The organism is Mediterraneibacter sp. (assembly GCF_030825015.1).
GTDB lineage: Bacteria > Bacillota > Clostridia > Lachnospirales > Lachnospiraceae > Mediterraneibacter.
Map to the genome: position 1 here is coordinate 173,014 of NZ_JAPJQP010000001.1, position 186,901 is coordinate 359,914.

Below are 186,901 nucleotides of genomic sequence, written 5' to 3' on the forward strand. Positions count from 1 at the left end.
AAGAAGCGCTCTTCGGATCATGGGAAATCTGATCGGTTTGGTGAAACCGTTGCTTCATGTTATGCTTGCGGCAATCATTCTTGGGACAATCGGATATTTATGTGCTGTTTTTCTGACGATTCTAGCCGGGCAGGCTGTCATACACGGACTTTTGAACGGAAAAGCGGGGATGGCTGTTTTGATAGAGCAGCAGTGGCTTGCAGCGGTTTCAGTGAAGACGATTCTTACGGTTATGGTCATAATTGCAGTGCTTCGAGGACTTCTTCATTATGCGGAACAGTATTGTAATCATTTTATTGCTTTTAAACTATTGGCGATCATCCGACAGAAAGTATTTGCCGCTTTGAGAAAACTTTGTCCGGCAAAACTGGAAGGCAGGGATAAAGGAAACCTGATTTCTATCATTACGACAGATATCGAGCTTTTAGAAGTTTTTTATGCACATACGATTTCTCCGATTGCCATTGCGGCGCTGACTTCCCTGATTTTGGTTATCTTTATCGGAAGATATCACTGGCAGGCTGGGATACTTGCTTTGGCGGCATATTTGATTGTAGGAGTGGCTATTCCGATGTGGAACGGAAAACGCGGCAGTCAAAAGGGAATGGAATTTCGAACTCAGTTTGGTGAATTAAACAGTTTTGTATTAGATTCTCTTCGCGGACTGGACGAGACGATTCAGTATGGACAGGGAGAAAAAAGGAAAAAACAGATGTCCGCACGTTCTGAAAATCTTGCGGAAATGCAGAAATCTTTAAGCAGATTGGAAGGAAGTCAGCGTTCTTTTACAAATGCGGTCATTTTGCTTGCTTCCTTTGGTATGTTAGCTTTGACTACAGGACTGTATGCGAAAGGAGAGATCGGATTCGAAGGGATTCTGACATGTACGATCGCGATGATGGGATCTTTCGGTCCGACTGTTGCACTATCAGGTCTGTCTAATAACTTAAATCAGACGCTGGCAAGTGGAGAGAGGGTGCTCTCTTTGCTGGAAGAGACACCGCTTGTGGAAGAGATCATGCCGGATGGACAAAAATCAGACGAAAGAGACGGAATCCGTGATTTTGCAGGAGCGGAAGCTGACAATGTGACATTTGCATATGAGGAAGAACAGATTTTGGATCAATATTCTCTGAAACCTGAAGCAGGTAAGATTACGGGGATTCACGGGGCAAGTGGTTCAGGAAAGTCTACGCTTCTTAAGTTGTTTATGCGATTTTGGGATGTGCAGGAGGGAAGGGTATGCGTAGATGGAGAGGATGTAAGAACGATTCCGACAAAACATCTTCGGGATATGGAAAGCTATGTGACACAGGAGACACACCTTTTCCATGATTCTATTGCAAATAATATCGGAGTCGCAAAGCCCGGCGCTTCCAAAGCAGAAATTATGGAAGCGGCAAAGAAAGCTTCGATCCATGAGTTTATCATGACTCTGCCAAAAGGATACGATACGCTGGTCGGAGAACTTGGAGATACATTATCTGGCGGGGAGAAGCAAAGAATCGGGATTGCAAGAGCGTTTTTACATGATGCACCGCTTCTGCTTCTTGATGAACCGACAAGTAATCTTGATTCTTTGAATGAAGGGATCATCTTGAAATCATTGCGCGAGAACAGTAAAAATAAAACGGTTATCCTCGTTTCTCACAGAGAATCAACGATGGCTGCGGCAGAAAAAATCTATCATATGAAAAAGGGAAGACAGTCTTAAAAGTTTGGAAAATCTGGTCTGAAAAATCCCGAAAACGTTCCCTTGTGCTTTCCGATGCAAAGAAGTATAATGAAAATAAGCTGGCAGACAGCTTTTCGCGGGCAGACCCCGTAAGTAAATTTGAATCGGAGGAGGTTTCAGTATGGCGTGGTCAATATTTTCGATGTTATTTCTTGCGCTTGGAGGCGTGATTTACGGCGCTGCGGCATTGATCTGGTTTGCGTTGACGATTCTTGCGAATTGGCTGATGTTTATGAAAGCAGGCGAGGCGGGCTGGAAGTCGATCGTTCCGGTATACAACACATATACCGCTTATAAGATTGCATGGACGCCGAATATGTTTTGGATTTATCTTGTTTTTACAGTGTTAGAAAGTATATTTTCCCAGATTTCAGGAGGGGATTTTTGGTCCTTTTCGGGATTGCTGGGAGGTTTGTGCGGTCTTGTGACGATTGTTATGTCTGTGTTCTATTGTGTGAATCTGGCGAAAAGTTTTGGAAAAGGAATTGGATTTACGATCGGACTTATCTTTCTCGAACCGATTTTTGTTATGTTGATCGCTTTTGGTTCGGCACAATATCAGAAGAGATATTTTTAGAAGAAGAGAATGCTGCGAAAAAGCAGGCATGGAAGAAATTGTTTTCTTCCATGCCTGTCTTTTTGTTGTCAGACTTTTTGCTAAAGTGCAGATATAAAACGTTTGAACGCTTTGATTCCATCCTCTGTATATTTGTAGACACCGGCGTCTTCCAGTACTTTGCAGAATACTTTTCCGACTTCCTGTTCTAAGATGTGTTCGATATTTTCCTCGGTTACGTCATCATAATTTTTGAGGAAAGCCTCAGCCCAGTCAGCATGTTTTGCAATCTGTTCGTTGCTGCGGATGTCTTTTTTCTCTAAAATGTATTCTTTCAGAAGTTCCATTTCTCCTTTGAGCCTTGCAGGAAGTACTGCGAGTCCCATAACTTCGATCAGACCGATGTTCTCCTTTTTGATATGGTGAAGTTCCTCATGCGGATGATACACGCCGAGAGGGTGTTCTTCGGTCGTAATGTTGTTTCGAAGTGTCAGATCCAATTCGTACAGACCGTCTTTTTTACGGGCGATCGGAGTGATCGTGTTATGCGCAACACCATCTGTCTCAGCGAAAATAAAAGCTTCTTCATCTGTATAAGAGCGCCATTTTGAAAGGATATGCTCTGCAAGATCAATGATCCGATCTGTGTTTTCTCCGCGCAGTCGGATAACAGAAAGAGGCCATTTTACAATACCTGCCGTTACGTCTTCGTATCCGGGTACAGTAAAGTTTTCGATGATCGGAGCTTTTGCCATTGCGAAAGTATAATTTCCTCCCTGGAAGTGGTCATGGCTTAGGATCGAGCCCCCTACGATCGGAAGATCTGCGTTTGATCCGAGAAAATAGTGGGGGAATAATTTGATAAAATCAAATAATTTTGCAAATGCATTCCGATCGATCTTCATCGGAATATGTTCTCCGTTAAAGACGATACAGTGCTCGTTATAATAAACATAAGGAGAATATTGAAAGCCCCAATTAGTTCCCTGGATCGTAATCGGAATAATTCGATGATTTTCTCTTGCAGGATGGTTGGAGCGGCCTGCATATCCTTCGTTTTCCATGCAGAGCTGACACTTCGGATAGGAAACGGATTTTGCCTTTCCTGCCGCCGCGATCGCTTTCGGATCTTTTTCCGGTTTTGAAAGATTGATCGTAATATCCAGTGTTCCGTATTTTGTTTCCACCGTCCACTTCCGGTCTTTTTTAATGCGGTAGCGGCGGATATAATCGCTGTCCTGACTTAATTTATAATAGTAGGAAGTCGCTTCTTCAGGGGAAATGTTATATTTTTCTTTAAATTCTTTTTGAATCTGTGCCGGACGGGGCATCAGACAGTTCATCATTTTCGTATCGAACAGATCACGGTATGTAACGCTGTCTTCTATGATCCCGCGTTTTACTGCTTCGTCTAAAAGCTCTTTCAGGATTGTTTCAAGATCCAGATCTGTTACATCGCAGTCGATGTCTTCGTAATTGTCTTCGTGGAAAAGCTCCAGCAAAAGATTTGTTGTGTAAACACGTTCGCATTCTGGTGTAAGACCGGTGTTGATTCCATACTGCACTAATTTTTTGATTGATTCATAAAACATAATCGTACTCCTTTTGTTTTATAGTGAAATAAAAAATAAACCGATAATAGATTCTCTGTTTATAGTATAGAATGAAAGCCGGAAAAGGTATATAAAAAATCCGTGCAGATTCATGTAAAAATGTTGCGCTTAGCAGGAGAAAAAGCTTATAATAGATGTGGTTTAACTACAGACATATATGAGGAGTTGCCAAGAAAGGAAATACGATGTCAGAGTCATATAAACATTCATATAAAGTGGGAGAGAATCTGCTTAATTCTTTGTCTGTATATAATGTCGGATATCAAAGATGTGAACCGAATTATCAATGGGGACCGGGGGTGAGAGATCATTACTGCATTCACCATATTCTATCAGGAAGCGGATATTATTGTACGAAAAACGTGTCAAAGCATTTGGAAGCCGGTGATACATTCATTCTTTATCCGGGAGTAGAACTGCGGTATCAGGCGGATGCCGATATGCCGTGGGAATATGCATGGGCAGGGTTTATGGGAGCAGATGCGGCGTCTCTTATAAGAAACACGGAATTTAGCAGAGATACTCCCTATATTTTAAAAGGAAGGATTCCGGAGGAAAGGATTCGGGAAGGGTTGGAACGGATTTATAATGCAAAAGGGAATACTTATGAAGCGGCTGTTGCAATGACCGGAGAATTGTACAGCCTGTTAGCTGTGTTTATGCATTATGCAGATCATGAGGAAAAGGAAAAAGAGATTCAGCTTACATATGCGGAGAAAGCGGAAAGTTATATCGAGACAAATTATTCTTATCCGATCACAGTGGAAGAGATTGCTTCCTATGTCGGAATCAGCCGGAGTCATTTGTTCCGCTCTTTTCAAAACTATATGAATAGATCTCCGAAAGAGTATCTGACAGAATACCGGATCAAGCAGGCATGCAGGCTTTTAAGGGAAACAACGTTGTCTGTATCGGCGATTGCATATTCCGTTGGATTTGAAAATAATCTTTATTTTTCCAAGGCGTTTCGTAAGCAGAAAGGGAAAAGTCCTTCTGAATATCGCAAAAGTCATTCCGAAAACAGGTGACGGCTTTCTAATGATGCTCTCTGTGTGCATCCGCAGGGGCAGAAGAACATATACTGGGAAAGAAGAGAAGAATAAGGCAGATATGTGATGGAGCGAAACAGAAAAATATGGATGCAGATATTGGCGCTGGCAGCAGTGCTTCGTTTCTTTCCGGTCGATTTTCAAATGGCTGTTCCGGTTGATGCAGGACAGATTACAGTGAAGACAGAAGAACAGCAGACTGAGAAACCAAAACTTGCGCTTACATTTGATGACGGACCGAGCAGGGAGCATACTTCAAAGCTTTTGGACGGATTGAAAGAGCGGGGAGTCAAAGCAACTTTTTTTCTGATCGGGGCGAATTTGGAAAAAGAGGGGAACGCGGAAATCGTAAAAAGAATGTATGAAGAAGGACATCTTATCGGAAATCATACGTATCATCATGTAGATCTGTCGAAGCTTGGAGAAAAAGAGGCGGAAACGGAACTTAAGATGACAGATGCGGCGATCGAAAAAATGATAGGTCAAAAAACAGAATTCATCCGTCCGCCCTTTGGCGCAATGCCAAAAAGTGGGGAAGATCCGGAAAAATTATATGTGAAATGGACGGTGGATTCGCGCGACTGGGTTACGAAAAATGTAGGACAGATCGTTCGGGAAGTGACGAAAGATACGGAAGACGGAGATATCATTCTCATGCATGACTGTTATGGAGAATCGGTGGAAGCGGCATTAAAGATTATTGATATTATGGAAGAAAAAGGTTATGAGTTCGTGACGGCGGACGAATTACTTGTTGAGTGATATTATGAAAGATAGGATGGAAAAACAGATGATAAATGAGTATTCAAGAACAGAGCTTTTGCTTGGCAGTGAAGGGGTGGAGAAGTTAAAGAAGTCGTCTGTCGCAGTGTTCGGCGTAGGCGGCGTGGGTTCCCACTGTATTGAAGCTTTGGCAAGATCTGCGGTGGGAAGATTAGTGCTGATCGATAATGATGAAGTATCTCTTACAAATATTAATCGGCAGTCCATTGCTTATCACAGTACAATCGGCAGGATGAAGACAGAGGTTATGAAGGAGAGGATTCGGGATATTAATCCGAAGATTGCAGTCGAGACATATGAGACGTTTGTGCTGCCTCAAAATACAGAACAGATTTTTGGACAGATTGGACCGGTAGATTATATCGTGGATGCCATTGATACAGTCAGCGCCAAAATTGCGATCGTTCAGTATGCCAAAGAGAAAAGTATTCCGATCATCAGCAGTATGGGAACCGGAAATAAGCTTCATGGAGAATTGTTTGAGATCTCAGATCTGTCAAAGACAAGTATGTGCCCGCTTTGTAAAGTGATGAGAAAAGAATTAAAAAATCGTGGGATTATCCATTTAAAAGTATTGTATTCAAAAGAAAAACCAATCGATACGTCAGGACGTACGACAGGGGAAGATCAGGGAATGAGAAGATCGGTTCCTGGGAGCATTTCTTTTGTTCCGCCTGTGGCAGGACTTTTGATAGCGGGAGAAGTGATCCGCAGTCTGACCGGGGTTGGGCAGAGAGAAGCTGGAGAAAAAGGATAGGAAAGACAGAAGGAGAAACAGATGGATTTATTTGATTATATGCGGGAGACAAAGAAGGAGAAAGAATCGCCGCTGGCTTCCAGAATGCGGCCGAAGACTCTTGATGAAGTGGTTGGACAACAGCATATTATAGGAAAGGATAAGCTGTTATACCGGGCGATCAAGGCGGACAAACTTAGTTCGGTCATTTTCTACGGGCCTCCGGGAACCGGCAAAACGACGCTTGCGAAAGTGATCGCAAATACGACAAGCGCTGAGTTTCAACAGATCAATGCAACTGTTGCAGGGAAAAAAGATATGGAAGAAGTCGTAAGACGGGCAAAGGATATGCAGGGAATGTACGGAAAACGAACCATTCTTTTTATTGATGAGATCCATCGGTTTAACAAAGGGCAGCAGGATTATCTGCTTCCGTTCGTGGAGGATGGAACGGTTATTTTGATCGGAGCCACAACGGAGAATCCGTATTTTGAGGTGAACAGCGCTTTGATCTCACGCTCCGCGGTGTTTGAATTAAAATTACTTGAAAAAGAAGATATTAAAACACTTCTGCTGCGGGCGGTGAACGATGAAGAAAAAGGCTTGGGAAGTTTTCATGCCGAGCTGGATGAGGATGCTCTTGAATTTTTGGCGGACGTATCTGGAGGAGATGCAAGAAGTGCTCTGAATGCGGTTGAACTTGGCGTTTTGACAACGAAAAGGTCGGAAGACGGGATCATTCACATTACACTTGAAGTTGCATCGGAATGTATCCAGAAAAGAGTCATAAATTATGATAAAAAAGGGGATAACCATTATGATATTATCTCGGCGTTTATTAAAAGTATGCGTGGATCAGATCCTGATGCAGCAGTGTTCTATCTGGCAAAAATGCTGTATGCAGGAGAAGATGTGAAGTTTATTGCCCGCCGTATCATGATCTGCGCGGCGGAGGATGTGGGAAATGCGGATCCGATGGCGCTGACTGTTGCTGTTTCTGCAGCGCAGGCAGTAGAGCGTATTGGAATGCCTGAATCACAGATTATTTTATCTCAGGCAGTAATTTATGTGGCATGTGCGCCGAAAAGCAATTCTGCGGTCAATGCGATTTTTGCTGCAAATGAAGCTGTGAAAACTCATCAGACAACGGTACCTTCGCATCTTCAGGATGCTCATTACAAAGGTTCTCAAAAACTTGGTCATGGGATTGGGTATAAATATGCACATGATTTTCCGGGGCACTATGTGAAACAGCAATATCTTCCGAATGAAATAAAAGATGCCCGTTTCTATGAACCGGGCATCTTAGGATATGAAAAAAGGATGCAGGAATATTTAGAGAAGATTCGTGAGGAGTAAAGTGTAGATCTCCTGACTTTTTAAATTCCAGTGATTCGTAATGGCTTCGGCTTCTTTTTCGGTCGGAACGGTCAGTTTCAGATCGATGAGGCTGAAGCCGTTTTCTACAATCTGGCATCTTGCTTCATATTCTTTATTTGTGTTCAGATAGTAATCAGCTTTTACTGATACTTCCTCTTTTAAATCGTATTGTTTTTCTGTCAGAAAATCATCAATGTCTTTGCGGATCGCGGGTGAGATCTTATTGCTGAAATAATGGATCGTCTCCGCGCCGCTTTCTGTAAGATGATAAAGTGTCCGATTATGGGTTGTCTCAGTACGGATCAGTTCGGATTGTGTCAGTTCGGAAATCGCTTCCTGCAATTTAAAGTAAGTTGTATACCCTTTATCAAGTACAAATTCCGATATCTGAGAAGTAGTGAGCGGAAAATCAACTTTGTTCAGCATATAGAGTATGATCAGTTTATACAATGTAAATGTTTCAGCCATGATAATCCTTTCCCTGCCAAATGTCTTGTTGTTTTAAATATTGATGAAACCGGTTTAAGACAGTCCTTTTTGCACTTGTCCACAGCGGCGCAATGAGAAGCTCTTTCGGTCCGTCTCCGGTCAGTCTGTGGATGACGATATCAGGGCGCAGCTTTGCGATACATGCGCCGAGAATCTCGATATATTCCTTCATGTCAGGTATATGAAACGGGGATTTTTCGTAAACGGCGGCAAGATCTGTTCCTTTTAATATATGAAGAAGCTGCAGCTTGATCCCCTGAATATCAAGCGTGTTTAAATGGTTGATCGTATCAAGCATCATCTCTTTCGTTTCATTCGGAAGAAAGAGGATGACATGAACGATGACGGTAATCCCCCGTTTTCGGAGCTGTCGTACCGCTTCATCAAAAACTTCCAAAGGGTATCCACGCCGGATGAAGCGCGCTGTTTGGGGATGGATTGTCTGAAGTCCCAGTTCCACCCAGACAGGTTTGATTTGATTCAGCCTGTCCAAAAGCTCAAGTACGGCAGGGGGCAGACAGTCCGGTCTTGTGGCAATGGAAAGAGCACAGACGTCAGGATCGTTGATTGCCTCTGTAAATACTTTTTCCAGATAATCTACAGGTGCATAAGTATTTGTAAATGCCTGAAAGTAAGCGATGAATCTGCGTACCGGGCGTTTTTCCTTTATCTTGGCTTTCCCTTCGCGAAGCTGTTCTGTGATCGAAAGAGCGGCGTTTCCTGCAAAGTCTCCTGATCCCATTGCGCTGCAGAAGATGCATCCGCCGGTTCCGACATGACCGTCTCTGTTGGGACAAGTCATACCTCCGTTGAGAGTGACCTTATATACTTTTTCTCCAAATAAATGATGCAGATGGAGATTGAGAGAAGAGTAACGTTCCTTATCCGGTTGGGACTGCGAAAAAACAGGAGTCATTAAATTAATTCCTTTATTGCGCGGCTGACCGTTTCTGCAACACATGGGTCAAATGCCTGCGGTAAAATGTTGTTTTCAGAAAGTTCGTCATCAGGAACAAGTCCGGCGATGGCTTTCGCGGCAGCCAGTTTCATTTCTTCCGTAATCTGAGATGCTCGTCCTTCTAAAGCTCCTTTGAAGATACCAGGGAAGGCAACGACATTATTTACCTGATTCGGAAAATCAGAACGGCCTGTTCCGACAACTTTTGCTCCGGCTGCTTTGGCAAGATCAGGCATGATCTCAGGAACCGGATTTGCCATGGCGAAGAGAATCGCGTCGTTGTTCATAGAAGCGACCATTTCTTCAGTGACGATACCGGGAGCAGAAACACCTACGAAGATATCTGCGCCCTTCAGGGCATCGGCTAAAGTTCCGGAAGCGTTTTGAAGATTCGTTACTTCTGCCATTTCTTTTTGCATCCAGTTTAAATTCTTGGAGTCTTTGGAAATGATTCCGTTGATATCACACATTGTAATATTTGTAAAACCGTAATTCAAAAGAAGCTTTGTAATCGCAACTCCGGCGCTTCCGGCTCCGTTTACGACAACTTGGCAATTTTCTTTTTCTTTTCCGGTCACTTTCAAAGCGTTGATGATTCCTGCAAGTACGACGATGGCAGTTCCATGCTGGTCATCGTGGAAAACAGGAATATCGAGAAGTTCTTTTAACCGCGTTTCAATCTCGAAACAGCGGGGAGCAGAGATGTCTTCCAGGTTGATTCCGCCGAATGCCGGAGCAATGTTTACGACTGTGCGGATGATTTCCTCGGTATCTTGTGTGTCAAGACAGATCGGTACTGCGTTGACGCCGCCGAATTCTTTGAAAAGGACAGCCTTTCCTTCCATGACCGGCATTGCGGCAAGTGCGCCGATATTTCCAAGTCCGAGTACAGCGCTTCCGTCGGATACGACGGCGACTGTGTTGGACTTGATCGTATATTTGTATGCGGCTTCCGGATCTTTTGCGATGACCTTGCAAGGTTCTGCTACTCCCGGCGTGTAGGCAATCGCCAGATCTTCACGGGAATTGACATGGGCTTTTGCCGTTGTCTCCAGTTTCCCGTTCCATTGTTCATGCATCTGAAGTGCTTTTTCGCTATTTGACATTTTGCTTACCTCACTTGTAATTATCATTTTGCGTAATTTCTATTATCATAGCACTTCTGCCCCTGTCTTGACAAGGGCAGGAACGAAATGTATAATGAAAGTACATGTTTAGCGAATTTGTCAATTATATGTCATTTCAGACAGTGATTCCCGGAGCATTCAAGAAATTTTAAAATTGAAAAACAGAAGAGAATGATTTATTTATATTTCATGAAAGGGTTGGATTATGACGAGAGAAAAATATGAATCTCTTCCGCTGGCAACGTTAAAAGAATTGTCAAAAGTGAGAAAAATGAAAGGCGTTTCTACATTAAAAAAGGCGGATCTGATTGAGGCGATGATACGTCTTGATGAGCAGGAAGAAAAGGAAAAGCTTTCAGAACAAACAGAAAGCGTTTTGGAAAAGCCGGATAAGGAAACAGAAGAGCAAAAGAAAGATGAAAAAGTAAGCGAGGATTCTAAAGAAAACAAAGAACATAAAGAAGCTCGCGAGAAAAAAGCGGAGACAGATATCGAACAACTTGACAGCGGATGTTCTGTAAGCGGCTTACTGGAAGTAATGCCGGACGGCTTTGGTTTTATTCGAAGTGACAATTATCTTCCGGGAGAAAATGACGTATATGTATCGCCTGCACAGATTCGGCGCTTTGGATTAAAAACAGGAGATATCTTGTCAGGAAATACAAGGATTAAGACACAGAGCGAAAAATTCAGCGCACTTCTCTATGTGACGACAGTGAATGGCTACCACCCGTCAGAAGCGGCGAAAAGACCGAATTTTGAGGAATTGACACCGATCTTCCCGAATGAAAGGATCCGTTTGGAACATCCGGGCAGCAGTACGGCAATGCGGATCATAGATCTGATCTCTCCGATCGGAAAGGGGCAAAGGGGAATGATTGTTTCCCCGCCGAAAGCAGGAAAAACAACTCTTTTGAAAGAAGTAGCACTTTCTGTACAGAAGACAGATCCGAAGATGCATCTTCTTATATTATTGATCGATGAACGTCCTGAGGAAGTGACTGACATTAAAGAGGCGATAGAAGGACCGAATGTAGAAGTGATCTACTCTACATTTGATGAACTTCCGGAACATCATAAAAGAGTATCGGAAATGCTGATCGCACGGGCAAAACGTCTTGTAGAACATGGTCAGGATGTGATGATTCTTTTGGACAGCATTACAAGATTGTCCAGAGCGTATAATCTGACGGTTCCGCCGTCAGGAAGAACATTGTCAGGCGGTCTTGATCCGGCGGCTCTGTATAGCCCGAAACGCTTTTTCGGAGCGGCAAGAAATATGAGAGAAGGCGGAAGCCTTACGATTTTGGCAACTGCGCTTGTAGAGACAGGAAGCAAGATGGATGACGTCGTATACGAGGAATTCAAGGGAACAGGAAATATGGAGCTTATGCTTGATCGGAAATTACAGGAAAAAAGGGTATTTCCGGCGATTGATATTCCGCGGTCAGGAACGCGAAGAGAAGATCTTCTTCTGAATAAAGAAGAGCAGGAAGCCAGTTACATTATCCGTAAAGCGCTGAACGGAATGAAAGCGGAAGAAGCTGCGGACAACCTGATCAACATGTTTTCAAGGACAAAATCAAATGTTGAATTAGTGCAGCAGGTGATCCGTCAGAAGTTTATCTAAAAAATAGTTGCAAAAGGCAATATCTTGTGATACAATGAGGAAGCTGTTTAGAGATTATAATAGTATTTTAAAATAGAGAGGTGAAAATCATGCGCGAAGGAATCCATCCAGAATATCATCAGGCAACTGTGACTTGCAACTGTGGAAACACATTTGTAACAGGTTCTACAAAAGAGAACATCCACGTTGAAATCTGCTCCAAATGCCATCCGTTCTATACAGGACAGCAGAAAGCAGCACAGGCACGCGGCCGTGTTGATAAGTTCAATAAAAAATACGGTATTAAATAAGAAGCGAATGAAGCAGGCTGAGGTGGGATCATCTCAGCCTCTTTTCTTTGTATTACTGAGAACATTTTTTGAATTTTTCCGGCATTACAAAAAGACCGGAGAGAAAAATAAAAAGTCCGGTGATACAGTTATAGTTAAATTTTGACAGACAGTAAAGGAGAAAACAGGAGAATTATGCGGTCATCAAATATTGGCGGACAGGCAGTGCTGGAAGGCATCATGATGAGAAACGGCGGAAAGTATTCTGTGGCAGTAAGAAAGCCGGATGGAGAGATAGAGGCTCAGGTGTGGGAGTACCACAGTGTGATCCCGTGGAAGACTCCTTTGAAGATTCCGTTTATCAGAGGAATTTTTAATTTTGTGGATTCTCTCGTTCTCGGGATGAAGACGTTGATGTATTCGGCTGATTTTTTTGAGGAAGAAGAGGACGGGGAACTTTTGACGAAAGAAGAGGCAGAAAAAAGAGAAAAGAAAGAGAAGATAATCATGAATATTACAGTCGTTATTTCACTGCTGGCGGCAGCGGCTTTATTTATGATCCTTCCGTATACGTTAAGTGGATTTTTGAAACATTTTACGTCATCCCGCTTCGTGGTGACTGTTTTTGAAGGTGTGATCCGTGTTGCAATTTTCTTGATCTATATTTTTCTTATTTCAAAAACAAAAGATATTAAAAGGACGTTTATGTATCATGGCGCAGAGCATAAATGTATTAATTGTATCGAACATGGAATGGAATTAAATGTAGAGAATGTAAGGAAAAGTTCCAAGCAGCACAAACGGTGCGGGACAAGTTTTCTTTTCTTCGTAATGATTGTAAGCGTTGTATTTTGTTTCTTTATTACGGCAGAGTCGCAGTCAATGTGTATTGTCATTAGATTGGCGCTTCTTCCGCTGATCGCAGGTGTCTCTTATGAGATAATCAAACTGGCGGGGAACAGTGACAATCCGGTGATAAATCTTCTGAGCAAACCGGGAATGTGGGTGCAGAACATGACGACGAAAGAACCGGACGACAGTATGATCGAAGTGGCGATTTGCGCGGTGGAAAAAGTGTTTGACTGGCGTATGTGGCAGGAGAATAATTATGAATTATCATGAGGCGTATGCGTGGGGGATAAAACGGCTGGAAGAGGCGGGAATTGAAGAGTTCCGTCTGGATGCGTGGTATTTGTTGGAAAATGTGACAAAAATCAGCAGGGCTTTGTTTTATGCCTACCCTGAAAAAGAGCTGACGAAAGATGAGGCGGCTCAATATAAAGAAAGCATACAAAGACGGGCGGATCGGATCCCTCTTCAGCATATTACCGGAGTACAGGAATTTATGGGACTTACATTTTCGGTAAATGAGCATGTTCTCATTCCCCGTCAGGATACGGAGACGCTTGTGGAACAGGCGTTATGTCTGTTGGAAAAAGAGAGAAAAACAAAAGGGAAGATCCGGCTGCTTGATCTTTGCACAGGCTCAGGGTGTATTCTTCTTAGTGTGCTTTGGCATGCAGAAAAGAATGGCGCTAAAAGTTCGGGAGAAGATCTTTCAGGCGTAGGAGCAGATCTGTCCGAAGAGGCTCTTGCAGTTGCCGCTGAGAATGCGAAAAGATTGGGAATAGAAGCGGAGTTTATAAAAGGCGATCTGTTTGAAAATATAGAAGGAAGTTTCGATATGATTCTTTCAAACCCGCCGTACATACGGACGGAGGAAATACAAACACTGCAAGAGGAAGTAAGGCTATATGATCCATTTGAAGCATTAGACGGAAAAGAGGATGGTCTTTATTTTTATCGAAGGATCATAAAAGAAAGCGGCACGTATTTAAAGCATGGCGGCTGGCTTGCTTTTGAGATCGGATACGATCAGGCGGAAGCTGTAAGCGGGCTGCTGCAAGAGGCAGGTTATGTAAAGATTGAAGTGAAAAAAGATCTTGCGGGACTTGACCGCGTCGTGTATGGCATGTATAGTTGAAAAAGTGTATAGAAAATATACAGGGAAGTGTACAGTTGAAGTATACAGGAAAGGATAAGAGAAATGTTTGACAGATTAGAAGATTTGTTGATTCGATATGAAGAAGTTATGGGAGAACTGCAGGAACCGGGTGTGGCAGACGATCCTGTAAGGTTCAGAAAATTGATGAAGGAGCAAAGTGATCTTGCACCGATCGTGGAGGCTTATAATGAGTACAAGCAATGTAAACAGAACATTGACGACAGTCTGGCAATGCTTGAAGAAGAGTCTGATGAGGAAATGAGAGAGCTTGCGAAAGAAGAACTGAATGATTCGAGAAAACGGGTGGAAGAACTGGAACAGGAATTGAAGATCCTCCTTCTTCCGAAAGACCCGAATGATGATAAGAACGTTATCGTTGAGATTCGAGCGGGTGCGGGCGGAGATGAAGCGGCTCTTTTTGCAGCCGAAGTTTATCGGATGTACGTTCACTACGCAGACAGCCGCAGATGGAAAACAGAGATGATCTCTTTGAATGAAAACGGAATCGGCGGATTCAAAGAGTGTGTATTTATGATTACAGGACAGGGAGCTTATTCCAGATTGAAATATGAAAGCGGAGTTCACAGGGTTCAGCGTGTTCCTGAGACAGAGAGCGGCGGACGTATCCATACTTCTACGATCACGGTTGCGATCATGCCGGAGGCAGAAGAAGTTGACGTAGTGATCGATGAGAAAGATATTCGTATTGATGTTATGCGCGCCTCGGGAAATGGAGGACAGTGTGTCAATACAACAGACTCTGCGGTTCGTCTGACTCATTATCCGACAGGAATTGTAATTTACAGTCAGACAGAGAAATCACAGCTTCAGAATAAAGAAAAAGCGTTCCGCCTGCTCCGTTCAAAATTGTATGATTTAGAGATGGAGAAGAAACAGGCTTCAGAGGCAGAGGCGAGAAGAAGTCAGATCGGTACAGGAGATCGTTCGGAAAAGATCAGAACTTATAATTTTCCGCAGGGACGAGTTACAGATCATCGTATTAAGCTGACTTTGCACAAGTTAGATACGATATTAAACGGAGATTTAGATGAGATCATTGACAGTTTGATCGCGGCAGACCAAACGGCCAAGCTGGCGAAAATGGAGGGATAGAACGTATGACAGAACCGACTTTTAAACGTCCGGAGCTGGAAGATAAAGAGATCATCTCTACTTATTTTAAGAAGGCGCCGAGCAGGAGCTGTGAAAGAACATTTGTAAATGTGTATCTTTGGTCCAGACATTATAAAGTGCAGTATGCGATCATTGAAGATACTCTTGTTTTTAGAGACAGCGGAAGAGGGATCGCCTTCACTTATCCGGCGGGAGAACCGGCAAATGTTAAGAAAGCGCTTGAATTTCTTATGGAATATTGCAGGGAAAAAGAAGTTCCTTTTATACTATACAATGTGACTCCTGGCATGTTTGCACAGATGGAAGAGTGGTATCCGCACAAATTTGCGATTGAGTATAACAGAGATCTGGCAGATTATGTGTATGAGACAGAGAAGCTGGCTTCTTTGGCAGGGAAAAAACTTCATGCAAAGAGAAATCACATTAATAAGTTTAAAAATCTTTATCCTGACTGGAGTTACGAAACGCTGACAGATGATAACGTGGAAGACTGTTTTCAGATGGCTTTGAAATGGAGAAATAAGAACGGATGCGAAGATGATCCGGAAAAAAATGCGGAGATGTGCGTGACGCTCAATTCTCTGCGTCTGTATAAAGAACTCGGATTAAGAGGAGGCGTATTAAAGGCAGGCGGACAAATCGTGGCATTTACGGTCGGAGAGCCTGTCAGTGACGATACGTTTGTTGTTCATATTGAAAAGGCGTTCGCTGAGGTGGACGGAGCATATCCGATGATTAATCAGCAGTTTGTACAGCATGAATGTATGGAGTACGAATATGTAAATCGGGAAGAAGATACCGGAGCCGAGGGACTTCGCAAGGCAAAGCTTTCTTACAGACCGGTATTTCTTGAGGAAAAAGGAATTGTAAAAGAAATGGAGTGAAAGTTATGATATCAAAAAAGATGGAAAATATGGTAGCGAACAGTTCTGCGATCCGCGCGATGTTTGAAGAAGGAAATCGTTTGGCAAAGTTGTATGGTGCAGAAAATGTATTTGATTTCAGCCTCGGCAATCCGAACGTTCCGGCGCCGGAAGCGGTGAAAAATGCGATTATCGAGCTTTTAAATGAGGAAGATCCGATCTCTCTTCACGGTTATACGAACAGCAATGCAGGATATGAAGATGTCCGTGAGGCGGTGGCAGAATCTTTAAATGACCGTTTCGGAACATCTTTTGAAGGGAAAAATATTGTCATGACAGTTGGCGCAGCAGGAGGACTGAATGTTATTTTGAAGTCGCTTTTGAACGCAGGGGATGAAGTGATCGTATTTGCGCCATATTTTGGAGAATATAGAAGTTATGTCAACAATTATGACGGTGTGATCGTCGAGGTATCACCTGACACAGAGACGTTTCAGCCGAAACTTGCAGAGTTTGAAGAAAAGATCACGGCGAAGACAAAAGCTGTGATCGTCAATACGCCGAACAATCCGACAGGCGTTGTATACTCAGAAGAAACGATTAAAAAAATGTCTGAGATTCTGGAAAAGAAACAGGAAGAATTTGGAACAGATATTTATCTTATTTCGGACGAGCCTTATAGAGAACTGGCATACGACGGAGTGAACGTGCCTTATCTGACAAAATATTATGCGAATACGATCGTCGGGTATTCTTACAGCAAATCACTTTCTCTTCCGGGAGAGCGAATCGGATATCTTGTCATTCCGAATGAAGCTGCGGACAGTGAAGATCTGATCTCGGCTGCAAGTGTGGCAACACGTATTCTTGGTTTTGTAAATGCGCCCACTCTTCAGCAGAAAGTTGTGAAAGCATGTTTGAATGCGAAAACAGACATTTCTTATTATGACAAAAACAGAGAGACTCTTTACAATGGATTAAAAGAGCTTGGATTTGAATGCATCAAGCCGGAAGGCGCATTTTATTTGTTTGTGAAATCTCCGGTTGAAGATGAGAAAGCATTTTGTGCGGCGGCAAAAAAACAGAATATACTTATTGTTCCGGGAAGTTCTTTCGGATGTCCGGGATATGTTCGTATTGCGTATTGCGTTGCTTACGAGACGATTGTGAATTCTTTGCCGAAGTTCAAAGAACTTGCAGAAGAATACAAATAAAAAACGGAAAATAGACGCAGGAGAAGAGACAATGATGGTCAGAAAAGAACTTTTAAGTAAAATTCGCACAGTCGAGCCGTATGTTCCGGGAGAACAGCCGCGGCAGAAAGTAGTGAAACTGAATACTAATGAAAATCCATATCCGCCGTCGCCGGAAGTAAAGACAGCGCTGAAAGCGATCGAGGAGGATGCGTTTCGGTTATATCCTGATCCGACATCAGGAGAACTTGTAAAGGCGCTTGCAGATCAATTCGGTGTGGGGGAAGACCAGATCTTTGCAGGAGTCGGGTCAGATGACGTACTCTCCCTGTGTTTCCTTACTTTTTTCAATTCGGAAAAACCGGTGCTGTTTCCGAATATTACATACTCTTTTTATGAAGTATGGGCAAATTTGTATCGGATTCCGTATAGTTGTCCTAAGCTGGATGATCATTTTAAAATTGTGAAAGAAGATTACTATCAGGAAAACGGAGGAATTATTTTCCCGAATCCGAATGCTCCGACTGCGATTTATGAAGATCTTGATTTTATCGAAGATATTCTGCAGCATAACAGAGACAGCATTGTGATCGTAGATGAAGCTTATATTGATTTTGCAGGAAAGTCGGCAGTCGGGCTGATCAGCCGTTATGATAATCTGATCGTTACGCAGACATTTTCAAAGTCCAGAAGTATGGCTGGAATGAGGATTGGATATGCAGTTTCTAATCCGGGTCTGATCCGCTGTTTAAATGATGTTAAATATTCGTTTAACTCATATACGATGAGCTGTGCGGCGATTGCCTGCGGGACAGCGGCTTTGCAAAACAGGGAATATTTTGAAACAACGGTCCGTAAGATAGTAAAAACAAGGGAAGAGGTCAAAGGAGAACTGAAAAAGCTTGGATTTGAATTTACAGATTCAAAAGCGAATTTTCTGTTTGTGACCCATCCAAAATATAGCGCGGGAAAATTATTTGAAGAGTTGAGAGAAGCGGGCATTTATGTGCGGCATTGGAACGATCCGAAAATAAAAGATTATCTGAGAATTACAATAGGTACAGACGAGGAGATGAAGGTTCTTCTTGATTTCCTGAAAAAGAAAATAGGAGCATAAAAAATGATTAAAAAACTGTTACAAGGTATGGTTGTTGGAATTGCCAATATTATTCCGGGAGTGAGCGGAGGAACAATGATGGTTGCAATGGGACTTTATGATAAGCTGATCCATGCAATCACGCACCTGAAATCGGAATTTAAGAACAGCATGAAACTGCTGATACCGATTTTTATAGGGGCAGGAGCGGCAATCGTTATTCTTTCAAGATTATTTGAATTTTTATTGGAGAATTATCCGATCCCAACGAATTTTGCTTTTTGCGGACTGATTGCGGGAAGCCTGCCGTTTATTTTTAACAAGGTGAAGGGACATTCAGTTTCGACGGGAAAGATCATTGCCTTTTTGATCTTTTTTGGTATTGTGATCTTGATGGCTCTTATGGGCGATACAAACGGGAAAGCGGCGGACGTAAGCTTTGGAATCGTAAATGCTATTAAATTATTCGGTGTTGGTGTGGTTGCAGCTGCAACGATGGTTGTTCCGGGAGTGAGCGGATCTATGATGCTGATGCTGCTCGGATATTATGACACGATCTTAAAAACGATCAATCACTTAATGGATGCGGTCGTGGCGTTTGACATGAACGGTATTTTGGCACAGTGCGGAGTGCTTATTCCGTTTGGAATCGGAGTTGTGATCGGAATTTTTCTGATAGCGAAACTGATTGAATTTATTTTTTCAAAAGCAGAGATCCATGCATATTATGCGATTATCGGTCTGATCATTGCATCTCCTATTGCGATTTTACTGAAAACAGACTGGAGCGCTTTTTCTGTAGTGACACTGCTGATCGGACTTGTAACATTTGCAGCCGGATGGTTTGTCGCTTCAAAATTAGGAGGAGAATAATTTTTTAAAAATTTTCCTGATACACAATCAAATTGGCAGTACGAAGGATTGAAAAACAATAAGTTTTCTGATAAATTATATATATAATCATAATTAATCAGTAACAGCTTTGATCTGTTGCAAAGCCGAGGAGGTGTATCGTATGAAACTGGAGGTCGCGATAATAGAAAGAAAAGATCAGTTGAGTGAATTAACTCCGTTTCATGTGGAAAATGCATTATGGGGAACTGAAAACTTTCCGCCGATGTATGGTTATATTGGATTTGTTCCGAATGATGCATTTTATTTAAAATTAGTCTGTGAGGAGAATCATCCGCTTCGGACGTATACGAACATCAATGATCCAATCTACAGAGACAGTGTAATGGAGGTCTATTTGATGTTTGAACCGGTTTCTGCAAGGATGAATGAAGAAAATTACTTGAATTTTTCAATAAATGCAAATGGGGTTCTGCGGGCAGAATATGGATCAAGAAGGATGTACAGGTCTTATTTTACAGAGGCGGAACGCGCGGAATTTGAATGTCATGTTGAAGTGCACGAAAATGATTGGACGGCAGAATTGAAAGTTCCGGTTCGGATTTTGGAGAAGATTTACGGACCGCTGAATTTGGGAGAAGGAAGCTATTTTACCTGTAATTTCTACAAAATGTCAGAGACAAAAGAAATAGAACACTATGCTTCTTATTCTCCGATCCTGTCAAGCGTACCAAGTTTTCATATGCCGGAATTCTTTGCCGATGCGGAAATTGTCAGACGAGAATTTGAAAAAGAAGGGAAACGAAATAATCTATGATTTTAGAAAATAACGAAGAGAAAAGAAGCACAATCTGGAGAACGATCATTACGATCTCTTCTATTCTTGTTATCCTTGTGGCAGTCTTTTTTGTGACGAGACTTTTTGTGGGAAATCCACTTGTCGGAACATGGATCAGCGAGGACAGCGGAGAAACTATCAAGATAGAAAGTGACGGAAAAGTTACGGTGACGGACGAAGAAAAAAAGTCGATTGAGACCGTACAGTCTGAAGTGGATACAAAGACGAAAGTTTTTACGATCCATACTGAGGAACCCCAGTCAGAAGGAATTCTCTCCGGAACATATGATTACAGTATTGAAAAAGATACTCTGACATTGACAGAGCGTGAATACGGAGATCAGCTTGTGTTTGTGCGTAAAGAGAAATCATGATGCAGTCATAAGATTATATGAATAAGATCAGGAAGAAGATTCCTAAATAAAGAATAACGAATCCGTTTCAGAAGAGTTCCGTTCCCGGAACTCTTCTGTTATAATAGAAAGACAGGACAGACAGTAAGGCGGCATAGGAAAGGAGAAGGACATGTACAGAGAGAACACGAAAGAGATTGTGATCGGCAATCGGACGATTGGTGGAAATCATCCGGTGGCGATCCAGTCTATGACGAATACAAAGACAGAAAATATCGAAGAGACGGTTGATCAAATATTGCGGCTTGAAGCGGCGGGATGCGAGATTATCCGCTGTGCAGTTCCGACGATGGAAGCGGCTTTGGCATTAAAAGAGATTAAGAAACAGATCCATATTCCGCTTGTGGCAGATATTCATTTTGACTACAGATTAGCGATCGCAGCGATCGAAAACGGTGCGGACAAGATCAGGATCAATCCGGGAAATATCGGTTCCGTGGAAAAAGTTCGGGCAGTTGTAGACAAGGCGAAGGCGTACAATATTCCGATTCGTGTCGGCGTAAACAGCGGTTCGTTGGAGAAACATCTTTTAGAAAAGTACGGCGCAGTGACGGCAGAGGCCATTGTAGAAAGCGCTCTTGATAAAGTTCGTATGATCGAAGAGATGGGATATGATAATCTTGTTGTAAGTATTAAGTCTTCTGATGTGCTGATGTGCGTAAAAGCACATGAGCTGATTGCAAAAGAGTGTCCTTATCCCCTTCATGTGGGAATTACAGAATCGGGAACAGTTTATTCCGGAAATATAAAATCTTCTGTCGGACTTGGCATTATTCTTAATGAAGGAATCGGAAACACGATCCGGGTTTCTCTGACCGGAGATCCGGCAGAAGAGATTCGAACGGCAAAATTGATATTAAAGACACTTGGTCTTCGAAAAGGTGGAATCGAAGTTGTATCCTGTCCGACATGCGGAAGAACGAAGATTGATCTGATCGGTTTGGCAAATAAAGTAGAACAGATGGTTCAGGATATTCCTTTGGATGTTAAAGTTGCGGTTATGGGATGCGTTGTAAATGGTCCGGGAGAGGCAAGAGAAGCTGATATCGGGATTGCAGGAGGTATCGGGGAAGGTCTTCTTATAAAAAAAGGCGAGATCATAAAAAAGGTAAAAGAGGAAGAACTGCTGGAGACGTTGCGGCAGGAACTGTTAAATTGGAAAGAATAATCTAATGAAACACGATGAGATGCGGACAGACCCGCACAGAAGAAAGAAGATCGGAAACGGAAGTTTCATGTAAGTGAAGATATAGGAGCTGTCAATTTGGAACAAGTAAGAGAAGATAAAAAATTTTTTCATGTATTTCCTACTCTGAAGGCAGACGATGATGTCCGTCTGTTGTTTTCAGATGTGGAAGTTAAGAAAATCACGACGAATTCCCGGCGTGATTTTCTTAACGTATATATTTTCAGCAGACATCTTATTCAGAAGAAGCAGATCTTTCAGATGGAACAAAGTATTAAAGAGCAGTTGTTCGGGAAAACGGCAGTTACAGTGCGCATTGTAGAGGACTATCTTCTTTCTGGGCAGTATACTGCGGAAGCGCTTATGAAGGAATATAAGGAAAGTATTATTCTTGAGTTAAAAGAAAAAAGTATGCTTGCTTCCAATATGTTTGCACAGGCAGACATACAGTATGAGGAAGGAGACACGATCTGTCTGGAGCTGCTTAATACGATCGTTTCAGAAGGTCGAAAAGAAGAGATCGTAGATTTGCTAAAGGAGATTTACGAAAATAGATTTCACATTCCGGCGAAGATCCGGGTGGCTTATCGGGAGCCGGATGTTACGAAAAACAGAGAATATGATGAGCAGAGGATTCAGCAGGAAATCAATGCCATTTTTGAGAGACGGGCGAGACAGCAGGGGGAAGCGCCTTTGGGACAAGAAGAGAATGGAAAATCTTCGAAAGAGGATTCTTCAGAAAAGGCGGAAGGAGTATCCCTTTCAACGGAAAAGAAAGGCAGTGCGTCTTCCAAAACCTCTGGAAAAATGTCAAAAGGAGAATTCAAGAAAGGCGAATTTAAAAAGAACGAATTCCGAAAGAAAGATTTTTATCGACCGGTTAAAATCGGAGATGATCCGAATCTTATCTACGGACGAAATTTTGAGGATGAACCGATTGCTTTGGATCAGGTAATTACAGAGATGGGAGAGATTACGATCCACGGTAAGATTATCAGCTTTGATACAAGAGAGATCCGAAACGAAAAAACGATTATTATATTTTCTGTGACAGATTTCACTGATACGATTACGGTGAAGATGTTTGCGAAAAACGAACAGCTTCCTGAAATCTTAGGAGAATTGAAAAAAGGAGTGTTTATCAAACTGAAAGGAGTAACGACCATCGATAAATTTGATGGGGAACTGACGATCGTTTCGATAACGGGGATTAAAAAAATCGGTGATTTCACAGTGCAAAGAGAAGATCTAAGCCCGGTAAAACGTGTAGAACTCCACTGCCATACGAAAATGAGCGATATGGACGGCGTGTCAGAAGTAAAAGATATTGTGAAAAGAGCGCATGACTGGGGGCATCCTGCAATCGCCATTACCGATCACGGTGTGGCTCAGGCATTTCCGGACGCAAATCACTATATTGAAACCCTTGATAAAGAGGATCCGTTTAAGATCCTTTATGGTGTAGAAGGCTATGTTGTAGATGATTTGACGGATATTGCAGTAAACGCAGGCGATCAAACACTTGATGATACTTATATCGTTTTTGATATTGAGACGACGGGATTTAGTTCGATTCAGGACGCGATCATAGAGATTGGGGCAGTGAAAGTGACCGGCGGAAAGATTGTCGACCGTTTCAGCACGTTTGTAAATCCAAAACGTCCGATTCCTTTTGAGATTACGAACCTGACAAGTATTACCGATGAGATGGTTATGGATTCACCGACAATCGATGTCATCCTTCCTCAATTTCTTTCTTTTGTGGGGGATGGTGTTCTTGTCGCGCACAACGCGGGGTTTGACGTCGGGTTTATTGAGCAGAACTGCAGGGCGCTCGGACTTTCGGACGAGTTTGCATTTCTTGATACGGTAGCTTTGGCGCGGGTTCTTCTGCCGACGTTGTCAAAATATAAATTGAATATCGTAGCGAAAGCATTGAATATTTCACTTGAAAACCATCATCGCGCTGTGGACGATGCGGGAGCGACCGCAGAAATTTTTATCAAATTCGCAGAAATGTTAAAGAAAGATCAAGTGATGACTTTAAAAGAGGTAAACCGCTACGGAGACAGGAATACAAATGCAATTCGAAAAATGCCGACGAATCATATTATTATTTTAGCAAAAAATGATATCGGCAGGTATAATCTGTATCAGTTGATCTCACAGTCTCATATGACTTATTACGCGAGGAGGCCGCGGATTCCAAAAAGTCTGTTGAATGAGCATCGGGAAGGTCTTCTGATCGGCAGCGCCTGTGAAGCAGGTGAGTTGTACCAGGCAGTGCACGAAAAAAGATCCGCCCAGCAGATCGCGCGTTTGGCGGAATTTTATGATTATTATGAGATCCAGCCTGTTGGAAACAATCAGTTCATGATCGAGAGTAAGCGTATCACAGATGTAAATTCGATCGAAGACTTGCAGAATATCAACAGAGAGATCGTGGAACTTGGAGAAAAGTTTGGAAAGCCGGTTGTTGCAACGTGCGATGTACATTTTTTAAATCCAGACGACGAAGTATATCGAAGAATCATTATGGCAGGAAAGGGATTTGATGATGCAGATAAGCAGCCTCCGTTGTTCCTTCGTACGACAGATGAGATGTTGGAAGAATTTTCTTATCTCGGGGCAGCGAAAGCACGGGAGATCGTTATAGATAATCCGGTGAAGATTGCCGGTATGATTGAGAAAATCTCCCCGGTCAATCCGAATAAATGTCCTCCTGTCATTGAAAATTCAGATCAGGAGTTAAGGGATATTTGTTATAGAAAAGCTCACGAGATGTATGGGGAAGATCTTCCGAAACAGGTTTCCGCCCGATTAGAAAAAGAACTCAATTCGATTATTTCAAACGGATATGCGGTTATGTATATCATTGCTCAAAAACTTGTTTGGAAGTCAAATGCAGACGGGTATCTTGTAGGTTCAAGAGGTTCGGTCGGTTCTTCCTTTGTTGCGACTATGGCAGGAATTACAGAGGTAAATCCGTTAAGTCCGCATTATTATTGTTCGAAATGTCATTACAGTGATTTTGAGTCCGATGAAGTTCGTGCGTTTGCAGGAGGATGCGGATATGACATGCCGGATAAAAAGTGCCCGGTGTGCGGGGAACAGCTTGTGAAGGCGGGATTTGATATTCCTTTTGAGACGTTTCTTGGATTTAAGGGAGATAAGGAACCGGATATTGACTTGAACTTTTCGGGAGATTATCAGGCAAAAGCACATAAATATACCGAAGTCCTTTTTGGAGAAGGACATACATTTAAAGCAGGAACGATCGGTACGCTGGCAGATAAGACGGCGTATGGATTTGTTCGTAATTATTACGAAGAGCATGAGCAGAGAAAGAGGAAATGTGAGATAGAAAGAATCACGGAAGGCTGTACAGGAATTCGAAGAAGTACGGGACAGCATCCGGGGGGAATTGTCGTTCTTCCTCACGGGCATGATATTAACGAGTTTACTCCGGTTCAGCATCCCGCAAATGATATGGAATGTGGGATCACAACGACTCATTTTGATTATCATTCCATCGATCACAACTTGCTGAAATTAGATATTCTCGGACATGATGATCCGACGATGATCCGTACTTTGGAAGACTATATTACATCGGATGCTATGGAAAATGAGTACAATGCAGACCATCCGTTTATTGCGACGGAGATTCCTCTTGACGATAAAAATGTAATTGAACTGTTTCACGGAACGGACGTACTCGGGATCAAGCCTGAAGATATTGACGGATGTAAGATCGGAAGTTTGGGAATACCGGAATTTGGAACAGACTTCGTTATCCAGATGGTTCAGGATACGAAACCACAGACATTATCAGATCTGATCCGTATTTCCGGATTGTCTCACGGAACGAATGTGTGGCTTGGAAATGCGCAGGAACTTGTAAAATCAGGAAAGGCGACGATTTCTACCGCAATCTGTACTCGAGATGACATTATGATCTATCTTATTAATAAAGGAGTGGAAAGCGCTCTTGCATTTACGATCATGGAGAGTGTGCGAAAAGGAAAAGGGCTGAAACCGGAATGGGAAGAAGCGATGAAAGCACAAGACGTACCGGACTGGTATATTTGGTCATGTAAGAAAATCAGCTATATGTTCCCGAAAGCCCATGCCGCAGCATATGTTATGATGGCATACAGGATTGCCTACTGTAAGATTAATTATCCTCTTGCCTACTATGCGGCATATTTTGGAATCAGGGCGGACGCTTTTTCTTACGCGCTTATGTGTCAGGGAAAAGAGACATTGAATTACCATATAAAACAATATAAAAGCAAAGGGGATCAACTGAGTAAGAAAGAGCAGGACGTATTAAAAGATATGAAGATCGTTCAGGAAATGTATGCCCGCGGATTCGAGTTTGTCCCGATCGACATTTATAAGGCAAAAGCAAAGATGTTTCAGATCATAGACGGGAAACTTATGCCGTCGTTTGCAAGTATTGAAGGAATGGGAGATAAAGCTGCCGAGGCTGTAGAAGAGGCGTCAAAAGACGGACCCTATCTGTCGCTTGATGATTTCAGGCAACGGACGAAAGTCAGCAAAACAGTGATCGATCTGATGGCAGAATTGGGAATGTTCGGAGATCTTCCTCAAAGCAATCAGTTGTCTTTGTTTGATTTTACATAGACGGATGTCGTTTTAAAATCTTGAGGATGAAGAGACGAAAGGAAGCGGTATTGTATGAGAGAGGCAGAAAGAGATGATCAGGAAATTTCAAAAAAATGACTTGGATGCAGTGGCAAAAATTTGGCTTGATTCGAATAAAGAGGTACATGATTTCATTGATCCATGTTATTGGGAACGCTATGAAGATGTAGTTAAGGCAATGTTTTTGCAGGCGGAAATCTATGTCCGGGAGGAAGAAGACACAACCGGAAAAACAGGAGAGATACTTGGGTTTATCGGACTGGACGGAGACTATGCGGCAGGGATTTTTGTCAGAGGAGATGTTCGCTCAAAAGGTGTCGGAAAGCAGCTCCTAGATTTTGTGAAACAGAAGAGAGAAAAACTGGAATTGAATGTATATGCAAAAAACAGAAGAGCCATACGATTTTATGAAAGGGAAGGATTCTGTATCCAAAAAGAAGACACAGATGCGGAAACCGGAGAAAAAGAATATTGTATGCTATGGATAAAACAGGCAGAATAGAAAGATAGTTCAGGAGGGAAAAGACATGTCATTAGAAAAAGCGAAGGAATATTTAGATAAGAAAGGATTTGCAGATCGTGTGATCGAGATGGAAGATTCTACGGCGACTGTTGCAATGGCGGCGGAAGCTCTCGGGGTTGAGGAAGGAATGATTGCCAAAACAATGTCTTTTCTTCAGGGCGAGAAAGCGGTGCTTATTTTGACGGAAGGAACCGCTAAAATAGATAATAGAAAATATAAAGACACATTTCATACAAAAGCAAAAATGATTCCTTTTGAAAAAGTGGAAGAGATGACAGGACATGCCCCGGGCGGGGTGTGTCCATTCGGGGCTGAAGAGGGAATCGATGTTTATTTGGATGAAAGTCTGAAAAGGTTTGAAATAGTGTATCCGGCGGCAGGAAACGATCACAGCGCGGTAAAACTTACGATTTCTGAACTGGAGCAGGCTTCCGATGCTTTGGGATGGGTCGATGTCTGTAAGGAAATGACGGAAGATTAATGGGAAGGAAATAAACACAGAGGGGATTCGGTTTCGTATCTTATTGTTTTTGTTTTGGGAGAAATAATGACCGGATGGCAGGCGGATTTTTGATCTTAGGGTTTACACTGTGGGATGAAATTTCATGAAAGGTTCAGGAACGAGGATAGAGATGGAACATAGAAATTCGATATTGATCGTGGAAGACGATGTGAATATTAACGGACTTTTAAGGGAAGCGCTTGATAAAGAAGGGTACAGATGTACACAGGCATTTTCTGGAACAGAAGCGAGAATGCTTTTGCAGGAAAATCAATATTCGGTTGTACTTCTTGATTTAATGCTTCCGGGAATTCCGGGTGAGGAAGTACTTAAAGACGTTCGGGAAAAGGGCAATACGCCGGTAATTATTCTCACGGCAAAAGATACAATCGATGACAAGGTGGAAGTTTTGCGGGGCGGCGCAGACGACTATGTGACAAAGCCGTTTGATATTAAAGAAGTGATCGCTCGGGTAGAAGTACAGATCAGAAGGACGGAAACAGGATGTGCAGAAGAAAAAAGACGTCGGCTTACTTATCAGGAAATGGAGCTTGACAGGGAAAATTTTACTGTGAAAGTAGAGAAAACAGAATTGCCGCATATTACAAAACAAGAGTTTTCCATTTTGGAACTTTTATTGAAACATCCGAAAAAAGTGTTCAGTAAAGAAGAGATGTTTGAATATGCGTGGAAAGAGCAGTATATGGGAGAGACGAAAACACTGGACGTACATATAAGTAATATCCGCAAGAAGATCAAGGCTGTGACGGACAAAGAGTATATTGAGACTGTATGGGGAATCGGGTATCGGCTTCACCCGTAATCTTTACTCTTTTTTTACTTTTTATTTGCGATTGATTAGTAATTTATTTATAGAATGAGAGCAGATAAAGAAAAGGAGAGAAATAAGATGAGTGAATATTTATTGACAACACACGGATTGACAAAACAGTTCGGTCATCATAAAGCTGTAGATCGCGTGAATCTTCATGTGAAAAGAGGTTCGATTTACGGCTTTATAGGAAGAAATGGAGCAGGAAAGACGACATTTCTGAAAATGATCAGCGGTCTGTCGAAACCGACTTCAGGCGAGATTGAGATGTTCGGATATAAGAATGCTCAGTTGAAAAACGTGCGTTCAAGAATCAGTTGTCTGATCGAGTCGCCGGGGCTGTACGGAAATTTGTCCGCTTATGATAATCTGGCGGTAAAATGTAAATTGTTCGGGATTAATGATCGGGGATATATTGAAAATATATTAGAGACGGTCGGTCTATCAGATGCAGGAAAGAAAAAAACAAAGCATTTTTCACTTGGAATGAAACAGCGTCTTGGAATCGGGATGGCGCTTGTCGGAGAACCGGATCTGCTATTGCTTGACGAGCCGATCAACGGATTGGATCCTCAGGGAATTGCGGAGGTTCGCGATATGATTCTTAAACTTCGGGATGAACAGAATATGACGATCATTATTTCCAGTCATATTTTAGAAGAGCTGTCTAAAATCGCAACCCATTACGGGATCATCCATAACGGGACTTTGGTACAGGAAATTACGAAAGAAGAGTTGATGCTGCGCTGCGGTGAACGGATAGAAATATTGCTTGACGATCCGAAACAGGCGCTTCCGGTGCTGGATCAAATGGGATTTCGGAACTATCAGGTAGTAGATAAGAATACGATCCATGTATATGAGAGACTTGATGAAAGCGCAATGGTGAATATGGAACTTGCAAAAGCAGGCGTCTGCGTAAAAGGGATTGGAATTACAAGTGAAGAACTTGAAAATTATTTTCTGAATCTGACAGGAGGTGTCCGCAATGCTTAATATGATGCGAATGGAATTGTTCCGTATGTTTAAAACAAAAAGTCTGTATGTGATATGGATGATTTTTGCCGTTCTTATCATTGCGACAACAGCGCTTACTGCCGGTGAAATGAATACATATTCTCTTGAGGATCAGCAGCAGAATTATGAATATACAATGGAAGAACAAGAAAGCGGGCAGGTGAATCTTGGGATGGATGTGACGCCTCCGACGAAACCGGGAGAACAGGTTTCGGTGTTCGATATGTTTTTTGCAAATATAAAAGGCAAGGTAGTAGCAGTATTTATGATCATATTTACGATCTTGTATTCTACGGCGGATATAACGAGCGGATTTGTGAAAAATATTGCAGGTCAAGTGAAAAACAAAAGCCTGCTTGTATGTGCCAAAGCGGTCTCTTTGTTCTTGTATACAGTGTTGACGATGGCGTTATTTTTTGTTGTGCAGGCAGCGTCAAACAAAGTATGTTTCCATGAATTTGTGCTGGGAGATAAAAAAGAGTTTGCACTTTATTTTCTGCTTCAGACGATGCTGCACTTTGCGCTTTTGATGATCGTAATGTGCATAGCGCTTCTTATCAGAAATAATGTGGTCAGCATTGTGATCGGTATTTGCCTGTGCATGAACGCGCTTATCATTTTTTATAGCTTTATTGATCGTACGATCGCAAAAGCAGGGATGGGAAATTTCCATATGATCAATTACACTGTAAGCGGAAAGATCACACTTCTTGGAATGAATATTACATCAGAAATGGCAGTCACTTCTTTGTTGGTTGCAATCGTATTTGCAGCGGCGGCGATTTGTCTGGGAAGTTTTGTGTTTAAGAAACGGGATATTTAATATGTATGTTATAGTTGGGATTTTAGTCGGAGTTATTATTGTATTAGTTTGCATATTAGTCAGTTACATGCGGCAGATAAAAGATATCTGCCGCCAACTGCGTTTTCTCAAAGAACATGAGAGCAATATGCTTATTACAAAAGAAATTAAACTGGGGAAGATAAAAGAATTGACAGATCTTTTGAACGAGATGCTCAAGGAGAGAAGAGAAGAAGCGGCGCAATATGTAAAAAAAGAGCGGATGATCGCTGATACATATACGAATTTGTCACATGATATAAGGACGCCTTTGACATCGATGGACGGATATTTTCAACTGCTGGAAACTTGTTCGGATGAGGCGGATCGAAAACGGTATATCGGAATTATTCAGGAACGGATCGAAAGTCTGAAAGAGATGTTGGAAGAACTGTTCACTTATACAAAACTGAAAAATGAAACATACGAATTAAAGAAAGAACGTCAAAATTTAACGCAGATATTAAAAGAAACTTTATTTTCCTATTATGATGAATGGGCAGAGAAAGGAATTGTCCCGGAATTTGAACTTACGGATGAGGCGGTAATGATCATGGGAAATGGACAGGCGCTCAGAAGGGTCATACAGAATATTATGAAAAACGGGTTGGATCATGGAAACAAAGAGCTGAAGATCCGGCTTGAAAAGAAGGGAAATAGGGCGGAGCTGGTATTTAAAAATAAAGTAGAACACCCGAGTGAGATCGATCTTCAAAGAGTATTTGAACGTTTTTATAAAGCAGACGAAGCAAGAAGTAAAAATTCGACAGGACTTGGTCTTTCCATTACAAAAGGATTCGTATTGAAAATGGGTGGAGAGATTGATGCACAGATGGAGGGAGACTGGTTTTGCATTCATATTTGGTTTCCATTATATTTGAAGTGAAACTGCCAGTAAAAGATATTTTTATTCATTATGTTTATTAATAACCGAAAGATTTTACTTGAAAGATTGCTTTCCGAGTAAGAGGTAGATTTGCAACTTGTAAAGTAATGGAAGATTTGAATTTGTATTTGTTAAAACAAAATGTTAGAGGGAATAGAAGTGGATATTAGGCAGTATCAGCAATCAGATTGCAAAGAATTGACAGAACTGTTTTATAATACGGTACATACTGTTAATGCAAAAGATTATACGAAAGAGCAGTTAAATGTTTGGGCAACGGGACAGGTGGATTTGGAAAAATGGGATTTGTCGTTGCAAGAACATTATAGTGTTGTCGCTGTTGAAAACAATGTTATTGTCGGTTTTGGTGATATAGATAAAACAGGATATCTTGACCGCTTATTTGTTCATGCAGACCATCAAGGAAAAGGCATTGCAACTGCTATTTGTGACAGACTGGAACAATTTGTTAAGAAAAATGTAACGACGCACGCTTCTATTACGGCAAGACCATTTTTTGAAAAGAGAGGATACAAAGTCGTAAAAGAACAACAGGTAGAAAGACAAGGAATTTTTCTTACAAATTATGTGATGGTAAAGGAATGATAAATTAGAAGTTGGAGATAAGGATATGAATGAATATATCTATGTTACTTTAAGACAAAAACCTGAATTAAAAGAAGAAGCAGCCACATGGTTTTATGATAAATGGGAAGTGCCACAAGAAGCTTATCTTGAATGCATGGAGGCCTATCTCAATCATGAAACAGAATATGGTTGGTATCTTTGCTTAGACAGCGAGCGCATTGTAGGTGGTCTTGGCGTAAATCCAATTTATGAATCAAAAGGAGAACTTATGAAAAAAATCAGTTTGTTTATTGCAATGAGCCTTGACGGATATATTGCAGACAGCAAAGGCAGCGTTGAGTGGCTGACCGGACAGGGCAATGATGACGATAACATTGACTCATATTCTGAATTTGTGAAAGACATTGATACTGTGATAATGGGGTGGAATACTTATCATCAGATTGTTACTGAACTTTCACCGGACGAATGGATTTATGATGATTTTACATCCTATGTTGTAACACACAAGCCAAAAACATCTTCCGATAAAATCCGTTTTGTCAATGAAAATCCTGTTGAACTGATAAAAAGACTGCGGGAAGAAAACGGAAAAGGAATTTGGATATGTGGCGGAGCAAACCTTATCCAGCAGTTGGTTCAAGAGGATGTTATTGACTGTTATTATATTACTGTGATTCCGACGATTTTGGGTTTCGGTATTCGGCTTTTTGAAAAGGCTGACCATGAAATTAAGTTAAAGTTGGTAAAAACGCAATCATATAACGGGATGACGGATTTAATCTATATAAAAAGATAGATTAGAATGCTGCATTCACAAATAACAGAAAGAGTTAAATTATAATAAGTCTTTTATTGTTACAGAAGTAAAATATTTATTGAAAATCAGGACATGATTAGCCGATCCTGTTCCGAATGCTTTGTTAGCCTTCTTCGATATTCTCTTGCTATTGGAACATGCTGATTATATAATGAGAACAGGAAGAAAAGAAGCGCAGGAGACGATGAATATCCGTACGGGAATGAAAGTCGTGAAAATGCAGCAGAGAGAAAGGAAGAAAGGATATGGAAATGATAAAGAAATTTGGTCGTACAAGGGAAGGAAAACAGGCTTGTCTCTATGTAATAAGAAACGAAAGCGGAATGGAGGCAGCAGTGACTGACTTGGGGGCAACGCTGGTCAGTTTGAAAGTGAAAAATAAGGAGGACGTCATGACAGATGTTGTCCTTGGATATGAGGATGCAGCCGGATATGAAGCGGGAACCTGCTTTTTTGGAGCGATTGTTGGGAGGAATGCAAATCGGATTGGCGGCGCGCAGTTTGAATTGAACGGGAAGACATATTATCTGACAGGAAATGACAATGGGAATAATCTGCACAGCGGCACAGATTTTTATAATGTAAGAATTTGGGAGACAGAAAATGTGACGGAGACATCTGTTCGTTTTAAATTGCATAGTCCTGACGGGGATCAGGGATACCCGGGAACAACGGACATATATGTAACATATAGTCTTGCTGAAGACAATACGCTTGACATTTGCTATGAAGCTTTGTCGGATAAAGATACGATTCTGAATATGACAAATCACAGTTATTTTAATCTGAATGGACATAACAGTGGAAATATACTACAGCATACGCTTACTTTGGAAGCGGATTATTTTACACCCGGAGACGCACAGTCAATACCGACAGGGGAGATCCTTCCGGTCGAGAATACTCCTATGGATTTCCGTGAGGGAAGAAGAATAGGGGATCGGATTGAGGAAGAGTATGAACCGCTGAGGTTTGGAAACGGCTATGATCATAACTGGGTTTTGAAAAATAAAGGGAATTTTGAGAAAGTGGCGGAACTTGAGGCGGAGGAAAGCGGCATTGTGATGGAAACTTATACGGATCGCCCGGGAATGCAGATTTATACAGCAAACTTTGTAGAAAATGAAAAGGGAAAAGATGGAGCGGTATATGGAAAAAGAAGCGCAGTGTGTTTGGAAACACAGTGCTATCCGGATGCAGTTCATCATGTGAATTTTCCTAGTCCGGTGTGTCATGCCGGTGAAAAATATGCTGCACACACGGCATTTCGTTTCTCAGTAAAGAAATAATCTGTACAGCGCAAAGAGCGCATTGTGTATTTAAAGAATATGTGTCGGTGGAAACGGGAAAAAGAATATACCGGAAAGGCAGATGCGAAACAGAAAGACGGTGAGCGATGTATCATCGGCTTTCTGTTTTTTTGTTTGGCGACTGCTTACAATCTAGGAATGCGCCTTTTGGAACTTCCGGTGATTGTATATAAGATTAAAAATGTGTTGAGTAAAAATGACGGAAAAGGAAAGAAGAAAATTATAAATATTATATGATATAACTAATAAAATCTTAAAAAATTCAATATAAATAAAAAAATATTCTATGTTTTATTTATACAAATTCAGATATACTGTCAGTATCAACAAAAACAAGTACAAAGAAACGAGAAGAAGGGAGAAAATGTATGAAGAAAAAAGTAGTTTTAATTGCAATGGCAGCAGCGCTGGCGCTGTCTATTACTGCGTGCGGAGGAACATCTGACAGTGGAAAAACATCATCAAACGACTCCTCCAGTTCGGATGTGGCAAACAAGGACAAACCGTTAGTGTGGTTTAACAGACAGCCGTCAAACAGTTCTACCGGAGAGCTGGATATGACAGCTTTGAATTTCAACGAAGATACATATTATGTAGGATTCGATGCAAATCAGGGTGCTGAGCTCCAGGGAACAATGGTAAGAGATTATATTGAACAAAATATCGATAAAATAGACCGCAACGGCGACGGAGTGATCGGTTATGTTTTGGCTATCGGCGATATTGGACACAATGATTCTATTGCACGTACAAGAGGCGTTCGTAAAGCTCTTGGTACAGGCGTAGAAGATAACGGAGATATCAACAGCGCTCCTATAGGAACAAATACAGACGGAACAGCATCTGCTGTAAAGGATGGAGAGATTGAAGTTGGCGGAAAGAAATTTGTAGTAAGAGAACTTGCTTCTCAAGAGATGAAGAACTCTGCAGGAGCAACATGGGATGCTGCTACAGCCGGAAATTCAATCGGTACATGGTCCTCTTCTTTTGGAGAAGATATAGATGTTGTAGTTTCCAACAATGATGGAATGGGAATGTCTATGTTCAATGCATGGTCAAAAGCAAATAAAGTGCCTACTTTTGGATATGATGCAAACAATGATGCGGTAGCAGCTATTGCAGAGGGTTACGGCGGAACAATCAGCCAGCATGCAGATGTGCAGGCATATCTGACCTTACGTGTTATCCGTAATGCGCTGGACGGCGTGGATATTGATACAGGTATCGGTACAGCTGACGAAGCAGGTAATGTTCTGACAGATGATGTGTATACATACAATGAAGAACAGCGTTCCTATTATGCTTTGAACGTAGCGGTTACAGCTGACAACTATCAGGAATTTACAGATTCCACAAAGGTATACGAACCGGTATCTAACCAGTTGGATAAGAAAGAACATGCGGAAAAGAAAGTATGGCTGAATATTTACAATGCAGCTGACAACTTCTTAAGTTCTACATACCAGCCTCTTCTTAAGAATTATGATGATCTTCTTAATTTAAAAGTTGAGTACATTGGCGGTGACGGACAGACAGAATCCAACATTACGAATCGTCTTGGAAATCCTGATCAGTATGATGCGTTTGCAATTAACATGGTAAAAACAGACAATGCGGCTTCCTATACATCATTACTTAAGTAATTAATGAGGATAAGCAGATTTATTGGGGAGAAGGAATTCTCCCTAATATTTTTGCAATGGAGACCGCTTACAATCCCAGAATGTGCCTTTTGGTACTTCCGGTGATTGGAATCAGGCGTTTTGGAGAAAGGCGTCTGTGTGAAAAGGACTGTAACCGTTTGTGTAAAAATACAAAAATTCTAAAGTATACAGGAGTAAAAAAGCATGGCAGATAAGAAAGATAATATCGTCTTATCGATACGGAATATGAGTAAGTCCTTTGGAAGAAACAGAGTTCTCACTCACATCAATTTAGATGTGAAAGCGGGGACAGTTATGGGACTTATGGGGGAAAATGGTGCTGGAAAATCAACAATGATGAAGTGCCTTTTCGGTACCTATCAAAAAGACGAGGGAAATATCTTCCTGGATGGGAAAGAAGTAAGTTTTTCGGGACCAAAAGAGGCGCTGGAAAACGGGATTGCTATGGTTCATCAGGAATTAAATCAGTGTTTGGAAAGAAATGTAGTTGATAATTTGTTCCTTGGACGGTATCCGGTAAATGCAGTTGGCGTAATCGATGAGGGCAGAATGAAAAAAGAAGCGTCTGAACTTTTCAGAAAACTGGGAATGACAGTCAATTTGTCTCAGCCAATGCGGAATATGTCTGTCTCTCAGCGGCAGATGTGTGAAATTGCGAAGGCAATCTCTTACAATTCAAAAGTAATCGTTTTGGATGAACCGACTTCTTCTCTTACAGTACAGGAAGTAGAAAAACTTTTTGAGATGATGAGAATGCTGAAAGAGCAGGGAATCGCTCTGATCTATATATCACATAAAATGGATGAAATTTTTGAGATCTGTGATGAAATATCGGTGCTTCGTGACGGAAATCTCGTTATGACAAAGAGTACAGAAGAAACAGATATGAACGAACTGATCACGGCAATGGTTGGACGTTCCCTGGAGAATCGTTTTCCGCCTGTAGATAATACGCCGGGGGATGTGGTTCTGTCCGTTCAGCATTTATCTACAAAGTTTGAGCCTTACTTGAAGGATGTATCTTTTGATGTAAGGAAAGGAGAAATTTTTGGACTGTATGGTTTGGTGGGAGCGGGACGTACGGAACTGCTGGAGACGATTTTTGGAGTGCGTACAAGAGCGGCAGGACGTGTATATTTTAATAACCACCTGATGAACTTTGAAAATGCAAGAGACGCAATGGAACATGGGTTTGCCATGATTACGGAGGAGCGTAAGGCAAATGGTCTTTTCCTGAAGGGGGACCTTACGTTTAATACGACTATAGCGAACCTGAATCAGTATAAATCAGGAATTGCTCTTTCTGATACAAAAATGGAAAAAGCAACAGCAGAAGAAATTAAGACTATGCGGACCAAATGTATGGGACCGAATGATATGATTTCAAACCTTTCAGGAGGAAACCAGCAGAAGGTTATTTTTGGAAAATGGCTGGAACGTGGACCGCAGGTATTTATGATGGATGAACCGACAAGAGGAATTGATGTCGGTGCGAAATACGAGATATATGAGTTGATTATCAAGATGGCAAAGCAGGGCAGGACAATTATTGTTGTCTCATCCGAAATGCCTGAAATTTTGGGGATTACAAACCGTATTGGCGTTATGTCAAACGGATATCTTTCCGGAATTGTTAATACCAAAGACACAGATCAAGAAGAGTTATTGAGACTAAGCGCAAAATACCTATAGAACGAGGGAGAATGATGAATATGGCTAATGGAAACAGTAAGATTCTGACGGCGGAACAGGAAATGCAGATTCGCCGGCCGATTGAAGAATACGTCGGTGCAATTCAAAAAAAGATTGACGCTCTCCGGGTGGATGGTACAGATAAGGTGCTGTCCCTGCAAAATGCAATAGACGGAGTAAAGCGGGATCGTACGCTTACAAAAGGAGAGAAAGAAGACAGACTTTCCAGAATGCGCAGAGAGCTGGAACAGGCAAAAGCAGTGGAGGCGGAGCATAAGGACAAGGTAGCAAAGCTGATTGCAGATGCAGAAGCATATTTGAAGGCGCATTTTGATAAAGAATATTATGAGCCTGTAAAGGCAAGCTGTGTGCAGGAAAAGGCGCTTGCGAAACAGAAATACGAGAAAAAAGTAGAAGAACTGAAAAAAGAGCATCAGCAGATCATGTCTAAAATTTCAGAGCATCAGGAAGTAAAGGATGAGAAATACGTTTATAAAAACCGACTGTTTGATGCGAAGATGGAATTGCAGAAAGATTATCAAACGATAAAGGACAGACGGCATGCGGCATATTCTTATAAATATCATTTGATTGATTTACTCCGTATGTCGAAATTTACATTTCTTGAGACACGGGCACAGAAATGGGAAAACTATAAATATACGTTTAGCAAAAGAAACTTTTTCCTTCAGAACGGATTATATATCGCTATCCTTTTGATATTTATAGTACTTTGTATCATTACGCCGATACTGAAAGGTGCGCCTCTGCTTACCTATAATAACGTACTGAACGTGCTTCAGCAGGCATCTCCGAAGATGTTCCTTGCATTAGGTGTTGCGGGTCTGATCCTTCTTGCCGGAACAGATCTTTCAATCGGACGTATGGTAGGTATGGGAATGACGACAGCAACGATTATTATGCATCAGGGTGTCAATACGGGCGGTGTTTTCGGACATATATTTGATTTCACTACAATGCCTATCATTGCGCGGGTGATTTTATCACTTGTTTTGTGCGTCTTTCTGTGTACCTTTTTTACAATGATAGCCGGATTTTTTACCGCGAAGTTTAAGATGCATCCGTTCATATCGACAATGGCAAATATGCTTGTGATTTTCGGACTTGTTACATATGCGACAAAGGGAGTGTCTTTTGGAGCTATTGAGCCGACGATTCCGGATATGATTATTCCGACGATAAACGGATTCCCGACAATTATTATATGGGCGGCCGTTGCGGTATTTGTTGTATGGTTTATTTGGAATAAGACAACTTTTGGAAAGAACTTGTATGCGGTTGGCGGAAATGCAGAAGCTGCAGCGGTATCAGGTATTTCTGTATTTGCCGTTACAGTAGGAGCATTTATCCTGGCAGGTATCCTTTACGGATTTGGTTCATGGCTGGAGTGTATAAGAATGGTAGGTTCAGGTTCTGCAGCTTACGGACAAGGCTGGGAAATGGATGCGATTGCAGCCTGTGTAGTAGGAGGAGTATCATTTACAGGTGGTATCGGAAAGATTTCAGGAGTAGTAGTCGGTGTGTTTATTTTCACCGCGCTTACATATTCCCTTACAATCCTCGGTATTGATACAAACCTGCAGTTTGTATTCTCAGGTATTATCATTCTTGTTGCGGTAGCGCTGGATTGTCTGAAATACGTACAGAAAAAATAAAAATAGATTTTCAAAAAAAGAGTCGGCATTGGGGCATCTTCCTTACGGAGGATGCCCCAATGGCTTTTTTATATCATTGTTTACGATTTCTGTGACTCTGCTGCGGATGTGATTCATTCGTGCACCCCGCTCCATTTGAGTAGTCACGTTTAACCGTTCGGGCACACTCACTCACTCTGCTATTTGTTTTACCAGCCGAAAAAGCATATCTTCAGCCTGTTTGTCAATGTCAGAAAGGCAGCCATACAGCTTACCGCTTGTTAGTAGATTGGTGTAGAATACCTTTTTATGCTGCTTGATGTGCCGTAGGTGTCGTTGCCCCCATATACTGATAGGATTTGTATCAGTTTCAGCGACGGAAGATATAAAAGGCAGATAAAAACTGTGGTTGTATTTACAGGCAGATATGTCTTTGTTATAATGAGAAAAAATAAAGCGGAACGATGTGTGGGGAGAAATATGGAGAAATATACGATACTTTTGGTAGATGATGAAGAGGAAGTAATACAGGCCATCATCCGGAAAATTAAGTGGGAAGATCTGGGCTTTTCTGTTCTCGGATATGCCGATAACGGGGTGAAAGCTTTGGAAATGATAGAGGAGCATCAGCCGGATGTAGTTATGACAGATATTAAAATGCCGTATATGGACGGCATGGAATTATGCAGTCACATCAGAATGGAATATCCTGCAATGAAGATTGTGCTTTTTACAGGTTTTGATGAGTTTGAGTATGCGAAGGAAGCAGTTCATTTGGAAGTGGAAGAATATATTTTAAAGCCGGTTAATTCTGTGGAACTGGTGAATATATTTACGCATTTAAAAGCGAAACTGGATCAGGAGATAAGTGAGAGAAGAAGCATGGAAAAACTAGAGCAGTATTACACGGAGTCTCTGCCTCTCTTGCAGGCGAATTTTTATTCTACCCTGATAGAAGGAAGAATCCATGAAGAGGAACTGCAGAGATATTTGTCGGATTATCAAATCTCTCTTCCGGGGCCGCTTTTCTGCTGCCTTGTAATCCATATGTCTTCCAGTCAGGTCCCGGAAAATATGAATTCTTTGTTTTTAGCTGCATCTGTACAGAAACAGGCTGAAGAGCGTCTGGGGAAAAGGTGGCGGGCAAAATGTTTTCCCTATCTTGGCAACAGTGTTCTGTTTGCTCAACTAAACGGTGAAAATGAAATTGCAGAGTTAACAGATGATTGTGATCGCTTCTGCAAGTATGTAAACCGCATTATCGGGGCGGTTGTCACGGTCGGAATTGGTCAGGTCTGCAGCAGTGCGCTGGATTTGGCACAGTCCTATAATACGGCGCGGGAGGCGGTTTCCTATCGTGCTGTTTACGGCGCTTCCAGGGCGATTAATATTAAGGAAATCGCGCCTTCGGAGTCGGGAGAGACGCGGTTTACAAATGATACAGAATTATTGAATTTATTTAAAAAGATCCGTTTGAATTCACGGGACGAAATTATAGAAGCGGTAAATCAGTATATAGAGCGTATCTCATTTCCGTTGAAATCACTGCAGCAGCATCAGGTTGTTATTATGGATCTCATAACTGCGTTGTTTAGATTTTCCGTAAACAATGATATTGCAGCGGAGGGGATCAGTGGTGATATAGGAATGCTCTACGAGGTGCTGCTTGAGATGGAGCCTGACGCACTGCGAAAATGGCTTACAGATATTAGTCTTTGTTTCAGCGAAAGTTTAGTCATGGCAAGGAGCAGATCGACGCAGTCTTTTGTATCGAAAGCGAAAGAGTATGTACACAGCCAGTATGCGGATGCGCAGTTATCTCTTGCACAGATCTGTGAAATGTTGGGAGTGTCCAACTCCTATTTTTCTACAGTTTTTAAGAAAGAAACCGGAAAATCCTTTGTCGGATATGTAACAGATTACCGTATGGAGCAGGCGGCACGCCTGATGATTGAAACAAATGAAAAGAGTTATGTCATAGCGCAGAAGGTAGGATACACAGATCCTAATTATTTTAGCTATGTATTTAAAAGACAATTTGGCGTATCGCCTTCAAAATACAGAGCGGAGCATACAAAAAGTGAAAAATAGATATTTCAAAAGCAGAAGAAAATCGGCTGGTCAGGAAAAGGCTGGAAGTTCGGGAAGAGGCTGCATTGCAGAAAAGGTGAGAAACTGGAAAAAGGATAGAAGGTGGGACGGCTTAAAGCTTGGAGGGATTCAAACTACTTTGATGGGAGCATTTTCCCTTGTTTCTATTTTTATTATGCTGCTCTTCGGGCTTGTTATGTACTTGTGGTTTTCTACTCTGTCCAGGCAGGAGACGGTGCAAAGTACTCAGAAGCTGATGGAACAGACAGGGGAGAGTTTGGAAGATTATCTTGTCAGCATGCGTCAGATATCTGACACTGTCTATTACAATGTCATAAAAGAGAGTGATTTTTCCCAACAAAAACAGGAAATTCAAAGCAGGATGAACCTTTTATACGGAGCAAACAGGGATGACCTGCAAAGTATCGCAATTTACAATGACTATGGGAGGCTGATGGCGGCAGAACCGGTGGCGTCTCAGAAAGAAGATCCTGATGTGACGCAGCAGGACTGGTACATACAGGCTTTAGAAGAGGTGGAAAATATGCATTTTTCTACGCCTCATATTCAAAATTTGTTTGATGATGGAACATTTCGCTATTATTGGGTAATTTCTTTAAGCCGAATGATTGAAATTACGGACAGCGGGGTATGTCGCCGGGGTGTGCTGCTAGTGGATATGGACTATGCAGATATTTCAAGAATGATGAATCAGATTAATACTTTGAATAACGGAGAGTATTATTATTTGTGTGACAGCAACGGCGAAATTATTTATCACCCAAGAGAGATACAGATCAGCAACGGCCTTGGCGGAGAGAACAGTAGTGTGGCGGCGGCGCGCAAGGATGGTGTGTATGAAGAAAGTTTTGAAGGAGAGAGACGGAAAGTGATCGTCAATACGATCAGTTATACCGGTTGGAAGCTGGTGGGGGTGATTCCTTATTCAACATTTACACACGGAATGATTGATGTGCGTTATTTTATTATTTTGTTGATGTTTTTGACGACGATGATACTTGTAGCAGTTAACCGTGTTGTTTCGGCGAGAATCTCCAGTCCGATTTTGAAATTAAATGCCTCGGTACTGGAATATGAGGCAGGAGAAAAACCGGAAGTGTATATAGGAGGAGCGGAAGAAATCCGGTATCTTGGATGCTCTATCCAAAAATCTTACGAACAGATTGACGAGCTTATGAAGAAGATTATCGTAGAGCAGAACGAGCGCAGAAAAAGCGAATTAGATGCGTTACAGAGCCAGATCAATCCTCATTTTCTGTATAATACACTGGATTCTATTACATGGATGATTGAGGATGAGCGAAATGACGAAGCGGCATTTATGATTTCTCAGCTTGCAAAACTGTTCCGCATAAGTCTTTCAAAAGGCCATACAGTAATTAATATCCGGGATGAGCTGCAGCATGCTCAGAGTTATATGAATATACAGAAAATACGGTATAAAAATGCCTTTTCGGTCATCTTTGATGTAGATCCTTCTCTCTATGGGTTCTGCATTGTGAAGCTGGTTTTGCAGCCGATTTTGGAAAATGCAATCAACTACGGAGTCAGCGGGATGGATGATTGTGGAGAAATAAAAATAAGCGGCAAAATGGAAAAGGAAATGATTGTTCTTTCCGTGACAGATAATGGCGTTGGAATGAGCAGTGAAGAGGTAAGCAGGCTTCTGACAGGTGAGAATCGAGTGCATAAGCATGGATCGGGAGTGGGACTTGTGAATGTCAATAACCGCATTAAGATTGTATTTGGAAAAGAATATGGGGTTGTTGTTGAAAGTGAGCCGGATGAAGGAACGACCGTCTCGATTCGACTTCCGGCAGTTATGTATACGGAAGAAAACCGTAAGACATTAGAAAGAGGAAATCCGCATGGCAAAGAAAACGCAGTAGGACAGGAAATGCAGAGGGAATAAGAATGAAGAATGGCAAAAAGATATTTGTTTTGATCGAAACAATTCTAGGCGTTATGGTTCTGGTGCTGATCATGTTCATGTTTTTGGGGAAAAATGAAAAAAAGCAGGAAAAAATTTCTGTAATTATCCAAAATTCGGATGACAGTCAGTGGTCGGCATTTAAGTACGGGATGAAAATGGCGGCGGCAGATAAAAAGATAGAGGTGCTTGTGGTAAGTACTGCAGGAACTTTAAGCGCGCAGGAAGAAGAAAATCTGATAGAAAGAGAAATAGAAAACGGCGCCTCGGGAGTTATTGTAGAGCCTTCTGACGGAGAAGAAACAGAAAAAATGCTTAGAGAAGTGGAAAAGAAAGTCCCTGTTGTGCTTGTGGAAAGTTTTGTGTCTTCCGATGGAAAAGAGACAAAAATGCCGGTTACAGGGGTAGATAATTACGCTATGGGAGAGGCTTTAGCTCGGGAGTTGTTGAAAGACTGCGGCGGGAATATAAAAGGAAAAAGAATAGGGCTTGTTTCGGGGGAAGGAAACAAAAGTTCTGTACAGGAAAGAGCGGAAGGGATTAAAGATGTGCTGGCAGAAGAAGAGGCGGATATCATATGGCAGATATCGGATTCCTTTGAGGAGGATGAAGGAAAAGAGTCATTGGAACAGAGTTCAAAAGTGGATTTTATAATGGCCTTGGACAATATAAGTTTGGTATCAGCCGGGGAATATTCTGCATCAAATAATCTCCACGGAGCAGTTTTGTACGGAATTGGACATTCTATGGAAGCGTTCTATTATTTAGACACAGCTGAGATACAGTGTCTCATAGTGCCGGACGAGTTTAACAGAGGATACCAAAGTGTGGCAGAGTTATCGGATAGTTTGAAATATTTTATGAACAAACCAAAGAGCAGAACAGTTTCGTATTCGATTGTCCGCAGAGAGACGTTGTTTTCGAAAGAAAATCAAGAAGTTTTGTTTACTATGAGTCAATAAGGCGTATAGGGTACATGAGCATTATAGCAGAGGTGGTAGAATGAAAGGGAAGAAACGATTAGCAGAGATAATTATTTTGTGTATGGGAATGTACGTTTTATGTGCCTGCAGTAAGCAGAAAGTGCCTGTGTCGGACAAGATTTATGTTGGGATTACCTGTTATGATCAAAGTGATACCTTTTTAAGTGAACTGCTTGTCTGTTTTAAGGAAGAACTTAAGATTCTCAATCAAAAAGGGATTGAAACGACGATGACAGTCAGAAATGCTGACAGATCTCAGCGCGTGCAGAATGATCAGGTGAAAGAATTGATAAACGCAGGGTGTAATGTTCTTTGTGTGAATCTGGTAGATCGTGCAGATCCGTCGGAGATTATTGACGTTGCCAAGGAACATGATGTGCCGATTATATTTTTTAACAGAGAACCGGTTGCGGAGGATATGAAGCAGTGGGACAAGCTTTATTATGTTGGCGCAGATGCAAAGCAGTCCGGTGTTTTGCAGGGAGAACTGGCCGTGGAAATGATACAGAAAAACAGTCAGATAGATCATAATAAAGATGGGAAAATTCAGTATGTAGTTTTAGAAGGGGAAGCAGGTCATCAGGATGCGATCATTCGTACAGAAAATGCGGTAGATACATTAAATCAGAAGGGGATTGAGCTGGAAAAGCTAAGTTATCAAATTGCGAACTGGAATCGGGCACAGGCGCAGAACCGGATGGAGCAGATACTGGGACAATATAAGAATAGGGTAGAACTTGTACTGGCAAATAATGATGATATGGCGCTTGGGGCGATGGATGCTTATAAGAAGTTGAATTATACAGAGGCAGTTCTTCCGGTATTTATAGGAATCGACGGTACAGACATGGGACTAAAGGCAGTGGAAGATTCGATGATGGCGGGAACGGTGTACAACGATAAGGAAGGGCAGGCGAGAGCGATAGCAGAGCTTTCAGCCGCTTTGGTGACAGGGGAAGAGGATAAAATAGAATTTAGCAAGGGCAATTATATTTACCTTCCATATTCTAAGGTTACAAAAGAAAATGTACATGAATATTTAAATTAATGGACTAAAAATACACCTTGTAAAAGAGTTTTCGTCTTGTACAAGGTGTATTTTTTATTTTAAGCTGACCCGCAAGAACTGCAAGTCTTATTATCTCAATCAGTTCGATGTTTTTGTGTGATAGAGATTTTTTATACGTCTAAGCGGGAAGCGCCTCCACCGATGTTCACTACATAAAATTCTGCTTCATATCCGAATTTGTCCGCATAGGCTTCGCCGACATTTTTAATAAATTCGTCCACAGCCTCATTTTTTACAATGCTGACAGTACAGCCGCCAAATCCTCCGCCGGTGATACGGGAACCTATTACGCCCGGAGTGTTCCAGGAAAGTTCAACGAGCAGATCAATTTCTTTGCAGGACACCTCATAGTCGTCTCGCAGAGAGACATGAGATTGATTCATCAGTTCTCCGAATTTTTTAATATCTCCTTCTTTCAGCGCTTTAACGGCAGTGATGGTACGCTGGTTTTCATAGACGGCATGTTTGGCACGTTTTAAACGAACCTCATCCCGGATCAGATGTTTTGCCTCTTCAAATTTTTCAGGAGTAAGTTCGCCAAGAGAAGAGATCGGCAGTTCCTTCTGCAAATCACTGAGTGCGTCTGCACATTCCTGACGGCGAACATTATATTCGGAAGTAACAAGGCTATGCTTTACGTTACTGTTTGTAATGATAATTTTGGAATCCTCAAGCTGGATGGGGGCATATTCATACTCCAAAGTGTTTGTGTCGAGGAATATTGCGTTATCTTTTTTGCCGACAGCTACGGTAAACTGGTCCATAATACCACAGTTACATCCGTTAAAATTATTTTCAGAATACTGTCCGAATAAAGCGAGGTCTATTGGACTTAAATCGGTAATTCCGTATAAATCAGTCAAAATAACTCCGGTCAGTACTTCCAGGGAAGCTGAGGAAGAAAGTCCTGCGCCGTTTGGAATATTTCCCCATATTACCATGTCAAATCCATTTTCCAATTTATAGCCTTTTTCTGAGAATGTCCATACAACACCGAGAGGATAGTTTGCCCAGTCATAGCTGTCTTTGTTAGTAAGATCGTCAAGGGATGCTTCCACTACACCGATGTCCTCGAGGTTGCAGGAATAAAAATGCATAAGGCGGTCTTCTCTTTTTCTTGCAACGCCATAGGTTCCAAGTGTCAGGGCGCAGGGGAATACATGACCGCCGTTATAGTCGGTGTGTTCTCCGATGAGGTTGACGCGGCCGGGAGCAAAATAGAAATGTGCATCGTCTGCGGCGCCAAAAAGTTCTGCGAATTTGTCGTATAATTTTTGTTTCATATTTGGTTTCCTCCTACATAAAATACTGAAATCATAAACTCCAAACTTCTTGTATTTCATTATAATCTATAGTAGAAGAAATGTATAGAACAAATAAGTGCAAACATAGGTAAAAATGTTGCAGGACTGGGCGAAATGTTTGAATAAATATGTTTGTGCTGAAAATGAGTGAAACCCGATCTTAGCAGAAGAGCAAATGCATATTATGTATCAGAGTTTTGAAATTGATGCAGAGGAAATTCTAAAGAAAATGAAATAAGAAGAGATCCGTTTTTGTTTAATTTTTTGGCAGCAACAGAAAGTTCTCCACCAATTTCTTCTGCAAGGGATTTGGCAATCGTAAGACCAAGTCCGGTTCCACCCTGACTGCGTGCCGGTTCCTGAATATAGAAGCGGTCAAACAGATTGGACGTATCCTCGTATGAAAGAGAGCATGTGTCGTTGACGAACAGGATTTTGATGAAATCTGGTTCGTCTTTTATTGTTATATGAAAAAAGGTGTGGGCATATCTTCCGGCATTTTGGAATAAGTTGAAAAAGATTCGTTCTAAAGCGGTCCTGTCAGCAAACACATATATTGGACGATCCGGCAAATCAAGCGAAACGTCTAAATGTGCTTCTTCAAGTATTTGACAGTTGTCTGCAAAAGATTCTTTCAGTAATTTTACAGTATCAATTTTGATCAGATTTACTGCATAGTCATGAGCTGTAAGCCGGGAAAAATCATAAAATTGCGTAATTAGATTCTTCAGTGATTCTGATTTTCGTTCAATGACATCCAGTGTATCTGAAAGCTCGCTGTTTTGTGAGATATAGGAAGACTGGGATTTTTTATATAGTCTCACATATCCGAGAATGGCTGTTAAAGGAGTTCGCAGGTCGTGACTGATGTTCTCGATCTGTTTTTGAAAATCTTTTTCCTGTTTTGCATAACGAGCGCGTTCCTTGTGAAGTTCATCTAAAAAAGAATTAATCGTGATGAGAAGTTTTCTTAACCGATTGTTTGGAATAGGAAGGTGGATCATCTGATTTTTGGAGAGATCTTGCTGTATGACATCGAGGTCTTTTTGTATCTGTTTTAATGCACGGAGAAGGGAAATGTAGCGAAATGCAATATATCCCCCTGTGATACTGACAAGAAATAGAATAATATACAACATATGAGATCCCTCCATATTTGTGTTTATAAGTCTGCTTTGCTGATGTGCCTGAATCCAATTATCATGAAAATAACAATTCCTGAAATTCCCGCAATTACGCAGCGCAGCATACCGCCTGTTGTATCCCATGCAGTAATGCATGAACTCATATTGACGTTTGCTGTGTTGATCTGAAAAAAGTTCGATGGCATCCACATGGAGATGTTGTAGATAAGATCTGTTTTAAAATGCGCTGAAACTGCTATTCCGAACTTAAATAAAATTGTCGGAAAAATGAAAAAGACAAAAAGCCATGTAAAAAATATGAACGCTCCGTTTTGGAAACTTAGGGAAAGTGTGATTGTCAAAACAATACTGGATACGGCAATCAAATAAATAGCCGGAATTTCCATTAGCAGATCGGTCATGTGAACCGGGCCGGTTTTGTCAAGGAGTAATTCGGTTGTAAAAATCCAGAGAGCGAGAACAATCGTCATAATGACAGTTGCAGCGGTGACACTGATAATGCACTGTCCGAGAAAGATCTTTCTTCTTGGAATTCCGTTTGCAATCGAATTTTTTATAATCCCGTTTCTTTTACTGTCCTCATAGAGAAGCGAAGCGGTCAGCATTCCCATTAATGTGAAAAACATCGGACTGGATACAAGAATGGAATAGGAAAAAGAGGTTGTGTGATATTGCGTTTTAACAGCCGAAATACCTAATATCAGTAAAATTGTCAGACCGGAGAGCACTCCGAAAAAAATAAGGATTCCGGTTGTATGGATCAGACGGTAGTATTCACTTTTGATAAAATTCAACATTTTACGTCGCCTCTTTTCTTTAGTTCTATATAATAATCTTCCAGAGATGTCTGTAGTGTCTGCATTTTTGTAATGTAAACATCATTTTTGGCGGCAAGCCGGCTGAAGTTCTCGGCAGTCTCGTGCGGTTTATAAATGCGGACTGTATTTTGAGGAAGTATTTTGTAGTTTTCTCTCGGAAATATTTTCTCGAGTAAAACGGCATATTTTTCAGCATCAGAAACAGTCAGTTCGATACAGTTGGCACATTTTTCGTGTAAAGCTTCAGAACTGATCTCCTCAAGTAACATCCCTTTATTTAGGAAGCCGTAAACTGTGGCAAGATGTTCTAATTCTGATAAAATATGGCTGGATAAAAGGATCGTGATATTTTTCTGTTCATTTAATTGTTGAAGGATACTGCGAAATTCAATAATACCGCTCGGATCAAGTCCGTTAATCGGTTCGTCCAAAATGAGGATCTGTGGTTCTCCGAGTAAGGCGACTGCAAGACCGAGACGCTGTTTTTGTCCAAGCGAAAGCGTTTTGCATTTTGCATGTTGCTTCTCGGTTAGTCCGGTCAGCTGAATTGTTTCGCTGATTTTTTTGTTGTCTGGAACCCCTTTTTGAATGGCGTAATAATGCAGTGTTTGTTCGACGGTCATCCCTGGAACAAAACTTGGATATTCGATCAGACAGCCGATATTTTTGCGGATATTGCAAAGCGTTTTTTCTTCGGTTTCGCCAAACAGGCATAGTTCTCCTTTTGTTGGAAAAATATGTCCGGCAAGCAATTTAAGCAATGTGCTTTTTCCTGCACCGTTATCTCCGATCAGACCATAAATGCAGCCTTCGCTTACATGAAGATCTACATGATCCAGAGCAAAAAAGGGAGAGCGCGGATTGTATACTTTGGTGATCTGTTTTGTCTCTATGACATATCTGTTCATATTTGCTCACTCCGTATGGATTTTATTTTGTGTAACAGATTCTTTAATAGAGTACTGTTACGATGTTAATCATATCTGAATCTGTTTTAATAAGTCATAAAGAACCTTTAAAGAACTTATAAAAATATAATGATTTTGTTTGTCGGAGTTTCAATCTATAGTATTTGAATCAGTTTGGTAAATCATAAACTTCTGTTTCAAATCTGTTTTATTTAATGAAGAACAAGTTTAAATCCAATTCCGTATACAGTACGGATATATTCATTTTCAGGATCAGCTTCTTTTAGTTTCTTACGGAGATTGCTCACATGTACGTTGACGGTATTGTTTTCTCCATAATATCCTCCGTGCCAAACAAGGTCATACAGCATTTCACGGGAATAGACTTTTTCAGGATTCTTCATGAAAAGATAGAGCAGATCATATTCATGGGCAGTCAGAGAAAGTTCGATTCCCTGTACAGTGACTTTTCGAGAATCCGGATATAATTCCAAATTTAAGCAAGACAGTTTTTTGGATGTTGAAGTGCGCCGTAAAGCAGCCTGGATTCTTGCTATGACTTCTTCAGGTTCAAAGGGTTTTGTAATATAATCATCAGCGCCCATTTTTAAAAGGGACACTTTATCTGTCAGAGCAATTTTTGCGGATAATATGATGACAGGCACATCTGAGGAAAAGTTACCCCGAAGTTCGGACAGAAGTTCCTCGCCGGATAACCCCGGAAGCATGAGATCCAGTAAGATCAAGTCAGGGGTGTTCTGTGTAAAGAGAAGTTTTGCTTCTGTTCCGGAAAAAGCCTGTATCGGTTCAAAATGCTCAGTGCGCAATATTTTTGCAAGAAGATTGTTGATATCTGCGTCGTCTTCTACAATTAAAATCTGTTCTTTCATGTCGTTAAGATTTAATCCTTTCTTATTTCCCGTCTTTAGAAAGCCGTAGACGGGATACATCTGCTATGCTATAATAACCCTAACGCTTTGACATAGTAAAGTGCAAATTTATGAAATTTAAAATTTCAAATGAAATGGAGGATAATGACGATGTACGACTTCGATGAAATCAAAAATGCAGATCCGGAGATTGCGGAAGTGATCACAGCGGAAATGAAGAGACAGAACTCCCATATCGAATTGATCGCTTCTGAGAACTGGGTGAGTAAGGCCGTGATGGCAGCGATGGGAAGTCCACTTACAAATAAATACGCAGAAGGATATCCGGGCAAGAGATATTACGGCGGATGTCAGTGCGTGGATGTTGCCGAAGATCTGGCAAGAGAACGTGCCAAAAAATTATTTGGCTGTGAGTATGTAAATGTACAGCCGCATTCCGGAGCGCAGGCAAATATGGCGGTTCAGTTTGCAATGCTGACACCCGGAGATACGATCATGGGTATGAACCTTGATCACGGCGGACATCTGACGCATGGATCACCGGTGAATCTGTCGGGAAAATATTTTCATGTTGTTCCTTACGGAGTCAATGATGAGGGTGTAATCGATTATGACAATGTTTTGGAAATCGCGAAGGAATGCAGACCAAAACTGATCATCGCCGGAGCAAGTGCTTATGCGAGAACGATTGATTTCAAACGGTTTCGTGAGATTGCGGATGAAGTCGGCGCGTATCTTATGGTAGATATGGCTCATATTGCAGGACTTGTGGCAGCAGGTCTTCATCCAAGTCCGATCCCGTATGCACATGTGACAACGACGACAACTCATAAAACATTGCGCGGACCGCGAGGTGGAATGATTCTTTCAAGCAATGAAGTAAATGAAAAGTTTAATTTTAATAAAGCGATCTTCCCGGGAACACAGGGAGGACCTCTTATGCATGTGATCGCAGCAAAAGCAGTCTGCTTTAAAGAAGCGCTCGAACCGGAGTTTAAAGAATATCAGACGCAGGTTGTAAAGAACGCGAAAGCTCTTTGCGAAGGATTGAAAAAACGCGGCGTGAAGATTGTTTCAGGAGATACGGACAACCATCTTATGCTCGTAGATCTTACCGGAAATGACGTAAGCGGAAAAGAGTTGGAAAAGCGGCTTGACGATGCGCATATTACATGTAATAAGAATACAATTCCGAACGATCCTCGTTCTCCGTTTGTGACAAGCGGCGTAAGACTCGGAACTCCTGCAGTTACAACGCGGGGGATGAAAGAGGATGATATGGATAAGATTGCCGAGATTATTGCGATGGTAATCGAAAGCGAAGAAAATGTAGAGACTGCGAGAAAAATGGTCGCAGAGCTTACAGAAAAATATCCTCTTTGTTAAATAAAATATAGAAAGAACAAAATTCCTCTTTGGCGGACAGGATTCTGTCTGTAAAAGAGGAATTTTTCTTGATTTAAAGCTTTAACTCGGAAAAGTATTGTGCTATACTAATAGAACAGCAGTAAAAAAGGAAAGCTGAAAAAGCAAATTGCCGATAAAATGAGGCATGAGACGTTATAAAGGAGGATATGCGCGATGATATGGGCAAAGGAAGAGACTCTGCCAAGAGAAGAAATCGAACAGATACAGCTTGCAAAGTTGAAGGATACGGTTCGGTATATTTATGACAGAGTGCAGCCTTACCGTGAAAAGATGGATGCGGCAGGTGTGCGTCCGGAAGATATTCAGACTTTGGAAGATCTAAAGAGACTGCCGTTTACATATAAAGCTGATTTTCGGGATCATTATCCGGACGGATTGTTTGCGGTTGATAAAAAGGAGATCGTTCGTTACCATGCAAGTTCGGGAACGACAGGTAAGCCGACAGTTGTCGGATATACGAGGAATGATTTGGATATCTGGCTGAATAATGTTGCGAGAGTTGCATGTATGGGAGGCGCTACGGAGGAAGATGTGGCGCAGATCGCATTTGGATACGGAACGTTTACAGGAGCGCTCGGACTTCATGGAGGACTTGAGAAAATAGGAGCGTCGGTGATTCCGATGTCTTCAGGAAATACAAATAAACAGATTATGTTTTTACAGGATATGGGTGTGACCCTTCTTGTGGCAACGCCATCTTATGCGCTTCATCTCGGAGAAGAACTTCGAAGAAGAGACATTGATCCGTCAAAAGATCTGAAGATCAGAATCGGGTTGTTCGGAGGCGAAGGCATGACAGAACCGATGCGGGAAGAGATGCACCGTGTTTGGGGAGAGCAGTTTGTCTGTACGCAAAATTACGGGATGAGTGAGCTTTGCGGACCGGGAGTGTCAGGAGAATGTACGCAGCTTTGCGGAATGCATATTAATGAGGATTGGTTTATCCCTGAGATTATCGATCCTGAAACAGAGGAAGTTCTTCCTCCGGGAGAAAGGGGAGAACTTGTTGTTACCTGTCTTGGAAAAGAGGCGCTTCCGATCGTAAGATACCGGACAGGAGATATGACAAGATTGATGTATGAACCGTGTAAGTGTGGAAGAACGACATGCAGAATGGAAAATCTTTCCGGTCGTGCGGATGATATGCTTGTTATTCGGGGAGTCAATGTGTTCCCGACACAGATTGAAGAAGTTCTTTTGAAGGTTGACGAGATCGGACCGCATTATGAGATCCTTGTAGAGAGAAAGAATCGTCTGGACGTAATGACGATTACCGTTGAACTGATCGATGACAGGCTTCTTGACAGTTATGCAAAATTAAGTGAACTTGAGGCAAGAATTAAGTCTGCATTAAAATCGCAGCTTGGACTTGCGACTCAGATCAGACTTGTGGCGCCGAATTCCTTAAAACGATTTGAAGGAAAGGCGAAGAGAGTGACAGATTTACGAAAGGATGGACTTTGATATGGCAGAGAAAGTGATCATGCTCGGCAATGAGGCGATTGCCAGAGGAGCATATGAAGCAGGAGTGAAAGTATCTTCCGCTTATCCGGGAACGCCAAGTACCGAGATTAGTGAATATCTTGTTCAATACAAGGAAGATGTATATGAAGAATGGGCCCCGAATGAAAAGGTGGCGACTGAAGTGGCGGTTGGAGCGAGTCTTGCGGGAGTACGTTCTATGGCGTGTATGAAACATGTGGGCTTGAATGTAGCGGCAGATCCGCTGTATTCCGTTTCTTATATGGGTGTGAACGGCGGACTTGTTCTTGTTGTAGCTGATGATCCGGGACTTTACAGTTCCCAAAATGAGCAGGACACAAGAATGGTCGCAAGAGCAGCGCAAATTCCGGTTATTGAACCGTCAGACAGCGCAGAGGCGAAAGACTTTTTTAAGACGGCATTTGAATTGAGCGAGCAGTTTGACAGACCGTTTATTTTCCGTACGACAACAAGACTTGCACATTCACAGGGACTTGTAGAACTGTGTGACCGTGCGCAGATCGACGATAAGCCGTATGAGAAAAATATCCCGAAAAATGTTATGATGCCGGGCAATGCAAAGCTTCGTCACATTGAGATTGAAAAAAGAAATATTGAGTTGGCGGAAGCAGCAAACACATTGCCGATTAACAAGGTCGAGATGAATGGTACTAAGATCGGGGTAATCACAAGCGGTATTCCATATCAATATGTAAAAGAAGCGCTTCCTGAAGCATCCGTTCTGAAACTTGGTCTTGTGAATCCGCTTCCTAGAAAACTGATCGAGGAGTTTGCGTCGAAAGTTGAGACCTTATATATTGTGGAAGAACTTGATCCGGTCATTGAAGAACAGGTTCGTTCTTGGGGAATCCAAGCTGTCGGAAAAGAAATTTTTACAGTGCAGGGTGAGTACAGCGCTAATATGCTTCGCAAAGCAATTTTGAAGGAAAATTTGAATCTGAAAGAACCGGCAAAAGCTCCGGGGAGACCTCCGATCCTTTGTCCGGGGTGTCCGCATAGAAGCGTTTTCCATGTGCTCAATAAGTTGAAACTCCATGCGGCAGGAGATATCGGTTGTTATACGCTCGGAGCAGTTGCGCCTTTGAGTGTGATTGATACGACTATGTGTATGGGTTCCAGTATTTCAACGCTTCATGGAATGGAGAAAGCAAAAGGAAAAGAATATATTAAGAACTGGGTTGCTGTGATCGGAGATTCGACATTCTTGCATACAGGCGTCAATTCGTTGATGAATATGGTATATAATCATGCGACAGGAACAGTGATGATCCTCGATAACTCGACAACTGGAATGACAGGACATCAGGATCATGCAGCTACAGGAAAGACTCTTCAGGGAGATCCGACATATGCGATTGATATTCCGGCTCTGTGCCGCGCAATAGGCGTGAAGAATGTATATGAGATCAATGCTTTCGATCTTCCGCTTCTTGAGAAGACAATTAAGGAAGAAGTGGCAAAAGACGAAGTCTCAGTTATAATTACGAAGACCCCATGCGTTCTTCTTGACAAGAGGAAAAAGCCGCTTTATATCGCACACTCAGATAAGTGTAAAAAATGTGGAATGTGTATGAAACCCGGATGTCCGGCGATGACAAAAAATCCGGACGGAACGATTCACATTGATGATACGATGTGTACGGGATGTGGATTATGTAAAGATTTATGCAAATTTGATGCGATCGAACTTGTAAAGGAAGGTGAGTAAGGTATGGCTGTAAAAAATATTATGATCGTCGGTGTGGGCGGACAGGGAACTTTGCTCACAAGCCGTATTCTCGGTGGTCTTACGATCGCCGGAGGATATGACGTAAAATTGTCGGAAGTCCATGGGATGGCGCAAAGAGGAGGAAGTGTTGTTACGTTTGTGCGCTATGGAGAAAAAGTGGCAGAGCCGATCGTAGAAGAAGGGCAGGCAGATGTGATCATTGCATTTGAACGGCTTGAGGCGCTTCGCTACGCACATTTTTTGAAAAAAGACGGGGTGCTTATCGTAAATGACTGGCGAATTGACCCGATGCCTGTTGTGATCGGAAATGCACAGTATCCGGAAAATATTTTGGAAGAGTTGGAAAAGGAATATAAAGTTTATAAAGTTGATGCAACAGAAGAGTCCAAAAAATTAGGAAATCCGAAGGTGTTCAACCTGATCGTTCTTGGTGTGGCGGCACAGCATATGGATTTTACAAAAGAACAGTGGTATGAGGTGATTGAAAAGACAGTTCCTCCGAAAACGATCGAATTGAATAAGAAGGCTTTTGATGTAGGTTATACGTTGAAATAAACAGTCAAAATAATAACTATATATAGAAGAAAGACAGCATAGTAACAAATATGCTGCAATAACAAATAGTGTATGTGAAACAAAATACAGACAGGAACACTGGCAGGAAGGCGGTGATAGTAATGATCAGGCAGATATCAGTTTTTGTAGAAAATCAGCCGGGAAGTATGATGAATGTGACAAATGTACTTACAGAGGCACATGTCAATATTCGTGCAATTTCAACATTTGACACACCGGAATTCGGCATTATGCGTCTGGTAGTAGACGATCCGGTTCGCGCAAAAGAAAGTTTGACGTCCAAAGGGTTCGTCAATCGTGTCAACGATGTGATCGGCGCGGAACTTAAAGATGAAAAAGGAAATTTGAATCAGATGCTGAAGATACTGGCAGACGGACAGATCAATGTAAATTATATCTATTCTTTTGTAATCCGCGAAGGAAAAGCCCCGGTCATGGTATTTCATACCGATGATTTTGAAAAAGCGGAGAGCGTTCTGAAGCAGGCAGATGTAAAGCTTGTAGAAGAAGCGGAATTATAAAAGATACATAATTGATTAAAGGAGAGAAAACAATGGCTGCAGTATCAAAAGAAAATTGGGTTGAAAGAATTCGTGACCCTAAGATTGAATGTATGAGCAGGGATGAGATGGCTGCTCTTCAGAGCAGACGACTTGTCGATGTCGTAAACAGAGTATATAATAATGTAGAATTTTATCGGAAAAAGATGCAGGAAATGGGAGTAGAGCCCGGTGATATCAAATCAATCGAAGATATCGGAAAACTTCCGTTTACAACAAAAGAAGACTTGCGTGAAAATTATCCCTTTGGACTTTTGGCGATTCCGAAAAAGGATGTCGTGCGCGTACAGGGTACGTCCGGCACAACGGGAAAACTGACGATTGCTCCGTATTCGCAAAAAGATGTGGACGTATGGGGAGAATGTGTAGCGAGAGAACTGACAATGGCAGGTCTTACAGAGGAAGATATCATTCATGTGTGCTATGGTTACGGCTTGTTTACGGGAGGTCTTGGATTGGATTACGGCGCTAGGGCGCTAGGTGCAATGGCTATTCCGATGTCGGCAGGAAATACAAAACGGCAGATGATGTGTATGGAAGATCTTGGAGCTACTGCATTTGCATGTACGCCGTCTTATGCTTTGTATCTTGCAGAATCAATTCAGGAGGCAGGAATTGTTGACAAATTGAATCTGAAAGTCGGTATTCATGGAGCAGAACCTTGGACAGAAGAGATGCGGAAAAAGATTGAAGATATCCTTCATATTCATTGTTTTGATATTTACGGACTTTGCGAGATTACAGGTCCTGGAGTGGCGCAGGATTGTATTCATAAAGCAGGTCTTCATGTACAGGCAGACTATTTCTATCCAGAGGTGCTTAACCCGGTTACTCATGAAGCCTGCGCAGACGGAGAGACAGGAGAGCTTGTGTTTACCACATTGGCAAAAGAGGCGATGCCTCTTTTAAGATATCGGACAAAAGACCTTACAAGTATTGATCACAGTACTTGTGCTTGTGGAAGAACTCTGCCGAGAATCTCTAAATTTACAGGAAGAACAGACGATATGAAAGTCATCCGCGGAGTGAACGTATTCCCAACGCAGGTTGAAACGGCTCTTCTTTCAATCGGCGGAGTCGTAGCGCCTCACTACATGATGATTGTTGACAGGGAAGATAATTTGGATGTGCTGACCGTCATGGTAGAGGTAGATGAATCTGTATTCTCGGATGAGATCAGAAAGTTGGATGCTCTCAGGAATAAGATTGCCGCTACATTGAAAACAGCGCTTGGCGTATCCGTGAAAGTAAAACTTGTTGAGCCGAAGACGATTCAAAGAAGTGAGGGAAAAGCGGTTCGCGTGATTGATAACAGAAATCTGTAAAAGGAGGAAAGAACGAATGGGAATTACGATTCAGCAGTTATCTGTGTTTCTTGAAAATCGAGAAGGAAGACTTGATGAAGTCCTTTCCGTATTGGCGGGAAATGATATTAATATTGTTGCGTTAAGTTTGGCGGATACGACAGAATACGGAATGCTTCGCATGATCGTATCGGATCCGAATAAAGGAAAGTCAGTTTTAAAAGAAAATGGGATCACGGCGATGCTGACCGATGTGATTGCGCTGCGTGTTCCTCATGAGACCGGTTCTTTGAGCCGTGCAATGCATCAGATTGTAGACGGAGATGTAAACATAGAGTATATGTATGCTTTTGCAAACGGAGAGGATGCGTCGGCTGTTTTGAAATGCGACGATCCGGCAAGAGTAGCAGATATCTTACGCGGAAGTGGGTTTGATGTGTGGGAAGCGGCGGAAGCCTATGTGTCAAATATTAAATAAAAATTTTATGCCAGCATAAAGTTAAGAGATCAGAGCAGGAGAAGCCGAGTTTTTTCCTGCTTTGTTTTGATGCAAAAACAGGAAAAACCGGGCAGTTTCATACTGTCCGGTTTCCTTTTTAATCTCATTTCTCTGTATTGCTTTTTAATAATAAATAAATCAAGTTTGTTTATATATTAAAAGGTACATTAAAAAATCTGATTAAAGTTTTACTACGTTAGTTGCCTGCGGTCCTTTAGCGCCTTCTGTTACTTCGAATTCTACAGCCTGACCCTCTTCCAAAGTCTTGAATCCATCCATTACAAGTCCTGAGTAGTGAACGAAAATGTCGTTTCCTTCTGAATCAGAGATGAATCCGTAACCTTTTTGGTTATTGAACCATTTCACTGTACCTGTCATTGTGTTGCCCTCCATTTAAGAAAAATAAATATGTTTCTGTATTGAAAAATGAGTTTCCAATACCGGCTAAGTTTAGCATGGTTGACAACAAAAGTCAACGGATGATTGATAAAAGTGTGACAGAAAGATTGAAAAATTAGTGAATATGTTATATACTGTAGAGAGTACAATGAAAGTACGATGAAATTATTAAGGAGGACTAGAAAAATGAAAGAATTTAAATACGTTGTGACGGATCCGGAGGGAATTCACGCAAGACCGGCAGGAATTCTTGTAAAACAGGCAGCAGGATATGCATCGTCTGTTAAAATTACAAAAGGTGATAAAACAGCAGATGCAAAAAGAATCTTCGGCGTTATGGGACTTGGCGTAAAAACAGGAGAAGAAGTTACGATTACAGTAGAAGGTGACGATGAAGACAAGGCATTTGCAGAATTAGAGGCATTTTTCAAAGAGAATTTATAAATCGGATTAAGGGAGAATTTATAAATTATGATTATAATAAAAGGAAAAAGTGTATTTGGCGGCGTTTCTATCGGAAAGATCATGTTCTATAAGAGAAATGAAAAAGTGATCAAAAGAACGCACGTAGATGATGTCGATGCAGAGTGGAAGAGATTCTGCGATGCAAAGGATACGGCAGTGTCCCAGTTAAAAGAATTGTATGATAAAGCAATCGAAGATGTCGGAGAGGCAAACGCTATGATTTTCGAGATCCATCAGATGATGCTTGAAGATCTTGATTATCTTGAGTCGATCGAGAATATTATCCGTACGCAGGAAGTGAATGCAGAGTTTGCAGTGGCGACGACGGCTGATAATTTTGCACAGATGTTTGCGGCAATGGATGACGCTTACATGCAGGGACGAGCAGCAGATGTGAAGGATGTATCCGAACGTGTATTGGATATTTTGTGTGGAGTATCCGGCGGTATGAAGGAGATGACAGAGCCGTGCATCATTGCAGCTGATGATCTTGCTCCAAGTGAGACGGTACAGCTTGATAAGAGCAAAGTTCTTGGTTTTGCCACAATGTACGGATCTTCAAACTCACATACGGCAATTCTTGCCCGTACAATGAATATTCCGGCGGTGATTGGACTCGGGGAAGATCTGTTGGCAGAATATGATGGGAAAATGGCGGTGATCGATGGATTCACCGGTATGTTATACATTGATCCTGATGAAGAGACGATGAAAGTCATGGAAGAAAAGCGGGCGAAAGATCAGGAACAGAAAGCGCTTCTTGAGCAGCTTAAAGGAAAAGAAAATGTAACGAAGAGCGGACAGAAGATCAATGTATATGCAAACATTGGTAATGTTTCGGATGTTGGTGCAGTTTTGAAAAATGATGCCGGCGGTATCGGTTTGTTCCGAAGCGAATTCCTCTATTTGGAAAATTCGGATTTCCCGACAGAAGAGCAGCAGTTTGCAGTATATAAGCAAGTTGCGGAAAACATGGCAGGTAAGAAGGTAATCATCCGTACATTGGATATTGGTGCGGACAAGCAGGTGGATTATTTCGGACTTGATAAAGAAGAAAATCCGGCTCTTGGATACCGTGCTATCCGTATTTGTCTGACACGGAAAGAGATTTTCAAGACACAGCTTAGAGCTCTTTACCGCGCAGCTATGTTTGGAAATATTTCTATTATGTTCCCGATGATTATTTCGGTTTCGGAAGTCCATGAGATTAAAGCAATCATTGCGGAAGTGAAAGAAGAACTTAAAAACGAAGGAATTCCGTTTAAAGAGGATGTAGAACTTGGTGTTATGATCGAGACTCCTGCTTCTGTTATGATCAGCCGTGAGTTGGCAAAAGAAGTGGATTTCTTCAGTGTAGGTACAAATGACCTTACGCAGTATACACTGGCGATTGACCGTCAGAATGCAAAGTTAGATAAGTTTTATGATCCGCACCACCCGGCAGTTCTTGCCATGATTAAGATGGCGGCAGATAATGCACATGCGGAGGGCGCTTGGATTGGTATTTGCGGTGAGCTTGGAGCAGATCTTGAATTGACAGAAGAGTTCCTTAAGATGGGACTGGATGAGTTGTCAGTATCTCCGGCTATGGTACTGCCGCTTAGAAAACGTATCAGAGAATGCGAATAAAGAAAAAACAGACTGCAGATAAACAGTAGTGTAATGAAAGCTGATTTCAAAACGGTGAGTTGAATGACTTGTCGTTTGAAACCGGCTTTTTTTGTAATGGCGGCGAGTCAAAGTTCGGGATTGTCCGAGACCTTGATGACCACTTACAATCCCGGAGTGTGCCTTTTGCACTTTCGGTGATTGTGCTGCATTTTATATTATGGAGAGAAGGTAAAAAATAAAATAGATTAAACAAGAAGGAAGTCTTGAAAAAGACGAACGTATGTGCTATCATAAAACCGAACAAATGTTCTTTTGACATTTAGAGAGAAAGGGGCAGCATACGATGTGGGAACGAATACAGACGGAAATGACTTTGGATGAAAAATTGGAAATCTTATCAGATGCGGCAAAATATGATGTATCCTGTACATCAAGCGGCGTTCAGAGAAACGGAGATGGAAAAGGGATGGGGAATTGCCGAAAAGCAGGGATTTGTCATAGTTTTTCAGCAGATGGACGCTGTATATCTTTATTGAAAATTCTTCTGACAAATGAATGTATTTATGACTGTAAGTATTGTGTGAATCGCTCGACCAATGATGTAGTGCGAACCTCCTTTACTCCAGAAGAAGTATGTACTTTGACGATGGAATTTTATAGGAGGAATTATATAGAAGGGTTATTTCTAAGTTCAGGGGTTTTAAAAAGTCCGAATTATACGATGGAACTTTTATATGCAGTGTTATATAAGCTGCGTCATGAGTATAAATTTCAAGGGTATATCCATGTGAAAGCGATACCTGGGGCAGATCCCCGGATTCTTCAGATGACAGGATACCTTGCGGACAGGATGAGTGTGAACATAGAACTTCCTACTGCGGAAAGTCTTCGCCTTCTTGCTCCGCATAAAACGAGAAAAAATATTCTTTCGCCAATGCGTTTTGTGCAGCAGATGTCAGCGGAAAACCGACATGATATTCAGCTCTATCGCCATGCACCGGAATTTGTTCCGGCAGGACAAAGTACGCAAATGATCATAGGCGCTACACCGGAGTCTGATTATCAGATCCTTCACGTGGCGGAGTCTTTATATAAAAAGTTTGATCTAAAAAGAGTGTTTTACTCTGCTTTTGTTCCGGTTAATGAAGACAAACATCTTCCATCGGTCAAAAATCAAGGACCGCCGCTTTTGAGAGAACACCGACTTTATCAGGCTGATTGGCTGCTTAGATACTATCATTTTGAGGCAGGGGAATTATTGGATGAGGAATGTCCGAACTTTAATATATATCTTGATCCAAAATGCTGCTGGGCGTTAAAGCATTTGGAAATATTTCCGGTTGAGATAAATAGAGTTGATTATTATACGCTTCTTCGGGTTCCGGGGATTGGCTATAAATCGGCATCCAGAATTGTGAAAGCAAGAAAGATGGGGATGCTTGATTTTGAAGATTTGAAAAAAATGGGCGTTGTTTTAAAGCGGGCGCTTTATTTTATCACATGTAAAGGGAAGATGATGTATCAGATTCGAATGGATGAAGACTATATTACACGAAATTTACTCAATACAAAAGAAAAGCTTCCTGAAGGAACGGAAAGTATGAGTTTTAGACAGCTATCGCTGTTTGATGATATGGGGATTGGTTCGCAACATGCATAAAATATTGTTTATTTCTATATTGAATCATTAGTGATCTGAAGGAAGGAGGAGGGATCGTGAAGCAGATTTATATATGTGAAGATACAATAACCGGACTTTATTCAGCGCTGCATGATGCATGGAAGGAATGTAGAAATGCGGAAGCGGGTATTGAATTAAAAGGCAGAATACAGCAGCAGCTTTTCTGTGAATATAAAATTGTAGAGGAATCAGAAGAAAAAGCTGTGAAATTAGAAAGGATGATAAAGCGGTATCTTGGGTATAACGCTTATTGGGAGATTTATCATGCGTTGTTATCAGCGGATGCTGGAAAGGGAACAGCGGTATTTGAAGTGATGCAGGAAGCGCGTAATATCCGGTATAGTGAAAAGGTGATGGAACATTTGAGCAATTCATCAGTAGCGGATGTCTTTTCTATGAGCAGAAGCGTGTCGAATGAGGCGCACCGATATGAAGAATTTATCCGTTTCAGAGAACTTAAAAATGGCATTTTGTTTTCGGAGATCACTCCGAAATCCCAGATACTGACATGTATTGCAGACCATTTTGAAGACCGTTTTCCTTTGGAAAATTGGATGATTTATGATAAAACGCATAAGGTGAGTTTGGTTCATGAAATGAATAAGAGATGGCGGCTTGTATGGGGAGGTCTTTCCGATGAGGGCGTTGTGAAGAATGTATCGGAAGAAGAGTATGGATACGAAATGCTTTGGAAACGATTCTTTCATTCGGTTTCGATTAAAGAGCGGGAGAATCCAAAATGTCAGCAGACCCATCTTCCTTTTCGGTATAGAGAAAAAATGACGGAATTTAGTTGTGCCGGAGAAAAAATAGGATTATGATAGAGCTATCATGAAAATTAGAAATGCGGATGAAGCGAGATTAGAGAAATATATATAGATATCCGTTTGATGATTTTAATGAAATATAAAGAGACAGAACAGGCAGAGATATTATTGAGAGATGAAGTGAAAACAGTTCGTGTTTCCGTGCGAAATTTAGTTGAATTCATTTTGCGGGAAGGCGATATTGATAATAGAAGAACCGGGATGTCTGATAAAGATGTAATGGCAATGGGAGGAAGACTTCACCGAAAAATACAAAGACAGATGGGCGCGGATTATCATGCGGAAGTAGCGATGAAACTGCAGATTCCGTGTGGCGAGTTTGAAATTAGAGTAGAGGGACGGGCTGACGGAGTTATTATAAAGGGAGATTCGCAAGAAGTAGTCATTGATGAGATCAAAGGTGTTTTGAGGGATCCGAATCAGATAGAGAAGCCGGTTAATGTCCATCTTGCACAGGCAAAATGTTATGCGTATCTATATGCGGAGCAGCATGGACTTTCGGAGATTAGCGTACAGATGACATACTGTAATTTAGATACTGAAGAGATCCGACGTTTTCTATATAAATATAAATATGAAGTTTTGAAAAGCTGGTTCGAAGAATTGATCGGTAATTATGAGAAATGGGCGAGATTTCAGATCGAGTGGGAGAAGAAAAGGAATCAGTCGATTCAATCAGTGGAATTTCCTTTTGCATACCGAAAAGGGCAAAAAGAGGTTGCTGTAGCGGTTTATCGGACGATCTTAAGAAAAAAGAAACTGTTTCTTCAGGCGCCTACCGGAGTTGGAAAAACAATGTCTACGTTATATCCTTCTGTAAAGGCGGTAGGAGAAGGATTAGGCGATAAAATTTTTTATCTGACGGCAAAAACAATTACAAGAACTGTGGCGGAGCAGGCGTTTCACATTCTTGGAAGACAGGGTCTGCAGATGAAAGTAATTACACTTACTGCAAAAGAAAAAATATGCAAATGCGAGGAGACAGAATGCAATCCAGATTCGTGTCCTTATGCGAAAGGTCATTTTGATCGTGTAAATGATGCCGTATATGACACGATTGTGAATTTTAACGAGATTACAAGAGAGGTTGTTGAACGGCAGGCAGAAAAATATCGTGTGTGTCCATTTGAAATGTCTTTAGATATTTCTACATGGGTAGATGCTGTTATATGTGATTACAATTATGCATTTGATCCTACAGCTCATTTGAAACGTTTCTTTTCTGAAACTTCGGGAGGAGAGTATATTTTCCTAATTGATGAAGCTCATAATCTTGTTGAACGCGGCAGAGAAATGTACAGCGCACAATTATATAAAGAAGATTTTTTGGAATTAAAAAAGATGATGCGTACGAAGGATGTGGTGCTTTCAAAAAAGGCGGAGGAAGTGAATCGGATTTTTCTTGCTTTAAAAAGAGAGTGCGAAAATTATATGGTTTTGACAAGTGTCTCTCATTTGGCAATAAAATTACTGAACCTCTTATCAGAAATGGAACGTTTTTTAGAGCAGCCTTCTGATGAAGAAAAAAGAGAACAAGTTTTAGATTTGTATTTTAGAGTAAAAGAATTTGTGGATATCTATGATATTTTAGATGAAAACTATGTGATATATAGCGAGTATCAAAAAGACGGACGATTTATGGTGAAGCTATTCTGTGTGAATCCGGCAGCGAATTTGCAGGCATACTTAGAATATGGAGCAGGGACAATTTTCTTTTCTGCGACACTTCTTCCGGTGCGATATTATAAAAAGCTTTTATCAGTTGAGAAGGATGACTATGCAATTTACGCGGATTCTCCGTTTCCGAAAGACAGCAGGCTTCTTTTGATCGGCAGAGATGTAAGTACGAAATACACGCAGCGGGGGCAGAAAATGTATGAGCGTATTGCGGAGTATATCGGAAGAGCAGCAGATAGTAAAAAAGGAAATTATATGGCGTTTTTTCCATCTTATCGTGTGATGGAAGAAGTGTACGATATTTTTTCTGATAAATGCAGATCGATTTCTTCCATCATTCAGGCACCATATATGAGTGAGGAGGAAAGAGAAGGATTTCTTGAAGAATTTAATGTTCCAAGAGAAGGAAGCTTTGTAGGTTTTTGTGTAATGGGAGGAATTTTTTCGGAAGGGATCGATTTGACAGAGGACAGGCTGATTGGAGCTATTATTGTAGGAGCCGGACTTCCGCAAGTGTGTAATGAGCGGGAGATTGTAAAGCGGTATTTTCATGCAGAAGGAACAAGCGGCTTTGATTATGCTTATCTGTATCCGGGAATGAATAAGGTTCTTCAGTCGGCAGGAAGGGTGATCCGTACGGAAACGGATCGCGGGATGATATTATTGCTTGACGAAAGATTTTCTGCATGGCAGTATCGGGAATTGTTCCCAAGAGAATGGAGTAATAACCGATACTGCACGGCAGAAACATTAGGAGATTATATGAAAAAGTTTTGGGAGTGATCCTAAACTGTTTTATCGCGGAAATAACTTAAGAATTCCATGGAAGCACGGGACAAGGGCAGATGTTCGTTATACGCGATAGCCAGTTCTCTTTCAGGAAGTTCTTCTTTGGTGTGTAAAATGAAAATGTCATCACTTTCGGGAGAGATGCAATAGTCCGGCACAAAAGCAATTCCAAGTCCTATGCGGGCAAGGTCAATCAGCAGATCATTGCTTGTAAGTTCGATTTCGGGAACAAGATCAAGCTGATGCTGTTGAAAGACCTGGTGGAGGAATTCATTTGTTGTACTGTTTTTGTCCAACATGAGGATGGGGTATTTCAGCAGTTGTGAGAAAGTTAGAGTTTCTCCTTTTAATTCCTGGAAAGTTTTTCCGGCGATAAAGACATCTTTGAATTTTTTAATTCGCATAACGGAGGTGGTTGTTCCGAGGTGATTGTTTGGAAAATTTACAACTGTGAGGTCTACCAATCCGTTCCGCAGAAGTTCTGCACATTTCATAGAGGTTTGATTGATTACTTTGATATGTGCTCCTGGAAAGGCCTTGTGAAAACGCTCTAAATAAGGAATCAGGAAATAGCGGCATATGGTGTCGCTGGCGCCGATTCGGATCTGTCCGCCTGTTGATGCCGCATCGAGAAGTTGTGTTTCTCCTTTTTGGATTAGATTCATGGCAGGTTCTACATGGCGCATAAGAATTTCTCCTTCAGGAGTTAATTGTACTTTTTTCGTGCTTCTTATAAAAAGCGTTTGATCTAATTTCCGTTCCAGTGTTTTAATAGATTGGCTGACTGCGGATTGTGAGATGTAAAGCTGCTTGGATGCCTCTGAAAAGTTTAAGGTGGAAGCAACGTGATAAAAGACTTTATAAAGTTCATAATTAATATCGATCATTATTAGACCTCCTAATAAATACTATGTGTATTATAAGATATATTTTATAAAAACACAATAAATTTCATCTATAGTTGTAAAGTTTTAAAACATAAAGGGGAAGTGATATGAAACAGAGAAAAAGAGAAATTGCACAATATTTTGCGGGACTTGTATTTTCCCTGTTGATGATTTTTGTACTTTTGATTTCTGTATTTGAGTTTGTACTGTATTCGGATATGGATGTTTACAGAAAAGAATATGAAAAGTACGAGGTGCTGGATGAACTGGATATGACGATGGAGAATGTCATGTATGTGACCCGGGAAATGATGGATTATTTGCGGGGCGACAGACAGACATTGTCGGTTATCACAGAAGTTGATGGAAAAAAGCAGGACTTTTTCAATGAGCAGGATCGTTTTCATATGGAAGAAGTAAGAGACATTTTTGTTCGTGGCTTGCATGGGAGAACTGTGGCGTTCGCTGCCGCGGCAGTTTGTTTTGCGTTATTGCTTATAAGCCGTGCGAATCTTAGAAAAATTCTCTGTCGGACATATCGGACTGCTGTGCTTATAGCTATACTCCCTGTTGTGGGGCTTGGAATTGCTGCAGCAGTGGATTTTAATGGGGTTTTTATAAAATTTCATCATATCTTTTTTGATAATGATTTATGGCTTTTTGATCCGGCAGAAGATTTTATGATTCGAATGCTTCCGGAAGGTCTTTTTTATGATATGGCGTTTAGAGTGGGCGGTTTGTTTGCGGGGATCCTTGTTGTGTTGTTTTTGCTGAGTATTTTTGTGGGAAAAAGGAACGAAGAGAGATAAAATGAAAAGAAGAGCAGTCAAAGAGAAAAATAATTAGTAGTTCTTATTAGAAACTTTAGTTATATTAATTATACTAATGATGTGAAGTATGGTACGATACAAACAGAGGTTTTCAGTTAAAAGTGGAGGAGACAACATATGAGTAATGTGAAACGTGTATTTGTAGAGAAGAAGCCGGAGTTTGCTGTTGCAGCAAAAGAGCTGGGTCATGAAATCCGCCATTATCTTGGAATTACAGATGTGACGGGAGTGCGTGTGTTAATTCGATATGATGTGGAAAATATTTCAGATGAAACTTTTGAAAAGGCATGTCAGGGTGTATTTTCGGAGCCGCCTGTAGATATTCTTTATAGAGAAGTATTTGATGTGTCAGATGCGGATCACAGTTTTTCTGTAGAGTATCTTCCGGGACAGTTCGATCAAAGGGCAGATTCGGCAGAACAGTGCATAAGATTTATTAAAGAAGATGAAACACCGGTGATTCATACGGCAACAACATATGTGATTGAAGGTGCAATTTCTGAAGAAGAATTTGCTGCTATTAAGACGCATTGTATCAATCCGGTTGATTCGCGAGAAGCCGATGAGAAAAAACCGGAAACTCTTGTGACAGTTTTTGATGAGCCGGAAGATGTTATTGTGTTTGAAGGTTTTAAAGAAATGCAGGAAGCTGAATTGGAGAAACTTTATGCTTCTTTGGGGCTTGCGATGACTTTTAAAGATTTCCTTCATATTCGTAATTATTATAGAGATGAGGAACATAGAGATCCTACAATGACAGAGATCCGAGTTCTTGATACTTATTGGTCGGATCATTGTCGTCATACGACGTTTTCAACGGAATTAAAAGAAGTATCTTTTGATGAAGGGTATTACAGAAAGCCGATCGAAGATACGTATAAGGCATATTTGAAAGATCACAGTGAGATTTTTGCGGGCAGAGAGGACAAGTTTGTCTGCCTTATGGATCTTGCTTTAATGGCGATGCGCAGATTGAAAAGAGAAGGAAAGCTTCAGGATCAGGAAGAATCAGATGAGATTAACGCCTGCAGTATTGTGGTACCGATCAAAGTGGATGGCGTGGAAGAGGAATGGCTGATCAACTTTAAAAACGAAACTCATAATCACCCGACAGAGATTGAGCCGTTTGGCGGTGCGGCTACCTGTCTGGGCGGCGCGATTCGTGATCCTTTGTCAGGACGTACTTATGTATATCAGGCAATGCGTGTAACAGGAGCGGCGGATCCGACTGTATCTGTAGAAGAAACATTAAAAGGAAAACTTCCGCAGAAGAAGCTCGTGCGCGGCGCGGCATCTGGTTACAGTTCTTATGGTAACCAGATCGGATTGGCAACAGGTCTTGTGAAAGAGATCTATCACCCGGATTATGTTGCGAAAAGAATGGAAATTGGAGCGGTTTTAGGAGCGGCTCCGAGACGGGCGGTGATCAGAGAAAATTCAGATCCGGGAGATATTATCATTCTCCTTGGAGGACGTACAGGACGTGATGGCTGTGGAGGAGCAACTGGTTCTTCCAAAGTGCATACAGAGGAATCGATTGAGACATGCGGCGCTGAAGTGCAAAAAGGAAATCCTCCGACAGAGCGTAAGATTCAAAGATTGTTCCGACGAGAAGAAGTAAGCCGGCTGATTAAAAAATGTAATGATTTTGGCGCCGGCGGAGTATCCGTGGCAATCGGAGAACTGGCGGACGGATTGAGAGTTGAACTAGATAAAGTGCCGAAGAAATATGCAGGACTTGACGGAACAGAAATTGCAATTTCCGAATCTCAGGAAAGAATGGCAGTTGTTGTAGATTCGAAAGATGTAGAGGAGTTTATGTCTTATGCGAAGGAAGAGAATCTGGAAGCAACGGAAGTTGCGGTAGTTACAGAGGATCCGAGGCTTGTGCTTGTATGGAGAGGAAAAGAGATTGTGAATCTTTCCCGTGCATTTCTCGATACAAACGGAGCGCATCAGGAAACTTCGGTTGAAGTGGAGATGCCGGATAAGGAGAAAACACTTTTTGCAAAAACACCGGTTGCTGATGTGAAAGAGCAGTGGATGAATGTATTAAGCGATTTAAATGTATGTTCTCAAAAAGGTCTTGTTGAGATGTTTGACGGTTCGATTGGAGCAGGTTCGGTATTTATGCCGCATGGCGGAAAATACCAGATGACAGAAACACAGGCGATGGTTGCGAAAGTTCCGGTGCAGAATGGAACAACAGACAGTGTATCTATGATGAGTTATGGATTTGATCCATATCTTTCAAGCTGGAGTCCGTACCATGGAGCTGCATACGCAGTTGTCGAATCTGTTGCGAAGATCGTTGCTGCGGGCGGAGATTATCGCAAGATCAGATTTACATTCCAAGAATATTTCAGAAGAATGTCAGAAGATCCGAAAAGATGGAGTCAGCCTTTTGCAGCGCTTCTTGGAGCTTATGCAGCTCAGATTGGGTTTGGACTTCCGTCAATCGGAGGAAAAGACAGTATGTCGGGAACATTCCAGGATATTGATGTTCCGCCTACTTTAGTTTCGTTTGCTGTAGATATGGCGGTGGAAAAAGAAATTATTACTCCTGAATTGAAGGAGGCGGGAAATAAGCTTGTATGGCTGAAAGCAGATCGTGATGAATATGATCTTCCGGTTTATGATCAGATAATGGATCGATATGGTAAGTTTACGGAAGATATTAGAAATGGAAGAATTGTTTCTGCTTATGCTCTTGACAGACACGGTATTATTTCAGCGGTCAGCAAAATGGCATTTGGAAATCAGATGGGTGTATGCATTGACAGTGGTTTGGATCAGGCAGAGATGTTTGCGCCGGCATTTGGTGATATTATTGCCGAGGTGAAAGCAGATATGTTTGAAGAGCTGGCGGGTGAATATACTCTGATCGGTGAAGTTACAACTGAAAAGACGTTTGTGTATGGTGATGTGAAGATTGCGATGGCAGATGCAGTGGAAGCGTGGACGAAACCGCTTGAAAAAGTATTTGCAACAAAATCAGCAGAAAGTTCCGATACAGCGGTAGAAGAAAAATTGTATCATGCTTCCGATGTTCATGTATGTAGTCATAAGATCGGACAGCCTACAGTATTTATTCCGGTATTCCCTGGTACAAACTGTGAGTACGACAGTGCGCGGGCTTTTGAGAGAGCCGGAGCAAATGTGATTACAAAAGTATTCAGAAACTTAGATGCAGAAGATATTCGTTCTTCGGTAGAAGAATTTGAAAAAGCGATTGCTAAAGCGCAGATTATTATGTTCCCGGGAGGATTCAGCGCAGGGGATGAACCAGATGGATCTGCGAAGTTCTTTGCTACGGCGTTTAGAAATGCAAAGATCAAAGAGGCAGTGGATAAGTTGTTGAATGAGCGTGACGGACTTGCATTGGGTGTATGTAACGGTTTTCAGGCTTTGATCAAGTTGGGACTCGTTCCGTATGGACAGATTGTCGGACAGACAGAGGATTCTCCGACCTTGACATACAATACAATCGGACGTCATATATCAAAGATGGTTTATACGAAAGTGGTTACAAACAAATCACCGTGGCTTGCAGAAGCCAAGCTTGGAGGCGTGTATACAAATCCGGCATCTCATGGAGAAGGAAGATTTGTTGCAAGTGAAGAATGGCTTGATAAATTGTTTGCAAATGGACAGGTAGCGACACAGTATTGTAGTCCGGATGGACACATTACAATGGATGAGGAGTGGAATGTCAACGGCTCTTACCGTGCGATCGAGGGAATTACAAGCCCGGATGGTCGTGTTCTTGGAAAGATGGCTCACTCTGAGAGACGCGGCGATTCTGTGGCAATCAATATTTACGGAGAGCAAGATCTTAAGATCTTTGAATCCGGTGTGAAATATTTTAAATAAAATAATTGAAAAGAGCGGAAGTAAAATAAAAAGCAGGGTATACGAAAGTATGCTCTGTTTTTTATGGGTGCGTTTGGTCAAGTACATTTTTATTACGAGTGAGAAATATTAGTCAGAAAAAAGAAAAACTCCAAGAATACCTTGGAGTCTTAGTGAGTAGCGGAAACTGGATTTGAACCAGCGACACCACGGGTATGAACCGTGTGCTCTAGCCAACTGAGCTATTCCGCCATAAGTTGAACAATAAATTGTTCACAATATTTGTAAATCATGGGGCCTATAGGGCTCGAACCTATGACCCTCTGCTTGTAAGGCAGATGCTCTCCCAGCTGAGCTAAGACCCCATATTGTTTGGGTTTCAGAAGCTTTTCCGTAACCCGCTCCGCTATTATACTATTATTTTTCATCAAATGTCAACACTTTTTTTGAAAAAATTTAAAAAGTTTTTTGAGGAGAAAAATGTAAAAGTAAATTCCGGTTTTCCTTTGGACATGTCATACGTGTTTTTAGTATGTGTTTTTGCTTTATCAACCTGTGTAATAAGGGACGGGATGTTAATGGGGCACTGTAAAAGGCGTATTATGTGAATACCATTTTCTGAGTATTTCTAAACAGTATTTTCTGAACAATGCTTTAAGGGAAAAAGAAAATATGTTACAATGAAACACAGAATAATTACGGAGGAAAAGTGAAATGAATAAAAAGGGAGGATATATATTTCGCATTGTTTTAGGCGGATATTTGGCTTGGCTGGGGATCAGGATGTTAATAGAGGTGACGAAGGAAAGACCTAACAATATGATTTTTATGGGCGTGATGTCTGTGATTTTTATATTAATTGGTTCGTCATATGGAATCTATTATTTAAAAAAGCTGTTTGATTTGAAAAAAGAAAGTTCGGGAATTGAAGAGGAAAAAGAGGAAGCGGAGACTCCGGTGAAAGAATTAACAGAACGGAAGGCACTGGAGACGATTTCGTTGAAAAAAGAACAAAATGAGAAAGAGAAAACGGAAACAGCGCCGGATGCAGCGGCTGAATCAAAGCAACAGACAAAAGAGACGGAAAAACCGGATGAAAGAGAGAATGCTCAGGAAATACGCTTCGAAGAAAAGACTGATGGAGACAGTCAAAAGTCGGAAGATGAAACAGATAAAGATGGAGTGGAAAAATCAGATGTGCAAGATAAGCATAAAGCCGAAGACAGGGCAGACAGCGATGCATTGAAAGAAGAGAAACACAGGAAAGATACAGAAGAGCAAGAAAAATCTTTAGTAATACAAATAGAATCAGAAAAAAATGTAATAGAAAACGAAATAGAAAATGATTATGAGGAGAGATGACGATGCGGGTAGGTATGGGATATGATGTTCACAGGTTGGCGAAAGACAGGAAGATGATTTTAGGCGGAGTAGAAATTCCTTATGAAAAAGGTCTTCTTGGTCACTCGGATGCAGATGTACTTGTTCATGCCGTTATGGATGCTCTTTTAGGAGCTGCTGCGTTAGGGGATATCGGAAAACATTTTCCGGATACAGATCCGGCGTATAAAGGAATTTCAAGTATCCTGCTGCTTAAGCATGTAGGGAAGTTGTTGGATGAGAATGGGTATACGATTGAGAATATTGATGCGACAATTATAGCACAGCGTCCGAAAATGCGGCCGTATATAGATACAATGCGTCAAAATATTGCGGATGCTCTTTGCATCGAGACCGATCAGGTGAATGTGAAAGCGACAACAGAGGAAGGTCTTGGATTTACAGGCGAAGGAGAAGGCATTTCCTCGCAGGCGATTTGTGCGATTGAGAAGTATATGAATTACAGCAGTGTAGATATGACTCCGGAACATAGAATGTGCAGCGGATGCTGTTCGCAAGGTGGAGGGATTGAGTAGATGATCATTCGCAAGATGATGCAGAGCGAGCATGCGCTTACCCGAGAATTATGGGAAGAGGTATTTCCTGAAGATACGAAAGCTTTTTTGGACTATTATTATTATATTAAAGCGGCGAAAAACAGGATTTATGTTGTGGAGGAAGATGAAAAGATCTGTTCTATGCTTCAACTGAATCCTTATGAGATCAAGATTGGCAGTATGACGTTTCCATCAGAATATATTATTGCTGTTGCGACGAAAAAAGAATATCGTAGTAGAGGATATATGCGTGGGTTACTGAGTGTTGCTTTGGAAGAGATGTATGCAGAAAAAATGCCGCTTACATTTTTGATGCCTGCAGCGGAGGCGATTTATACGCCGTATGATTTTCGGTATATTTATAGTCAGTACGTTCAGAAAATCATACCGGATGAGGAATGGGACTCTCGTTTTGCATGTCGGCCGGCGGGAGAAGGAAAACTGGAATTTTCTGATGCCGGATTATGGGATGCCGAGGAAATGACTGCTTTTTTTGAAAAATATTTTTCGGATTATTGGCAAGTCTATGCGAAGAGAGATGCTGCTTATTATCAGACAATGATCTTAGAACAACAAAGTGAGAAAGGCGGCGTCAGGCTTATGAGAGAAGACGGCGTTTTGAAAGGGTTTTATGCATATGCGTTTGAGGATGGTCTTGAGGTGAGAGAACCATTGTACTTGAAGAAATATGAAGATGAATTTGAAAAGTCACTATGGCAGCTTTTGAAACAGAAATATGTTAAGAAACCAGGGTACGAGGGAGAGAAAACAGAGAAGCCGATAAAGATCTATGCGTCTTTGTCCGCAGAAAATTCAAATATACATCCGATGATTATGGCAAGAATTGTGTGTTTACCAGAATTCTTAAAAGCAATGACGGTTTCAGAAGGAGAAACGCTTAATTGTTCTTTTGCGGTGATTGATCCGATTTTGCATAAAAACAGCCGTGTGTGGCGGTTGACGAGTGAAGTGGGGGAAGAGAGGATTCATGTGCGGGAAACAGAGGATTCCCAAGGCGTCTTTCCGATTGCAGATCTGACAGAATATTTGTTTGGCAGGATCGGGCTGGAAGAATTGAGAGACAGAGAAGGCGTGTTGTATACAAATCAGCTCGGCGAAGAGTTGGAGAAAATAAAAAAACTGGAAAAAGTATATTTTAATGAGGTTGTTTGATTGAAAAAAGAGTGTGAAAGGCAGAAAAAACAAGACATCAAAAGAAAGCGGTATTGACAAAAACGGGGAATTTGCATAATATAAATTATATGTTGAAAAGTTGAAAAATAAAAAAGCAGAGAACGGAAAGAGTAACAGATGACAGCGGTTCACAGAGAGAGAATGTCGGAGGCTGAAAGCATTCTTGTACTTGTCTGATTTGTGAAGTGCATCCGGGAGCTGATTAGGTGAAGTGATAAGTAGCCTGATCCGTTTGGCATACGTTACAGGCTATTGAGTGAAAGAAAAATCTTTTAATAGAGTGGAACCGCGGAAAAACTTCGTCTCTGAATGGAGACGGAGTTTTTATGTTTTATGCAGTATGGCGAATAAAGTGGAACAAAAAATTTTGTGGGAGAACAAAATGGGTATTATATCTTATATCAAGGAAGAAATTCAAGTTGTGCGGGAAAGAGATCCGGCAATAAAATCAAATATGGAAGTTTTACTATATCCGAGTTTTCGTGTAATACTCAGATATAGGGTAGCCCATAAGTTGTATTTGAAGAAACATTATTTTTGGGCAAGATGGATTTCCCAGAGAGCCGCGCGAAAAACAGGGATTGAGATCCATCCGGGAGCGACAATCGGACGAGGATTGTTTATCGATCATGGGAGCGGTGTTATTATCGGTGAGACAACGGTGATCGGTGATAATGTGACTCTTTATCAAGGGGTGACTTTGGGAGGAACAGGAAAAGAGCAGGGAAAACGGCATCCTACGCTGGAAGATAATGTAATGGTAAGCGCCGGAGCCAAGATACTTGGATCTTTTACGATTGGAGAAAATTCGAAAATCGGAGCCGGATCGGTTGTGTTGGAAGAGGTTCCGCCGAATTGTACAGTCGTTGGAGTGCCCGGACGTATTGTTAAGATGGATAATAAGAAGGTGCCAAGATCGGATATGGATCAAGTTCACCTTCCGGATCCGGTGTTGTCGGATATTAAGAAGCTTCAGGAAGAAAATTTGAGGCTGCATAAAGAATTAAAACATTTGGTGAAAGAGATAAGATGTGTGGAAAGGAAAGAAGATTATGATGAAGATTTATAATACACTGTCAAAAAGGAAAGAAGAATTTGTGCCTTTGGAAGAAGGTAAAGTAAAAATGTATGTATGCGGTCCTACAGTATACAATTTTATTCATATAGGAAATGCAAGACCTATGATCGCATTTGATACGGTGCGTCGTTATTTTGAATATAAAGGTTATGAAGTGAATTTTGTATCCAATTTTACAGACGTAGATGATAAGATCATTAAGAAGGCGATTGAAGAAGGCGTTACTGCGGATGAGATCTCAAAAAGATATATTGCAGAATGCAAGAAAGATATGGAAGCGATGAATGTAAAGCCGGCAACAAAAAATCCGCTTGCAACAGAAGAAATATGCGGTATGGTAGATATGATTTCCACTTTGATCGAAAAAGGATATGCTTACGAAAAGAACGGAACAGTGTATTACCGTACAAGAAAATTTGAAGGATACGGAAAATTGTCTCATAAGAATCTGGATGATCTTCGCTCAGGAGGAAGATCTCTTCTTGTTACAGGAGAAGACGAGAAGGAAGATCCGCTTGATTTTGTTCTTTGGAAACCGAAAAAAGAGGGAGAACCTGCATGGGAATCGCCGTGGAGTGAGGGACGTCCGGGTTGGCATATTGAATGCTCAGAGATGTCTAAAAAATATCTTGGAGAGCAGATTGATATTCATGCCGGCGGGGAAGATTTGATCTTTCCACATCATGAAAATGAAATTGCTCAGAGCGAAGCTGCGAATGGAAAGGAATTTGCAAAATATTGGATGCATAATGGATTTCTTAATATTGACAATAAAAAGATGTCAAAATCATTGGGAAACTTTTTCACAGTAAGAGAAATTGGAGAAAAATACGATCTTCAAATTTTAAGATTTTTCATGTTAAGCGCACATTACAGAAGTCCGCTTAATTTCAGTGCAGAATTAATGGAAGCAGCAAAAAATTCTTTGGAGAGAATTATTACTGCGGCAGATAACTTGAAATTCCTTATCTCGAATGCATCTGAAGAGAAGATGGCTGAGTCGGAGAAAGAGTTGTTTGAAAAATCAGCGGAATATGTAGATGCCTTTGAGCGGGCAATGGATGATGATTTCAATACAGCGGATGCGATTGCTGCAATTTTTGATCTTGTTAAATATATAAATACAACTGCCGACGGCACAAGATCAAAAGAATATTTAGAAAGTCTGCTTGACAGATTGTGTTTGCTGACAGATGTACTTGGAATTATCGTAACAAAAGAAGCGGAAATGCTGGACTCTGAAATTGAAGAGATGATAGAAAAAAGACAGGCTGCCAGAAAAGAACGAAACTTTGCCTTGGCAGATCAGATCAGAGATGAACTTTTGGCAAAAGGGATTATTCTTGAGGATACGCGAGAGGGAGTAAAATGGAAAAAAGCATAGAGCATGGATTTGAGTATTATATGAGCCAGATTCCGGGAATGAAGCAGGCAGATCCAAAATCGAGTTCGCCGCTCGTTTTAGCTTATATCGGGGACTGCGTCTTTGACCTTATCATTAAAATGAAAGTGGCGGGGCGGGGAAGCAGACAGGTTCATAAGCTGCACGAAGAGACAAGCAGATATGTACAGGCGTCCGCGCAGTCATTTATGATGCGGGCGATGCAGGAGCATCTTACAGAAGAAGAACATGCCGTATATCGAAGAGGGAGAAATGCACGGAGTGTTTCTCCTGCAAAAAACCAGTCTATTACGGATTACAGAAGAGCAACAGGGTTTGAGGCGCTGCTCGGTTATCTTTATTTGAAACAAGAATATGAGCGTCTCATCAAACTTGTAACGATTGGATTGGAAAGTATAGAGAAGGAATTGGAAAATGGAGAAAACAATAGCTGATAGAGCAGAAGAAACGAAAGAGCATACATTAGTCATCGAAGGGCGAAATGCAGTATTGGAAGCGTTTCGTTCGGGAAGAACGATCGATAAATTGTTTGTGTTGGACGGATGTCAGGACGGACCGGTACGAACAATCGTGCGGGAAGCAAAAAAGCATGGTGCGATTTTGAATTTTGTCAGTAAAGAAAGGCTGTCTCAGCTTACGCAAACCGGAAGGCATCAAGGTGTTATCGCCTATGCTGCCGCCTATGATTATGCTGAAGTCGACGATATGCTTGAACTTGCAAAAGAGAGAGGAGAAGATCCGTTTTTGATCATACTGGACGGGATTGAAGATCCTCATAATTTGGGAGCGATCATAAGAACCGCAAATATTGCCGGGGCTCATGGAGTGATCATTCCAAAAAGAAGAGCTGTCGGACTGACGGCAACTGTGGCTAAAACATCGGCAGGAGCGTTGAATTATACTCCGGTTGCAAAGGTGACAAACCTCGTAAAGACAATGGAGGAATTGAAGGAAAAAGGAATTTGGTTTGTCTGCGCTGATATGGACGGACAGGAAATGTATGATCTGAATCTTACAGGTCCGATTGGACTTGTCATTGGAAACGAAGGAGATGGCGTCAGCAGATTAGTGAAAGAAACTTGCGATTTTGTGGCGGCAATTCCGATGAAAGGTGAGATTACTTCTCTGAATGCTTCTGTGGCAGGAGGTGTTCTTGCCTATGAAATCGTCAGACAGAGACTTGCAAAATAAGACAATTAAAGCAGCGTTTGAAGGGTGTTTTAAAGGATGGAACAATATGATAAGTTGACGGATGAGCAGTTGATCAAAAAACTGCGTTCCGGAGATCGCAATGTGACGGATTACCTGATGGATAAGTATAAAACGATGGTTCGGAAGAAAGCCCGCGCAATGTATCTGATCGGAGGAGAAACGGAAGATCTTATTCAGGAAGGGATGATCGGGTTGATCAAAGCGGTCAGAGATTTTGACTGCAGTTTGGGTGTTCCCTTTTCCGGATTTGCAGAAACGTGCGTGCTTCGGCAAATGTACAGCGCTATTGAAGCGTCAAAGCGGAAAAAACATATGCCGCTGAATTGCTACATTTCTCTTTATGAAGAAAGCGAAACGAATAAAAACGGGACCAAGCTTCCATTGATCGACCTGATCGAGCCTGATCGTGAAAATAATCCTGAAGCATTGTATTTCGGGAAAGAGTATACGGAAGCTTTTATCGAACAGTTAAAAGAAAAATTAAGTCCGATGGAAGAGCATGTTCTTTATCTGCATTTAATGGGAACAGATTATAAAAAAATTGCAGAATTACTTGAAAAAAGCCCGAAATCGATTGATAATGCAATCCAGAGGATTAAGAAAAAAACAGAAAAAATGCTTAAGACAGGGGTGAGAACCTGATAAAGTCGACGGTGAGAAAGCAGGTAAAAGGTTATGAAATTTGTAATACAGAGAGTGAAAGAAGCGTCTGTGAAAGTAGAAGAAAAACTGATTGGGAAGATAAGGAAGGGATATCTTGTGCTGATCGGAGTGTCAGATACTGACACAGAAGCAACTGCAGATAAGATGATCAAGAAAATGATTGGACTTCGGATCTTTGAAGATCAGAATGGAAAAACGAATTTGTCGTTAGCCGATGTGGGAGGAAGTCTTCTGCTTGTATCTCAGTTTACGCTTTATGCAAATTGTAAAAAAGGGAATCGTCCAAGCTTTATTGAAGCCGGAGCGCCGGATAAAGCAAATCAATTATATGAATATATAATTGAAGAATGTAAAAAAAGAGAATTAAATGTACAAACAGGACAATTTGGAGCGGAGATGGAAGTGAGTCTGATCAATGACGGTCCGTTTACAATTTTGCTTGATTCAGAAACATTATAATATGATTCTCTTGACAACTACTGGTTAATCGGTGTATATTTATCATGCGTTTCAGTTACGCATAAGCTGTCTTGGCGCAGTCGGTAGCGCGTCGCCTTGGTAAGGCGGAGGTCGGGGGTTCAAGTCCCCTAGACAGCTTTGGAGAAGATACCAAAAATCGGAAATATTCGGTTCTTGGTATTTTTATTTTTAATAAAATCTTATATCTAATTTTTGATTATTCGCATAAACACTATACTTTCAAGCATTATTATTAAGGAGTATCGTCAGATTTTATTGACTCTTTAATCTCATAAATTTTTGATTTTATGTAACTTTTCCCATTTTTTTGATACCTATACCATGAAATTAAGATACAAACCATTAAAACAATGAGCGTTAAAAATATTGGGTATTGGAAATCCCCAAATTTAAGCATCAAGAGCATAACGCAAGCAGAAAGAACTGTTGATATTATGTAAATAATTTTCGTGTACTTATATACAAAATCATCGTTTAGAGATAAGAAATATTTATCCCATTCAAATGCTGATTTATGTAATTGTTTACCTTTGAATATGAATGACAATATAATACACACTAATGCCACACCTTTGGTTATTAAAACTTTTGCAAGCACAATTACTGCCAGTAATAATAATTTCATCATTAAAATTCCTCTCCTTTTATTTTGATACAAAAAGTATAAACTATACACGAACTGTAAAGTCAATGTTTTTCATCAATCTTAATCATAATTTTTGTAATATAATCAGCTTCATTAGAAATAACAAAATCATTCAAACCGACTTCATAAGCATAGCCAGTAAGCTGTAGATTGTTTTTTGCGGCATAATCCAACATTTTTTGATATAAGGCTGGTAATTTATCCCATTTACCCTTTTGATATCCGCAAAGATATTTTCCTTGCGGCTTTATAAGATTATTCGAAACAGATTTTTTATTCAAGGCAATCGTATATATTCCCTCATATTTATCAAAGTTCATCTTAGATACATTATCAAGAGAAATAAAACTTCCCATTCCCATTCGTATCTGTTCTATTTTCCATATATCTTTCAAGCGAGAAAAAATTTGTGATATATCATCTTCTGAGAAATCATAAGGATAGACTAAAAGTCTTTCTGATTTACATTCTTCAATTCTGATTTCCTGTTCCTGTAAAGTCTCACAAAAAATGATTTTTTCCTTTTTTTTCTGTATTACAGTTTTAATATCTTTCAGCCTTTGAATTTGTTTGTCAATTTCTTTTTCTTTCACATTCACAATTTTTAAGAAATCAGCAGGTGTAGGATTTTTTCGATAGGTTTCAATTTCCTCAATACTCATATTTAATTCTTTCAGCATACGGATATATTCAAAATCTATACTTTGTGAAATATCATAATAGCGATAACCATTTTCAGCTTTGGTAAGCGGACGAAAAAGACCGATTTCATCATAATAGTGTAATGTACGTTTATTTACTTCATGTAGTTTTGCAAATTGTGCGGTTGTTAACCTTTTAATTTCTTTTTTCATTTTTTATATCTCCTTATTGACATTACAGTCACTGTATACTTTATCATACATGATATAAATGATGAAAACAAGGAGAAGAACAATGCAAATAGAATTACGAGAATATCAAAAACAAGATTTCAAAGCTTTAGAAACTATTATCAGAGAGACTTGGCATTATGATGATTTCAGCAGTCCAAAAACAGCGATTAAATTAGCAGGAGTATTTTTAAGCAGTTGTTTAACAAACTATACTTTTTCAAGAGTAGCGGTAGTTGACGGAAATGTGGCAGGTATTATATTGGTTAACAATATCGCTAAGCATAAATGTCCGATTTCTAATCGACTATTACAGGTAAAGTCAATCATATCCCTATACCTTTCAAAAGAGGGGCGGAGTGTTTCAAAAATTTTTGGTAATGTCAATGGAATAGATAAGCAATTACTAAACGAAAACAACAAGGATTATCCAGCAGAACTTGCCTTATTTGCCGTAAGTTCTTCATGCAGAGGAAAAGGGATTGGAAAAATTCTTTTTCACTCAGCACTAGATTACATAAGGCAGGAAAAGTTGAAAGAATTTTATTTATTTACGGATACAAGCTGTAATTATGGTTTCTATGAACATCAAGGAATGAAAAGACGATTAGAAAAGGAACACATATTTAATATCAAAGGACAACAAGCAGCAATGAATTTCTTTATCTATGACTATCAATGTTAGAGATAGCGGTTACCTGTTTTTCCTCTTGATTACCCAGCACAGAAAAGAAAAAGCCTTGTCAAGAGCTTGTTGCCATTGGTGGTGTTTTGCACTCTTGATCGGGCTTTTTATTTGCTGTATCTTCTCGCAAGAGGAAAAGGATTACTCGTCCTCATCATTAAAATGGTTATTCCTTAATACTTCCCGTAAAAGTTCCATATCTTCTTTTAAATTTGGGTTTATCATTTTCACAACTTGATAAGGCGTCTTATACTTATGCCCCTCTATGCTTTCCCCGAACATCTCCATGCCATATAAATCATCATAGCGGTCTAACAGTTTTTGAAACATTTACCACGATTTTAACCACGTTTGATAGAGAGAATATAAGAAGATAGCCCTAGATATGTGATGTTTACCACAAAAGCAAAATGCTCGTAGAGCCGATAAAATAAGGCTTTGCGGACATTTAAGAAGACTTAAAAAGATAGTCAAAAAGATATCTATAATTTATAAAAACAGATTGTTAGAATAAAAAGCTTTGTTGTTTTGTTGAAGTTTCTGATCATTATAGGTGAATGCTCTGCTTTAGACATTCCTTTTTTTATCTAAAAATATAGAAAGCAGTTTAAAGATAGAAAAATGCAAGAATTCCTGTCATTTTCTGTTCTTTTTTTCCTTATATGATATACTTGTACAAAAATCAGTGGTGATTTTCGCTATGGGGCGGAGGAAAAGATGAGAATAGGAAGAGAGGAACTAGAAGATTTAAAAGAAGGATTGGAAAAATTAACATATTTTATCAGAGTAATGGAAGGTGGAGAATTACCGGATTTTTATCGGTATTTTGATACAATGAAAAACAATATTAATATTTTCTTTTATTCAGGATGTGATGATATTGAAGATTTTTTCCCTATATTAGAACGGGATTGGAAAGCGTCGCATATGATGTTCATTGGTGTACAGGACTACGATCTGCGGACAGAACATCCGGGAATCGATCCAACGGTATGCCTGTATTTTGCAAGGCTTCTAGCAGATGTCGGAAAGTATTTTGAAAGGGGAAGGTTAGAGTTTGTAAAAGAATAAAAGATACAGAGAAAAAAAGAAAGTTCTTCAAAAAATTTCAGAACTTTCTTTCAACTCTTGAATGGGAAATGGATTTTTTATGTAGTTACCGCAATGAACGCTGCTTTTTCTTCCGTGTGACGGAAAATACAAGGAGCAGGAAAGCGAATGCCACAGCCATCCATACACCGAAGACAACATTGCCCTGCGAATGGAATTTATCGTAGTAACCCTTCAAGTAGATAATAACAACGATCCATGGAAGAACGTATGTCATATATTTGCGGATAAATTGAGGAAATTTTAAGCCGTTTCCTGCATTTGCTTCCTGTATGAAGTTATCCCATCCCCAACCGTTTTTGTGTGTACAAAACATTAGATATATGACAGAGCCGAGAGGAAGGATGTTGTTTGATACAAGGAAATCTTCCAGATCCATGATGTTTGAACCACTTCCGAGTGGCTGAATTCCTGATAAGATATTGAAACCAAGAATGCAGGGAATGCTCAGTATCGTAATAAGTAAAATGTTGATCCCGACAGATTTTTTGCGGCTGAATCCAAACAAATCGATGCCGAAGGAAACAATATTTTCAAATACCCCTACGATTGTTGATAAAGCGGCAAAAAAGAGGAACAGGAAAAACAGGGCCCCCCAAAGTCTTCCGGCTGGCATTTGTGTGAAAATGTTCGGAAGAGTGATAAATACAAGCCGCGGACCAGCATCCGGCTGCACGTTGAAGGCAAAACAAGCAGGAAATACGATCAGTCCGGCAGTGAGTGCAACACAAGTGTCCAGCATAAGAATACTCAGAGATTCTCCGGTAAGTGAGCGGGATTTATCTAAATAACTTCCGAAAATTGCCATCCCGCCCATTCCAATACTCAGTGTAAAGAAAGCTTGGCTCATCGCGCCGAATACGACATTTCCGATTCCGTTTTCGATCAATTTTCCGAAATCCGGGACCAGGTAGAACTTAAGACCTTCGGCAGAACCAGGAAGGGTTACGGATCTTATGGCAAGTACAATCATGATCGCTAACAGACAGAGCATAGTAATTTTCATGATTTTTTCAACGCCTTTTTGGAGACCGATACTGCAGATCCAAAAAGCGAGCAGGATTACGAGAATCGTCCAAAAGGTCAGCGTGACAGGAGATTGCAGCATGGCGTCATATTTTGTGGAAACAATGGTGGAATTTATTCCGGTAAATTCCCCTTTTGCCATGCGAAAACAGTAGTAAAGCATCCATCCGCCAACCATGGAGTAAAACATTACGAGGAGATAGTTTCCAGCGATCGCAAACCATCTTGTAAAATGCCAGCGAGTTCCTTTAGGTTCAAGCACATTATAAGAAGTGGCGATGCTCTTTTGACTTGCCCGTCCCACACTGAATTCACATACGATGATCGGAAGTCCGAGTATGATCAGAAATAACAGGTAGATTAAAATAAATGCGGCACCTCCGTATTGTCCTACCATGTAAGGAAATTTCCATACATTTCCGAGCCCGATAGCACAGCCGGCTGATACAAGGATAAAGCCGAGTCGGGAACCAAAATTTTCTCTTTTCATAATTAAAAACCTTTCTTTGTCTTTGTGTGATGAAGTGATATCTATTTGGGATATCAAATGAAATATGCCGCTGGAAATGAAATGTTTAAATCGAATTTTCCGGGCAGCGGGGATATTGTATCACATCAACGCGGCAAAGTAAACCGAGTACTTGTAGATATCTTAATTTTATGATAAAATAACTGCTATGAATGTTTGCGTTATTAGAGGAGGAGACAATGGAAAACGAAACGGTTTCAAAGAATTTTATCGAGCAGGAAATAGACAAAGATTTGGCGGAAGGAGTGTACGATCATGTAGCGACACGTTTTCCACCTGAACCGAATGGTTATCTGCATATCGGACATGCAAAATCAATTTTGCTGAATTACGGATTGGCGCAGAAATACGGTGGTACGTTTAATATGCGATTTGATGATACGAATCCGACAAAGGAAAAGATGGAATTTGTTGATTCAATCAAAAAAGACATTCAATGGCTCGGAGCGGACTGGGAAGACCGTTTATATTTTGCGTCTGATTATTTCGATCAGATGTATGAGTGTGCGGTAAAGCTGATAAAAAAAGGGAAAGCATTCGTGTGTGATCTTACAGCGGAAGAGATGAGAGAGTACCGTGGAACATTGAAAGAACCGGGCAAGGAAAGTCCGTACAGAAATCGCTCTGTAGAGGAAAACTTAAAATTATTCGAAGAAATGCGCGAAGGAAAATATGGGGATGGCGAGAAGGTACTGCGTGCCAAGATTGATATGGCATCGCCGAATATCAATATGAGAGATCCGATCATTTATCGAGTGGCGCATATGACGCATCATAATACAGGAGATAAATGGTGTATTTATCCGATGTATGATTTTGCACACCCGATTGAAGATGCGATTGAAGGGATTACACATTCTATTTGTACACTGGAATTTGAAGATCACAGACCGCTTTACGATTGGGTTGTAAGGGAGTGTGAGTTTAAGAATCCGCCGAGACAGATCGAGTTTGCAAAACTGTATTTGACGAATGTTGTTACCGGAAAGCGTTATATTAAAAAATTGGTAGAAGATGGGATTGTGGATGGATGGGATGATCCGCGTCTTGTATCGATTGCAGCATTGAGACGTCGTGGATTTACTCCGGAATCAATTAAGATGTTTATTGAGCTGTGCGGAATCTCCAAGGCACAGAGTTCAGTGGATTATGCAATGCTTGAGTATTGTATTCGGGAAGATCTTAAGATGAAGAAGCCCCGTATGATGGCTGTACTTGATCCGATCAAACTTGTAATAGATAACTATCCGGAAGATCAGGTAGAATATTTGGATGTTGCGAATAATTTGGAAAACGAAGAACTGGGTACTCGTAAAGTTCCGTTTGGAAGAGAACTCTATATTGAAAGAGAAGATTTCATGGAAGAACCGCCGAAAAAATATTTCCGTTTGTTCCCGGGAAATGAAGTTCGTCTGATGCATGCTTATTTTGTGAAGTGTGAAAGTTTCGTAAAAGACGAGAATGGGAAGGTGACGGAAGTACACTGTACTTATGATCCTGAAACAAAAGCGGGAAGCGGGTTTACAGGAAGAAAAGTAAAAGGAACGATTCATTGGGTTCCGGCAGCATATGCACAGAAAGCGGAAGTACGTCTTTATGAGAATCTGATTGATGAAGAGAAGGGCGTATACAATAAAGAAGATGGATCTCTGAATTTGAATCCGAATTCACTTACAATAGTGAAAGATGCTTATGTAGAACCCAGTTTTGACGGTGCAAAAGCATATGATAGTTTCCAGTTTGTGAGAAACGGTTATTTCTGTATCGATTCTCATGATTCGGCGCCTGAGCATCTTGTATTTAACAGAATCGTTTCTCTGAAAAGTTCGTTTAAACTTCCGAAATAAATAAAAGTTTCAGTATAAAACAGAATGAATGAATTGACAATTAATTTAAGAGCGGGACAAAAAGTCCCGCTCTACGAGCAAATATACGAATATATTAAAGCTGATATCAGAAAAGGGCGGATACGAAGCGGAGAGAAGCTTCCTTCTACAAGAGCGTTGAGTGCTCATCTTGAAGTGAGCAGAAGCACTGTAGAACTGGCATATGAGCAGCTATTGTCAGAAGGATATATTGAAGCTCAGCCATACAGAGGATATTTTGTTTGTCAGATCGATGATCTGTTTCAAATTGATGCACAGAAAGCTGATATCAGAAAAAATGGAGAAAAACAGGAACAAAAATATCGGTATGATTTTACTCCAAGCGGAGTGGATTTGAAAAGTTTTCCTTATAATGTGTGGAGAAAATTATCAAAGGAATGTCTTGTAGATGATAAGGCGGAATTATTTCGTCTTGGCTGTCCGCAGGGAGAGTTTGGATTGAGAAATGCAATATGCAGTTATCTTCATCAAGCGCGAGGAGTGAATTGCAGACCGGATCAGATTATTGTCGGAGCGGGAAATGATTATCTTTTGATGCTTCTTGGAGCAATCTTAGGCAGCGGATATAAAATCGCATTAGAAAACCCGACTTATAAACAAGCCTATCGTCTGTTTGAAAATCTGTCATATGAAGTGTGTACGGTCAATATGGATGATAAAGGGATGAGGGTAGATGAATTGCGCAAAGCAGACGCTGACATTGCGTTCGTGATGCCTTCCCATCAGTATCCTCTTGGAACAGTGATGCCGATCAGGCGGCGAATGGAGCTTTTGAAGTGGGCGCAGGAAAAAGAGAACCGCTATATTATAGAGGATGATTATGACAGTGAGTTTCGCTATAAAGGAAAACCGATTCCTGCCTTGCAGGGGTATGACAGAAATGGAAAAGTAATTTATATCGGAACATTCTCTAAATCAATCGCACCTGCTATTAGGATGAGTTACCTTGTTCTTCCGGAAACAGTATGCTCTTTGTATAAGGAGAGATGTGGGTTTATCAGCTCTACGGTGTCGAAAGTAGATCAGCTTATTTTACAGAAATTTATAGAAGAAGGATATTATGAAAGGCATTTGAATAAGACGAGGGCTTTGTATCGAAACCGACATGATGTTTTATTGAATGCTTTAAAAGATATGACGACAGATTTCATGATATCGGGAGAAAATGCAGGAGTGCATCTGCTCCTTCGATTTCATGACGGGAGAAGCGAGGAAGAATTGATTCGTTTGGCAAAAGAGAAAGAAGTAAAAGTATACGGATTGTCGGAATATTATGTTGGAGAAAATAAGAAAGAGAAGCAAGATCAAAAAGAGGCGGTGATCCTTCTTGGTTATGCAAATATGAGTGATGAAAAGATAATGTGTGCAGCGAAATTGCTTGATGAGGCATGGAGCGGGAAGGGATGCAGATGAGCTTTTCTTAGTTCTAAATTAAAAACACGCCGGAGATTTTACGCCGGCGTGTTTTAATCACCGTGTATATGATATAAAATACACGAGATCTTTTTACATTATTCCTCTTCAAGTGGTTGAGATGCTGAGTCTGTGTTATCATCCGCTTTTTTTAAAGACACATACTCTCTGTCAGCAGCAGGTTTCAGATCCGCATCAAGATCAAAGTCGTCAGCCTCGGTATCGGCAGGATCCTTTTCCTCTGGACTGTCGGAACTGTTCTTGCAGAAATATGCGACGGCAAGCCCGATCGCCGTTCCGATAACAGCGAAGATACTAAACCATTTAACAAGTTTTTTCAATTTGTTGACTCTCCTTTCTGTAAGAAGATGTGCTCCGTCTGTATAATGGAGAAACATCCTGAATGTATCTGTTATTCTAATACTTTTTCCCTATAATTACAATAGGCAGACAAAAAACGAAATAACATTTTACATAATAAGAAAAATATAGTATAATTCTAACTGCGGTTATTCATAAGTACCGCTCATAATTATTTAAAAGCAACGATGTGCAGGAGGAATGGAAATGGTAAAAGCAGTAGTTGGTGCAAACTGGGGCGATGAAGGAAAAGGTAAGATTACAGATATGCTTGGTAAAGAAGCCGACATCATCGTTCGTTTTCAAGGCGGAGCAAACGCAGGTCATACGATCGTAAATGATTATGGAAAATTTGCGCTGCATACACTGCCGTCAGGAGTATTTTATGATCATACGACAAGTATTATCGGAAACGGAGTAGCATTGGATGTTCCGATTTTATTTAAGGAGATCCAGTCTATTGTAGACCGTGGTGTGCCGATGCCGAAGATCCTTGTATCTGACAGAGCGCAGATGGTAATGTCATATCATAAGAATTTTGATGCTTATGAGGAAGAGCGTCTCGGAGGAAAATCTTTCGGTTCAACAAAATCAGGTATTGCGCCGTTTTACTCTGACAAATATGCAAAAATCGGTTTTCAGGTGAGTGAACTTTTTGACGACGAACTTTTGAAAGAGAAAGTGGTTCGTGTTGCAGAGCAGAAAAACGTATTACTTGAGCACCTTTATCACAAACCATTGATCGATCCTGATGAATTATACAAAGAACTTGTAAGTTACAGAGAGATGGTAGCGCCATATGTATGTGATGTTTCACTTTTCTTACATAATGCTTTGGAAGAAGGAAAGAATATTCTTTTGGAAGGGCAGCTTGGTTCTTTAAAAGATCCGGATCACGGAATTTATCCGATGGTTACATCTTCATCTACGCTGGCGGCTTACGGTGCGATTGGTGCGGGAATTCCGCCTTATGAGATTAAGCAGGTAATCACAGTATGTAAAGCGTATTCAAGTGCAGTAGGAGCAGGAGCATTTGTAAGCGAAATATTTGGAGAAGAAGCGGATGAGCTTAGAAGACGCGGAGGTGACGGCGGAGAGTATGGCGCTACGACAGGTCGTCCGAGACGTGTCGGCTGGTTTGATTGTGTTGCTTCCAAGTATGGATGCAGAATGCAGGGAACAACAGACGTTGCGTTTACTGTATTGGATGTACTTGGATATTTGGATGAAATTCCGGTATGTGTCGGCTATGAGATTGATGGAGAAGTAACGACAGATTTCCCTGTTACACATCTTCTTGAGAAAGCAAAACCGGTTCTTAAGACACTTCCGGGTTGGAAAGAAGATATCAGAGGAATCAGAAAATACGAAGATCTTCCGGAAAATTGCCGTAATTATATCGAATTTATTGAAAAAGAAGTTGGATATCCGTTTACAATGATCAGTAACGGACCGGGAAGAGACGATATTATTTATCGGAATCGATAAGAGAACGGCGGAAACACAGTTTTATAAAAATGTAAATAAAGATGGCGAGAGTTGATAGCTTTTGCCATCTTTATTTGTAATATTTTTCAGTATGAACGCATAGAATATAAGACCGGGTTTTGAAAAGATCGGAATAGGAGGTATATTTTATGCGCCGAAATGACAGCGAGACGGAAATCAGAATGATGACAATGGAAGAATACTTGAAGAAGAGACAAGCAATAAGGCAGCGCGGCGGCTTGGAAGGAAAAGAATGCCATGAAGAAACCGCAGCAGCCTTAAAATTGGTTGAGTTATTGTATAATTAAAGATTAATCGTTATTTTGGTCGTTGCGGTCTTTTATAAGCCGGGCGATCAGAATAAATCCATAAAGAAGAACAGGAATTAAAATCGTAGCGGCTATGGATGCTTTCAGCAGATCGGTAGATGCAGGAGATCCGATTAGAGCAAATATGAGTGTGCAAGCATACATTCCAACAAGAAGAATCACAGCGATGACTGCAAGGATGCGTTTTATGTTTTTCATAGTAAAAATCCTTTCCGAAAAATATTTTGGAGTTCAATCAATGCAGAAAGAGATTGATATGAGAATTCCTGTTAATAAGTATACCGTAATTATGCTTAAAATAATAGTGGATAAAACATTTTAAAAACGTTAAAAACTCAAAACTTAAAACAGTAGTAGTTAAAATAATAGTTTACGGAAAACAGAAATTGTTATATAATGATTTGGACGGATTTTAAAGATAAAGGAGCAATATACAATGAGCGAAAAATGTTTATTAGATCAATGGAGAGATATGGCTTATGACAGAAACCTGTCAAAAGAGCAGTTAGAAAGTTTTTGGGGAAAGTATTTTACAATAGAGTCTTCTATTTATGAGCAGCTTCTCGAGGATCCTGATACAGAAGTGCGGGGAACAGTAAAAGAACTTGCTGAAAAATATGGTCAGAATGTGATGACTATGGTTGGATTTCTTGACGGAATCAACGATAGTCTGGTAACGCCTAATCCAATAGAGACAATGGATGAAGATACAGAAGTAAGTCTTGGATTTGATAAAGAAAAATTATATAAAAACATGGTAGATGCGAGAGCTGACTGGCTGTATGAACTTCCGCAGTGGGAGAAGATTTTTGATGAAAATACAAGAAAACGTCTGTACAGAGAACAGAAATCTTCAGGAACGATCCGCAAAGAGAAAAAGATCGGAAGGAATGATCCGTGTCCATGTGGAAGCGGTAAAAAATATAAAAAGTGCTGTGGAAGAAACGCATAAATGAGAAATTATTTTTGGACTTTGGGAATCTTCTGTGTTTTGTATTATTTGATACTGGCCATTTATTCCCGGAGACTGCGATCGACTTTTGCAGTTTTTTGGTTGTTAACCGGCGGCGCACATCTGTTTTTGGGATGTGTGCCGTTTCCTGCATATGTAAAGATACTTTTGGGTTGGATCTGTTTCGGACTGTGGAGTATTTTTTTAGTTATGGAAATACAAATTTGCAAAGGTATGTACTCAAAAGCTGAGGACGGAGCACAGTGGATTATTGTTCTGGGAGCACAGGTGAGGGGCAAGAAGATTACAGATTCTCTGCGAAGAAGGTTAGACACGGCGGTTTGTTATTTGAAGAAAAATAAGGAAACAAAAGTAATTGTATCAGGTGGCCAGGGAGCAGGAGAAGAGATAACGGAAGCAGAAGCAATGGCGGAGTATCTTATAAAACAGGGAATTTCGAAAGATCGGATCAGAATGGAAGATCAATCTACCTCTACAAGGGAAAATCTACGTTTTAGTCGAAAGTTTCTTAAAGCCGATCAAGAAACGGTTGGGATTGTAACAAATAATTTTCACAGCTATCGGTCGAAACTGTTGGCGAAAGAAGAAGGATATGATCATGTTTTTTCGCTGTCGGCTTCTTCAAATTATGTTTTTCAGCTTAATTATCTCGTGAGAGAATTTTTTGCTGTTATGGCAATGAAGCTGAGAAAAAGCAAAATTAAGGAATATTAAAATAATGAATGGGCATACTGCTATTGATGTTGAAAAAAGGAGGTAGCATTATGCCACAATTAAAATGTACAGTTCAGACATGTGTTCACAACAAACAGTTCCTCTGTGATCTGGATGAAATCAGAGTGGGAGGAGAAACGGCTAAGAATCCGCAGGAAACATGCTGCGATAGCTTTCAGGAGAGAAAAGAAGGAAGTTATACAAATTCGATGAAAGAAGCTTCTGATTGTTCTTGTATTGACTGTAAAGCGACAAATTGTATGTATAATAAAGAGTGCGAATGTCATGCGGGAAAGATTAGCGTGGAAGGCGGAGATGCAAAACATGCATCAGGAACAGAGTGCGCGACATTTCAGTCATGTAACGGCTGATTGCCGAACAGATTCCCTGGAAGAAAAAAGAGAAGAAAGAATAAAAAAGTAACAGCAAAAGGAATCGTCTTTTGGATCAAAAAAGGCGATTCCTTTTGCTGTTGACGCTTTCCAGTTACAAGCGTTATAATAAATTAATTACAATTCATTCAAAAATGAAAAGACGGGAAGGTATATAGCATGGCGGGGGAACGGGAACATATAGGGATCGAAAAAGAAAATGAATATAAAGTGAATGAAAAACGCAGTGAGAATAAATCGGGATATTATGTGAAACAGCCGACTTTCGGAACAGGAAAACCATCATGGATTAAACAGCAATTTGGTAAAACTGTAGCTATTGTAGTCGGTGCGTTGGCATGTATTCTTTTTTATTTTCTTCTTTTGCGGGCAGGGCACATATCGGGAGTTATACAGAAAATATTTTTGGTTTCGAAGCCGATTATTTACGGTTTGGCAATCGCTTATCTGCTGAATCCAATCGTGAAAGCGGTTGACCGAAAGATGATTCCTTTTTTGGAAAAAAAGTTTCCTAACTTTAAACAGGCAAAAAGCATGTCACGGGCAACAGGAATCTTTATTTCAATCGTGATACTTGCAACGATTATTTTTACGCTGTTTAATATGATGATACCGGAACTTTACCGAAGTCTCCGAGATATGATCATGAATGTTCCAAGTCAGATGAATCGTTTTATCCGGTCGTTAAGTGAAATGAACACAGAAAATTCAACGATCGGGAATATTGTACAAAGTGTGATGAAAGAGGCGACTATATTTGTGCAGAACTGGATGCGTACAGATCTGATGGGGCGTATTAATGATTTTATGTCAGGATTAACGGTAGGTGTACTCAATGTTATGCGTGAGATTATGAATGTTTTGATTGGCTTGATCGTGTCTGTATATGTATTATTCAGTAAAGAAAAGTTTTCAAAACAGTCTAAGAAAATAACTTATGCTATATTAAAACCTTCGAATGCAAATATGGTTCTTCATCTTACGATTAAGAGTAATGAAATCTTCGGAGGCTTTATTATAGGAAAGATTATTGATTCTGCGATTATCGGTGTCCTTTGTTTTGTCGGTCTTTCAATTTTAAATATGCCATATGCGATGCTTGTCAGTGTGATTGTCGGGGTGACGAATGTAATTCCTTTTTTTGGTCCTTACATTGGAGCGATTCCGAGTGCAACTCTTATTTTGCTTGCAGAACCGAAGATGGGAATCTATTTTATAATCTTTATTATTGCCTTGCAGCAGTTTGACGGAAATGTGCTTGGCCCTAAAATATTAGGGGATTCCACAGGACTGTCAGCATTTTGGGTCGTATTCTCAATTCTGATCGGAGGAGGAATATTCGGCGTTCCTGGAATGATACTCGGTGTTCCTACGTTTGCAGTTATTTATTATATTGTGGGAATGCTTGTTAATGATAAACTGAAAAAGAAAAAGCTTCCAATCAGTACAGAAGCATATGATGAATATAGTTATGTAGAATCGGATGGAACATATATTCATGCCGATAAAAATATATTTAAAGGAGAGGAAAAATAATATTATGCCTATTCGAGTACAAAATGATCTTCCGGTAAAAGAAATATTGGAACATGAAAATATATTTGTGATGGATGAATACAGGGCGGCGCATCAGGATATCCGTCCTATCAGCATTGGTCTTTTGAATCTTATGCCCCTGAAAGAAGATACAGAGCTTCAGATTTTAAGATCTCTTTCTAATACGCCGCTTCAGGTAGATGTGACGTTTGTACGCATGACAAGTCACGTTTCTAAAAATACATCAACAAGCCATATTTATAAGTTTTATGAAGCGTTTGAAGATATTAAAATGAGAAAGTTTGATGGATTTATTATTACAGGTGCTCCGGTTGAGCAGATGGAGTTTGAAGAAGTTGATTATTGGCAGGAATTGACAGAGATTATGGAATGGACAAAAACGAATGTAACCTCAACGTTACATTTGTGCTGGGGAGCGCAGGCAGGAATTTATTACCATTATGGAATTAATAAAAAAGCACTTCCGAAGAAATTATCCGGTGTATACAGGCATCGAGTGAGAAATAGGAAAATCCCGCTTGTAAGAGGATTTGATGATGTGTTTATGGCACCTCACTCAAGACATACAGAAGTACCACAGGAACTTTTGGAAAAAGATGACAGAATTATGATCCTTGCAGATTCTCTTCAGGCAGGTGTGTTCTTATGTATGGCAAGGGAAGGACGTCAGATTTTTGTTATGGGACATCCAGAATATGATCGTATGACATTAGATTCAGAATATAAAAGAGATATGGGACGAGGATTGAATCCGCAGATTCCGGAAAATTATTATCCTGATGATGACCCGGATAACAAACCGGTATTGACTTGGAGAGCACATGCGAATAATCTTTATACAAATTGGCTCAATTATTATGTATATCAGGTAACGCCATATGATTTATATGGAACGCCTTTTTAATGAGGTATCTACGGGATTTGTTGAAAAGTCAAAGTATCTAAAATGATGTCAAATATCGGGCAGTATCGCAAAATTGGGAGTACAAAAAGTATGATATAAACTGTCTTTTGGAACAATATTATGAGGGCGTATTGTGTAAGTGCAATATGCCCTTGAATTTATGAGAAAAGTAATGCTAGAGACTAGGAAATATGATAGAATGACAGAAATAAACAAATTAGAATTTAAGGAGGAAACAATATGGTAAGCAAAAGCTGGAAAATATCTCAAATTATTCAATTCATAGTTTTCTTATGTGTTAGTGTTTTCTTGTTTACAAGAACAGTAGATGGACATGGTGCTGTACAGACACTAGAAGCAAAGCTGATTAGTTTTGCTGTATGGGGAATTTTTTATCTCGGTGTATTAGTCATAGAGTGGTTGATTTACTTTATTGTTCGACGTTCTAAACACTAAATTCCAGTTTGTAGCAGACAGTTTTTCGATTGACTGTCTGCTTTTCCTTTTCAATTATAATTGATAGCGGTGATATAAAATGGTTCATATCCATTGTGAAAAGACCATTTAGAGTGATATGGATTGATTGTAAGAGTAGTAGGAGTTCCGTTGATTTGGTTATGTTCTGCTTCGAGTTCCGTTAGAAGCGGTTATAGAAGATGTACTGAGAATACCTTTGGAACTTATGACAGTAACAGGCTATGAAAAGGGGGTTGCAGGACATGAGGTTGTGGCAATCTTCGATAATATCAAGGTGCTAAAGTCAACAGGAAATGCACAGTATCAAGGCTTTCAGATTTTAATGAGTGGGAAAGGTTGTCGCAATTATGAGAATTTTTTACAACTCAATGAGGAAACATGGTTTGATTTCTTAAACTGAGTTTGCAGTATCATATCAATGTTCCTCGGATTGATTTGGCAATCGACGACAGAAAACCTTATTTGAGTATTCCCGATTTGATTGTACGGACAAAAGAGGGATTACTTTCTTCAAAGTTATGAGAGATAGATTTTCACGACTCGGGAGAACTGAAAGAGGAAGTGTTTCAGAGTAAAGGTGGCAGTCTTTATCTCGGCAGTTCAGCCAGTAATTTGAGATTGGTGTTTTATGAAAAGGGATATGAGCAGAATAAAAAGTATGGAACAGAATTAGATGAAAATTGGAATAGATACGAATTGAGATTTCGACAGGAAATGGCAGTAAGCGTAGTACAGGAATTATTGAGATATAGAGATGTGGCAGGACTGGCAATGGAAGTATTGAACAGCAAAATACGATTTTTAGAAAAGCCGACAGACAGCATGACAATACGGAAAAGGCTTTATCCAACCTATCAAGCATGGGCGGAACTGATGAAAGATATAGGCAAGGTTAAACTTACCATGCAACCACAGAAGAAAAGTCAGCAAAAGGTGTGGGAGCGGTTGGAAAAGTATGTTGCTCCGTCTTTGAAACTGATTGCAGAAGTTGGGAAGATAGAGCAAAGAGATTATATCGGTAATCTCGTAGCAAATGGAGAAATGAATATCATACAGAAGCAGTTGTATGATGATTACATAAAAGCAAGAAACTTAGCAGTTTTGGTCAGAGTGACGAAAAAATGGACTGCAACGATCTGGAACTGGGATCAGGTCTATGGAGGGGTGAGTATTATGTATGAAGGATGCTTGCCAGAGTAATGAAAAGGCAGAAAAACAGACGGATTCTCCGCCTGCTGTTGACATGGAATTTTGTAACTGTTATATATAAAGCAAAGGCGAAAAGCTGATTTTGTTCAAGTCTCTCGCCCATTCTTATCATAGAAGATCTTATTTACAGACTTTCTTCATAGTCTCCGATTGTTTTTATCGTTTTGAAATCTGTTCTTTTACGTGATTCAGTTCTGATCTTTTGTTAATCTTTCTACGTACTCTTTCACGTGTTTCTTGTATCGTTCTCGCTCTAACATCTTCTGTTCGGAAAAACGCCGTCTATCCCAACTATTAGTGCAGCTTAGAAGCGCGATCACTATTTTCTTTATTATCATGGGAGAGAATCCAATTATGATACCGCTAATCAGTTTTGTCGCGTTCGATTCTGTTATCGCCATGTATATTCCCGATATAATTCCCGAAATAACACACGCCAACATATAGGGGTGATTTTTCCACATATAACTTATTGTTGCTTTCAACAAAATTATATAGGGGTTGTTCCGTTTCACTTTGTACCTCCTTTATGAGCTGATGATGGTCTTCATCCCTACAAATTCATAATAGATTTCGCTTTTTGTTTTTTTTAAGATCGTTTGTTTCATTATTCTTAATTATTTGTAGGAAGTTATTTCTCTTCCTTATAAATAAAGTATACAAAAAAATGGGGAAACCTACAAGATGGTTCATGTAGATTTGATTTCTAACAATCAATTATCTGTATGTAGCGAAAAAGCTGTAAAACTATCAAAGCATTTCACAGGAAGAGCTCTTGTGAATGACGGTACAATGGGACAGGTGGTTATAAGCATCAATGGAATTTCTATAAAATCAAGAGTTGCAGCATTATTAAACAAATATGTAAAATATAGTTGGTAGAAATTTGTCTTTTTATTCTTTATAATTGTGTTATCAACGAGGAGGAATCGGAATGAATCTAGGAAATAGTTTGTTTCATGCGAGAAAGAAATGTGGTTTATCACAGGAAAAAGTCGCTGAAAAGTTGGGAGTAAGCAGGCAGATGATATCAAAATGGGAGACGAATGAAACACTTCCGGACATTTACCAGTCAAAAAGGATGGCGAAGCTTTATCAAGTATCATTGGATGATTTAATTGCATTTGATGTAGAATTAAATGAAATACAGGAAATTATTCTCAAGGTGGATGAAAAAGCAGAAGAAAAAATTGACTGGACATCAGCATGGGGTAAAAAATATCCTGTTTTGGTGCAATATCAAAAGGATGTAAATTATTCTGATTATGCAAGGCGAATCAATTTGATGCTTGATGAATTGAAGCGAGAATATGGATACGGCGAGCAGGATGCAATGTTGGTTTTGAAGGATATTTTATATCAGACATGGAAATTACGAAAAAGTAAAAAATAAAAAATTCATTTGCAAGTAAAATTCAGGCAGGATGAGTTATGCTTTACAGGTTTGCAGAGAGAATTAAGCTTTGTAGGTTTGCGGATAGAATTATGCCTGTCATTTACATAAAATGACAACTGTGATAGAATAGAAACAATTCGATTTGAAAATCAGAGAATGATTTATCATATGTTAGGGGGCATTTGTGTTGGACAGTAAGCATTTTTCAACTTTGATCAATGATTTTAAACCCGGAATTTTCGGGGCGTTAAATGAAAAGAAAGAGCAGTTATTGAAGGAAGGACGAAAGGTATATAATCTTTCTGTAGGAACGCCGGATTTTGAGCCTGCGCCGCATGTAATGAAAGCGATGCAGGAGGCGTGCAAAGATCCGAATAACTATAAGTATTCACTGGCAGATCTGCCGGAACTTTTGGAAGCGGTACAGTATCGGTATGAGAAGCGTTTTGGAGTGCATGTGGAGACAGATGAGATTATGTCTGTTTATGGTTCTCAGGAAGCGATGGCACATATTGGTATGGTGTTCTGTGATCCGGACAACGTAATCCTTGTTCCGAATCCGGGGTATCCGATGTTTGAGATGAGTGGAGTTCTTGCAAAGGCGAATGTAGAATATTATACGATTGAGGAAGAGAACGGATACTTGCCGGATCTGGATAGTATTCCCGAGGATGTTTTAAAGAAAACGAAATACATGATTGTTTCGTATCCGCTTAATCCGGTCTGTGTATGCGCGCCAGATGCGTTTTATGAGAAATTGATTGCTTTTGCGAAAGAAAATGATATTGTAATTCTGCATGATAATGCGTATTCAGACATTACATACGGAGACGAACCGGGCAAATCGTTCCTTTCTTTTGAAGGGGCGAAAGATGTTGGAGCAGAATTTTACTCTCTTTCCAAGTCTTATAATCTGACCGGAGCAAGGATTTCGTTTGTTGTAGGTAACAAAGAAATTATCAGTAAATTCCGTCTTTTACGTTCGCAGATTGATTACGGTATTTTTTATCCGGTGCAGTATGCGGCAATCGCGGCACTGACAGGCCCCGATGATTTTATAGAGGAGCAGAGACGGCAGTATGCGTCTCGTAATCGAGCGTTATGCGGCGGACTTCGGAAGATTGGCTGGGATGTCAGAGATAGTCAGGGAACGATGTTTGTTTGGGCAAAGATACCGAACGGGTATGAATCGTCCGCAGATTTCTGTATGAAGCTGATGGAACAAACGGGGGTTATTGTTACTCCGGGAAGCGCTTTTGGAAGTAATGGAGAAGGATATGTCAGAATGGCGCTTGTTGTAGACGAAAATGTAATTCGCGAGATTGTGAATGTTTTGGATACATCGGGAATTTTCAAAAAGGAACAGAATTAAGGAGTTAGGCGGATGAAGAGGATCGCAAAGTTTGAAAAGGTCAGTTTCGAACAATTTAAAGACGGATGGAACGATACGTTTGAAAAGACTGAATATAACAGGAAAGAAGAGCAGCTAAGAGAAATATATGACAATATTAAGCTGCCGATGCGTGCGACGGCGGGAAGCGCAGGATATGATTTTTTTGTTCCGGCGGATGTTGTTCTCCATCCGGGAGAGACGATTAAAATTCCTACAGGAATTCGGGTTTGGATGGAAAAGGAATGGGTTTTGAAATGTTATCCGAGAAGCGGACTTGGATTTAAGTATCGGCTGCAGCTTAATAATACAGTCGGGATTATTGACAGTGATTATTATAATTCTGATAATGAAGGTCATATTTTTGCAAAGATCACAAATGACAGTAACGAAGAAAAATCGGTAAGTTTGAAAACCGGAGAAGGTTTTATGCAGGGGATTTTTGTGGAATACGGGATTACCGTTGACGATGCTGTGACCGATGTGAGAAACGGCGGATTCGGAAGCACGACAAAATGAGATATAGCTTTGGTGTTTTTGCGAAGAGAAGAATAGAATGAAGCCGGAATGTTTTCGGCTTACAAAAATGTAAGAGTCTTTCGTTGAAACGTAAGCTGAAAGAATGGAAGAGGGCAGACAGATTTTATATACTGAATATGTAACGGGAGAGTACTTTTACGAAAGAGGAGGATACGTTTCAGATGAAAATAATAAAAAGGTTGCTTTCTTTCATTTTTTTATGTGTGATAATTGCGGGCGGAGTTCTTGGGTATAAGGGGTATGAGGAATATAAAAACGCACTGTCGGAAGAGAGTGTGGAAGAGATGGCTGCAAGGATTGAAGCGCAGTCAAATTATACGACGATTGATGAACTGCCCCAGACGTATATCGACGCTGTTTTATCAGTAGAAGACAAACGGTTTTATGATCATTTTGGAGTCGATCCAATCGCGGTTGGAAGAGCTTTTTTTCATGATATAAAAGCGGGCGCTTATGTAGAAGGCGGCAGTACGATTACTCAGCAGCTTGCGAAGAATCAGTATTTTACGCAGGATAAAAAGATTGTACGGAAAGTGGCAGAAATGTTTATGGCGTTTAAAATTGAATCTGTGCTTGATAAGGATACGATTTTTGAGCTGTATGTAAACTCTATTTTCTTTGGAAACGGTTATTATTGCGTGGCGGATGCTTCAAACGGATATTTTGGAAAAGCGCCGTCGGATATGAATTTTGATGAATGTACTCTCCTTGCCGGGGTGCCGAATGCTCCGACAAACTATAATCCGACAGCCAGTCCAGAACTTGCCAGACAGAGACAGCAGCAGGTTATCGAGAAAATGAAAAAGGCTGGATATCTTGAAGAATCTGATCGGTAGTACAGTGAAATCAGCATGATGAAAGTAAAAGAAATGTTATATCAAAAACCGTTCGAATAAAAGAGAAAAAAGGATTCTATTTAAAACTCTGATTTAAGAAAAAAGAAGCGTTATATTCCTAAAAACCGTTCGAATAAAAAAGCAAAAAATGGGTATTCTAACCATAGAAAATCTACTGTCGGGATCCGACGGAAAAGGGGAAGTTTCTATGGTAGAAAAAAACACGAAAAAGTTAAGCGGTTCATTTGAAGAAAATATAAGATATATGAATGAGATCCTTCCGGTAAAAGAAAGCTTTGATATTATCCGAAGAGAGATCATGATAGGTGGAAAGGCGTCTGTGTTCTACTACATTGATGGATTTATAAAAGATGAAGCAATGTTGAAGATTATGGACTCCTTTCTTTCTGTATCTGAGGAGGATATGCCGGAAGATGCAGAAATGTTTATTCAAAAACATGTACCTTATGTAGAAGTGGAGATTTTGGAAGATTTTGATCAGGTGATACGAAATGTTCTTTCAGGTCCGGCGTGTCTTTTTATCGATGGGTATAAGGAGTGTATTGCCTTAGACTGTAGAACATATCCGGCAAGAGGAGTCGATGAACCTGATAAAGATAAATCGCTTCGCGGCTCAAGAGACGGATTTGTAGAGACAATCGTATTTAACACAGCATTGATGCGCCGAAGGATCCGTGACCCGCAGCTTGTGATGGAGATGATGGAAGCAGGCCAGTCATCCCGCACAGACATAGCAGTCTGCTATATGAAAGACAGAGTAGATCAGGAGCTTTTGCAAAATTTAAAGAAGAGGATTGAAACGTTAGAATTGAATGATCTGAGGATGAATCAGCAAAGTCTTGCAGAGGCGCTTTTTAAACGGAAATGGTTTAATCCGTTCCCGAAATTCAAATACACAGAACGGCCGGATACGGCGGCGGCATGTCTGTTTGAAGGAAAGGTCGTAATCCTTGTAGATAATTCTCCGTCGGCGATGATTCTTCCGACTTCGATTTTTGACATGATTGAAGAAGCAAATGATTATTATTTTCCGACAGTGACAGGAATGTATTTAAAGATTACAAGAACGCTGATCACAGTTGCAACTGTATTTTTTACGCCATTGTATTTATTGTTCATGCAGAATATCGAATGGCTGCCTGAAGTGTTTCAATTTGTAGCGGTGAGAGATACAGTTAATATTCCGCTTGTTTTTCAGTTTATTATTTTAGAATTATCGATTGACGGACTGCGTCTGGCGGCAATGAATACACCGACGATGCTAAGTACGCCTCTCAGTGTGATCGCGGGTATTGTGATGGGAGAGTTTTCGGTACAGTCTGGTTGGTTTAATTCAGAAGTAATGTTGTACATGGCATTTGTCGCTGTAGCAAATTATACACAGCCTAACTTTGAACTCGGATATGCGCTGAAATTTATGCGCCTTCTTCTTTTAATTCTGACTGCATGTTTCAATCTGTACGGATTTATCATCGGCTGTATTTTGGTACTTTGTTTTCTTGCATTTAATAAAACATTGTCAGGGCGCAACTATCTGAATGTAAAACGAAATTAGTTTTTGCTTGTGTGGCAGTTAAATTTTCATTTATAGCAGAGCTGTTATAACAAATTTTAATTTTTGTTAAAAAATTTTGCGTAATGTCTTAAAAAATGGTATTATATGTAAATGTAGGGATGCGGAAATTTTCTGCGTTCTGATATTTATACAGGAGGCATACGAAAATGAGAGATTATGTGATCACGGTAAATAGTACGGTTGATGTGCCGAAAGCATGGCTGGAGGAAAGACATGTTCCGGTTGTTGCATTGAAATATACGATTGACGGAGAGACTTACACAGATATGGACGGATTGACTGCCAAAGAATTCTTTGCAAAGCTTCGTGAAGGAAAAATGTCTGTTACTTCACAGGTGAATCCGGAAGAAGCTATGGAAGCTTTGGAACCGTTTGTAAAAGAAGGAAAGGACGTTCTGCATCTTGGATTTTCGTCCGGTCTGAGCGGAACTTTAAACAGTATGCGTATTGCCGGAGAGATGCTTGAGGAAAAATATCCTGAGGCGAAGGTTATTGTAGTCGATACGCTTTGTGCCTGTATGGGAGAAGCCTTGCTGCTTCATAAAGCGCTTCAGAAAAAGGCAGAAGGAAAGACGATCGAAGAAGTTGCCGAATGGGCAGAAGAAAATAAGCTTCACATTTGCCATAATGTGACTGTGGATGATCTGAATCACCTTCACAGAGGAGGCCGTGTGTCTAAGACAACGGCAGTTCTCGGAACACTTGTACAGATTAAACCGATCATTCATATGGATAATGAAGGAAAACTTCAGGTGATCGGAAAAGAGAGAGGCCGTAAAAAATCTTTGCACAAGATTGTAGATATGGCGGTACAGCAGTCGGAAGGATGGGAGAATGATCTGATCATGATTACTCACGGAGACTGTCTTGAAGATGCAGAATATGTCGCAAAACTTGTACGCGAGAAGATGGGGATTGAAAATATTTTGATTAATAATATCGGAACGGTAATCGGCAGTCATACAGGTCCGGGTGTAGTAGCTGTGTTCTGCATGGGAAATGCAAGATAAGGCAGACGAAGACTTAAAAAGAAAATAGAAAAAAGGATGTTTATAAATAGGAAAGAAAGGTTGGGTATGATTTTATATCATGCGCCGATCTTTCTTTTTTGCAATAGCGACCGCTTACAATCCCGGAATGTGTCTTTTGGCACTTCCGGTGATTGGCATGTGAAAGAACAGAATCTGTGAAATTATGCTTTTTATTTGTAAGACATTCCGCTATAATAGATTGGAAAAGCAAATAGTTACTATGAAAGAGGAATTACATCATGATACTTGCATGTCATAATCTTAAGAAGTCATTTGGAGACCGTGTTATTGTCGAAAGCGGATCTTTTCATATAGAAGACAGAGAGAAAGCGGCTTTGGTCGGGGTAAACGGTGCCGGAAAATCAACTATTTTTAAAATGATCATAGGGGAAGAACCGACAGATGCAGGGGAAGTCATTCTTGCAAAAGGGAAAACGATCGGTTATCTTGCCCAGCATCAGAATCTGATCCCTAACGGGACAATCTATGAAGAACTTCGTTCTGCGAAAGCAGATGTCATAGAGATGGAACGTCAGATCCGTGCGATTGAACATGAATTAAAGGAATTGTCAGGCGATGCATTGAATGAACGGCTTGAAACGTACAATCGGCTTCAATCTCAATTTGAGGCGAAAAACGGATATGCCTGTGAGAGTGAAATTGTCGGTGTTTTGAAAGGACTTGGGTTTACGGAAGAAGAGTTTTCAAAGAGAACAGACACTTTATCAGGCGGACAAAAGACGCGGGTCGCTCTCGGAAAACTGCTTCTTACGGATCCGGATATTTTATTGTTGGATGAGCCTACAAACCATTTGGATTTGAATTCAATTTCATGGTTGGAAACATATTTGATGAATTACAGAGGTTCTGTATTTATCGTGTCTCATGACCGATTTTTCTTAAACAGAGTTGTTACAAAAGTGATCGAAATTGAGAACGGGATCTTGTCTATGTACATGGGAAATTATCGCGCATATTCTGAAAAGAAACAGCAGATACGGGATGCGAAGCTGAAAGAATATTTTAATCAGCAGCGTGAGATCAAACATCAGCAGGCAGTGATTGAAAAACTACGTTCTTTTAACAGAGAAAAATCCATTCGGCGGGCTGAAAGCCGTGAAAAGATGTTAGAGAAGATTACACCTGTAGACAAACCGCAGGAGGCTGCGCGGGAAATGCATTTTACATTAGAACCGTCCTGTATTAGTGGAAACGATGTTTTGACAGTGGAGCATTTATCCAAACAATTTGATACACAGGTTCTGTTTCAGAATGTTGATTTTGAGATCAAACGTGGCGAACATGTAGCGGTGATTGGCGATAACGGAACAGGAAAAACGACTCTTTTGAAAATATTAAATCAAGTGATCGAAGCAGACAGCGGATCTTTTACGCTTGGAGCAAAAGTGCAGATCGGTTATTATGATCAGGAGCATCATGTACTGCACGATGATAAAACAATATTTGAAGAAATATCTGATGATTATCCGCATCTTACAAATACAGAAATTCGAAACACATTAGCTGCATTTCAATTTACCGGGGATGAAGTATTTCAAGTGATCCGATCATTAAGCGGAGGAGAAAAGGGGAGGGTTTCTCTCGCCAAACTTATGCTTTCCGAAGCTAATTTTTTGATTCTTGACGAGCCAACCAACCATCTTGATATTGCTTCGAAGGAAATTCTTGAAGAGGCTTTGAATAATTATACCGGAACGATCCTGTATGTCTCTCATGATCGTTATTTTATTAACAGCACAGCGTCCAGAATACTGGAACTTGTTAATCGTACTTTTGTAAATTATATTGGAAATTATGATTATTATCTTGAAAAAAAAGAAGAATTGACACAGGCTTATACAGCGGCTCAAGAAAATACCCAAGAAAGAATTCTCGGTGATGATTTTTGGAAAAGCAGTGGGCAAACGGTTTCTTTGTCCGATTCAAAACTGAGCTGGAAAGAACAAAAAGAACAGCAGGCGAAAGAGCGAAAACGGAAGAATGAGCTGAAAAAGACGGAGGAAGAGATTGCGAAACTTGAAGAAGAAAATCAGGAAATTGATGTTCAGATGACGTTGGAAGAGGTGTATTCCAATTCTGTGAAATGTCAGGAGCTTTCGTCTAAACGTGCTGAAAATGAATTGCGTCTTGAAGAGTTATATGAAAAATGGGAAGAATTAGCCGAGTAGAAGAACGATCAAAGAGCAGACATTTTATAATACGGTTATAATAAAAGTACTGAAAACGCTGTGAAATCGTTAGTTCTGTTTGACATAATATTAACTATTTTATATAATGTAACAGAAGTGTCGGTATGTCCGACGAGTGAATGAAATAGATATGAGCGCCGAATAAGGGCAGCACAGTGGAAGGTGATAAACGTGGAGCGTAGAAAAATATCCAGAGCGGTAATTTCAAGACTGCCGAGATATTATCGGTATTTGGGTGATCTGCTTGAAATAGGGGTTGAGAGGATTTCTTCTAATGATTTGAGCAAGAAGATGAATGTGACAGCGTCACAGATTCGTCAAGATCTGAATAATTTCGGTGGATTTGGACAGCAGGGGTATGGGTACAATGTAAAGTATCTTTATACGGAGATAGGCAAGATATTAGGACTTGACAAGACCCATAATTTTATTATTATCGGAGCAGGAAATTTAGGGCAGGCGCTTGCAAATTATGCGTCCTTTGAACGAAGCGGTTTTGTTTTAAAAAGTTTGTTTGATGTAAATCCGCGTCTTGAAGGAATGTCGATTCGTGGAATCGAGGTTCGTATGATGGATGAACTGGTAGATTTTCTGCAGAACAATGATATTGAGATTGCGGCGCTGACGATTCCGAAGTCGAAGGCAATCGAAGTCGCGGATGTTCTCGTTGATAATGGAATTAAGGCAATATGGAATTTTGCACATACAGACCTAAGTCTTCCGAAAGATGTGATTGTGGAAAGTGTGCATCTTTCAGACAGTCTTATGAAATTATCATATAATATCAGTCAGCGAGAAGGCGGACAGAAAAAATAGATACTTGAAGACAGAACCCCGCAGGAAACTGCGGGTGTTCCCTTTTAACAGCATAAAAGGCGGTGGACTAAATGAGATATCTTCCAAATGGAAAGCAGATGAAAGATGCAGATACATATACGATTGAAAAGATCGGACTTCCATCTCTTGTGTTAATGGAAAGAGCGGCGCTGGAAACCGTGAGAACTTTGCAGGAAAAAAAGATTGATCTTTCAGAAGCGCTTGTTGTGTGCGGAAGTGGAAATAATGGCGGAGACGGTTTTGCCGCAGCACGGATTTTAAGAGAAGAAGGATTTCATGCAGAAGTATTGTTTGTTGGCAGTGAAGCGGCTCTTAGTGCAGAATGCCGCGCACAGAAACAGATTGTGCAGCAGCTTGGAATTCCTGTGTTCACGGATTTTCCGAATCGGGAATATACTGTTATAATTGATGCGATATTTGGCGTAGGATTAAGCAGGGATGTGGAAGGCAGATATCGGACTGCGATCGAGTGGATGAATGAGAAAAAGTGTGAAAAAGCGGCAATCGATATTCCTTCAGGAATATGTGCGGAGACAGGGCAGATTTTAGGAGTTGCATTCCGGTCTGATATCACGGTTTCTATGGCTTGTGTAAAAATCGGATGTGAATTGTTTCCCGGGAAATTATATGCCAAAGAGACGGTGGCGGTTCCGATTGGAATTGATACTGCTTATTTTGATAGAAGAGAAGATGTATATTGTACTTATGACCAAGGGGATTTTCAGATGCTTCTGCCGCAGAGAAAACCGGATTCACACAAAGGGGATTACGGAAAAGTGTTGATGATTACCGGAAGCCGGGGGATGGCAGGGGCGGCGTTTCTGTCAGCAAAGGCGGCATATGCGGTCGGAGCCGGACTTGTTCAGATCTATACGTCGGAAGAGAATCGGGTTGTTTTGCAGGAACTGCTTCCTGAAGCAATTATCTCCTGCTATAGAGAGGAAGAGTCAGTTCCACATGATGGAGATCTGGAGCGTCTGATTCGATGGTCTGATGTTGTATGCATTGGATGCGGCCTTGGAACAGGCGAATTTTCAAGACGTCTTTTGAAAAAGGTGATAAAGATCACAAACAATGGGGAGAAGGAAAACATACTTCATCGGCCATGTATTATTGATGCGGACGGGTTAAATCTGCTCAGTGAAAATATAGAGATTTTAAGAGATGTTTCAGATGTTATTCTGACTCCTCATATGCGGGAAATGTCAAGGTTGATTCGAAAGGAAATCAAAGATATTTCACAGAGCCGTATCGATGTAGTGAAGGAGTTTACGGAACAGTATCCGGTTGTCTGTGTGCTGAAAGACAGCAGAACGATAGCGGCGCAGAATGGACATCATCCGTTTTTAAACCTTGCAGGAAACAGCGCGATGGCAAAGGCGGGATCAGGGGATGTTTTGGCAGGAGTGATTTCCGGTCTTGCAGCACAGAAAATGAATGCTTTTGCGGCGGCATCTGTCGGTGTATACTTGCATGCATGCGGGGGAGATGAAGCGCAGAAACAAAAGGGAAGCTACAGTGTTCTTGCAAGAGATTTGATCGATGGGATCGAACAATGTATAAAAAATGCGGAAAAAAGTTTTGACAGATCAAAAAGATATGAGTGATTTGTATAAGGAGAAAGAACATGAGTGAACATAATAGAGTATGCGCGCAGATTGATCTGGACGCAGTCTCTTATAATATGGAACAGATGAAAAATCAAATCGGGAAAGAGGCGCGTCTGATCGCGGTAATTAAGACAGACGGATACGGGCATGGCGCTGTTCCGATTGCGCAGATGTTTGAAACATTTTCATATGTATGGGGATATGCTGTGGCGTGTATTGAAGAAGCAGTTGCTCTTCGGGAAGCAGGAATAAAAAAGCCAATCCTTGTGCTTGGATGTATATTTCCGGATCAATATGAAACAATGGTTGAACAGGAAATCCGTGCAGCCGTATATACGAAAGAGATGGCGGAAGGAATGTCTTTGGAAGCAGTACGGCAGGGAAAGAAGGCTTATTTTCATATTAAGATCGATACAGGAATGGGACGTATCGGCTTTCCGGTGAATGAGGAGAGCGTGGATCTGATTGAACAGATCAGTAAACTTCCGAATATATATATGGAAGGGATGTTTACTCATTTTGCCAAGGCAGATGAAAAAGAAAAATCATATACATTAAAACAGCATGAAAAGTTTTTGTGGATGAAAGAGCAGATGGAAGCCCGGAAGGTGGAGATCACATATTATGATTGCGATAACAGCGCAGGGATCATAGATTTTCCAAACATGAAACATGATCTTGCAAGAGCCGGGATTGCCACTTATGGAATGTATCCTTCAGACGAAGTGCAAAAAGAGAATGTTCATCTGAAACCGGCGCTTTCTCTGATCAGTCACGTTACATTCGTAAAAGAAGTTGAGGCAGGAACGCCAATTAGTTATGGAGGAACATTTGTTGCTTCGAGGAAAATGAAAGTGGCGACGATCCCGGTGGGATATGGAGACGGATATCCACGTTCTCTTTCAAATAAAGGGAGTGTGCTTATCAGAGGGAAGAGAGCAAAGATTCTCGGAAGAGTCTGTATGGATCAGTTTATGGTGGATGTGACAGAGATACCGAATGTAGCATTTATGGATCCGGTTGTTTTGATCGGTAAAGACGGAGAAGAAGAGATCAAGGTAGAGGAACTTTCTAAGTTGAGCGGAAGATTTAACTACGAATTTGTCTGCTGTCTTGGGAAACGGATTCCGAGAGTTTACAAAGGAGGAAATCCGAATAAGGCAAAGCAATAGTTTTGTGAATACATCCGATGACAAAGGGAATACTGATAAATGAAACATGACAGAAATGTTGTGAAGATAATATTAGTATGAAATCGGAGAGTGAAAAATTTGGTGATCAGACGTGGGGACATTTTTTACGCCGACCTAAGTCCTGTTGTCGGTTCAGAACAAGGAGGGGTAAGACCTGTCCTTGTCATACAGAATAATGTCGGAAACAGACACAGCCCGACTGTGATCTGTGCGGCGATTACTTCAAAGATGAATAAGGCGAAGCTGCCGACTCATATAGAAATCAGTACGCGGGACTATAAGATTGTGAAAAATTCTGTCATTTTGCTGGAACAGATTCGCACGATCGATAAGCAGCGGCTGAAAGAATATGTCTGTCATATCGACAGTGCAATGATGCAGAAAGTAGACAAGGCAATCAGGATCAGTCTTGAAATTACTACATAGACTGTTTCTGACTTCTTTACAGAAGAGAAAAAGAGTGATAAAATTGTAAAGCAAAATGTACGGTAACAGAAAACAGACTGTACAAGAGAAAGAGAAGAGGAGAAATTTTATATGTCTGGACATTCAAAATTTGCAAATATCAAACATAAGAAAGAAAAGAACGACGCTGCGAAAGGAAAGATCTTTACAAAGATCGGAAGAGAACTTGCCGTGGCAGTAAAAGAAGGCGGCGGTCCGGATCCGGCGAATAACAGCCGGCTGCGCGATGTGATTGCGAAAGCAAAATCAAACAATATGCCGAATGATACGATTGAGAGAAATATTAAAAAAGCAGCCGGTGAAGGTGCAGGCGATAACTATGAACATATTACATATGAAGGATATGGACCGAACGGAACTGCGATCATTGTAAAAACTTTGACAGATAATAAGAATCGGACAGCTTCGAATGTCCGTAATGCATTTACAAAAGGAAGCGGAAATGTAGGAACTCCGGGCTGCGTATCATTTATGTTTGACGAGAAAGGTCAGATTTTTGTGGCAAAAGAAGACTGTGAGATGGATGCGGATGAATTGATGATGTTGGCATTGGATGCGGGAGCAGAAGATTTTGCAGAAGAAGATGAGAGCTTTGAGATTTTGACAGATCCGGAAGCATTCAGTGAGGTGCGCCTGAAATTAGAAGAAGCAGGAATTGTAATGGCAGGAGCGGAAGTGACTATGATTCCTCAGACTTATGTAGATCTGACGAATGAAGATGATATAAAAAATATTCAGAAAACATTAGATCTTCTTGAAGAAGACGATGATGTTCAGGATGTATATCATAACTGGAATGAATAAGTATTATTTCAGATGACAGAGATTGGAGAAAGACTGATCAATAAAACAGAGAAATGCGGGAGGGACAAAGAAGATGAGCGATTACAGAATTGAAACAAAATGTATACAGTCGGGATATGAGCCGGGAAACGGGGAAGCAAGGGTACTCCCGATTTATCAGAGCACCACATTTCGGTATACGAGCAGCGAGCAGATGGGAAGACTCTTTGATCTGGAAGAGTCGGGATATTTTTATACACGGCTTCAGAATCCGACGAATGATGCGGTGGCTGCAAAAATATGTGATCTGGAAGGTGGATATGCAGGAATGCTGACTTCTTCGGGGCAGGCGGCAAACTTCTATGCGATCATGAATATTGCAGAAGAGGGAGATCATATCGTATGTGCATCGGCGCTGTATGGCGGTACATATAATCTTTATGCACATACGATTAAAAAAATGGGCGTAGATGCGACGTTTGTAGACCCGGATTGTTCGGAAGAAGAGTTGGAAGCGGCATTCAGAGAGAATACAAAGGCTGTATTTGGAGAGTCGATTGCAAACCCGGCGCTTGTTGTTCTTGATTTTGAGAAGTTTGCAGGAGCAGCTCACAGACATGGTGTTCCATTTATTGTAGACAACACATTTGCGACGCCGATCAACTGTCGTCCGTTCGAGTGGGGAGCGGATATCGTAACGCATTCAACGACAAAATATATGGACGGTCATGCGACATGTGTCGGAGGAGCAATCATTGACAGTGGTAATTTTGACTGGACTGCTCACGCAGACAAATTCCCGGGACTTACAACGCCGGACGAGACGTATCATGGAATCGTATATACAGAAAAATTCGGAAAAGGCGCTTATATAACGAAAGCGACGGCGCAGCTGATGAGAGATCTTGGTTCTATTCAAGCTCCGCAGAATGCATTTCTACTGAATATTGGACTTGAAACGCTTCACCTGAGAGTGCCGAGACACTGCGAGAATGCATTGAAAGTTGCAAAATATTTGAAGGAGCACGAGAAAGTGGCATGGGTAAGTTATCCGTCTTTGGAAGGGGATAAGTATTATGATCTGGCGCAGAAATATATGCCAGACGGTACATGCGGAGTGCTTACTTTTGGTTTGAAGGGCGGAAGAGATGCTGCCGTTGAGATGATGGATAAACTGAAGATGGTAGCGATTGTGACGCATGTGGCAGACGCAAGAAGCTGTGTGCTCCATCCGGCAAGTCATACTCACCGCCAGATGAACGATCAGGAATTAAAAGAAGCCGGAGTTCAGCCGGATCTGATCCGTTTCAGCGTGGGAATTGAGAATGTGGATGATATTATTGCCGATGTAGAACAGGCATTGAAATAAGAAAATAAAAATGGTATGGATGTATACAATTTACGTTCATACCATTTTTTACATGATAACTGTGAGTGATAAATAAAAATGATAGCGTAAATGCAGAAAGAAAGCGGATGCAGAAGTTGTTTTTGAAAAGTTCTCGGAGAATTGTTTGAAGGAATCTGTATAAAATGGATGGACTTTTTTAATACTAATTTTCAAGGATGCCTTTATGACCTGATATTTTAAAGAAGTATGAAGGAGGATTTGAAATGGCTGAGGAACAGAAAAAAAGAGAAGAAGAAAATAACGAAATTAAGGAAATGGGGACGCTTAATATGAAAGAGAGCGGCTCAAAGTACGGAATCCAATTACTGACGATTATAGGTGAGATCGAAGGACATGAAAGTGTTTCGGGAAATACAAAAGCAACGAAATATGAGCATCTTCTTCCGCGGCTTGCACAGATTGAAGAAGACGAAGAGACAGATGGAGTTTTGATCTTGCTTAATACGCTTGGCGGAGATGTGGAAGCAGGTCTGGCTATTGCGGAAATGATCGCTTCTTTAAGCAAACCGACGGTGTCACTTGTGCTCGGGGGAAGCCACTCGATCGGCGGTCCGCTGGCAGTGTCGTCAGATTATTCTTTTATTGTTCCGACAGGAACAATGATCGTTCACCCGGTACGTTCCACCGGAATGTTTATCGGAGTGCTTCAAAGTTATCGGAATATGGAAAAAACACAGGATCGGATCACGAAATTTATAGCAAATCATTCCCATATTACACAAGAGAGGCTTTTAGAATTAATGCTTGATTCTTCGCAGCTTGTAAAAGATGTCGGAACGATGCTTGAAGGGGAGCAGGCGGTAAAAGAAGGATTGATTGACGAAGTAGGCGGAATAAAAGAAGCGTTTGCAAAACTGCATGCGCTTATTGATGGAAGAAGGAACAGTGATGTTTGAGACCGAAAGAGAAAGATGCATTCGGTAAAGAGTGAAGCTTGAAAAAATGTGATGACATGATTTTCAAATGATGATATACTAAATATAGTATGTTTAATTACCAAGGGGGAATTATATGGCTTCCAAGACTACAAAAGGAAGAAAAAATACGAGGACAAAAAGAAAAACGGGAGCAAAAGCGAAAGGCAGCAGTGCAAAAAATACAGAACTTACAGGAGAGATCACGATTCTTATTACATTGGCGTTGTGCATTCTGCTTGTTTTGAGTAATTTTGGCATTGGCGGAATTGTGGGGGAGGCAGTTTCTTCTGTGCTTTTTGGATTGTTTGGATACATGGCATATGCGCTTCCTTTTTTGATTTTTGCGGCAGCGGCTTTCTTTATATCAAATAAGGGAAATACGCATGCATATATAAAAATTACGGCAGGTGTTTTCTTGTTTTTGTTTTTAACGGCGATTTTAGAGTTGATTTTTTATTCTTATACACCGGGAACAAAACTGATCACATATTATACTGTGGCAAGTGAAAATCACAATGCGGGAGGTTTGACAGGAGGTTTCCTGATCAATATATTTTGCCCGTTGATTGGAGAGATAGGAACGTACGTTGTTCTTTTCATCCTTTCGATTATTTGCATCATATTGATTACAGAAAAGTCTCTGCTTGCGCCAATCGGACGTCAGAGCAAAAAGGCCTATGAAGACGCGCGCAGAAAACGTCAGGAGACGGCAGTTCTAAGAGCAAAACAAAAAGAAGAGTCAAAGCGGCTTGCGGAAAAGAAAAAGGCTGACCGGTACAAGGATCAGAAAGAAGCAGGAACAGAGAAAAGAATCGATCATAAAGTGTCCGGTGTTTCTTTTGCAACGACACTTGTGCCTGAAGAGCAAACGCCAAAGAAAATCAGAAGGGGAAGAAAGAAAAAATCTCAGGATATGTGCGAAATCACGCCGGATGATTTTTCAGAGAATGAAGGAGAGAGTCTGAACACAGATCAGGATGGGGAAATGCCGCAAGTTTCGGAGCAGTTCGTCATCAATCGGGAAGAACCCTTTTCTGAAGAAGTGTCTTCGGGATTGAATGGTTTTTCCGAACAGGCAGAAGCAAACCAGCCGTCAGCTTCTTTTGAATTGCAGGAAGAGCCTGCTGATGGAGAGATGAAGAGCAAAGCGAAAAAAGAAGGTCGAAAAAGGAAAGCCGAAGATGCGGCAGTTGTGGCGCGGGAAATGAAAAATGTTGCGGATGCAGTAATGCAGGAAGAAAAAAAAGAACATCCGGTTTATCAGATCCCACCGATGAACTTGTTGAAAAAAGGAAGGAAGACCGGCGGTGATTCAGATGCTCATCTTCGGGCAACCGCTTTGAAGCTGGAACAGACATTGCGTAATTTCGGAGTCGGAGTCCATGTGACAAATGCAAGCTGCGGACCTTCTGTTACGAGATATGAACTTCAGCCGGAACAGGGCGTGAAGGTAAGTAAGATCGTTGGACTTTCCGATGATATCAAATTAAATCTTGCGGTAGCAGATCTTAGGATCGAAGCGCCGATTCCGGGAAAGGCAGCCGTCGGGATCGAGGTCCCGAACAGCGAGAATACGGCAGTCATGCTAAGAGATCTGTTGGAATCAAAAGAATTTCAGGCAAGTGCTTCTCCGATTTCTTTTGCGGTAGGAAAAGATATTTCAGGAAAGGTAGTTGTTTCTGACATTGCGAAGATGCCCCATCTTCTTGTGGCAGGAGCGACCGGATCGGGAAAATCAGTCTGCATCAATACGTTGATTATGAGTATTATATATAAGGCGGATCCAGAAGAGGTCAAATTAATCTTGGTAGATCCGAAAGTAGTGGAATTGAATGTATATAATGGCATTCCGCACTTGATGATTCCTGTCGTGACCGATCCAAAGAAAGCAGCAGGCGCTTTGAACTGGGCTGTGGCAGAGATGGAGAAGCGATACAAATTGTTTGCTGACTACAATGTGCGTGATCTGAAAGGATTTAATGCAAAGGTAGAGAAGGGGCAGAGTGGGGAAGAGGTTCGAAAAAAACTTCCTCAGATCGTTATTATTATCGATGAGCTGGCAGACCTTATGATGGTTGCGCCGGGAGAAGTGGAAAACTCGATCTGCCGTCTTGCACAGCTTGCCCGTGCGGCGGGAATTCATTTGATCCTTGCGACACAGAGACCATCGGTGAATGTTATCACGGGATTGATTAAGGCCAATATGCCGTCCCGTATCGCTTTTTCAGTTTCCTCAGGTGTAGATTCAAGAACGATTATTGATATGAACGGAGCGGAAAAATTGCTTGGTAAAGGAGATATGCTTTTTTACCCGTCAGGGTATCCGAAGCCGGTTCGTGTACAAGGTTCGTTCGTGTCAGATAAAGAGGTACAGGATGTGGTGGATTATCTCGTTAATCACAGCGCAGGGATCTCTTATAACAATGAACTGGAAGAACATATGAATACGAATGCCGTATCCGTTGGAAGTATGGCTCAGGGAAATGAAAGCGGAGAAGATCATGATACATACTTTGCAGAGGCAGGAAAGCTTATAATAGAAAAAGAGAAAGCATCGATCGGAATGCTTCAGAGAATGTTTAAAATTGGATTTAACAGGGCGGCAAGGATTATGGATCAGCTTGCAGAAGCAGGAGTTGTAGGTCCGGAAGAAGGAACAAAGCCGAGAAAAGTATTAATGACAGAAGAAGAATTTGAAACCTATTTACAAAAAGACAATTAGGAGGTACAGGATGAAGACAGATATTCAGATTGCACAGGAAGCAAAGATGGAGCACATTAAAGATGTGGCGGCGCGAGCAGGAATCGAAGAAAATGAACTGGAGTTTTACGGAAAGTATAAAGCGAAACTCTCGGATGAATTATGGGATAAGATTAAAGACCGTGAGGACGGAAAACTTGTGCTTGTGACAGCAATCAATCCGACGCCGGCAGGAGAAGGAAAGACAACGACATCCGTCGGACTGGGACAGGCAATGGCAAAATTAAATAAAAATGCAATAATCGCACTTCGCGAACCGTCCCTGGGTCCTTGCTTCGGTATCAAAGGCGGAGCTGCCGGCGGCGGATATTCCCAGGTTGTTCCGATGGAAGATCTGAACCTTCATTTTACGGGAGATTTTCATGCGATCACATCTGCGAATAATTTGCTTGCGGCAATGCTTGACAATCATATTCAGCAGGGAAATGCGCTTCAGATCGATCCGAGGCAGGTTGTGTGGAAACGATGTCTTGATATGAATGACCGTGTACTTAGAAATATAGTCGTAGGTCTCGGTAACAAAATGGACGGTATGGTAAGAGAAGATCATTTTGTTATTACAGTTGCATCTGAGATTATGGCAATCCTTTGCCTTGCAGATGATCTTGCAGATCTTCGGGCGCGTCTTGGAAGAATCATTGTGGCATATAATTTTGCAGGCGAACCGGTTACAGCAGATGATCTGCAGGCAACTGGCGCGATGACAGCTTTGTTGAAAGATGCTGTGAAACCGAACCTTATTCAGACGCTTGAACATACGCCGGCGCTTGTTCACGGAGGTCCGTTTGCAAATATTGCACATGGATGTAACAGTGTAAGAGCAACGAAAATGGCGCTGAAGTTAAGTGATATTACGATTACTGAGGCAGGATTTGGAGCAGATCTTGGAGCAGAGAAGTTCTTTGACATCAAATGCCGTATGGCAGGGTTGAAACCGGATGCAGTTGTTTTGGTTGCAACTGTTCGCGCTTTGAAGTATAATGGTGGGGTTGCGAAGGCGGATCTGGCAGAAGAAAATCTGGACGCTCTCGCAAAAGGAATCGTAAATCTTGAAAAACATATTGAAAATATACAGAAATACAAAGTTCCTGTTGTTGTAACATTAAACTCTTTTGTTACAGACACAGATGCAGAGAATGAGTTTATCCGTAAATTCTGTGAAGAGAGAGGCTGTGAATTCGCTCTTTCCGAAGTATGGGAAAAAGGTGGAGAAGGCGGAATTGCACTTGCAGAAAAAGTGCTGGACACACTGGAACATAAAGAATCGAATTTTGAACCTCTTTATGAAGATACTCTTACATTGGAAGAGAAGATTGAAAAGATTGCGAAAGAAATTTACGGGGCAGACGGTGTTGTATATGAGCCTGCTGCAAAAAAACAGATCGCAAAGATCGAATCTATGGGATTTGGAAACTTCCCTGTATGTATGGCGAAAAATCAGTATTCACTGTCCGATGATGCGAAGAAACTAGGAAGACCTCAGGGATTTGATATCCATATTCGGGAAGTGTATGTCAGCGCAGGAGCCGGATTTGTAGTTGCGCTTACCGGAGCGGTAATGACAATGCCGGGGCTGCCGAAAGTACCGGCTGCAAATGGAATAGATGTTACGGAAGACGGAACAATAACAGGATTGTTTTAAAGGAGAAATAAATGCCACACATTATTGATGGAAAGCTGATTTCAAAACAGATCAAGGATGAATTGAGAGACGAGGTACAGAAATTAAAAGAGGCAGGCAGAACAGCCTGCCTTGCAGTGATACAGGTAGGTCAGGATCCTGCGTCCTCTGTATATGTAAATAATAAAAAGAAAGCATGTGCATATATTGGGATTGGTTCCCGTTCTTATGAGCTGCCAGAGGAGACGTCGGAAGAAGCTCTCGTGGCTCTTGTAGAAGAATTGAATGAAGATCCGGAAGTGAATGGAATTCTTGTGCAGCTTCCGCTGCCGAAACAGATCGATGAAGACAGGATTATTCGTACGATCTCACCGGATAAAGATGTAGATGGTTTTCATCCCGTGAGCGTCGGAAGACTTTGGATCGGAGAAAAAGGATTTTTATCGTGTACACCGGCAGGTGTGATTCAGCTTCTAAGAAGATCGAATATTGAGATTGAAGGAAAAGAATGCGTGATCATCGGAAGAAGCAATATTGTCGGTAAACCGATGGCTGCGTTGCTTCTCAGGGAAAACGCAACGGTGACTGTTGCACATTCAAAAACAAAAGATTTGAAAGAAATCACCCGCAGAGCGGATATTTTAATTGTTGCGATCGGAAAGGCAAGATTTATTACAAAAGAATATGTAAAAGAAGGAGCGGTCGTAATTGACGTGGGAATGCACAGAGATGAACAGAACCATCTGTGCGGAGATGTGGATTATGAAGACGTTGCACGTATTGCTTCAGCTATCACTCCGGTTCCGGGAGGCGTTGGTCCTATGACGATCGCGATGTTAATGAATAATTGTGTGGAAACAATACGCGGCCGGGAGGAAGAATCATGAAATGCGTGCATTGCGGAGCAAATATTCCGGATGATCAAATGATCTGCCCCGTATGCGGCGCTGAAGTACAGATCGTTCCGGACTATAACCCCCTGGATGATCTGCTTGCAAGAGAAGTAAGAGGATCTGTTGAAGGAACGACACGGCAGATACGGACAGATGATATTAGAAGATACAGAAGAGAAGAGTCAACAAAAAACATTAATGCAACTCGCGTTTTGAGTGAAGATGAAATGGCGCGTCTTCGTGCTGATCGAAGGAAAAATGCCAATAATCGGAGAAATACGTCTGATCCACGGCGACAGAAAACAGGAGAGTTTCGGGATGCAAGATCTGATACTGCTGAATTGAGACGACAGCGTCAGGCTCGACAGCAAAAGAGACTGGAAGCGGCAAAACGAAAGAGAAGAAGACTTTTGCTGGCCATGGCTGCGATGCTTGTGCTGATTGGGGCAGGGATTTATGTGGCTTATCAGAATTCTTATACTGGGATGATGAAAAAGGGATACCGTGCCGTTACTCAAAAAGAGTATATTGCTGCAGAAAAGTATTTTGATCGGGCAATTATTAAAGATAAGTCGAAACCGGATGCATACGACGGTCTTGCAAAAATTTATATAGATCAGAATGATTTGGAAGGCGCGGAAGACATTTATATAAATGCGATTAAAACACAGCCTACTAATATAAAGCTTTACCGTGCTGCCATTGATTTTTATATGGAGACAGAGCAGCCGGAAAAAGTAGCGCTGCTTTTGGAAGATTGTGAAGATAAGAGTGTGTTGGATGCGGTTGCGGAATATGTGTGCGAAGCGCCGGAATTTAAGCCGGAGGAAGGAACCTATCAAGAAGTGCAGGAAATCATGATCAGTTCAGACACAAAAGGTGATATTTATTATACTCTTGACGGGACAGACCCGACGGTGGAGACAGGAATAAAATATAAAGAACCGATCTTGCTTGAAAAAGAAGAAACGACGGAGATCCGCGCGATTGTTGTAAATAAAAAAGGGATTCCAAGCGGAGTTGTATCCCAAAGTTATACGATAGAATTTCCGATTGCGGACGCTCCTGCCGTGACACCGTCTACCGGACGATATACCGATCCGCAGAAGATTACGATCACAGTTCCAGATGGATATACGGCTTATTACACGACAGACGGATCAAATCCGACGTCATCTTCGTCAAAATACGAAGGACCGATTGATATGCCGGCGAATACGACGACTACATTTAACGCTGTTTTGATTAATAACCGCAACGGGAAAGAGACAGCGGTGACAACGAGAAGTTATATTACTGTAATTGAGTAAAGTATGTGAAAAACAACCTTGATATTATGTAAAAGTTATATGTATTTTATGCAATTTTTACAAATGCGGGGTTGTTTTTTTAATCCATAAGAGTTATAATGTTTATGTTAAGAAAATAACAATTTGCAAACAAAGGAGATGTCGGAAATGAGCAGATTTTGTTTACCAAGAGACATTTATCACGGAAAAGGATGTCTTGAAGAACTGAAAAACCTGAAAGGAAAAAAAGCAATCCTCGTAGTAGGCGGAGGTTCGATGAAACGTCAGGGATTTCTTGACAGAGCAGTTGAATATTTGAAAGAAGCAGGAATGGAAGTGCAGTTGTTTGAAGGCGTAGAGCCGGATCCGTCCGTTGAGACCGTTATGAAGGGTGCAGAAGCAATGCGTACGTTTGAGCCGGACTGGATCGTATCTATGGGCGGTGGTTCACCGATCGATGCTGCAAAAGCTATGTGGGCATTCTATGAGTATCCAGACACAACATTCGAAGAATTATGTACTCCGTTTAACTTCCCGGAACTGAGACAGAAAGCAAAATTCTGTGCGATTCCGTCTACATCAGGAACAGCAACAGAGGTTACAGCCTTCTCTGTTATTACAAACTATGAGACAGGAGTAAAATATCCGCTGGCTGATTTCAATATTACACCGGATGTAGCGATTGTTGATCCGGATCTTGTAGCAGGTCTTCCGGTAAAACAGGTTGCTTATACAGGAATGGATGCATTGACACATGCGATCGAGGCATATGTTTCTACATTGAACGGACCGTTCACTGATCCGTTAGCATTACAGGCAATCGAGATGGTACTGGATTATCTTCCGGCATCTTATAACTGCAATATGGAAGCAAGAGAGCAGATGCATTATGCACAGTGTCTGGCAGGAATGGCATTCTCGAATGCACTTCTTGGAATCGTACATTCTATGGCACATAAAACAGGAGCAGCTTTCTCTACAGGACATATTCCGCACGGATGTGCAAACGCAATTTACCTTCCGTATGTAATCCAATACAATGCAAAAGATCCTGTAGCTGCAAAACGTTACGCAGAGATCGCGCGCAGAATGGGACTTGACGGAAATTCTGAGAAAGCATTGATCAACAGTCTTGTAGCTAAGATCGATGAGTTTAACGTAAGATTGAATATCCCGAAGACTTTGAAAGAATTCGGTATCAACGAAGATGAGTTTAAAGAGAAGATCGCGAAGATCTCTGAACTTGCAGTAGGCGATGCATGTACAGGTTCTAACCCGAGAGCAATCGATCCGGCAGCTATGGAGAAACTGTTTACATGTACATATTACGGAACAGAAGTTGATTTCTAAATTTTAACTGAAGCAGACACTTATAGATTATAAGTGCTCAGTATATGCCGGGCAGGTTTTGCTGTAGATTGCCTATAACAAAAAGAGGCTTGCCCGCGTAAAAGCGGAAAGTCCGCTGTCTTGATAGAAATATCGTGACAGCGGATTTTTTCAACTTGCCATAGAGCGGATTTTGGCGTATTATAGTGAAGAGTGAAATTTTCAAGGAGGAAGACCATGTATAAGATATTAAAAGCAGAAAAACTGGCGGACAAGATCTTTTTGATGGACGTACACGCGCCGCGTGTTGCAAGTCATTGTGAGCCGGGGCAGTTTGTGATTGTAAAGATGGATGAAAAGGGCGAGCGTATTCCTCTGACTATCTGTGATTATGACAGAGAAGCAGGGACTATCACGATCGTTGTTCAGGAAGTGGGTGCTTCCACGACAAAGATGGGAACATTAAAAGCAGGAGATTCTTTCCGTGACTTTACAGGACCGCTCGGATGCGCTTCTGAATTTGTTCATGAAGATCTCGAAACTTTGAAAAATAAAAAAATGCTGTTTGTGGCAGGCGGGGTAGGAGCAGCTCCGGTATATCCGCAGGTAAAATGGCTCAAAGAGCACGGTATAGAAGCTGATGTGATCGTCGGCGCAAAGACGAAAGATATGCTCATTCTTGAAGATGAGATGAAGGCAGTTGCAGGTAATTATTATCCGTGTACTGACGATGGTACATACGGACATGCGGGTATGGTTACAACGATGATTGAAGAGCTTGTAAACGAAGGCAAAAAATATGATGTCTGTGTTGCAATCGGACCGATGATCATGATGAAATTTGTTTGTATTTTGACGAAAAAGCTGGAACTTCCTACGATCGTCAGCATGAATCCGATCATGGTAGACGGAACAGGAATGTGCGGAGCCTGCCGTCTTCAGGTTGGAGATGAAATCAAATTTGCATGCGTGGACGGACCGGAATTTGACGGACACCTTGTAGATTTTGATCAGGCGATGAAGAGAAGTCAGATGTATAAGACTGCAGAAGGACGCGCTTTGTTGAAACTTCAGGAAGGCGATACTCATCATGGCGGATGCGGACATTGCGGAGGTGACGAATAATGGCAGATGTATTGAAAAAGGTTCCTGTCAGAGAGCAGGATGCGAAGGTACGTGCGACAAATTTTGAGGAAGTATGTCTTGGTTATAACATGGAAGAAGCGATGGAAGAAGCTTCCAGATGCCTGAACTGTAAGAATGCAAAATGTGTTCAGGGCTGTCCGGTTTCCATTGATATTCCTGCTTTTATTCAGGAAGTAAAAGAAGGAAATATTGAAGAAGCATATAAAGTAATCGGAAAATCAAGCGCCCTTCCGGCAATCTGCGGACGAGTATGTCCTCAGGAATCACAGTGTGAAGGAAAATGTATCCGCGGAATTAAAGGAGAGCCGGTTTCAATCGGAAAACTGGAAAGATTTGTTGCGGATTATGCATTGGAGCATGATATTAAACCGGTTGGTGCAGAAGAAAAGAACGGCCATAAAGTTGCTGTGATCGGTTCAGGTCCGTCAGGTCTTACATGTGCAGGAGATCTTGCGAAGCTCGGATATGATGTAACGGTATTTGAAGCGCTTCATGAACTTGGAGGAGTGCTTGTATATGGAATTCCTGAATTCCGTCTTCCGAAACAGAAGATTGTTGCAAAAGAGATTGAGAAGGTAAAAGAACTTGGCGTAAAATTTGAGACAAACGTTGTAATCGGAAAATCTACAACGATCGATCAGCTCATGGAAGAGGAAGGATTTGAAGCTGTGTTTATTGGTTCAGGAGCAGGACTTCCGATGTTCATGGGTATTCCGGGTGAGAATGCAAATGAAGTATTTTCTGCAAATGAATACCTTACAAGAAGCAATCTGATGAAAGCATTCGACGATTCTTATGATACTCCGATCGCGGCAGGTAAGAAAGTAGCTGTCGTAGGAGGAGGAAATGTGGCAATGGATGCCGCAAGAACAGCACTTCGTCTCGGAGCGGAAGTACACATTGTTTACAGAAGAAGCGAAGCAGAACTTCCGGCGAGAGTTGAGGAAGTTCATCATGCAAAAGAAGAAGGAGTAATCTTTGATCTTCTGACAAATCCGAAGAAGATTAATGTAGACGATAACGGAAATATTACAAGCATGACAGTTGTTAAAATGGAACTTGGAGAGCCGGACGCTTCAGGAAGAAGAAGACCGGTAGAGATCGAAGGATCTGAGTATGATATTGAAGTTGACACTGTGATCATGTCTCTTGGAACTTCCCCAAACCCATTGATTTCTTCAACAACAAAAGGTTTGGATGTAAATCGCAGAAAATGTATAGTTGCCGATGAAGAAAACGGACAGACTTCAAAAGAAGGTGTGTTCGCAGGTGGAGACGCCGTTACAGGAGCTGCTACGGTTATACTTGCGATGGGCGCAGGAAAAGCCGGGGCAAAAGGTATTGATGAGTATTTGAAGAATAAAGAAAAATAAAAAGAAATAAAGAAAAATAAGAATAAGCTCTCTTTCCGGATTTGGAGAGGGAGCTTTCTTAATATATCGAAGAGATATAAATGCAGAGAAAATTTTTGCTCTGAAAAAGTTTTTGTAAAATCATAACATGTGATAGCAGGAGACGAAAAATGGTTCAGCAGATAAGAGAAGAACTGAAAAATTTGGCGGAAGAGGATTACAAACAATTTAATGAGAGACTGCTTCCGGGAGTGAAGAATGTTATAGGAGTTCGACTTCCCGCTTTGCGGAAAATTGCAAAAAAAGTGGCAAGAGATCATGGTATACAATATTTGGATGAGGCATATGCTCTTTTTGGAGAAGACTCTTATCATGAAGAATTTCTTGTTTGGGGGCTTGTTATTGCCTATATGAAAGCGGCAAAAGAGGAGCAAAAAAAGCGGCTGGATGAGTTCGTTCCAAAGATCAGTAACTGGGCGGTGTGCGACAGCTGTACGATGAGTTATAAATTTATGGAACAGGAACCGCAATTTTGGTTTGAATATTTGAAAAAATACAAAGAGAGCAGGAACGAATTTGAACTGCGTTTTATGATTGTTGCGTTGATGTCACATTTTGCAGATGAGGAGCATATTGATGAGCTGCTTCAGATTTTTGGCGGCATTGACCATGAAGGGTATTATGTGAGAATGGGAAATGCATGGGCATTATCGGTATGTTATGTGAAATTTCAAGAGAAGACAAGAAGATTTCTTGAAAGGGATATGCTGGACGATTTTACACATAATAAGGCAATACAAAAAATCAGAGAGTCTTACAGAGTCAGTAAAGAAGAAAAAGAGCAGCTGACCTGTTTGAAACGCTGAAAGAATAGAAGAAAAACAGACTGGAGAATCAGATGAGAACAGACAACAGGCAGTTTGATGGAAAGCTTTTTCTGGAAGATGTGAATATAAAATTAAATAACCGGCTGGCAGAAATCAGAAAAGACCTCGATCAAGGATTGAAAGAGATCGAGAATATGCACGATTATTACTGGGAAAATTATACAGAGATGGATCAATATGGGTATGAAGATTATGACAATCAGCAGGCATTGCTGCAGCAAGTCAATGCGAATCGAGACAAGTCAAAGCTGATGCATAGATTCGAAAAAATGGCAGATTCCCCTTTTTTCGGCAGAGTCGATTTTTTGTTTGAAGCAGAAGAAGATGCAGAGCCTTTTTATATAGGGATAGGTAATTTCAGTGAAGGGGCGGGAAAGACTCCGTTGATTTATGATTGGAGAGCGCCTGTGAGCAGTTTGTTTTATGATTTCGATAAAGGAGAGGCATTCTATGAAGCGCCTTCAGGAGTGATTCGAGGAGAAGTTTGTTCGAAATGGCAGTATAAAATACGCGGCGGAAAGATGATCTATGGGTTTGAAAGCGATGTGAAGATTGATGATGAAATTCTGAAACAGGAGCTTGGAAACAGTGGAGATGTTAAGCTGAAAAATATTGTTCGGACAATTCAAAAAGAACAGAATGCGATCATTCGAAATACGAAAGATAAAATTCTTGTCATACAAGGAGCGGCTGGAAGTGGAAAAACGTCCATTGCACTTCACAGGATCGCTTATCTGCTTTATCATGACCGGAAAAATTTGAAATCCTCCGATGTGCTGATCCTTTCTCCGAACAGTGTGTTTGCTGACTATATTTCTCACATTTTGCCGGAACTGGGAGAAGAAAATATAAAAGAGATGAGTTTTGATCTGTTTGCTTATAAAGAACTGCAAGATACAGCAGCAGATTGTGAGGACAGATATGATCAGTTGGAGCGAATGATGCGGTTTGACGATCCGAAAGCGCAGGAGCGGTTTGAATGGAAACAGTCGGCTGAATTCGTCAGTGAAGCAGAAGGCTTTTTTGCAGTGCTTGAAGATGAACTGATGGATTTTCGTGAAATTGAATTTCGCGGAATGAGTTTGTCAGAAGAGGAGATCATTCGTTTGTTTTATTCTAAGTTTTATCAGATTCCGCTTCTGAAAAGAATGGACGCAGTGATGGAATATTTTATTGATTCCTATGAGACGTTAAAAGGGAGAAATATCGAGGAGGACGACCGGGAATTTCTTAGGAAAAAATTTGACAGAATGTATGAAACAAAAGATATATATGCAATTTATAACAAATTGCTTTCAGAGTGTGGAAGGGAACAGATGTCGGATTTGCCTTATGAGCGCAGAAAAATCCAATATGAAGACGTCTTTCCGATGCTTTATGTCAAGTACAGGCTGACCGGCCGGAATGAACATAAAAATATTAAGCATCTCGTGATCGATGAGATGCAGGATTATTCTTATTTGCAGTATCTTATTTTGAAAGGGTTGTTCGATTGTAAGATGACCATACTCGGAGACGGGGCACAGACATTGGGAAAAGAACAACAAGATGTTTTGAAATTTTTGCCGAAAATATTTGGAAAAAATATACGAACTGTTATTTTGAATAAAAGCTACCGCAATACGAGAGAGATAGCTGATTATGCCGGCAAAATCGGGCATACGGAAGAAATTGAATTTTTGGACAGGCATGGAAAAGAAGTAGAAGAAAGAACGTTTGAGAGCGATGAGGAAATATTTGCCGCGATTGAATCTAATTTAAATCTCGAGAAAACAGAAGAAAATGAAGAGGAAACGAAGGAAAAAGAAGCATATGAAACAGCGGCAGTAATCGCCATGAGTGAGGAAGAGGCGTTTGATATTTACAGACTTCTTGAGACGCGGGGAATTACGGCGTCCTATGTAGATCGGAATACATCTGCTTTTCATAAAGGATTAACTGTGACAACTTATTACTTGGCAAAAGGGCTGGAATTTGACCAGGTGTTTGTTGTAAAAGGAAAAAGAAAGAATCCTTTCGAAAAACAGGCGCTTTATATTAGTGCGACACGGGCGCTCCACGAATTGTATGTGTATAAGGAATAAATTGAAAAGATGAAGATTACATTGATTACCGTAGGAAAAATAAAAGAAAAATATTTAAAAGATGCGATTGCGGAATATTCAAAAAGATTGAGTAAATACTGCAAATTGACTGTGATAGAAGTTGCAGATGAAAAAACGCCGGATCAGGCGAGTGAAGCGGTGGAAAATTCGATTCGGACAAAAGAAGGAGAGCGCATTCTGAAGCACATCAAAGAAGATATGTATGTGATCACATTGGAGATCGGCGGGAAAATGCTCTCTTCGGAAGAATTATCTGCAAAGCTTGAGGAACTGGGACTCAAAGGGAAAAGCAATGTTGCGTTTGTTATCGGCGGCTCAATCGGATTGGGAGAAGAAGTCCTCGCCAGATCCGATTATGCCCTTAGCTTCTCCAAAATGACGTTTCCGCATCAGTTGATGAGAGTGATCCTGTTAGAACAAATATACAGAAGTTACAGGATTATTCACAGAGAGCCGTACCATAAATAATAAAATGGAAATCACTCTTGTGCTTTAAAGGTTCGTTCTGTTACAATGTGAAATATTTTTTCAAAACAAAGAGCGTACAAAGATCCGAAAATATTTTGGGCGATTCTGAAAAATACAGCACCGGGGAAACCGATGACGCTGACGGCGATCATCATTGCTCCCAAGGAGTTAAATACAGCCTGCCATCCGTAGCTTGCAGAAAATCCGACGCCGATTCCTCCGATGATTCCGACAACACTGTAAAGTTCGGCGGGAAGATGAGGGAAAACAAATAAAAAGATCAGTCCGCCGAGCAGGTTGCCCGGAATTCGTCCGCATACCCGTTTTTTGATATCTGCGCGGAATGGAAGCAGAACGGACATAGCTGCAATTCCTGCCCACATCGCTCTCGGAAGATTTAAGATCGAAGCGATAAAAATTACGCTTGAAACAGCGCAAGCCATCAAAAGCTGCCAGCGGCTTCTGGAAGAATGAAGATCAAATTCGTCAAAAAGATCTTTCAGTCCGCGTTTATATGTTTTCTTTCTGTGATTGCGCCAAAAAATAAGTCCTGTTAATATAAATCCAAACAACATGGCAAAAAGACGCATCGTATAAGCGCTTCCGGATGCGTCATATCCGAACAGCAAAAGATATCCAAGCACAAGTGTTGAATGATTGTAATAGATTACGTTGTGGCATCCGAGTACCATGAGGATCCAGATACATACAAAGTTTATGAGCAGTCCTCCGAATGTTCCGAGCAGATTAGCCGCTTTCGGTCCAAATGTAAGAATAAGGAAAATGGCGGAAAGCGATAAAAGGCTTTGAGGAGCATAGATGCCGAGATCGACATTTCGGAATACGAGAATACAGAGCAGGATCACGACGCCTACGATGCTGTTATCCTTTCCGAAAAACATACTGTATGCGGTGACAAACGCAACACAAAATGCTACATTTATGAAAACTTTAAAAATATAAATGAAAAGATGATGTAATTTTTCCTTTGGTGTTTTACAATTTTCAATAAGCGATTTGGATCCGGCCTGATTAAGCTGAAGTTCCTGATAAAATGTCATAATGTTGTCCACCTCGATTGAATTTCTGATAGTCAACGAGGCATTATACTAGCGGAACCATTCTTTGTCAATAAAAATTTGTTTAAGACAAATTGAAGAATTGTCAGAGAATTGTTTTAGGAAAGAATGGAAAATATATGAAAAATGTATCACATAAAAAATGAGAAAGGAAGGGAAGGAATGTTGAAAGAAAAAGAAAGCTGTTCACTGGAACAAACGGGAAAGGAGCTTCTGCACAATGAAGAAATAGAAGAAATATTTGCTTATTATGGGAAACAACGTGATAAGGGAAGTCAGGAAATGGTGATTGCCTTGTTAAGAGAGCTTCAAGAAGCAGAAGGGTGTATCACTTCGAAACTAAAACAGCGCGTTTTGGAGACTACAGGGATTACGGACAAATTCTTGGATTGTTTAATTAAAATGTATCCAAGCATTAAGGAAACAAAGCAGGCGCATGAGATCATTGCCTGTACAGGCGAACGCTGCGGAAAAAAAGACGGAATGAAAATTCTGAAAAATCTTAGACTGGAATTGGGAATAAAAAAGGATGGCATTTCGGCTGACGGACGATTTGAACTGCGCACAAGAAATTGTCTGAAACAGTGCAGGACTTCCCCTAATTTATATATTGACGGAAAGCTGTATTCCGGGGAACAGCTCAAAGATATAAAAAGTTTGTTAAACAGTGTTTGCAAGGAAAAATAAGATTTTTCTGTATGATTTTAGGAAGGCAGAAAGGTTGGAAAATCAGATGTGAAAACAGACGAAAATATAGGCAGAAAAGAAGATAAAGTTATTGAAGTATTTCCCTAAATATGATATTTTTTAGAAGTATATAGTAGTTTATAATAAGAATATGGAAGAGGAAAAAAGAATGAGAAAGACAAGACAGATAAAAAGAGGTGTTTTGATATTTGCAGCGGCAGTTGCGACAGTGGTGACATCCGTTCCGGCATATGCGGTTGAGAATGATCCGGCAATTTATGATCTGGCGAAGGAAGAGGTTAATTTGACGTATAATCAAGACGCGCTGAACCTTCTTCAGTATTGTGATAAAGAGGAGTTGAAGACATGGGATCAGTCTTTGGCTCCGATGACCGACGGACAGGCACAGGAAATCAAAGCGTTTGTTGAAAATGATATTGTGCAGGGAGAGACAGACGATTATAAAAAGGCAGGACTTATTTATAACTGGATTGTGAAAAATGTACGGTATGCAGGGGCAAATGATACAGATATCGGGCTTGCTCCCTATGATGTTTTTAAGAAGAAAGTAGCCGTATGCGGAGGGTATTCGAATCTGTATAAAGCGATGCTTAATGCGGCAGGTATTCCGGCAGTTTATGTTATCGGCTGGGCAGGCGGACAGGGTCATGCATGGAATATCGTATATGCAGGTGGAAAATGGTTTTTCTCTGACAGTACGTGGGGAGCATCATATCCTGAACAATATTTTGCACCGGACGTAAAATGGTTCTCAGGATCTCATAAAACACAGGATCTTGTGCAGGTTCGTTTGAACGGCGCGAATAATACGATGGTCGGTTTTTCAAACGGTATTTCTGTAGTGGGAGTAAAGGACGGAACGACAGAGGTGAAAATTCCGGAGACATTTAACGGTTTGGATATTGTATCTGTGTCATCCAATATTTTTAACAGTACATTGAAAACGTTGGATATCCCGAAGGGAGTTACTTATGTTAATACGCAGGGGATATCTGGAGCGACTTCTTTGCAGGCAATTTATGTAGACGAAGGAAATACGGCTTATGCCTCCGTGGATGGAGTACTTTTTACAAAGGATCTGAAAGAAATCTTATGTTATCCGGCCGCAAAAGCAGACGAGAGTTTTACAATTCCAAAAGAGACGGAATGGTATGATGAGAAAGAGACTTTTGTATGTGGGAATTTGAAGAATATCCATGTGGAAGAGGCAAACAGTAAGTATTCCTCTTATGACGGATGTATCTATAACAAAGAGAAGACGTTGCTGTTGACGATTCCGGAAGCAAAAACGGAAGTGAAAGTGCCGGGAACGGTTGTGTTGGACAACACAACATTTAATTCAAGGTCAAACATTACGAAAGTAGAATTGGAGGAAGGAATTAAGACCATTATGCCGTATGTTTTTAATTATTGTACAGGCATTAAAGAATTATATCTTCCGGATAGTTTGGAATCTGTTGAGGCAGACGCATTTAACGGAGTGAATTTAAAGCAGGTTACGGTTTATGGAAACAGAGGGACATATGCAGAGACTTTTGCGAAGGAAAATGGATGTACTTTTGTGGCAGATGCTTCTGAATATAAAAAGGGAGATGTGGACTTGGATGGAAATGTTGCGATCGGAGATGTCCGCATCGTATTGCGCAGCATATGTCAGAAAACAGAATTGAATGAAACACAGAAGCTTGCGGCTGATGTAGAAAAAGACAACAATGTGGATATAAAAGATTTGAGGAAAATTTTAAGATTTGTGTGCGGTAAAATTGATTCCTTTTAAGGGAACGTTTCGATCGGATTTTATAAGTGAAGAGCAAGAGCGTGAAGAAAATCCTCGTTCCACCAGGAGGTGGAGCGGGGATTTTTGCATGGCGATGAGCCAAAGTTCGGGTTTGCCCGAGACCTTGGCGACTGCTTACAATCCCGGAATGTGCTTTTTGGCACTTCCGGTGATTACATTACGGAAAGATAGAGCGGTATTACAGAGAATGTGCAAAGACGCAGTATCCGGTAAATCCTGTTTTTGTCTTGACAGTTGACGGAGAAGAATTATAATGTTCTCTATGGTTAAAAATCAATCATGGAGAGACAGGAGATAAAAGATGGAACAAGAAAAAGCGTTCTTAGGAAAAGAGCCGATCGGAAAATTGCTTTTAAAACTAGCTCTTCCGACGGTGGCGGCACAGTTGATCAATATGCTGTATAACCTTGTGGATAGGATCTATATCGGACACATTCCGAATGTTGGAGTTTCTGCACTTGCCGGAGTCGGAGTGTGTATGCCGTTGATCATGCTCGTATCGGCCTTTGCGGCGCTTGTAGGTTACGGAGGGTCTCCTCGGGCGTCAATTTTTATGGGAAAGAAAGATAATAAAACAGCAGAGAAGATTCTCGGGAACTGTTTTTCAATGCAGATTATGATCTCTGTTGTTTTGACGGCGGTACTCCTTATATGGAGCAGAGATCTGCTTATGCTGTTTGGCGCCAGCAGTGAGTCCATCGAGTACGCGGTCAGCTATATGAATATTTATGCCGTCGGTACGATTTTTGTAGAACTTACGCTGGGAATGAATGTGTTTATCACTGCTCAGGGATTTGCAAAGACAGGAATGCTGTCCGTTTTGATCGGTGCAGTTTCCAATATTGTGCTAGATCCGATCTTTATCTTCGGATTTAAAATGGGTGTGAAAGGAGCTGCCCTTGCAACAATCATATCGCAGGCGTTATCCTGTATTTGGGTTGTTTCTTTCTTGATGGGAAAGAAGACGCTGCTAAAGATCCGAAAAGAAAATCTCCTTCTTCGTCCGGCGATCATTTTTCCTTGTTTGGCGCTTGGTTTAGCAACCTTTGTTATGCAGGCAAGTGAAAGTGTAATCTCAGTTTGCTTTAATTCATCTCTTCAAAGATATGGAGGAGATACAGCAGTGAGTGCAATGGCAATTCTGACAAGTGTAATGCAGTTTGCGATGCTTCCGCTCCAGGGATTAGGGCAGGGAGCACAGCCGATCATCAGTTATAATTATGGAGCAGGAAATGCAAACCGGGTAAAGGGCGCGTTTAAACTGCTGCTGAAAGTAAGTCTTTTCTACTCAGCGATTTTGTGGGGTGCGGTTATGCTCTTCCCAGACTTTTTTGTGGGAATGTTTACTACAGAAGCAGAGTTGATTGTATTTACCCGGACAGCTCTTCGAATTTATATGGCGGTCATGGTGATTTTCGGAATTCAGATGGCGTGTCAGATGACGTTTAATGCACTTGGAAGAGCTGCGGAATCAATCGTTGTGGCGGTGATGCGTAAGTTTGTTCTTTTACTTCCGCTGGTCTATATTATGCCGGCGCTGTTTTCTTCTGATAAGACGATGGCTGTCTATTTGGCGGAACCTGTCGCGGATGTGTTGGCAGTGACTTTTACGGCGATTCTTTTTACCGTACGATTCAAAAAGGCACTGCGTTTTATGAGAAACGGAGAAGTGCAAACTGCATAGGAAATTAGGAAATGTATATTAAAAATAGAAAAGAGGAAGAAAAAATGGTATATCATATTGTAATGTGGAAATTTAAACCGGAAATAGAAGAAAGTAAAAAAGCAGGATTGAAAAAAGAAATGAAAGAAAACCTTACGGCGCTCGTCGGAAAAGTTCCGGGACTTTTGTCGCTTGAATTTGTTGAACAGCCGCTTGGATCAAGCACACATGATATGGCGCTTGTGAGCACATTGGAAAAGGCAGAGGATATTTCTGTTTATGCAAAACATCCGGCTCATGTGGCTGTAGCAGATACTTATGTAAGACCATTTGTGACAGAGAGAGCATGTCTTGATTATGAAGGATAGCATAGAATAGATTTTGATAAGAAATTCTTTGGAAGAGGAAAAAAGAATAGGACAGAAAGTGCCGCACATATACTTGCTATAAAAGGCGTATGTGTGGCATTTTTATATGGAAAAAGAACAGATAAAAAGGAAACTGGCATCGGCTGCAAGTATGCCAAAAGATGTTGTTATGGGAGCTTCCGTCGTTACTGTACTTGGTACGACAGAAGTGTGTATTGAGAACTACAGTGGGATTACGGAATATACAGATTCGATTGTACGTGTCAGGACAAAGCACGGACAGATACAACTGAAAGGCGAACATTTGGAAATTGAATTTTATACGAATGATGAGATGAAGATTACCGGGGGAATCACTTTGATCGAGTTTCAGGAGGGGAGGCATTCCTGATGATTGAAAAAGCAATTCGGTATTTGAAAGGTTATGTGAAACTTCAGATCAAAGGATATTCACCGGAACGATTTTTGAATATGTGTTCCTATCATCATATTTTGATATGGGGACTGGCGTATGGCGATCATTGCTATGAACTTTGCATGAGCATAGCCGATTTTAAAAAGATCCGCTCTTTTGCGAAGAAAACACATACGAAAGTCTGTGTAAAAGAGCGGCACGGTTTTCCTTTTTTTCTTTATAAAAACCGGAGCCGAAAACTGTTTTTTGCCGGGATTTTTCTTTGTCTTTTTTTATTGCAGATTTATTCTGTATTTATATGGGATATCCATTTTACGGGGAATGAAACGCGGACGGATGAAGCGTTATCCCTCTTTTTGAGAGAGAAAGGCGTTTTTGCGGGAATGTTGAAAAAGGAAGTGGATTGTCAGAAGATCGTAAAAGAAATTCGTACAGAATACGACGATATTGTGTGGGTTTCTGCATCGGTAGACGGGAGCAGACTGAAAATTCAGATTAAGGAGAACGAAGATTCTTTCGAGGAGAAAGAAAAGGAAGAAGGGAAAGCAGTTGATCTGATCGCATCTACAGACGGGGTTATCACAAAGATCGTAACGAGAACCGGCGTGCCTCAGGTACACATAGGTGATACTGTGAAAAAAGGTGATATCCTTGTCAGTGGACGGGTAGAAATCATCAATGACAGTATGGAAGTGATCGGATACAAATATTGTCATTCGGATGCGGATATTTTTGCGGATACGCAGATCGAGTATGAAGACGAAATAGCGGCAACATATCAGGAAAAGGTGTATGATAAAACGGAAAAACATCGTATTTTTGTGCAGATAAACGGAAAACAGCTTTCTTTAGGGAGCGTAAAGATGAAGTCGAAACGATATGAAATCGCATCAAAAAAATATGGCGTGAAAGCAGGAGAAAATTTTTATCTTCCCATTTCTTATGGGATGGAAAGCGCTAGATCATATCACTTTCGTGAAAAAATATATACAAAGGAAGAGATGAGATCACTTTTGAGTAAAGATTTTAAGCAATTTTGCAAAGATTTACAGGAAAAAGGTATTCAAATAAGAGAAAATAGTGTTAAAATACATCTGTATGAAAAATCTGCCAAAGCAATGGGTACACTCTATTTGAATGAGAGGATTACAGAGAAGGCAGATACAGAAATAAAAACGATCGAAAGGAAAGAATCGGATGAGTCTGTCGGAACTGATGATTGATATACCTGCGGAGCACGAGGCGAATGTGTTTGGGCAGTTTGACGTTTACGCAAAAAAAATAGAACGGACATTTCGTGTCACTTTGATTGCACGGGATGGCAATATGAAAATTGTAGGAGAGAACGCAGCGGCGGAGAAGACTCGCCGGGTATTGACTCAGCTTTTGGAACTGTCACGGCGCGGTAATACGATTACGGAGCAGAATGTGGATTATGCGATCTCTCTTGTGTTTGAAGATCAGGAGGAAGGTATTGTAGAGATTGACAGAGATCTGATCTGTCATACGCTGCAGGGAAAGCCGATCAAGCCGAAAACACTTGGGCAGAAAAAATACGTAGATGCTATTAGAGATGGGATGATTACGTTCGGACTTGGTCCGGCGGGAACAGGAAAGACGTATTTGGCAATGGCAATGGCGATTACGGCTTTCAAGCGAAATGACGTAAGCAGGATCATCTTGACTCGTCCGGCAATCGAGGCAGGGGAAAAACTCGGATTTCTTCCGGGAGATCTTCAAAGCAAGATCGATCCGTATTTACGGCCGTTATATGACGCTCTTTATCAGATTATGGGAGCGGAAAGTTTTTTGAAAAATTCGGAGAAAGGATTGATCGAAGTCGCTCCGCTGGCTTATATGCGAGGAAGGACTTTGGATAATGCGTTTATTATTCTTGATGAAGCGCAGAATACGACTCCGGCTCAAATGAAGATGTTTTTGACAAGAATCGGATTTGGATCAAAAGTCGTTGTTACGGGAGATTCTACGCAAAAAGACCTTCCGGCAGGAACGGTTTCTGGTTTGGATGTAGCAGTCAAAGTTGTGAAGGATTTGGAAGGTGTAAGCATCTGTAGTCTGACAAGCAAGGATGTTGTAAGACATCCGCTTGTACAAAAGATTGTCCGTGCATATGAAGAATATGAGAAAAAGAACAGTCCGAAAAATAAAAATGGCAGGAGGAAAAAAGCATGAGTCTGTTTATGGAAATAGAAACGGAAAGAGAACTGCCATTTGATGCGGAAGAAGTTGCAAAACTTGTAATCGGAACGGCGCTTGATTATGTCGGATGTCCGTACGAAACCGAGATTAATCTGCTCCTTACAACAGATGAGGAGATGAAAGAGATGAATCGGACGCACCGTCAGATCGACCGGACTACGGATGTACTGTCGTTTCCGATGATAGATTACGACACTCCGGGAGATTTTTCTCATTTGGAAGACAAGATGGATTTGTTTCATCCCGAGACAGGGGAACTGATGCTTGGCGATATTGTGATTTCAGTAGACAAAGTATTTACGCAGGCGGAAGAATACGGTCATTCTCCTCTTCGGGAATATGCATTTTTGATCGCGCATAGTATGCTTCATTTGTTTGGATATGACCATATGGAAGAAGAGGAAAGAATTGATATGGAGACGCGTCAAAGAAAGATTATGGAACTTGTAAACATAACAAGATAAATGCTTGCAGGATCAAAATCACTGGATAAAAGGAGAACAACTATGGAGGATACACAGGCAAATCGAAGAAAAAAAACAAGGGGAGAGGATTACATCGCGCAGGGGTCGATTTTAGCTGTAGCGGTTGTAATCACAAAGATTATCGGTGTTGTGTACCGGATCCCTTTGACGAATATATTAGGAGATGAGGGAAACGGGTTTTACGGATATGCCTATCAGGTTTATGCGATTGCACTTATGCTCTCATCATTAAGTCTTCCGACTGCGGTATCAAAGCTTGTATCGGTGAGAATGGCCGTGGGGCAGCGGCGCAATGCATTCCGGGTATTTTTATGTTCCTTACTGTTTGCAGTTTCTGTAGGTCTGATTATATCCCTTGCAATCTTTTTAGGTGCAGGGGCGATTTCAGAGCATATGATGAAGGCGCCTTTTAGCATTTATGCACTTAAAGTTCTTGCACCAGGACTTCTGATCGTTGCTGTCATGGCAGTCTTAAGAGGTTATTTTCAAGGATTAGGAACAATGGTTCCGACTGCAGTGTCGCAGATCATCGAACAGATCATTAATGCGGTTGTAAGTATTATAGGAGCAAGCGTTCTCTTCGGAATGGGAAGCCGCGCAGGCGAGAAGGCAGGAGAAAAGCTTTTGGGGCCGGCTTACGGCGCTGCGGGCGGTACGCTGGGAACAGTAGTCGGAGCGGCGGCAGGACTTTTGTTTCTGCTATTTGTTCTTTGGATCTTTAAAGGCGGGATACGCCGGCAGATCAAAAGAGATCACACAAAGGAAAAGGAAACCTACTCTCATATATTGAAAGTGCTTGTCATGACGGCGATTCCTGTGATCTTCAGTACGGCGATCTATAACATCAATCAGATATTAGACCTTACGATTTTCAATCATATTATGGATGCACAGGGATTTACAGAAAGTGAGTATATGGCGCTGCAAGGAATCTATACCGGAAAATACGATCCCCTTATCAATGTGCCGATGTCGATTCCGTATGCGCTGAGTACATCCATCGTTCCGGCGCTTACGACAGTCGTAATGGCGAGAAATAAAAGAAAGACGCATTATCAGATTGATCAGACGCTTCGGCTGACAACGATTATTACTCTTCCAAGCTGCGTGGGATTTCTTGTTCTGGCATCTCCACTCATGGTGCTTCTTTATAATGATGCAGGAAAAGTACCGGCACAGCTTTTGATGTTGGGATCTGTAGTGATCATTTTGTATGGATGGTCTACGATTACGAACGCAGTTTTACAGGGATTAAACTATTTATCCTCTCCGGCTAAGAATGCTGCCGCTGCTCTTGTTATTCATTTAGGGGCGCTTGTGTTGATGCTGACTGTATTTAAATGGAACGTATATGCCCTTGTGGGAAGCAATATTGTGTTTGCGGTGATTATGTGTGTTTTGAATCAGAGAAAAATCCGTCAAGTATGTGGATTTCGAATCAATCTTCGGAGAACTTTTGTAAAACCGTTGATCGCTTCTGCGATTATGGGAGCTGTCACATATGGGGTTCATTTTGGGCTGGATCGTTTGATTGGAGGAAGAGTGATTCCGACGGTTTTGGCAATTTTTGTGGCAGTCATCGTTTATGGAGTCCTTATTTTGAAATTAGGCGCTCTTTCTGAGAAAGATATTCAGGCGCTTCCGATGGGAACGCGGATCTTAGGCTGGTGTCAGACGTTGAGATTGATGCCGTCAAGGGAAGAATAGCACAAATAAAGTGAATAAAATCAAGAAAAAAGCTGATACTGTATAGAAAAGGGGTAGATGATATGAACTCAAAATACAGGATCGGCTTTTTGTGTGCCGGAGCAGTGTTTCTCCTGTTTATAACGCTTGCATATAAGATGTCTTATGAGTATTCTATGGACAGGCATATGGAAAAATTAAGTGAAAGAAAAGAAGAAACAGAAAAAACGGAAAGTATTGCAGCAGAAGGTGAAGCAGTAAAAGGAGAAGAAAAAAATGGATTCTATCTCCAGGAACTTCACGGATTTATCGTTGTGTATCTAGATGACCGAAAAACAATTTATGAATTTACGGAGATCCAAACATCAGATCTTCCGCAAGAAGTACGGCAGGAAATTGCGTCAGGAAAGCGGATTGAAACGGTGGAAGAGTTGTACGCTTTTTTGGAAAATTATTCAAGTTAGAACAGGCAGTTGGGGAAGTGATGGGCAGGGAAAACAGCAGAGGCACAATGACGGTGGACGGAATCGGAGAAATGGTGTATAATACAGAGCTGTAAAATAAGAGGTGTCATAGGAAAATTTAGAGTACGAAAGGAATTACAATGGATCAACAGAAGATAGAAAGGATCAATGAATTATACAGAAAATCAAAAGCAGAAGGATTGACTGAAGCAGAGAAAAAAGAACAGAAAATTTTGAGAACAGAATATATGGATTCTGTGAGACGGAATTTAAGAAGCCAGCTTAATAATATAGACATTGAAGAAAAAGACGGACGGGTGATTAATCTCGGAGAAAAATATGGGAACAAAACAGGACATTAGGAAATCTATGAGGAGACTCCGGGCTGAGATGTCTGAATCAGAAAGAGCAGAGGCGGGACGCGTCATCGCGGCGCGCCTTTTTTCCTCGTCAATATATAGAGACGCCCGTATTGTGTGCTGTTATGTTTCTTTCGGGGAAGAAGTTCCGACGAAAGAGATATTGGAGGAATCTCTTCGGAGAGGAAAGCATGTCGCTGTTCCGCGGGTGACGGGGAAGAGGAATATGGAGTTTGCTCTGATCCGAAGTATGTCGGATTTGGCGCCCGGGTGTTATAACATACCGGAACCTGGGGCATGGTGTCCGAAAGTTTCAAAAGGGGAACAAGAGATGCTTATGATTGTACCAGGGATTGCTTTTGACAGATACGGCGGCAGGATCGGATACGGCGGGGGTTATTATGATTCCTATTTGGAAGATGCAGACTGCGTAAAAGCAGCGATTGCATTTGATCTTCAATGTGTGGAAAAGATCGAGTCGGACGTACATGATGTACGGGTGGATTATATTATTACGGAAAAGGAGATGATCACATGTCATCAAGACTGCCGAAAGATCCGGTGATGCTTTTAAGCGTTGTAAATACAAAATTAAGAGATTATTATTCGACGCTGGATGCATTATGTGAGGATATGGAGATTGACAAAAAGGAATTGATCGAGAAATTAGAGTTGATCGATTATACATATGATGTGGGCAGAAACCAGTTTGTGTGATGGATAAGAGGAAGAATATGGAGAAGAAAACATTGATAACGGCAGAGGCAGAGATGCAAATTCCGGTGACAGAACCGGAAAGACAATATTATTTTATAGAAAAGGCGAAAGAAAATCTGGCAAAGCTTATGGAGCAGGAGAAACGAAGCTTTACATTCTGTGTCACAACATTTGGCTGTCAGATGAATGCGCGGGATTCGGAAAAACTGGTCGGCATATTGGAACAGATCGGGTATGTCGAAGAACCGGATGAGGAAAAGGCAGATTTTGTCATTTATAATACGTGTACTGTTCGGGAGAACGCAAATCAGAGAGTTTACGGACGTTTAGGGCAGCTGGGCAGGATTAAGAAAAAGAATCCGCATATGATGATCGCACTTTGCGGCTGTATGATGCAGGAACCGGAAGTTGTGGAAAAGCTGAAGAAAAGTTATCGTTTTGTAGATTTGATTTTCGGGACTCATAATATTTATAAATTTGCGGAACTGATCGTTTCCAGAATGAATTCTGGGAAGATGGTGATCGATATATGGAAAGATACGGATAAGATCGTGGAAGATTTGCCGAGCGAGAGAAAATATCCCTTCAAATCAGGGGTTAATATTATGTTTGGATGCAATAATTTTTGCAGTTATTGTATCGTTCCTTATGTAAGAGGGCGTGAAAGAAGCCGTGATCCGAAAGCGATTATAAGAGAAATTGAGCGACTGGCAGAAGACGGGGTCGTAGAAGTAATGCTTTTGGGACAGAATGTAAATTCTTACGGAAAAACGTTGGAACATCCGATGTCGTTTGCGCAGCTTCTTCAGGAGATTGAGAAGATTGATAAAATCGAACGGATCCGTTTCATGACGTCTCATCCAAAAGATCTTTCTGATGAATTGATTGAAGTGATGGCGCAGTCGAAGAAAATCTGCCGCCATCTGCATCTGCCTGTGCAGTCAGGAAGTACCCGGATTTTAGAGAAGATGAACAGACGGTATACAAAAGAACATTATCTTGGACTTGTGGAAAAAATAAGAACGGCAATACCGGATATTTCTTTGACGACTGATATTATTGTTGGTTTTCCGGGAGAGACAGAAGAAGATTTTCAGGAGACACTGGACGTAGTGCGTAAGGTCGAGTATGACAGCGCTTTTACGTTTATTTATTCGAAGCGTACCGGGACACCGGCGGCTGTAATGGAAGGTCAGATTCCTGATGAAGTTGTGAAAGACCGTTTTGGACGCCTTCTTGAAGAAGTACAGACAATTTCGGCACGTATGTGTGCGAAGCATGAAGGCACGGTTCAAAGAGTGCTTGTGGAGTCTCACAACGAACACGATGAACGATTAATGACTGGAAGACTGAGCAATAATCTGCTTGTGCATTTTCCGGGGGATGAGTCGATGATCGGTAAGTTTGCAGATGTCAGACTTGATGAGTGTAAAGGATTTTACTATATCGGAAAAATTGTAGAAAAATAAGAAAACAGGAAAGTTACATAAGAAAAGGACAACAATTCGTGTGCATATACGATCTGTTGTCCTTTTTTTTTCATGGCGACGAGTCAAAGTCCGGGCTTGCCGAGATCTTGGCGAGCGCTTACAATCCCGGAATGTGCCTTTTGGAACTTCCGGTGATTCATATGACAGGCTTTTTCGGGTTCCCGGATTTTTTTGGTTCATATTTTCGGGAGAAGCACATATATTGTGTAAAGAGGTGGACAAGATGGAAAAAAGAGAGAATAGAAGATCACAGGTGTCAGACGTCTTGGCAAGAAGCGTTCGGGCAATCGTGCAAACACATATAACGGAAGAAAATGCGCTTCAGGAAATAAGAATGAGGATTGGACAGCCGCTTAGTATTATGAGCGGCGGGGAAGAGAAGATCCTGCCTTCGGCAGAAAAAGCGCACATTGTTACGAAAGAGGAAATAAAAGAAACGATAGAATATATGAGCAAATATTCTTTATATGCCTATGAAAATGAATTGCGGCAGGGTTTTTTGACATTGGAGGGAGGCCATAGAGTGGGAGTTGCCGGAAAAGTAATTATTGATCGTGGAAAAGTGAAAAATATACAATACATATCATCGCTTAATATAAGAGTTGCCCATGAGGTCATCGGATGCGCTGACGAACTCATTCCATATATTACGAAAAATAAAATGGTATGCCACACATTGATCATATCGCCTCCATGCTGCGGTAAAACAACGCTTCTGCGGGATTTGATCCGCCAGATATCAGATGGAAACGAATATGTAAAAGGCTGTTCGGTTGGTGTGGTTGACGAACGTTCGGAAATAGGAGGCTGTTATATGGGAATCGCGCAGAACAGACTCGGCATGAGGACGGATATTTTGGACTGCTGTCCGAAGGCGGATGGGATGATTATGTTGATAAGATCTATGTCTCCGCAAGTCGTGGCAGTTGACGAGATCGGAACGGCAGAAGATATTCATGCGATCGAGTATGCGATGCAGTGCGGCTGTAAACTGATTGCCAGCGTACATGGATTGGATATGGAAGAAGCTTCAAGAAAACCGGTGCTTGGAGAATTGATACGGAGAAAAATGTTTGAAAGATATATTGTGCTTGGAAATGACGGTCATCCGGGACAGGTGCGGGGAATTTATGATGAGCGGGGGAGTGTTTTGTGCAGAAAGTAATGGGCGGGATCCTGATTTTATCGGCAACTGCGGGAGCCGGATATGTATACGGGAACGAAGTGAAGAGATATTTGCAGAATATGATTTATCTGCGTTATGTATTTGGCTTGATCAGAGGGGAGATTTCGTATACTTATGCGCCTCTTCCTGAAGTTTTTCTTAGTGTATCTTCCCGAATAAAAGAGCCATACAGAAGATGGCTGAAAAAGACAGCAGAAGAAATGGAATCCCGTGATGCGGCAGGTTTTGCCAGAGTATGGAACAGATGTACGGACAAGTATCTGGAAACGCTTGGTTTGAAAGATGAACATAAGATTCTGGTGAAAGAACCGGGAACGTTTCTCGGAATCTTTGAAAAAGAACTTTCTGATCGGGCAATGGTGATGTATCTGAACAAAATGGACTTGGAAATCGAGAAGCTGAGAGCGGATCTGGCATCGAAGGTGAAGGTTGGAAGGTGTCTTGGCGTTATGACAGGTTTGTTTTTTATCGTAATCTTGATTTGATCCGGCACAGGCAGGAGGAACTATGGATATTAGTCTTATTTTTAAAATTGCGGCAGTGGGAATACTTGTCTCTATTTTAAGTCAGGTATTAAAACACAGCGGAAGAGAGGAACAGGCGTTTCTTGCCAGTCTGGCCGGACTGATTCTTGTGTTGTCGTGGGTACTTCCTTATATTTATGATCTCTTTCGGACTGTCAGGCAGCTGTTTTCTTTATGATGCGCGGTGCAAAAAAAGAATCTGAAAAAATAAGAGAGGAAAAGAAAGGGTGCGAAGCAGGTGAGCGTGATACAGGCAGGAATGATAGGGGTCATCGGGGTAATGCTGGCAGTGCAGTTAAAAGGAAATAAGTCAGAATATGGGGTGTATGTAAGCGTGGCGGTGAGTGTGATCTTATTTGTGCTCATTTCAGAAAGACTTGGTATTTTTGTTCGTACGGTCAAAGATCTTGTGTCATATTCCAAAATAGAGACAAGTTATTTTTCTGTGATCTTGAAAATGCTTGGAATTACTTATATTGCAGAATTTGCGTCAGGAATTTGTAAAGATGCAGGATATCAGACAATAGCAGGACAGATTGAAACGTTTGGGAAACTGACAATACTGGCGCTTGGGATGCCGATCCTTACGGCGCTGCTTGGAACGATCAGGGAGTTTCTTTCATGAGAGGGAGAAAAGCGAGATTTCTTTTCACGTTGCTTTTGACATTGCTTGTGTTTGGGTTCGGCACGAGGATCGTTAATGCGGACGAGTGGGAAAAAGAGGTTGGAGAAGAATCTGTATTTGAAACAAAAGAAAAAAGTACAGAAGGAATCGGTGCGGAGCTTTTAGAAGAATTTGATTTCAAAGAAGTTGAGAAAAGCGTATCGGCGTTATTTCCGAAAGAAAAAATCTCTTTTGAAGAAGTTGTATCTTCATTTATATCCGGAAACTCTGGCGAAATATTGGAGACAGTCGCAGGATATTTAAAGGATGAGATTGCTTATGAGTTTTTATACAGTAAAAAAATATTGATTTATGTAATCTTGATCGCTGTTCTGGCGGCTGTTTTCAGTAATTTCGCAGGAGCGTTTCAAAGCAGACAGATTTCGGAGATGAGTTTTTATGTGATTTATATGCTTCTGATCACTCTTTGTCTGATGTCTTTTCAAACGGCAGTTCATGGGATCGGAGAAAAAGTGGAGTCTCTTACTGCATTTATGAGGGTGCTTTGTCCGGGGTATTTTCTGGCTGTTGCTTTTGCATCGGGAAGTGTAACTTCGCTGTTTTTTTATAATATGATACTTTTTCTGATTTATATTGTAGAGCTTGTGATCGTGCGGTTTCTGTTTCCGGTTATCCATATTTATATTATGGTCCAGGTACTCGGAAATCTGACGGAAGAAGATCTGTTTTCTGAGTTTGCGGATTTGTTGAAAAAGATTGTTACATGGATCCTTCGGACAATGGCGGCATGTGTTGTTGGCGTGAATGTTGTACAGGGGCTGCTGGCTCCGGCTGTGGATCTGGTGAAAAGGAGTGCTCTTACGAGGACTGCGGAGGCGATTCCGTGGGTCGGAAATGTGATGGGCGGAGCGGCGGAAGTGACGTTGGGAGCGATTGTCTTGATTAAGAATGGAATCGGAATGGGAGGAGCATTTATTGCAGTTCTGATTTGCGCTGTCCCGCTTTTACAAATGCTTCTGTGCGCTCTGCTTTATAAGATGGCGGCGGCAGCGGTGCAGCCTGTATCAGATAAAAGGATTACGGCATGCATTCGTGGAATGAGCGAAGGATATGAGATGATTGTTTCTGTTATTTTTACAGTTGGATTTTTGTTTTTACTTACGATCGCTGTTGTAGCAGGAGCAACAACATAAAAGACGAAAAAGAAATCTGGCGTAAGTTTTCGAAAAAGGAGAAAGGAAATGTTTGATCAAGTGTACGGGTGGCTTCAGAACATTGTGGCATATCTTGTTGTAGTAACTGCAGTGATGCATGCGATTCCGGGAAAAGATTATGAAAAGTATATTCGCTTCTTTTCGGGACTTGTGCTGATCGTGCTTCTTTTCATGCCTGTTTTAAGTGTGTTTGGCATGAAAGAAACATTCGGAACAATCTATAACGATCAGATTGAAAAAAAAGAGAGGGAAATGTTGGAAGAGGCAGGAAGATCTTACGAGGAAATGCTTGAAAATTATATAAGTTATGAAGAAGATGAGAAAACGGAAGCTGTCAATAATCTCAGAACAGACAGAGAAACAGAAAGTGCGGACAGGAGGTGACGAAGATGGATCTGAAAAAAGCGGGAGACTATATAAAAGCATTAAAAAATGGAGAGAAGCTTCCGAAGAAAAATACGTTTCTCATCCTTTTCCTGCTTGGGGCGCTTCTATTTGTGATTGTTCTCCCAACCGGCGGATCTTCGTCATGGAAAAGCGGAAAAACAGAAGAAAATACCGGAGAGCCTGAAGGGAAAGAAACATGGCAGACAGGGGAGTATGAAACTTATTTGGAAGAAAAAACAGCGCGTGTTTTATCACAGGTGAAAGGAGCAGGAAAGGTCACTGTTATGGTTACTTTGAAGTCAAATGGTCAGAGGCTGATTGAAAAAGATCAAACAGGGAGTACGCAGACAATAGAAGAGACAGGGGAAGAACAGGGGAAGAGAACGGAATCAGAAACAGCTTCCGAGAAGATCAGTATATATGAACAAACAGCGGACGGGGCATCTGTCCCGTATGTAAGCAAGGAACTGACGCCGGAGATCGGTGGAGTGATCGTAATCGCAGACGGAGGGGGTGATGCGGTTGTAGCAAGGAATCTTACAGAAGCGGTACAGGCATTATTCGGCGTAGAGGCGCATAAGATAAAAATAATGAAACGGGACTGATACATAAAAAAGGAGGCTTGTAAAGTGAAGAAAGTGTTTAAGAAAAATCAGGTTATCATTGCTGCGCTGGCAGTGATGATCGCAGTGGCGGGATATTTGAACTATTCCGGGAAAATATTCCCTGAGAAGGACGGAGGGGCAGAAGAGGCAAATGCAGATCTTGCCAATCAGGAGCTTCTCGATATTTCGGAAGAAGATGTGGAGACGGTAGGAGATGAGATTGCAAGCAATGATTCGGAAGTAGAAGGCACGCCGGGGGAAGCAGTGCTTACAAACGGTGCTGCAGAGACGACGGTTGCGCAGGCAAAAGTAACAAGGGAGCAGGTGCGGGCGCAAAATAAAGAAACATTGCAGGCAATCATAGACAATACGAATTTGAGTGAAGCAGAGAAACAAGAAGCGGTATCCCAGCTTGTACAGATGACAGAGATTGCAGAACAGGAAGCTGCCATAGAGACAATGATGGCGTCGAAGGGATTTTCGGAGGCAGTGGTGAGTATTGATGAAAATTCAGCAGATATTGTTGTCAAAGCAGAGGAATTAACAGATGCAAATCGAGCGCAGATTGAGGATATCGTGACAAGAAAGACAGAGATTGCCCCAGAAAATATCGTGATTACTCCAATCCATGAATAGGAGGAGGTATACGCGGCGGTAGAGAGGTGGTTCAGTCATTCTGATATAAGATGAAGAAGAAATCCCGCAGTTGAAGTATTTTAGAAGATATGCTAAACTAAATTGGTATGTCCGGAGACGATCCGGGAAAAATAAAAGAACGAACAGATGCATTTTATAAGCATTAGGAGAAAAGAAACATATGTCAGAGATAACGAATGAAATAAAAAAGAGAAGAACATTTGCGATTATTTCTCATCCGGATGCGGGAAAAACAACGCTGACGGAAAAATTTCTTTTATATGGAGGAGTGATCAATCAGGCGGGGTCCGTCAAAGGAAAGGCGACAGCAAAACATGCGGTGTCAGACTGGATGGAAATCGAAAAGGAAAGAGGTATTTCGGTTACTTCTTCTGTTCTTCAGTTTAATTATGGCGGATATTGCATCAATATCCTTGACACACCGGGACATCAGGATTTCTCAGAAGATACTTACAGGACGCTGATGGCGGCGGATTCTGCAGTTATGGTAATCGATGCTTCAAAAGGTGTAGAGGCACAGACGCGAAAATTGTTTAAAGTATGCGCCATGCGCCATATCCCGATCTTTACATTTATCAATAAGATGGATCGGGATGCGAAAGATACGTTTGACCTTTTGGATGATATCGAGAAAGAACTTGGGATACCAACCTGCCCGGTAAACTGGCCGATTGGATCAGGAAAAGGGTTTAAAGGAGTGTATGACCGCCAAAAAAAAGAAGTAGAGCTGTTCTCGGATACAAGAAAAGGAACGACGACAGGAGAAGTGAAAGTTGTTGCGATGAACAATCCTGAGATTGACTGGCTGATCGGAGATGAAGCGAAGACAACTCTCATGGAAGAAATTGAACTTTTAGACGGTGCGTCGGCGGAGTTCGATCAGGAGCTTGTTGATAAGGGAGAACTTTCTCCGGTATTCTTTGGTTCTGCTCTGACTAATTTCGGGGTGGAAACATTTTTGAGACACTTCCTTGCCATGACGACGTCACCCCTGCCGAGAATGTCGGATCACGGAGCGATCGATCCAATGGAAGAAAAAGACTTTTCTGCCTTTGTATTTAAGATTCAGGCGAATATGAATAAAGCGCACAGAGACAGGATCGCGTTTATGCGTATTTGTTCAGGAGCTTTTGATGCGGGAATGAGCGTGTATCATGTTCAGGGAGGAAAAGACGTAAGACTTTCTCAGCCTCAGCAAATGATCGCCAGTGAAAGAAAAATTATTGAGAAAGCGTATGGCGGAGATATTATCGGTGTATTTGATCCCGGTATTTTTTCAATCGGAGATACACTTACAGCATCGAAAGAAAAATTTGCCTACGAAGGGATTCCGACATTTGCGCCTGAACATTTTGCAAGAGTGCGCCAGGTTGATACGATGAAGAGAAAACAGTTTGTCAAAGGGATCAATCAGATCGCGCAGGAAGGTGCAATTCAGATCTTTCAGGAATATAATACGGGAATGGAAGAAATTATTGTCGGTGTTGTCGGCGTCCTGCAGTTTGATGTGTTGAAATACCGGTTGAAAAATGAATATAACGTAGAAATTCTTCTTGAAAATCTTCCGTATGAGTATATTCGCTGGATTGAAAGTGTGGATACGGATCTCGACCGTATAAGCGGAACGTCAGATATGAAGAAGATCAAAGATTTGAAAGACCGTCCGCTTCTTTTGTTTATCCATGAGTGGAGTATTCGAATGACCCTTGAAAGAAATGAAGGTCTTGTGCTTTCGGAATTTGGAAGATCTTAAAATGCGGGTTTGACAGGCAGTGAACTTTTTCTTTGCAAACGGATAGAGATTTGTTATAATGAGAAAAGAGATTATACAAAACGGGAGGTTTTGAATATGGCTAAGGACGAAAGAAATACTTATACAATACAAAATGATGCGAGTTTAGGCGAAGTGAAGATCGCGGATGAAGTTGTTGCGATCATCGCGGCTTTGGCTGCTACGGAAGTAGACGGCGTCGCTTCTATGGCGGGAAATATCACAAATGAAGTGATCGGAAAGCTGGGAATTAAGAACCTGTCAAAAGGAGTAAAGGTGGATGTGCTGGAAGGAGTTGTTACTGTTTCTCTCGCATTGAACCTGAAATATGATTACAGTATCATGGAAGTGACGAAAAAAGTGCAGGAAAAGGTGAAAAATGCAGTTGAGAATATGACGGGGCTTGAGGTTGCGGATGTCAATATTAAGGTTGCCGGAGTAGAGATGGAGAAACAGGACTGATCTGCTTTTGAGCTGCCATGTATGATGAGGCGTACCGCCCTTGACATTGATACTAAGGGATGTCGCAAGACATCCTTTTTCAATATTGCAGACCGACGGTTTCAGAAAGATACCTATATCAGAAAAGGGATATAAGCACAAAAGAAGAGCTGTGCGGACTGCCAGATGATGATTAAGACGATAGAGAGGAAATACTATGTTAAGAACGGAACTTCGGGAACATATATTTAAAATGCTTTTCCAGGTTGAATTTAATGATTCTGCTGCTATGGCGGAAAATATGAACTATTATTTCGAGACGCTGGAAGATGCCGAAGAGAAAGATAAACAGTATATACAGAATAAGTATGAGGCAGTCGTGTCACATACAGAAGAAATCGACGAACTTTTGAATGAGAATGCAACAGGATGGAAAACGACAAGAATGAACAAAGTCGATCTGTCAATTTTGAGGTTGGCAGTTTATGAGATAAAATGGGACGAGGATGTTCCTGACAAAGTTGCAATCAACGAAGCAGTCGAACTGGCAAAACGCTTCGGAGGGGACAGCAGTCCGTCCTTTGTGAATGGTGTGCTTGCAAAATTTGCAAAACAGGAGTCGTAAAAATGTCTAACATTTATACAGTGAAGCAGGTTAATTCTTATATCAAGAATATGTTTACACAAGATTTCATGCTGAACCGTATCTATGTAAAAGGAGAGATTTCTAACTGCAAATATCACACATCGGGACATATTTATTTTTCTTTGAAAGATGAGTCCGGCACGATCGCCTGTGTTATGTTTGCAGGTTCCAGAGCGGGACTTTCTTTTACACTGAAAAATGGACAGCAGGTTATTGTGTTTGGCTCGGTAAGCGTATATGAAAGAGACGGGAAATATCAGCTTTATGCGCGGGAAATCAGATTGGACGGAGCAGGGGCGCTCTACGAAAAGTTTGAGGCGCTTAAGCAGGAACTTTATGAGATGGGGATGTTTTCCGATGAATATAAACAGCCCATTCCAGCTTATGCAAAAACTGTCGGGATTGTGACGGCTCCTACAGGGGCGGCAGTCAGAGATATTATAAACGTTGCAGGACGGAGAAATCCGTACGTTCAGCTCATTCTCTATCCGGCTCTTGTGCAGGGAGAGGGAGCGGCAAAAAGTATTATAACAGGAATCCGGATGCTGGAACAAAGGGGTGTGGATGTCATCATTGTCGGCAGAGGCGGAGGCAGTATTGAAGAACTGTGGGCGTTTAACGAGGAAGCGGTTGCCCGTGCGATCTTTGAGTGCTCCGTTCCGATCATTTCGGCAGTCGGTCATGAAACGGATGTTACGATATCAGATTTTGTAGCTGATTTGAGAGCGCCGACTCCTTCGGCAGCAGCGGAGCTGGCTGTGTATGAGATCCGTGAGTGCAGACGGAAAATGGCGGGATATGAAGATCAGCTTGTTCGCTTAGCAGAAACACAGATCAGCAGATATCGGGTGAAGGCAGAGCATTTCTCAATGCGCCTGAAGATGCTTCATCCCCGGAGAAAATTAGATGAAAACAGGCAGTTTACGGCAGATATGGAGAATAGGCTGCGCGATCTTATGGAGCGGAAGCTGATCAAAGAAAAACATCGTTTGGCGCTGAATGTAGAGCGGATGAAGCGGGTTTCTCCGCTTTTGAAACTTGACAGCGGGTATTCTTATGTAAGATCGGAAGAAGGGGAAAATATACGATCCGTAAACCAGGTAAAGCGCGGAGAAAAACTTGAGATTTTTGTAAGCGACGGAAAGCTTGAAGCAGAGGTTCAAAATACGGAAACGATGGTTCACGGATAGGAAGGATCGCGGAGGTTAAAGTGGCAGAGAAAAAGAAAGAAAATCTCGAAGAAATGTTCAGGAATTTGGAAGAACTGATCGGAAAGATGGAAAACGAAGAGATTACTTTGGAACAAACATTTGATTTATATAATAAGGGGATGGAACTTCTGAAAAAATGCAGTTTATCGATCGATGAAGTAGAGAAAAAGGTTCTTGTGCTTGATCAGAATGGAGAGACAGATGAATTTTAAGGAAGAGTGTAGAAAACGAACAGAAAAAATAGAAGAAGTTTTACAGAACTATCTTCCAAAACAAGAGGGACATCAGCGTATAATTGAAGAGGCGATGGAATATAGTTTGATGGCAGGCGGGAAGCGGCTTCGACCGATGCTTATGAAGGAAACGTTTGATCTGTTCGGAGGAACAGGAACGGTTATCGAGCCGTTTATGGCAGCGATTGAGATGATCCATACATATTCGCTTGTGCATGATGATCTTCCGGCAATGGATAATGACGATTACCGAAGAGGACGAAAGACGACACATGTTGTGTACGGGGAAGATATGGGAATTTTGGCAGGGGACGCATTACTGAACTATGCGTTTGAGACAGCCTGCACAGCGTTTGAGACAGAGCCTCAAAAGGCTGCCCTTATCGGAAAAGCGCTTCAGATACTGGCAGGAAAAGCCGGAATTTACGGGATGATCGGGGGACAGGTCGTTGATGTAAAGTCGGCAGGTCATAAGATCTCAGGAGAACTTTTGATGTTTATTTACAAATTGAAAACCGGAGCACTTATTGAGTCTTCCGTAATGATCGGAGCCATCCTTGGAGGAGCAAGTGAAGAAGACGTTAGGAAGATGGAAGAGATTGCATCAAAAGTAGGACTGGCATTCCAGATACAAGACGATATTTTGGATGTGACAAGCACAACTGAGATACTCGGAAAACCGGTACATAGTGATGAAAAAAATGAAAAAACGACTTATGTCACATGGAAAGGTTTGGAAAAGGCGAAAGAAGAGACGGCACGTTTGACAGAAGAAGCGTCAGAACAACTTCGCTCTCTCGGAAAAGAGTGCGGTTTTATGGAAGAATTGCTTCGGCAGCTTGTATACAGAGAAAAATAGAACTAGGAGGATCAGTCATGATAATTGAAATGATCCAGAAAGAGAATGATATAAAGAAACTTGATCAGACACAGTTGAAAGAACTTGCAGATGAAATTCGAAAATTCCTGCTTGATAAGATCAGTTGTACAGGAGGGCATTTAGCTTCCAACTTAGGTGTTGTGGAGTTGACAATGGCGCTGCATCTGACGATGGATTTCCCTGAGGACAAGTTAATCTGGGATGTGGGACATCAATCGTATACCCATAAACTTCTTACCGGAAGAAAGAATGGGTTTGACGATCTTCGTAAATATGGCGGAATGAGTGGTTTTCCGAAGCGAAAAGAAAGCGAATGTGACGCTTTTGATACCGGACATAGTTCCACATCGATCTCTGCGGGTTTGGGTTATGTGGCGGCACGCGAATTAAAAGGAGAAAAATACAGTGTTGTTTCGGTGATCGGAGATGGAGCGATGACCGGAGGAATGGCGTTTGAGGCTTTGAACAATGCTTCTCGTTTGAAAAGTAATTTTATTATCGTATTGAATGACAACAACATGTCGATCTCAGAAAATGTGGGAGGCATGTCAAAATATTTAGGCGGCTTGAGAACAGCCCAGGCATATACAGATTTAAAAAAAGGTGTAGAAGATACGCTGAAGAAAATTCCCGGAACGGGAAACAGGATCGTCAGCAGGATCAAGAAAACCAAAAGCGGAATTAAGCAGTTGTTTGTTCCGGGAATGTTTTTTGAAGATATGGGGATCACTTATCTTGGACCTGTAGACGGGCATGACATCAAAGAAATGGTGCGTGTGTTCCGCGAAGCAAAACGGGTAGATCATGCAGTTTTAGTGCATGTACTTACAAAGAAAGGGAAAGGCTACCTTCCTGCAGAAGAAAATCCGGCTCGTTTCCATGGAACCGGACCGTTTGATTTGGAGACTGGAGATGCGAAAGAAACGAAGGGTCCGGATACGTATACGGAAGTTTTTTCGAAAGTTTTGCTTGATATTGCAAAAAAAGATGAGAGCGTTGCGGCGATTACGGCTGCAATGGCGGATGGAACCGGACTTGCACCGTTTGCAAAACATTTTCCGAATCGGTTCTTTGATGTAGGGATTGCAGAAGAACATGCGATGACCTTTGCGGCGGGACTTGCGGCAGGAGGGATGAAGCCGGTTTTTGCAGTATATTCGTCCTTTTTGCAGAGAGCTTATGACCAGACGTTGCATGACGTCTGTCTGCAAAACCTTCCGGTTGTGATCGCGGTAGACAGGGCAGGACTTGTCGGAAGTGATGGAGAAACGCATCAGGGAGTGTTTGACCTGTCGTTTTTGTCAACGATTCCGAATATGACGGTTATCTCTCCGAAAAACAGATGGGAAATGGCAGATATGATCCGATTTGCAGTTGATTTTCCGTATCCGATCGCCGTGCGCTATCCAAGAGGAGCAGCGTATGAAGGACTGCAGCAGTTCCGCAGTCCAATTAGTTATGGAAAAAGCGAGCTGCTTTATGAAGAAGAAAAGGTTGCAGTTCTGTTTGTAGGTCATATGGCGGAGATTGCAGATCAGGTAAGAAAAGAGCTGAAAGAAAAAGGATATGGCTGTTCTCTTGTGAATGCCCGGTTTGTAAAACCACTTGATACGCAGATGCTGAAAAAATTGTCGGAGAATCATGAGTTGTTTGTGACGATTGAAGAAAACGTGCTTACAGGCGGTTTTGGAGAGCAGGTTCTTGATTATATTTCGAAGGAAGGGCTCCGTGTGCGGGTGAAAAATTTCGGAATATCCGACGATTATGTGGAACATGGAAATGTAGACCTGCTTCGACGGGAAGTCGGGCTTGATAAAGAGACGATTGTAAAACAGATAGAAGAAATTTTGGGGTAACTGAAAGGAAAAGAAGATGAAGGAACGCTTGGATGTATTACTTGTGAAGAGAAATCTGGCGGAATCAAGGGAAAAAGCAAAAGCAATTATTATGTCCGGAAATGTTTTTGTAGAAGGACAAAGAGAAGATAAAGCAGGAAGTACATTTCCTTTGGAGGTCAATATTGAAGTGCGGGGGCATACGCTTCCGTATGTGAGCAGAGGCGGTCTGAAATTAGAGAAGGCGATTGCAAACTTTGACGTCAGTGTAAACGATAAAGTGTGTACGGATGTCGGCTCATCAACAGGAGGCTTTACAGACTGCATGCTGCAAAACGGTGCAAAAAAAGTATTTGCAATCGATGTAGGCAGAGGACAGCTTGACTGGAAACTCCGAAATGATCCGAGAGTTGTCTGCATGGAAAAAACAAATATCCGATATGTGACACCAGAAGATTTGGGAGAAGAAATTGATTTTTCTTCTATTGATGTGTCATTTATCTCGCTGACGAAAGTGTTAGAACCGATCCGCAATTATTTGACGAAAGATGGTGAGATTGTTGCTCTTATAAAACCGCAGTTTGAGGCTGGAAGAGAAAAAGTAGGGAAGAAGGGCGTAGTAAGAGAAAAGAGCACACATCTGGAAGTAATCCAAAAGGTTATGGATTATGCCCAGTCGATTGGATTTGATCTGTGTGCGCTTGATTTTTCTCCGATCAAAGGGCCGGAGGGGAATATAGAGTATCTGATTCATCTGAAAAAAAGCGGGAAGGAAACAGGAGAAAATATCGGCGGACTTGATCCTGCCGCTGTTTCAGACAAAGCATTCGAGACACTGGCAAAGTAAAAAAGGACACGCCTTCGTGTAATAGACAGGCTGTGTTTGTGAAGACAAGAGGAATAAAATGGATTGCTTTTATATTATTACAAATAAATTAAAAGATAAAGATTATGAGATTACAAACCGGATCGAACAGTATATTCTTGCTTCAGGCAAAAAATGTTTCCTTTCAGAAAAAGACAGTGAGGGACATATTCTTCCGGGAACTGTTCCGAAAGAAGTTCAGTGCGGTCTTGTATTGGGGGGAGACGGAACGCTGATCCGTGCGATCAGAGATCTCGGGGAGAGAAGTCTTCCTTTGCTTGGAATTAATCTGGGAACTTTGGGATATCTTACAGATGTAGATCTGAAAGATTTCGAAAGTGCGCTGGATTATCTGTTTTCACAGACACCTGCTGTCGAAGAACGGATGATGCTGGAAGGAAGTTTTCGGAATTCGCGCAAAGATTTGGCGGTAAATGATATTGTTCTTGCAAGGGAAGGAAAAGTTCGAATCGTCAGTTTCAATATATATGTAAATGGAGTATTGCTGAATACTTATCATGCAGATGGGGTGATTATATCGACTCCTACCGGAAGTACAGGGTATAATCTGTCTGCAGGAGGACCGATTGTTGAGCCGACGGCGAAGATGATTGTGATTACGCCGATCTGTTCTCATGCGTTGAATACAAGCAGCGTCGTGCTGTCAGCCGATGACCTGATCGAGGTGGAAGTGTGCGAAGGTCGTTACGGCAGACAGGAACAAGTTTCTCTTTGCTTTGACGGAGCAGAGCAGACGACTCTTGTCACAGGTGAGAAAGTCTGTATCAGACGTTCGGCTCAGACAGCAAAACTGATCAAGCTGAGCAAGGAAAGTTTTATGAAAACAATGCGTAAAAAGATGAAAGGAAATTGAACATATGAAAGTCAGCCGGCATGCAAAAATTATTGAACTGATCAGTCAGTATGACATTGAGACACAGGAAGAACTGGCAGAATATTTAAATAATGCGGGATTTAAAGTGACGCAGGCGACTGTGTCCAGAGATATACGGGATCTGAAGCTGTCGAAAGTATCAGTTGGAAGCGGACATCAGAAATATATTCTTCACCGCATGGAAGAACCGGGAATGAGCGAAAAGTATATGCGCGTTTTAAAAGACGGATATGTAGCGATGGATATGGCTCAGAATATTCTTGTCATCAAGACAGTTTCAGGTATGGCGATGGCTGTGGCAGCGGCTGTTGATGCAATGAAATGGCATGAAGTCGTAGGCTGCATTGCAGGAGACGATACGATCATGTGTGCAATCCGAACCGTGGACGATACAGCGATAGTAATGGAGAAGATCAGGAAGATTGTTTCAAGAGAAGTATAGGTGAATACAATGTTAGAAAATCTACATGTGAAAAATATTGCTTTGATCGATGAGACAGAAGTGGATTTCGGACAGGGATTAAATATATTGACCGGAGAGACCGGAGCGGGAAAATCGATTCTTCTTGGTTCTGTCGGCTTGGCATTGGGAGGAAAGTACAGTTCGGATCTTTTAAGAAACGGTGCGGAAAACGGATTAGTGGAACTTACTTTTTCTGTGGAAGACGAACGGATCAGAAAAAAACTGGAGGAATTGGAGATCATTCCTGATGATGGGATGGTAACTTTGACTAGAAAGTTTACGGGAAATAGAAGTGTCAGCAGGATTAACGGAGAGACAGTAAATACTGCAAAGTTAAAAGAGGCTGCTGCGTTGTTGATCGATATTCACGGACAACATGATAACAAAACCCTTTTGCAAAGAAAGAATCATTTGGCGCTCCTTGATCTTTTTGGAAGAAAAGAGATTGCTCCTGTTAAGGCGGAAATGGCAAAATGTTACAAAGAATATCGGAAGATCTGTAAAAAATCAGAAGAGACTTCGTTAGATGAGGAAGCGAGAAGGCGGGAACTTTCACTTTCTGAATTTGAAGTTAACGAAATTGAAGAAGCGTCTTTAGTGGAAAATGAAGATGAGGAACTGGAAGAAACTTATCGTAGAATGACGGAGAGCAGAAAGATTACGACTGCAGTTGCGCAGACTTACCGTTATACATGTGAAGACAGCGCGGCAAATGCCGGTGACTGTCTGACGAGAGCCATCCGTTCTTTTCGGGAAGCTGCTGAGTTTGATGAGGAAGGCGATCGTCTGAACAGCCTCCTTATGGATGTAGACAGTTTGCTGAATGATTTTAACAGAGAATTGTCTGAATATGCTGCGAAGTTTGAATTTTCGGAAGAAGAGTTTAAAGAGACGGAAGAACGGCTGAATCTGATCAATCATTTAAAGGCAAAATATGGAAATTCTGTAAGTGATATTCTTGCATATTGTGAGGAAAAGCGGCAGAGAATAGAACAGCTTAACGATTATGATGCTTATATAACACAAATTGAAGAAGAGAAAGAACGTGCATTAAAGCAAGTTGAGCATGTGACAAAACAGCTTCATGAGGTCAGAGATCATTATAAGAATGTTTTTGCAGAGGAGATTCGTCTGCATCTGAAAGAATTGAATTTTCTTGACACAAGATTTGAGATTCGTATTAGCGATACCGGACAGTTCGGTGCAAACGGAAGTGACGAGGCTGAATTTTATCTCGCGCTAAATCCGGGAGAACCGGTGAAACCTTTGGGAAATATTGCTTCAGGAGGAGAACTTTCCCGCATTATGCTTGCTGTTAAAACAGTTCTTGCAGATACGGAAGATACACCGACTTTGATCTTTGATGAGATTGATGCCGGAATATCGGGGATCACGGCAGCAAAAGTCGGCGAAAAATTGAAACTGATCGGAAGAAGCAGACAAGTACTTTGTATTACTCATCTGCCTCAGATTGCGGCAGTGGCAGACAGTCATTTTTTAATTGAAAAGTCTGCGGAAAATGAAAGTGTAAAAACACGGATCCGTTTATTAAATGAAGAAGATTCCGTGAAGGAGCTGGCTCGTATTTTAGGTGGAGATAAGATTACGCCAAGTATTACGAAGAGCGCCCGTGAAATGAAAGAAATGGCAAAGAGTGAAATATAATACTGGAGTGGAAAAGAAAGAAACCACATATACTAGAAACGGATGCAAGAAAGTATCCGTTTCTTTTTTTGCAATGGCGACGAGCCAAAGTCCGGGCTTGCCCGAGATTTTGGCGGCCGCTTACAATCCCGGAATGTGCCTTTTGGAACTTCCGGTGATTACAGATACTAGAGAAAGGGTGTGGAACGATTGAAAAAACAAAAGTATATGGCTGCCGGATTCTGTCTTTTCCTATCTCTCTTCTTTGCATGTGCATCTGTGCTGCAGTATAAAATGAATCACGTAAAAGAGCCGGTTTTAACAGATGCAGGCATTCAGACAATGAAAAATAATACGGTGCTTGTGGGTGGTATGCCGATAGGGATTTACATGGAGACCGATGGGGTTATGGTTCTGAATACGGAACAGATTGCAGGAGCAGACGGGAAAGAACACGAACCGGCAAAGGGGATTGTCAGATCAGGCGATTATATTACTGCAGTCGATCATTGTGAGATTGGCGGAAAGAAAGAGCTGCTTGATGCAGTCGGAAAACTGGACGGAACTCCTGTAATCCTGACTGTCAGGCGTGACGGAGAGATGATGGATCTGAAAGTGAGTCCGGTTGAATATGAAGCCGGAGAATATCGACTTGGTATATGGGTGAGGGATAATGTGCAGGGGCTTGGAACGGTTACATTTCTGACAGATCAAAGTCGTTTCGGGGCATTGGGACATGGAATCCATGATGCGGATACAAACGATCTTATGTCCATTGACGAAGGAAATGTATATCGAACGAGTATTAGAGATATTACAAAAGGGCAAAGCGGAGCGCCAGGCAGTATGGAAGGAATGATTATATATAATCCGTATAACATTTTGGGAACGATTGATAAGAACACAGAGGCGGGAATTTATGGAACAATCGACAAAATCGATGAACTTTTTAAAGATCAGACAGCAATCGAGACTGCGTCAAAGGAAGAAATTGTAACAGGACCTGCGACGATGCGATGTTTTGTCGATAATGAGATCAGAGATTTTGATATCGAGATCACTCAAATCGACATAATGTCTCCGGAAATCAATAAAGGACTTGTGATTCAGGTCATTGACGAAGAACTTCTGGACAAAACAGGAGGGATTATTCAGGGAATGAGTGGAAGTCCGATCATCCAAAACGGGAAATTGATCGGAGCAGTAACCCACGTTTTCGTACAAGACTCGACAAAAGGTTACGGAATATTCATAGAAAACATGCTAAAACAGATAAATTAGTCAAAAACGTGTGGATATATGTCGAATTGTTACTACAAGATTCGCTTGATTATGCAAATTGGCACAGATATAATAAGCGAGTGGCGTTTTTAAGGGAGGTCTTAAACTAAAGGAGAGACGAGAATGGAGCATTTGAGTGTGGCGATCGCTGACGACAACCAGAGAATTCTAGATATGCTTGACGACATCATTCGGACGGATAAGGAACTGGATCTCGTCGGAAAAGCGAAAAATGGAGAAGAGATGTGTCAGATCATAAAGGAAAGACAACCGGATGTTGTCCTGCTTGATCTGATCATGCCGAAAATGGATGGATTGACAGTGATGGAGCATGTGAATAAAGAGCAGTTTGTCGAAAAGAGACCATATTTTATCGTGCTTACCGCAGTCGGACAGGAAAAGATTACAGAAGATGCCTTCAATAAAGGTGCAAATTACTATATTATGAAACCGTTCAATCACACGATTTTATTGGATCGGATCAAATCAATCAGAAAAAAACCTGCGGTTTGCGAGAAGAAAAATGAGGAGAATCTGAAGGGAGTTTCTTTTGGACAGGAAAGTCTGGAAAGCAGAGTGACAAATATGCTCCATGAAATCGGAATTCCGGCACATATCAAAGGCTATCATTATTTGAGGGATGCGATTATGATGGCAGTAAATGACATGGATGTATTAAACGCGATTACAAAAATTTTGTATCCGACAGTTGCAAAAAAATACCGGACAACGTCAAGCCGTGTGGAAAGGGCAATCCGCCATGCGATTGAAGTGGCGTGGAGTCGTGGCAAATTAGATACTTTGGATGAACTTTTTGGGTATACGGTAAGTACCGGAAAGGGGAAACCGACGAATTCAGAGTTCATTGCCCTGATTGCAGATACAATTCAGCTTGAATACAGGCATAAAAACTAGGAAAGACCTTTTCTTTGTGCATAGAATGGGGTATAATAACAATTAACAGAATTCTTTCCGGGAATTTATGTAAAGAATGGGAGGATCAGGATATGAAGAATATTTTGTTTGCTGCATCGGAATGTGTACCGTTTATCAAAACAGGAGGACTGGCAGATGTTGTCGGTTCCCTTCCGAAAGATTTTGATAAGGAAAAATATGATGTTCGTGTTGTTATTCCGAATTATATGTGCATGAAGCAGGAGTGGAAAGAGAAGTTAGAGTATGTCACCCACTTTTATATGGATATTGCGGGCCAGGACAGATATGTCGGCGTACTGAAGACTGAATTGAATGGCATTACATTTTATTTTATCGACAATGAATATTATTTCAGCGGATTTGCTCCTTATGATGGAGATCCGAAATGGAATATCGAGAAATTTGCATTCTTTTCAAAAGCAGTGCTGAGTATCCTTCCGGTGATCGATTTCCGGCCGGAATTGATTCATTGTCATGACTGGCAGACGGGACTGATACCGGTATATCTTGACAATTTCAGATATCTTGGAGAATACTATCGCGGAATTAAGACTGTGATGACGATCCATAATCTGAAATTCCAGGGAGTATGGGATACAAAAGCAGTCCAGGGAATTACAGGTCTTCCGGAGTATTATTTTGTGCCGGATAAGATGGAAGCATATAAAGATGCGAACTTGCTGAAAGGCGGTATCGTATATGCTGATAAAGTAACGACGGTAAGTAACAGTTACGCAGAGGAGATCAAGACGCCGTTTTACGGGGAAGGACTTGACGGTTTGATGTCTGCAAGGGCTAACGATCTTTGCGGTATTGTCAACGGGCTGGATTATACGGATTGGAATCCGGCTTCAGACCCTCGTATCGCCAAGAATTTCTCTATTGAAGATTTCAGAAAAAATAAAGTGCTGAACAAGAAGGCGCTGCAGGAAGAACTTGGTTTAGAGAGAGATACAAAAACAATGATGATCGGAATGATTTCGCGTCTTACGGATCAGAAAGGGTTTGATCTTGTTGATTATGTGATGGATGAACTCTGTCAGGATGCGGTTCAGATCGTTGTACTCGGAACAGGTGATGTGAAATATGAGAATATGTTCCGTCATTTTGCATGGAAATATTCAGGAAAAGTATCGGCAAATATCTTTTACTCGGATGAACTCTCTCATAAGATCTATGCTTCCTGTGATGCATTCCTTATGCCGTCCTTGTTCGAACCATGCGGATTAAGTCAGCTTATGAGTTTGCGTTACGGTACAATTCCGATCGTTCGTGAGACCGGAGGACTTAGAGATACAGTTGAGGCATATAATGAGTTTGAGAAGACAGGAACAGGATTCAGTTTCAGCAATTACAATGCACATGAGATGCTGAATACAGTTCGTTATGCGGAAAGAATTTATTACGATAGAAAACGTGATTGGAATAAGATTGTAGAACGTGCGATGAGCAGAGATTTTTCGTGGAAGAATTCAGCAGGACAATATCAGGAATTATATAAGAGTCTGATCGGGGAATAAGAAACGAAAGTGTCAAATGATACATAAAAACACAAGGCGGATATCAGTTTCCGTCTTGTGTTTTTTTGTATAAACAATACTTGACAGGAAAAGCGTTTTAGAGGATAATCTTACCTAAAAAAATATCGCTGAAGATGAAGAATCTACTTATCCATGCGACAGAAAAAAGTCAGGAGAGAGACAGATGAAGATTATAGACAGATTAAAAGAAGACAAAATTCATATTTCGTTTGAAGTGTTTCCGCCGAAGACAGATGCAGGTTTTGAGAAAGTGATCGCGGCGACAGACGCTATGGCGAAGCTGAACCCAGCATTTATCAGCGTGACATATGGAGCAGGCGGCGGTACAAGTAAAAATACAGCAAAAATTGCATCTCATATCAAAGAGGATCTCGGAGTGCTTAGTCTTGCCCATCTGACATGTGCGTCTTCGACGATAGAAGAAGTAAGGGCAGTGATTGAGAATCTGAAAGAAAGCGGGATTGAAAATATCCTTGCCCTTCGCGGTGATATTCCGAAGGGAATGGAATTTCCGAACGGGGATCGTTTCCGATATGCATATGAGCTGATTGAAGAGATACGCAGGCACGGAGATTTCTGTATCGGAGCTGCATGTTATCCGGAAGGGCATGTAGAAAATGAACATAAAACAGAAGATATCAAATATTTAAAACAGAAAGTAGACAGCGGAGTTGATTTCCTTACGACGCAGATGTTTTTTGACAATGATATTCATTATAACTTTTTATATCGGATCAGGGAAGCGGGGATCACGGTTCCGGTACTTCCGGGAATTATGCCGATGACGAGTGCGAAACAGATGAAGAGAAGTCAGGAATTGTCAGGAACAGTATTTCCAAGAAGATTTTTGGCTCTGCTGGATCGTTTTGGAAGTTCTCCGGCGGCAATGGAACAGGCGGGAATCGCATATGCAACGGATCAGATCATTGATCTTCTTTCAAACGGTGTGAATAATATTCATATTTATACGATGAATAAACCGCATGTTGCGGCTGCAATCATGAACAATTTATCTGAGATTATAAAGGCATAGGTGTCGGGATGGAAAAAAGGTTTCAGGAAGCTGTTCGTTATTTAGGTTATGGAAGAAACGCAGTGGATGAAAGGACACACGAACTTATAGAAAAGGGTTTTGAAGATTTGGAAAAAGCTGCAAAATTTCGCTTTGTCAGCCGTATTTTTGAACTGGAACGTATTGATGATGAAAACGTTAGGATAGGAACGTTGTCAGTAAAGAGCAAAAGTCTTGCGAGAAATTTGAACCAATGTGAAAAAATCGTTCTCTTCGGGGCGACGCTTGGGACGGGAACAGATCGGCTGATCGCGCGGACATCTCTTACAGACATGGCGCAGGCTGTTGTGCTTCAGGCGTGTGCTGCGGCGATGCTGGAGGAACGATGTGATGAAAAGCAGCTGGAGATAGGAACAGAACTGGAAGAACAAGGTCTTTATTTGCGGCCGAGATTTAGTCCGGGTTATGGAGATTTTGATATCGGTTATCAGAAACCGCTTATGCAGATGTTGGACTGTGCGAAAACTATCGGACTTACAATGACTGACAGTTTTATGATGACGCCGACAAAGTCTGTTACTGCGGTGATCGGGGCAAGCCGGATAAAAGAAAGGTGTCCTCTTGCGGGATGTGAAGTCTGCAAGAAAACAGATTGTATTTACAGACGCTGATGTTCAGTATAAGAATGGGAAAGCGGAGAGGGAAAGGAGAAACAGATGATCAGACAACGACTTGGAAAAGAACTTCTCTTTTTTGACGGGGGAATGGGAACACTTCTGCAGGAAAAAGGACTTGCGCCCGGGGAATTGCCGGAGACATGGAATCTGACACATCCGCAGGAAATATGTGAGATACACAGGCGGTATATTGAATCCGGAAGCGAGATTATCCTGACAAATACGTTTGGTGCCAATGCGCTGAAGTTTCATGATGATTCCTGTTCTTTGGAAGAGATTATAAATGCAGCGGTAAGTCATGTGAAGACGGCAGAACAGGAGGCTCATTTAAAAACGGGAGAAAGACGTAAAATATATACTGCACTTGATGTCGGCCCTACAGGAAAATTGCTCAAACCGATGGGGGATCTGGAATTTGAGACAGCATATGAAGCGTTCAAAGAAGTGATGATTCTCGGCGAAAAGGCGGGAGCAGACTTGATTCACATAGAGACAATGAGCGACACATATGAATTAAAAGCGGCTGTTTTGGCAGCAAAGGAGAATACGGATTTACCGGTGTTTGCGACGGCGATATTTGATGAGAGACGGAAACTTCTGACCGGGGCGGATGTTTCGTCTGTCGTTGCGCTTTTGGAAGGTCTTGGCGTTGATGCGCTTGGAATTAACTGCGGGATGGGGCCGAAGCAGATGTTCCCGGTGCTGGAAGAGATTATGAAGTATTCGTCGGTTCCGGTTATTGTAAAACCGAATGCAGGTCTTCCGAAACAGAGAGATGGGAAGACTTATTATGATGTGTCAGAAGATGAGTTTGCAGCATATATGGAACAGATCGTACAGATGGGGGCATGTGTGATCGGAGGCTGCTGCGGAACAACTCCGGAACATATTCGCGCAATGAAGGAAAGATGCAAAAATGCAGAGTTTGTTCCGGTAACGGAAAAAGAATTTACGGTTGTTTCTTCTTATGGACAAAGTGTCATTCTTGGAGAAGGTTCGAAAATTATCGGGGAACGGATCAATCCAACCGGGAAAAAGAGATTTAAACAGGCATTGAAAGAACATGATCTGGATTATATTTTGAGGGAAGGGATCGTGCAGCAGGATCAGGGAGCCCATATTCTCGATGTGAATGTCGGATTGCCGGATATTGATGAACCGGCGCTTATGGGAGAAGTGATCCAGGAACTGCAAAGTGTCGTGAATCTTCCTCTTCAAATCGATACGGTTGATACGGAGGCGATGGAAAAAGCGCTTCGTATTTATAACGGGAAGGCGATGGTTAACTCTGTAAGCGGAAAGATGGATTCAATGAAAAAGGTATTTCCGCTTGTGAAAAAATATGGCGGAGTTGTTATCGGACTGACACTTGATGAAAACGGAATTCCTGCAGATGCAGACGGACGTATAAAGATTGCAGAAAAAATCATTCGGACAGCAGCAGAATATGGCATTAAAAAGAAAGATCTCGTAATCGACGCGCTTGCGATGACAATCAGTTCCGAACCGGAAGGAGCGAAAGTGACATTGGAGACACTTCGCAGATTGAGAGATGATATCGGTGTCAATACAGTTCTCGGCGTTTCTAATATCTCTTTTGGACTGCCATGCCGCCCGATTGTAAACGCTGCGTTTTATACAATGGCAATGTTTAATGGTTTGAGTGCCGGAATTATAAATCCGTCATCAGAAGATATGATGAAATCATGGTATGCATATCATGCCCTTTTGGGATTGGACAGTAATTGTGAACGCTACATTGAGAAATATGCAAATGCGGTTGTGACTTCCAGTGTAATTAAGGAATCTGCTTCTTTTGAAAACGGACAAGGCTCAGGCAGAATTGGTCAAAAGGGAAATAGTGGAAACGGCACAAATCTTACGCTTCAGGAGGCAATCGAAAAAGGTCTGAAAGAGGATGCTGGAAAGATCACAACAACCCTTGTAGAAACTAATGCGCCGCTTGCAATTATTAATGAAGAATTGATTCCGGCATTAAATCACGTCGGAGATGGTTTTGAAAAAGGAACTGTTTTTCTTCCGCAGCTTCTGATGAGTGCTGAAGCAGCGAAGTGCGCGTTTGCGGTTCTAAAAGAAAAGATGGAAAAAAGCGGCGAAGTCAGAGAGAAAAAAGGTACGGTTATATTGGCAACCGTAAAAGGGGATATTCATGATATCGGGAAAAACATCGTGAAAGTTCTTTTAGAAAATTACAGTTTTGATGTGATTGATCTGGGGAAAGACGTACCGCCTGAAAAAATAGTAGAAACTGCGTGTGAAAAGCAAGTACACCTTGTAGGATTAAGCGCACTTATGACAACGACTGTTGTCAGTATGGAAGAGACGATCAGAATGCTTCGGGAAAGAAAGCCGGACTGTAAAGTTATGGTCGGAGGAGCTGTGTTGAATCAGGAATATGCAGATATGATCGGAGCAGATTTTTATGGAAAAGACGCTATGCAGTCGGTTCACTACGCAGAAAAGATTTTTGATTCTCATTTGCAGAAAGATGCCTGAAAGAAAAGAAATTCCGTTGTTGACAACAATTTCGCAAACAGATATATTTAAAGAAGCAGGACGGATAAAATCCGTCGGTTCGATTTAATATAACAGGAGGTAAGAGTAAATGCAGATGATGAGAGGATTACATACTCCGGTGCGGGCGATCCGAAGAAGAGTATTTAAGGAAGTGGCGGAACTTGGATTTAAAGCGGATGCCGATACGCTTCTTGCGGATATGGAGGCGATTCCGTACGCAATCGTAAATGAAGACGCAGAGAAATACAGAGAGAGCGTTTATCGCGCCAGAGCGATTGTTAGAGAACGCCTTCGTTTGGCAATGGGACTTTCTCTTCGTCCCGAGAACAAACCGGTTCATCTGACAGCAGGGGTAGAGGCAAGCAATATTTCAGAGAAGTATTATGAACCGCCGCTGATGCAGGTTGTACCGTCGGCATGTGAAAGCTGCGAGGAAAACAAATATGAAGTGAGCAATATTTGTAAGGGATGTCTGGCACATCCGTGTCAGGAAGTCTGTCCAAGAGACGCGATCTCTATGGTCAACGGACGTTCTTATATCGATCAGGATAAGTGTATTAAGTGCGGAAAATGTAAGTCTGTCTGTCCATATGACGCCATTGCAAAAAAAGAGCGTCCATGTCAGAAGGCATGCGGTGTGAATGCGATCAAATCCGACAAAGTAGGAAGAGCGTATATTGATCCTGAAAAATGTGTTTCCTGCGGTATGTGTATGGTAAGTTGTCCGTTCGGAGCGATTTCAGATAAGTCTCAGATCTTCCAGCTTGCAAGGGCATTGTCGGAAGGAGAGAATATTATTGCGGAGATTGCGCCGGCGTTTGTAGGGCAGTTCGGTGACAATATTACACCGAGAAATATCAAGGCGGCTCTCCGGGAACTGGGATTTTCGGAAGTGTATGAGGTTGCGCTTGGGGCAGATATCGGAGCAGTTGCCGAGGCCCATCATTATGTGGAAAAAGTTGTGACCGGTGAACTTCCATTTCTTTTGACGTCGTGCTGTCCTTCCTGGGCTGTGATGGCGAAGAAATTTTTCCCGGATCTGATTGATCAGATTTCACAGGAGCTTACTCCGATGGTAGCGACGGCGAGGACAATCAAGCAGAAACATCCTGATGCAAAAGTAGTTTTTATCGGACCGTGCGCCGCGAAGAAATTGGAAGCATCAAGAAGAAGTGTGAGAAGCGACGTGGATTTTGTTATTACTTTTGAGGAGCTTCAGGCAATGTTTGATGCAAAAGAGATCGATCTTACAGAATATGAAGCAGAATCTTCTTTCCACGATGCAACCGGAGCCGGAAGAGGATACGGATGTGCAGGCGGAGTTGCGGAAGCAATCGAAAAATGTATCAACGAATATTATCCTGATGTACAGGTGAATATTGAACATGCAGAAGGACTGGCTGAGTGTAAGAAGATACTGACGCTTGCAAAGGCAGGAAAGATGAACGGCTGTCTGATCGAGGGAATGGGCTGTCCGGGAGGATGTATTGCAGGAGCAGGAACGAATATTCCGCTTCCGAAGGCAAAGAAAAATCTTGCAGCCTTCGTGAAGAATTCAAGTAAATCAATCCCTGCAAAAGAACTGGAAGAGATCGAACTTGACTAGAGACAGAAGAAAAGCAGGATGGAGTAAATTATAATTTCTTAAAAAAGGAAAATTACGGTCAATAAAAGAAAGAAGATTGCAAAGCGGGCGTTTTTTTGGCGTCCGCTTTACAAATATATCCCTCTATGATATATTATAAAACAGGCTTTTGGAGCGAAAGAGGAGGAAAATGCAATGAAGGCATATGGAGTAAATGAACTTAGAAAAATGTTTTTAGAGTTCTTTGAGAGTAAAGGACATCTTGCAATGAAAAGTTTTTCATTGGTGCCGCACAATGATAAGAGCCTTCTGCTTATCAATTCAGGAATGGCGCCGTTAAAACCATATTTTACAGGACAGGAGATTCCGCCGAGGACACGGGTGACGACATGTCAGAAATGTATCCGTACGGGTGATATCGAGAACGTTGGAAAGACGGCGCGTCACGGTACGTTTTTTGAGATGCTTGGAAACTTCTCATTTGGAGATTATTTTAAAGAGGAAGCGATCCAGTGGACGTGGGAGTTCCTGACAGAGGTAGTTGGTCTTGATCCGGACAGATTATATCCGTCTGTGTATGAAGATGATGCAGAGGCGTTTGAAATATGGAATAAAAAGATGGGTATTCCGGCAGAGCGTATCTTTAAATTTGGAAAAGAAGATAATTTTTGGGAGCATGGTTCCGGTCCGTGCGGCCCTTGTTCCGAAGTTTATTATGACAGAGGAGAAAAGTACGGCTGCGGAAGTCCTGACTGTACGGTAGGCTGTGAGTGTGACCGTTATATGGAAATCTGGAACAATGTATTTACCCAGTTTGATAATGATGGAAATGGCAATTACAGTGAGCTGGAGCAGAAGAATATCGATACTGGAATGGGACTGGAGCGTCTGGCATCTGTCGTACAGGATGTGGATTCTATTTTTGATGTCGATACGATCAAAGCGCTTCGCGATCATGTGTGCCGTCTTGCTCAGAAAGAATATGGTCAGGAATATAATAATGACGTATCGATCCGTGTGATCACAGACCATGTCCGTTCTGTAACATTTATGATCTCAGACGGAATTATGCCGTCGAATGAAGGCAGAGGGTATGTGCTTCGCCGCCTTTTGAGAAGAGCCTGTCGTCATGGAAGACTCCTCGGTATTCATAAAGGATTCCTTCCGGAACTTGCAGAAACTGTGATCGCAGGATCAAAAGACGGTTATCCGGAACTGGAAGAGAAAAAAGAGTTTATTTTGAACGTGATTTCGAAAGAGGAAGAGCAGTTCAATAAGACGATCGATCAGGGACTTGGAATTTTGGCAGATATGATCGCTGATATGGAGAAAAGGGAAGAGAAGACATTAAACGGCGAAGATGCATTTCGGTTGTATGACACATATGGATTTCCACTTGATCTGACAAAAGAAATTTTGGAAGAAAAGGGACTTTGTGTGGATGAAGATGGATTTAAAGCTTCTATGGAAGTTCAGAGAAAGAAAGCCCGTGATGCCCGTGAAGTGACGAATTACATGGGAGCTGACGTAACAGTATATGAATCGATCGATCCGAATGTAACAAGTGAATTTGTAGGATATGACCATCTTACATGGGAGTCTGATGTGACTGTACTTACGACAGAAACAGAGATTGCAGACGCATTATCTGAAGGAGAACATGGCACGATCTTTGTCAAAGAGACACCGTTCTATGCAACAAGCGGAGGTCAGGAAGCCGATACGGGATATATCCGCACATCAGAAGGCGAGTTTAAAGTTGAAGATACGGTCAAACTGCTTGGAGGAAAGATCGGTCATGTTGGCGTTATGACGAAAGGCATGATCAAAGTCGGTGATAAAGTAACTTTGGAAGTGGATGCAAAAAAACGTGCCCTCTCGGCACGGAATCACAGCGCAACTCATCTTCTTCAAAAAGCACTTCGTACAGTGCTCGGAACTCATGTAGAACAGGCAGGATCAAGCGTAAATGAAGACAGGCTTCGTTTTGACTTTACCCATTTTTCGGCAATGACAGAGGATGAGATCGCACAGGTAGAGAAACTTGTCAACGAAAGCATTGCGAAAGCATATGATGTAGACATTAAAAACATGCCGATTGAAGAGGCGAAGAAAACAGGGGCTCAGGCGCTGTTCGGAGAAAAATACGGAGATATAGTGCGCGTTGTAAATATGGGGAATTACTCCATAGAATTTTGCGGCGGAACTCATGTAAAAAACACGTCAGAGATCATGGCATTAAAAATTATTTCAGAGACAGGCGTAGCGGCAGGTGTCCGCAGAATAGAAGCGCTGACATCAGACGGTTTGATGAAGTACTATGCGCAGACAGAAGAAAAACTGAAAAATGCGGCGGCACTTTTGAAAGCAACAGCAGATAATCTGTCGGACAAGATTCAGCACATGCTTGCAGAAAATAAAATGCTGCATAGCGAAGTTGAAAGTCTGAAAAGTAAGATCGCACAAAGTGCGGCAGGAGACGTACTGAATCAGGTGAAGGAAGTAAAAGGCACGAAACTTTTGGCGTCAGAGATTGAAGGCGTTGACATGAACGGACTTAGAGATCTTGGCGATCAGTTAAAAGAAAAATTAGGAGACGGTGTCGTTGTTCTTGCGTCAGGAAGTGACGGAAAAGTAAGTCTGATGGCTACTGCAACAGACGGAGCAATGAAGAAAGGCGCTCATGCAGGAAATCTTGTGAAAGCGATTGCGGGATGTGTCGGAGGAGGAGGAGGCGGTCGTCCGAATATGGCACAGGCAGGAGGAAAGAATCCGTCGGGAATTCAGGATGCATTGAAAAAGGCGGAAGAAGTTCTCGCAGAACAGATTAAAGAGTAGTTTTATTTTGAAGAAAATATACAAAAATATATTTTTTATAAGCTTTTATGAAGTTTTTGCGCGGAAATAGTTGACGAGAGAAAAAAATATGTTATAATCTTTGTTAGTGCAATAAAAATACCCGAACAGTCGTATTATGCACAATACAAGGCTGGAGGGGAGGTTAGGTGTGAGACTATGTCAAATGTAATCGTTAAAGAAAACGAGACGTTAGATAGCGCTTTACGCAGATTCAAAAGAAACTGTGCGAAAGCTGGTATTCAGCAGGAGATCCGCAAAAGGGAGCACTATGAAAAACCAAGCGTAAGACGTAAGAAAAAATCTGAAGCTGCTAGAAAACGTAAATATAATTAATAAGTGCACTTAAACAGGATGCCTTTTGGCATCCTGTTTTTCGTAATGGAAAAAGGAGCATATCGGAAGAGAAACGAAAAAGAAATACATTTAAGGGAAAATGAATAAATTGAGATTGACTTCTTTCAAAAAACCTCGTGTATGGTAAAAAAAGCGTAAAAAATTGAAATTTTTCGTTGACAATCTTTCATTTTCCTTTTAAAATGTACGGGTAAAGGAAATGTCCGACAGAGGACATATTCTTAAATTTATTCAGGAGGTAATTTAAGATGTCATACGTTGATGAGGTAATTGATTTAGTTGTAAAGAAAAACCCGGCAGAACCGGAATTCCATCAGGCAGTAAAAGAGGTTCTTGAGTCTCTGCGCGTTGTGATTGAGGCAAACGAGGAGAAGTTCCGTAAAGAAGCGCTTCTTGAAAGACTTGTTGAGCCTGAGAGACAGTTTAAATTCCGTGTTCCGTGGGTAGATGATAACGGACAGGTGCAGGTCAACACAGGATACCGCGTACAGTTCAACAGTGCGATCGGACCATATAAAGGCGGTCTTCGTCTTCATCCTTCAGTAAATCTTGGTATCATCAAATTTCTCGGATTTGAGCAGATCTTTAAAAACTCCCTTACAGGACTTCCAATCGGAGGCGGTAAAGGCGGTTCGGATTTTGATCCGAAGGGAAAATCAGACAGAGAAGTTATGGCATTTTGTCAGAGCTTTATGACAGAGCTTTGTAAATATATCGGTGCAGATACAGACGTTCCGGCAGGAGACATCGGAACTGGAGCAAGAGAGATCGGATACATGTTCGGTCAGTATAAGAGAATCCGTGGCGTTTATGAAGGTGTTCTTACAGGAAAAGGCTTAAGCTACGGCGGATCTCTTGCAAGAAAAGAAGCGACAGGATACGGACTTCTGTACCTGACACAGGAAATGCTTAAGATCAATGGAAAAGAACTGGCAGGAAAGACAGTTGCAGTTTCAGGTTCAGGTAATGTTGCAATCTATGCAACAGAAAAAGCGCAGGAACTTGGTGCAAAAGTTGTGACAGTCAGTGACTCTACAGGCTGGGTATATGATCCGGAAGGAATTGATCTTAACGCTTTGAAAGAAATTAAAGAAGTAAATCGTGCAAGATTGACAGAATATAAGAAATATCGTCCGAATTCTGAATATCATGAAGGAAGAGGCGTATGGTCTGTGAAAGTGGATATTGCACTTCCTTGTGCAACACAGAACGAGCTTCATCTTGAAGATGCAAAAATGCTTGTTGCAAACGGATGTATGGCAGTTGCAGAAGGCGCAAATATGCCGACTACAATGGAAGCTACAGAATATCTGCAGGAGAACGGCGTACTCTTTGCACCTGGAAAAGCAGCAAATGCAGGCGGTGTTGCAACATCTGCTCTCGAGATGTCTCAGAACAGCGAGCGTTTGAGCTGGACATTTGAGGAAGTAGATACAAAACTTCAGTCAATCATGGTTAATATTTGTCATAATATGGCGGATGCAGCTGAAAGATACGGATTTAAAGGCAACTATGTAGTGGGAGCCAATATTGCCGGATTTGAAAAAGTTGCAGATGCAATGACAGCGCAGGGCGTATGCTGATTTAGAAGCAATGTTTGTTGCTTTAACAGTTTATGAAAAAAATGTTAATTTTTGAAAAGGCGTTGACACATACTTCCATTTCCTATATTATTACTATTTAATAAAAGGGAGTAACTGGCGCTTGTGAAAGCGTTTGCGATGTCGTCAGTACGATGCATAAGCATCCGTATCGTGATTAAACAGTGAGACTTTTATTGCATTACATTATCGGTGTGCAATAGGAGTCTCTTTTTTATTCTATAGGAAATGATTTTCTTATACGATAGAAAAGCTCCGCATAGGATGCGCACTCATATAATCTCAAGGAGGAAAACAGATGAAAACATTTTATCAAATGTCCGGTGAGGACACGATGAAGCAGTTGAATGGATCTGCGGAACCGCTGACTGAATCACAAGTCAAAGAGCATCAGGAAAAATATGGACGAAACGAACTGGTAGAAGGGAAGAAAAAAACGGTATTCCAAATTTTTCTTGAACAGTATAAAGACTTTCTCGTTATAATTTTGATCATTGCTGCGATTGCATCAGGATTTATGGGTGACGTGGAAAGTACGGCAGTTATTTTGATCGTAATTACAATGAATGCGATTCTCGGAACAGTTCAGACAGTAAAAGCAGAGCAGTCTCTTGCCAGTTTGAAGAAACTTTCGGGTCCGGAAGCAAAAGTTTTGAGAAACGGAAATGTGATTCCGATTCCGTCTTCCGAAGTGACAGTCGGAGATATCGTGATGTTGGACGCAGGAGATTATATTCCTGCCGACGGCCGCCTTCTTGAAAGCGCCAGCCTGAAAGTAGACGAGAGCGCTTTGACCGGAGAAAGTCTTGGAGTGGAAAAAACAGTAGAGATTATAAAGGAAGAGGAAGTTCCGCTTGGTGACAGATTGAATATGGTTTATTCAGGAAGTTTTGTCACATACGGACGAGGTTCTTTTGTTGTAACCGGAATCGGAATGGAAACAGAAGTCGGAAAAATTGCAAGTCTGTTAAAAACAACTTCTGAGAAGAAAACGCCGCTGCAGATCAATTTGGATCAGTTCGGTCAGAAACTTTCTATCTTAATCCTTGTGTTCTGCGGTATCCTGTTTGGAATTAATATTCTTCGAGGAGATGAGATCGGAGATGCCTTTCTGTTTGCAGTAGCTCTTGCAGTGGCGGCAATTCCGGAGGCTCTTAGTTCAATCGTTACGATCGTACTTTCTTTCGGTACGCAGAAAATGGCAAAAGAACATGCGATCATGCGTAAACTCCAGGCAGTGGAAGGACTTGGAAGTGTATCGATTATCTGTTCTGATAAGACAGGAACGCTGACACAGAACAAAATGACAGTTGAAGATTACTATGTTGATGGTCTTTGCATCAAAGCAGAGAATATTGATTTAAACGATCCGTCACAGAGCAGATTGCTGATTGGAAGTATGCTCTGTAATGATTCGAAAAATACAGACGGTGTAGAGATTGGAGATCCGACAGAGACGGCTCTGATCAATTTGGGAAGTAAACTTGGACTTGATCCGGAAGTGGTAAGGACAAAATACCCGCGTGAGAGTGAAAATCCTTTTGACAGCGATCGCAAACTGATGTCAACAAAGCATACGATTGACGGTGTTCCGCTCATGATCGTCAAAGGTGCTGTAGATGTATTGCTGAACCGTATGGATCAGATACAGATCGGTTCGGGAGTACGTCCGATAACGGAGCAGGATAAAAGAAACATTGAAGAACAAAATCAGGCATTTTCAAGACAGGGATTGCGTGTCCTTGCATTTGCATATAAAATAGTATCAGATGAATTAGAATTAACGTTAGAAGATGAAAACAATCTTACATTTATGGGATTGATCGCGATGATGGATCCGCCGCGTGAAGAGTCTAAGGCTGCCGTAGCTGAATGTAAGAAAGCGGGCATTCGTCCGATTATGATCACGGGAGATCATAAAGTGACGGCTGCGGCGATTGCAAAGAGAATCGGTATTTTGGAAGACGAATCTGAGGCTTGTGAAGGCGCTGAGATCGATAAGCTTTCAGATGAAGAACTGAAAGATTTCGTAGAAGGAATTTCAGTATATGCTCGTGTTTCACCGGAACATAAGATCCGCATTGTCCGCGCATGGCAGGAGAAAGGCAATATCGTATCTATGACAGGAGACGGGGTGAACGATGCTCCGGCATTGAAACAGGCGGATATCGGTGTTGCAATGGGAATTACAGGAAGCGAAGTTTCCAAAGATGCTGCGGCAATGGTACTGACAGACGATAACTTTGCAACGATTGTAAAAGCAGTAGAAAACGGAAGAAATATTTATCGGAATATTAAAAACTCGATTCAGTTTCTTCTTTCAGGCAACTTCGGCGCGATTCTTGCAGTACTGTATGCTTCGATCGCAGGTCTTCCGGTTCCGTTTGCACCGGTACATCTGTTGTTTATCAACTTGTTGACAGACAGCCTTCCGGCAATCGCTCTCGGACTCGAACCTCATTCAAAAGAAGTGATGGAAGAAAAACCCCGCCCGATGAACGAGTCGATTCTAACAAAGAGTTTTATGCTTAAGATCGGAACGGAAGGGTTGTCTATCGGAATTACAACGATGATTGCATTTTTGATCGGATATAAAGGCGGTAATGCGCTGCTTGGAAGTACAATGGCGTTCGCAACACTTTGCTCAGCAAGACTGTTCCACGGATTTAACTGTAAGTCAGACAGACCGGTTGTATTTTCAAGGAAACTGTTCAACAATATTTACTTGATCGGAGCCTTTCTTTTAGGACTTGCGTTAGTGACAATGGTTGTTATGATTCCGGGACTTCACAGTATTTTCAAGGTGCAGACTTTGAATTTGACGCAGCTTTTGATCGTGTATGGTCTTGCGGCAGTGAATATTCCGATCATTCAGATTTTAAAAGCAATCCGTCTGGCGCTTAAGAAGAAAGAAAAATAAATTTTATTTTCAAAAAGAAGCAGAGGGATACAGACAGGAGGATTATTATGAAACAAGTACAAAAACCAAGAAAGCCGCTGATTGTGTATTATCTGATTGCGCTGGCAGTGCTGATTCTTTTTAACTCCTTTGTATTCCCTGCCATTGTAGGCGGTAATGTAAAGGAAGTTGATTATGGTACATTTCTTACAATGGTAGAAAACAAAGAAGTATCAAAGGTACAGCTTGAAGGAGAAAGCATTTATTTCACAGATAAGAGCGAAGATTCCCAACAGTATGAAACGACAAAATTCGATGATCCGGATCTGGTAAACAGATTGGAAAAGGCAGGATGTAAATTCGGAAGAGTTGCAGACCGGCAGATGAGTCCATTTTTGAGTATGCTTTTGTCGATTGTAATTCCTATGATTCTTTTTATACTGCTCGGTCAGTTTTTGTCCCGTCAGCTTATGAAAAAGATGGGAGGAGCAGCAGGCGGAAATCAGTTTATGCAGTTCGGGAAGAGCAATGCGAAAGTATATGTGCAGTCGACAACCGGAATTACATTCAACGATGTAGCAGGCGAAGATGAGGCAAAAGAACTTTTGACAGAGATCGTTGACTTCCTTCATAATCCGCAGAAATATCAGGAGATCGGCGCTGTATGTCCGAAAGGGGCGCTTCTTGTAGGACCTCCGGGAACAGGAAAAACTCTCCTTGCAAAGGCGGTTGCAGGAGAAGCAGGCGTTCCGTTTTTCTCTATTTCAGGATCGGAATTTGTGGAGATGTTTGTCGGTATGGGAGCATCGAAAGTGCGTGATCTGTTCAAACAGGCAAATGAAAAAGCGCCTTGTATTGTATTTATCGATGAGATCGATACGATCGGAAAGAAACGAGACAGTCACGGAATGGCGGGAAATGATGAACGAGAGCAGACACTCAATCAGCTTCTTACAGAAATGGATGGATTCGATGCGTCCAAAGGCGTTGTCATACTTGCGGCGACAAACCGTCCGGACACGTTAGATCCGGCTCTCCTGCGTCCCGGACGTTTTGATCGGAGAATTCCGGTAGAACTTCCTGACCTTAAGGGACGAGAAGAAATCCTGAAAGTACATGCCAGAAAGATCAAGCTTGGCGACAATGTTGACTTTAACGCTATTGCGAGAGCAGCATCAGGCGCATCGGGCGCAGAACTGGCAAATATGGTAAACGAAGCGGCGCTTCGTGCAGTTCGTGAAAACAGAAAATTTGTCGTTCAATCGGATCTTGAAGAAAGTATTGAGGTCGTGATCGCAGGATATCAGAAGAAAAACCGTGTTCTTTCCACAAAAGAAAAACTGATCGTTGCATATCATGAAATCGGGCATGCTCTTGTAGCGGCGCTGCAGACTCATTCCGCTCCGGTTACAAAGATTACCATTATCCCAAGAACTTCCGGTGCGCTTGGTTATACGATGCAGGTGGAAGAAGAGGAACGAAATCTGATGACGCAGGAAGAACTCACGAATAAGATCGCTACATTGACGGGCGGAAGATGTGCGGAAGAGCTTGTATTCGGATCAGTGACAACAGGCGCGTCAAACGATATCGAACAGGCAACGAAACTTGCGCGGGCGATGATCACCAGATACGGAATGAGTGAACGATTCGGTATGGTTGCTCTGGAAACACAGTCAAATCCATATCTTGGAGGCGACAGCAGTTTGAGCTGTTCACCGGAGACAGCGACAGCTATTGACGATATGGTTGTAGATGTGGTAAAACAGTCTTATGAGAAGGCGCGAAAACTGCTGAATGATCATCAGGGAAAACTACATGAACTTGCAAAGTACCTGTATGAGAAAGAAACGATCACCGGAGATGAGTTCATGAGGATATTATCCCAGAAAGAACTCGGATCAGAGGAAGAGTCATAAAAATAAAAAAAACTGCAGGCGATAGCGTCGCTGTACAGAAAGCTCCATTTATGGTCTGTACATCGGCGCTACCCTTGTACATGGCACAGGACAGGGCGCAGAGGAAACAGCGGAAAATGGCGGCACGAAAGAAGAGACAGAGGTGAAAAGCTGTATGGCAAGAAGAAAACAAGTGCACAGTGAGGAAAAAAAGGAACGGAAGATTCCGACAACACGATATAATCCCGATTATAAAAAGGGACTGACGAGTCAGCAGGTTCAAGAACATCGGCTGCACGGGTGGACGAACAAAGCGGTAGAACCACCTTCAAAGACAACGAAGGAAATTATTCATGAAAATGTATTTACTTATTTTAACTTGATCTTTGTCGTGCTTGCCGTATTGCTTTGTCTTGTAGGATCGTTCAGAGATCTGACCTTTCTTCCTGTAATTATTGCAAATACGCTGATTGGAATTGTTCAGGAAATAAGGGCAAAACAGGTGCTTGATAAACTGACGATGTTGAATGCGCCCCGTGCTTCGGTTGTTCGTGATGGAAAAAGAACTATGATCAACGCAGAGGAACTTGTCATCGACGATATTGTGGTTTTTAAAGCCGGAGATCAGGTATGTGCCGATGCGGAAGTTTCGGCAGGAGAAGTTCAGGTAAATGAATCGTTGCTGACCGGTGAATCTGATGAGATCACGAAACGCAAAGGTGACAAATTGATGTCCGGAAGTTTTATTGTATCAGGACAGTGTCATGCGCGGCTGGATAAAGTCGGGGAGGATTCCTATATATCGAAACTGACCTTACAGGCAAAGGCCATGCAGTCCAAAGAACAGTCGGAAATGATCCGTTCTCTTGATAAACTTGTCAAATGTGTCGGTGTGGCGATCATTCCAATCGGAATTGTTCTTTTTTCACAGGCGTTTTTTATTCAACACGACGGATTTCGGGAAAGTGTGACGTCTATGATCGCGGCGGTGATCGGAATGATACCGGAAGGTTTGTACCTGCTTGCAAGTGTTGCGCTTGCCGTAAGTTCTATTAGATTAGCGCAGAAAAAAGTACTTTTGCATGACATGAAATGTATTGAAACGCTCGCTCGTGTAGATGTGTTGTGTGTTGACAAGACAGGAACGATTACAGAGAATACAATGAAAGTTCAAAAATTAGTCCAGACTGACGAATACGATGAGGAAGAAAATGGAGATTTATCTTTGCTTGTCGGAGATTTTGCGGCGGCTATGACAAAAGATAATATTACGATGGCAGCGTTGAAAGAGTATTTTACAAAAGCATCGGGGAAGAATGTTTTGTCAAAAACCGGATTTTCCTCTGCTACAAAATACAGCAGTGTTACATTTGAAGACGGTGCTTATGTGCTTGGAGCGCCGGAATTTGTTTTGAAAGAAAAATATGATGACTATGCGGAAGAGATTACAGAATATGCGTCTACAGGAGCGAGGGTTCTTGCATTTGGAATTTACGATGAAGAGATCGACGGAAAAGCTCTGACTCACGGTATTATTCCATTTGGCTTTGTTTTACTGGCAAACCCGATCCGGGAAGCTGCAAAAGAGACTTTTGAATATTTTGCAGAACAGGGCGTGGAAGTAAAAGTCATTTCCGGAGATAATCCTGTTACTGTTTCGAATGTCGCAAAGCAGGCAGGAATTAAGCATGCAGACCGCTATGTGGACGCGTCAGAATTTGAAGATGAGCAGTCAATGCGAAAAGCACTTCTCAATAATACGGTTTTTGGACGGGTTACGCCAAATCAGAAGCGGAAGTTTGTCCGTATTTTGAAAGAAGCGGGACATACGGTCGCAATGACCGGAGACGGAGTAAATGATGTGCTTGCGCTCAAAGATGCAGACTGCAGCATTGCCATGGCATCAGGAAGCGACGCAGCGGCGCAGGCGTCTCAGCTTGTATTGCTGGAATCAGATTTTTCTTGTATGCCGCAGGTTGTGCTGGAAGGAAGAAGGGTTGTCAATAATATTCAGAGATCGGCAAGTTTATTCCTTGTGAAAAATATCTTTTCATTTTTGTTGAGTGTTGCTTCGGTTGTATTTATGTTTACTTATCCTTTGGAACCGTCACAAGTTTCTTTGATCAGTATGTTTACGATCGGTGTTCCTGCATTTTTCCTTGCACTTGAACCGAATAAAAATATGATCAAAGGGCGTTTTCTTACAAATGTCTTGTTGAAAGCTCTTCCGGCGGCTCTGACGGATGCTCTTGCAGTTGCAGCTCTTGTGATATTTGGAAGGACGTTTGGCGTAAATTCGACTGACATATCGACAGCGGCAACGATGCTTTTGGCAATCGTAGGATTTATGATCCTGTATAAGATCAGTGCTCCGATGAATAAAATACGGTTCGGAATTGTCGGAGGATGTATTGCAGGATTATTGTTCTGCAGCATTTTCCTGAAAGACCTGTTTGCTATTACAAGTATGACAAAAGAATGTATTATGCTTTTTGTAGTATTTGCGATTGCGACTGAACCGGTGCTTCGCTATTTAACGACACTTGTGGAGAAAGTAAAGTTTTATTATTTAAAACTTCGGGGAAAAGATCTTTCTTCGGATGAAGTGTGATAAGAGGAATGAATTCGATAAAAGCAGAATAGAAATATATGAAATAAAAATCGGCGGAAAAAAGAAAAAAGGAAAAAGGAGAAAAGAAAAATGGCAGATCAATTAAAGGTTTTGATTTTAAATGGAAGTCCGAGGACAGAAGGCAATACGACGATGGCAATCCATGAAATGGAACATATTTTTGAAGAGAATGGCGTAGAATACGAGACAATCCAAATCGGGAAAATGGATATTCGAGGGTGTGCAGCGTGTGGAACATGCTATAAAAACGGAAAATGTATGTTTGACGACATTGTAAATGAACTGGCGCCTAAATTCGAAGCGGCAGACGGAATGGTGATTGCAAGTCCGGTTTTTTATGCTTCTGCCAATGCGACACTTATTGCCTGTCTTGACCGACTGTTTTATAGTACAAAATTTGATAAGTCAATGAAGGTCGGCGCAAGTGTTGTATGTGCAAGGCGGGGAGGATGTTCCGCTACATTTGACGAGTTAAATAAATATTTTACGATTTCAGATATGCCGATCGCGTCAGGTCAGTATTGGAACTGCATCCATGGAAGAAAAGTCGGAGAAGCGGCTTTGGATGAAGAAGGTAAGCAGACAATGCGCGGAGTAGCAAGAAATATGGTCTTTCTTATGAAAAGTATCGCGCTCGGGAAAGAGGCATTCGGTCTGCCTGAAAAAGAGAAAAAAGTGTATACGAGTTTTATTAATCCGTAATCGGAAACATAGTTATTTGAAAAATAAGTTTTATGAAAGAAAAAGCTGCAGTTTAATTATGCAGCTAATGAGGATTGAATCCGGTATTGTACCGGACTCAGTCCTTTTAGTTTGCGCTTAATTCTCTTGTTATTATAATAATCTATATAGTTCTCAATCTCATCTATCAAATGTTCTACAGAATCAAAATTATGTGTACAGAACATTTCTGTTTTTAATGGAGCAAAAGTGGCATTTGCAGTTTCAAAAGAATTAAATGGTGAAAAAGCTATGAAGGAGACAGAGGAATTAGAAACTATCTTTACTTCTATATTAAACAGTGATATTATGCAGGATGAAATATTGAATCATTTAGAAACCGACAAAAACGGCAGTTTTAACATCAAAATGAATCAGAATGACGAACTTGTTCCCCGTGATTGCAGAAGCGGCTGAAAAAGGGATGGCTAGGGTTATAGCTTAAGAAATAGGAACAGGCACAACGGGAAACAAGAAGAAAAACGGGGACAGAAGAAAAAGAAAGAGGAGAAAAAAGAATGAAAAGAGAAGAGCAGCTGCTTACCGACCTTCTAACTTCTTTTATTCATAACAGAAAACTGAGTGAGAAGACAAAAAATACACTTCAAGAGATGGGAAGAGATTCTTGGGATCGACTTTTTTATCTTGCACAGATCCATACAGTAAGCGGGATTTGTTACGTTGTGTTAAAGCAGACAGAGGGATGCTCTGAAGAACGATTAAAAGTGTTTCAGAGTCAGTATCGCTTGGCGGTTACTTGTGATATTCAAAGAGAAAACGAGATGAAAGTTCTTGACGAGACGTTGGAACAGGCAGGGATACAGCATATCTTTTTTAAAGGGTGGGAACTCCGAAAGTATTATCCGATACCTGCCCTTCGAATGATGTCAGATGTTGATTTTTTAATTCATAAGGAGGATGCAAAAAGAGCGGATGCGGCTTTAAAAAAGGCCGGTTTTCACTGTACAAGTGAATCTGCAGATGTATATGTTTATGAAAAATACAGCCTTATATTAGAAATGCATCTTTGTCTTGGAAGGACTTTGGGAGATGGGAAGAATCGGGAATATGACACATGGTTTCAAGCAGCTTTTGAGGAAAGCGAATTCTTGCAGGAAAATACAGAAGGATATTTTAAACCAGAATATCATATGACACTATTAGTCTATCATATTGCGAAACATTTAAGTTCCAGCGGCGCGGGAGTTCGAATGTTTATGGATGTAGCGGTTTATTATAAAAGGATGCAGGGAAAAATCTGTGAGAAACGCCTGTGGGATATGTTAGACAGATTGCGGTTGACTGAAATAGCAAAACTTATTTTCTGGCTGTGCAGATCATGGTTTGATGTAGAGATTGAAGGGGCGCAGCAGCCGACACCGGAATTATATGACTGGTTTGCGGAATATGTATTTACAGGAGGAATTTACGGACATCAGAAACGAACGCTTGCCGATATATATACGCGCAAGGGAGTTCAGGGCAACAGAAAGGAAAGTGATTTCCATAAGAAGCTCAGAGCGTACAGAAGATACTTTTTCCCGACTGTTCATGATATGGAGGGAGCTTTTCCGATTCTGAAAAAATATCCGCTGCTTCTTCCAGCAGCATGGATCATCCGCGCAGGCAGAGGCGCTGTTTGCCGGGGAAGACAATCCGCCCGTGTGATCAGTCAGATCGGGACTCATATGGAGCAGGCAGAGAATGAGTATGAAATGCTGAAAAAGCTTGGATTATAGAATAGCATAAGAAAAAGATACAGTAACTCCCGATTATTTAAGTTGACTTAAGTTAGCAGGATTAGAATAGCAGAGACAGACAGCAAATTGATTCAAAGCGCATATGTGTAAGGAGGAAAACGATGAGGTTATTGTTGGCAGAAGATGAGAAAGCGTTATCGAAAGCTCTTACAACCATTTTGGAGCGCAGCAAATATTCTGTAGATGCCGTGTATGACGGTCAAAGTGCATTAGATTATTTAAAAATGGATAATTATGACGGAGTTATTTTGGATATTATGATGCCCAAAGTGGATGGATTGACTGTCTTGAAAAAGATACGGGAGCAGGGGAATCTGATTCCGGTCTTACTGTTGACTGCAAAATCAGAAGTTGATGATAAAGTGGAAGGCTTGGATGCAGGGGCAAATGACTATTTGGCAAAACCGTTTCATTCAAAGGAATTGTTGGCGAGAATTCGTGCAATGACAAGAACGCAGGCTGCACAGGCAGACTCGAAATTACATGTAGGAAATGTCACCCTGGACAGAGCAGCGTTTGAATTATCGACTCCTAAAGGGAGTTTTCGACTGGCAAATAAAGAGTTTCAAATGCTGGAACTTCTCATGAATAATCCCCATCAATTAATTTCTTCGGAACGTTTCCTTGAAAAAATATGGGGATATGACAGTGAAGCGGAAATTAACGTAGTGTGGGTATATATTTCTTATTTAAGGAAAAAACTTGCCGCCCTTCATGCAGATATACAGATTAAAGCGACTAGAAATGCCGGGTATTCTTTGGAGGAAATTACATGATTAGAAAGCTTCGCATAAAGCTGGTGACAGCGTCTATGGTTTCTTTGCTTTTCGTATTGCTGGTGATTGAGAGTATTGTGATCGGATTAAATTATGGCAAAATCATAAAAGATTCCGATCACATTCTTGATATATTAGCTGAGAATGCAGGAGATTTTCCACAGAAACCGCCGGATGATAAGAAGAAAGAAAAATCAATCTTTTCACCGGAACTGCCATATGAAACAAGATATTTTTCTGTTTTAATGAATAAAGAAGGAAACATTATTTTTACTGATACCGGGAAGATCGCGTCGATCCATGCCGTGGATGCGGCAGGGTATGCACAGAGAGCTTTAGAAAAACAGTATGAGAGAGGGTTTGCCGATCACTATAGGTATTTGATTTCGGATTCCGGGTCGGAAATAAGGATTATCTTTTTGGACTGCAGGAGACAGTTAGATCTGTTCCACAATCTTTTCATGACAGGATTTGGCGTTACAGCAGTAGGATTATTGGCTGTTTTTGTACTGATGGTTTATCTGTCTGCCCGTATCGTAAAGCCTTTTTCTGATAATTATGAAAAACAGAAACGTTTTATTACAGATGCCGGTCATGAATTAAAGACCCCGCTTACGATTATTGATGCAGATACAGAAATTTTGGAAATGGATTTCGGAGAAAATGAGTGGCTGAAAGATATTCGGAGTCAGACAAACAGGCTTGCGGATCTAACGAATTCTCTTGTGGTGCTGTCCAGAATGGAAGAAGGCGGGAAGAGTGAACTGACTGTGGAATTCCCACTGTCAGATTTGGTGGAAGAGGTGGTCGGAGAATTTCAGGCTCCGGCAAAAATTCAGAAGGTGACACTTACATGCTCTGTTGAACCTATGATTTCTATGAATGGAGATGAAAAGGCAATCAGAGAACTTTTAATGCTTTTGCTGGATAATGCTGTGAAATATACAAACCAGAACGGAAGGATTTCCGTTACATTAAAGAGACAGAATAAGCGAATCTATTTCTCGGTATTTAATACGACAGAATCGATATCTAAAGAACAAATTCCTTATCTGTTTGATCGATTTTATCGCACAGATAATTCAAGAAATTCCCAAACAGGAGGATATGGACTTGGACTTTCTATTGCAGCAGCCATTGCGGAGAATCATAAGGGAAAGATTACGGCTGAGACAAAAGATGAGAAATCATTGAAGATCATGGTAGTTTTTAATAATTAAAAAGAATAACGAATAATTTTCTTTCTGTAGGTTGGTGATATATACATGACCGTTTACCGATTTTTCGGTAGACGGTTTTTTTGTGCAGTGGCGACCGCTTACAATCCTGGAATGTGCCTTTTGGCACTTCCGGTGATTATGTTTATTTTAAGTTAAATTAAGGTAAGCGTTTTATAGTGATATGCGTGAAATACAGAATTAATGGAGGAATATTATGGCATATCAAATGACGTTTAAACGTTATGAACTGAAATATCTTCTTACACGGCAGCAAAAAGAGCAGATTCTTCAGGAGATGAGTTCTTACATGAAGCTGGACGACTATGGAAGAACGACAATTAGAAATATTTATTTTGATACAGATAATTTCCGGCTGATTCGTCATTCGCTGGAAAAGCCTGTATATAAAGAAAAACTTCGCATCAGAAGTTACCGGCCGGTTTGTACAAGAGATCCGGTTTATGTAGAAATCAAGAAAAAATACAAATCGGTAGTTTACAAAAGAAGGCTTCAGCTTCCCGAGGAAGAAGTGATGGAAAGTTTTGAAAATGGAACGCCTCTGCCGATCCGTTCTCAGATCGGAAAAGAAATTCAATATTTTAGAGATTATTATGAGGGACTGCATCCGTCTGTATTTCTGTCCTATGAACGAGAAGCGTACTATGCGTTAGACGGAAGCGATTTCCGGGTAACTTTCGATGAAAATATTCTTTATCGAAGGCAAGAGTTCTCTTTAGGAAGCAGCATTTACGGTATTCCGCTATTGAGTGAGGATCAGACATTGATGGAGATAAAAACTTCCGGAGGAATTCCGCTGTGGATGAGTCGGGTACTTACCGAAAATCATCTTTATAAAACATCATTTTCAAAATATGGTTCTGCTTATCAGCGTATGCTGACAGAACCGAAGCAGACAGAAGCATCAGATAAAGTGAAAACAGGGAGGATATAGAAATGGCTGATACTTTTTTTAAGGGGATTTTTGATACGGATATGACGAGTGTAATCACAGTTTCCGATTTTCTGCTATGTGTGGGATGTGCGCTTGTCATTGGAGTAGTTTTGGCAGGAACTTATATGTGTGGGACGAAATATACAAAGAGTTTTGTGGCAACTTTGGCGCTTCTTCCGGCAGTTGTCTGTGTTGTGATCATGATGGTAAATGGAAATGTAGGAACCGGAGTGGCAGTAGCCGGTGCGTTCAGTTTAGTGCGTTTTCGTTCTGTACCAGGTTCTGCAAAAGAAATCGGAGCAATCTTTCTTGCCATGTGCTCGGGACTAGTAGCAGGGATGGGATACCTGGCATATGCATTTTTGTCAGCGGTAATTCTTGGAGGAATGATGCTTCTGTATAACAGAACAGATTTCGGAACAAGAAAACATTCGGCGCGCTATAAAACATTACATATTACAATACCGGAAGATTTGGACTACAGTGGTGTGTTTGACAAAATTTTAAAAAAATATGCATCTGATTATGAGGTTGTTCAAATTAAAACAACTAATATGGGAAGTTTGTTTAAGCTTACTTATAACCTGACGTTGAAAGATGTAGGAAAGGAAAAAGAGTTTATTGACGCACTTCGATGCCGGAACGGAAATTTGGAAATTACAATTTGCAGACAGGAAACGATTATCGGTGAGTTATAGGAGGTTACAATTTGAAACAGAAAGAAGTTTTACTTTTTATCATTACAGGAGCGTTGCTGTTGTCAGGATGTAGTGCACAGATAAAGTCAGACAAAAATGATCAGGAAAATACACAGTCTGCCTCTTTGACAGACAGCGGCATAGTTGAAATTGATACGTCAGATATGTTTTCAAAAAGAGATCAGGAAGTCGAATATGAAGAAGAGGAGTGCGCGGTAATCCAACTTTCAGATGACGGATCTTCCTGCGGATCAGATGCTGTGAAAATTTCAGAAAACACAGTTACAATTACAGATGAAGGAACGTATTTGCTGACAGGGACACTGACAGACGGAATGATTATTGTAGAGGCGGAAGATACAGATAAAGTCAGAGTAGTGTTAAAAAATGCAGAAGTGAGCAATTCGCAATCGGCGGCGTTATATGTGCGTTCTGCAGATAAAGTGTTCGTTACGACAGCAGAGGGAACAGAAAATTATTTGAAAAACGGAGGAACTTATACGGCGATCGATGAAAACAATATAGACGCAGCCGTTTTCTCAAAATCAGATCTTACATTGAACGGAACGGGAAAACTCACGGTTACAGCTGATGCAGGGCATGGAATCGTGTCAAAGGATGATCTTGTCTTTACAGGGGGGATTTATGAAATCACAAGTGCAAGTCATGGAATTTGCGGAAAAGACAGTATTCGTATTGCCGATGGATCTTATAAGATAACCTCGGGAAAGGACGGAATTCATGCAGAAAATGCAGATGATGCGAGTTTAGGATTTGTGTATTTAAAAGACGGTACTTTTGAGATTACGTCCTCGCAGGATGGAATCAGTGCAGGCTTGTGGCTGCAGGCAGAAGATGGAACATATAATATTGTCTCAGGGGAAGGCGGAAAGAATGCGCAAACCCAAACGAGCACAGAGCAGATGCCGATGGACAGACAGCCGGATAAAATGGTATCAGAAGACGGAACGGCAGAAGACAGAACAGCAGAAGGCAGGGCAGCAGAAGATACAACAACAGAAGATACAATCAGCGTGAAAGGAATGAAAGCGGCTACGCAGCTTGTGCTTAACGGAGGAAGTTACACGTTAGATTGTGAAGATGATGCGCTGCATACGAACGGAAATTTCCTGCTCAGCGGAGGAACATACACATTATATTCCAAAGATGACGGGATTCATGGAGATTCTAAGGTTGCTATTTCCGGCGGAACGGTAGATGTTAAGCAAAGTTATGAAGGAATAGAAGGATTAAGTATTGACATTTCCGGCGGAGAAATTTCGGTGCAGGCAACTGATGATGGAATGAATGCCGCCGGAGGAAATGACAGCAGTGGATTTGAAGGACCGGGACCAGGAGGAGATCAGTTTGATTCTACAGAAGGAGCTTATATAAATATCGCAGGCGGAACATTGCATATTAATGCTTATGGAGACGGTATAGATTCGAATGGTGATGTGACGATATCAGGTGGTGAAACCTATGTATCAGGACCGGAGAACAGTGGAAACGGAACATTGGATTACAGCGGAACTGCAGTTGTTACAGGAGGAGTTTTCGCGGCATCAGGCTCGTCAGGAATGGCACAAAATTTCAGTGAGTCTTCTGTTCAGGGAACAATGATGGTAATGGTCGATGCACAACAAGCAGATACAAATATTTCGCTTATAAACAGCAGCGGAAATGAGATCCTGTCATGGACTGCGGACAAACAATATTCTTCTGTAATTATAAGTTCTCCCCAAATCAAAGAAGGAGAAACTTATACACTGAAAGCCGGAGAAGCAGAACAAACGGTTTCGATGGAAAGCCTTCTTTATGGAAGCAGTTCACAAATGGGCGGTGATCCGGCAGGAAAAGGTGGTATGCAGGGCGGAAGAATGCAAGGCGGTGAAATGCAAGGCGGTGAAATGCAAGGCAGTGGAATGCAAGGCGGTGAAATGAAAGGAGGAAAAATGCAGAACGGCGAGACACAGGAGGGACAAGAAAATCCGAGGGATGAAACGCCGTCTGACAGCGCTGTCCCGGGTGAACAAAGTCTCTAGTATAAAAGGGATGGATTATCCTGATACTTGAAGGCGAGAACGATAGGAGAAAATAAGATGAAGATTAAAAAGAATTGGACGATAATGGGAATCATTCTTTTTGCGGCAACGATACTTTGCAGTATTACTTTTTATCGTATTGCCGCGCATACAGAAAGTTTGTCTGAGAGTGAAAAGAAGAGACAGGAAACAGCAAAGGCATTGGTCCAGTCTGTTTATACAGAAGCATATCAAAATCATGTGGAAGAAAATTTGGAACAAAAGAAAAGTACCGGAAATTATACAGAAGAAACGATGCTGATTGAGGAAAATCCATATGGAACAAATACCTTGTCTTTATATGTGTATTTTAATACAGAAGAGAAAGTATCTGTATCTTATAAGGTAGAAGTTTCTGATCCGGATATTCCGGATTTTGAAAAAACACCTGCCGGGGAATCAGATTACGGTACAGAACATGAATTTCAAGTATTGGGGCTGATCCCGGAAGAAATAAATACGATTGTCTTTACTTTGAGAGGGGAAGACGGTAATGAAAGAACTTATTCTTATGTTCATGAAATGGGCAGCCTTTTGGGAGACGAAGAAATACAGTTAGAAAATACAAAAGCGAAAGAAGAGGGGGATTACATAAGCGATGGACTGTATGTGATTCTTGGAAATGACAGCGATGAAATGGATTTTATGTATTATTATGATAACTTCGGAATATTAAGAGGTGAAATTCCACTGCTTGGATACCGCAGTCACAGACTTTTATTTCAGGATGGTCTGATGTATTATAGTATCTCCGATAACAAAATGGCGGCAGTAAATGCATTGGGAAAGGTGGAGAAGATTTATGATACAGGAAATTATTCTCTTCATCATGATTATGTCCTTGATGATGATGGAAACCTGCTCGTTCTGGCGACAGATACAACTTCGGACAGTATAGAAGATCAGGTGATCAAGATCAATGCCGCAACCGGAGAAATTACAAATGTTCTGGACCTTGGAGATTTATTTCCAGATTATAAAAAAATGTGCGTGGAAAATGAAGACGGTGATTTAGACTGGATGCACATTAATACAATCCAATGGCTGGGAAATGGAGAGGTGCTGCTTAGTTCAAGAGAAACTTCTACCATACTTATGATTACCGATCTTTATTGTTCCCCGAAGATTAAATATATGATCGGAGAGAAAACTTTTTGGGAAGGAACAGGATACGAAAACCTGTTGTTGGAAAAAGATGAAAGTCTGGGAAGTTTTTCCGGAACAGGCGGTCAGCATTCTGTTACATATGTTCAAGATGAAACAACAAACGAAGGAGAATATTATCTTTACCTGTTTAACAATAATTTCGGGACAAGCGTTTCAAATCCATCCTATGACTGGACCAAAATAGAAGGAATAGAGACTTCAGTAACCGAAGGAGTATCTTCATACTTTTATAAATATAAAATAGACGAAAATCAAAGAAATTATTACCTTGTACATTCGTTCCAAGTGCCATATTCTGCATATGTAAGCAGCGTTCAGGAATATAAAGAGAATGTTATCGTGGATTCGGGGATGAAGGGAATTTTCGGAGAATACGATGAAAATGGAAGTTTGCTTCAAGAATTTCAAATGAAGATGGATAATAAATTCATTTATCGAGTGTATAAATATGATTTCATGGGTTTTTATTTTGCATAATAGGATAGAATGAGAAAATGATAATAAAGCGATATCCGGTGAGGCAATGCCTTGCCGGTTTGTTTTTTCATATGTTGAAACTTCCCTTCGTTGAAATTCGTAAGGGTATGTGATAGACTTAAACGAAAAGTTAAACTGGAGTTGAACAAAGGAGATATGTTTTATAGGGGGGCATGAGTGCCTACAAATTTTTGGATACAAGGATAGAGTTTGAAGTGCTGAAGGGGAATAAACAGATGAAAAAAGATGCGGAAGGTACTCTCTATATTTTAGGAAATGGACTTGATTGTTTTCATAGATTAGATACAAGTCCAGATACATTTCTCAAAATATTAAAAATGAAGACATATATAACGAAACAGCTTAGAGTATAATTATCATTGGCAAAAATAAAGGGAAGAGATCGAAACCTCTT

171 protein-coding genes, 3 tRNA genes, 2 pseudogenes and 1 other annotated feature (1 of these 177 cut by a window edge) are annotated in these 186,901 nt (G+C 41.2%); of the genes and pseudogenes, 154 read left to right on the forward strand and 22 right to left on the reverse strand.

The window, feature by feature from the left end; translation table 11 throughout:
- On the forward strand, positions 1-1,714 hold the 3' portion of the coding sequence (locus RCH61_RS00795) for an amino acid ABC transporter ATP-binding/permease protein (protein ID WP_306479579.1). It extends 56 nt beyond the left edge of the window; only the last 1,714 of its 1,770 coding nucleotides appear in the window; its start codon lies off the left edge, out of view; its stop codon occupies positions 1,712-1,714.
- A 142-nt stretch (positions 1,715-1,856) separates the two neighbouring features.
- On the forward strand, positions 1,857-2,312 hold the full coding sequence (locus RCH61_RS00800) for a DUF5684 domain-containing protein (RefSeq protein ID WP_306479580.1): 456 nt from the start codon (positions 1,857-1,859) through the stop codon (positions 2,310-2,312).
- 80 nt (positions 2,313-2,392) lie between these two features.
- Here RCH61_RS00800 and galT read toward each other — a convergent pair whose 3' ends face one another.
- On the reverse strand, positions 2,393-3,883 hold the full coding sequence (gene galT, locus RCH61_RS00805; protein ID WP_306479581.1) for a UDP-glucose--hexose-1-phosphate uridylyltransferase: 1,491 nt from the start codon (positions 3,881-3,883) through the stop codon (positions 2,393-2,395).
- Between the two features lie 206 nt (positions 3,884-4,089).
- On the opposite strand from galT, the gene RCH61_RS00810 reads away from it, so the two are divergent.
- From RCH61_RS00810 to RCH61_RS00825, 4 genes are all read left to right on the forward strand, one after another.
- A complete protein-coding gene (locus RCH61_RS00810; protein ID WP_306479582.1) occupies positions 4,090-4,932 on the forward strand; it encodes an AraC family transcriptional regulator in 843 nt (280 codons plus the stop codon).
- Positions 4,933-5,019: 87 nt separating this feature from the next.
- A complete protein-coding gene (locus tag RCH61_RS00815; RefSeq protein WP_178007338.1) occupies positions 5,020-5,715 on the forward strand; it encodes a polysaccharide deacetylase family protein in 696 nt (231 codons plus the stop codon).
- 28 nt (positions 5,716-5,743) lie between these two features.
- Positions 5,744-6,493 (forward strand): tRNA threonylcarbamoyladenosine dehydratase, encoded by a 750-nt coding sequence (locus tag RCH61_RS00820; RefSeq protein WP_178007340.1) that lies wholly within the window; start codon positions 5,744-5,746, stop codon positions 6,491-6,493.
- A 21-nt stretch (positions 6,494-6,514) separates the two neighbouring features.
- Positions 6,515-7,831 carry a replication-associated recombination protein A gene (locus RCH61_RS00825; protein WP_178007342.1) on the forward strand — a complete coding sequence of 439 codons (1,317 nt, stop codon included), beginning with the start codon at positions 6,515-6,517 and terminating at the stop codon, positions 7,829-7,831.
- Here RCH61_RS00825 and RCH61_RS00830 read toward each other — a convergent pair.
- Genes RCH61_RS00830 through RCH61_RS00840 form a run of 3 tightly spaced genes read right to left on the reverse strand, consistent with a single transcriptional unit; the run spans position 7,808 to position 10,405 of the window.
- Positions 7,808-8,320 carry a DUF4364 family protein gene (locus RCH61_RS00830; protein WP_178007344.1) on the reverse strand — a complete coding sequence of 171 codons (513 nt, stop codon included), beginning with the start codon at positions 8,318-8,320 and terminating at the stop codon, positions 7,808-7,810. The genes RCH61_RS00825 and RCH61_RS00830 overlap by 24 nt on opposite strands.
- Entirely contained in the window at positions 8,313-9,257 is a 945-nt protein-coding gene (locus tag RCH61_RS00835; RefSeq protein ID WP_178007346.1) for a TIGR01212 family radical SAM protein, read from the reverse strand. The genes RCH61_RS00830 and RCH61_RS00835 overlap by 8 nt, the downstream gene beginning before the upstream one ends.
- Positions 9,257-10,405 carry an NAD(P)-dependent malic enzyme gene (locus RCH61_RS00840; protein WP_306479583.1) on the reverse strand — a complete coding sequence of 383 codons (1,149 nt, stop codon included), beginning with the start codon at positions 10,403-10,405 and terminating at the stop codon, positions 9,257-9,259. The genes RCH61_RS00835 and RCH61_RS00840 overlap by 1 nt, the downstream gene beginning before the upstream one ends.
- A 226-nt stretch (positions 10,406-10,631) precedes the next feature.
- Here RCH61_RS00840 and rho point away from each other — a divergent pair, with 226 nt between their 5' ends.
- From rho to RCH61_RS00970, 26 genes are all read left to right on the forward strand, one after another.
- A complete protein-coding gene (gene rho, locus RCH61_RS00845; RefSeq protein ID WP_178007402.1) occupies positions 10,632-12,056 on the forward strand; it encodes a transcription termination factor Rho in 1,425 nt (474 codons plus the stop codon).
- 89 nt (positions 12,057-12,145) lie between these two features.
- Positions 12,146-12,346: a 50S ribosomal protein L31 gene (gene rpmE / locus RCH61_RS00850; protein WP_009242226.1), complete on the forward strand. Its 201-nt coding sequence runs from the start codon at positions 12,146-12,148 to the stop codon at positions 12,344-12,346.
- Between the two features lie 174 nt (positions 12,347-12,520).
- Positions 12,521-13,447: a DUF1385 domain-containing protein gene (locus tag RCH61_RS00855; RefSeq protein WP_306479584.1), complete on the forward strand. Its 927-nt coding sequence runs from the start codon at positions 12,521-12,523 to the stop codon at positions 13,445-13,447.
- Positions 13,434-14,309, forward strand: coding sequence for a peptide chain release factor N(5)-glutamine methyltransferase (gene prmC / locus RCH61_RS00860; protein ID WP_178007049.1), 876 nt, complete (start codon positions 13,434-13,436; stop codon positions 14,307-14,309). The genes RCH61_RS00855 and prmC overlap by 14 nt, the downstream gene beginning before the upstream one ends.
- Before the next feature lie 63 nt (positions 14,310-14,372).
- Positions 14,373-15,443, forward strand: coding sequence for a peptide chain release factor 1 (prfA, locus tag RCH61_RS00865; protein WP_178007051.1), 1,071 nt, complete (start codon positions 14,373-14,375; stop codon positions 15,441-15,443).
- A gap of 5 nt (positions 15,444-15,448) precedes the next feature.
- A complete protein-coding gene (locus tag RCH61_RS00870; protein ID WP_306479585.1) occupies positions 15,449-16,348 on the forward strand; it encodes a DUF2156 domain-containing protein in 900 nt (299 codons plus the stop codon).
- A gap of 5 nt (positions 16,349-16,353) precedes the next feature.
- Positions 16,354-17,541 carry a pyridoxal phosphate-dependent aminotransferase gene (locus RCH61_RS00875; RefSeq protein WP_306479586.1) on the forward strand — a complete coding sequence of 396 codons (1,188 nt, stop codon included), beginning with the start codon at positions 16,354-16,356 and terminating at the stop codon, positions 17,539-17,541.
- A 31-nt stretch (positions 17,542-17,572) separates the two neighbouring features.
- The gene (gene hisC / locus RCH61_RS00880) at positions 17,573-18,637 is read left to right on the forward strand and encodes a histidinol-phosphate transaminase (protein WP_306479587.1); all 1,065 of its coding nucleotides are present in this window, start codon (positions 17,573-17,575) and stop codon (positions 18,635-18,637) included.
- 3 nt (positions 18,638-18,640) lie between these two features.
- Positions 18,641-19,489 carry a DUF368 domain-containing protein gene (locus RCH61_RS00885; RefSeq protein ID WP_306479588.1) on the forward strand — a complete coding sequence of 283 codons (849 nt, stop codon included), beginning with the start codon at positions 18,641-18,643 and terminating at the stop codon, positions 19,487-19,489.
- A 142-nt stretch (positions 19,490-19,631) separates the two neighbouring features.
- On the forward strand, positions 19,632-20,285 hold the full coding sequence (locus RCH61_RS00890; RefSeq protein ID WP_178007693.1) for a carbohydrate-binding family 9-like protein: 654 nt from the start codon (positions 19,632-19,634) through the stop codon (positions 20,283-20,285).
- The gene (locus RCH61_RS00895; protein WP_178007691.1) at positions 20,282-20,680 is read left to right on the forward strand and encodes a hypothetical protein; all 399 of its coding nucleotides are present in this window, start codon (positions 20,282-20,284) and stop codon (positions 20,678-20,680) included. Before RCH61_RS00890 ends, RCH61_RS00895 begins: the two co-directional genes overlap by 4 nt.
- Before the next feature lie 151 nt (positions 20,681-20,831).
- Positions 20,832-21,887 carry a flavodoxin-dependent (E)-4-hydroxy-3-methylbut-2-enyl-diphosphate synthase gene (gene ispG, locus RCH61_RS00900; protein WP_178007689.1) on the forward strand — a complete coding sequence of 352 codons (1,056 nt, stop codon included), beginning with the start codon at positions 20,832-20,834 and terminating at the stop codon, positions 21,885-21,887.
- Positions 21,888-21,983: 96 nt separating this feature from the next.
- Positions 21,984-26,555 (forward strand): PolC-type DNA polymerase III, encoded by a 4,572-nt coding sequence (locus RCH61_RS00905; RefSeq protein ID WP_306479589.1) that lies wholly within the window; start codon positions 21,984-21,986, stop codon positions 26,553-26,555.
- 73 nt (positions 26,556-26,628) lie between these two features.
- Entirely contained in the window at positions 26,629-27,078 is a 450-nt protein-coding gene (locus RCH61_RS00910) for a GNAT family N-acetyltransferase (protein WP_306479590.1), read from the forward strand.
- Between the two features lie 25 nt (positions 27,079-27,103).
- Entirely contained in the window at positions 27,104-27,580 is a 477-nt protein-coding gene (locus RCH61_RS00915; RefSeq protein ID WP_306479591.1) for a YbaK/EbsC family protein, read from the forward strand.
- A gap of 151 nt (positions 27,581-27,731) precedes the next feature.
- A complete protein-coding gene (locus RCH61_RS00920) occupies positions 27,732-28,424 on the forward strand; it encodes a response regulator transcription factor (RefSeq protein ID WP_306479699.1) in 693 nt (230 codons plus the stop codon).
- Positions 28,425-28,511: 87 nt separating this feature from the next.
- Positions 28,512-29,429: an ABC transporter ATP-binding protein gene (locus RCH61_RS00925; protein WP_306479592.1), complete on the forward strand. Its 918-nt coding sequence runs from the start codon at positions 28,512-28,514 to the stop codon at positions 29,427-29,429.
- Positions 29,422-30,273 (forward strand): ABC transporter permease, encoded by an 852-nt coding sequence (locus RCH61_RS00930; RefSeq protein WP_306479593.1) that lies wholly within the window; start codon positions 29,422-29,424, stop codon positions 30,271-30,273. The genes RCH61_RS00925 and RCH61_RS00930 overlap by 8 nt, the downstream gene beginning before the upstream one ends.
- Before the next feature lies 1 nt (position 30,274).
- A complete protein-coding gene (locus RCH61_RS00935) occupies positions 30,275-31,177 on the forward strand; it encodes a sensor histidine kinase (protein ID WP_306479594.1) in 903 nt (300 codons plus the stop codon).
- A gap of 159 nt (positions 31,178-31,336) precedes the next feature.
- Positions 31,337-31,783: a GNAT family N-acetyltransferase gene (locus RCH61_RS00940; protein WP_306479595.1), complete on the forward strand. Its 447-nt coding sequence runs from the start codon at positions 31,337-31,339 to the stop codon at positions 31,781-31,783.
- Between the two features lie 250 nt (positions 31,784-32,033).
- On the forward strand, positions 32,034-32,564 hold the full coding sequence (locus tag RCH61_RS00945) for a dihydrofolate reductase family protein (RefSeq protein ID WP_306479700.1): 531 nt from the start codon (positions 32,034-32,036) through the stop codon (positions 32,562-32,564).
- Positions 32,565-32,830: 266 nt separating this feature from the next.
- Positions 32,831-33,874: an aldose epimerase family protein gene (locus tag RCH61_RS00950; protein WP_306479596.1), complete on the forward strand. Its 1,044-nt coding sequence runs from the start codon at positions 32,831-32,833 to the stop codon at positions 33,872-33,874.
- Between the two features lie 24 nt (positions 33,875-33,898).
- Complete coding sequence (locus tag RCH61_RS00955) at positions 33,899-34,132, forward strand: hypothetical protein (RefSeq protein WP_306479597.1); 234 nt, start codon at positions 33,899-33,901, stop codon at positions 34,130-34,132.
- A 131-nt stretch (positions 34,133-34,263) separates the two neighbouring features.
- The gene (locus tag RCH61_RS00960) at positions 34,264-35,538 is read left to right on the forward strand and encodes a substrate-binding domain-containing protein (RefSeq protein WP_306479598.1); all 1,275 of its coding nucleotides are present in this window, start codon (positions 34,264-34,266) and stop codon (positions 35,536-35,538) included.
- A 204-nt stretch (positions 35,539-35,742) separates the two neighbouring features.
- Positions 35,743-37,251 carry a sugar ABC transporter ATP-binding protein gene (locus RCH61_RS00965; RefSeq protein ID WP_306479599.1) on the forward strand — a complete coding sequence of 503 codons (1,509 nt, stop codon included), beginning with the start codon at positions 35,743-35,745 and terminating at the stop codon, positions 37,249-37,251.
- 20 nt (positions 37,252-37,271) lie between these two features.
- Positions 37,272-38,927, forward strand: a complete 1,656-nt coding sequence (locus RCH61_RS00970) for an ABC transporter permease subunit (RefSeq protein ID WP_306479600.1) — start codon at positions 37,272-37,274, stop codon at positions 38,925-38,927.
- A gap of 171 nt (positions 38,928-39,098) precedes the next feature.
- Here the strand turns inward: RCH61_RS00970 and RCH61_RS09825 are convergent, their stop codons facing one another.
- On the reverse strand, positions 39,099-39,497 hold the full coding sequence (locus tag RCH61_RS09825) for a TnpV protein (protein ID WP_306479701.1): 399 nt from the start codon (positions 39,495-39,497) through the stop codon (positions 39,099-39,101).
- Here RCH61_RS09825 and RCH61_RS00980 point away from each other — a divergent pair.
- The 4 genes from RCH61_RS00980 to RCH61_RS00995 are packed head-to-tail and all read left to right on the forward strand — an operon-like array spanning position 39,387 to position 44,979.
- Positions 39,387-40,997, forward strand: a complete 1,611-nt coding sequence (locus tag RCH61_RS00980) for a response regulator transcription factor (RefSeq protein ID WP_306479601.1) — start codon at positions 39,387-39,389, stop codon at positions 40,995-40,997. The two genes, RCH61_RS09825 and RCH61_RS00980, sit on opposite strands and share 111 nt — an antisense overlap.
- Positions 40,987-42,930 (forward strand): cache domain-containing sensor histidine kinase, encoded by a 1,944-nt coding sequence (locus tag RCH61_RS00985; protein ID WP_306479602.1) that lies wholly within the window; start codon positions 40,987-40,989, stop codon positions 42,928-42,930. The genes RCH61_RS00980 and RCH61_RS00985 overlap by 11 nt, the downstream gene beginning before the upstream one ends.
- A gap of 2 nt (positions 42,931-42,932) precedes the next feature.
- Complete coding sequence (locus RCH61_RS00990) at positions 42,933-43,910, forward strand: substrate-binding domain-containing protein (RefSeq protein WP_306479603.1); 978 nt, start codon at positions 42,933-42,935, stop codon at positions 43,908-43,910.
- 40 nt (positions 43,911-43,950) lie between these two features.
- Entirely contained in the window at positions 43,951-44,979 is a 1,029-nt protein-coding gene (locus tag RCH61_RS00995) for a galactose ABC transporter substrate-binding protein (protein WP_306479604.1), read from the forward strand.
- A 131-nt stretch (positions 44,980-45,110) separates the two neighbouring features.
- Here the strand turns inward: RCH61_RS00995 and RCH61_RS01000 are convergent, their stop codons facing one another.
- From RCH61_RS01000 to RCH61_RS01020, 5 genes are all read right to left on the reverse strand, one after another.
- Positions 45,111-46,283, reverse strand: a complete 1,173-nt coding sequence (locus RCH61_RS01000; protein WP_306479605.1) for a galactokinase — start codon at positions 46,281-46,283, stop codon at positions 45,111-45,113.
- 203 nt (positions 46,284-46,486) lie between these two features.
- Complete coding sequence (locus RCH61_RS01005; protein ID WP_306479606.1) at positions 46,487-47,443, reverse strand: sensor histidine kinase; 957 nt, start codon at positions 47,441-47,443, stop codon at positions 46,487-46,489.
- A 23-nt stretch (positions 47,444-47,466) separates the two neighbouring features.
- On the reverse strand, positions 47,467-48,246 hold the full coding sequence (locus RCH61_RS01010) for an ABC transporter permease (protein ID WP_306479607.1): 780 nt from the start codon (positions 48,244-48,246) through the stop codon (positions 47,467-47,469).
- Positions 48,240-49,175 carry an ABC transporter ATP-binding protein gene (locus RCH61_RS01015; RefSeq protein WP_306479608.1) on the reverse strand — a complete coding sequence of 312 codons (936 nt, stop codon included), beginning with the start codon at positions 49,173-49,175 and terminating at the stop codon, positions 48,240-48,242. The genes RCH61_RS01010 and RCH61_RS01015 overlap by 7 nt, the downstream gene beginning before the upstream one ends.
- Positions 49,176-49,387: 212 nt before the next feature.
- Positions 49,388-50,065 carry a response regulator transcription factor gene (locus RCH61_RS01020; RefSeq protein ID WP_306479609.1) on the reverse strand — a complete coding sequence of 226 codons (678 nt, stop codon included), beginning with the start codon at positions 50,063-50,065 and terminating at the stop codon, positions 49,388-49,390.
- A gap of 150 nt (positions 50,066-50,215) precedes the next feature.
- Between RCH61_RS01020 and glyA the strand changes: the two genes are divergently transcribed.
- The 7 genes from glyA (at position 50,216) to RCH61_RS01055 (ending at position 57,643) form a co-directional block, all read left to right on the forward strand.
- On the forward strand, positions 50,216-51,451 hold the full coding sequence (gene glyA, locus RCH61_RS01025; protein ID WP_178007858.1) for a serine hydroxymethyltransferase: 1,236 nt from the start codon (positions 50,216-50,218) through the stop codon (positions 51,449-51,451).
- A 195-nt stretch (positions 51,452-51,646) separates the two neighbouring features.
- Positions 51,647-52,957 carry a phenylacetate--CoA ligase family protein gene (locus RCH61_RS01030; RefSeq protein WP_178007860.1) on the forward strand — a complete coding sequence of 437 codons (1,311 nt, stop codon included), beginning with the start codon at positions 51,647-51,649 and terminating at the stop codon, positions 52,955-52,957.
- Between the two features lies 1 nt (position 52,958).
- Positions 52,959-54,704, forward strand: a complete 1,746-nt coding sequence (gene iorA, locus RCH61_RS01035; RefSeq protein ID WP_306479610.1) for an indolepyruvate ferredoxin oxidoreductase subunit alpha — start codon at positions 52,959-52,961, stop codon at positions 54,702-54,704.
- A 3-nt stretch (positions 54,705-54,707) separates the two neighbouring features.
- The gene (locus RCH61_RS01040) at positions 54,708-55,280 is read left to right on the forward strand and encodes an indolepyruvate oxidoreductase subunit beta (RefSeq protein WP_306479611.1); all 573 of its coding nucleotides are present in this window, start codon (positions 54,708-54,710) and stop codon (positions 55,278-55,280) included.
- 122 nt (positions 55,281-55,402) lie between these two features.
- Positions 55,403-55,822, forward strand: a complete 420-nt coding sequence (locus RCH61_RS01045; protein ID WP_306479612.1) for an ACT domain-containing protein — start codon at positions 55,403-55,405, stop codon at positions 55,820-55,822.
- Positions 55,823-55,854: 32 nt separating this feature from the next.
- A complete protein-coding gene (locus RCH61_RS01050) occupies positions 55,855-57,186 on the forward strand; it encodes a phenylacetate--CoA ligase family protein (RefSeq protein WP_306479613.1) in 1,332 nt (443 codons plus the stop codon).
- 16 nt (positions 57,187-57,202) lie between these two features.
- A complete protein-coding gene (locus tag RCH61_RS01055; RefSeq protein WP_306479614.1) occupies positions 57,203-57,643 on the forward strand; it encodes an ACT domain-containing protein in 441 nt (146 codons plus the stop codon).
- Between the two features lie 201 nt (positions 57,644-57,844).
- Here the strand turns inward: RCH61_RS01055 and RCH61_RS01060 are convergent, their stop codons facing one another.
- Positions 57,845-58,042, reverse strand: a complete 198-nt coding sequence (locus RCH61_RS01060; RefSeq protein WP_009242211.1) for a cold-shock protein — start codon at positions 58,040-58,042, stop codon at positions 57,845-57,847.
- A gap of 207 nt (positions 58,043-58,249) precedes the next feature.
- Between RCH61_RS01060 and RCH61_RS01065 the strand changes: the two genes are divergently transcribed.
- The 5 genes from RCH61_RS01065 (at position 58,250) to RCH61_RS01085 (ending at position 65,107) form a co-directional block, all read left to right on the forward strand.
- Entirely contained in the window at positions 58,250-58,507 is a 258-nt protein-coding gene (locus RCH61_RS01065) for an HPr family phosphocarrier protein (protein WP_306479615.1), read from the forward strand.
- A 27-nt stretch (positions 58,508-58,534) separates the two neighbouring features.
- On the forward strand, positions 58,535-60,157 hold the full coding sequence (gene ptsP, locus RCH61_RS01070; RefSeq protein WP_306479616.1) for a phosphoenolpyruvate--protein phosphotransferase: 1,623 nt from the start codon (positions 58,535-58,537) through the stop codon (positions 60,155-60,157).
- Positions 60,158-60,482: 325 nt separating this feature from the next.
- Positions 60,483-61,799, forward strand: a complete 1,317-nt coding sequence (locus tag RCH61_RS01075) for a putative DNA modification/repair radical SAM protein (RefSeq protein WP_306479617.1) — start codon at positions 60,483-60,485, stop codon at positions 61,797-61,799.
- Between the two features lie 56 nt (positions 61,800-61,855).
- Entirely contained in the window at positions 61,856-62,641 is a 786-nt protein-coding gene (locus tag RCH61_RS01080) for a TIGR03915 family putative DNA repair protein (RefSeq protein WP_306479618.1), read from the forward strand.
- A gap of 78 nt (positions 62,642-62,719) precedes the next feature.
- Positions 62,720-65,107, forward strand: coding sequence for an ATP-dependent DNA helicase (locus RCH61_RS01085; protein WP_306479702.1), 2,388 nt, complete (start codon positions 62,720-62,722; stop codon positions 65,105-65,107).
- A 2-nt stretch (positions 65,108-65,109) separates the two neighbouring features.
- On the opposite strand, the gene RCH61_RS01090 is transcribed toward RCH61_RS01085, so the two are convergent.
- Positions 65,110-66,000 (reverse strand): LysR family transcriptional regulator, encoded by an 891-nt coding sequence (locus RCH61_RS01090; protein ID WP_306479619.1) that lies wholly within the window; start codon positions 65,998-66,000, stop codon positions 65,110-65,112.
- A 107-nt stretch (positions 66,001-66,107) separates the two neighbouring features.
- Here RCH61_RS01090 and RCH61_RS01095 point away from each other — a divergent pair, with 107 nt between their 5' ends.
- Both RCH61_RS01095 and RCH61_RS01100 read left to right on the forward strand, forming a co-directional pair.
- Positions 66,108-66,809 carry a TIGR01906 family membrane protein gene (locus RCH61_RS01095; RefSeq protein WP_306479620.1) on the forward strand — a complete coding sequence of 234 codons (702 nt, stop codon included), beginning with the start codon at positions 66,108-66,110 and terminating at the stop codon, positions 66,807-66,809.
- Positions 66,810-66,947: 138 nt separating this feature from the next.
- Positions 66,948-70,703 (forward strand): phosphoribosylformylglycinamidine synthase, encoded by a 3,756-nt coding sequence (locus tag RCH61_RS01100; protein ID WP_306479621.1) that lies wholly within the window; start codon positions 66,948-66,950, stop codon positions 70,701-70,703.
- Positions 70,704-70,860: 157 nt separating this feature from the next.
- On the opposite strand, the gene RCH61_RS01105 is transcribed toward RCH61_RS01100, so the two are convergent.
- Together RCH61_RS01105 and RCH61_RS01110 are read right to left on the reverse strand one after the other, a co-directional pair.
- Positions 70,861-70,934: transfer RNA gene (locus RCH61_RS01105), tRNA-Met, on the reverse strand.
- Positions 70,935-70,974: 40 nt separating this feature from the next.
- Positions 70,975-71,047 (reverse strand) — tRNA-Val (locus RCH61_RS01110).
- Between the two features lie 349 nt (positions 71,048-71,396).
- Here RCH61_RS01110 and RCH61_RS01115 point away from each other — a divergent pair.
- From RCH61_RS01115 to RCH61_RS01160, 10 genes are all read left to right on the forward strand, one after another.
- Entirely contained in the window at positions 71,397-72,044 is a 648-nt protein-coding gene (locus RCH61_RS01115) for a hypothetical protein (RefSeq protein ID WP_306479622.1), read from the forward strand.
- Between the two features lie 2 nt (positions 72,045-72,046).
- On the forward strand, positions 72,047-72,598 hold the full coding sequence (gene ispF, locus RCH61_RS01120) for a 2-C-methyl-D-erythritol 2,4-cyclodiphosphate synthase (RefSeq protein ID WP_306479623.1): 552 nt from the start codon (positions 72,047-72,049) through the stop codon (positions 72,596-72,598).
- The gene (locus RCH61_RS01125; protein WP_306479624.1) at positions 72,599-73,792 is read left to right on the forward strand and encodes a GNAT family N-acetyltransferase; all 1,194 of its coding nucleotides are present in this window, start codon (positions 72,599-72,601) and stop codon (positions 73,790-73,792) included.
- Between the two features lie 109 nt (positions 73,793-73,901).
- Positions 73,902-74,123: a binding site (T-box leader), on the forward strand.
- Positions 74,124-74,195: 72 nt separating this feature from the next.
- A complete protein-coding gene (epsC, locus tag RCH61_RS01130) occupies positions 74,196-74,882 on the forward strand; it encodes a serine O-acetyltransferase EpsC (protein WP_306479625.1) in 687 nt (228 codons plus the stop codon).
- Positions 74,869-76,275 carry a cysteine--tRNA ligase gene (cysS, locus tag RCH61_RS01135; RefSeq protein WP_306479703.1) on the forward strand — a complete coding sequence of 469 codons (1,407 nt, stop codon included), beginning with the start codon at positions 74,869-74,871 and terminating at the stop codon, positions 76,273-76,275. Before epsC ends, cysS begins: the two co-directional genes overlap by 14 nt.
- A complete protein-coding gene (locus RCH61_RS01140; protein WP_306479626.1) occupies positions 76,260-76,727 on the forward strand; it encodes a Mini-ribonuclease 3 in 468 nt (155 codons plus the stop codon). Before cysS ends, RCH61_RS01140 begins: the two co-directional genes overlap by 16 nt.
- Positions 76,708-77,484 carry a 23S rRNA (guanosine(2251)-2'-O)-methyltransferase RlmB gene (gene rlmB, locus RCH61_RS01145; RefSeq protein ID WP_306479627.1) on the forward strand — a complete coding sequence of 259 codons (777 nt, stop codon included), beginning with the start codon at positions 76,708-76,710 and terminating at the stop codon, positions 77,482-77,484. The genes RCH61_RS01140 and rlmB overlap by 20 nt, the downstream gene beginning before the upstream one ends.
- A 36-nt stretch (positions 77,485-77,520) precedes the next feature.
- Positions 77,521-78,147, forward strand: coding sequence for a sigma-70 family RNA polymerase sigma factor (locus RCH61_RS01150; protein ID WP_306479628.1), 627 nt, complete (start codon positions 77,521-77,523; stop codon positions 78,145-78,147).
- 33 nt (positions 78,148-78,180) lie between these two features.
- A complete protein-coding gene (dtd, locus tag RCH61_RS01155; RefSeq protein WP_306479630.1) occupies positions 78,181-78,627 on the forward strand; it encodes a D-aminoacyl-tRNA deacylase in 447 nt (148 codons plus the stop codon).
- Between the two features lie 65 nt (positions 78,628-78,692).
- Positions 78,693-78,765: transfer RNA gene (locus RCH61_RS01160), tRNA-Thr, on the forward strand.
- Positions 78,766-78,880: 115 nt separating this feature from the next.
- On the opposite strand, the gene RCH61_RS01165 is transcribed toward RCH61_RS01160, so the two are convergent.
- Both RCH61_RS01165 and RCH61_RS01170 read right to left on the reverse strand, forming a co-directional pair.
- Complete coding sequence (locus RCH61_RS01165) at positions 78,881-79,276, reverse strand: hypothetical protein (RefSeq protein ID WP_306479631.1); 396 nt, start codon at positions 79,274-79,276, stop codon at positions 78,881-78,883.
- A gap of 59 nt (positions 79,277-79,335) precedes the next feature.
- Positions 79,336-80,148, reverse strand: a complete 813-nt coding sequence (locus RCH61_RS01170; RefSeq protein ID WP_306479632.1) for a MerR family transcriptional regulator — start codon at positions 80,146-80,148, stop codon at positions 79,336-79,338.
- Positions 80,149-80,230: 82 nt separating this feature from the next.
- On the opposite strand from RCH61_RS01170, the gene RCH61_RS01175 reads away from it, so the two are divergent.
- Positions 80,231-80,851 (forward strand): GNAT family N-acetyltransferase, encoded by a 621-nt coding sequence (locus RCH61_RS01175; RefSeq protein WP_306479633.1) that lies wholly within the window; start codon positions 80,231-80,233, stop codon positions 80,849-80,851.
- Between the two features lie 141 nt (positions 80,852-80,992).
- On the opposite strand, the gene RCH61_RS01180 is transcribed toward RCH61_RS01175, so the two are convergent.
- Complete coding sequence (locus tag RCH61_RS01180) at positions 80,993-81,181, reverse strand: hypothetical protein (protein WP_442920436.1); 189 nt, start codon at positions 81,179-81,181, stop codon at positions 80,993-80,995.
- A gap of 387 nt (positions 81,182-81,568) precedes the next feature.
- Between RCH61_RS01180 and RCH61_RS01185 the strand changes: the two genes are divergently transcribed.
- Positions 81,569-81,922, forward strand: coding sequence for a hypothetical protein (locus RCH61_RS01185; protein WP_306479634.1), 354 nt, complete (start codon positions 81,569-81,571; stop codon positions 81,920-81,922).
- Positions 81,923-82,007: 85 nt separating this feature from the next.
- Here RCH61_RS01185 and RCH61_RS01190 read toward each other — a convergent pair whose 3' ends face one another.
- Complete coding sequence (locus tag RCH61_RS01190) at positions 82,008-83,477, reverse strand: sodium-dependent transporter (RefSeq protein WP_306479635.1); 1,470 nt, start codon at positions 83,475-83,477, stop codon at positions 82,008-82,010.
- Positions 83,478-83,695: 218 nt separating this feature from the next.
- Here RCH61_RS01190 and RCH61_RS01195 point away from each other — a divergent pair, with 218 nt between their 5' ends.
- On the forward strand, positions 83,696-85,363 hold the full coding sequence (locus RCH61_RS01195; RefSeq protein WP_306479636.1) for a glutamine--tRNA ligase/YqeY domain fusion protein: 1,668 nt from the start codon (positions 83,696-83,698) through the stop codon (positions 85,361-85,363).
- A 24-nt stretch (positions 85,364-85,387) separates the two neighbouring features.
- Positions 85,388-86,815 (forward strand): MocR-like pyridoxine biosynthesis transcription factor PdxR, encoded by a 1,428-nt coding sequence (gene pdxR / locus RCH61_RS01200; RefSeq protein ID WP_306479637.1) that lies wholly within the window; start codon positions 85,388-85,390, stop codon positions 86,813-86,815.
- Between the two features lie 98 nt (positions 86,816-86,913).
- On the opposite strand, the gene RCH61_RS01205 is transcribed toward pdxR, so the two are convergent.
- Positions 86,914-87,156 carry a hypothetical protein gene (locus RCH61_RS01205; RefSeq protein WP_306479638.1) on the reverse strand — a complete coding sequence of 81 codons (243 nt, stop codon included), beginning with the start codon at positions 87,154-87,156 and terminating at the stop codon, positions 86,914-86,916.
- A 226-nt stretch (positions 87,157-87,382) separates the two neighbouring features.
- Between RCH61_RS01205 and RCH61_RS01210 the strand changes: the two genes are divergently transcribed.
- Both RCH61_RS01210 and RCH61_RS01215 read left to right on the forward strand, forming a co-directional pair.
- Positions 87,383-88,663: an adenylosuccinate synthase gene (locus RCH61_RS01210; RefSeq protein ID WP_306479639.1), complete on the forward strand. Its 1,281-nt coding sequence runs from the start codon at positions 87,383-87,385 to the stop codon at positions 88,661-88,663.
- 149 nt (positions 88,664-88,812) lie between these two features.
- On the forward strand, positions 88,813-88,971 hold the full coding sequence (locus RCH61_RS01215) for a hypothetical protein (protein WP_306479640.1): 159 nt from the start codon (positions 88,813-88,815) through the stop codon (positions 88,969-88,971).
- Between the two features lie 3 nt (positions 88,972-88,974).
- Here the strand turns inward: RCH61_RS01215 and RCH61_RS01220 are convergent, their stop codons facing one another.
- The gene (locus tag RCH61_RS01220) at positions 88,975-89,190 is read right to left on the reverse strand and encodes a hypothetical protein (RefSeq protein WP_306479641.1); all 216 of its coding nucleotides are present in this window, start codon (positions 89,188-89,190) and stop codon (positions 88,975-88,977) included.
- A gap of 238 nt (positions 89,191-89,428) precedes the next feature.
- On the opposite strand from RCH61_RS01220, the gene RCH61_RS01225 reads away from it, so the two are divergent.
- The 32 genes and pseudogenes from RCH61_RS01225 (at position 89,429) to rlmH (ending at position 125,285) form a co-directional block, all read left to right on the forward strand.
- Positions 89,429-89,944 carry an SEC-C metal-binding domain-containing protein gene (locus tag RCH61_RS01225; RefSeq protein WP_306479642.1) on the forward strand — a complete coding sequence of 172 codons (516 nt, stop codon included), beginning with the start codon at positions 89,429-89,431 and terminating at the stop codon, positions 89,942-89,944.
- Between the two features lie 210 nt (positions 89,945-90,154).
- Positions 90,155-90,679, forward strand: a complete 525-nt coding sequence (locus tag RCH61_RS01230; RefSeq protein ID WP_306479643.1) for a YdcF family protein — start codon at positions 90,155-90,157, stop codon at positions 90,677-90,679.
- 50 nt (positions 90,680-90,729) lie between these two features.
- On the forward strand, positions 90,730-91,050 hold the full coding sequence (locus tag RCH61_RS01235; protein ID WP_306479644.1) for a DUF1540 domain-containing protein: 321 nt from the start codon (positions 90,730-90,732) through the stop codon (positions 91,048-91,050).
- 180 nt (positions 91,051-91,230) lie between these two features.
- On the forward strand, positions 91,231-92,607 hold the full coding sequence (locus RCH61_RS01240) for an AI-2E family transporter (RefSeq protein ID WP_306479645.1): 1,377 nt from the start codon (positions 91,231-91,233) through the stop codon (positions 92,605-92,607).
- Positions 92,608-92,611: 4 nt separating this feature from the next.
- The gene (metA, locus tag RCH61_RS01245; RefSeq protein WP_306479646.1) at positions 92,612-93,532 is read left to right on the forward strand and encodes a homoserine O-acetyltransferase MetA; all 921 of its coding nucleotides are present in this window, start codon (positions 92,612-92,614) and stop codon (positions 93,530-93,532) included.
- Positions 93,533-93,772: 240 nt separating this feature from the next.
- Positions 93,773-93,988 carry a DUF3923 family protein gene (locus tag RCH61_RS01250; protein ID WP_306479647.1) on the forward strand — a complete coding sequence of 72 codons (216 nt, stop codon included), beginning with the start codon at positions 93,773-93,775 and terminating at the stop codon, positions 93,986-93,988.
- A 166-nt stretch (positions 93,989-94,154) separates the two neighbouring features.
- Positions 94,155-95,209: pseudogene (locus tag RCH61_RS09830) on the forward strand (replication initiation factor domain-containing protein).
- Positions 95,210-95,902: 693 nt separating this feature from the next.
- Complete coding sequence (locus RCH61_RS01260) at positions 95,903-96,100, forward strand: hypothetical protein (RefSeq protein ID WP_306479648.1); 198 nt, start codon at positions 95,903-95,905, stop codon at positions 96,098-96,100.
- 52 nt (positions 96,101-96,152) lie between these two features.
- Positions 96,153-96,611 (forward strand): helix-turn-helix transcriptional regulator, encoded by a 459-nt coding sequence (locus tag RCH61_RS01265; RefSeq protein WP_306479649.1) that lies wholly within the window; start codon positions 96,153-96,155, stop codon positions 96,609-96,611.
- Positions 96,612-96,801: 190 nt separating this feature from the next.
- On the forward strand, positions 96,802-97,986 hold the full coding sequence (locus tag RCH61_RS01270) for an aminotransferase class I/II-fold pyridoxal phosphate-dependent enzyme (RefSeq protein ID WP_306479650.1): 1,185 nt from the start codon (positions 96,802-96,804) through the stop codon (positions 97,984-97,986).
- A 12-nt stretch (positions 97,987-97,998) separates the two neighbouring features.
- Complete coding sequence (locus RCH61_RS01275; protein ID WP_306479651.1) at positions 97,999-98,523, forward strand: deoxyuridine 5'-triphosphate nucleotidohydrolase; 525 nt, start codon at positions 97,999-98,001, stop codon at positions 98,521-98,523.
- Between the two features lie 182 nt (positions 98,524-98,705).
- Positions 98,706-99,380, forward strand: coding sequence for a transglycosylase domain-containing protein (locus RCH61_RS01280; RefSeq protein WP_306479652.1), 675 nt, complete (start codon positions 98,706-98,708; stop codon positions 99,378-99,380).
- Positions 99,381-99,588: 208 nt separating this feature from the next.
- Positions 99,589-100,956, forward strand: coding sequence for a spore germination protein (locus RCH61_RS01285; RefSeq protein ID WP_306479653.1), 1,368 nt, complete (start codon positions 99,589-99,591; stop codon positions 100,954-100,956).
- Between the two features lie 167 nt (positions 100,957-101,123).
- Positions 101,124-101,987, forward strand: coding sequence for a DegV family protein (locus tag RCH61_RS01290; RefSeq protein ID WP_178007383.1), 864 nt, complete (start codon positions 101,124-101,126; stop codon positions 101,985-101,987).
- A 260-nt stretch (positions 101,988-102,247) separates the two neighbouring features.
- A complete protein-coding gene (gene abc-f, locus RCH61_RS01295; protein ID WP_306479654.1) occupies positions 102,248-104,197 on the forward strand; it encodes a ribosomal protection-like ABC-F family protein in 1,950 nt (649 codons plus the stop codon).
- 192 nt (positions 104,198-104,389) lie between these two features.
- Positions 104,390-105,034 carry a redox-sensing transcriptional repressor Rex gene (locus RCH61_RS01300; RefSeq protein ID WP_178007380.1) on the forward strand — a complete coding sequence of 215 codons (645 nt, stop codon included), beginning with the start codon at positions 104,390-104,392 and terminating at the stop codon, positions 105,032-105,034.
- 71 nt (positions 105,035-105,105) lie between these two features.
- On the forward strand, positions 105,106-106,662 hold the full coding sequence (locus tag RCH61_RS01305) for an NAD(P)H-hydrate dehydratase (protein WP_178007378.1): 1,557 nt from the start codon (positions 105,106-105,108) through the stop codon (positions 106,660-106,662).
- 20 nt (positions 106,663-106,682) lie between these two features.
- Positions 106,683-107,837: an alanine racemase gene (gene alr, locus RCH61_RS01310; protein ID WP_178007376.1), complete on the forward strand. Its 1,155-nt coding sequence runs from the start codon at positions 106,683-106,685 to the stop codon at positions 107,835-107,837.
- 99 nt (positions 107,838-107,936) lie between these two features.
- Positions 107,937-108,284: a type II toxin-antitoxin system PemK/MazF family toxin gene (locus tag RCH61_RS01315; protein WP_178007374.1), complete on the forward strand. Its 348-nt coding sequence runs from the start codon at positions 107,937-107,939 to the stop codon at positions 108,282-108,284.
- Positions 108,285-108,395: 111 nt separating this feature from the next.
- On the forward strand, positions 108,396-109,127 hold the full coding sequence (locus RCH61_RS01320; protein ID WP_306479655.1) for a YebC/PmpR family DNA-binding transcriptional regulator: 732 nt from the start codon (positions 108,396-108,398) through the stop codon (positions 109,125-109,127).
- A gap of 73 nt (positions 109,128-109,200) precedes the next feature.
- Positions 109,201-110,475, forward strand: a complete 1,275-nt coding sequence (locus RCH61_RS01325) for an O-acetylhomoserine aminocarboxypropyltransferase/cysteine synthase family protein (RefSeq protein ID WP_306479656.1) — start codon at positions 109,201-109,203, stop codon at positions 110,473-110,475.
- 245 nt (positions 110,476-110,720) lie between these two features.
- Positions 110,721-111,413: a ClpP family protease gene (locus RCH61_RS01330; protein ID WP_306479657.1), complete on the forward strand. Its 693-nt coding sequence runs from the start codon at positions 110,721-110,723 to the stop codon at positions 111,411-111,413.
- 115 nt (positions 111,414-111,528) lie between these two features.
- Positions 111,529-114,156: an FtsK/SpoIIIE family DNA translocase gene (locus tag RCH61_RS01335; RefSeq protein WP_306479658.1), complete on the forward strand. Its 2,628-nt coding sequence runs from the start codon at positions 111,529-111,531 to the stop codon at positions 114,154-114,156.
- A gap of 10 nt (positions 114,157-114,166) precedes the next feature.
- Positions 114,167-115,837 carry a formate--tetrahydrofolate ligase gene (locus RCH61_RS01340; RefSeq protein ID WP_178006238.1) on the forward strand — a complete coding sequence of 557 codons (1,671 nt, stop codon included), beginning with the start codon at positions 114,167-114,169 and terminating at the stop codon, positions 115,835-115,837.
- Between the two features lie 11 nt (positions 115,838-115,848).
- Positions 115,849-116,703 carry a bifunctional methylenetetrahydrofolate dehydrogenase/methenyltetrahydrofolate cyclohydrolase FolD gene (folD, locus tag RCH61_RS01345; protein ID WP_178006237.1) on the forward strand — a complete coding sequence of 285 codons (855 nt, stop codon included), beginning with the start codon at positions 115,849-115,851 and terminating at the stop codon, positions 116,701-116,703.
- Positions 116,700-118,019, forward strand: a complete 1,320-nt coding sequence (locus RCH61_RS01350; protein ID WP_178006236.1) for a chitobiase/beta-hexosaminidase C-terminal domain-containing protein — start codon at positions 116,700-116,702, stop codon at positions 118,017-118,019. The genes folD and RCH61_RS01350 overlap by 4 nt, the downstream gene beginning before the upstream one ends.
- A 147-nt stretch (positions 118,020-118,166) precedes the next feature.
- Positions 118,167-119,348: an iron-containing alcohol dehydrogenase gene (locus RCH61_RS01355; RefSeq protein WP_178006235.1), complete on the forward strand. Its 1,182-nt coding sequence runs from the start codon at positions 118,167-118,169 to the stop codon at positions 119,346-119,348.
- A 216-nt stretch (positions 119,349-119,564) separates the two neighbouring features.
- Positions 119,565-120,452, forward strand: a complete 888-nt coding sequence (locus tag RCH61_RS01360) for a sulfide/dihydroorotate dehydrogenase-like FAD/NAD-binding protein (protein WP_178006234.1) — start codon at positions 119,565-119,567, stop codon at positions 120,450-120,452.
- Positions 120,452-121,846, forward strand: coding sequence for an NADPH-dependent glutamate synthase (gene gltA, locus RCH61_RS01365; protein ID WP_306479659.1), 1,395 nt, complete (start codon positions 120,452-120,454; stop codon positions 121,844-121,846). Before RCH61_RS01360 ends, gltA begins: the two co-directional genes overlap by 1 nt.
- Positions 121,847-121,995: 149 nt before the next feature.
- Positions 121,996-122,691 carry a DNA alkylation repair protein gene (locus RCH61_RS01370; protein WP_178006232.1) on the forward strand — a complete coding sequence of 232 codons (696 nt, stop codon included), beginning with the start codon at positions 121,996-121,998 and terminating at the stop codon, positions 122,689-122,691.
- A 32-nt stretch (positions 122,692-122,723) separates the two neighbouring features.
- A complete protein-coding gene (locus RCH61_RS01375) occupies positions 122,724-124,796 on the forward strand; it encodes a HelD family protein (RefSeq protein WP_306479660.1) in 2,073 nt (690 codons plus the stop codon).
- Positions 124,797-124,805: 9 nt separating this feature from the next.
- Positions 124,806-125,285 (forward strand): 23S rRNA (pseudouridine(1915)-N(3))-methyltransferase RlmH, encoded by a 480-nt coding sequence (gene rlmH / locus RCH61_RS01380; RefSeq protein WP_178006230.1) that lies wholly within the window; start codon positions 124,806-124,808, stop codon positions 125,283-125,285.
- 11 nt (positions 125,286-125,296) lie between these two features.
- Here the strand turns inward: rlmH and RCH61_RS01385 are convergent, their stop codons facing one another.
- Positions 125,297-126,346 carry an FUSC family protein gene (locus RCH61_RS01385; protein ID WP_178006229.1) on the reverse strand — a complete coding sequence of 350 codons (1,050 nt, stop codon included), beginning with the start codon at positions 126,344-126,346 and terminating at the stop codon, positions 125,297-125,299.
- A 180-nt stretch (positions 126,347-126,526) separates the two neighbouring features.
- Between RCH61_RS01385 and RCH61_RS01390 the strand changes: the two genes are divergently transcribed.
- The 47 genes from RCH61_RS01390 (at position 126,527) to RCH61_RS01620 (ending at position 177,334) form a co-directional block, all read left to right on the forward strand.
- Complete coding sequence (locus tag RCH61_RS01390) at positions 126,527-127,051, forward strand: NADH-quinone oxidoreductase subunit NuoE family protein (protein ID WP_178006228.1); 525 nt, start codon at positions 126,527-126,529, stop codon at positions 127,049-127,051.
- Positions 127,052-127,220: 169 nt separating this feature from the next.
- Complete coding sequence (locus RCH61_RS01395; protein WP_178006227.1) at positions 127,221-128,849, forward strand: transglutaminase domain-containing protein; 1,629 nt, start codon at positions 127,221-127,223, stop codon at positions 128,847-128,849.
- A gap of 322 nt (positions 128,850-129,171) precedes the next feature.
- Positions 129,172-130,554, forward strand: a complete 1,383-nt coding sequence (locus RCH61_RS01400) for an MATE family efflux transporter (RefSeq protein WP_306479661.1) — start codon at positions 129,172-129,174, stop codon at positions 130,552-130,554.
- A gap of 11 nt (positions 130,555-130,565) precedes the next feature.
- Entirely contained in the window at positions 130,566-130,901 is a 336-nt protein-coding gene (locus RCH61_RS01405) for a Dabb family protein (RefSeq protein WP_306479662.1), read from the forward strand.
- Positions 130,902-131,007: 106 nt separating this feature from the next.
- Positions 131,008-131,292, forward strand: coding sequence for a YabP/YqfC family sporulation protein (locus RCH61_RS01410; RefSeq protein WP_178006215.1), 285 nt, complete (start codon positions 131,008-131,010; stop codon positions 131,290-131,292).
- Positions 131,292-132,539, forward strand: a complete 1,248-nt coding sequence (locus RCH61_RS01415) for a sporulation protein YqfD (RefSeq protein WP_178006216.1) — start codon at positions 131,292-131,294, stop codon at positions 132,537-132,539. The genes RCH61_RS01410 and RCH61_RS01415 overlap by 1 nt, the downstream gene beginning before the upstream one ends.
- Positions 132,514-133,509: a PhoH family protein gene (locus RCH61_RS01420; protein WP_178006217.1), complete on the forward strand. Its 996-nt coding sequence runs from the start codon at positions 132,514-132,516 to the stop codon at positions 133,507-133,509. The genes RCH61_RS01415 and RCH61_RS01420 overlap by 26 nt, the downstream gene beginning before the upstream one ends.
- Positions 133,506-134,000, forward strand: a complete 495-nt coding sequence (gene ybeY, locus RCH61_RS01425; RefSeq protein WP_178006218.1) for an rRNA maturation RNase YbeY — start codon at positions 133,506-133,508, stop codon at positions 133,998-134,000. The genes RCH61_RS01420 and ybeY overlap by 4 nt, the downstream gene beginning before the upstream one ends.
- A gap of 42 nt (positions 134,001-134,042) precedes the next feature.
- Entirely contained in the window at positions 134,043-135,728 is a 1,686-nt protein-coding gene (locus RCH61_RS01430; protein WP_306479663.1) for a putative polysaccharide biosynthesis protein, read from the forward strand.
- 62 nt (positions 135,729-135,790) lie between these two features.
- On the forward strand, positions 135,791-136,171 hold the full coding sequence (locus RCH61_RS01435) for a hypothetical protein (protein WP_178006220.1): 381 nt from the start codon (positions 135,791-135,793) through the stop codon (positions 136,169-136,171).
- 140 nt (positions 136,172-136,311) lie between these two features.
- Complete coding sequence (locus RCH61_RS01440) at positions 136,312-136,533, forward strand: DUF896 domain-containing protein (protein ID WP_178006221.1); 222 nt, start codon at positions 136,312-136,314, stop codon at positions 136,531-136,533.
- A 28-nt stretch (positions 136,534-136,561) separates the two neighbouring features.
- A complete protein-coding gene (locus tag RCH61_RS01445) occupies positions 136,562-137,095 on the forward strand; it encodes a 5-formyltetrahydrofolate cyclo-ligase (RefSeq protein ID WP_306479664.1) in 534 nt (177 codons plus the stop codon).
- Entirely contained in the window at positions 137,065-137,247 is a 183-nt protein-coding gene (locus tag RCH61_RS01450) for a DUF4250 domain-containing protein (protein WP_178006223.1), read from the forward strand. Before RCH61_RS01445 ends, RCH61_RS01450 begins: the two co-directional genes overlap by 31 nt.
- Positions 137,248-137,264: 17 nt before the next feature.
- A complete protein-coding gene (gene miaB, locus RCH61_RS01455; protein ID WP_306479665.1) occupies positions 137,265-138,716 on the forward strand; it encodes a tRNA (N6-isopentenyl adenosine(37)-C2)-methylthiotransferase MiaB in 1,452 nt (483 codons plus the stop codon).
- 244 nt (positions 138,717-138,960) lie between these two features.
- Positions 138,961-139,902 (forward strand): stage III sporulation protein AA, encoded by a 942-nt coding sequence (spoIIIAA, locus tag RCH61_RS01460; RefSeq protein ID WP_178007133.1) that lies wholly within the window; start codon positions 138,961-138,963, stop codon positions 139,900-139,902.
- Complete coding sequence (locus RCH61_RS01465; RefSeq protein WP_178007135.1) at positions 139,890-140,408, forward strand: stage III sporulation protein AB; 519 nt, start codon at positions 139,890-139,892, stop codon at positions 140,406-140,408. Before spoIIIAA ends, RCH61_RS01465 begins: the two co-directional genes overlap by 13 nt.
- A gap of 22 nt (positions 140,409-140,430) precedes the next feature.
- Entirely contained in the window at positions 140,431-140,625 is a 195-nt protein-coding gene (spoIIIAC, locus tag RCH61_RS01470) for a stage III sporulation protein AC (RefSeq protein ID WP_004847818.1), read from the forward strand.
- 60 nt (positions 140,626-140,685) lie between these two features.
- The gene (locus tag RCH61_RS01475) at positions 140,686-141,072 is read left to right on the forward strand and encodes a SpoIIIAC/SpoIIIAD family protein (protein WP_178007137.1); all 387 of its coding nucleotides are present in this window, start codon (positions 140,686-140,688) and stop codon (positions 141,070-141,072) included.
- Positions 141,069-142,265 (forward strand): stage III sporulation protein AE, encoded by a 1,197-nt coding sequence (locus RCH61_RS01480; RefSeq protein WP_178007139.1) that lies wholly within the window; start codon positions 141,069-141,071, stop codon positions 142,263-142,265. Before RCH61_RS01475 ends, RCH61_RS01480 begins: the two co-directional genes overlap by 4 nt.
- A gap of 48 nt (positions 142,266-142,313) precedes the next feature.
- Positions 142,314-142,670, forward strand: coding sequence for a stage III sporulation protein AF (locus RCH61_RS01485; protein ID WP_178007142.1), 357 nt, complete (start codon positions 142,314-142,316; stop codon positions 142,668-142,670).
- A gap of 5 nt (positions 142,671-142,675) precedes the next feature.
- On the forward strand, positions 142,676-143,278 hold the full coding sequence (locus tag RCH61_RS01490) for a stage III sporulation protein AG (RefSeq protein ID WP_178007143.1): 603 nt from the start codon (positions 142,676-142,678) through the stop codon (positions 143,276-143,278).
- Between the two features lie 24 nt (positions 143,279-143,302).
- A complete protein-coding gene (locus RCH61_RS01495) occupies positions 143,303-143,914 on the forward strand; it encodes a SpoIIIAH-like family protein (RefSeq protein ID WP_178007145.1) in 612 nt (203 codons plus the stop codon).
- A gap of 181 nt (positions 143,915-144,095) precedes the next feature.
- Entirely contained in the window at positions 144,096-145,688 is a 1,593-nt protein-coding gene (locus tag RCH61_RS01500) for a peptide chain release factor 3 (protein ID WP_306479666.1), read from the forward strand.
- A 96-nt stretch (positions 145,689-145,784) separates the two neighbouring features.
- Positions 145,785-146,168: an Asp23/Gls24 family envelope stress response protein gene (locus RCH61_RS01505; RefSeq protein ID WP_306479667.1), complete on the forward strand. Its 384-nt coding sequence runs from the start codon at positions 145,785-145,787 to the stop codon at positions 146,166-146,168.
- A gap of 196 nt (positions 146,169-146,364) precedes the next feature.
- Complete coding sequence (gene nusB / locus RCH61_RS01510) at positions 146,365-146,772, forward strand: transcription antitermination factor NusB (RefSeq protein WP_306479668.1); 408 nt, start codon at positions 146,365-146,367, stop codon at positions 146,770-146,772.
- 2 nt (positions 146,773-146,774) lie between these two features.
- Positions 146,775-147,983, forward strand: a complete 1,209-nt coding sequence (xseA, locus tag RCH61_RS01515) for an exodeoxyribonuclease VII large subunit (protein WP_306479669.1) — start codon at positions 146,775-146,777, stop codon at positions 147,981-147,983.
- Between the two features lie 20 nt (positions 147,984-148,003).
- Positions 148,004-148,216 (forward strand): exodeoxyribonuclease VII small subunit, encoded by a 213-nt coding sequence (xseB, locus tag RCH61_RS01520; protein ID WP_178006894.1) that lies wholly within the window; start codon positions 148,004-148,006, stop codon positions 148,214-148,216.
- Positions 148,206-149,096, forward strand: coding sequence for a polyprenyl synthetase family protein (locus RCH61_RS01525; protein WP_178006892.1), 891 nt, complete (start codon positions 148,206-148,208; stop codon positions 149,094-149,096). Before xseB ends, RCH61_RS01525 begins: the two co-directional genes overlap by 11 nt.
- A 17-nt stretch (positions 149,097-149,113) precedes the next feature.
- Entirely contained in the window at positions 149,114-150,973 is a 1,860-nt protein-coding gene (dxs, locus tag RCH61_RS01530) for a 1-deoxy-D-xylulose-5-phosphate synthase (protein WP_178006890.1), read from the forward strand.
- Positions 150,974-150,989: 16 nt separating this feature from the next.
- Complete coding sequence (locus RCH61_RS01535; RefSeq protein WP_306479670.1) at positions 150,990-151,799, forward strand: TlyA family RNA methyltransferase; 810 nt, start codon at positions 150,990-150,992, stop codon at positions 151,797-151,799.
- 58 nt (positions 151,800-151,857) lie between these two features.
- Entirely contained in the window at positions 151,858-152,691 is an 834-nt protein-coding gene (locus RCH61_RS01540; RefSeq protein WP_306479671.1) for an NAD(+)/NADH kinase, read from the forward strand.
- 4 nt (positions 152,692-152,695) lie between these two features.
- Positions 152,696-153,154 carry an arginine repressor gene (locus RCH61_RS01545; protein ID WP_306479672.1) on the forward strand — a complete coding sequence of 153 codons (459 nt, stop codon included), beginning with the start codon at positions 152,696-152,698 and terminating at the stop codon, positions 153,152-153,154.
- Positions 153,155-153,163: 9 nt separating this feature from the next.
- Positions 153,164-154,840 carry a DNA repair protein RecN gene (gene recN, locus RCH61_RS01550; protein ID WP_306479673.1) on the forward strand — a complete coding sequence of 559 codons (1,677 nt, stop codon included), beginning with the start codon at positions 153,164-153,166 and terminating at the stop codon, positions 154,838-154,840.
- A gap of 207 nt (positions 154,841-155,047) precedes the next feature.
- Positions 155,048-156,100, forward strand: coding sequence for a SpoIVB peptidase (gene spoIVB / locus RCH61_RS01555; RefSeq protein WP_442920439.1), 1,053 nt, complete (start codon positions 155,048-155,050; stop codon positions 156,098-156,100).
- A gap of 123 nt (positions 156,101-156,223) precedes the next feature.
- The gene (spo0A, locus tag RCH61_RS01560; RefSeq protein ID WP_306479675.1) at positions 156,224-157,015 is read left to right on the forward strand and encodes a sporulation transcription factor Spo0A; all 792 of its coding nucleotides are present in this window, start codon (positions 156,224-156,226) and stop codon (positions 157,013-157,015) included.
- Positions 157,016-157,107: 92 nt separating this feature from the next.
- Positions 157,108-158,556, forward strand: a complete 1,449-nt coding sequence (glgA, locus tag RCH61_RS01565; RefSeq protein ID WP_306479676.1) for a glycogen synthase GlgA — start codon at positions 157,108-157,110, stop codon at positions 158,554-158,556.
- A gap of 184 nt (positions 158,557-158,740) precedes the next feature.
- Positions 158,741-159,610 carry a methylenetetrahydrofolate reductase [NAD(P)H] gene (gene metF, locus RCH61_RS01570; protein WP_178006597.1) on the forward strand — a complete coding sequence of 290 codons (870 nt, stop codon included), beginning with the start codon at positions 158,741-158,743 and terminating at the stop codon, positions 159,608-159,610.
- Between the two features lie 8 nt (positions 159,611-159,618).
- Complete coding sequence (locus tag RCH61_RS01575; protein ID WP_178006596.1) at positions 159,619-160,260, forward strand: vitamin B12 dependent-methionine synthase activation domain-containing protein; 642 nt, start codon at positions 159,619-159,621, stop codon at positions 160,258-160,260.
- A gap of 45 nt (positions 160,261-160,305) precedes the next feature.
- Positions 160,306-162,783 (forward strand): homocysteine S-methyltransferase family protein, encoded by a 2,478-nt coding sequence (locus RCH61_RS01580; protein ID WP_178006595.1) that lies wholly within the window; start codon positions 160,306-160,308, stop codon positions 162,781-162,783.
- A 115-nt stretch (positions 162,784-162,898) separates the two neighbouring features.
- Positions 162,899-164,410, forward strand: coding sequence for a 4Fe-4S dicluster domain-containing protein (locus RCH61_RS01585; protein ID WP_306479704.1), 1,512 nt, complete (start codon positions 162,899-162,901; stop codon positions 164,408-164,410).
- 174 nt (positions 164,411-164,584) lie between these two features.
- Positions 164,585-167,227, forward strand: coding sequence for an alanine--tRNA ligase (gene alaS / locus RCH61_RS01590; protein WP_306479677.1), 2,643 nt, complete (start codon positions 164,585-164,587; stop codon positions 167,225-167,227).
- Between the two features lie 177 nt (positions 167,228-167,404).
- Positions 167,405-167,581, forward strand: coding sequence for a 30S ribosomal protein S21 (gene rpsU, locus RCH61_RS01595; protein WP_004054229.1), 177 nt, complete (start codon positions 167,405-167,407; stop codon positions 167,579-167,581).
- A 269-nt stretch (positions 167,582-167,850) separates the two neighbouring features.
- On the forward strand, positions 167,851-169,185 hold the full coding sequence (gdhA, locus tag RCH61_RS01600; RefSeq protein WP_306479678.1) for an NADP-specific glutamate dehydrogenase: 1,335 nt from the start codon (positions 167,851-167,853) through the stop codon (positions 169,183-169,185).
- A gap of 316 nt (positions 169,186-169,501) precedes the next feature.
- A complete protein-coding gene (locus RCH61_RS01605; protein ID WP_306479679.1) occupies positions 169,502-172,123 on the forward strand; it encodes a cation-translocating P-type ATPase in 2,622 nt (873 codons plus the stop codon).
- A gap of 47 nt (positions 172,124-172,170) precedes the next feature.
- Positions 172,171-174,021 carry an ATP-dependent zinc metalloprotease FtsH gene (ftsH, locus tag RCH61_RS01610; protein ID WP_306479680.1) on the forward strand — a complete coding sequence of 617 codons (1,851 nt, stop codon included), beginning with the start codon at positions 172,171-172,173 and terminating at the stop codon, positions 174,019-174,021.
- Between the two features lie 154 nt (positions 174,022-174,175).
- Entirely contained in the window at positions 174,176-176,611 is a 2,436-nt protein-coding gene (locus RCH61_RS01615) for a cation-translocating P-type ATPase (protein ID WP_306479681.1), read from the forward strand.
- A gap of 90 nt (positions 176,612-176,701) precedes the next feature.
- The gene (locus RCH61_RS01620; protein WP_306479682.1) at positions 176,702-177,334 is read left to right on the forward strand and encodes a flavodoxin family protein; all 633 of its coding nucleotides are present in this window, start codon (positions 176,702-176,704) and stop codon (positions 177,332-177,334) included.
- Between the two features lie 56 nt (positions 177,335-177,390).
- Here RCH61_RS01620 and RCH61_RS01625 read toward each other — a convergent pair.
- Positions 177,391-177,561: pseudogene (locus RCH61_RS01625) on the reverse strand (IS3 family transposase); the annotation flags it as partial.
- A gap of 1 nt (position 177,562) precedes the next feature.
- Between RCH61_RS01625 and RCH61_RS01630 the strand changes: the two are divergent.
- From RCH61_RS01630 to RCH61_RS01670, 9 genes are all read left to right on the forward strand, one after another.
- Positions 177,563-177,769 (forward strand): hypothetical protein, encoded by a 207-nt coding sequence (locus tag RCH61_RS01630; protein WP_306479683.1) that lies wholly within the window; start codon positions 177,563-177,565, stop codon positions 177,767-177,769.
- A gap of 101 nt (positions 177,770-177,870) precedes the next feature.
- Positions 177,871-179,091 (forward strand): nucleotidyltransferase domain-containing protein, encoded by a 1,221-nt coding sequence (locus RCH61_RS01635; protein WP_306479684.1) that lies wholly within the window; start codon positions 177,871-177,873, stop codon positions 179,089-179,091.
- 122 nt (positions 179,092-179,213) lie between these two features.
- Positions 179,214-179,888 (forward strand): response regulator transcription factor, encoded by a 675-nt coding sequence (locus RCH61_RS01640; protein ID WP_306479685.1) that lies wholly within the window; start codon positions 179,214-179,216, stop codon positions 179,886-179,888.
- Positions 179,885-181,108: a sensor histidine kinase gene (locus RCH61_RS01645; protein ID WP_306479686.1), complete on the forward strand. Its 1,224-nt coding sequence runs from the start codon at positions 179,885-179,887 to the stop codon at positions 181,106-181,108. Before RCH61_RS01640 ends, RCH61_RS01645 begins: the two co-directional genes overlap by 4 nt.
- Before the next feature lie 214 nt (positions 181,109-181,322).
- Positions 181,323-182,060, forward strand: a complete 738-nt coding sequence (locus RCH61_RS01650) for a polyphosphate polymerase domain-containing protein (protein WP_306479687.1) — start codon at positions 181,323-181,325, stop codon at positions 182,058-182,060.
- Between the two features lie 2 nt (positions 182,061-182,062).
- Positions 182,063-182,758, forward strand: coding sequence for a DUF4956 domain-containing protein (locus tag RCH61_RS01655; RefSeq protein WP_306479688.1), 696 nt, complete (start codon positions 182,063-182,065; stop codon positions 182,756-182,758).
- Between the two features lie 11 nt (positions 182,759-182,769).
- Positions 182,770-184,803: a carbohydrate-binding domain-containing protein gene (locus tag RCH61_RS01660; protein WP_306479689.1), complete on the forward strand. Its 2,034-nt coding sequence runs from the start codon at positions 182,770-182,772 to the stop codon at positions 184,801-184,803.
- Positions 184,804-184,860: 57 nt separating this feature from the next.
- Positions 184,861-186,486, forward strand: a complete 1,626-nt coding sequence (locus RCH61_RS01665) for an aryl-sulfate sulfotransferase (protein WP_306479690.1) — start codon at positions 184,861-184,863, stop codon at positions 186,484-186,486.
- Positions 186,487-186,659: 173 nt separating this feature from the next.
- Positions 186,660-186,860 (forward strand): hypothetical protein, encoded by a 201-nt coding sequence (locus tag RCH61_RS01670; RefSeq protein WP_306479691.1) that lies wholly within the window; start codon positions 186,660-186,662, stop codon positions 186,858-186,860.
- Positions 186,861-186,901: the final 41 nt, after the last annotated feature.

What these genes read in the sequence shown, in the direction of transcription:
- RCH61_RS01500 (WP_306479666.1), top strand. Translation starts at nt 144,096, where the DNA reads ATGTCAGAGATAACGAATGAAATAAAAAAGAGAAGAACATTTGCGATT.
- RCH61_RS01005 (WP_306479606.1), bottom strand. Translation starts at nt 47,443, where the DNA reads ATGTTGTATATTATTCTATTTCTTGTCAGTATCACAGGGGGATATATT.
- RCH61_RS00875 (WP_306479586.1), top strand. Translation starts at nt 16,354, where the DNA reads ATGATATCAAAAAAGATGGAAAATATGGTAGCGAACAGTTCTGCGATC.
- prmC (WP_178007049.1), top strand. Translation starts at nt 13,434, where the DNA reads ATGAATTATCATGAGGCGTATGCGTGGGGGATAAAACGGCTGGAAGAG.
- RCH61_RS00810 (WP_306479582.1), top strand. Translation starts at nt 4,090, where the DNA reads ATGTCAGAGTCATATAAACATTCATATAAAGTGGGAGAGAATCTGCTT.
- spoIVB (WP_442920439.1), top strand. Translation starts at nt 155,048, where the DNA reads ATGGCTGCCGGATTCTGTCTTTTCCTATCTCTCTTCTTTGCATGTGCA.
- RCH61_RS00960 (WP_306479598.1), top strand. Translation starts at nt 34,264, where the DNA reads ATGAAGAAAAAAGTAGTTTTAATTGCAATGGCAGCAGCGCTGGCGCTG.
- ispG (WP_178007689.1), top strand. Translation starts at nt 20,832, where the DNA reads ATGTACAGAGAGAACACGAAAGAGATTGTGATCGGCAATCGGACGATT.
- RCH61_RS01170 (WP_306479632.1), bottom strand. Translation starts at nt 80,148, where the DNA reads ATGAAAAAAGAAATTAAAAGGTTAACAACCGCACAATTTGCAAAACTA.
- RCH61_RS01240 (WP_306479645.1), top strand. Translation starts at nt 91,231, where the DNA reads ATGGCGGGGGAACGGGAACATATAGGGATCGAAAAAGAAAATGAATAT.
- RCH61_RS01650 (WP_306479687.1), top strand. Translation starts at nt 181,323, where the DNA reads ATGGCATATCAAATGACGTTTAAACGTTATGAACTGAAATATCTTCTT.
- ptsP (WP_306479616.1), top strand. Translation starts at nt 58,535, where the DNA reads ATGATTATAATAAAAGGAAAAAGTGTATTTGGCGGCGTTTCTATCGGA.
- glyA (WP_178007858.1), top strand. Translation starts at nt 50,216, where the DNA reads ATGTACGACTTCGATGAAATCAAAAATGCAGATCCGGAGATTGCGGAA.
- RCH61_RS01640 (WP_306479685.1), top strand. Translation starts at nt 179,214, where the DNA reads ATGAGGTTATTGTTGGCAGAAGATGAGAAAGCGTTATCGAAAGCTCTT.
- RCH61_RS01085 (WP_306479702.1), top strand. Translation starts at nt 62,720, where the DNA reads ATGAAATATAAAGAGACAGAACAGGCAGAGATATTATTGAGAGATGAA.
- RCH61_RS00910 (WP_306479590.1), top strand. Translation starts at nt 26,629, where the DNA reads ATGATCAGGAAATTTCAAAAAAATGACTTGGATGCAGTGGCAAAAATT.
- RCH61_RS00925 (WP_306479592.1), top strand. Translation starts at nt 28,512, where the DNA reads ATGAGTGAATATTTATTGACAACACACGGATTGACAAAACAGTTCGGT.
- RCH61_RS00965 (WP_306479599.1), top strand. Translation starts at nt 35,743, where the DNA reads ATGGCAGATAAGAAAGATAATATCGTCTTATCGATACGGAATATGAGT.
- ybeY (WP_178006218.1), top strand. Translation starts at nt 133,506, where the DNA reads ATGAGTCTGTTTATGGAAATAGAAACGGAAAGAGAACTGCCATTTGAT.
- RCH61_RS00990 (WP_306479603.1), top strand. Translation starts at nt 42,933, where the DNA reads ATGAAGAATGGCAAAAAGATATTTGTTTTGATCGAAACAATTCTAGGC.
- rpsU (WP_004054229.1), top strand. Translation starts at nt 167,405, where the DNA reads ATGTCAAATGTAATCGTTAAAGAAAACGAGACGTTAGATAGCGCTTTA.
- dtd (WP_306479630.1), top strand. Translation starts at nt 78,181, where the DNA reads ATGAAATTTGTAATACAGAGAGTGAAAGAAGCGTCTGTGAAAGTAGAA.
- RCH61_RS01505 (WP_306479667.1), top strand. Translation starts at nt 145,785, where the DNA reads ATGGCTAAGGACGAAAGAAATACTTATACAATACAAAATGATGCGAGT.
- RCH61_RS01015 (WP_306479608.1), bottom strand. Translation starts at nt 49,175, where the DNA reads ATGAACAGATATGTCATAGAGACAAAACAGATCACCAAAGTATACAAT.
- RCH61_RS01635 (WP_306479684.1), top strand. Translation starts at nt 177,871, where the DNA reads ATGAAAAGAGAAGAGCAGCTGCTTACCGACCTTCTAACTTCTTTTATT.
- RCH61_RS00885 (WP_306479588.1), top strand. Translation starts at nt 18,641, where the DNA reads ATGATTAAAAAACTGTTACAAGGTATGGTTGTTGGAATTGCCAATATT.
- RCH61_RS01435 (WP_178006220.1), top strand. Translation starts at nt 135,791, where the DNA reads ATGAACTCAAAATACAGGATCGGCTTTTTGTGTGCCGGAGCAGTGTTT.
- RCH61_RS00995 (WP_306479604.1), top strand. Translation starts at nt 43,951, where the DNA reads ATGAAAGGGAAGAAACGATTAGCAGAGATAATTATTTTGTGTATGGGA.
- miaB (WP_306479665.1), top strand. Translation starts at nt 137,265, where the DNA reads ATGGAGAAGAAAACATTGATAACGGCAGAGGCAGAGATGCAAATTCCG.
- RCH61_RS01290 (WP_178007383.1), top strand. Translation starts at nt 101,124, where the DNA reads ATGAGAGATTATGTGATCACGGTAAATAGTACGGTTGATGTGCCGAAA.
- RCH61_RS01265 (WP_306479649.1), top strand. Translation starts at nt 96,153, where the DNA reads ATGAATCTAGGAAATAGTTTGTTTCATGCGAGAAAGAAATGTGGTTTA.
- RCH61_RS00980 (WP_306479601.1), top strand. Translation starts at nt 39,387, where the DNA reads ATGGAGAAATATACGATACTTTTGGTAGATGATGAAGAGGAAGTAATA.
- RCH61_RS01010 (WP_306479607.1), bottom strand. Translation starts at nt 48,246, where the DNA reads ATGTTGAATTTTATCAAAAGTGAATACTACCGTCTGATCCATACAACC.
- RCH61_RS01580 (WP_178006595.1), top strand. Translation starts at nt 160,306, where the DNA reads ATGATCAGACAACGACTTGGAAAAGAACTTCTCTTTTTTGACGGGGGA.
- metA (WP_306479646.1), top strand. Translation starts at nt 92,612, where the DNA reads ATGCCTATTCGAGTACAAAATGATCTTCCGGTAAAAGAAATATTGGAA.
- RCH61_RS01370 (WP_178006232.1), top strand. Translation starts at nt 121,996, where the DNA reads ATGGTTCAGCAGATAAGAGAAGAACTGAAAAATTTGGCGGAAGAGGAT.
- RCH61_RS01180 (WP_442920436.1), bottom strand. Translation starts at nt 81,181, where the DNA reads ATGTTTCAAAAACTGTTAGACCGCTATGATGATTTATATGGCATGGAG.
- RCH61_RS01305 (WP_178007378.1), top strand. Translation starts at nt 105,106, where the DNA reads ATGAGATATCTTCCAAATGGAAAGCAGATGAAAGATGCAGATACATAT.
- RCH61_RS01185 (WP_306479634.1), top strand. Translation starts at nt 81,569, where the DNA reads ATGAGAATAGGAAGAGAGGAACTAGAAGATTTAAAAGAAGGATTGGAA.
- RCH61_RS00870 (WP_306479585.1), top strand. Translation starts at nt 15,449, where the DNA reads ATGACAGAACCGACTTTTAAACGTCCGGAGCTGGAAGATAAAGAGATC.
- RCH61_RS00970 (WP_306479600.1), top strand. Translation starts at nt 37,272, where the DNA reads ATGGCTAATGGAAACAGTAAGATTCTGACGGCGGAACAGGAAATGCAG.
- pdxR (WP_306479637.1), top strand. Translation starts at nt 85,388, where the DNA reads ATGAATGAATTGACAATTAATTTAAGAGCGGGACAAAAAGTCCCGCTC.
- RCH61_RS01545 (WP_306479672.1), top strand. Translation starts at nt 152,696, where the DNA reads ATGAAAGTCAGCCGGCATGCAAAAATTATTGAACTGATCAGTCAGTAT.
- RCH61_RS01045 (WP_306479612.1), top strand. Translation starts at nt 55,403, where the DNA reads ATGATCAGGCAGATATCAGTTTTTGTAGAAAATCAGCCGGGAAGTATG.
- rho (WP_178007402.1), top strand. Translation starts at nt 10,632, where the DNA reads ATGACGAGAGAAAAATATGAATCTCTTCCGCTGGCAACGTTAAAAGAA.
- alaS (WP_306479677.1), top strand. Translation starts at nt 164,585, where the DNA reads ATGAAGGCATATGGAGTAAATGAACTTAGAAAAATGTTTTTAGAGTTC.
- RCH61_RS01410 (WP_178006215.1), top strand. Translation starts at nt 131,008, where the DNA reads ATGGAAAAAGAACAGATAAAAAGGAAACTGGCATCGGCTGCAAGTATG.
- RCH61_RS01140 (WP_306479626.1), top strand. Translation starts at nt 76,260, where the DNA reads ATGGAAAAAAGCATAGAGCATGGATTTGAGTATTATATGAGCCAGATT.
- ftsH (WP_306479680.1), top strand. Translation starts at nt 172,171, where the DNA reads ATGAAACAAGTACAAAAACCAAGAAAGCCGCTGATTGTGTATTATCTG.
- RCH61_RS01125 (WP_306479624.1), top strand. Translation starts at nt 72,599, where the DNA reads ATGATCATTCGCAAGATGATGCAGAGCGAGCATGCGCTTACCCGAGAA.
- RCH61_RS01540 (WP_306479671.1), top strand. Translation starts at nt 151,858, where the DNA reads ATGGATTGCTTTTATATTATTACAAATAAATTAAAAGATAAAGATTAT.
- RCH61_RS01665 (WP_306479690.1), top strand. Translation starts at nt 184,861, where the DNA reads ATGAAGATTAAAAAGAATTGGACGATAATGGGAATCATTCTTTTTGCG.
- RCH61_RS01390 (WP_178006228.1), top strand. Translation starts at nt 126,527, where the DNA reads ATGTTGAAAGAAAAAGAAAGCTGTTCACTGGAACAAACGGGAAAGGAG.
- RCH61_RS01480 (WP_178007139.1), top strand. Translation starts at nt 141,069, where the DNA reads ATGAGAGGGAGAAAAGCGAGATTTCTTTTCACGTTGCTTTTGACATTG.
- abc-f (WP_306479654.1), top strand. Translation starts at nt 102,248, where the DNA reads ATGATACTTGCATGTCATAATCTTAAGAAGTCATTTGGAGACCGTGTT.
- RCH61_RS01670 (WP_306479691.1), top strand. Translation starts at nt 186,660, where the DNA reads ATGAGTGCCTACAAATTTTTGGATACAAGGATAGAGTTTGAAGTGCTG.
- RCH61_RS01195 (WP_306479636.1), top strand. Translation starts at nt 83,696, where the DNA reads ATGGAAAACGAAACGGTTTCAAAGAATTTTATCGAGCAGGAAATAGAC.
- spo0A (WP_306479675.1), top strand. Translation starts at nt 156,224, where the DNA reads ATGGAGCATTTGAGTGTGGCGATCGCTGACGACAACCAGAGAATTCTA.
- RCH61_RS01095 (WP_306479620.1), top strand. Translation starts at nt 66,108, where the DNA reads ATGAAACAGAGAAAAAGAGAAATTGCACAATATTTTGCGGGACTTGTA.
- RCH61_RS01250 (WP_306479647.1), top strand. Translation starts at nt 93,773, where the DNA reads ATGGTAAGCAAAAGCTGGAAAATATCTCAAATTATTCAATTCATAGTT.
- RCH61_RS01360 (WP_178006234.1), top strand. Translation starts at nt 119,565, where the DNA reads ATGTATAAGATATTAAAAGCAGAAAAACTGGCGGACAAGATCTTTTTG.
- RCH61_RS01395 (WP_178006227.1), top strand. Translation starts at nt 127,221, where the DNA reads ATGAGAAAGACAAGACAGATAAAAAGAGGTGTTTTGATATTTGCAGCG.
- RCH61_RS00825 (WP_178007342.1), top strand. Translation starts at nt 6,515, where the DNA reads ATGGATTTATTTGATTATATGCGGGAGACAAAGAAGGAGAAAGAATCG.
- alr (WP_178007376.1), top strand. Translation starts at nt 106,683, where the DNA reads ATGAGTGAACATAATAGAGTATGCGCGCAGATTGATCTGGACGCAGTC.
- RCH61_RS01575 (WP_178006596.1), top strand. Translation starts at nt 159,619, where the DNA reads ATGGAAAAAAGGTTTCAGGAAGCTGTTCGTTATTTAGGTTATGGAAGA.
- rlmH (WP_178006230.1), top strand. Translation starts at nt 124,806, where the DNA reads ATGAAGATTACATTGATTACCGTAGGAAAAATAAAAGAAAAATATTTA.
- RCH61_RS01020 (WP_306479609.1), bottom strand. Translation starts at nt 50,065, where the DNA reads ATGAAAGAACAGATTTTAATTGTAGAAGACGACGCAGATATCAACAAT.
- RCH61_RS00835 (WP_178007346.1), bottom strand. Translation starts at nt 9,257, where the DNA reads ATGACTCCTGTTTTTTCGCAGTCCCAACCGGATAAGGAACGTTACTCT.
- RCH61_RS01385 (WP_178006229.1), bottom strand. Translation starts at nt 126,346, where the DNA reads ATGACATTTTATCAGGAACTTCAGCTTAATCAGGCCGGATCCAAATCG.
- RCH61_RS01335 (WP_306479658.1), top strand. Translation starts at nt 111,529, where the DNA reads ATGGCTTCCAAGACTACAAAAGGAAGAAAAAATACGAGGACAAAAAGA.
- RCH61_RS01450 (WP_178006223.1), top strand. Translation starts at nt 137,065, where the DNA reads ATGTCATCAAGACTGCCGAAAGATCCGGTGATGCTTTTAAGCGTTGTA.
- RCH61_RS01210 (WP_306479639.1), top strand. Translation starts at nt 87,383, where the DNA reads ATGGTAAAAGCAGTAGTTGGTGCAAACTGGGGCGATGAAGGAAAAGGT.
- RCH61_RS01400 (WP_306479661.1), top strand. Translation starts at nt 129,172, where the DNA reads ATGGAACAAGAAAAAGCGTTCTTAGGAAAAGAGCCGATCGGAAAATTG.
- RCH61_RS01325 (WP_306479656.1), top strand. Translation starts at nt 109,201, where the DNA reads ATGAGCGATTACAGAATTGAAACAAAATGTATACAGTCGGGATATGAG.
- cysS (WP_306479703.1), top strand. Translation starts at nt 74,869, where the DNA reads ATGAAGATTTATAATACACTGTCAAAAAGGAAAGAAGAATTTGTGCCT.
- RCH61_RS00820 (WP_178007340.1), top strand. Translation starts at nt 5,744, where the DNA reads ATGATAAATGAGTATTCAAGAACAGAGCTTTTGCTTGGCAGTGAAGGG.
- RCH61_RS00950 (WP_306479596.1), top strand. Translation starts at nt 32,831, where the DNA reads ATGGAAATGATAAAGAAATTTGGTCGTACAAGGGAAGGAAAACAGGCT.
- recN (WP_306479673.1), top strand. Translation starts at nt 153,164, where the DNA reads ATGTTAGAAAATCTACATGTGAAAAATATTGCTTTGATCGATGAGACA.
- RCH61_RS01615 (WP_306479681.1), top strand. Translation starts at nt 174,176, where the DNA reads ATGGCAAGAAGAAAACAAGTGCACAGTGAGGAAAAAAAGGAACGGAAG.
- RCH61_RS01215 (WP_306479640.1), top strand. Translation starts at nt 88,813, where the DNA reads ATGCGCCGAAATGACAGCGAGACGGAAATCAGAATGATGACAATGGAA.
- metF (WP_178006597.1), top strand. Translation starts at nt 158,741, where the DNA reads ATGAAGATTATAGACAGATTAAAAGAAGACAAAATTCATATTTCGTTT.
- RCH61_RS01405 (WP_306479662.1), top strand. Translation starts at nt 130,566, where the DNA reads ATGTATATTAAAAATAGAAAAGAGGAAGAAAAAATGGTATATCATATT.
- spoIIIAA (WP_178007133.1), top strand. Translation starts at nt 138,961, where the DNA reads ATGGAAAAAAGAGAGAATAGAAGATCACAGGTGTCAGACGTCTTGGCA.
- rlmB (WP_306479627.1), top strand. Translation starts at nt 76,708, where the DNA reads ATGGAGAAAACAATAGCTGATAGAGCAGAAGAAACGAAAGAGCATACA.
- RCH61_RS01280 (WP_306479652.1), top strand. Translation starts at nt 98,706, where the DNA reads ATGAAAATAATAAAAAGGTTGCTTTCTTTCATTTTTTTATGTGTGATA.
- RCH61_RS01440 (WP_178006221.1), top strand. Translation starts at nt 136,312, where the DNA reads ATGGATCAACAGAAGATAGAAAGGATCAATGAATTATACAGAAAATCA.
- RCH61_RS01165 (WP_306479631.1), bottom strand. Translation starts at nt 79,276, where the DNA reads ATGATGAAATTATTATTACTGGCAGTAATTGTGCTTGCAAAAGTTTTA.
- RCH61_RS00935 (WP_306479594.1), top strand. Translation starts at nt 30,275, where the DNA reads ATGTATGTTATAGTTGGGATTTTAGTCGGAGTTATTATTGTATTAGTT.
- RCH61_RS01275 (WP_306479651.1), top strand. Translation starts at nt 97,999, where the DNA reads ATGAAGAGGATCGCAAAGTTTGAAAAGGTCAGTTTCGAACAATTTAAA.
- RCH61_RS00915 (WP_306479591.1), top strand. Translation starts at nt 27,104, where the DNA reads ATGTCATTAGAAAAAGCGAAGGAATATTTAGATAAGAAAGGATTTGCA.
- rpmE (WP_009242226.1), top strand. Translation starts at nt 12,146, where the DNA reads ATGCGCGAAGGAATCCATCCAGAATATCATCAGGCAACTGTGACTTGC.
- RCH61_RS01075 (WP_306479617.1), top strand. Translation starts at nt 60,483, where the DNA reads ATGTGGGAACGAATACAGACGGAAATGACTTTGGATGAAAAATTGGAA.
- RCH61_RS01060 (WP_009242211.1), bottom strand. Translation starts at nt 58,042, where the DNA reads ATGACAGGTACAGTGAAATGGTTCAATAACCAAAAAGGTTACGGATTC.
- RCH61_RS01175 (WP_306479633.1), top strand. Translation starts at nt 80,231, where the DNA reads ATGCAAATAGAATTACGAGAATATCAAAAACAAGATTTCAAAGCTTTA.
- RCH61_RS00945 (WP_306479700.1), top strand. Translation starts at nt 32,034, where the DNA reads ATGAAAAAAATCAGTTTGTTTATTGCAATGAGCCTTGACGGATATATT.
- RCH61_RS01485 (WP_178007142.1), top strand. Translation starts at nt 142,314, where the DNA reads ATGTTTGATCAAGTGTACGGGTGGCTTCAGAACATTGTGGCATATCTT.
- ispF (WP_306479623.1), top strand. Translation starts at nt 72,047, where the DNA reads ATGCGGGTAGGTATGGGATATGATGTTCACAGGTTGGCGAAAGACAGG.
- RCH61_RS01220 (WP_306479641.1), bottom strand. Translation starts at nt 89,190, where the DNA reads ATGAAAAACATAAAACGCATCCTTGCAGTCATCGCTGTGATTCTTCTT.
- gltA (WP_306479659.1), top strand. Translation starts at nt 120,452, where the DNA reads ATGGCAGATGTATTGAAAAAGGTTCCTGTCAGAGAGCAGGATGCGAAG.
- RCH61_RS01190 (WP_306479635.1), bottom strand. Translation starts at nt 83,477, where the DNA reads ATGAAAAGAGAAAATTTTGGTTCCCGACTCGGCTTTATCCTTGTATCA.
- RCH61_RS01065 (WP_306479615.1), top strand. Translation starts at nt 58,250, where the DNA reads ATGAAAGAATTTAAATACGTTGTGACGGATCCGGAGGGAATTCACGCA.
- RCH61_RS01000 (WP_306479605.1), bottom strand. Translation starts at nt 46,283, where the DNA reads ATGAAACAAAAATTATACGACAAATTCGCAGAACTTTTTGGCGCCGCA.
- RCH61_RS01235 (WP_306479644.1), top strand. Translation starts at nt 90,730, where the DNA reads ATGCCACAATTAAAATGTACAGTTCAGACATGTGTTCACAACAAACAG.
- folD (WP_178006237.1), top strand. Translation starts at nt 115,849, where the DNA reads ATGCCACACATTATTGATGGAAAGCTGATTTCAAAACAGATCAAGGAT.
- RCH61_RS01620 (WP_306479682.1), top strand. Translation starts at nt 176,702, where the DNA reads ATGGCAGATCAATTAAAGGTTTTGATTTTAAATGGAAGTCCGAGGACA.
- galT (WP_306479581.1), bottom strand. Translation starts at nt 3,883, where the DNA reads ATGTTTTATGAATCAATCAAAAAATTAGTGCAGTATGGAATCAACACC.
- RCH61_RS00890 (WP_178007693.1), top strand. Translation starts at nt 19,632, where the DNA reads ATGAAACTGGAGGTCGCGATAATAGAAAGAAAAGATCAGTTGAGTGAA.
- RCH61_RS01320 (WP_306479655.1), top strand. Translation starts at nt 108,396, where the DNA reads ATGTCTGGACATTCAAAATTTGCAAATATCAAACATAAGAAAGAAAAG.
- RCH61_RS01490 (WP_178007143.1), top strand. Translation starts at nt 142,676, where the DNA reads ATGGATCTGAAAAAAGCGGGAGACTATATAAAAGCATTAAAAAATGGA.
- RCH61_RS01260 (WP_306479648.1), top strand. Translation starts at nt 95,903, where the DNA reads ATGGTTCATGTAGATTTGATTTCTAACAATCAATTATCTGTATGTAGC.
- RCH61_RS01350 (WP_178006236.1), top strand. Translation starts at nt 116,700, where the DNA reads ATGAAATGCGTGCATTGCGGAGCAAATATTCCGGATGATCAAATGATC.
- RCH61_RS01055 (WP_306479614.1), top strand. Translation starts at nt 57,203, where the DNA reads ATGGGAATTACGATTCAGCAGTTATCTGTGTTTCTTGAAAATCGAGAA.
- hisC (WP_306479587.1), top strand. Translation starts at nt 17,573, where the DNA reads ATGATGGTCAGAAAAGAACTTTTAAGTAAAATTCGCACAGTCGAGCCG.
- spoIIIAC (WP_004847818.1), top strand. Translation starts at nt 140,431, where the DNA reads ATGGATATTAGTCTTATTTTTAAAATTGCGGCAGTGGGAATACTTGTC.
- glgA (WP_306479676.1), top strand. Translation starts at nt 157,108, where the DNA reads ATGAAGAATATTTTGTTTGCTGCATCGGAATGTGTACCGTTTATCAAA.
- epsC (WP_306479625.1), top strand. Translation starts at nt 74,196, where the DNA reads ATGGGTATTATATCTTATATCAAGGAAGAAATTCAAGTTGTGCGGGAA.
- RCH61_RS01585 (WP_306479704.1), top strand. Translation starts at nt 162,899, where the DNA reads ATGATGAGAGGATTACATACTCCGGTGCGGGCGATCCGAAGAAGAGTA.
- RCH61_RS01420 (WP_178006217.1), top strand. Translation starts at nt 132,514, where the DNA reads ATGAGTCTGTCGGAACTGATGATTGATATACCTGCGGAGCACGAGGCG.
- RCH61_RS01375 (WP_306479660.1), top strand. Translation starts at nt 122,724, where the DNA reads ATGAGAACAGACAACAGGCAGTTTGATGGAAAGCTTTTTCTGGAAGAT.
- RCH61_RS01430 (WP_306479663.1), top strand. Translation starts at nt 134,043, where the DNA reads ATGGAGGATACACAGGCAAATCGAAGAAAAAAAACAAGGGGAGAGGAT.
- RCH61_RS01040 (WP_306479611.1), top strand. Translation starts at nt 54,708, where the DNA reads ATGGCTGTAAAAAATATTATGATCGTCGGTGTGGGCGGACAGGGAACT.
- RCH61_RS00815 (WP_178007338.1), top strand. Translation starts at nt 5,020, where the DNA reads ATGGAGCGAAACAGAAAAATATGGATGCAGATATTGGCGCTGGCAGCA.
- prfA (WP_178007051.1), top strand. Translation starts at nt 14,373, where the DNA reads ATGTTTGACAGATTAGAAGATTTGTTGATTCGATATGAAGAAGTTATG.
- RCH61_RS00800 (WP_306479580.1), top strand. Translation starts at nt 1,857, where the DNA reads ATGGCGTGGTCAATATTTTCGATGTTATTTCTTGCGCTTGGAGGCGTG.
- RCH61_RS01605 (WP_306479679.1), top strand. Translation starts at nt 169,502, where the DNA reads ATGAAAACATTTTATCAAATGTCCGGTGAGGACACGATGAAGCAGTTG.
- iorA (WP_306479610.1), top strand. Translation starts at nt 52,959, where the DNA reads ATGGCAGAGAAAGTGATCATGCTCGGCAATGAGGCGATTGCCAGAGGA.
- RCH61_RS01225 (WP_306479642.1), top strand. Translation starts at nt 89,429, where the DNA reads ATGAGCGAAAAATGTTTATTAGATCAATGGAGAGATATGGCTTATGAC.
- RCH61_RS01030 (WP_178007860.1), top strand. Translation starts at nt 51,647, where the DNA reads ATGATATGGGCAAAGGAAGAGACTCTGCCAAGAGAAGAAATCGAACAG.
- RCH61_RS01645 (WP_306479686.1), top strand. Translation starts at nt 179,885, where the DNA reads ATGATTAGAAAGCTTCGCATAAAGCTGGTGACAGCGTCTATGGTTTCT.
- dxs (WP_178006890.1), top strand. Translation starts at nt 149,114, where the DNA reads ATGATAATTGAAATGATCCAGAAAGAGAATGATATAAAGAAACTTGAT.
- RCH61_RS00895 (WP_178007691.1), top strand. Translation starts at nt 20,282, where the DNA reads ATGATTTTAGAAAATAACGAAGAGAAAAGAAGCACAATCTGGAGAACG.
- RCH61_RS00840 (WP_306479583.1), bottom strand. Translation starts at nt 10,405, where the DNA reads ATGTCAAATAGCGAAAAAGCACTTCAGATGCATGAACAATGGAACGGG.
- RCH61_RS01090 (WP_306479619.1), bottom strand. Translation starts at nt 66,000, where the DNA reads ATGATCGATATTAATTATGAACTTTATAAAGTCTTTTATCACGTTGCT.
- RCH61_RS01285 (WP_306479653.1), top strand. Translation starts at nt 99,589, where the DNA reads ATGGTAGAAAAAAACACGAAAAAGTTAAGCGGTTCATTTGAAGAAAAT.
- RCH61_RS01445 (WP_306479664.1), top strand. Translation starts at nt 136,562, where the DNA reads ATGTCTGAATCAGAAAGAGCAGAGGCGGGACGCGTCATCGCGGCGCGC.
- RCH61_RS01415 (WP_178006216.1), top strand. Translation starts at nt 131,292, where the DNA reads ATGATTGAAAAAGCAATTCGGTATTTGAAAGGTTATGTGAAACTTCAG.
- RCH61_RS01230 (WP_306479643.1), top strand. Translation starts at nt 90,155, where the DNA reads ATGGAAATACAAATTTGCAAAGGTATGTACTCAAAAGCTGAGGACGGA.
- RCH61_RS01525 (WP_178006892.1), top strand. Translation starts at nt 148,206, where the DNA reads ATGAATTTTAAGGAAGAGTGTAGAAAACGAACAGAAAAAATAGAAGAA.
- RCH61_RS01050 (WP_306479613.1), top strand. Translation starts at nt 55,855, where the DNA reads ATGGCTGCAGTATCAAAAGAAAATTGGGTTGAAAGAATTCGTGACCCT.
- RCH61_RS01340 (WP_178006238.1), top strand. Translation starts at nt 114,167, where the DNA reads ATGAAGACAGATATTCAGATTGCACAGGAAGCAAAGATGGAGCACATT.
- xseA (WP_306479669.1), top strand. Translation starts at nt 146,775, where the DNA reads ATGTCTAACATTTATACAGTGAAGCAGGTTAATTCTTATATCAAGAAT.
- nusB (WP_306479668.1), top strand. Translation starts at nt 146,365, where the DNA reads ATGTTAAGAACGGAACTTCGGGAACATATATTTAAAATGCTTTTCCAG.
- RCH61_RS00920 (WP_306479699.1), top strand. Translation starts at nt 27,732, where the DNA reads ATGGAACATAGAAATTCGATATTGATCGTGGAAGACGATGTGAATATT.
- RCH61_RS00830 (WP_178007344.1), bottom strand. Translation starts at nt 8,320, where the DNA reads ATGGCTGAAACATTTACATTGTATAAACTGATCATACTCTATATGCTG.
- RCH61_RS01150 (WP_306479628.1), top strand. Translation starts at nt 77,521, where the DNA reads ATGGAACAATATGATAAGTTGACGGATGAGCAGTTGATCAAAAAACTG.
- RCH61_RS00855 (WP_306479584.1), top strand. Translation starts at nt 12,521, where the DNA reads ATGCGGTCATCAAATATTGGCGGACAGGCAGTGCTGGAAGGCATCATG.
- RCH61_RS01655 (WP_306479688.1), top strand. Translation starts at nt 182,063, where the DNA reads ATGGCTGATACTTTTTTTAAGGGGATTTTTGATACGGATATGACGAGT.
- gdhA (WP_306479678.1), top strand. Translation starts at nt 167,851, where the DNA reads ATGTCATACGTTGATGAGGTAATTGATTTAGTTGTAAAGAAAAACCCG.
- RCH61_RS01355 (WP_178006235.1), top strand. Translation starts at nt 118,167, where the DNA reads ATGAGCAGATTTTGTTTACCAAGAGACATTTATCACGGAAAAGGATGT.
- RCH61_RS00930 (WP_306479593.1), top strand. Translation starts at nt 29,422, where the DNA reads ATGCTTAATATGATGCGAATGGAATTGTTCCGTATGTTTAAAACAAAA.
- RCH61_RS01330 (WP_306479657.1), top strand. Translation starts at nt 110,721, where the DNA reads ATGGCTGAGGAACAGAAAAAAAGAGAAGAAGAAAATAACGAAATTAAG.
- RCH61_RS01115 (WP_306479622.1), top strand. Translation starts at nt 71,397, where the DNA reads ATGAATAAAAAGGGAGGATATATATTTCGCATTGTTTTAGGCGGATAT.
- RCH61_RS01535 (WP_306479670.1), top strand. Translation starts at nt 150,990, where the DNA reads ATGAAGGAACGCTTGGATGTATTACTTGTGAAGAGAAATCTGGCGGAA.
- RCH61_RS01100 (WP_306479621.1), top strand. Translation starts at nt 66,948, where the DNA reads ATGAGTAATGTGAAACGTGTATTTGTAGAGAAGAAGCCGGAGTTTGCT.